Origin of the sequence: Skermanella sp. TT6 (assembly GCF_016653635.2) — a bacterium.
Classification (GTDB): Bacteria; Pseudomonadota; Alphaproteobacteria; order Azospirillales; family Azospirillaceae; genus Skermanella; species Skermanella cutis.
In genome coordinates this window covers 4,098,726-4,327,063 of sequence record NZ_CP067420.1, presented here as the reverse complement: position 1 = coordinate 4,327,063, position 228,338 = coordinate 4,098,726, and the positions used below count along the sequence as shown (strand labels likewise).

Annotated in this window: 214 protein-coding genes, 4 tRNA genes, 1 riboswitch and 1 other annotated feature (1 of these 220 only partly in view); of the genes, 138 read left to right on the top strand and 80 right to left on the bottom strand. The window is 67.1% G+C overall.

The genetic code is table 11. From position 1 onward, the window contains the following. Window positions 1-26: 26 nt before the first annotated feature. Window positions 27-455 (bottom strand): glycosyltransferase family protein, encoded by a 429-nt coding sequence (locus IGS68_RS20180; RefSeq protein WP_201073062.1) that lies wholly within the window; start codon window positions 453-455, stop codon window positions 27-29. Between the two features lie 219 nt (window positions 456-674). Here IGS68_RS20180 and IGS68_RS20175 point away from each other — a divergent pair, with 219 nt between their 5' ends. From IGS68_RS20175 to mgtE, 4 genes are all read left to right on the top strand, one after another. Next, entirely contained in the window at window positions 675-3,305 is a 2,631-nt protein-coding gene (locus IGS68_RS20175; RefSeq protein ID WP_201073060.1) for a sensor domain-containing protein, read from the top strand. Window positions 3,306-3,344: 39 nt separating this feature from the next. Next, window positions 3,345-3,980: an NUDIX domain-containing protein gene (locus IGS68_RS20170; RefSeq protein WP_201073058.1), complete on the top strand. Its 636-nt coding sequence runs from the start codon at window positions 3,345-3,347 to the stop codon at window positions 3,978-3,980. 159 nt (window positions 3,981-4,139) lie between these two features. Continuing rightward, entirely contained in the window at window positions 4,140-6,431 is a 2,292-nt protein-coding gene (locus tag IGS68_RS20165; protein ID WP_201073056.1) for an NADP-dependent malic enzyme, read from the top strand. Window positions 6,432-6,519: 88 nt separating this feature from the next. After that, complete coding sequence (mgtE, locus tag IGS68_RS20160; protein ID WP_201073054.1) at window positions 6,520-7,941, top strand: magnesium transporter; 1,422 nt, start codon at window positions 6,520-6,522, stop codon at window positions 7,939-7,941. 72 nt (window positions 7,942-8,013) lie between these two features. Here mgtE and IGS68_RS20155 read toward each other — a convergent pair whose 3' ends face one another. Beyond that, complete coding sequence (locus tag IGS68_RS20155; protein ID WP_247880991.1) at window positions 8,014-8,904, bottom strand: TIGR01459 family HAD-type hydrolase; 891 nt, start codon at window positions 8,902-8,904, stop codon at window positions 8,014-8,016. Between the two features lie 284 nt (window positions 8,905-9,188). Here IGS68_RS20155 and IGS68_RS20150 point away from each other — a divergent pair, with 284 nt between their 5' ends. Next, window positions 9,189-9,437 (top strand): hypothetical protein, encoded by a 249-nt coding sequence (locus tag IGS68_RS20150; RefSeq protein ID WP_201073051.1) that lies wholly within the window; start codon window positions 9,189-9,191, stop codon window positions 9,435-9,437. A gap of 31 nt (window positions 9,438-9,468) precedes the next feature. On the opposite strand, the gene IGS68_RS20145 is transcribed toward IGS68_RS20150, so the two are convergent. The 3 genes from IGS68_RS20145 to IGS68_RS20135 form a co-directional block, all read right to left on the bottom strand. After that, entirely contained in the window at window positions 9,469-10,284 is an 816-nt protein-coding gene (locus IGS68_RS20145) for an RNA polymerase factor sigma-32 (protein WP_412766143.1), read from the bottom strand. Window positions 10,285-10,548: 264 nt separating this feature from the next. Continuing rightward, entirely contained in the window at window positions 10,549-11,343 is a 795-nt protein-coding gene (locus tag IGS68_RS20140; RefSeq protein WP_201073047.1) for a rhomboid family intramembrane serine protease, read from the bottom strand. A 243-nt stretch (window positions 11,344-11,586) separates the two neighbouring features. Then, window positions 11,587-12,024, bottom strand: coding sequence for a response regulator (locus IGS68_RS20135; protein WP_201073045.1), 438 nt, complete (start codon window positions 12,022-12,024; stop codon window positions 11,587-11,589). Between the two features lie 497 nt (window positions 12,025-12,521). On the opposite strand from IGS68_RS20135, the gene rpsL reads away from it, so the two are divergent. The 44 genes from rpsL to IGS68_RS19915 all read left to right on the top strand — a co-directional run bounded on the left by rpsL (window position 12,522) and on the right by IGS68_RS19915 (window position 43,290). After that, the gene (gene rpsL, locus IGS68_RS20130) at window positions 12,522-12,893 is read left to right on the top strand and encodes a 30S ribosomal protein S12 (protein ID WP_037461346.1); all 372 of its coding nucleotides are present in this window, start codon (window positions 12,522-12,524) and stop codon (window positions 12,891-12,893) included. Window positions 12,894-12,907: 14 nt separating this feature from the next. After that, the gene (rpsG, locus tag IGS68_RS20125; RefSeq protein ID WP_037461345.1) at window positions 12,908-13,378 is read left to right on the top strand and encodes a 30S ribosomal protein S7; all 471 of its coding nucleotides are present in this window, start codon (window positions 12,908-12,910) and stop codon (window positions 13,376-13,378) included. A gap of 42 nt (window positions 13,379-13,420) precedes the next feature. After that, window positions 13,421-15,499 (top strand): elongation factor G, encoded by a 2,079-nt coding sequence (fusA, locus tag IGS68_RS20120; RefSeq protein WP_201073043.1) that lies wholly within the window; start codon window positions 13,421-13,423, stop codon window positions 15,497-15,499. 52 nt (window positions 15,500-15,551) lie between these two features. Then, on the top strand, window positions 15,552-16,742 hold the full coding sequence (gene tuf, locus IGS68_RS20115) for an elongation factor Tu (RefSeq protein ID WP_201073040.1): 1,191 nt from the start codon (window positions 15,552-15,554) through the stop codon (window positions 16,740-16,742). A 115-nt stretch (window positions 16,743-16,857) separates the two neighbouring features. Then, the gene (gene rpsJ / locus IGS68_RS20110) at window positions 16,858-17,166 is read left to right on the top strand and encodes a 30S ribosomal protein S10 (protein WP_037453618.1); all 309 of its coding nucleotides are present in this window, start codon (window positions 16,858-16,860) and stop codon (window positions 17,164-17,166) included. Window positions 17,167-17,238: 72 nt separating this feature from the next. After that, window positions 17,239-17,985 carry a 50S ribosomal protein L3 gene (gene rplC / locus IGS68_RS20105; protein WP_201073038.1) on the top strand — a complete coding sequence of 249 codons (747 nt, stop codon included), beginning with the start codon at window positions 17,239-17,241 and terminating at the stop codon, window positions 17,983-17,985. Between the two features lie 5 nt (window positions 17,986-17,990). Then, entirely contained in the window at window positions 17,991-18,611 is a 621-nt protein-coding gene (gene rplD, locus IGS68_RS20100; protein ID WP_201073036.1) for a 50S ribosomal protein L4, read from the top strand. A gap of 5 nt (window positions 18,612-18,616) precedes the next feature. Beyond that, window positions 18,617-18,925: a 50S ribosomal protein L23 gene (locus IGS68_RS20095; RefSeq protein ID WP_201081528.1), complete on the top strand. Its 309-nt coding sequence runs from the start codon at window positions 18,617-18,619 to the stop codon at window positions 18,923-18,925. Between the two features lie 14 nt (window positions 18,926-18,939). Then, a complete protein-coding gene (rplB, locus tag IGS68_RS20090; RefSeq protein WP_201073034.1) occupies window positions 18,940-19,767 on the top strand; it encodes a 50S ribosomal protein L2 in 828 nt (275 codons plus the stop codon). A gap of 12 nt (window positions 19,768-19,779) precedes the next feature. Next, window positions 19,780-20,058 (top strand): 30S ribosomal protein S19, encoded by a 279-nt coding sequence (gene rpsS / locus IGS68_RS20085; RefSeq protein WP_037453604.1) that lies wholly within the window; start codon window positions 19,780-19,782, stop codon window positions 20,056-20,058. Window positions 20,059-20,060: 2 nt separating this feature from the next. Then, window positions 20,061-20,450: a 50S ribosomal protein L22 gene (rplV, locus tag IGS68_RS20080; protein ID WP_201073032.1), complete on the top strand. Its 390-nt coding sequence runs from the start codon at window positions 20,061-20,063 to the stop codon at window positions 20,448-20,450. Window position 20,451: 1 nt separating this feature from the next. Then, window positions 20,452-21,207 (top strand): 30S ribosomal protein S3, encoded by a 756-nt coding sequence (gene rpsC / locus IGS68_RS20075; RefSeq protein WP_201073025.1) that lies wholly within the window; start codon window positions 20,452-20,454, stop codon window positions 21,205-21,207. Window positions 21,208-21,237: 30 nt separating this feature from the next. Next, entirely contained in the window at window positions 21,238-21,663 is a 426-nt protein-coding gene (gene rplP, locus IGS68_RS20070) for a 50S ribosomal protein L16 (RefSeq protein ID WP_037453595.1), read from the top strand. Next, window positions 21,660-21,863: a 50S ribosomal protein L29 gene (gene rpmC / locus IGS68_RS20065; protein WP_158044275.1), complete on the top strand. Its 204-nt coding sequence runs from the start codon at window positions 21,660-21,662 to the stop codon at window positions 21,861-21,863. Before rplP ends, rpmC begins: the two co-directional genes overlap by 4 nt. A 10-nt stretch (window positions 21,864-21,873) precedes the next feature. Further along, window positions 21,874-22,140, top strand: coding sequence for a 30S ribosomal protein S17 (gene rpsQ / locus IGS68_RS20060; protein ID WP_158044276.1), 267 nt, complete (start codon window positions 21,874-21,876; stop codon window positions 22,138-22,140). A gap of 17 nt (window positions 22,141-22,157) precedes the next feature. Next, window positions 22,158-22,526 carry a 50S ribosomal protein L14 gene (gene rplN, locus IGS68_RS20055; protein ID WP_158044277.1) on the top strand — a complete coding sequence of 123 codons (369 nt, stop codon included), beginning with the start codon at window positions 22,158-22,160 and terminating at the stop codon, window positions 22,524-22,526. Then, the gene (gene rplX, locus IGS68_RS20050) at window positions 22,526-22,846 is read left to right on the top strand and encodes a 50S ribosomal protein L24 (RefSeq protein ID WP_201073023.1); all 321 of its coding nucleotides are present in this window, start codon (window positions 22,526-22,528) and stop codon (window positions 22,844-22,846) included. The genes rplN and rplX overlap by 1 nt, the downstream gene beginning before the upstream one ends. A gap of 8 nt (window positions 22,847-22,854) precedes the next feature. Then, entirely contained in the window at window positions 22,855-23,397 is a 543-nt protein-coding gene (gene rplE, locus IGS68_RS20045; protein WP_201073021.1) for a 50S ribosomal protein L5, read from the top strand. A gap of 19 nt (window positions 23,398-23,416) precedes the next feature. Further along, entirely contained in the window at window positions 23,417-23,722 is a 306-nt protein-coding gene (rpsN, locus tag IGS68_RS20040; RefSeq protein ID WP_201073019.1) for a 30S ribosomal protein S14, read from the top strand. A 15-nt stretch (window positions 23,723-23,737) separates the two neighbouring features. Further along, complete coding sequence (rpsH, locus tag IGS68_RS20035; RefSeq protein ID WP_201073013.1) at window positions 23,738-24,136, top strand: 30S ribosomal protein S8; 399 nt, start codon at window positions 23,738-23,740, stop codon at window positions 24,134-24,136. Between the two features lie 9 nt (window positions 24,137-24,145). Further along, a complete protein-coding gene (rplF, locus tag IGS68_RS20030) occupies window positions 24,146-24,682 on the top strand; it encodes a 50S ribosomal protein L6 (protein ID WP_158044282.1) in 537 nt (178 codons plus the stop codon). Between the two features lie 11 nt (window positions 24,683-24,693). Further along, window positions 24,694-25,056, top strand: coding sequence for a 50S ribosomal protein L18 (rplR, locus tag IGS68_RS20025; protein ID WP_201073011.1), 363 nt, complete (start codon window positions 24,694-24,696; stop codon window positions 25,054-25,056). Between the two features lie 12 nt (window positions 25,057-25,068). Next, entirely contained in the window at window positions 25,069-25,674 is a 606-nt protein-coding gene (gene rpsE, locus IGS68_RS20020; protein WP_228435306.1) for a 30S ribosomal protein S5, read from the top strand. Between the two features lie 2 nt (window positions 25,675-25,676). Then, the gene (gene rpmD, locus IGS68_RS20015; RefSeq protein WP_201073009.1) at window positions 25,677-25,874 is read left to right on the top strand and encodes a 50S ribosomal protein L30; all 198 of its coding nucleotides are present in this window, start codon (window positions 25,677-25,679) and stop codon (window positions 25,872-25,874) included. Between the two features lie 25 nt (window positions 25,875-25,899). After that, a complete protein-coding gene (gene rplO / locus IGS68_RS20010; protein ID WP_201073007.1) occupies window positions 25,900-26,391 on the top strand; it encodes a 50S ribosomal protein L15 in 492 nt (163 codons plus the stop codon). 90 nt (window positions 26,392-26,481) lie between these two features. Beyond that, the gene (secY, locus tag IGS68_RS20005) at window positions 26,482-27,825 is read left to right on the top strand and encodes a preprotein translocase subunit SecY (RefSeq protein ID WP_201072999.1); all 1,344 of its coding nucleotides are present in this window, start codon (window positions 26,482-26,484) and stop codon (window positions 27,823-27,825) included. Next, window positions 27,822-28,478, top strand: coding sequence for an adenylate kinase (locus IGS68_RS20000; protein WP_201072997.1), 657 nt, complete (start codon window positions 27,822-27,824; stop codon window positions 28,476-28,478). The genes secY and IGS68_RS20000 overlap by 4 nt, the downstream gene beginning before the upstream one ends. 198 nt (window positions 28,479-28,676) lie before the next feature. Further along, on the top strand, window positions 28,677-29,045 hold the full coding sequence (gene rpsM, locus IGS68_RS19995; protein WP_158044289.1) for a 30S ribosomal protein S13: 369 nt from the start codon (window positions 28,677-28,679) through the stop codon (window positions 29,043-29,045). 21 nt (window positions 29,046-29,066) lie between these two features. Continuing rightward, window positions 29,067-29,465, top strand: a complete 399-nt coding sequence (gene rpsK, locus IGS68_RS19990; RefSeq protein WP_201072993.1) for a 30S ribosomal protein S11 — start codon at window positions 29,067-29,069, stop codon at window positions 29,463-29,465. 236 nt (window positions 29,466-29,701) lie between these two features. Continuing rightward, window positions 29,702-30,718, top strand: a complete 1,017-nt coding sequence (locus IGS68_RS19985) for a DNA-directed RNA polymerase subunit alpha (protein ID WP_201072985.1) — start codon at window positions 29,702-29,704, stop codon at window positions 30,716-30,718. A gap of 115 nt (window positions 30,719-30,833) precedes the next feature. Further along, window positions 30,834-31,256 (top strand): 50S ribosomal protein L17, encoded by a 423-nt coding sequence (gene rplQ / locus IGS68_RS19980; protein WP_201072983.1) that lies wholly within the window; start codon window positions 30,834-30,836, stop codon window positions 31,254-31,256. A gap of 90 nt (window positions 31,257-31,346) precedes the next feature. Beyond that, the gene (locus IGS68_RS19975; protein WP_201072981.1) at window positions 31,347-31,685 is read left to right on the top strand and encodes a hypothetical protein; all 339 of its coding nucleotides are present in this window, start codon (window positions 31,347-31,349) and stop codon (window positions 31,683-31,685) included. A gap of 62 nt (window positions 31,686-31,747) precedes the next feature. Next, window positions 31,748-33,169: a DegQ family serine endoprotease gene (locus IGS68_RS19970; protein WP_201072979.1), complete on the top strand. Its 1,422-nt coding sequence runs from the start codon at window positions 31,748-31,750 to the stop codon at window positions 33,167-33,169. Beyond that, complete coding sequence (locus IGS68_RS19965; protein WP_201072977.1) at window positions 33,166-34,467, top strand: replication-associated recombination protein A; 1,302 nt, start codon at window positions 33,166-33,168, stop codon at window positions 34,465-34,467. Before IGS68_RS19970 ends, IGS68_RS19965 begins: the two co-directional genes overlap by 4 nt. Further along, entirely contained in the window at window positions 34,464-35,357 is an 894-nt protein-coding gene (locus IGS68_RS19960) for a hypothetical protein (RefSeq protein ID WP_201072974.1), read from the top strand. Before IGS68_RS19965 ends, IGS68_RS19960 begins: the two co-directional genes overlap by 4 nt. Before the next feature lie 72 nt (window positions 35,358-35,429). Next, window positions 35,430-35,822: a fluoride efflux transporter CrcB gene (gene crcB / locus IGS68_RS19955; protein ID WP_201072972.1), complete on the top strand. Its 393-nt coding sequence runs from the start codon at window positions 35,430-35,432 to the stop codon at window positions 35,820-35,822. After that, a complete protein-coding gene (locus IGS68_RS19950; protein WP_201072970.1) occupies window positions 35,819-36,805 on the top strand; it encodes an RluA family pseudouridine synthase in 987 nt (328 codons plus the stop codon). The genes crcB and IGS68_RS19950 overlap by 4 nt, the downstream gene beginning before the upstream one ends. An 89-nt stretch (window positions 36,806-36,894) precedes the next feature. After that, window positions 36,895-37,596: an HAD-IA family hydrolase gene (locus IGS68_RS19945; RefSeq protein WP_201072968.1), complete on the top strand. Its 702-nt coding sequence runs from the start codon at window positions 36,895-36,897 to the stop codon at window positions 37,594-37,596. A gap of 33 nt (window positions 37,597-37,629) precedes the next feature. Next, on the top strand, window positions 37,630-38,325 hold the full coding sequence (locus tag IGS68_RS19940) for an ATP12 family chaperone protein (protein ID WP_201072966.1): 696 nt from the start codon (window positions 37,630-37,632) through the stop codon (window positions 38,323-38,325). A gap of 59 nt (window positions 38,326-38,384) precedes the next feature. Then, window positions 38,385-38,687, top strand: coding sequence for an SCP2 sterol-binding domain-containing protein (locus tag IGS68_RS19935; protein WP_201072964.1), 303 nt, complete (start codon window positions 38,385-38,387; stop codon window positions 38,685-38,687). 415 nt (window positions 38,688-39,102) lie between these two features. Beyond that, on the top strand, window positions 39,103-39,651 hold the full coding sequence (locus tag IGS68_RS19930) for a phage tail protein (RefSeq protein ID WP_201072962.1): 549 nt from the start codon (window positions 39,103-39,105) through the stop codon (window positions 39,649-39,651). A gap of 2 nt (window positions 39,652-39,653) precedes the next feature. After that, entirely contained in the window at window positions 39,654-41,312 is a 1,659-nt protein-coding gene (locus tag IGS68_RS19925; RefSeq protein WP_201072960.1) for a hypothetical protein, read from the top strand. A 13-nt stretch (window positions 41,313-41,325) separates the two neighbouring features. Continuing rightward, window positions 41,326-42,093 carry a hypothetical protein gene (locus IGS68_RS19920; protein ID WP_201072958.1) on the top strand — a complete coding sequence of 256 codons (768 nt, stop codon included), beginning with the start codon at window positions 41,326-41,328 and terminating at the stop codon, window positions 42,091-42,093. Then, window positions 42,059-43,290 (top strand): IS3 family transposase gene (locus tag IGS68_RS19915; protein WP_201072042.1). Its coding sequence is split into 2 segments (ribosomal slippage): window positions 42,059-42,353 and window positions 42,353-43,290, totalling 1,233 coding nucleotides; the frame shifts between segments, so codons are not numbered across the junction. Before IGS68_RS19920 ends, IGS68_RS19915 begins: the two co-directional genes overlap by 35 nt. Beyond that, window positions 42,343-42,459, top strand: a sequence feature (AL1L pseudoknot). It overlaps the preceding gene by 117 nt. Window positions 43,291-43,508: 218 nt before the next feature. On the opposite strand, the gene IGS68_RS19910 is transcribed toward IGS68_RS19915, so the two are convergent. Then, a complete protein-coding gene (locus IGS68_RS19910; RefSeq protein WP_201072956.1) occupies window positions 43,509-44,423 on the bottom strand; it encodes a LysR family transcriptional regulator in 915 nt (304 codons plus the stop codon). Window positions 44,424-44,551: 128 nt separating this feature from the next. On the opposite strand from IGS68_RS19910, the gene IGS68_RS19905 reads away from it, so the two are divergent. The 4 genes from IGS68_RS19905 to IGS68_RS19890 all read left to right on the top strand — a co-directional run bounded on the left by IGS68_RS19905 (window position 44,552) and on the right by IGS68_RS19890 (window position 47,872). Continuing rightward, the gene (locus IGS68_RS19905) at window positions 44,552-45,892 is read left to right on the top strand and encodes a CitMHS family transporter (RefSeq protein ID WP_201072954.1); all 1,341 of its coding nucleotides are present in this window, start codon (window positions 44,552-44,554) and stop codon (window positions 45,890-45,892) included. A 13-nt stretch (window positions 45,893-45,905) separates the two neighbouring features. Further along, entirely contained in the window at window positions 45,906-47,225 is a 1,320-nt protein-coding gene (locus tag IGS68_RS19900) for an acyclic terpene utilization AtuA family protein (protein WP_201072952.1), read from the top strand. Further along, the gene (locus IGS68_RS19895; protein WP_247880989.1) at window positions 47,222-47,539 is read left to right on the top strand and encodes an AtuA-related protein; all 318 of its coding nucleotides are present in this window, start codon (window positions 47,222-47,224) and stop codon (window positions 47,537-47,539) included. Before IGS68_RS19900 ends, IGS68_RS19895 begins: the two co-directional genes overlap by 4 nt. A gap of 102 nt (window positions 47,540-47,641) precedes the next feature. Further along, window positions 47,642-47,872 carry a hypothetical protein gene (locus IGS68_RS19890; RefSeq protein WP_201072950.1) on the top strand — a complete coding sequence of 77 codons (231 nt, stop codon included), beginning with the start codon at window positions 47,642-47,644 and terminating at the stop codon, window positions 47,870-47,872. 4 nt (window positions 47,873-47,876) lie between these two features. Here the strand turns inward: IGS68_RS19890 and IGS68_RS19885 are convergent, their stop codons facing one another. Then, the gene (locus IGS68_RS19885) at window positions 47,877-51,056 is read right to left on the bottom strand and encodes a PAS domain-containing hybrid sensor histidine kinase/response regulator (protein WP_201072948.1); all 3,180 of its coding nucleotides are present in this window, start codon (window positions 51,054-51,056) and stop codon (window positions 47,877-47,879) included. 274 nt (window positions 51,057-51,330) lie between these two features. On the opposite strand from IGS68_RS19885, the gene IGS68_RS36200 reads away from it, so the two are divergent. Beyond that, window positions 51,331-53,238: a glycosyltransferase 61 family protein gene (locus tag IGS68_RS36200; RefSeq protein ID WP_201072946.1), complete on the top strand. Its 1,908-nt coding sequence runs from the start codon at window positions 51,331-51,333 to the stop codon at window positions 53,236-53,238. 13 nt (window positions 53,239-53,251) lie between these two features. On the opposite strand, the gene IGS68_RS19875 is transcribed toward IGS68_RS36200, so the two are convergent. From IGS68_RS19875 to IGS68_RS19860, 4 genes are all read right to left on the bottom strand, one after another. Then, window positions 53,252-53,392: a hypothetical protein gene (locus IGS68_RS19875; RefSeq protein ID WP_201072944.1), complete on the bottom strand. Its 141-nt coding sequence runs from the start codon at window positions 53,390-53,392 to the stop codon at window positions 53,252-53,254. Window positions 53,393-53,440: 48 nt separating this feature from the next. After that, a complete protein-coding gene (locus IGS68_RS19870; RefSeq protein ID WP_247880988.1) occupies window positions 53,441-54,244 on the bottom strand; it encodes a YihY/virulence factor BrkB family protein in 804 nt (267 codons plus the stop codon). A gap of 176 nt (window positions 54,245-54,420) precedes the next feature. Then, entirely contained in the window at window positions 54,421-55,437 is a 1,017-nt protein-coding gene (locus tag IGS68_RS19865; protein ID WP_201072941.1) for a YsnF/AvaK domain-containing protein, read from the bottom strand. Beyond that, entirely contained in the window at window positions 55,434-55,871 is a 438-nt protein-coding gene (locus IGS68_RS19860; RefSeq protein ID WP_201072939.1) for a YsnF/AvaK domain-containing protein, read from the bottom strand. Before IGS68_RS19860 ends, IGS68_RS19865 begins: the two co-directional genes overlap by 4 nt. Before the next feature lie 39 nt (window positions 55,872-55,910). On the opposite strand from IGS68_RS19860, the gene IGS68_RS19855 reads away from it, so the two are divergent. Beyond that, window positions 55,911-56,123, top strand: coding sequence for a hypothetical protein (locus IGS68_RS19855; protein ID WP_201072937.1), 213 nt, complete (start codon window positions 55,911-55,913; stop codon window positions 56,121-56,123). A 433-nt stretch (window positions 56,124-56,556) separates the two neighbouring features. Here the strand turns inward: IGS68_RS19855 and IGS68_RS19850 are convergent, their stop codons facing one another. Continuing rightward, window positions 56,557-56,832: an HU family DNA-binding protein gene (locus IGS68_RS19850; protein WP_201072935.1), complete on the bottom strand. Its 276-nt coding sequence runs from the start codon at window positions 56,830-56,832 to the stop codon at window positions 56,557-56,559. A gap of 374 nt (window positions 56,833-57,206) precedes the next feature. On the opposite strand from IGS68_RS19850, the gene IGS68_RS19845 reads away from it, so the two are divergent. From IGS68_RS19845 to IGS68_RS19830, 4 genes are all read left to right on the top strand, one after another. After that, entirely contained in the window at window positions 57,207-57,500 is a 294-nt protein-coding gene (locus IGS68_RS19845) for a hypothetical protein (protein ID WP_201072933.1), read from the top strand. 402 nt (window positions 57,501-57,902) lie between these two features. Continuing rightward, a complete protein-coding gene (locus IGS68_RS19840) occupies window positions 57,903-58,100 on the top strand; it encodes a hypothetical protein (RefSeq protein ID WP_201072931.1) in 198 nt (65 codons plus the stop codon). A 1,253-nt stretch (window positions 58,101-59,353) separates the two neighbouring features. Continuing rightward, complete coding sequence (locus IGS68_RS19835) at window positions 59,354-60,823, top strand: GMC oxidoreductase (protein ID WP_201072929.1); 1,470 nt, start codon at window positions 59,354-59,356, stop codon at window positions 60,821-60,823. A 30-nt stretch (window positions 60,824-60,853) separates the two neighbouring features. After that, window positions 60,854-61,213, top strand: coding sequence for a hypothetical protein (locus IGS68_RS19830; RefSeq protein ID WP_201072927.1), 360 nt, complete (start codon window positions 60,854-60,856; stop codon window positions 61,211-61,213). 77 nt (window positions 61,214-61,290) lie between these two features. On the opposite strand, the gene IGS68_RS19825 is transcribed toward IGS68_RS19830, so the two are convergent. Continuing rightward, window positions 61,291-61,376 (bottom strand) — tRNA-Leu (locus tag IGS68_RS19825). 88 nt (window positions 61,377-61,464) lie between these two features. On the opposite strand from IGS68_RS19825, the gene IGS68_RS19820 reads away from it, so the two are divergent. Next, entirely contained in the window at window positions 61,465-61,635 is a 171-nt protein-coding gene (locus IGS68_RS19820; RefSeq protein ID WP_201072925.1) for a hypothetical protein, read from the top strand. A 14-nt stretch (window positions 61,636-61,649) separates the two neighbouring features. On the opposite strand, the gene IGS68_RS19815 is transcribed toward IGS68_RS19820, so the two are convergent. The 4 genes from IGS68_RS19815 to IGS68_RS19800 form a co-directional block, all read right to left on the bottom strand. After that, window positions 61,650-61,898, bottom strand: a complete 249-nt coding sequence (locus IGS68_RS19815; RefSeq protein WP_201072923.1) for a hypothetical protein — start codon at window positions 61,896-61,898, stop codon at window positions 61,650-61,652. Between the two features lie 82 nt (window positions 61,899-61,980). Continuing rightward, on the bottom strand, window positions 61,981-62,751 hold the full coding sequence (locus IGS68_RS19810; protein ID WP_201072920.1) for a competence/damage-inducible protein A: 771 nt from the start codon (window positions 62,749-62,751) through the stop codon (window positions 61,981-61,983). 107 nt (window positions 62,752-62,858) lie between these two features. Then, on the bottom strand, window positions 62,859-65,015 hold the full coding sequence (locus IGS68_RS19805; protein WP_201072918.1) for a hybrid sensor histidine kinase/response regulator: 2,157 nt from the start codon (window positions 65,013-65,015) through the stop codon (window positions 62,859-62,861). Beyond that, window positions 65,012-65,635 carry a response regulator transcription factor gene (locus IGS68_RS19800; RefSeq protein ID WP_201072917.1) on the bottom strand — a complete coding sequence of 208 codons (624 nt, stop codon included), beginning with the start codon at window positions 65,633-65,635 and terminating at the stop codon, window positions 65,012-65,014. Before IGS68_RS19800 ends, IGS68_RS19805 begins: the two co-directional genes overlap by 4 nt. Window positions 65,636-65,768: 133 nt before the next feature. On the opposite strand from IGS68_RS19800, the gene IGS68_RS19795 reads away from it, so the two are divergent. The 14 genes from IGS68_RS19795 (at window position 65,769) to IGS68_RS19730 (ending at window position 80,051) form a co-directional block, all read left to right on the top strand. Beyond that, a complete protein-coding gene (locus IGS68_RS19795; RefSeq protein ID WP_201072915.1) occupies window positions 65,769-66,278 on the top strand; it encodes a mismatch-specific DNA-glycosylase in 510 nt (169 codons plus the stop codon). A 233-nt stretch (window positions 66,279-66,511) separates the two neighbouring features. Then, window positions 66,512-66,835, top strand: a complete 324-nt coding sequence (locus IGS68_RS19790) for an STAS domain-containing protein (protein WP_247880987.1) — start codon at window positions 66,512-66,514, stop codon at window positions 66,833-66,835. After that, the gene (locus IGS68_RS19785; RefSeq protein ID WP_201072913.1) at window positions 66,832-67,197 is read left to right on the top strand and encodes a response regulator; all 366 of its coding nucleotides are present in this window, start codon (window positions 66,832-66,834) and stop codon (window positions 67,195-67,197) included. The genes IGS68_RS19790 and IGS68_RS19785 overlap by 4 nt, the downstream gene beginning before the upstream one ends. Before the next feature lie 7 nt (window positions 67,198-67,204). Then, the gene (locus IGS68_RS19780) at window positions 67,205-69,331 is read left to right on the top strand and encodes a chemotaxis protein CheA (protein ID WP_201072911.1); all 2,127 of its coding nucleotides are present in this window, start codon (window positions 67,205-67,207) and stop codon (window positions 69,329-69,331) included. Window positions 69,332-69,341: 10 nt separating this feature from the next. Continuing rightward, window positions 69,342-69,884 (top strand): chemotaxis protein CheW, encoded by a 543-nt coding sequence (locus tag IGS68_RS19775; RefSeq protein ID WP_201072909.1) that lies wholly within the window; start codon window positions 69,342-69,344, stop codon window positions 69,882-69,884. A 24-nt stretch (window positions 69,885-69,908) separates the two neighbouring features. Then, complete coding sequence (locus IGS68_RS19770) at window positions 69,909-72,626, top strand: methyl-accepting chemotaxis protein (protein WP_201072907.1); 2,718 nt, start codon at window positions 69,909-69,911, stop codon at window positions 72,624-72,626. Window positions 72,627-72,707: 81 nt separating this feature from the next. Further along, window positions 72,708-73,616, top strand: coding sequence for a CheR family methyltransferase (locus tag IGS68_RS19765; protein ID WP_201072905.1), 909 nt, complete (start codon window positions 72,708-72,710; stop codon window positions 73,614-73,616). Beyond that, window positions 73,613-74,257, top strand: a complete 645-nt coding sequence (locus tag IGS68_RS19760) for a chemotaxis protein (protein ID WP_247880986.1) — start codon at window positions 73,613-73,615, stop codon at window positions 74,255-74,257. Before IGS68_RS19765 ends, IGS68_RS19760 begins: the two co-directional genes overlap by 4 nt. Beyond that, a complete protein-coding gene (locus IGS68_RS19755) occupies window positions 74,257-75,306 on the top strand; it encodes a protein-glutamate methylesterase/protein-glutamine glutaminase (RefSeq protein ID WP_371821804.1) in 1,050 nt (349 codons plus the stop codon). The genes IGS68_RS19760 and IGS68_RS19755 overlap by 1 nt, the downstream gene beginning before the upstream one ends. Window positions 75,307-75,329: 23 nt before the next feature. Further along, window positions 75,330-76,523: a methyl-accepting chemotaxis protein gene (locus IGS68_RS19750; protein WP_201072903.1), complete on the top strand. Its 1,194-nt coding sequence runs from the start codon at window positions 75,330-75,332 to the stop codon at window positions 76,521-76,523. A 62-nt stretch (window positions 76,524-76,585) separates the two neighbouring features. After that, on the top strand, window positions 76,586-76,891 hold the full coding sequence (locus IGS68_RS19745) for an STAS domain-containing protein (protein ID WP_201072901.1): 306 nt from the start codon (window positions 76,586-76,588) through the stop codon (window positions 76,889-76,891). A gap of 23 nt (window positions 76,892-76,914) precedes the next feature. After that, complete coding sequence (locus tag IGS68_RS19740) at window positions 76,915-77,637, top strand: ATP-binding protein (protein WP_201072899.1); 723 nt, start codon at window positions 76,915-76,917, stop codon at window positions 77,635-77,637. After that, window positions 77,634-78,872, top strand: a complete 1,239-nt coding sequence (locus IGS68_RS19735; RefSeq protein WP_247880985.1) for a response regulator — start codon at window positions 77,634-77,636, stop codon at window positions 78,870-78,872. The genes IGS68_RS19740 and IGS68_RS19735 overlap by 4 nt, the downstream gene beginning before the upstream one ends. Further along, entirely contained in the window at window positions 78,873-80,051 is a 1,179-nt protein-coding gene (locus IGS68_RS19730) for a PP2C family protein-serine/threonine phosphatase (RefSeq protein ID WP_201072897.1), read from the top strand. A 7-nt stretch (window positions 80,052-80,058) separates the two neighbouring features. Here IGS68_RS19730 and IGS68_RS19725 read toward each other — a convergent pair whose 3' ends face one another. The 3 genes from IGS68_RS19725 to IGS68_RS19715 all read right to left on the bottom strand — a co-directional run bounded on the left by IGS68_RS19725 (window position 80,059) and on the right by IGS68_RS19715 (window position 84,064). Continuing rightward, the gene (locus IGS68_RS19725) at window positions 80,059-80,859 is read right to left on the bottom strand and encodes a ferritin-like domain-containing protein (protein WP_201072895.1); all 801 of its coding nucleotides are present in this window, start codon (window positions 80,857-80,859) and stop codon (window positions 80,059-80,061) included. A gap of 10 nt (window positions 80,860-80,869) precedes the next feature. Then, a complete protein-coding gene (gene cysQ / locus IGS68_RS19720; RefSeq protein WP_201072893.1) occupies window positions 80,870-81,670 on the bottom strand; it encodes a 3'(2'),5'-bisphosphate nucleotidase CysQ in 801 nt (266 codons plus the stop codon). Between the two features lie 69 nt (window positions 81,671-81,739). Continuing rightward, window positions 81,740-84,064, bottom strand: a complete 2,325-nt coding sequence (locus IGS68_RS19715; RefSeq protein WP_201072891.1) for a xanthine dehydrogenase family protein molybdopterin-binding subunit — start codon at window positions 84,062-84,064, stop codon at window positions 81,740-81,742. 233 nt (window positions 84,065-84,297) lie between these two features. On the opposite strand from IGS68_RS19715, the gene IGS68_RS19710 reads away from it, so the two are divergent. The 3 genes from IGS68_RS19710 to IGS68_RS19700 all read left to right on the top strand — a co-directional run bounded on the left by IGS68_RS19710 (window position 84,298) and on the right by IGS68_RS19700 (window position 86,918). Further along, window positions 84,298-85,035: an SOS response-associated peptidase gene (locus tag IGS68_RS19710; protein WP_201072889.1), complete on the top strand. Its 738-nt coding sequence runs from the start codon at window positions 84,298-84,300 to the stop codon at window positions 85,033-85,035. A gap of 944 nt (window positions 85,036-85,979) precedes the next feature. Beyond that, a complete protein-coding gene (locus IGS68_RS19705; RefSeq protein WP_201072887.1) occupies window positions 85,980-86,777 on the top strand; it encodes a hypothetical protein in 798 nt (265 codons plus the stop codon). A gap of 54 nt (window positions 86,778-86,831) precedes the next feature. Continuing rightward, a tRNA-Leu gene (locus IGS68_RS19700) sits at window positions 86,832-86,918 on the top strand. A gap of 359 nt (window positions 86,919-87,277) precedes the next feature. On the opposite strand, the gene IGS68_RS19695 is transcribed toward IGS68_RS19700, so the two are convergent. The 5 genes from IGS68_RS19695 to IGS68_RS19675 form a co-directional block, all read right to left on the bottom strand. Beyond that, a complete protein-coding gene (locus tag IGS68_RS19695; protein ID WP_247881400.1) occupies window positions 87,278-87,559 on the bottom strand; it encodes a type II toxin-antitoxin system RelE/ParE family toxin in 282 nt (93 codons plus the stop codon). Next, window positions 87,552-87,851 carry a type II toxin-antitoxin system RelB/DinJ family antitoxin gene (locus IGS68_RS19690; RefSeq protein ID WP_201072883.1) on the bottom strand — a complete coding sequence of 100 codons (300 nt, stop codon included), beginning with the start codon at window positions 87,849-87,851 and terminating at the stop codon, window positions 87,552-87,554. Before IGS68_RS19690 ends, IGS68_RS19695 begins: the two co-directional genes overlap by 8 nt. Window positions 87,852-88,221: 370 nt before the next feature. Then, window positions 88,222-89,538 carry a short-chain fatty acid transporter gene (locus tag IGS68_RS19685; protein ID WP_201072881.1) on the bottom strand — a complete coding sequence of 439 codons (1,317 nt, stop codon included), beginning with the start codon at window positions 89,536-89,538 and terminating at the stop codon, window positions 88,222-88,224. Between the two features lie 521 nt (window positions 89,539-90,059). Next, window positions 90,060-90,236 carry a YMGG-like glycine zipper-containing protein gene (locus IGS68_RS19680; RefSeq protein WP_201072880.1) on the bottom strand — a complete coding sequence of 59 codons (177 nt, stop codon included), beginning with the start codon at window positions 90,234-90,236 and terminating at the stop codon, window positions 90,060-90,062. 82 nt (window positions 90,237-90,318) lie between these two features. Then, window positions 90,319-91,314 carry a 2-hydroxyacid dehydrogenase gene (locus IGS68_RS19675; RefSeq protein ID WP_247880984.1) on the bottom strand — a complete coding sequence of 332 codons (996 nt, stop codon included), beginning with the start codon at window positions 91,312-91,314 and terminating at the stop codon, window positions 90,319-90,321. A 173-nt stretch (window positions 91,315-91,487) separates the two neighbouring features. Here IGS68_RS19675 and IGS68_RS19670 point away from each other — a divergent pair, with 173 nt between their 5' ends. The 12 genes from IGS68_RS19670 to IGS68_RS19615 all read left to right on the top strand — a co-directional run bounded on the left by IGS68_RS19670 (window position 91,488) and on the right by IGS68_RS19615 (window position 103,735). After that, window positions 91,488-92,216, top strand: a complete 729-nt coding sequence (locus IGS68_RS19670) for an RraA family protein (protein WP_201072878.1) — start codon at window positions 91,488-91,490, stop codon at window positions 92,214-92,216. Between the two features lie 75 nt (window positions 92,217-92,291). Continuing rightward, entirely contained in the window at window positions 92,292-93,659 is a 1,368-nt protein-coding gene (locus IGS68_RS19665) for an ABC transporter substrate-binding protein (protein WP_201072876.1), read from the top strand. Window positions 93,660-93,824: 165 nt separating this feature from the next. Beyond that, window positions 93,825-94,697, top strand: coding sequence for a carbohydrate ABC transporter permease (locus tag IGS68_RS19660; RefSeq protein WP_201072874.1), 873 nt, complete (start codon window positions 93,825-93,827; stop codon window positions 94,695-94,697). Window positions 94,698-94,710: 13 nt separating this feature from the next. Further along, window positions 94,711-95,562: a carbohydrate ABC transporter permease gene (locus IGS68_RS19655; protein ID WP_201072872.1), complete on the top strand. Its 852-nt coding sequence runs from the start codon at window positions 94,711-94,713 to the stop codon at window positions 95,560-95,562. Window positions 95,563-95,589: 27 nt separating this feature from the next. After that, window positions 95,590-96,654 (top strand): ABC transporter ATP-binding protein, encoded by a 1,065-nt coding sequence (locus IGS68_RS19650; protein WP_201072870.1) that lies wholly within the window; start codon window positions 95,590-95,592, stop codon window positions 96,652-96,654. A gap of 6 nt (window positions 96,655-96,660) precedes the next feature. Then, window positions 96,661-97,749, top strand: a complete 1,089-nt coding sequence (locus IGS68_RS19645) for a mandelate racemase/muconate lactonizing enzyme family protein (RefSeq protein WP_201072868.1) — start codon at window positions 96,661-96,663, stop codon at window positions 97,747-97,749. A 77-nt stretch (window positions 97,750-97,826) separates the two neighbouring features. Further along, window positions 97,827-99,050 carry a putative DNA modification/repair radical SAM protein gene (locus IGS68_RS19640; RefSeq protein ID WP_201072865.1) on the top strand — a complete coding sequence of 408 codons (1,224 nt, stop codon included), beginning with the start codon at window positions 97,827-97,829 and terminating at the stop codon, window positions 99,048-99,050. Between the two features lie 7 nt (window positions 99,051-99,057). After that, window positions 99,058-100,467 (top strand): UdgX family uracil-DNA binding protein, encoded by a 1,410-nt coding sequence (locus tag IGS68_RS19635; protein ID WP_201072863.1) that lies wholly within the window; start codon window positions 99,058-99,060, stop codon window positions 100,465-100,467. A 43-nt stretch (window positions 100,468-100,510) separates the two neighbouring features. After that, window positions 100,511-100,741 carry a hypothetical protein gene (locus IGS68_RS19630; protein ID WP_201072861.1) on the top strand — a complete coding sequence of 77 codons (231 nt, stop codon included), beginning with the start codon at window positions 100,511-100,513 and terminating at the stop codon, window positions 100,739-100,741. Between the two features lie 358 nt (window positions 100,742-101,099). After that, window positions 101,100-101,825 carry a phosphatidylcholine synthase gene (gene pcsA, locus IGS68_RS19625; protein WP_201072859.1) on the top strand — a complete coding sequence of 242 codons (726 nt, stop codon included), beginning with the start codon at window positions 101,100-101,102 and terminating at the stop codon, window positions 101,823-101,825. 116 nt (window positions 101,826-101,941) lie between these two features. Beyond that, on the top strand, window positions 101,942-103,135 hold the full coding sequence (locus tag IGS68_RS19620; RefSeq protein WP_201072857.1) for a S8 family peptidase: 1,194 nt from the start codon (window positions 101,942-101,944) through the stop codon (window positions 103,133-103,135). 72 nt (window positions 103,136-103,207) lie between these two features. Then, on the top strand, window positions 103,208-103,735 hold the full coding sequence (locus tag IGS68_RS19615) for a hypothetical protein (protein ID WP_201072855.1): 528 nt from the start codon (window positions 103,208-103,210) through the stop codon (window positions 103,733-103,735). 30 nt (window positions 103,736-103,765) lie between these two features. Here the strand turns inward: IGS68_RS19615 and IGS68_RS19610 are convergent, their stop codons facing one another. From IGS68_RS19610 to IGS68_RS19600, 3 genes are all read right to left on the bottom strand, one after another. Continuing rightward, window positions 103,766-106,870: an efflux RND transporter permease subunit gene (locus IGS68_RS19610; RefSeq protein ID WP_201072853.1), complete on the bottom strand. Its 3,105-nt coding sequence runs from the start codon at window positions 106,868-106,870 to the stop codon at window positions 103,766-103,768. Continuing rightward, the gene (locus IGS68_RS19605; protein ID WP_201072851.1) at window positions 106,867-107,988 is read right to left on the bottom strand and encodes an efflux RND transporter periplasmic adaptor subunit; all 1,122 of its coding nucleotides are present in this window, start codon (window positions 107,986-107,988) and stop codon (window positions 106,867-106,869) included. Before IGS68_RS19605 ends, IGS68_RS19610 begins: the two co-directional genes overlap by 4 nt. Before the next feature lie 472 nt (window positions 107,989-108,460). Further along, on the bottom strand, window positions 108,461-110,260 hold the full coding sequence (locus IGS68_RS19600; RefSeq protein ID WP_201072849.1) for an IlvD/Edd family dehydratase: 1,800 nt from the start codon (window positions 110,258-110,260) through the stop codon (window positions 108,461-108,463). 254 nt (window positions 110,261-110,514) lie between these two features. Here IGS68_RS19600 and IGS68_RS19595 point away from each other — a divergent pair, with 254 nt between their 5' ends. Further along, the gene (locus IGS68_RS19595; RefSeq protein WP_247880983.1) at window positions 110,515-111,810 is read left to right on the top strand and encodes an EAL domain-containing protein; all 1,296 of its coding nucleotides are present in this window, start codon (window positions 110,515-110,517) and stop codon (window positions 111,808-111,810) included. A 25-nt stretch (window positions 111,811-111,835) separates the two neighbouring features. Here IGS68_RS19595 and IGS68_RS19590 read toward each other — a convergent pair whose 3' ends face one another. From IGS68_RS19590 to IGS68_RS19530, 13 genes are all read right to left on the bottom strand, one after another. Beyond that, window positions 111,836-112,327, bottom strand: a complete 492-nt coding sequence (locus IGS68_RS19590) for a hypothetical protein (protein WP_201072847.1) — start codon at window positions 112,325-112,327, stop codon at window positions 111,836-111,838. A 42-nt stretch (window positions 112,328-112,369) separates the two neighbouring features. Beyond that, window positions 112,370-112,969, bottom strand: coding sequence for a pesticin C-terminus-like muramidase (locus tag IGS68_RS19585; RefSeq protein ID WP_201072845.1), 600 nt, complete (start codon window positions 112,967-112,969; stop codon window positions 112,370-112,372). A 126-nt stretch (window positions 112,970-113,095) separates the two neighbouring features. Further along, a complete protein-coding gene (locus tag IGS68_RS19580; protein ID WP_201072843.1) occupies window positions 113,096-113,800 on the bottom strand; it encodes a hypothetical protein in 705 nt (234 codons plus the stop codon). 329 nt (window positions 113,801-114,129) lie between these two features. Further along, the gene (locus IGS68_RS19575; RefSeq protein ID WP_201072841.1) at window positions 114,130-115,311 is read right to left on the bottom strand and encodes a polysaccharide pyruvyl transferase family protein; all 1,182 of its coding nucleotides are present in this window, start codon (window positions 115,309-115,311) and stop codon (window positions 114,130-114,132) included. Window positions 115,312-115,363: 52 nt separating this feature from the next. Beyond that, entirely contained in the window at window positions 115,364-116,728 is a 1,365-nt protein-coding gene (locus tag IGS68_RS19570; RefSeq protein WP_201072839.1) for a glycosyltransferase family 4 protein, read from the bottom strand. Beyond that, window positions 116,725-118,911, bottom strand: coding sequence for a glycosyltransferase family 2 protein (locus tag IGS68_RS19565; protein WP_201072837.1), 2,187 nt, complete (start codon window positions 118,909-118,911; stop codon window positions 116,725-116,727). The genes IGS68_RS19570 and IGS68_RS19565 overlap by 4 nt, the downstream gene beginning before the upstream one ends. Then, window positions 118,908-120,209 (bottom strand): glycosyltransferase family 4 protein, encoded by a 1,302-nt coding sequence (locus IGS68_RS19560; RefSeq protein WP_201072835.1) that lies wholly within the window; start codon window positions 120,207-120,209, stop codon window positions 118,908-118,910. The genes IGS68_RS19565 and IGS68_RS19560 overlap by 4 nt, the downstream gene beginning before the upstream one ends. Further along, complete coding sequence (locus tag IGS68_RS19555; protein ID WP_201072833.1) at window positions 120,206-121,096, bottom strand: class I SAM-dependent methyltransferase; 891 nt, start codon at window positions 121,094-121,096, stop codon at window positions 120,206-120,208. Before IGS68_RS19555 ends, IGS68_RS19560 begins: the two co-directional genes overlap by 4 nt. Further along, window positions 121,093-123,390, bottom strand: a complete 2,298-nt coding sequence (locus IGS68_RS19550) for a glycosyltransferase (RefSeq protein ID WP_201072830.1) — start codon at window positions 123,388-123,390, stop codon at window positions 121,093-121,095. The genes IGS68_RS19555 and IGS68_RS19550 overlap by 4 nt, the downstream gene beginning before the upstream one ends. 85 nt (window positions 123,391-123,475) lie before the next feature. After that, window positions 123,476-124,351, bottom strand: a complete 876-nt coding sequence (locus IGS68_RS19545) for a calcium-binding protein (protein WP_201072828.1) — start codon at window positions 124,349-124,351, stop codon at window positions 123,476-123,478. Between the two features lie 264 nt (window positions 124,352-124,615). Next, complete coding sequence (locus tag IGS68_RS19540; protein WP_201072826.1) at window positions 124,616-125,866, bottom strand: glycosyltransferase; 1,251 nt, start codon at window positions 125,864-125,866, stop codon at window positions 124,616-124,618. A gap of 14 nt (window positions 125,867-125,880) precedes the next feature. Next, window positions 125,881-127,224, bottom strand: a complete 1,344-nt coding sequence (locus tag IGS68_RS19535; RefSeq protein WP_201072824.1) for an HlyD family type I secretion periplasmic adaptor subunit — start codon at window positions 127,222-127,224, stop codon at window positions 125,881-125,883. After that, complete coding sequence (locus IGS68_RS19530) at window positions 127,221-128,987, bottom strand: type I secretion system permease/ATPase (protein WP_201072822.1); 1,767 nt, start codon at window positions 128,985-128,987, stop codon at window positions 127,221-127,223. The genes IGS68_RS19535 and IGS68_RS19530 overlap by 4 nt, the downstream gene beginning before the upstream one ends. Window positions 128,988-129,469: 482 nt before the next feature. Here IGS68_RS19530 and galE point away from each other — a divergent pair, with 482 nt between their 5' ends. The 6 genes from galE to IGS68_RS19500 all read left to right on the top strand — a co-directional run bounded on the left by galE (window position 129,470) and on the right by IGS68_RS19500 (window position 138,193). Beyond that, a complete protein-coding gene (galE, locus tag IGS68_RS19525) occupies window positions 129,470-130,495 on the top strand; it encodes a UDP-glucose 4-epimerase GalE (RefSeq protein ID WP_201072820.1) in 1,026 nt (341 codons plus the stop codon). A gap of 492 nt (window positions 130,496-130,987) precedes the next feature. Then, complete coding sequence (locus tag IGS68_RS19520) at window positions 130,988-131,410, top strand: MarR family transcriptional regulator (RefSeq protein WP_247881399.1); 423 nt, start codon at window positions 130,988-130,990, stop codon at window positions 131,408-131,410. 110 nt (window positions 131,411-131,520) lie between these two features. Further along, window positions 131,521-132,708 (top strand): DUF2336 domain-containing protein, encoded by a 1,188-nt coding sequence (locus IGS68_RS19515; protein ID WP_201072814.1) that lies wholly within the window; start codon window positions 131,521-131,523, stop codon window positions 132,706-132,708. A 38-nt stretch (window positions 132,709-132,746) separates the two neighbouring features. Continuing rightward, window positions 132,747-133,505: a gamma-glutamylcyclotransferase gene (locus IGS68_RS19510; protein WP_247880982.1), complete on the top strand. Its 759-nt coding sequence runs from the start codon at window positions 132,747-132,749 to the stop codon at window positions 133,503-133,505. A gap of 113 nt (window positions 133,506-133,618) precedes the next feature. After that, window positions 133,619-135,214, top strand: a complete 1,596-nt coding sequence (locus IGS68_RS19505; RefSeq protein ID WP_201072812.1) for a GMC oxidoreductase — start codon at window positions 133,619-133,621, stop codon at window positions 135,212-135,214. A gap of 492 nt (window positions 135,215-135,706) precedes the next feature. After that, a complete protein-coding gene (locus tag IGS68_RS19500; protein WP_201072810.1) occupies window positions 135,707-138,193 on the top strand; it encodes a cation:proton antiporter in 2,487 nt (828 codons plus the stop codon). A gap of 224 nt (window positions 138,194-138,417) precedes the next feature. Here IGS68_RS19500 and IGS68_RS19495 read toward each other — a convergent pair whose 3' ends face one another. Together IGS68_RS19495 and IGS68_RS19490 are read right to left on the bottom strand one after the other, a co-directional pair. Beyond that, window positions 138,418-139,164, bottom strand: coding sequence for an SDR family oxidoreductase (locus tag IGS68_RS19495; RefSeq protein ID WP_201072809.1), 747 nt, complete (start codon window positions 139,162-139,164; stop codon window positions 138,418-138,420). A 57-nt stretch (window positions 139,165-139,221) separates the two neighbouring features. After that, window positions 139,222-140,652, bottom strand: coding sequence for an aldehyde dehydrogenase family protein (locus tag IGS68_RS19490; RefSeq protein WP_201072808.1), 1,431 nt, complete (start codon window positions 140,650-140,652; stop codon window positions 139,222-139,224). Window positions 140,653-141,073: 421 nt separating this feature from the next. Between IGS68_RS19490 and IGS68_RS19485 the strand changes: the two genes are divergently transcribed. Together IGS68_RS19485 and IGS68_RS36195 are read left to right on the top strand one after the other, a co-directional pair. Then, window positions 141,074-141,235, top strand: a complete 162-nt coding sequence (locus IGS68_RS19485) for a hypothetical protein (RefSeq protein ID WP_201072807.1) — start codon at window positions 141,074-141,076, stop codon at window positions 141,233-141,235. Between the two features lie 423 nt (window positions 141,236-141,658). Further along, entirely contained in the window at window positions 141,659-144,412 is a 2,754-nt protein-coding gene (locus tag IGS68_RS36195) for a calcium-binding protein (protein ID WP_201072806.1), read from the top strand. Window positions 144,413-144,487: 75 nt separating this feature from the next. Here IGS68_RS36195 and IGS68_RS19475 read toward each other — a convergent pair whose 3' ends face one another. From IGS68_RS19475 to IGS68_RS19450, 6 genes are all read right to left on the bottom strand, one after another. Then, window positions 144,488-146,731, bottom strand: a complete 2,244-nt coding sequence (locus tag IGS68_RS19475; protein WP_201072805.1) for a GumC family protein — start codon at window positions 146,729-146,731, stop codon at window positions 144,488-144,490. A gap of 275 nt (window positions 146,732-147,006) precedes the next feature. Then, window positions 147,007-148,254 carry an O-antigen ligase family protein gene (locus tag IGS68_RS19470; protein ID WP_201072804.1) on the bottom strand — a complete coding sequence of 416 codons (1,248 nt, stop codon included), beginning with the start codon at window positions 148,252-148,254 and terminating at the stop codon, window positions 147,007-147,009. Beyond that, window positions 148,251-149,276 (bottom strand): glycosyltransferase family 2 protein, encoded by a 1,026-nt coding sequence (locus IGS68_RS19465; protein WP_201072803.1) that lies wholly within the window; start codon window positions 149,274-149,276, stop codon window positions 148,251-148,253. Before IGS68_RS19465 ends, IGS68_RS19470 begins: the two co-directional genes overlap by 4 nt. Further along, the gene (locus IGS68_RS19460; RefSeq protein ID WP_201072802.1) at window positions 149,266-150,582 is read right to left on the bottom strand and encodes an oligosaccharide flippase family protein; all 1,317 of its coding nucleotides are present in this window, start codon (window positions 150,580-150,582) and stop codon (window positions 149,266-149,268) included. Before IGS68_RS19460 ends, IGS68_RS19465 begins: the two co-directional genes overlap by 11 nt. A 9-nt stretch (window positions 150,583-150,591) precedes the next feature. Further along, window positions 150,592-151,500, bottom strand: a complete 909-nt coding sequence (gene murB, locus IGS68_RS19455) for a UDP-N-acetylmuramate dehydrogenase (RefSeq protein ID WP_201072801.1) — start codon at window positions 151,498-151,500, stop codon at window positions 150,592-150,594. Then, the gene (locus tag IGS68_RS19450; protein WP_201072800.1) at window positions 151,476-152,888 is read right to left on the bottom strand and encodes a UDP-N-acetylglucosamine 1-carboxyvinyltransferase; all 1,413 of its coding nucleotides are present in this window, start codon (window positions 152,886-152,888) and stop codon (window positions 151,476-151,478) included. The genes murB and IGS68_RS19450 overlap by 25 nt, the downstream gene beginning before the upstream one ends. Window positions 152,889-153,979: 1,091 nt before the next feature. Between IGS68_RS19450 and IGS68_RS19445 the strand changes: the two genes are divergently transcribed. Together IGS68_RS19445 and IGS68_RS19440 are read left to right on the top strand one after the other, a co-directional pair. After that, window positions 153,980-155,263 (top strand): calcium-binding protein, encoded by a 1,284-nt coding sequence (locus tag IGS68_RS19445; RefSeq protein ID WP_201072799.1) that lies wholly within the window; start codon window positions 153,980-153,982, stop codon window positions 155,261-155,263. A gap of 21 nt (window positions 155,264-155,284) precedes the next feature. After that, window positions 155,285-155,506, top strand: a complete 222-nt coding sequence (locus tag IGS68_RS19440; RefSeq protein ID WP_201072798.1) for a hypothetical protein — start codon at window positions 155,285-155,287, stop codon at window positions 155,504-155,506. A 17-nt stretch (window positions 155,507-155,523) separates the two neighbouring features. Here the strand turns inward: IGS68_RS19440 and IGS68_RS19435 are convergent, their stop codons facing one another. The 3 genes from IGS68_RS19435 to IGS68_RS19425 all read right to left on the bottom strand — a co-directional run bounded on the left by IGS68_RS19435 (window position 155,524) and on the right by IGS68_RS19425 (window position 161,657). Then, window positions 155,524-156,327 carry a beta-1,6-N-acetylglucosaminyltransferase gene (locus IGS68_RS19435; protein ID WP_247881397.1) on the bottom strand — a complete coding sequence of 268 codons (804 nt, stop codon included), beginning with the start codon at window positions 156,325-156,327 and terminating at the stop codon, window positions 155,524-155,526. 133 nt (window positions 156,328-156,460) lie between these two features. Continuing rightward, window positions 156,461-157,300, bottom strand: coding sequence for a beta-1,6-N-acetylglucosaminyltransferase (locus tag IGS68_RS19430; RefSeq protein ID WP_201072796.1), 840 nt, complete (start codon window positions 157,298-157,300; stop codon window positions 156,461-156,463). A gap of 601 nt (window positions 157,301-157,901) precedes the next feature. Next, a complete protein-coding gene (locus tag IGS68_RS19425) occupies window positions 157,902-161,657 on the bottom strand; it encodes a vitamin B12-dependent ribonucleotide reductase (RefSeq protein ID WP_201072795.1) in 3,756 nt (1,251 codons plus the stop codon). A gap of 450 nt (window positions 161,658-162,107) precedes the next feature. Between IGS68_RS19425 and IGS68_RS19420 the strand changes: the two genes are divergently transcribed. From IGS68_RS19420 to IGS68_RS19405, 4 genes are all read left to right on the top strand, one after another. Further along, on the top strand, window positions 162,108-162,494 hold the full coding sequence (locus IGS68_RS19420; protein WP_201072794.1) for an NADH:ubiquinone oxidoreductase subunit NDUFA12: 387 nt from the start codon (window positions 162,108-162,110) through the stop codon (window positions 162,492-162,494). A gap of 95 nt (window positions 162,495-162,589) precedes the next feature. Next, window positions 162,590-163,129, top strand: a complete 540-nt coding sequence (mlaD, locus tag IGS68_RS19415) for an outer membrane lipid asymmetry maintenance protein MlaD (protein ID WP_201072793.1) — start codon at window positions 162,590-162,592, stop codon at window positions 163,127-163,129. A gap of 61 nt (window positions 163,130-163,190) precedes the next feature. Next, window positions 163,191-163,985: a class I SAM-dependent methyltransferase gene (locus tag IGS68_RS19410; protein ID WP_201072791.1), complete on the top strand. Its 795-nt coding sequence runs from the start codon at window positions 163,191-163,193 to the stop codon at window positions 163,983-163,985. After that, window positions 163,985-164,407, top strand: a complete 423-nt coding sequence (locus tag IGS68_RS19405) for a DUF2155 domain-containing protein (RefSeq protein WP_247880981.1) — start codon at window positions 163,985-163,987, stop codon at window positions 164,405-164,407. Before IGS68_RS19410 ends, IGS68_RS19405 begins: the two co-directional genes overlap by 1 nt. On the opposite strand, the gene aat is transcribed toward IGS68_RS19405, so the two are convergent. Continuing rightward, entirely contained in the window at window positions 164,377-165,027 is a 651-nt protein-coding gene (aat, locus tag IGS68_RS19400) for a leucyl/phenylalanyl-tRNA--protein transferase (protein ID WP_201072789.1), read from the bottom strand. The genes IGS68_RS19405 and aat overlap by 31 nt on opposite strands. Window positions 165,028-165,331: 304 nt before the next feature. Here aat and IGS68_RS19395 point away from each other — a divergent pair, with 304 nt between their 5' ends. The 3 genes from IGS68_RS19395 (at window position 165,332) to IGS68_RS19385 (ending at window position 169,948) form a co-directional block, all read left to right on the top strand. Next, window positions 165,332-167,395 carry a methyl-accepting chemotaxis protein gene (locus IGS68_RS19395; RefSeq protein WP_201072787.1) on the top strand — a complete coding sequence of 688 codons (2,064 nt, stop codon included), beginning with the start codon at window positions 165,332-165,334 and terminating at the stop codon, window positions 167,393-167,395. 167 nt (window positions 167,396-167,562) lie between these two features. Then, window positions 167,563-169,059: a sensor histidine kinase gene (locus IGS68_RS19390; RefSeq protein ID WP_201072785.1), complete on the top strand. Its 1,497-nt coding sequence runs from the start codon at window positions 167,563-167,565 to the stop codon at window positions 169,057-169,059. A 112-nt stretch (window positions 169,060-169,171) separates the two neighbouring features. After that, complete coding sequence (locus tag IGS68_RS19385) at window positions 169,172-169,948, top strand: CatB-related O-acetyltransferase (protein WP_201072783.1); 777 nt, start codon at window positions 169,172-169,174, stop codon at window positions 169,946-169,948. A 79-nt stretch (window positions 169,949-170,027) separates the two neighbouring features. On the opposite strand, the gene accC is transcribed toward IGS68_RS19385, so the two are convergent. From accC to IGS68_RS19355, 6 genes are all read right to left on the bottom strand, one after another. Next, window positions 170,028-171,368, bottom strand: a complete 1,341-nt coding sequence (gene accC / locus IGS68_RS19380) for an acetyl-CoA carboxylase biotin carboxylase subunit (protein ID WP_201072781.1) — start codon at window positions 171,366-171,368, stop codon at window positions 170,028-170,030. A gap of 12 nt (window positions 171,369-171,380) precedes the next feature. Continuing rightward, window positions 171,381-171,842 (bottom strand): acetyl-CoA carboxylase biotin carboxyl carrier protein, encoded by a 462-nt coding sequence (gene accB, locus IGS68_RS19375; RefSeq protein WP_201072779.1) that lies wholly within the window; start codon window positions 171,840-171,842, stop codon window positions 171,381-171,383. Window position 171,843: 1 nt separating this feature from the next. Continuing rightward, window positions 171,844-172,308 (bottom strand): type II 3-dehydroquinate dehydratase, encoded by a 465-nt coding sequence (gene aroQ, locus IGS68_RS19370; protein ID WP_201072777.1) that lies wholly within the window; start codon window positions 172,306-172,308, stop codon window positions 171,844-171,846. A 214-nt stretch (window positions 172,309-172,522) separates the two neighbouring features. Further along, window positions 172,523-173,086, bottom strand: a complete 564-nt coding sequence (locus tag IGS68_RS19365; RefSeq protein ID WP_247880980.1) for a MarR family winged helix-turn-helix transcriptional regulator — start codon at window positions 173,084-173,086, stop codon at window positions 172,523-172,525. Window positions 173,087-173,355: 269 nt separating this feature from the next. Then, window positions 173,356-174,585: an NO-inducible flavohemoprotein gene (gene hmpA / locus IGS68_RS19360; RefSeq protein ID WP_201072775.1), complete on the bottom strand. Its 1,230-nt coding sequence runs from the start codon at window positions 174,583-174,585 to the stop codon at window positions 173,356-173,358. A gap of 365 nt (window positions 174,586-174,950) precedes the next feature. Then, entirely contained in the window at window positions 174,951-175,571 is a 621-nt protein-coding gene (locus tag IGS68_RS19355; RefSeq protein WP_201072773.1) for an HAD family hydrolase, read from the bottom strand. Between the two features lie 127 nt (window positions 175,572-175,698). Between IGS68_RS19355 and maiA the strand changes: the two genes are divergently transcribed. After that, a complete protein-coding gene (gene maiA, locus IGS68_RS19350) occupies window positions 175,699-176,337 on the top strand; it encodes a maleylacetoacetate isomerase (RefSeq protein WP_201072771.1) in 639 nt (212 codons plus the stop codon). A gap of 78 nt (window positions 176,338-176,415) precedes the next feature. Here maiA and IGS68_RS19345 read toward each other — a convergent pair whose 3' ends face one another. After that, window positions 176,416-177,183, bottom strand: a complete 768-nt coding sequence (locus tag IGS68_RS19345) for a DsbA family protein (RefSeq protein WP_201072769.1) — start codon at window positions 177,181-177,183, stop codon at window positions 176,416-176,418. Window positions 177,184-177,299: 116 nt separating this feature from the next. Beyond that, window positions 177,300-178,652 carry a M48 family metalloprotease gene (locus tag IGS68_RS19340; protein ID WP_247880979.1) on the bottom strand — a complete coding sequence of 451 codons (1,353 nt, stop codon included), beginning with the start codon at window positions 178,650-178,652 and terminating at the stop codon, window positions 177,300-177,302. A gap of 163 nt (window positions 178,653-178,815) precedes the next feature. On the opposite strand from IGS68_RS19340, the gene IGS68_RS19335 reads away from it, so the two are divergent. The 3 genes from IGS68_RS19335 to ltrA all read left to right on the top strand — a co-directional run bounded on the left by IGS68_RS19335 (window position 178,816) and on the right by ltrA (window position 183,283). Then, on the top strand, window positions 178,816-180,147 hold the full coding sequence (locus IGS68_RS19335; protein WP_201072759.1) for a gamma-glutamyltransferase: 1,332 nt from the start codon (window positions 178,816-178,818) through the stop codon (window positions 180,145-180,147). A 45-nt stretch (window positions 180,148-180,192) separates the two neighbouring features. Further along, the gene (locus IGS68_RS19330; RefSeq protein ID WP_201072757.1) at window positions 180,193-181,338 is read left to right on the top strand and encodes a pyridoxal phosphate-dependent aminotransferase; all 1,146 of its coding nucleotides are present in this window, start codon (window positions 180,193-180,195) and stop codon (window positions 181,336-181,338) included. 565 nt (window positions 181,339-181,903) lie between these two features. After that, window positions 181,904-183,283 (top strand): group II intron reverse transcriptase/maturase, encoded by a 1,380-nt coding sequence (gene ltrA, locus IGS68_RS19325; RefSeq protein ID WP_201072755.1) that lies wholly within the window; start codon window positions 181,904-181,906, stop codon window positions 183,281-183,283. A gap of 114 nt (window positions 183,284-183,397) precedes the next feature. On the opposite strand, the gene IGS68_RS19320 is transcribed toward ltrA, so the two are convergent. The 3 genes from IGS68_RS19320 to IGS68_RS19310 form a co-directional block, all read right to left on the bottom strand. Next, a complete protein-coding gene (locus tag IGS68_RS19320; RefSeq protein WP_201072753.1) occupies window positions 183,398-184,954 on the bottom strand; it encodes a GTPase family protein in 1,557 nt (518 codons plus the stop codon). Beyond that, entirely contained in the window at window positions 184,951-186,210 is a 1,260-nt protein-coding gene (locus IGS68_RS19315) for a YcjF family protein (RefSeq protein ID WP_201072751.1), read from the bottom strand. Before IGS68_RS19315 ends, IGS68_RS19320 begins: the two co-directional genes overlap by 4 nt. Window positions 186,211-186,305: 95 nt before the next feature. After that, on the bottom strand, window positions 186,306-187,286 hold the full coding sequence (locus tag IGS68_RS19310; RefSeq protein ID WP_201072742.1) for a 2-hydroxyacid dehydrogenase: 981 nt from the start codon (window positions 187,284-187,286) through the stop codon (window positions 186,306-186,308). Between the two features lie 146 nt (window positions 187,287-187,432). Here IGS68_RS19310 and IGS68_RS19305 point away from each other — a divergent pair, with 146 nt between their 5' ends. Further along, entirely contained in the window at window positions 187,433-188,254 is an 822-nt protein-coding gene (locus IGS68_RS19305) for a cell envelope integrity EipB family protein (RefSeq protein WP_247880978.1), read from the top strand. A 10-nt stretch (window positions 188,255-188,264) separates the two neighbouring features. Here IGS68_RS19305 and IGS68_RS19300 read toward each other — a convergent pair whose 3' ends face one another. Beyond that, complete coding sequence (locus tag IGS68_RS19300; RefSeq protein WP_201072738.1) at window positions 188,265-189,611, bottom strand: DNA polymerase IV; 1,347 nt, start codon at window positions 189,609-189,611, stop codon at window positions 188,265-188,267. A gap of 351 nt (window positions 189,612-189,962) precedes the next feature. Between IGS68_RS19300 and IGS68_RS19295 the strand changes: the two genes are divergently transcribed. Further along, window positions 189,963-190,376, top strand: coding sequence for a response regulator (locus IGS68_RS19295; protein ID WP_201072736.1), 414 nt, complete (start codon window positions 189,963-189,965; stop codon window positions 190,374-190,376). Between the two features lie 37 nt (window positions 190,377-190,413). After that, window positions 190,414-191,817 (top strand): PleD family two-component system response regulator, encoded by a 1,404-nt coding sequence (locus IGS68_RS19290; protein ID WP_201072734.1) that lies wholly within the window; start codon window positions 190,414-190,416, stop codon window positions 191,815-191,817. 132 nt (window positions 191,818-191,949) lie between these two features. Here the strand turns inward: IGS68_RS19290 and rpmG are convergent, their stop codons facing one another. From rpmG to IGS68_RS19245, 9 genes are all read right to left on the bottom strand, one after another. Then, window positions 191,950-192,117, bottom strand: coding sequence for a 50S ribosomal protein L33 (rpmG, locus tag IGS68_RS19285; RefSeq protein ID WP_044426262.1), 168 nt, complete (start codon window positions 192,115-192,117; stop codon window positions 191,950-191,952). A gap of 135 nt (window positions 192,118-192,252) precedes the next feature. Further along, window positions 192,253-193,824, bottom strand: a complete 1,572-nt coding sequence (locus IGS68_RS19280; protein WP_247880977.1) for a S41 family peptidase — start codon at window positions 193,822-193,824, stop codon at window positions 192,253-192,255. Then, on the bottom strand, window positions 193,800-194,195 hold the full coding sequence (locus tag IGS68_RS19275; RefSeq protein ID WP_247880976.1) for a DUF983 domain-containing protein: 396 nt from the start codon (window positions 194,193-194,195) through the stop codon (window positions 193,800-193,802). Before IGS68_RS19275 ends, IGS68_RS19280 begins: the two co-directional genes overlap by 25 nt. Window positions 194,196-194,246: 51 nt before the next feature. Then, the gene (rnr, locus tag IGS68_RS19270) at window positions 194,247-196,469 is read right to left on the bottom strand and encodes a ribonuclease R (RefSeq protein ID WP_201072732.1); all 2,223 of its coding nucleotides are present in this window, start codon (window positions 196,467-196,469) and stop codon (window positions 194,247-194,249) included. Window positions 196,470-196,516: 47 nt separating this feature from the next. Next, window positions 196,517-199,363, bottom strand: a complete 2,847-nt coding sequence (gene topA, locus IGS68_RS19265) for a type I DNA topoisomerase (protein ID WP_201072730.1) — start codon at window positions 199,361-199,363, stop codon at window positions 196,517-196,519. 43 nt (window positions 199,364-199,406) lie between these two features. Then, window positions 199,407-200,534 carry a DNA-processing protein DprA gene (gene dprA / locus IGS68_RS19260; RefSeq protein WP_201072728.1) on the bottom strand — a complete coding sequence of 376 codons (1,128 nt, stop codon included), beginning with the start codon at window positions 200,532-200,534 and terminating at the stop codon, window positions 199,407-199,409. Window positions 200,535-200,613: 79 nt separating this feature from the next. Continuing rightward, on the bottom strand, window positions 200,614-201,585 hold the full coding sequence (locus tag IGS68_RS19255; RefSeq protein WP_201072721.1) for an ABC transporter substrate-binding protein: 972 nt from the start codon (window positions 201,583-201,585) through the stop codon (window positions 200,614-200,616). Window positions 201,586-201,591: 6 nt separating this feature from the next. Beyond that, window positions 201,592-202,347 (bottom strand): ABC transporter permease, encoded by a 756-nt coding sequence (locus IGS68_RS19250; protein WP_247880975.1) that lies wholly within the window; start codon window positions 202,345-202,347, stop codon window positions 201,592-201,594. A gap of 31 nt (window positions 202,348-202,378) precedes the next feature. After that, window positions 202,379-203,146, bottom strand: coding sequence for an ABC transporter ATP-binding protein (locus IGS68_RS19245; protein WP_201072717.1), 768 nt, complete (start codon window positions 203,144-203,146; stop codon window positions 202,379-202,381). Then, window positions 203,139-203,247: riboswitch (TPP riboswitch) on the bottom strand. Its footprint overlaps the gene before it by 8 nt. 109 nt (window positions 203,248-203,356) lie before the next feature. Here IGS68_RS19245 and IGS68_RS19240 point away from each other — a divergent pair. Next, window positions 203,357-204,508 carry an acetoin utilization protein AcuC gene (locus IGS68_RS19240; protein ID WP_201072715.1) on the top strand — a complete coding sequence of 384 codons (1,152 nt, stop codon included), beginning with the start codon at window positions 203,357-203,359 and terminating at the stop codon, window positions 204,506-204,508. 59 nt (window positions 204,509-204,567) lie between these two features. Beyond that, entirely contained in the window at window positions 204,568-205,041 is a 474-nt protein-coding gene (locus IGS68_RS19235) for a DUF192 domain-containing protein (protein WP_201072713.1), read from the top strand. A gap of 12 nt (window positions 205,042-205,053) precedes the next feature. Here IGS68_RS19235 and IGS68_RS19230 read toward each other — a convergent pair whose 3' ends face one another. Beyond that, window positions 205,054-205,719, bottom strand: coding sequence for a class I SAM-dependent methyltransferase (locus IGS68_RS19230; RefSeq protein ID WP_247880974.1), 666 nt, complete (start codon window positions 205,717-205,719; stop codon window positions 205,054-205,056). A 162-nt stretch (window positions 205,720-205,881) separates the two neighbouring features. On the opposite strand from IGS68_RS19230, the gene IGS68_RS19225 reads away from it, so the two are divergent. The 3 genes from IGS68_RS19225 to IGS68_RS19215 all read left to right on the top strand — a co-directional run bounded on the left by IGS68_RS19225 (window position 205,882) and on the right by IGS68_RS19215 (window position 206,385). After that, window positions 205,882-205,958: transfer RNA gene (locus IGS68_RS19225), tRNA-Pro, on the top strand. A 28-nt stretch (window positions 205,959-205,986) separates the two neighbouring features. Continuing rightward, window positions 205,987-206,280, top strand: coding sequence for an ETC complex I subunit (locus tag IGS68_RS19220; RefSeq protein ID WP_201072711.1), 294 nt, complete (start codon window positions 205,987-205,989; stop codon window positions 206,278-206,280). A 28-nt stretch (window positions 206,281-206,308) separates the two neighbouring features. Then, a tRNA-Arg gene (locus tag IGS68_RS19215) sits at window positions 206,309-206,385 on the top strand. 140 nt (window positions 206,386-206,525) lie between these two features. Here the strand turns inward: IGS68_RS19215 and IGS68_RS35635 are convergent. From IGS68_RS35635 to IGS68_RS19200, 3 genes are all read right to left on the bottom strand, one after another. After that, complete coding sequence (locus IGS68_RS35635; RefSeq protein ID WP_247881396.1) at window positions 206,526-206,891, bottom strand: recombinase family protein; 366 nt, start codon at window positions 206,889-206,891, stop codon at window positions 206,526-206,528. A 295-nt stretch (window positions 206,892-207,186) separates the two neighbouring features. Continuing rightward, window positions 207,187-208,407 (bottom strand): IS256 family transposase, encoded by a 1,221-nt coding sequence (locus IGS68_RS19205; RefSeq protein WP_201072709.1) that lies wholly within the window; start codon window positions 208,405-208,407, stop codon window positions 207,187-207,189. A gap of 268 nt (window positions 208,408-208,675) precedes the next feature. After that, entirely contained in the window at window positions 208,676-210,640 is a 1,965-nt protein-coding gene (locus IGS68_RS19200; RefSeq protein ID WP_201072707.1) for an NACHT domain-containing protein, read from the bottom strand. A 157-nt stretch (window positions 210,641-210,797) separates the two neighbouring features. On the opposite strand from IGS68_RS19200, the gene tnpA reads away from it, so the two are divergent. The 7 genes from tnpA to IGS68_RS19165 all read left to right on the top strand — a co-directional run bounded on the left by tnpA (window position 210,798) and on the right by IGS68_RS19165 (window position 215,930). Next, complete coding sequence (tnpA, locus tag IGS68_RS19195) at window positions 210,798-211,208, top strand: IS66-like element accessory protein TnpA (protein ID WP_201070912.1); 411 nt, start codon at window positions 210,798-210,800, stop codon at window positions 211,206-211,208. Further along, the gene (tnpB, locus tag IGS68_RS19190) at window positions 211,205-211,558 is read left to right on the top strand and encodes an IS66 family insertion sequence element accessory protein TnpB (protein ID WP_201070915.1); all 354 of its coding nucleotides are present in this window, start codon (window positions 211,205-211,207) and stop codon (window positions 211,556-211,558) included. The genes tnpA and tnpB overlap by 4 nt, the downstream gene beginning before the upstream one ends. A 51-nt stretch (window positions 211,559-211,609) precedes the next feature. Next, window positions 211,610-213,178 carry an IS66 family transposase gene (gene tnpC, locus IGS68_RS19185; protein ID WP_201070909.1) on the top strand — a complete coding sequence of 523 codons (1,569 nt, stop codon included), beginning with the start codon at window positions 211,610-211,612 and terminating at the stop codon, window positions 213,176-213,178. Then, window positions 213,175-213,744 (top strand): YecA/YgfB family protein, encoded by a 570-nt coding sequence (locus tag IGS68_RS19180; RefSeq protein WP_247880890.1) that lies wholly within the window; start codon window positions 213,175-213,177, stop codon window positions 213,742-213,744. The genes tnpC and IGS68_RS19180 overlap by 4 nt, the downstream gene beginning before the upstream one ends. Beyond that, complete coding sequence (locus tag IGS68_RS19175) at window positions 213,741-214,055, top strand: hypothetical protein (protein WP_201072697.1); 315 nt, start codon at window positions 213,741-213,743, stop codon at window positions 214,053-214,055. Before IGS68_RS19180 ends, IGS68_RS19175 begins: the two co-directional genes overlap by 4 nt. Window positions 214,056-214,751: 696 nt before the next feature. Continuing rightward, window positions 214,752-215,090, top strand: a complete 339-nt coding sequence (locus IGS68_RS19170; protein ID WP_201072695.1) for an enolase-like domain-containing protein — start codon at window positions 214,752-214,754, stop codon at window positions 215,088-215,090. Between the two features lie 48 nt (window positions 215,091-215,138). Next, a complete protein-coding gene (locus tag IGS68_RS19165) occupies window positions 215,139-215,930 on the top strand; it encodes an enolase C-terminal domain-like protein (RefSeq protein ID WP_201072693.1) in 792 nt (263 codons plus the stop codon). A 319-nt stretch (window positions 215,931-216,249) separates the two neighbouring features. On the opposite strand, the gene IGS68_RS19160 is transcribed toward IGS68_RS19165, so the two are convergent. After that, a complete protein-coding gene (locus tag IGS68_RS19160) occupies window positions 216,250-217,206 on the bottom strand; it encodes a pentapeptide repeat-containing protein (protein WP_201072691.1) in 957 nt (318 codons plus the stop codon). Window positions 217,207-217,441: 235 nt separating this feature from the next. Here IGS68_RS19160 and IGS68_RS19155 point away from each other — a divergent pair, with 235 nt between their 5' ends. After that, window positions 217,442-217,780: a hypothetical protein gene (locus IGS68_RS19155; protein WP_201072689.1), complete on the top strand. Its 339-nt coding sequence runs from the start codon at window positions 217,442-217,444 to the stop codon at window positions 217,778-217,780. 75 nt (window positions 217,781-217,855) lie between these two features. On the opposite strand, the gene IGS68_RS36025 is transcribed toward IGS68_RS19155, so the two are convergent. After that, entirely contained in the window at window positions 217,856-217,978 is a 123-nt protein-coding gene (locus tag IGS68_RS36025; protein WP_256445694.1) for a hypothetical protein, read from the bottom strand. A 604-nt stretch (window positions 217,979-218,582) separates the two neighbouring features. Here IGS68_RS36025 and IGS68_RS19150 point away from each other — a divergent pair. From IGS68_RS19150 to cas2, 11 genes are all read left to right on the top strand, one after another. After that, window positions 218,583-218,927 (top strand): hypothetical protein, encoded by a 345-nt coding sequence (locus tag IGS68_RS19150; RefSeq protein ID WP_201072687.1) that lies wholly within the window; start codon window positions 218,583-218,585, stop codon window positions 218,925-218,927. Continuing rightward, window positions 218,924-219,190 carry a hypothetical protein gene (locus tag IGS68_RS19145; protein WP_201072685.1) on the top strand — a complete coding sequence of 89 codons (267 nt, stop codon included), beginning with the start codon at window positions 218,924-218,926 and terminating at the stop codon, window positions 219,188-219,190. Before IGS68_RS19150 ends, IGS68_RS19145 begins: the two co-directional genes overlap by 4 nt. Beyond that, complete coding sequence (locus tag IGS68_RS19140; RefSeq protein WP_201072683.1) at window positions 219,187-219,405, top strand: hypothetical protein; 219 nt, start codon at window positions 219,187-219,189, stop codon at window positions 219,403-219,405. Before IGS68_RS19145 ends, IGS68_RS19140 begins: the two co-directional genes overlap by 4 nt. Further along, a complete protein-coding gene (locus IGS68_RS19135; RefSeq protein ID WP_201072681.1) occupies window positions 219,402-219,608 on the top strand; it encodes a hypothetical protein in 207 nt (68 codons plus the stop codon). The genes IGS68_RS19140 and IGS68_RS19135 overlap by 4 nt, the downstream gene beginning before the upstream one ends. 573 nt (window positions 219,609-220,181) lie before the next feature. Next, window positions 220,182-222,518, top strand: a complete 2,337-nt coding sequence (gene cas3 / locus IGS68_RS19130; protein ID WP_201072679.1) for a CRISPR-associated helicase Cas3' — start codon at window positions 220,182-220,184, stop codon at window positions 222,516-222,518. Window positions 222,519-222,824: 306 nt separating this feature from the next. After that, a complete protein-coding gene (gene cas5c, locus IGS68_RS19125) occupies window positions 222,825-223,472 on the top strand; it encodes a type I-C CRISPR-associated protein Cas5c (protein WP_459559318.1) in 648 nt (215 codons plus the stop codon). 2 nt (window positions 223,473-223,474) lie between these two features. Beyond that, a complete protein-coding gene (gene cas8c, locus IGS68_RS19120) occupies window positions 223,475-225,355 on the top strand; it encodes a type I-C CRISPR-associated protein Cas8c/Csd1 (protein ID WP_247881395.1) in 1,881 nt (626 codons plus the stop codon). A gap of 3 nt (window positions 225,356-225,358) precedes the next feature. Continuing rightward, window positions 225,359-226,321: a type I-C CRISPR-associated protein Cas7/Csd2 gene (gene cas7c / locus IGS68_RS19115; RefSeq protein ID WP_201072673.1), complete on the top strand. Its 963-nt coding sequence runs from the start codon at window positions 225,359-225,361 to the stop codon at window positions 226,319-226,321. Between the two features lie 38 nt (window positions 226,322-226,359). Further along, window positions 226,360-226,989 carry a CRISPR-associated protein Cas4 gene (gene cas4 / locus IGS68_RS19110; protein WP_201072671.1) on the top strand — a complete coding sequence of 210 codons (630 nt, stop codon included), beginning with the start codon at window positions 226,360-226,362 and terminating at the stop codon, window positions 226,987-226,989. Between the two features lie 6 nt (window positions 226,990-226,995). Then, window positions 226,996-228,036, top strand: coding sequence for a type I-C CRISPR-associated endonuclease Cas1c (gene cas1c / locus IGS68_RS19105; protein WP_201072669.1), 1,041 nt, complete (start codon window positions 226,996-226,998; stop codon window positions 228,034-228,036). A gap of 35 nt (window positions 228,037-228,071) precedes the next feature. Beyond that, on the top strand, window positions 228,072-228,338 hold the 5' portion of the coding sequence (gene cas2 / locus IGS68_RS19100) for a CRISPR-associated endonuclease Cas2 (RefSeq protein WP_201072667.1). Its footprint extends 24 nt past the window's final position; the window shows 267 of its 291 coding nt (coding positions 1-267); the start codon lies at window positions 228,072-228,074; the stop codon falls past the right edge of the window.

Here is a 228,338-nt window from a genome sequence, read left to right as displayed (position 1 = left end):
GACGATCGTAGGTGCCCCGGGGACGGTCAGTCTGAGCCGGCGGCAATGGGCTCGGCTGCGCGCGCCGCCTCCGCCGCGTCGGCCGGAATGTCCGGCTTCGCTCCGGCGAAGGGCTGGCGCGGGGCGGATCCTTTCCGGTCCGCGTGGTACGTCGCGTCCCTCCGGTCGCCGAAGATCACCTCGGTGAACTGGCGGGCAGACTGCTCCCAGGTCAGCCAGGGCATTTCAGCGGTGCCGCGCACCTTTCCCGCCTTCCGGTCCCGCATCCACCGGCGCGGCGCGTCCGCCAGATCCCGTGGCGCCGTGCCGGAGAAGTAGGTCGCGTGGTCGCCGGCGATCTCCCGGAACACCGGGAGGTCACGCGCCAGGATCGGTTGCGCGTGCTTCGCCGCCTCGATCAGCGGCAGGCCGAGGCCCTCGTCCAAGGAGACCGCATGTTCGGCGAGCCCTTCCATGCGGTTTTTCTTCGAAATGGAACAATGTTCCTCAGTATGCGCGTCCGCGGTGCGCGCGTGCGGCCTCAAATATCTCCTGGTTGACATGGATCATCCGCAGTTCCCGGACCGCACGCTATGATCGAAGGCTGATCCGACGCCGACGGTTGAAGCGGTGCGATGGGGGAAATGCGGATCCGGCGGGGCAGTCTGTCGCCGTGCCGGATCGGGAGACTGTGCATGGGCGACAATGCTTGCAGGGAGATTCCGGCGGACGGACGCGATGAACTCGGCGACAGGCCGGCCGGGGGAACCTCCGTACGGCCGCCGCGTGCCGTCGGCGGTCGAGCGGCGGAGGAGAACCGGCTGTCCCAGATCGTCGACGGGTGCCCGGTACCCGTCTTCGTGATCGATACCTCGCACCGGGTGACCCATTGGAACCGTGCCTGCGAGGTCGTGATCGGCGCCAGCGCCGCAGAGATGATCGGCACGCGCAACCAGCGGCGGATCTTCTACGGGATCGAGCGGCCCTGCATGGCGGACCTGATCGTGGACGGCGCGCCCGACGACACGGTTCGCCTGTTCTACCAGGACAAGTTCCGGCGGTCCGCGACCGTCTCCGGCGCGTTCGAGGCCGAGGACTATTTCCCGAACCTGGGCGGCGGGCCGTGCTGGCTGTCGTTCACCGCGGCCCCGCTGTTCGACGAGGACGGCGTGATCATCGGCGCGATCGAGACCCTGCAGGACATCACCGGCCGGCGGAACGCCGAGGCGGCGCTGCATGCCGGCGAGCGGCGTTTCCGGGAGCTGTTCGCCAGCATGCGCGACGGCGTCGTGATCTTCGCGCCGCACGACGAGGGCCGCGACTTCGTGCTGGCCGACATCAACCCGGCGGCCGAGGCGCTTTACCGCATGTCGCGCAGCCGGGCGCTGGGGCGCCGCCTGCCGGAGGTGCTGGCGTCGTCGGCCCAGCCGGAGACCACGGCCGACCAGGCGGCGGAACTGGCCGAGGCGGTCCGGCGGGTCTGGCGCTCGGGCGTGCCGGAAAGCCTGATGACGGTCCACCTGGATTCGGGCGGCAAGCCGCTGGACTGCCGGCACAACCGCCTGGTCCGCCTGCCCACATCCGAGGTCGCCTGCCTGTCGGAGGACATCACCGACCGGCAGCGCAGCCAGGCCGAGCAGGAGATGGTGGCCAGCGTGTTCCGGCACACGGTCGAGGGCATCTTCGTCACCGACTCCGACGGCGTCATCATTTCCGTCAATCCCGCCTTCACCCAGATCACCGGCTACCAGGAGGGGGAGGTGGTCGGACAGTCCTCGCGGTTGCTCCGATCCCCCCTCCAGGACGAGGCCTTCTTCGACGAGCTGTGGTCCCGGCTGAAGGCCGAAGGGAGCTGGCAGGGCCAGATCTGGAACCGCCGCAAGAACGGCGAGAACTTCCTGGAGTGGGTGACCATCACCCAGGTGCTCGACGCGGCCGGGCGGCCCTACCGGTACGTCGCCATCTTCAACGACATCACGGACCTTCACCGCAAGGACGAGCAGATCAAGCACCAGGCCTACCACGACGCCCTGACCGGGCTGCCCAACCGGCTGCTGCTGGCCGACCGGATCGAGCAGGCCATCGCGCTGGCCCGGCGCCAGGAGCACGGCGTGGCGCTCCTGTTCATCGACCTGGACCATTTCAAGACGATCAACGACTGCCATGGCCACGACATGGGCGACCGGCTGCTGGTCGAGGTGGCGCGGCGGCTGAAATCGTGCGTGCGCGAAAGCGACACGGTCGCCCGCCTGGGCGGCGACGAGTTCATCGTCGTGGTGGCCGACGCCGACGTGGCGGAGGGCGCTCCCCAGGTCTGCCAGCGGATCCTGAAGGCCCTGCGCGCGCCGTTTGCCCAACCCCAGGTGGAGCAGGTGACCGCCAGCATCGGGATCAGCCTGTTCCCCGACGACGGGGGCGATGCGGATACCCTGCTGAAGCACGCCGACATCGCGATGTACGAGGCGAAGCGCCGGAGCCGCAACACGATCAGCTTCTTCACCTCCGAAATGACCCGGACGATGATGCGGCGGCTGGAGATGGAGAGCGACCTGCGCCGGGCGATCGAGCACGACGAGCTGGAGGTCCATTACCAGCCCAAGGTCGACATCCTGAAGGGCGCCATCTACGGGATGGAGGCGCTGGTCCGCTGGTTCCACCCGACCCGGGGGATGGTGCCGCCCGACGAGTTCATCCCGCTGGCGGAGGAGATCGGCATGATCGTGCCGATCGGCGAGTGGGTGCTGCGCACCGCGTGCCGGGACGCCATGGAACTGCGGCGGCAGGGAATCCCGATGCAGCTCTCGGTCAACCTGTCCATGCGGCAGTTCCGCGAGGCGGATCTGGTCGAGCGGATCGCCGCCACCATCAGCGAGATCGGCCTGGACCCGTCCTTCCTTGAGCTGGAGCTGACCGAGTCGATCCTGATGACCGAGGCGGCCCAGAGCATCGCGGCGCTCAACGAGATCAAGCGGCTCGGCGTCACGCTGTCGATCGACGATTTCGGCACCGGCTATTCCAGCCTCAGCTACCTGACCAAGCTGCCGATCGACATCCTGAAGATCGACCGGAGCTTCATCCAGCATTGCGGCCATGACGGCAACAGCGCCACCGTCGTCTCCGCGATCATCAACCTGGCGGACCAGCTCGGCCATTCCGTGGTGGCCGAGGGGGTCGAGACGGTCGCCCAGCTGGCCTTCCTGCGGGAGCGCCGGTGCAGCAGGATACAGGGGTACCTGGTCGGCAAGCCGGTCCCGCTGCACACCTTCGTCGCGCAGCTGGACCGCTGGCGCAAGATTGCGGTCGCGCTGGCGAACCCGATCATCTAAGAGGCTAGCCCTGTCAAGGCCATTTCCTCCGGAGCGACGATGCCTCATTCACGGGCGAGACACCCTGCCGTTACCAGCCTGCCGGCCGTGTCGGAAGAGAATCCCTGGGAGACCCTGAGCGGCGAGGTCCGCTACGAGAACAAGTGGATCCGCGTCACCGAGCACCAGGTGGTCAACCCGTCGGGCAACCCCGGGATCTACGGCGTGGTCCATTTCAAGAGCGTCGCCATCGGCGTGCTGCCGGTCGACGCCGACGGGTGCGTCCACCTGGTCGGGCAGTACCGTTACTCGCTGAACGCCTACAGCTGGGAAATGCCGGAGGGCGGCGGCGCGCCCGACATGCCGCCGATCGAGGAGGCCAAGCGCGAGCTGCGGGAGGAGACCGGGCTGGTGGCGCGCCGGTGGCTGGAACTGCTGCCGATCCACACCTCCAACAGCATCTGCGACGAACACGGCGTGATCTATCTCGCCTGGGACATGGAGCAGGCGGAGTCCGAACCGGAGGACACGGAGCAGCTGACCATCGTCCGGATGCCGTTCGCCAGCGTCGTGGACTTGGTGATGGAGGGCGTCATCACGGATTCCATGACGGTTGCCGCCGTGCTCAAGGCTCAACTGCTGGCTGAGCGGGGCGGTTTGCCGGAAGCCCTCTCCCGACTGATGCTCCGCCGCTGACCGGAGCGGCCGGCCAGGGTGGCGAGGCAAGCGATTCAAGGCTGTCCGACCCGCGCCGGCGCACGCACTCAAGCCTGGACAAAAGAAGGTGGCACATATATTCCGTGCCTCAATCGGGCACGGATGCACCGTCGCCCGCCGTCATGGCCGGGGGGAGCAATGGCTGAAAATCTGCGGGACGCAGCACTCGATTACCACCGTCAGCCGACGCCCGGAAAGATCGCGGTCACGCCGACCAAGCCGCTGGCGACCCAGCGCGACCTGGCGCTGGCCTATTCGCCCGGCGTCGCCGCCGCCTGCGAGGCGATCGTCGCGGATCCCGCCGAAGCCAGTTCCGTCACCAGCCGGTCCAACCTGGTCGGCGTGATCACCAACGGCACCGCCGTACTGGGATTGGGGTCGATCGGCCCGCTGGCCGCCAAGCCGGTGATGGAAGGCAAGGGCGTCCTGTTCAAGAAATTCGCCGGCATCGACGTGTTCGACATCGAGCTGGACGAGAAGGACCCGGACAAGCTGGTCGAGATCATCGCGGCGATGGAGCCGACCTTCGGCGGCATCAATCTCGAGGACATCAAGGCGCCGGAATGCTTCTACATCGAGGAGAAGCTGCGCGACCGCATGAAGATCCCGGTCTTCCACGATGACCAGCACGGCACCGCGATCATCGTCGGCGCCGCGATCCTCAACGGGTTGCGGGTCGTGGGCAAGAAGATCGAGGACGTGCGGCTGGTCGCGTCGGGCGCCGGCGCCGCGGCGCTGGCCTGCCTGGACCTGTTGGTCGACATGGGCATGCCGGTTTCCAACATCACGGTGACCGACATCCTCGGCGTGGTCTACAAGGGCCGCACCGAGTTGATGGATCCGCGCAAGGAGCGCTACGCGCAGGAGACGGAAGCGCGCACCCTGGGCGAAGTCATCGCCGGCGCCGACATCTTCCTGGGCCTGTCCGCCCCCGGCGTGCTGAAGCCCGCGATGGTCGAGCAGATGGCCGCGGATCCTATGATCCTGGCGCTGGCCAACCCCGTGCCGGAGATCATGCCGGAGGAGGCCAAGGCGGTCCGTCCCGACGCGATCCTGGCGACCGGCCGGTCGGATTATCCGAACCAGGTCAACAACGTCCTGTGCTTCCCCTTCATCTTCCGCGGTGCCCTGGACGTCGGCGCCACCACCATCAACGAGGCGATGAAGATCGCCGCCGTCCGCGCCATCGCCGACCTGGCCATGGCGGAGGCGAGCGACGTGGTCGCCTCGGCCTATGGCGACCAGCTCTCCGGTTTCGGTCCGGAGCACCTGATCCCCAAGCCGTTCGATCCCCGCCTGATCCTCCAGATCGCGCCCGCGGTCGCCCGGGCCGCCATGGACAGCGGCGTGGCGACCCGGCCGATCGAGGATTTCGCGGCCTACGAGGACAAGCTGAACGAGTTCGTCTTCCGCTCCGGCCTGCTGATGCGGCCCGTCTTCGTCCGCGCCAAGCAGGACCCGCGCCGGGTGGTCTATGCCGAGGGCGAGGAGGAGCGGGTGCTGCGCGCCGTCCAGGTGGTGGTGGACGACCGGCTGGCGAAGCCGATCCTGATCGGCCGGCGCGACGTGGTGATGCGCCGGATCGAGAAGGCGGGGCTGCGGATCAGGATCGGCGAGCATGTCGATCTGGTCGACCCGGAGAACGATCCCCGCTACGCCGACTACTGGAACCTCTATCATCGCCTGATGGAGCGCAGCGGCATCTCGCCGGACGTCGCCCGGACGGTGGTCCGCACCAACACCACCGTGATCGCGGCCCTGATGGTCCGGCGGGGCGAGGCGGACGCGATGATCTGCGGCACCATCGGCAAGTACCGCAACCACCTGGGCGACATCCGCGACGTGATCGGGCTGCGTCCCGGGGTCAACCATCCGGCGGCGCTCAGCGTCCTGATCCTGAACAAGGGCACCTTCTTCATGTGCGACACCTATGTGTCGCCCGAGCCGACGGTGCCGGAGATCTCGGAGATGACGGCCCTGGCGGCCGAGGAGGTCCGGCGGTTCGGCCTGACGCCCAAGGTGGCCCTGCTGTCCCACAGCAATTTCGGCAGCCACGACAGCCCGTCCGCCGTCAAGATGCGTCAGGCGCTGGTCGAGATCACGAAGCGCTGCCCCGATCTGGAGGTCGAGGGCGAGATGCATGCCGACAGCGCCCTGTCCGAGGGGATCCGCGCCCGGATCTTCCCGAACTCGCGCCTGAAGGGGAAGGCCAACCTGCTGGTCATGCCCGACCTGGACGCCGCCAACATCGCCTTCAACATGACCAAGGTGATGGGCGACGGCCTGTCCGTCGGACCGGTGCTGCTCGGCGTCGCCCAGCCGGCGCACATCCTGACGCCGTCGGTGACGGTCCGGGGCATCGTCAACATGTCGGCGCTCGCGACGGTCGATGCCCAGGTCTCGGCCGCGGAGGCGGCCGCGAAGCCGTAGGCCCGATCGACCGGAGCCCGGACGGAGCGGCCGGGCTCCGGTCGATCGAAACCGTATCCGCCGGACCGGCAGCAAGGAAGAGCGCAGGATGAGCGAGGCGGCTCCGGAGATCGAGCGGCCCGAGCCGGTTCGGCCCGGGCCCGACCGCGACGACGAGGCAGAGCACGAATTCGGGGTCTCGTCCGAATTCGTCAACGGCGTCCGCGAGAAGCTGGAGGACGGCAGGATCGGCGAGGTGGAGGCGGCGGTCTCCGACCTTCACGCCGCCGACCTGGCGGATCTCGTCGAGCAGATCGGTCCCGATCACCGGGGCGCCCTGATCGACATCCTGCGTCCGGGTTTCGACGCGGAGATCTTCGCCTATCTGAGCCCGTCGCTGCGCGACGTCGTGGTAGATCAGCTCGAGCCGCGCGAGCTGGCGGCCGCGGTCGCCGAGCTGGAGAGCGACGACGCGGTCGACCTGATCCAGGACCTGGACGCCGACCAGCAGCGCGAGATCCTGGAGAACCTGCCGCCGGAGACCCGCGCGCTGGTCGAGGAGGGCCTGACCTTCCCGGAGTACAGCGCCGGCCGGCTGATGTCGCGCGACCTGGTTTCCGTGCCGCAGTTCTGGACCGTCGGCAAGACGCTGGACTATCTGCGGACCGAGACCGACAACCTGCCGGAAGACTTCTACGACATCTTCATCGTGGACCCCATGCACCGGGTGGTCGGCGCGGTCCCGCTCAGCCGGATCATGCGGCAGAAACGTTCGGTCAAGGTCGGCGACATCCTGACCGAGGACATCCGCACCGTTTCCGCCACCACCGACCAGGAGGAGGTCGCCTTCCTGTTCCGCCAGTACGGCCTGGTCTCGGCGCCGGTGGTGGACGGAGCCGGGCGCCTGCTGGGCGTGATCACGGTGGACGACGTGGTCGACGTGATCGACGAGGAGGCGGAGGACGACCTGCTCAAGCTGAGCGGCGTGCCCGACACCGACATCTACCGGGCTGTGCTGGACACCACGCGGTCGCGTTTCTCCTGGCTGTTCGTCAACCTGCTCACCGCGATCCTGGCGTCGGCCGTGATCGCCGTGTTCGAGGGGACGATCGAGCGGATCGTGGCGCTGGCCGTGCTCATGCCGATCGTGGCCTCGATGGGCGGCAATGCCGGCACGCAGACGCTGACCGTGACCGTCCGCGCGCTGGCGATGCGAGAGCTGTCCGAGGCGAACGCGTTGCGCGTCGTCGCCAAGGAGGCGCTGGTCGGGACGATCAACGGCGCGCTGTTCGCCGTGATCATCGGGCTGGTGGCCGGGCTGTGGTTCGCTGACCCTCTGCTCGGGATCGTCATCGGATCGGCGATGATCATCAACCTGTTCGTGGCCGGCCTGTGCGGGACCCTGATCCCGCTGGGGCTGGCCCGGCTGAAGATCGACCCCGCCGTGGCCAGCGCCGTGTTCCTGACCACGGTCACCGACGTGATCGGCTTCTTCGCCTTCCTGGGGCTGGCGGCGCTGATCCTGCTGTAGGGCCCGCCTCCTGAACGGCGGTCTCGATGGGCGCCGAGGCCACGCACCGGCGTCCGGAGCTTCCCGCGGACATCACCAGCGAAGCGTCGGCAGGACGGCGCGCGGACGCCTGCCCGCCGCGGCGCAGAGGGCGGCCAGCCGTCCGGCATCGGGTGCCTCGCCCCAGGTGGTGCCGAGATCCTGGCGGTGAAGCCCGCCGGTCACCAGGACCGAGTCCAACCCCGCCGCCTCGGCGCCGGCCAGGTCGGTGGCCAGATTGTCGCCGACCGCGAGGATGCGGCTGCGGTCGTCGATGCCGAGCAAGGCGAGGCAGCGGTCGTAGAGGTCGTTGAACGGGAGCCCGCAGTAATCCACGGCACCACCCAGGTCGGCATAGCGCCGTGCCAGCGCGCCGCCGCCCGGAAGCCGGCCGTCGCCGGCCGGGATCCAGCGCTCCGGATCGGCGCAGAGCATCGGCAGGTCCGCCCTCGCGCAGATCCTCAGCACTTCCTCGTAGTCGGCGAGGCTTTCCTCGGCGTCGTTCAGGCCGGTGCCCAGGACGAAGTGGGCCAGATAGGGCTGGTCGACCGCCTCCATGTCCAGGCCATGGATCAGCTCGGCATCCCGGATCGGCCCGAAATGCAGGCAGGCCGTGCCGAGGTCCTCGAGCCAGGGTTCCGGCCTGTGGCGCAGCCACTGGTGCGCCAGTTCGCCCGAGGTCAGCAAGTGGTCGAACAGCCCGGGGGCGAACCCCATCCCGTCGAGCAGGCGCGCCGCCGACGCGGTGCGGCGTGCCTGGTTGGTCAGCAGGCAGATCCGCTTGCCGGCGGCCCTGAGGCTTTCCAGCGCGGACACGGCTCCGGGGTAGGGCGCGGAGCCGTCGTGGAGCACGCCGCCGGCGTCGATGATGAAGGCGTCGTAATCGTCGGCCAGCCGGGCGAGACCGTCGAGGAGCGGGATGTCTTGATGCATGCTGTCGGCCATGGTCGCTGATCCCGGCTGGATGGAGGATCCGGACAGTGTCCCATGGCGGGTGCCGCGGACGGGTAGCCTTGGTGTCGCACCCGGCTTGCCCGAAAGATGGAGTTGGTCCCGAACCGTCCCCGTGGCCATATCGTGAAGGTGGTTTCGGAAGCTCGGGTCGCCGGGATTGCGCAACGAACGATCGGGCATCCTGTTAGGCGGTGGTTAGGGGCTTCTTCAGGATGACTGGATCAAACTGGGTCGGAGAAGGTCGCAAACCCGCGTTGGAGGGGACGGACAGCATCATGGTATTCTTTTCCATCATGGCCCATCAGGCCTATGCCTGCGCGGCCTTCTGGACGTACAGCGCCGAGATGACCCTGGCCATGTACAAGTGCGTCAACACCTCCATGGACGTTTATCTCTCGACCCTGGCGGGAACGGGCGTGCCCATCCGCTTCGCCGACAAGGAGGGGCGCCTGTCGGGCGAGGGCCGGAGCGCCGACGTGATCCCTTTTCCGTTCCACCGGCTGGGCTCGTCCCGCTTCAAGTGACGCCTGGACGGGGCAAGCCCGGGGCGGGCCGTCAGGCCGCCGCCGCCAGCCGGTCGAGTGCGGCCGGGGCGGCAGTCAGCATGGCCTTCTGCAGCTTTTCGAAAGCCCGCATCTCGATCTGCCTGACACGCTCGCGGGAAACGGCGTATTCGCGGCTGAGCTCCTCGAGCGTGGTCGGCTCGTCCTTCATGCGGCGCTCGACCAGGATGCGGCGTTCGCGGTCGTTCAGCTTTTCCATGCCGAGCGCCAGCAGGCGCCGACGCGACGCCAGTTCATCCGCATCGGCGACGATGCTTTCCTGATCGGGCCGCTGGTCGACCAGCAGGTCCTGCCATTCCATCTCGCCGTCGATCGCCGTCACCGCGTTCAGGGAACTGTCCGCGGCGGCCAGCCGCCGGTTCATGTCGACCACCTCCGCCTCCGGGACCTGCAGCTTCGTCGCGATCGAGGTGACCGTCTCCGCCGAAAGGTCGCCGGACTCCAGTTCCTGCATCTCGCGCTTCAGGCGGCGCAGGTTGAAGAACAGCTTCTTCTGGGCCGCCGTGGTGCCCAGCTTGACCATGGACCAGTTATGCAGGACATAGCCCTGCATGGCGGCCCTGATCCACCACATGGCATAGGTGTTGAATCGGAACCCGCGTTCCGGATCGAACTTCTCGACCGCCTGCATCAGGCCGACATTGCCCTCCGCGATCAGGTCGGCGACCGGCAGGCCGTAGCCGGCGAAATTACGGGCCATCTTGATGACCAGGCGCAGGTGGCTGCCGACCAGAAGGCGCATGGCGCGCCGGTCGCCCTCGTCGCGCCATCGGCGGCCCAGATCGATTTCCTCCTCGGCCGTCAGCATCTTGAAGCGACGGGATTCCTCGATGAACGGGGTCAGGGTGTCGTCGGTATGAATGCTCAAAACGAACCTCCAAGACACGTATTGTTCCCGGACACGAGACAGAGCGACCCGTCACCGTTCCGCCGCTGTCGGGCAGCGGAAGGTCGGGGAGGGTGCTTATGTCGGGAACGACACCAGATATGGGGACGCTGACCCCTGCTTCAAGAAGAATCTGCATCACGCATACAGCTTTAAGAGGGGCTGCAAGGCAGTGCGCCCTGGACCTCACCGGCCGGGCGGCCACGACCGGCCGCCGGCCGGCGGCACGCTGCCCCGGCGCCTGAACGCGCCGGGCGGGGCCACCTCGAACGGCCGGGTGTGCGGGCGCTCGAACAGCGGAACCTCGCGCCGCTTGAAGAAGGGAATCAGGACCGCGCCGGCCACGAACCCGCCGACATGGGCCCAGAACGCCACGCCGCCGTCGTCGCCGGTGGTCGGGGTCGTGGCGCCGCTGACGAACTGCAGGATGAACCAGAGCCCCAGCACGACCGCCGCCGGAACGCTGACGATGCGGATGAAGAAGAGGATGATGAACAGCATCCGCACGTTGGCGCGCGGGTGAAGGACGAGGTAGGCGCCCAGCACGCCGCCGATCGCCCCGCTGGCCCCGATCATGGGGATCTGCGACTGCGGTGCCGCGAACCCCTGGGCCAGGGCCGCCGCCGTGCCGCACAGCAGGTAGAAGACCAGGAAACGGCCCCGTCCCATGCTGTCTTCGACATTGTTTCCGAAGATCCAGAGATACAGCATGTTGCCCAGCAGGTGCATCCAGCCGCCGTGCAGGAACATCGAGGTGACGACGCTGGCCGGGGCGGGGACCAGCCGCAGTTCCGGCGGAAGTTGGGCGGAGCCGAACAGCACGGCCGGGATCAGGCCGAGGGAATAGACGATGGCTTGGCCGGCCCGCGGGCCCAGCGAGACCTGCCACAGGAACATCCCGACGCAGGCGGCGATGACAGCGTAGGTGACGACGGGAGTGCGCCGGGTCGGGTTGTCGTCGGAAAGGGGAAGGGTGAACATCGCGTCCTCGACCAGCCAGGGGTGTACGGCACGACCCGCCGCGGGACCGGCACCCGGAACAAACCCCGCCCGCGCGGGGAACGTTCCGAGCGCAACGATGCGCCTGCTCCGGGATTGGCAGGGGTCGGACGCGTTCGGCGACACTATATCAATATGCCGACGGATCAATATGCCGACGGATCAATATGCCGGCGGATCGAAATGCCGGTGGCCGGGCATGGCTGACCGGGACGGGACGCCCGCTCAGGCGGCGAACACGACCCCGGTGTCGCCGGGCCGGTGAGCGGACCGCATGGCCTCCGTCAGGGCTTCGATCCCGAAGGGCTTCATCAGGAAATGCCGCGCGCCCGCGGCGTAGGCGTCGGCGGGGCTCGCGTGGGCGCTGCAGACGATGACGGGGACCCCCAGCCGGCCGGAGATTTCCCGGGTCGCCGCAAGCCCGTCAGTCCCGTCCGCCAGCGCCACGTCGACCAGGGCCAGGTCGGGGCCGACCGACTCGGCCAGATCGACGGCCTGTCCGGCGGTCTGCGCAGTCGCACAGACCTGATGACCGAGCTGCTCGATCACCATCGTCAACCCCATGACGACGAGTTCATCGTCCTCTGCAATGAGAAGTCGCAATTTGCTCGCCATCGCTGGATTCCACACTTCATCTCTGGCCGCGCGCAGGCGGACCGTCATGATCTCTTTCCCTGATAATGTCCGAAGGACGGTTCACTCTGCCATCGTCATTACGGCATATTTCCGGACGTGTAAGAGGGTCGACCGCCGGGCACGCGCCGTCTGCGGGCATTACTCCCTATCCTGTCCGATCGCGGCGCCTGGCCTGCACCGCCGGTCCAGGACTTCAGGCGCATGCCCCTTCCGGCGGTGCGGCGGCCGACCGGCATGGCCATCCGCCATAAGACTGCCGGGTAAAATATCTGTTACGGATGCTTGACGGTGGGTGGGTACATCCTTATTATCCGCGAACCTTTTCGGGAGGCAGGTAGTAGGCCGTTCGCGGGCTAGACGCTGCCGCCCTTGAGGCTCCGACCTGACATAGCCGCACCCGAGCTTTTTCGGACGGCGTTTGATGATTTACCCGCACGAGGCGGAGTTTACGCTTCGACGGCGGGTTTTTGCATCGTCTGGCATCTGGTTTGCCGACGACGGGACTTAATGGAAGAAGGGCTCTGATGCCGACGATCAGTCAGTTGATCCGTAAGCCGCGCCAGCCTCTGGCGGCGCGCAACAAGGTGCCGGCACTGGAAGAGTGCCCGCAGAAGCGTGGTGTCTGCACCCGCGTGTACACGACCACCCCGAAGAAGCCGAACTCGGCGCTTCGTAAGGTCGCCCGCGTGCGTCTCACCAACGGCTTCGAAGTTACCAGCTACATCCCGGGTGAAGGCCACAATCTTCAGGAACACTCGGTGGTGATGATCCGCGGCGGCCGCGTGAAGGACCTTCCCGGTGTCCGTTATCACATCATCCGCGGTTCGCTCGATACCCAGGGCGTGAAGGACCGTCGGCAGCGCCGGTCGAAGTACGGCGCGAAGCGTCCGAAGTAAGGAGATCCTGAAGAATGTCTCGTCGTCGTCGCGCGGAGAAGCGCGAGGTTCTGCCGGATGCCAAGTATGGCGACCGCGTCCTCACCAAGTTCATGAACTGCCTGATGCTGGACGGCAAGAAGTCGGTCGCGGAAGCGATCGTCTACGGCGCGCTGGAGCGCGTCGAGGGCCGTGCCAAGGCCGACCCGGTCCAGGTCTTCCACGATGCCCTGGGCAACGTGAAGCCGCACCTGGAGGTCCGGTCGCGCCGCGTCGGCGGTGCCACCTACCAGGTTCCGGTCGAGGTCCGTTCGGACCGCGCCCAGGCCCTGGCCATCCGGTGGCTGATCAACAGCGCGCGCGCCCGGTCGGAGAACACCATGACCGAGCGCCTGTCGGGCGAGCTGCTCGACGCCGCCAACCAGCGCGGCTCGGCGGTGAAGAAGCGCGAAGACACGCACCGCATGGCGGAGGCCAACAAGGCCTTCTCGCACTACCGTTGGTGATCGCCCCGGCGATCTGACCAGACAGCAGTCCGAGACCTCGACATGTCACGCTCCACGCAGCTCGACCGGTATCGCAACATCGGCATCATGGCTTCCATCGATGCCGGTCGGACGACGACCACCGAGCGGATCCTCTACTACACCGGCCGGACCGGGAAGCCCGCGGAAACCTCCGCGGCTTCCGGCACCGATGCCGCGTGGGCGGACGAGGACGAGGAGCGGGGCATCACGATCACGTCGGCGGCGACCACCTGCTTCTGGAACGGTCACCGCATCAACATCATCGACACGCCGAGCCATGTCGACCTTCCGGTCGAGGTGGAGCGGACGCTGAGGGTGATCGACGGCGCGCTGGCGGTGTTCGACGCCGCGGTCGGGATCGAGCCGCAGTCCGAAGCCGCCTGGCGGCGGGCGGACCAGCACCGCGTCCCGAGGCTGTGCTTCGTCAACAAGATGGACCGGCCTGGCGCGGACTTCTTCCGCACCGTCGGCATGCTGGCCGACCGGGTCGGCGCGACCCCGCTGCTCCTGCAGCTGCCCATCGGCGGCGGCGACGGGTTCAGGGGCGTCGTCGACCTGCTGGCCGAGCGCGCGCTGGTGTGGCGGGACGACGGGCTGGGCGCCTCGTTCCAGGAGACCGGGATCCCGGCCGAACTGGAAGGACAGGCCGCCGAGTACCGCGCCAAGCTGGTCGAGGCCGCCGTCCAGGTCGACGCCGGCGCGGCCGAGGCTTACCTGGCCGGGGCCGTCCCGGACGTGCCCGCCCTGAAGGCGCTGATCCGCCGAGGCACCTGCGCGGCGGAGTTCGTGCCGGTACTGTGCGGGTCGGCCTTCCGCAACAAGGGCGTGCAGCCGGTCCTGGATGCCATCGTCGATTACCTGCCGTCCCCGGCGGACATCGCCGGCATCCGGGGCACGGAAGGCGAGGGGCGCGACGAGGCGGTCCGTCCGGCGGACGACGCCGCGCCGTTCTCCGCCCTGGTCTTCAAGGTCATGTCGGACCCGGTCGCGGGCTCTCTGGCCTTCGCCCGTGTCTATTCCGGCACCCAGGCAGTAGGCGGCACAGTCCTGAACCCGCTCAAGGGCGAGCGGGAGAAGATCGGCCGGATGCTGCAGATGCAGGCCACCGCGCGCGAGGACGTGAAGCAGGCCTGTGCCGGCGACATCATCGCCTTCGCCGGCCTGAAACATACAGCGACGGGCGATACGCTGTGCGACCCGTCGCACCCGATCGTGCTGGAGCGGGCCGAGATTCCCGAGCCCCTGATCGAGGTCACCGTGGAACCTCGGACCGGGGCGGACGCGGAGAAGATGGCCGCCGCCCTGCGACGCATGGCGCAGGAGGATCCCTCCTTCGCCGTCGTCGCGGACAAGGAGCCGGGCCGGACCATCCTCAGGGGGGGCGGCGAGCTCCAGTTGGAGATCCTAGCCGACCGCCTGAAGCGCGAATTCAAGGTCGACGCCAAGGTGGGCGGCCTGCGGGTGGCCTATCGCGAGACCGTCTCGCAGCGGGCCGAGGTGGACCACACCCACCGCAAGCAGGTCGGGGACGCCAGCCAGTTCGCCCGCGTGCGGCTGGCGGTCGAGCCGGCCGCCTCGGCGGGCGGCGTCCGTTTCGAAAGCAGGGTCGCCGCCGGCGCCCTGCCGAAGGAATTCGTCCAGGCCGTCGAGAAGGGCGTCGAGGCGGCCGCGAACGCGGGAATCGTCGCAGGCTTTCCGGTGGCCGACGTGGCGGTGGGCCTGCTGGACGCTGCGCGCCACGACATCGACAGCTCCGCGCTGGCGTTCGAACTGGCCGGCGCGGCGGCGTTTCGCGACGCGATGGGCAAGGCGAAGCCGGTGCTGCTGGAGCCGGTCATGAGCGTCGACATCGTCACTCCGGCGGATTTCGCCGGCGGCGTCATCGGCGACCTGAGAAGCCGTCGCGGACGGATCGAGCAGGTGGACCAGCGCGGGGCCGCGGCGGCAGTGACCGCCCTGGTTCCGCTTGCAAACCTGTTCGGATACGCCAATATCCTGCGGTCCATCAGCCAGGGCCGCGCGCATCACACGATGCAATTCGACCACTACGAACCGGTGCCGCAGGCCATCGCCGATGAGGTCCGCGCCAGGGTGGCGTAAGGCTCTCGAGTGAACTGCCGGTGACTAAGACAGATTATGGAGACTGAGGACCATGGCGAAGGCGAAATTTGAGCGGACCAAGCCGCACTGCAACATCGGCACGATCGGTCACGTCGACCACGGCAAGACCTCGTTGACGGCGGCGATCACCAAGGTTCTGGCCGAGACGGGCGGTGCGACGTTCACCGCGTACGACCAGATCGACAAGGCGCCGGAGGAGAAGGCCCGCGGCATCACGATCTCGACGGCGCACGTCGAGTACGAGACGGCCAACCGCCACTATGCCCACGTCGATTGCCCGGGCCACGCCGACTACGTGAAGAACATGATCACGGGTGCCGCGCAGATGGACGGCGCGATCCTGGTGGTGTCGGCGGCCGACGGCCCGATGCCGCAGACCCGCGAGCACATCCTGCTGGCCCGGCAGGTCGGCGTCCCGGCGATCGTGGTGTTCCTGAACAAGGTCGACATGGTCGACGACCCCGAGCTGCTGGAACTGGTCGAGTTGGAAGTGCGCGAGCTGCTGAGCAGCTACGATTTCCCCGGCGACGACATCCCGATCGTCCACGGCTCGGCGCTGATGGCGCTGGAGGACAAGAGCCCGGAGATCGGCAAGGAAGCCGTGCTCAAGCTGATGGCGGCGGTTGACGAGTACATCCCGCAGCCGGAGCGCCCGGTCGACCGTCCGTTCCTGATGCCGATCGAGGACGTGTTCTCGATCTCGGGCCGCGGCACCGTGGTGACCGGCCGCGTCGAGCGCGGCATCGTCAAGGTCGGCGAGGAGATCGAGATCGTCGGCCTGAAGAACACGGTCAAGACCACCGTGACCGGCGTCGAGATGTTCCGCAAGCTGCTCGACCAGGGCCAGGCGGGCGACAACATCGGGGCGCTGCTGCGCGGCACCAAGCGCGAGGACGTCGAGCGCGGCCAGGTGCTGGCCAAGCCCGGCTCGATCACGCCGCACACCGTGTTCAAGGCCGAGGCCTACATCCTGACCAAGGAAGAGGGCGGCCGGCACACGCCGTTCTTCACCAACTACCGTCCGCAGTTCTACTTCCGGACCACGGACGTGACCGGCATGGTGGCCCTGCCGGAAGGCACCGAGATGGTCATGCCCGGCGACAACGTCGCCATGACCGTCACCCTGATCGCCCCGATCGCCATGGACGAAGGCCTCCGCTTCGCCATCCGCGAGGGCGGCCGCACCGTCGGCGCCGGCGTCGTCGCCAGCATCATCAAGTAAATCGGTTCGGGTTCGCTGTGGGGTTGGTCCCCACGGGCGCAACGAGTTAGCCGACGAAAAGGGGCTGCTCCCCGGAGCGGCCCCTTCAGCGGCAGAGAAACGGGTTTTGAAGACGATGGACAGTCAGAATATCCGGATCCGCCTGCGGGCGTTCGACCATCGCGTGCTCGACCAGTCGACCAGCGAGATCGTCAACACCGCCAAGCGGACCGGCGCACGGGTTCGGGGTCCGATCCCCCTGCCCACGCAGATCGAGAAGTTTACGGTCAACCGCTCGCCGCACATCGACAAGAAGTCGCGCGAGCAGTTCGAGATCCGGACGCACAAGCGCCTGATCGACATCGTCGACCCGACCCCGCAGACCGTGGACGCGCTGATGAAGCTCGACCTCGCCGCCGGCGTCGACGTCGAGATCAAGCTCTAAGTACAAGTACTTCAAGAATAGGGGTAAGGGACCTCTCCCCCTGAGGATGTCCCTAGTAAGGAGAACTAAACCATGCGATCCGGTTTGATCGCGCAGAAACTCGGCATGACCCGCGTCTTCACGGACGAGGGCGAACATGTGCCGGTCACTGTGCTGAAGGTCGACAACTGCCAGGTTGTCGCCGTGCGCACCGAGGAGACCGACGGCTACACCGCCGTCCAGCTCGGCGCCGGTACCGCCAAGGTCAAGAACGTCACGAAGCCCCAGCGCGGCCACTTCGCCAAGGCGAAGGTGGAGCCCAAGCGCAAGGTGGTTGAGTTCCGCGTGGATGCCGACGCCCTGATCGAGGTCGGCGCCGAGATTTCGGCTGCCCACTTCATCCCGGGCCAGCTCGTGGACGTCACCGGAACGACGATCGGCAAGGGCTTCGCCGGCGGCATGAAGCGGTGGAACTTCGGCGGTCTGCGCGCGACCCACGGCGTGTCGGTGTCGCACCGTTCGCATGGTTCGACCGGTAACCGCCAGGACCCCGGCCGTACCTTCAAGAACAAGAAGATGGCCGGTCACCTCGGCTCCGAGCGGGTCACCACCCAGAACCTGAAGATCGTCCAGGTCGACGAAGACCGCGGCCTGATCCTGGTCAAGGGCGCCGTCCCGGGTTCCGAGGGTGGCTGGGTGCTCGTCCGCGATGCCGTCAAGCGCAAGGCTCCGGAAGGCCTGCCGTTCCCGGCCGCCCTTCGCGTCCGGACCGATGGCGCCGCCGCCGCTCCCGCACCCGAGGCCCCTGCCGCCGAGACCGGCGCCGAGCCGACGGAGTGAATGACATGAAGACGACCGTCAAGAATCTGAACAACGAAGAGGTCGGCGAGATCGATCTCGATGAGGCGGTGTTCGGCGTTCCGCTGCGTACCGATCTCCTGTCCCGCATGGTCAACTACCAGCTCGCCAAGCGGCGGTCCGGTAACCACAAGGCCAAGGGCGTTTCCGAGATCAGCGGCACGACCAAGAAGCCGCATCGCCAGAAGGGCACCGGCCGCGCCCGCCAGGGCTCGCTGCGGTCGCCGCAGTTCCGCGGCGGCGCCGCGATCTTCGGTCCGGTCGTGCGCAGCCATGCCCACGACCTGAACAAGAAGGTCCGCAAGCTGGCCCTGAAGACCGCGCTGTCGACCAAGCTGGCCGAGGGCAAGCTGGTGGTCCTGGAAGCCGCCACGGCCGACAGCCACAAGACCAGGGAGATGGTCCAGCGCTTCAAGCAGCTCGGCCTGACCTCGGCGCTGATCATCGACGGCGCCAACCTGGATGAGAACTTCGTGCGTGCGTCGAGGAACGTTCCGTTGATCGACGTGCTGCCGGAGCAGGGTGCCAACGTCTACGACATCCTGCGCCGCGACACGCTGGTTCTGACGCGCAACGCTGTCGAGCAGCTGGAGGCTCGTCTGAAATGAGCAAGATCTCGAAACCTTCGGTGAGCCAGGAGCGGATGTACGATCTGATCACCGCCCCCGTCATCACCGAGAAGTCGACGATGGGTTCCGAACACCGTCAGGTCACGTTCAAGGTTCCGATGGACGCGACCAAGCCGGAGATCAAGGCTGCGGTGGAAGGGCTGTTCAAGGTCAAGGTGACGGCGGTCAACACGCTGATCACCAAGGGCAAGACCAAGCGCTTCAAGGGTATCTTGGGCCGTCGTTCGGACTTCAAGAAAGCGGTCGTGACCCTGGCCGAAGGCCACACGATCGACGTTACCACTGGCGTCTAAGGCTGAACTGACCGATGGCACTCAAGAACTTCCGGCCCATCACGCCGTCGCTCCGCCAGCTCGTGCTGGTGGACCGTTCGGAGCTGTGGAAGGGCAAGCCGGTCAAGTCCCTCACCGAGGGCCTGACCAAGAGCGGCGGCCGCAACAACACCGGCCGCATCACCGCGCGCCGGATCGGCGGCGGCCACAAGCGCCGCTACCGCCTGATCGACTTCAAGCGGCGCAAGTTCGATCAGCCGGCCGTCGTCGAGCGGCTGGAGTACGATCCGAACCGCACCGCGTTCATCGCGCTGGTCCGCTACGAGGACGGCGAGCTGGCCTACATCCTGGCGCCGCAGCGCCTGAAGGTGGGTGACAGCATCGTCTCCGGCGAGCGCGTGGACGTGAAGCCGGGCAACGCGATGCCGCTGAAGAACATCCCGGTGGGCACGATCGTCCACAATGTGGAGCTGAAGGCGGGCAAGGGCGGACAGCTGGCCCGTTCGGCCGGCACCTATGTCCAGCTCGTCGGCCGCGACCAGGGTTACGCCCAGCTGAAGCTGGCGTCGGGCGAGCTGCGCGTCGTGCGCGGCGAATGCCTCGCCACGATCGGCGCTGTGTCCAACCCGGACCAGTCCAACATCAACCTGGGCAAGGCCGGCCGCAATCGCTGGCTGGGCAAGCGCCCGGCGGTCCGTGGCGTCGCCATGAACCCGATCGACCACCCGCACGGCGGTGGTGAAGGCCGGACCTCCGGCGGTCGCCATCCGGTGACCCCGTGGGGCAAGCCGACCAAGGGCAAGAAGACGCGGAACAACAAGAAGACGGACGGCCAGATCCTGCGCCGCCGTCATGCGAAGTAAAGGAGTTACGTCGTGGCGCGCAGCGTCTGGAAGGGGCCGTTCATCGACGGCTACCTGCTGAAGAAGGCCGATAAGGCGCGGGCAAGCGGGCGTAACGAGATCATCAAGATCTGGTCGCGTCGCTCCACCATCCTGCCCCAGTTCGTCGGTTTGACCTTCGGCGTTCACAATGGTCAGAAGTTCCTGCCCGTCCTCGTGACCGAGAACATGATCGGCCACAAGTTCGGCGAGTTCTCTCCGACCCGGACCTATTACGGCCACGCGGCCGATAAGAAGTCGAAGAGGAAGTAGCCATGGGCAAGGCAGCGAATGCGCCTCGCATCGCCGAGAACGAGGCGATGGCGTTCGGCAAGATGATCCGTTCCTCGGCCCGCAAGCTCAACCTCGTCGCCGAGCTGATCCGCGGCAAGAGCGCGCAGGCGGCCGTGGCCGACCTGACCTTCTCCAAGCGGCGCGTCGCCGACGAGGTCAAGAAGGTCCTGCAGTCGGCGATCGCCAACGCGGAGAACAACCACCAGCTCGACGTGGACCGCCTCTACGTGGCCCAGGCCACTGTCGGCCGCGCGCTGGTGATGAAGCGGTTCCACGCCCGGGCTCGCGGTCGCGGCGCCCGGATCGAGAAGCCGTTCAGCAATCTGACCGTGATCGTGCGCGAGCGCGAAGAAGCGGTGGAGGCCGAGTAACATGGGTCAGAAGATCAATCCCGTCGGGCTCCGGCTCGGCATCAACCGCACTTGGGATAGCCGCTGGTATGCGGATCGGGACTACGCCGACCTGTTGCATAGCGACCTGAAGCTGCGTAGTTTCCTCCAGGGCCGGCTTCAGCAGGCCGGGGTATCCCGCGTGGTGATCGAGCGGCCTGCGAAAAAGGCCCGCGTGACCATCCATTCGGCGCGCCCGGGGGTTGTTATCGGCAAGAAGGGTGCCGATATCGAGAAGCTTCGCGGCGAGCTGGCGAAGATGACCGGTTCGGACGTCAACTTGAACATCGTCGAGATCCGCAAGCCGGAGATCGACGCCAAGCTGATCGCCGAAAACATCTCCAACCAGCTGGAGCGCCGCGTGGCTTTCCGCCGCGCCATGAAGCGTGCCGTGCAGTCCGCGATGCGCCTGGGAGCCCAGGGCATCCGGATCAACTGCTCCGGCCGCCTCGGTGGTGCGGAGATCGCGCGCATGGAGTGGTATCGCGAAGGGCGCGTGCCGCTGCACACGCTGCGTGCCGACGTGGACTACGGTGTCGCCACCGCGAAGACCACGTACGGTACCTGCGGCGTGAAGGTCTGGGTGTTCAAGGGCGAAATCCTTGCGCACGATCCGATGGCGCAGGACAAGCGCGCCAGTGAACAACAGGCCGGTCCCAGCGGACGGCCCGAGCGCGGCGAACGCGGCGACCACCACCGGGGTGATCGCGGCGATCGTGGCGATCGCGGCGACCGCTGAACGGCAGGATACTAGTAGAGGGCACATGCCATGCTAAGTCCTAAGCGTACGAAGTACCGCAAGGCACACAAGGGCCGTATCCACGGCACCGCCAAGGGCGGGACTCAGCTCAACTTCGGCGCCTATGGCCTGAAGGCGATCGAGCCGGCGCGCATCACCGCGCGCCAGATCGAGGCGGCCCGCCGCGCGATCACCCGTCACATGAAGCGTCAGGGCCGCGTCTGGATCCGGATCTTCCCGGACGTTCCGGTCTCGACCAAGCCGGCCGAAGTCCGCATGGGCTCGGGCAAGGGCTCGCCCGAGTTCTGGGCGGCGCGCGTCCATCCCGGCCGCATCATGTTCGAACTGGACGGCGTCCCCGGCGATTTGGCCAAGCGGGCTTTCGAGCTCGCCGCCGCCAAGCTGCCGATCAAGACCCGGTTCATCACCCGCCTGGGCGAGGAGTTGGATCAATGACGAAGCCGACCGATCTGCGCGCCAAGACCGCCGACGAGCTGAACGACCAGCTCCTGACCCTGAAGAAGGAGCAGTTCAACCTGCGCTTCCGCCGGGCCTCGGGCCAGCTCGAGAACACCGCGCGCGTCGGCCAGGTGCGCCGCGACATCGCGCGCATCAAGACCATTCTGGGCGAGCGCGTGCGCTCGTCCGCGTCGTAGGAGTTTACCCATGCCCCGGCGTGTTTTGCAGGGCACGGTCGTCAGCGACAAGGGCGATAAGACGATTATCGTCCTCGTCGAGCGCCGCGTGATGCATCCCGTGTACAAGAAGTTCATCCGGCAGTCGAAGCGTTACGCTGCCCATGACGAGGCCAACCAGTTCAAGACGGGCGACCAGGTCTTCATCGAGGAATGCCGCCCGATCTCGAAGCGCAAGCGCTGGATGGTCCTTACCGACGCCGCAGCAGCGGCAGCCGCCGGCGCCTCCGCCGGCTGATTGAAGAGGTCTGACATATGATCCAGATGCAAACCAACCTGGAGGTCGCCGACAACAGCGGCGCGCGCCGGGTGCAGTGCATCAAGGTGCTTGGCGGGTCCAAGCGCAAGGTGGCCGCCGTGGGCGACGTGATCGTCGTCTCGGTCAAGGAGGCCATCCCGCGCGGACGCGTCAAGAAGGGTGATGTGCACCGTGCGGTCATCGTCCGCACGTCCAAGGAGATCCGGCGCACCGACGGCAGCTCCATCCGCTTCGACCGCAACGCCGCCGTGCTGATCAACAAGCAGGGCGAGCCCATCGGGACCCGTATCTTCGGGCCGGTGACCCGCGAGCTCCGCGGCAAGAAGTTCATGAAGATCATCTCGCTCGCGCCGGAGGTGCTGTGATGTCCGCAGCCAAGATCAGGAAGAAGGACAAGGTCGTCGTCATCGCCGGCAAGGACAAGGGTAAGACCGGCGAGGTGATCGAGGTCCTTCCCAAGGAGAACCGGGTCAAGGTGCGCGGCGTGAACATCGTCAAGAAGCACCAGCGCCAGTCCCAGACCTCCGCCGGCGGTATCCTGGAGATCGAGGCGTTCATCCACGTCTCCAACGTCGCCCATGTCGACCCCAAAGACAACAAGCCGACCCGCGTGGGGTTCAAGACCCTCGAGGATGGCCGCAAGGTGCGCGTCGCCAAGCGGTCCGGCGAAGTCATCGATCTGTGAGCGCCACCATGACGACCAGGCTGAAGAAGCAATACGACGACGTCGTACGCCCGAAGTTGAAGGCTGAGTTCAACTACGCCAACGACATGGAAGTGCCGCGGATCGAGAAGATCGTCATCAACATGGGTGTTGGCGAGGCGACCTCCGACGGCAAGAAGGTCAATTCGGCGGTGGCCGAACTGACCGCGATCGCTGGCCAGCGGCCGGTGGTGACCAAGGCCCGCAAGTCGATCGCGCAGTTCAAGCTGCGAGAAGGCATGTCGATCGGCTGCAAGGTGACCCTGCGTCGCGAGCGCATGTACGAGTTCCTCGACCGTCTCGTGACGGTTGCCCTGCCGCGTGTCCGCGACTTCCGCGGCGTGCCGGGCAACAGCTTCGACGGCCGTGGCAACTACGCCATGGGCTTGAAGGAGCAGATCATCTTCCCGGAAATCGATTACGACAAGATCGACGAGATCCGGGGCATGGACATCATCATCGTGACGACTGCGAAGACCGACAAGGAGGCCAAGGCGCTCCTCAAGGGCTTCGACATGCCGTTCGTCAGCTGAGCGGCAGGAGGTTACAGCCATGGCCAAGACGAGTGCCATCCAGAAGAACAAGCGCCGTGAGCGCATGGTCAAGCAGTTCGCCAACAAGCGCGCGGCGCTGAAGGCGATCGCCAAGGACCCCGCTCTGACGCCCGAAGAGCAGTTCGCCGCCCGCCTCAAGCTCGCGGAGATGCCGCGCAACTCGAGCCGGACCCGCGTCCGCAACCGCTGCGAGATGACCGGTCGTCCGCGCGCGTTCTATCGCAAGTTCAAGCTTTCGCGCATCACGCTCCGCGACCTGGCCTCCAACGGCCAGATCCCGGGCATGACGAAGTCGAGCTGGTAAGGGGGGATCGGAAAGATGTCTTTGAGCGATCCTTTGGGCGATATGCTGACCCGCATCCGCAATGGTCAGCGGGCTCACATGACCAGCGTCGACAGCCCGGCATCCAAGCTGCGGGCGAGCGTGCTGGAGGTTCTGAAGCGCGAGGGTTACATCCGCGGCTATTTCCAGGAGGAACTGCGCCCCGGTATCGCGCAGCTCCGGATCGAGCTGAAGTATCACGAGGGCGAGCCGGTCATAAAGACCATCAGCCGCGTGTCCAAGCCCGGCCGCCGCGTCTACTCGAAGATCAAGGACCTGCCGCGCGTCTACAACGGTCTCGGGATCTCGATCCTGTCGACCCCGCGGGGCGTGATGTCCGACAACGAAGCCCGCGCCGCCAATGTCGGCGGTGAAGTGCTTTGCCGCGTGTTCTAAGAGGCAGCCATGTCACGAATTGGTAAACACCCCGTGCCGGTCCCGGCTGGCGTTGACGTCGCCGTCAACGGCCAGACCCTGACGGCCAAGGGCAAGCTGGGCCAGCTCAGCATGACCCTGATCGATGACATCGCGGCCTCGCTCGATGACGGCAAGGTCGTCGTCAAGCCGCGCCATGCGGACAGCAAGCGCGGCAAGATGATGTGGGCGACCTCGCGCACGCTCGTGGCCAACATGGTCAAGGGCGTCAGCGAGGGCTTCACGGTCAACCTCGAAATCAACGGCGTCGGCTATCGTGCCGCCGTGCAGGGCAGCGACCTGGTTCTCCAGCTCGGCTACTCGCACGACGTGACGTATCCGATCCCCGCCGGGATCACGATCAAGACCGAGCGTCCGACCGCGATCTCCGTTTCCGGGGCCGACCGCCAGAAGGTCGGCCAAGTCGCCGCAGAAATCCGTCAGTTCCGGAAGCCGGAGCCCTACAAGGGCAAGGGCATCAAGTACGCGACGGAGACTCTGCTGCGCAAGGAAGGCAAGAAGAAGTAGGGGCACGGCCGATGAAAACGTCAAGGGAACTGAACGTACGCCGCAAGATGCGGGTGCGTACGCAGATCAGGAAGAAGGCGGGCGGCCGGCCCAGGCTGTCGGTTTTCCGGTCCAGCAAGCACATCTACGTCCAGGTGATCGACGACAGCGAGGGCAAGACCCTGGCTTCCGCGTCGACCATCGACAAGGATCTGCGCGAGCAGCTGAAGACCGGCGCCGACATCGAAGCCGCCAAGCTGGTCGGCAAGCTGATCGCCGAGCGGGCGACGGCTGCCGGCGTCACGCAGGTGGTCTTCGACCGCGGCGGCTATCTCTTCCACGGGCGCGTCAAGGCGCTTGCCGACGCCGCGCGTGAAGCCGGCCTGTCGTTCTAAGGGGACCCGAATATGGCACGCAATGAAAGAGGCGGCGAGCGCGACCAGCGCGGCGGCGACAACCGGGACCGTCAGAACCGGGGCGGTGGCGACCGCGAAGAGAGCGATCTGGTAGAAAAGCTGGTCGGCATCAACCGTGTCGCCAAGGTGGTGAAGGGTGGCCGGCGGTTCGGCTTCGCGGCCCTGGTGGTCGTGGGCGACGCCAAGGGCCGCGTCGGCGTCGGATCGGGCAAGGCCCGCGAGGTGCCGGAAGCGATCCGCAAGGCGACCGACCAGGCCAAGCGCACCATGATCCGCGTTCCGCTCCGCGAGGGCCGGACCCTGCACCACGACGTGCATGGTCACTTCGGCGCCGGCCGGGTCGTCCTCCGGGCGGCTCCGACCGGTACCGGCATCATCGCCGGTGGTCCGATGCGCGCGATCTTCGAGGCGCTGGGCGTGCAGGACGTGGTGACGAAGTCGATCGGCACCTCGAACCCGCACAACATGATCAAGGCGACCTTCGACGCCCTGGCGCAGGTGGTCAGCCCCCGGGCCGTGGCCGCCCGCCGCGGTCGCCGGGTCAGCGATATCCTGGGCCGTCGCGACGCGACCGGCACCGAGATCAAGGAGGCCTGATCATGGCTGACGAGACCAAGAGCACCGTCATCGTGACGCAGATCGGCAGCCCGATCGGTCGCAAGAAGGATCAGCGCGAGACCCTCGTCGGTCTCGGGCTGAACAAGCTGCACCGCACGCGGGAGCTGGAGGACACCCCTTCCGTCCGCGGCATGATCGCCAAGGTTCAGCATCTGGTTCGCGTCGAGAGCCAGGGCTGAGAACGGGCGAGGGGATAACACGATCATGAAACTCAACGAGATCCGGGACAATGCCGGCGCCCGCAAGAACCGCATCCGCGTCGGACGCGGCATCGGTTCGGGCAAGGGCAAGACCGGCGGCCGTGGCGTGAAGGGTCAGACCTCGCGTACGGGCGTCGCGATCAAGGGCTTCGAAGGCGGACAGATGCCCCTGCATCGCCGCCTGCCGAAGCGCGGCTTCACCAACATCTTCGCCAAGGACTATGCCGTGGCGAACCTGGGCAAGATCCAGCAGGCCATCGAGTCCGGCAAGCTGGATGCCTCGCAGACCATCACCGGGGAAATCCTGGTGGCGGCCGGCGTCGCCCAGAACAGCCGGGACGGCGTGCGCCTGCTGGCCAAGGGCGAGCTGACGACCAAGGCGAGCTTCAAGGTGGCGGGCGCTTCGGCGTCGGCCATCGCCGCGGTCGAGGCCCTGGGCGGTACCGTGGAAGTCACGGTGCCGAAGAAGGCAGAAGAGGCTTCCGCGGCCGAATAAAGGTCCGCGATCGACTGGCCGGCGTCTCTGGGGAGGCGCCGGCCATGCCTGTTACGACATACTTCGCACGTGAGCGTCGAGGAATAGAATATGGCATCAGCGGCCGAACAGCTCGCCGCCAATATCAACTTTGGCGCCTTTGCGAAGGCTACCGAGCTGAAGAAGCGGATCTGGTTCACCCTCGGGGCACTGATCATCTATCGGCTCGGCACCTACATCCCGCTGCCGGGCATCGATCCCAACATCCTGGCCGACATCTTCCGCCAGAACTCCGGCGGCATCCTGGACATGTTCAACATGTTCTCGGGCGGCGCCCTGTCGCGGATGACCATCTTCGCCCTCAACATCATGCCGTATATCTCGGCATCGATCATCATCCAGCTCATGACGGCGGTGTCCCCGACGCTCGAGCAGATGAAGAAGGAGGGGGAGAGCGGCCGCAAGAAGCTCAACCAGTACACCCGTTACCTGACGGTCCTGCTGGCCACCGTACAGGCGTACGGCATGGCGGTGGGCCTGCAGGGCATGACCGGCTCGGCCGGCGCCGCCGTGCAGAACCCCGGCGTCTTCTTCCTGGCCACCACCGTCATCACGCTGGTCGGCGGCACCATCTTCCTGATGTGGCTGGGCGAGCAGATCACGGCGCGCGGCGTCGGCAACGGCATCTCGCTGATCATCTTCGCCGGCATTGTGGCGGAGCTGCCGAGAGCGCTCGCCGGCACCCTGGAACTGGGACGCACCGGCGCGCTGTCGACCTTCTTCATCATTTTCCTGCTGCTGATGGCGGTGGGGGTGATCTTCTTCATCGTGTTCATGGAGCGGGCCCAGCGCCGGATCATCGTCCAGTATCCGAAGCGCCAGGTCGGCAACCGGATGTTCGGCGGCGAGAGCTCGCACCTCCCGCTGAAGCTCAACACGTCGGGCGTGATCCCGCCGATCTTCGCCAGTTCGCTGCTGCTGCTGCCGCTGACCGTCGCGGGCTTCTCGGGCGGGCAGGGACCGGAGTGGCTGACCGCGATCACGACCTACCTGGGCCATGGCCAGCCGCTGTATATCATCCTGTATGTGGCGCTGATCGTGTTCTTCTGCTTCTTCTATACGGCGATCGTCTTCAATCCCAGCGAGACGGCCGACAATCTGAAGAAGTACGGCGGCTTCATCCCCGGCATCCGCCCGGGCAAGAACACGGCCGACTATCTGGACTATGTCCTGACCCGCCTGACCGTAGTGGGTGCGGCATATTTGTCCGTCGTCTGCCTATTGCCCGAAATCCTGATTTCGCAGTATGCCGTCCCGTTCTATTTTGGCGGCACCAGCCTGTTGATCGTGGTCACCGTCACGATGGATACCGTCGCGCAGATCCATTCGCATCTGCTGGCGCATCAGTACGAAGGCCTGATCAAGAAGGCTAAGCTGCGGGGGAGGAGAGGATGAATTTGATACTGCTGGGACCGCCGGGGGCGGGCAAGGGGACCCAGGCGAAGCGTCTCGAGGATCGGCATGGACTTGTCCAGCTGTCGACCGGGGACATGCTGCGGGCGGTCGTCGCCAGCGGTGCGCCGCTGGGCCAGCAGGCCAAGGAAATCATGGCGGCCGGCAAGCTGATGCCGGACGAACTGATGATCGAGATGATCGCCGACCGTATCTCCCAGCCGGACTGCGCGGCCGGCTTCATCCTCGACGGCTTCCCGCGTACGGTTCCCCAGGCCGAGGCCCTGGACCGGATGCTGGAGGAGAAGGGGCTGAAGCTCGACCACGTGATCGAGATGAAGGTGGACGACGCAGCACTGGTGGAACGGATCACCGGCCGCTACACCTGCTCCAAGTGCGGGCGGGGCTATCACGATACGTTCCAGAAGCCTGCCGTCGAAGGCGTCTGCGACGCCTGCGGCTCGACGGAGTTCTCCCGGCGGGCCGACGACAACGCGGAGACGGTGACCACCCGTCTTGCCGCCTACCATAAGCAGACGGCGCCGATCCTGCCCTATTATCAGGCGCGGGGGGTTCTGGAGGCGGTGGACGGCATGGCCGACATCGACGAGGTGACCGGGCAGATCGAGGCGCTGCTGAAAGACAAGGCAGCCTGAGGACTTCCGCAGACTTTCGATTACGGTTGCAAGACAGACACCGGTTGACTCAAGGAGCGCGGCGAGTATACTCCGCGCTCCTTGGTTCCTAGGGAACCGAGAACTGTATACTCGTCCTGATTCGGCGCGGCTGGTCAGGACCGTGACCGAGACGGACGGCCCCTTACGGGCCACAGATCAAATGTTAAGGAGACGAGCGTGGCGCGTATTGCTGGCGTCAATATCCCGGCGCAGAAGCGCGTGGAGATCGGCCTGACCTATATCCATGGTATCGGACCTTCCAAAGCCAAGGAGATCTGCGGCAAGGTCGCCATCCCCGCTGAACGCCGTGTCAACGAGCTGACCGACGACGAGATCCTGAAGATCCGCGAAGTGATCGACAGCGACTACCGCGTCGAGGGCGACCTGCGCCGTCAGGTGGCGATGAACATCAAGCGCCTGATGGACCTGGGCAGCTACCGGGGTCTGCGGCACCGCAAGGGCCTGCCGGTCCGCGGGCAGCGCACGCATACCAATGCGCGCACCCGCAAGGGTCCGGCCAAGCCGATCGCCGGCAAGAAGAAGTAAGAGATAGGACGGACAGGACCCATGGCCAAGCCTTCTGCCGCTTCCGCGCGCCTTCGTCGTCGCGAGCGCAAGAACATCACTTCGGGCGTCGCTCACGTCAACGCCTCGTTCAACAACACCATGATCACCATCACCGACGCGCAGGGCAACACCATCGCCTGGTCGTCGTCGGGTGCCCAGGGCTTCAAGGGATCGCGGAAGTCGACCCCGTACGCGGCGCAGATCGCCGCCGAGGATGCCGGCCGCAAGGCTCAGGAGCACGGCATGAAAACCCTCGAGGTCGAGGTCAAGGGTCCTGGTTCGGGGCGTGAGTCGGCCCTGCGGGCGCTGCAGTCGGTGGGCTTCGCGATCACCTCGATCCGCGACGTCACGCCGATCCCGCACAACGGCGTTCGTCCGCCGAAGAAGCGCCGCGTCTGATATATCGGACGGCTCTCTGCCGGAGCGACCTTCCTCGAAGGCCTCCGGGAGGCGTTTTCTACCGCGCCTCCAGTTGCCCGCCGTTCCGGGAAAACCGGTCATAGAGCCATCATGACCGGTCAAGCATGGGGATGGCGGCCGAGATTGCCGAAACCCTCCTGTCCAGGGAGGGTATCGGCATTTCTGCGTTGGCACACTGGAACTGGCGCGTCAACCCGATGGCATGAGGTCAAGACGTGATCCAGAAGAATTGGCAGGAGCTGATCAAGCCGAACAAGCTCGACATCCAGCCGGGCGACGATCCGCAGCGGGTCGCGACCGTGGTCGCCGAGCCGCTCGAGCGGGGCTTCGGCCTCACGCTCGGCAACGCGCTCCGTCGCGTCCTGCTGTCCTCCCTCCAGGGTGCGGCCGTCACCTCGATCCAGATCGAGGGCGTGCTGCATGAATTCTCGTCGATCCCCGGCGTGCGCGAGGATGTCACGGACATCGTCCTGAACATCAAGACCATGGGCCTGCGCCTGCACGGCGACGGACCCAAGCGGATGCGCCTGCGCGCCGACGGCCCCGGCGAAGTCACCGCCGGCATGATCGAGACCGGCCCCGACATCGAGGTGATGGATCCCGACCTGGTGATCTGCACCCTCGACAACGGCGCCCGGCTGGTCATGGAGCTGACGGTCGAGAGCGGCAAGGGCTATGTCCCGGCCAGCCAGAACCGTCCGGAAGACGCGCCGATCGGCCTGATCCCGGTGGACGCGCTGTTCGCGCCGATCCGCAAGGTGTCGTACAAGGTCGACAACACCCGCGTCGGCCAAGTCACGGACTACGACCGCCTGTCGATGCAGGTGGAGACCAACGGCGCGGTGTCCCCGGAAGACGCGGTGGCTCTCGCCGCCCGCATCCTCCAGGACCAGCTCCAGCTCTTCATCAACTTCGAGGAGCCGACCCACGCGGTCGCCGAGGAGCGCGGCGAGGAGCCGCCGTTCAACAAGAACCTGCTGCGCAAGGTGGACGAGCTGGAACTGTCGGTCCGGTCCGCCAACTGCCTGAAGAACGACAACATCGTCTATATCGGCGACCTGGTGCAGAAGACGGAGGCGGAGATGCTCCGCACGCCGAACTTCGGCCGCAAGTCGCTGAACGAGATCAAGGAAGTCCTGTCCCAGATGGGTCTGCACCTGGGCATGGAAATCCCGAACTGGCCGCCCGAGAACATCGAAGAGCTGGCCAAGCGTCTCGAAGAGCCGTACTAAGCACCCAACGCCAACTCCGTCCGCCGTACCGGTACCCGCCCTCCAGCGGGCCGGGCGGCGGACTTCACCATCGGTTCCGTGAGCGGAGCCAAGCCAGAGGAAGGAGCACGCAACCATGCGTCACGGTATGAGCGGCCGGAAGTTCAATCGCACGTCCAGCCACCGCAAGGCGATGTTCAGCAACATGGCCGCCGCGCTGATCAAGCACGAGCAGATCAAGACCACCCTTCCGAAGGCGAAGGACCTGCGTCCGATCGTCGAGAAGCTGATCACGCTCGGCAAGAAGGGCGGCCTGCACAACCGCCGCCTGGCCTATGCCCAGCTCCGCGACGACACGGTGGTCGCCAAGCTGTTCGGTCCGATCGCCGAGCGCTACACCGACCGGCCCGGCGGCTACACCCGCGTGCTCAAGGCCGGCTTCCGGTACGGCGACGCCGCTCCGCTGGCGTTCATCGAGCTGGTCGACCGCGACGTCGCGGCCAAGGGCCAGGACAGCGGCCCGGTCATGGTCGACGACGAGGAAGAGAGCCAGGGTTGATCTGATCGACCCTGCGTTCAAGGAAACGAAAGGCAGCCTCCGGGCTGCCTTTCGCGTTTAGGCAGGTATCGAACCTATCCGGAGGCGGTCATGGTCTTGCGATCCAGAGGTTTCGTCAGGGCGGTCATGCTGATCGGCTGCCTGCTCCTGGCCGCTTGCGGCGGTTCCGATCGCCCCGTGCGAGGGGACTCCGTCGTTCCGTCCCAGGGCGGCGAGGCTCCCCCGCGTACCCCGTCGGACGATCTCCGGCCCAACGCGACCCGGGATGACCGCTATTCCTGCCGGCGCGCCTGCGACCGGGACTATTCGGTCTGCATGGATGCCGGAGCCACGCGGCGCGGCGGTGTTCTGGGCAATTCCGGCTATGCGAGCGCCACGTGCGAGCGTCAGCTGAACATGTGCATGGTACGCTGCAACTCCATCCAGTGATGCTTCGGCCTGCCGCCGTGGGCCTCTTCCTCCTTTCGATGCGAATACCCAGATTCCGGTGCATGATGCCGCAGCTACCGTCCCTTCGCCTCGTCCTGCTGCTGATCGCCGGCCTGGTGTCCACCGGTCCCGCCTTCGCCCAGCAGCGGGCCGTTCCCGACTCCCGCCAGCAGATCACGCTGTCCTTCGCGCCGCTGGTAAGGCAGACCGCGCCGGCCGTGGTCAACATCTATACCCGGCGGGTGGTTCAGCAGCGTATTTCGCCGCTGTTGGACGACCCGTTCTTCCAGCGCTTCTTCGGCCAGTCCGCCCCCTTCGGCATGCCGCGCGAGCGGGTCGAGCGGTCGCTCGGTTCGGGCGTCATCGTCGCGGCCGACGGGCTGGTGGTGACCAACGACCACGTGGTCAAGGACAGCGACCAGATCACCGTCGTATTGGCCGACCGGCGGGAGTTCGAGGCGCGGATCGTCTCGACCGATCCCAAGACCGACCTCGCCATCCTGCGCATCACCCCGCCGCGGGGCGAGAGCCTGCCGTTCCTGGCGCTGCACGACAGCGACGACCTGGAAGTCGGCGACCTGGTGCTCGCGATCGGGAACCCCTTCGGCGTCGGCCAGACCGTGACCAGCGGCATCGTGTCGGCGCTGGCCCGGACCGCGGTGGGCGTCAGCGACTTCAACTTCTTCATCCAGACCGACGCGGCGATCAACCCCGGCAATTCCGGCGGTGCGCTGGTGTCCATGGACGGCAGGCTGGTCGGCATCAATTCGGCCATATATTCCCGGAGCGGCGGCTCGCTCGGCATCGGCTTCGCGATCCCGTCCAACATGGTGCGCACCGTGGTCGAGGCGGTGGCCAACGGCGGAAAGCTGGTGCGTCCCTGGCTGGGCGTGGACGGGCAGCCGGTGACCGCCGACATCGCCAGTTCGCTCGGGCTCGGCCGGCCGGCCGGCGTGCTGGTCAACGCGGTCGATCCGAAGAGCGCCGCCGCCAAGGCCGGCCTGCGTGTCGGCGACGTCATCACGGCGATCAACGGGCGGACGGTCGACGATCCGGAAGCCCTGAAGTTCCGCATCGCCACGCTGCCGGTGGGCGGGCAGGCGGCGCTGACGGTGACGCGCGGCGGCTCCGTCCGTCAGGTCGCCTTCAAGGTGACGGCACCGCCCGAGGATCCGCCGCGCGACACGACCCCGCTGAACGGCCGGCAGCCGCTGGCCGGCGCCACGGTCGCCAACCTGTCTCCGGCCCTGGCCGAGGAGATCGGCTTTTCCGGTACGGCGGCGGGCGTCGTCATCCTGGAGGTGGCGCGCAACAGCCCGGCCGCCCGGTTGGGCGTCCAGCCGGGCGACGTGGTTCTGCGGATCGACGACCGCGAGGTGTCCGGCGTCGCCCAGCTCGACAGGCTGCTGTCCCGGCCCCAGCAGAGCTGGCGGGTCACCGTGCGCCGGGGCGATCAGGTGCTGACTTCGGTGGTGGCGGGATGACGCTGTTCTCGGCTTCGGCGCCGCGGCCGCTGGCGGACCGCCTCAGGCCCAGGACCCTGGACGAGGTGGTCGGGCAGGATCATCTGCTAAAACCGGCCGGCCCGATCGGCCGCATGGTGACGAGCCGCCGCCTCGCCTCCATGATCCTGTGGGGACCGCCGGGCTGCGGCAAGACGACGATCGCGCGGCTGCTGGCCGACCAGACCGATTTCCATTTCGAGCCGCTGTCCGCCGTCTTCTCCGGCGTCGCGGACCTGCGCAAGGTGTTCGATGCGGCCAAGCAGCGCCGTGTCGCCGGGCGCGGGACCCTGCTGTTCATCGACGAGATCCACCGGTTCAACCGCAGCCAGCAGGACGGCTTCCTGCCCTATGTGGAGGACGGCACGGTCACGCTGGTCGGCGCCACCACCGAGAACCCCTCGTTCGAGCTGAACGCGGCGCTGCTGTCGCGCGCCCAGGTCTTCGTGCTCAACCGGCTGGACGATGCCGCGCTGGAACTGCTGCTGACCCGCGCCGAGGCGGAGACGGGCAGGACCCTGCCGCTCGACGCGGACGCGCGCCAGGCGATCAAGGCGATGGCGGACGGCGACGGCCGATTCCTGCTCAACCTGTGCGAGGAGCTGTTCGCCCTGGCGCCCGACAGCCCGCTCGACACGACCGCGCTGGCCGGCACCATCCAGCGGCGGGCGCCCCTGTACGACAAGTCCCAGGAAGGCCATTACAACCTGATCAGCGCGCTGCACAAGTCGGTGCGCGGGTCGGACACCGACGCGGCGCTCTATTGGCTGGCCCGGATGCTGGCCGGCGGCGAGGACCCTCGTTTCATCGCCCGGCGGCTGGTCCGGATGGCGGTCGAGGATGTCGGCCTGGCCGACCCCCAGGCGCTTCCCCAGGCGCTGGCCGCGTGGGAGACCTACGAGCGGCTGGGCAGTCCCGAGGGCGAACTGGCCCTGACCCAGTGCGTCATCTACATGGCGACCGCGCCCAAGTCGAACGCCGCCTATGCCGCGTCCAAGGCGGCGATGCGCTCGGCGCGGGAGACCGGGTCGCTGATGCCGCCGATGCACATCCTCAACGCCCCGACCAAGCTGATGAAGGGGCTGGGTTACGGCAAGGGCTACGCGTACGACCACGACACGCCGGAGGGCTTCAGCGGCCAGAACTATTTTCCCGAGGGCATGCCCCGGCAGCAGTTCTACCGCCCGCCCGAGCGGGGCTTCGAGCGGGAGATCCGCAAGCGCCTGGACTATTGGAGCAAGCTGCGGGCCCAGAAAGCCGCCGATCCGGATCCGGAATGACCGGAACCTTCGACGGTTTCGTCGGCATCGACTGGTCCGGCGCGGCCGGCAGGCGCTACCAGGGCATCGCCGTGGCGGAATGCGCCGCCGGCACCGAGGCCCCGGTCCTGGTCGATCCTCCCGACGGCGGGCGGTCCTGGACACGCACCCAGGCGCTGGACTGGCTGGACGGCCGGATCGGGCGGGGCGGCCAGGATGGGGGCGAGCGGCTGCTGATCGGGATCGACTGCGCCTTCTCGCTGCCGTTCGACAGGGCGACGACCTATTTTCCGGACGGTACCGGCGACGTTTTCGCCCTGTGGGACCTGGTGGAGCGGGTCTGCCACGGCGATCCCGACCTGTTCGGCGGGGCTTTCCCGCGCGACCCGGCCTATGCCATGGGCTACTGGACCGCGGGACCGCGAGCGGAGGGGTTCGTGCTAGGGCGGCGGGCGACGGAGGATGCCTGCCGGGCCGATGGCTACGGCTCGCCGGAGAGCCCGTACAAGCTGATCGGCGCCAAGCAGGTGGGGAAGGGGGCGCTGGCCGGCATGCGCCTTCTGAGGGCTCTTCGCACCCGGCGCGAAGACGTGGCGGTCTGGCCGTTCCAGGACCCCGCCGGCCGCAGCACCCTGGTCGAGATCTATCCCAGGCTGTTCCTGATGCGCGCCGGCTGGGGCCTGCGCAAGGTGCGCAGCTGGGGCGACCTGAACCGCTGCCTGGCCCTGCTGGACAGCGATCCGGTCGAGGAGGTCCGACGGGAGCCCAGCGACCACGAGACCGATGCCCTGGTCTCCGCCGCGGGCCTGCGCGCCCTGTCCGGCCTTCCCGGAGTCTGGAACCCCGCTGCGCTGACCGACCGCGCCCGTCGCCAGGAAGGCTGGATCTTCGGAGTCGGCATGCAGCCCTGAACTGGCCGCCATGCCTTGCCGCGGGCTTCCCGCGCGGCTAGGCTGCGCGCTTCATCGAGGAAGCCCGACCCCATGACGTTCTCTCCAACCCTTCTGCTCGCGGTCGCCGCCGGCGGCGCCGCCGGCTCGGTCGCGCGCTTCGTGGTGATGTCCGCGATCGGCAATTGGCTGGGCTTCGCCTTTCCCTACGGCACGCTGGCGGTCAATGTCGCGGGCTCCTTCGTCATGGGCGCGCTGGTGGAACTGGGGGCGCTGGCCTGGAGCCCGTCGCCGGAACTAAAGGCGCTGCTCACCGTCGGGGTGCTCGGCGGCTTCACCACCTTCTCCACCTTTTCGCTCGATGCCGCCGTCCTGATGCAGCGGGGCGAATTGGCGGCGTCGGCGACCTATATGGTGGTCTCGGTACTGTTTTCGGTCGGCGGACTGTTCGCCGGCCTGTTCTTGATCAGGGGCATGGTCGGGTGAGCGAGGTCGAAACACGCATCGTCGCCGGCGAGGAGTCGGAGGTCCGGCTGGACCGCTGGTTCAAGCGGCATTTCCCGCAGCTCAGCCACGGCCACCTGGAGAAGCTGCTGCGGACCGGGCAGGTCCGGGTCGACGGCAAGCGGGCCAAGGCCAACGTCCGGCTGGAGGCGGGCCAGACCGTGCGCATCCCGCCGCTCGGCGATCTCCAGGCCGAACCCGCGCCGGGGGCGGCCAAGCCGAAGGTCAGCCGCAAGGACGCGGCGGAGATCCAGGGGCGCGTGCTGTACCGCGACGCCGACGTGCTGGTGATCAACAAGCCGCCCGGGCTGGCGGTCCAGGGCGGCACGGCGACCCCGCGCCACCTCGACGCCATGCTGGACGCGCTGCGGTTCGACGCGGACGAGCGGCCCAGGCTGGTCCACCGGCTGGACAAGGACACGTCGGGCGTGCTGGTGCTGGCCCGCAACGCCTTCGCGGCGACGAAGCTGGCGGCGGCGTTCCGCGGCAAGGACGCCCGCAAATACTACTGGGCGGTGACGGTCGGCGTGCCCCGGCCGTTCCAGGGCAAGGTGGACGCCCCCCTCGCCAAGGAGCCGACCGGCCGGGGCGAGCGGGTCGCGATCGACGAGGAGGAGGGCAAGCGCGCCGTCAGCCTCTACCAAGTGATCGAGCACGCCACCAAGAAGGTCGCCTGGGTGGCGCTGTGGCCGCTGACCGGCCGCACGCACCAGTTGCGCGTCCACATGGAGGCGATCGGCACGCCGATCCTGGGCGACGGCAAGTATGGCGGCCCGGACGCCTTCCTGGCCGGCGCCGGGGTTTCCGGCAAGCTTCACCTGCATGCCCGGCGGCTGATCCTGCCGCATCCCCGCGGCGGCCGGATCGACGTGACGGCGCCGCTGCCGGAGCACATGGTCAGGACCTGGGACTATTTCAGCTTCGACAAGGAGAACGACGGCGATCCCTTCGCCGCGGTCGATTAGGCCCGGGCGGGGTTAGCGCCATCGAGGTTTCGTGCTATCAGGTCGGAAAGATACAGGGTCAGGAAAATTAAAGGAAAAGACCGAAGATCATGCCCCTGAACGACAAATCCCGGCCCGGTTCCAAGCCGCTGCGCCTCGCCCTGTTCGACTGCGACGGGACCCTGGTGGACAGCCAGTACGCGATCGTCGCCGCCATGAACGCGGCGTTCGTGGCGCTGGGCCTGCCGCTGCCCGATGCCGCTGCGGTGCGCCGCGTGGTCGGGCTGCCCCTGGTCCAGGCGATCGCCGTCCTGCTGCCGGACGCCCAGCCGAGGCTCCACGTGACGCTGGCCGATCGCTACAAGCTGGCCTTCGCCGACGCGCGCAACCGCGGCGTCCACGAGGAGCCGCTGTTTCCCGGCATCCGCGGCGCGCTCGACGCGCTGGAGAGCGCCGGACTGCTGCTCGGCGTCGCGACCGGCAAGTCGCGCCGCGGCCTGGTCGCCACCCTGGACCAGCATGGCCTGCTCGACCGGTTCACGACCCTGCAGACATCCGATACCGGCCCCGGCAAGCCGCATCCGGACATGGTGTTCCGCGCCCTTGCCGAAACCGGGGTGGAAGCTTCCGACACGGTTGTCATCGGCGACACCACCTACGACATGTTGATGGCCGGCAGCGCCCGTGCCGGCGCGGTCGGAGTCGCCTGGGGCTATCACGAGGTGGCGGAACTGACGGGAGCCGGGGCGCAGCGCATCTGCGAGACGGCGGACCAGGTGCCCGCAGCCGTCCTGGCGCTGCTCGACCTCTAGAATGCCGATCCGGCGCAATGGATGAAGTGAGAGATGAAGAGGTTCTACAAGGAAGTCTCGGTGGCCCGCACCGACGCCGGGCATGAGGTCCGGCTCGACGGGCGGCCGCTCCGGACCCCGGCCAAGGCGCCCCTGGTGCTGCCCCAGGCCGGCCTGATGCAGGTCATCGCCGAGGAGTGGGATGCCCAGCTGGAAAACATCAAGCCGGCCGACATGCCGGTGACCCAGCTGGCCAGCACCGCCATCGACCGCATCCCGGCCCAGCGGGCGGAGATCGTCCGGGCGGTCGCCGCCTATGCCGAAACCGACCTGCTATGCTACAGGGCGGACCACCCGGCCGAGCTGGCGGAACGGCAGGAGCGGGTCTGGCAGCCGCTGCTGGATTGGGCCGCCGTCCGCTACGGCGCCCAGCTGGAGGTCCATACCGGCATCATGCCGAAACCCCAGCCGGCCGAGGCCTGCGCGCTGCTGGCCCGCGTGGTCGAGGAGCTGGACGACATGATGCTGGCCGGCCTGCAGAACGCGACCTCGGCGCTGGGCTCGCTGGTCCTCGCGCTGGCGCTGATGGAGGGCAGGGTCTCCGCCGAGGAGGCCTATGCCGCGGCCCAGCTGGACGAGACGTTCCAGATCGAGCAGTGGGGCGAGGATGCGGAGGCCACGGCCCGCCGCGCGGCCCTGAAGGCGGACATCCTGGCGACGCGGCGGTTTCTGGATCTGGTTAAGGTTTGAATGGTATCAATGGGAACCGGTAATCTTCGGACAGAACCCAACCATTCCTCACGGCGGCCATGACCCTCGACCAGATTGAAGCCAAGATGCGCAAGCGTCTGCCGCAATTCCGCGCCTTCAACGGCGCGGCCCGATTCGACTTCGGCAAGGACGGCCTGCTGCGGCTGGACGCGACCAAGACCCCGGCGACCCTCCAGCGGGAAGACGGCGACGCGGTCTGCACCATCCGCATGACGCTGGAGAATTTCGACAGGATGCTCGACGGCGATCTCAATCCGACGCTGGCGTTCGCGACCGGCAAGCTGAAGGTCCAGGGCTCCATGGGCTCCGCCCTCAAGCTGGCGTCGCTGCTGGAGGAGTGACGCGGAGGCCGATGGAGCCTCAACCGCACGTCAGGTAAGGTGAAGCGGCACCCGGCAACCTTACGATTGCCGGGTGCCGCTTCGTTTTTGAGCAAGGATGCACCGCTTGCCGCGGCCTCGGTGCTTAACGGTTTCGATGTTTGGCCGTATGTCGCCGCGACTTGGGCCGTGATACCGATGGCAGGTCGACGCCGTCCCGATCTCGCGCTTGTTCTGATTCCCGCCTGTTAAGCTTGGCTATTTTACTGAATGTTATTTACGCAATGCGGCGAATACATATGTGTGTCAAGAAGTTCGTCGCCAAAATGATGGATCATTACTATCAAATTCATTGAATTTGCGTTGAAATTTCGCGGAATGTGGCGCAAGAGAATCCCTCGATCGTCGAATTTCCAAACGGCACTGGAGCATGGGCATGAGCAATACACCGGGATCGGTTCCGGTCGGGGCCATTCTTGCAATCTATGGCTCGTCCTCCTCGCCGCCGGTTGGATGGCTGTGGTGCAACGGCGCGACGTTCGACGGTAACCAGTATCCCCAGCTCGCCGCCCTGCTGCCCAATCTCACCCTGCCGGATCTGACCGACCGCACCCTGGTGGGGGCGGGAAAGTCCTACACTTTGGGCCAGACCTTCGGAAGCGCGCAGGTGACGCTGAGCACGGACCAGATGCCGTCCCATCAGCACTACGGCTGGGGGGCGGGGGGACATGACAATGACAGCCAAGGGCTGGGATTCGGCGAGTCGTCGACCGGCGGCTACTACGGTGCGGATGGTCACAGCACGGACAACAATCTTTACGCATCGACCTGGGAAGGTGGAGTCGGCACCAACGACATCGCGGTGGAGTATCCCGACGGCTCGACCGGCACGACGTCTTCCGGATCGTCCGACAGCAATCCGATCGACGTGAGGCAGCCCTCCTACGCGGTCAACTTTATCATCTATGCCGGTCAGGGGAGCTGACCATGTTCCGCAGGCAGGACCCCTATTCCTACATCCAAAGCCAGACCCTGTACCTGAACAACGCCGACGGCAGCAAGCAGTCCATCGGCATCCTGATGACGGATTACAAGACGGTTCTGTACAATGATGTCCAGGTCCTGACCACCGGATCGGCAGACCAGCCCGACGAGCAACAGTTCATCCTCACCTGCACGCAGAGGATCCTGCTCAAGAACCCGACCAATACGTCGGTGACTCCCATCCCGGTAGGTTCGGCGACGCAGGAGTCCTTCGAGAATTACCCGGCCCTGTTGACTTCCACCGTGTCCTTGACCGACCAGGAAGGGAACGCGCCGGACGGGGTGACGGTGGAACTGCTGGATTACGCTCCGCAGACCGTCAATGCCGCCGTACAGCAGAACACATCCGCAGGGACCTCGACCGGAGCTTCCACCGCCACGTCGAACACGACCGGAAGCACCTATTCGCAGTCCAGCACCTACGGAGTCTCCGTCACAGCCGGCGACACCTTCGCGGGTGCCACGTCCTCGTTCGAGCACAGCACCACCAGGTCGACCGAGAAATCGCAGATGGAGCAGTCCGGAACGTCGAGTGACAAGCAGTCTTCCAGTTCGGAGTCCATGAGCATCAAGGATTGGGGATCCTACAGCTACGTGAATCCCCTGAGCCAGTTTCCGACCTGGATATTCGGCCAGGAAGTCCCCTGGAACGCGATCGATTGCCGCTTCTCGACCGGAGCGGCGAATCCGAACAACACCAACCAGGCGGAGATGTATATTTCCCAATACATGGCTACCAATCTGTTCGATGGGTCCTTTCTCTACCCGCCGACCGAACTTTCCATGTACGGACTGAACTTCGTCATGAAGACCGTGTGGCGCATTCGGGTCGGATACAGCGCATCCACGACCGTCACGCTCAATCATCCGATTTCCTACTACTCCGCCTCCCATGCCCTGACGGTAAGCAACGACGTGGCCGTGCCGGTCGTCTACATGGACAATGCCCCCGCGACGCTCTACGTCCAGAACCCGGACGACGCGAATCTGTATGTCGAACCGGCGGTGACGCTCGACCTCAACGTGATGGGGCTCGACCCGATCGGGGTCAACAACCAGGTTGCCATCATCGGCTTCATTCCGACCCGCTTCATCCCGCAGGTCGATGCCTCGGGTCAGGTGCCCCAGGGTTTCCGGACCCTGGCGACGACCAACGACCTGATGATCGACGACACGACCGGGTACGCGGCGGGATCATCCTCGGGCTTCGTCGTGTCGGGGACCTGCCTGACGGCCAGTTGGAGCGACACGCAGGATTTCCCTTACCAGATCACGCTGTACTTCAAGATCATCGATTCGGTGAGCGAATACAGCCTTCAGCTGAAGCACTGGAAGACCGGCACGACGGGGGTCAAGCTGACCTTCGTCGTCAACGGCGATGCCGGCCAGACCCTGGTCAAGTATGTCGATGCGGAAGAAGGGGAGGGCGGCGACGGCAACGTGCTGATCGTCTCGCTGCGCGACCTGGATTTCTCCTCGATCGACTACCACGACTATCTGCAACTCGGGCTCAATTCCGTGTCGATCACGATGGAGCCGATAGACGACGCCTGGAGCGATTGCGGCTATCAGATCCGCGCCATCGCCATCGAAAAATCCTGACGCGGGTCGGGTCATGCCCAAGAAGAAGGCCCAGTACAAGCATAAGAGGGCCAAGACGGCGTTCGGCTTCTTCTCCAAGTCCTACATCAAGAAGGGACGGAAAGGGACGGCGCCCCAAGGACCTCACATCGTGGCGCACGTCACCACGTCGGAGTTCATGGAGGGGCTCGCCGACAAGCAGTTCGAGTTCAAGAACATCCGGTCAAGGAGCCGCCTCCGCCTCAGCTCCGGTCAGGAGAACAGGGTCATCCGCGACCTGCTCAAGAAACGCAGGGGCGACCGTCCGGCCGTGCTGAGGCAGCAGCGCGTGAAGTTCGTCTCCATGATGCATCTCAGGGACCTTGAGCTGGACGCGGCAATCGATCCGAACCATCAGGCCCAGCTTTTCGGAGAGCGGTTCGAACTGTCCTCCCGGCAGACCTCGGCCATCGAGCGGGGCTCCTATACCCACGACGAGATCAAGGGCAAGGGAGAGACGCGTGTCAAGGCCAAGGCCGACCTCAAGAAGGCATCCAAGCTTCGGGCCAAGGACAAGCCCGGCGATTTCAAGACCATGGATTACATGACCCTGGCTGACCGGGATGCCAAGAAGGCCCTGAAGCGGATGGGACAGATGGGAAGGATCGCGGTCAGCAAAGGCGGTGATACCGGCTCCCAACTGTCGGAGGACTCGGTGCAATCGCTCCAGGACTCTGAACCGCGCCGGGTTTACCGGAGGCCCCATTTCTTGAGAGACTGGGGTCATCATGACGAAACAGGCATCACCCAAGTACGCCCCTGAAGTCCGCGAACGCGCGGTTCGGATGGTGTTCGAGCACGAAGGCGAGCACGCGTCGCAGTGGGCGGCGATCAGCTCGATCGCGACCAAGATCGGCTGCACGGCGGAGACGCTGCGGGGCTGGGTCCGGCAGGCCGAGCGCGACCAGGGCAAGCGGCCTGGTCCGACAACGGACGAGCAGGAGCGGATCAAGGCGCTGGAGCGCGAAGTCCGTGAGCTGCGCCAGGCAAACGAGATCCTTCGCAAGGCATCGGCGTATTTCGCCCAGGCGGAGCTCGACCGCCCGTTCCGGAAATGATCGCCTTCATCGACGAGCAGCGCGCCGTCCACGGGGTCGAGCCGATCTGCAAGGTGCTGCCGATCGCCCCGTCGACCTACCGCGCCCATGCCGCCCGGCGGACTGACCCGTCAAAGGCGCCGGCCCGCTGGCGAAGCGATGCCGAGATAAGCGTGGTTATCCGGCGGATCTGGGATGAGAATTTCCAGGTCTACGGGGTCCGGAAGGTCTGGCGGCAGTTGCGGCGGGAAGGCCTTGCCGTGGCGCGTTGCACGGTAGCCCGCCTGATGCGGCGTATGGGGCTGAAGGGGGTGACACGCGGCAAGACGGTACGGACGACGATAAGCGACCTGGCGGCGCCGTGTCCGCTCGACCGGGTGAACCGTCAGTTCCGGGCGCCCCGCCCGAACACCCTGTGGCTGGCGGATTTCACGTATGTGGCGACTTGGCAGGGCTTCGTCTACGTGGCCTTCGTCATCGACGCCTTTGCCCGGCGGATCGTCGGCTGGCGGGTCTCCAGCACCGCCCACGCCGGCTTCGTGCTGGATGCCCTGGAGCAGGCGCTTCACGACCGCCGACCTGCCAAAGGCAGCGGTCTCATTCATCATTCCGATCGCGGGTCGCAATATGTCGCTATCAAGTACACCGAGCGTCTCACCGACGCTGGCGTCGAGCCCTCCGTGGGAAGCGTTGGCGATTCCTATGACAATGCCTTGGCCGAGACGATCAACGGCCTCTACAAGACCGAGGTGATCCGGCGCCGCGGACCGTGGCGCACCCTGGAAGCCGTCGAGTTCGCCACCCTGGAATGGGTGGACTGGTTCAACCACCGGCGCCTGCTCGAGCCCATCGGCAATATCCCGCCCGCCGAGGCCGAAGCGCGCTACTATGCTCAAACCGAGGACGTCGCCATAGCGGCGTGACTCAACTAAATCGGCCTCCGGGAATCCCGGGGCGGTTCACTCCGTCTATGGCGAGGCGCTGGAGGTGGCCAAAGGGAAGTTCAAGCTGAGCAGGAAGAGGCTTGCGAAGGGCCATGCCAAATGGTGGGCACGGCGCTGACGCGAGCGGTTGCCGGGACCTGCTCCGAACGCCGGACGTTTCCGGCATTCGGAGCGTCACCGTGATCGGGGAAGGTTGTTCAGCCTGACCCGCGCCGGCTCTGAAGGTTGCTCCCATTCTCCGTCAGGAGGGTCCGGAACGCCTCCGCGGCCGGCGGCAGCGAGCGGCCGGCCTTGAGCACCAGGGTGATGGAGCGGCGCAGCCGGGGCTCGACGATCCGCAGCGACGGGATCGCCGGATCAAGCCTCAGCTCGATCGCGGTGGAGGGCAGGATGGCGATGCCCAGGCCGGCCCGCACCAGCCCCAGCGCGGTGCTCATGTAGGTGACCTCGTAGGCCGGGGCGACGAGGTGGCCGAGATCGGCGAAGGCCCGGTCGGTCAGGCGGCGCACGCTGCTCGACATGTCCATCAGGATCAGCGGCTCCCCGGCGAGCCGTTCCAGCATGACCTCCCGCTCGCGGCTCAACGGATGCGTCGCCGGAACCACCGCCCGCATCTCGTCCTCGAACAGCGGGACGGATGTCAGGCCGGCTTCCGGCTCCAGGTCGGCGCCGATGCCGAGATCCACGCTCTCGTCGCGGACCATGGCGTTGATCCGCTCGACCACGGAGTCGCGGATCACGACCCGGATGAGCGGATGCCCTTCCCGGAACCGGGCGATCAGCGGCGGCAGCACCGTCGCGGCGACGGAGGGCAGGGCCGCGATCCGCACCACGCCGTAGCGCATCGCCGCCATTTCCCGCGTGCCGGCGACGACGGCGTCCATCTCCCCCATCAGCCGGGTCAGGACCGGCAGCAGTTCGCGCCCGATCCGGGTCAGCTCGACCGCCCGAGTGTTGCGGTCGAACAGCTTGACGGCCAGCGTCTGTTCGAGCCGGCGGATCTGCACCGTCAGCGCAGGCTGGGTCAGGTTCAGCAGGTCGGCGGCCCGGGTGAAGCTGCCGAAGCGCGCGACGACGATGAAGGCCCGGATCTGGCGAAGCTCGACACTCATAAAGAGAATTTATTACAGAGATCAGAAAGTTTCAATTCTCTGATCAGTCAACCCAAGTTATGAAAAATGGAGAGTAACTACAGGCCGCCGCGGAAGAGCCGGCCGGAACCATAAACAAAGGAGAGGAAATGCTGGCCGCCCTTGGCTTCGCGACCATCGCCATCTTTCTGATCGCCATCATGACCAGGCGGGTTTCCGTGCTGGTGGCGCTCGTCCTCATTCCCGTCGTGTTCGGACTTCTGGCCGGCGCCGGCCCGGACCTCGGCAAGATGATGCTCGACGGCATCGTCAAGGTCGCTCCGGTCGGCGTGATGATCATCTTCGCCGTCCTCTATTTCGGCCTGATGCTCGATGTCGGGCTGTTCGACCCCATGATCTCCGGACTGCTTCGGCTGGCCAAGGGCGATCCGGTGAAGGTGGCGCTCGCCACCGCGGTGCTGACCATGGCGGTCGCGCTGGATGGCGACGGCGCCACGACCTTCCTGATCACGGTATCCGCCATGCTGCCGCTCTACCAGAGGCTCGGCATGGACCGGCTGGTGCTGTCCGGCATCGTCTGCCTGGGCGCGGGCGTGATGAACATCCTGCCTTGGGGCGGCCCCACGGTCCGCGCCATGGCCGCGCTGAAGGCGGATGCCTCCGTGGTGTTCAACCCGGTGGTCCCGGCCATGGTGGCCGGTATCTGCTGGGTGCTGTTCGTGGCCTTCATGCTCGGCCGGCGCGAGCGCCGCCGGCTCGGCGTCGCGGATCTCCACCAGCCCGCCAGCGTCGGGGCGGCGGCGACGCCGGCGTCGCTGCTGGACCAGGGGGGAGGCGTCGGAGAGGCCGGCAAGCGGGCCGAGCCGGGCAATCCGATGCTGTTCTGGTTCAACGCCGCGCTGACCGTGGCGCTGGTCGTCGGCCTGCTGATGGGGCTGCTGCCGCTGCCGATCCTGTTCATCCTGGCCTTCTCGGTGGCTCTGCTGGTCAATTATCCGCGGTGGGAGGACCAGCAGAAGCATCTGGTCTCCCACGCATCCAGCGTCGTCACCGTCTCCACCATGATCTTCGCCGCCGGCATCTTTACCGGCGTGCTGACCGGCACGAAGATGATCGAGGCGATGGCCTCGGCCACCGTGTCGGTCATTCCGGAAGCGCTCGCCGGATACCTGCCGCTGATCGTGGCGGTCGCGAGCATGCCGCTCAGCCTCGTCTTCACGCCCGACGCCTTCTATTTCGGCGTGATGCCGGTGCTGGCCCAGGCGGCGGGAAGCCTGGGCCTGGACCCGGTCGTGATCGGCCGGGCCTCGATCCTGGGCCAGATGACCACCGGCTTCCCGCTGAGCCCCCTGACGGCGTCCACCTTCATCCTGATCGGCCTCAGCGGCGTGACGCTGGGCGACCATCAGCGGTTCATCTTCCCCTGGGCGTTCGGGACCACGCTGGTGATGACGGCCGTCGCCTTCGCCACCGGCGCGCTCTCGAGCTGAGGAGACTTCTCGAATGATACGAATCGGTTGCGGGGCCGGCTTCGGCGGCGATCGGCTGGAACCCGCCGTGACGCTCCTGGAGCGGGCGGAACTCGACTTCCTCGTGCTCGAATGCCTGGCGGAGCGGACGATCGGGCTCGGCCAGACACGCCGGATGAACGACCCGGAGGCGGGATACGACCCGCTGCTGGACCGCCGCCTCGCTCCCCTGCTGCCGCTGCTGAAGCGGCACGGCACCCGGCTCGTCACCAACATGGGATCGGCGAACCCGCTGGCCGCAGGGCGGCGTGTCGTCCGCCTGGCGGAGGAGGCCGGCATCGCCTTGACCGTGGCCGTGGTCACCGGCGACGACGTCCTCGACGCCATCGACCCGGAGGCGCCGTCGCTGGAGAACGGCCGGCCGCTCTCCGGCCACGGCCCGATCCTGTCGGCCAACGCCTATCTGGGAGCGGACGCCCTGCTGCCGGCCCTGGAGACCGGCGCCGACGTGGTGATCACCGGACGGGTCGCCGACCCGTCGCTGGTGGTGGCGCCGCTGGCGCACCGGTTCGGCTGGAAGCTCGACGACTGGGACCGGATCGGGCAGGCGACGGTGATCGGGCACCTGCTCGAATGCGCCGGGCAGATCACCGGCGGCTACTTCGCCGACCCCGGGCGCAAGGACGTGCCGGGCCTGGCCGACCTGGGCTTCCCCTTCGCCGACATCGATGCCGAGGGCCGCTGCCGGATCGGCAAGCTGGCCGGGACGGGCGGCCTGATCACCGCGGCGACCGTGAAGGAGCAGCTGCTGTACGAGGTCACCGATCCGTCCGGCTATGTCACGCCCGACGCGGTCGCCGATTTCCGCGCCGTGCGGATCACCCCGACCGGTCCCGACGAGATCGAGGTCACCGGCGGAACGGCGAAGCCGCGGCCGGACACGCTGAAGGTCAGCGTCGGCTACCATGCCGGCTTCGTCGGGGAGGGGGAGATCTCCTACGCCGGGGCCAACGCGCTTGGCCGCGCCCGGCTCGCCGGCCGGATCCTGGACGAGCGGCTGAGGCCGTCGATCCCGGAGCTGACCGTCGAGTGCCTCGGCGGCGAGGCGTACCGCCACGGCTTCCTGGAAGGTGTGCCGCCGACCGTCGAGTACCGGCTGCGCGTCGTCGGCCGGGCCTCGGACGCCGCCGCCGCCGGGGAGATCGGCCGCGAGGTGGAGGCTATGCTGACCAACGGCCCGGCCGGCGGGGGCGGCGCCCGCGGCAGCATCCGGGAGACCGTCGGCATCGTGTCCACCCTGGTCGATCGGTCGCGGGTCCGGCCCCAGGTCACCGTCATGGAGAGCGCCCGATGAAGATCCGCCTGCACGAGATCGCCCACTGCCGGGCCGGCGACAAGGGCGACACCTCCACCCTGTCCCTGTTCGCCTTCGAAGAGCGGCATTATCCGCTGCTGTGCCGGGAGGTCACCGCCGAGTCGGTCCGGCGGCACCTGTCGCGCACGGTCCGGGGCGAGGTGGTCCGGTTCGAGATGCCGAACGTGGCGGCGCTCCAGTTCGTCTGCCGCCAGGCGCTCCGCAGCGGCGTCACCACCTCGCTGGCCATCGATCCCCACGGCAAGTGCCTCAGCTCCGAACTGCTCGAGATGGAGATCGAAGCCGGGGAATGAGTCTTCTCAGGGTTGACCGCAATTAACCTTAATGTAATCCGGATGCGGAATGATCGGTTCCAGGCGGGACGGGCTTGTGCCAGCCGCATCAGGAGAGTGAGCATGTCGGTTGCGGTCGGACAGTGCTTCGTCAAGGCGGGCGCCTCGTACCCCGACGTCTGGCAGGTCGTCAGCATCGACCGGCCGCCGGTTTCCATCGCCCATGCGCGGCTGGTCCGGCTGAGCAACCCCGACGACAGGAAGACGCTGTCGCTGGTTGCCCTTGCCGATCGGCGGCAATATGTGCCCCACGAAGGCAGCAAGATCCTGCGCCGCCGGCTGGGGGCGCTGTAGGCGCTCAGGCCGCCGTCTCCACGGAGGCGAGAGATTCCAGCGTGTCCTCCAGCGCCGATTCAAGGCAGGCCAGCAGGCGGGCCGCTTCGTCGGGAGGGTGGCGGGTATCCTCCAGCAGGTGGGCGATCGCCTGCACCCGGGTCGCGCCGAAGCTGGCAGCCACTCCCTTCAGGCTGTGGGCGGCGCGCCGGGAAGACCCGGTATCGCCGGAGGCCAGGGCGGCGCGCAGGGCCGCCATCTCCTCCCGCGCCGATTCGGGGAACATCTCCACCATCATCGCGTAGCTGTCCCCTACGGCCGCGCGCAACTCGTCGAGCCGGCCGGCATCGATCAGGGGCAACTCGACCAGAAGGTCCGTCCCGGGGTCCGGGGCGGAGGCGCCTGCGCGGGAACCTTCCGCGGCCGCTCCGCTCTCCCCGGCTTCGTCAGCCGCTGCGTCCGCGCAGGTCAGGGCCGCGATCGCGCCGGCCAGCGCGTTCCAGTCGATCGGCTTGGTGAAATAGCCGTCCAGCCCGGCCTGCAGGTAGCGCTCACGGTTGCCGGACACCACGTCGGCGGTCAGCGCCGCGATCGGGACCCGCCCGGCCGGGCCGGGCAGGGCGCGGATCTCGCGCGTCGCGGAGGCGCCGTCGAGCACCGGCATCTGCATGTCCATCAGGATCAGGTCGTAACCGCCGCGCCGCGCCGCCTCGACCGCCGCCCGGCCGTCCTCGACCGCGTCCACCCGGTGGCCCAGCCGTTCCAGCATCCTGACCACCATCAGGCGGTTGACCTCGTTGTCCTCGGCCAACAGGACGCGCGCCCTGCGTACGGCCGCGGCGGGAACGGCCCGCTCCGGCTCAGTCGGGGGAAGCTCGGTACGGCATCGTCCCAGCCGCACCGTGAAATGGAAGAGGGACCCCTTGCCGGGGGCGCTGCTGACGCCGATCTCGCCATCCATCGCCTCGACCAGCCGCTTGCAGATCGCCAGCCCCAGGCCGGTTCCGCCGAACCGGCGCGTGGTCGTGGTGTCGGCCTGGACGAACGCCTCGAACAGCCGGGAGCGCTGCTCTTCGGTCATCCCCATGCCGGAGTCCGTCACCTCGAACCGCAGCAGCACGCGCTCGCCTTCCTCGTCCCGGGCATCGGCGAGCCGGACCTTGACCGAACCCGCCGCGGTGAACTTGATCGCGTTGCCCACCAGGTTGAACAGCACCTGACGCAGGCGGGTCGGATCGCCGCACACGACGGACGGAGCGCCGGCCGGAATGTCCGCGGTCAGCCGCACGCGCTTCTCCGCCGCCCGTCCGGCGAACAGCTGGATCACGTCGGCGACGGTCCGGCGCAGGTCGAAGGCGATCGTCTCCATCTGGAGCTGTCCTGCCTCGATCTTCGAGAAATCCAGGACATCGTCGAGGATGGTCAGCAGGATCCCGGCGGAGGCCCCGAGCGTCTGCACGTAGCCGCGCTGCTCCCCCGACAGCGGAGTGCCCATCAGGAGGTCGACCATGCCCATCACGCCGGTCATGGGGGTGCGCAGCTCATGGCTCATCATGGCCAGGAACTGCGATTTCGCGTCGCTCGCCTGCTCCGCCACCCGGCGCGCCGCGTCCAGGTCGATCGCCAGCTTGCGAAGCTCCACCGCCTGGGCGGCCAGCCGGTCGCTCGCCTCGCGAAGCTCCTGCTCGTAGCGCACCCGCTCGGAGACCTCGCGCATCGCGGTCAGCAGCCCGCCATCGCCCTCCGGCGTTCCTTCCAGCCTGCCCGCCACGCTTTCGAACCACAGCCAGCGCCCGTCGCTGTGCCGCAGGCGGAACACCGCCGACCCAGGCAGGCCGGCCATCATCTCGGCGTGCTTCCGCTCGATCAGCGGCAGGTCGGCGCCATGGACGAACTCGCCGAGGCGGCGGCCCACCATGTCCGCCGGGGCGTGGCCGAGCTGCTTCTCGCAGGATGGCGACACATAGAGGATCGTCGTGTCAGGGGCGTGCAGGCAGATGATGTCCGTGGCGCTGTCGGCCAGCAGGCGAAACCGCTGCTCGCTCTCCCGGACCCTCGCCTCCTGCTCGCGCAGCGGGGTGATGTCGGTCAGGATGCAGACGATGCCGCCGTCGCGGGTGCGCCTTTCCGAAACCCGGAAGTGCCGGCCGTCGGGCAGGCGCCGCTCCGTCGGCAGGTCGGGTGGGAAGCGGTGGGCGGCCAGCCGTTCGGCCACCCAGGCTTCCCGGTCGGTGACCGGGTCCGCGTCCGGGATCTCCCGCCGGTCGAGGCCGGCCCGGAGGATCTCCTCGAAGGTGACGCCCGCGGGGGAGTCGAAGGCCGCGAGCTGGGGCGTGGCCTTGACGAAATTGTCGTTGTACAGCACCAGCCGGTCGTCGGCGTCATAGAGGGCGAACCCTTCGGATATGCTGTCGATCACGTCCCGCAGGCTCTGCTGCGCCGTGCGCATGCCTTCCTGGGCCAGCTTGCAGTCGGTGACGTCGCTGCCGACGCTCTGGTACCCCTCGATCCGGCCGTCCCGGTCCGCGAGGGCCACGTTGCGCCAGCGGATCCAGCGCTGCTCGCCCGACGGCGTCACCACGGCGTTCTCGTTGACCAGGACGGGCGGATCGCCGTCCCCGACCGCGGTGCGGCTGCCGAACAGCGCGACGACCCGCTCGCGGTCCGAGGCGGCCAGGGTGTCGGCGAAGCGACTGCCGACCAGGGACTCCGGAGCCCGGCCCAGCATCCGCGCATAGGCGTCGTTGACGTAGGTCAGCGTGGTATCCGGCAGGAAGCGCGAGATGAGGTCGTGCTGCTCGTCCAGAACGCCGCGGTAGAGTTCCGCCAACCGCGCCAGCTCCTCTCCCGCGGTCCGCCGGACCGTGACGTCGGTCGCGGTCCCCATCAGGCGGGCTGCCCTGCCCTGGGAATCCATCAGGGGGACGACCCCGATCCTCACCCGGCGCGGCCGGCCGTCCAGGGCGAATTGGTGGTCGAACTCGACGGGGCCGTCCGGGTCCCGGCGGCCGTGCAGCCGTTCGCCCGGGTCCCGCTCGACGAAGTCCCGGAAAGCCGCGTCGGAGAAACCCGACATCGTCCGGAACAGCCGGTTCATGCAAAGGGGGCGGAGGGGGCCGCTGCGCGACGCATCCACGATGAAGGTCGGGGCGCCGATGGTCTCGATGATTCCCGGCAGTTCGTTCTCGGCACAGGTCGCGAGCATCGGTGCGTCTGTTCTTTCCCGGTTCGAACGAGGGGAGCGGCGCGTTCCCGGCATCCGGTCCGAAACCACCAGGCCGCCGGGCCGGCCTGTATCATGTAAAGAGGGGAGCGACATTCCGTCAATCCGAACGTGCGTCCGGTTCGAATCGGTCGCAGCCGACGGCATCCGGGAAGCGGAACATCGCGCGACGAACCATTGCCGTGACTTCGCGGCGCCTTGCACGATATGCTTGCAGCAGTCCCATCCTGCATCAATCGCCCAGATCAGTCCTTCCATGAACGGCACGCCAGCCCACGAGTCCCAGGATCCGGACGGCCGGGAGCCGTCCACCCTGTTCGCCCAGGCCCGCGAGCACCTGCTGGCCGGGAACGCGGCCGCCGCCGACGCGATCCTGCGGCGCGGCCGGGCGCTCGCGCCGGACGATGCCGCCATGGCTTATCTCCATGGTCTCTGCCTCGTCCAGGCGGGTGATCCGCCGGCCGCCGCCGAGGCGTTCGCCGCGGTGCTCCGGCTCGACCCCGGGAACGGCCGGGCGGCCCTGATGCTCAGCCGCGCGCTGTGCCGGTCCGGCGACCGCGCGGAGGCGGCGCGGTGGCGGACGGAACTGGCGCGCCGGCATCCCGGCGATCCCGCCCTTCTGAACGAACTCGCCGCCGACCTTCTGGAGGAGGGGGACGAACCGGGCGCCGCGCGCCTGCTCGACCAGGCGATCCGGTCGGCGCCGGACGATCCGGACGTGCTGCACAACCTGGGTGTCGCCTGTGCCCGGCTCGGCAGCCTGGAGCGCGCCGAGACGCTGCTGCGCCGGTCGCTGGAGCGCCGGGACGGCATGTCCGCCCGGCGGGACCCGTCGGAAGCGGCGCTGGCCGGGGTCCTGGCGACCCGCGGTTCCTTCGACGAGGCCCAGGCCGTCGCGGGCGGGCTGCTCGACCGGGGTGCCGAGCAGGTCCATGCCTGGACGGTCCTCGGCACCGCCGCCGCGCGGCGGGGCCGGCCCGCGGCGGCGGTCGACGCGCTCCTGAAGGCCGAGGCGCTGGCACCGGCCGATCCGGGCGTCCTGTCCAACCTGGCGGCCGCCCTGGACGAGGATGGCCGCACCGCGGAAGCCCAAGAGCGCTGGCGGCGCCTGGCGGCCTCCGGCCATGCCGGGGCGGGAGCGCGGGCACGGCTGGCGTCGCGGGCCCCGGCGGCGGGCGAGGCGCTTCGCCGGCTGTTCCCCCTGACCGACCTGAGGCCCGGCGACGGCGGACCGGTGGAACTCGCCGAGGCCGACCTCTGCCTGGACCAGTGGCATCTGGTCCAGGGCGACCGACTGGCGCTCGACCTCGTGCTCACGCCGCCGCTCGGCGGGGCCAACTTCGTCGTCGCGGCCGACGGGACCGGCGCCGTGCTGGTGCGCGACGACCTGGAGCGGCGCCGGATCGAGGAGCCCGTGGTCTTCCTCGGCGGTACCGCCAACTACTATCACTGGATGCTCGACACGCTGCCCCGGCTGTCGGCCATCGACGGACTGGACGGTCCGCTGCTGGTCAATTCCGCGCAGAAGGGCTTCCATCTGCGGACGCTGGAGCTGCTGGGCGTTCCGCCCTCCCGCCTGATGGTGCCCGACGCGCCGGCCCTGACGCGGTTCGCCCGCCTGACCGTCCCCGGCCTGGTGTCGCGGCCGAGGCGCGCCGACGGCCAGATGGACTGGATGATGCCCTCCGTGGACCGGGCCGCGGCATTGCGGGTGCGGGATCGCCTGATGGAGGGGATCGCCGTCCGCCCCGGGAAGGCCCGCCGCATCCTGGTCTCGCGCGAGGGATCGCTGTTCCGGCGGTGCGACAACGAGGGGGTGATAGCGCAGGTCGCGGCGCGGCGCGGCTTCGTCGCCGTCCGGCTGGAGGAACTGTCGTTCGACGAGCAGGCGTCGCTGTTCGCCGGGGCGGAGGCCGTGATGGGGGTCCACGGCGCCGGCTTCACCAACATGCTCTTCGCACCGCCCGGCGCGCTCCTGATCGAACTGCACCCCGCCGGGCACCTGCCGGAGTTCTATCGCCACCTGACCCGGCTGCTGGGGCAGGGGCACATGGCCGTCGGCGGCGTCATCACCCAGGCGCTGCGACCGGCCCGCGAGTACAATTGGAACTTCAGGATCGATCCGGCCGAGCTGGACCTGTGCCTCGCGGAACTGGGAGCCTGAACCGTTCCGCCGGTCAGCCCTGGGTGATCGAGGCGACCAGGAGGAACAGCACGACGGCGCCGAAGACGGTCCACCCGACGCGGGTCAGGCGCCGGCGGACGGCGGGGAAGAGGGCCGCCAGGACGGCCAGGATGAGCAGGATCTTGAAGAGCATGGGCCTTCTTGCACGCAGCCCGCCGTCTTCGCAAGCCTGCCCGCCCGCTCAGCCCTGGGTGGCGGGCTGCGCGCGGCGGCCTGCCCGGCTGCCGTGCGTCAGGGAGAAGGCCCAGGTTATCTCCGCCCCGAACAGGAAGATCTGGGCGGAGTAGTAGACCCACATCAGGACGATCACCAGGGCGCCGGCAGCACCGTAGGCCGACGCGATGTTGCTGCTTCCCAGGTACAGGCTGATCAGCAGCTTGCCGATCGAGAACATCACCGCCGTGATGAAGGCGCCGAACCAGACGTCGCGCCAGGGGATCCGGGCATCCGGCAGCATCTTGTAGATCATCGCGAACAGGGTCGTGACCACGGCCAGCGAGATGACCAGGTTGGCCACCTGCATCATGAGGTCGAGGCCCGGCATGATGCCGGCGAGATAGTCGCTCAACGCCGCCAGCGCCGCGCTCACCACCAGCGAGACCAGCAGCAGGAAGCCGATGGCGCCGATCAGCGAGAGGCTCAGCAGGCGCACCTTGACCAGCCAGACGACGCTCGATCCCGTCGGCGGCTGGGCCTTCCAGATGACGTTCAGCGAGGACTGGAGCTCGGCGAAGACGGTGGTGGCGCCGACGATCAGCGTGACGATGGCGACGACGGTCGCGATCGTCCCGGAGACCGGCTTCCCGGCGCTGGCGATCATGGCCTGGAGCGCCGCGGCACCCTCGCGTCCCATCATGCCCTGGAGCTGTCCCATCAGGGCTCCCTGCGCCGCTTCCGGACCGAACACCAGTCCGGTGATCGCGATGATCAGAAGCAGCATCGGAGCCATCGAGAACAGGGTGTAGAACGCGATCGCAGCACCCATGCTGGCCGCCCGATCCTCGAGCCACCCGTTGAAGGCGGTAACCAGAACATGCCAGGCTTTTCCGAACGGCACGTGACCCAACCCTTTCATGGGAAATCCCCGGCGGCGCCGGGAGCGCCGTCGGGGATCGGTGTTTCCGGACGCCGCCGGGAGCCCGAGGCTCCCGGAATCCGCCCCTAGATGTCGCGGTCGCGATCGACCGCGCGGTCGGTCGCGGTCCGGTCCGTCATCGTGCGGTCGGTATCGGCGGCCCGGTCGACATCCACCTCGGTCCGGCGAACCGTGTCCGAGACATGCTCGGTCCGTTCGGTCACGTCCTTGCCGACCACGACCTCCTCGGTGACGCGCGCGGTCTTGGAAACGACGGCCTCCTCGGAGGTTTCGGTCAGGTTGACGGTCCGCTCCCGGAAGGCGTCGGCCCCGGCATCCACCGGGCGGTCGACCGCACGGCGCTCCACATGGACCGATTCCTCGCGCAGCCGGACGCTCTCCTCGACCGGAGTTTCGACCACGTAGCTGCGGACCCGCACGCCGCCGCCCTGGACCTGCCGCTTGCCGACGGCGATCTGCTCCTCGGCGATCGGGATGACGGTCTCCTCGCCGGTGCCAGTCGCCGTCCGGTCGCCCAGGCCGGCGGTCGTGTCGGAGGTGGTGTTGGTGGTCCGCATGGACGACGCGGCCTCGGTCAGGCCGGTGCCGGTGTAGGGGCCGGCATCCTCGTCGTAGCGGCTCCAGCCTTCGGAGCGCCAGAGCGAGCCGCGCTCGTCGATGTCCACCGCGCCATGGTTGCTCATGATCTCCAGGCCGCGCTCGACATTGTCGTCGGCCAGGCGCGCGATCACCAGGGAGCCGCCGCGGCGGACGCCCTCGGCATAGACGTGGGAATCGTCCTCGGGAACGCCGGCGCGGCGAAGCCGGCTGAGGATGCCGCCGGACGCGGCATCGGAGGCCGCGGTCGTTCCGGTCCCGGTGGTCATCCCGGCTCCGCTGGTGATGCCGGGAACGCCGGCGGCCATGGACCCCGAGCCGACCGCCGGGTCGGCGGTACCGGCATCGGACCACCCGGCGGGGCCGGAGCCGATCGCCGAGCTGTCGATGATCTCGGTATCGCTGAAGCCGGCGGCCGAGAGATCGCGGGTCACGCCCTCGGATTCGGCTGCGCTGTCGTAAAGGGCAACGACGGTCTTGGTCATTGTTTCGCGTTTCCTTCTGCTATGGATGATCCGGCCGGGTCGCCGTCGGCGGTCTCCCGCTCGACGATGACGTCCTGTGACCGGAGCGTTATGTTTTCCTGATGGCGGCTTTCGGTCCTGCGGCGACGGATGTGGATCTCCTCGCGCAGGAACAGCCGCTTCTCGACGACGAGACGTTCCTCGACGACCGGTATCACCAGCGTTTCGCCGTCGTCGTAGACTTCCGGCGTCTCGTGGATCTCCCGGTCGATCGCGATCCTTTCCACGTCGACGTCGACGGACGCCAGTGCCTGGTCTATCGCCTGTTCGTGCTCGCGCGTCACTGTCCGTACCCGGACACGGCCGGTTTCGACCTCGCGCGTGCCGACCCTCAACTCTTCCTCGACAACCGGAATGGTCTGCGGCCGTGTCTGGTCGTCCGGTCGATCCGACATGTCTTGGGGACCTATCAGAACAGGTAGAGCAGGGCGAGGATGATCAGGACCACCACGACGGCGGGAATGATCCACTTGGCGGGCGAGGCCGCGGTCGCGGCGCTGGCCCTGCGGTTCGCGTCGCCCGCCGTGGCGGTCGATCCGTGCGCCGTCGAAGCGGTTCCCATGGAACTGGTGCTTGCCGTTCCGGTGCCGTGGGATCCGGTGCCTGCCGATCCCGTGCTCGAGGCGGTGTCGCTGCCGGTCGAATAGACGCCTATCTTGTCGGGATTTGCGCCGCGTGCCGATGTATCGTCCGTGTTCGTCATGGGATACGAACCTCTCATGATTGTCGATCCTGATGTGCACCCCCAACAGCGACGGGCGGCATTGATCGCGCGGACTAATTTGCGCCTTGTTTGTTCCAAAAGGTGAGGTGGGCAGGAATCGGCGTCCGTCCGGGGCGGACGACGCCAAGCCTTCCTCCGGAAAAGCGAACGCCCCGGAAGCGGGAGCTTCCGGGGCGTTGCACTGCGGCTTTCTGGTCCGCCGTTCCGTACTTCCGGGGTCGCCCTGGATGGGCGGTCCGGTACCGGGCGGCGGAGAAATCAAGGACGGATGCCGGGTTCGGCACCGTTCCGACGCCTGCGTTCCGGAATACCGGTCCCGGAACGCGAATGGATAATCCGCCGGCCTTTCCGTCGGGTCAGCCGTTCAGGGCGTCCTTCAGGCCCTTGGCCGCCGAAAACTTCGCCTGCTTCGACGCAGCGATGGTGATCTTCTCGCCGCTCTGGGGATTGCGCCCTTCGCGAGCGGCCCGTTCAGCCACGCTGAAGCTGCCGAAGTTCGGAACCTTGACCTCGTCGCCGGACGCCAAAGCCTGGGCGATGACAGTGAACGCGGCGTCGACCGCCTTGCCGGCATCCGCTTTCGTCTGCCCCGTCTGGTCGGCCACGGCGGCCACGAGTTCGGCTCGATTCATGGTGCTCCTCGATAGTCACTGGTTTCGGATCTTGCAAACGTCGGGCGTCTATAAGCCACGAACACTAAGAGGTAATGAAGAATGGCGTCTGTCCAGCGCTTTCCCGCAGCTCCTGCCTCTTGGGGCGGAGTTGTCACAACGCTGCATCACCAGAACCCCTCTTTCGGGGTGGAAATCGTGCAGAACCCGCCGTGGCTGCACGCGGAGCATCGGAAATCAAGCGGCAATTTTCAGTTCGGCGGCGGCGCGGCGACGCCGGATGGAATCGCCGGACGGCACCTCCGCGGGTAGGATCTGTTGTATCCGGTGCCGCCGCGCGCTCGCGTGCGGCGGCAGAAAAACGGCTGAACAGCGCCAGCGCAAAGGGATCGACCATGGCCGACGAAAGCTCGAAAGGCGGCGGGGCACCGCCGAGGACGGAGGCGGTGCCCCCCGCCGTGCCGGAAGCACGGGACAGCGGCATCTCGGCATGGCAGCCGGGGACGGCGGGCAGCTCGCCGCCCGAGACGCCGATGCCGCCGTCCGACGCGCCGGCCGGCGAGACCGATATCGCGGCGGTCCGCGCCCGGATCGCCGAACTGCAGGCCGAGATCGACCGCCTGGGCGCGCTGGTCGACGGAGCTGTCGGCAAGCTCGCGCGGGAAGACGGGAGGGGCGGCGGCCGTTGAGGCGCCGCGATCCCGGCGGTCTGGGTGCCCGGCCGGGCATCTGCGCGCCGATATTTGACGTACGATTTCTGTTGAAATAAAAGATCCACATATTATTCCCGATACCCTATTGACTTGGTGGGATTTGGGCGCAAATATGACGGTGACCCCTCGGGGTCCGCGGGCATTTGATGGATTCAGCTTGCGCCGCGTCACCAAACGCTAAAGCGCCACGAACAGGATCGTGGCTCGAGTTCGAGGAGACCGATCATGTCCACAGCCCATCCCCCAAGACCATCCGCGCGCGGCTTCGGGAAGATGCCGATCTGTTGTCGCTGACAGCGACGACGTTCGTCCCCATCCCGAATCAGACCGGAGGCGGCACAGGAGTGCCGGCCCCCGCATAGGCATCGGAGCCGTGCCATGACCCCTGCGCGTGCATACGCCATCGAAGTACAAGGAAACCAAGCCGGCGTCGTCGTCGCCGACGCCAACCGCTTCATCTTCTTCGCCGCCGACTGGGTCTTCGGGACCCTCGACCGCAAGTCCTTCCGCAGCCCCGCCCACGCGGAACAGGCGGCCCGGGACGTGCTTCAGCGCCGGCGACCCATTCCGAGTTGAGGAGCAGCATATGTCCGATATCGGTGAACTGGTCAGGAACCTTTCGCTCTATTCGGCCGGCATCGCCCTGCTGTGTCTCGCCTTCATGCTGATGGTCCAGACGTTCTGACCTGACCCCCTTTCCCGCGAAACTCCCGGGAGATCCGGCCCGGTCCTCAGCGGACCGGCCGGTCGCCGGTTTCCGGCGGCAATTCCATCGTCCCGCGAACGACCGGTTACGGAGCGGAAGCGTCAAGCAATCTTGTCAAGATCAATCTTGTCAAGATTCGGTTGGCAGCCAGGGTAAGGCTCGGCCTTGCCATGCCATCAGAAAGCTCCGGGAAATCACTGGCAGGAAACCGCGAGGGTTCATTCTCCTGATACATGGGCATTCAAGGCCTTTTGTCGGATCGGCCTCAGCCTGATCTGCCAGAGGACACCCTTGTCCCACGATTCACTACCGATGAGCCACCGACTTGGGTCAAATGCTAAACTGTTTTAGACCGATCGAGTGCTCGAAAGATCGGGGCTTAGCCGGAAGAAGTCAAAGTATCTCATGGGATGGTAAGTAGAGCGTCGCCAACAGTATGTCATCCAAAGTTGTTCACGGCTTGTTACTGTAGAGTTTGGACAATTAAGCTTGTCTGATACGGGCTTGTATTCTGATGGGATGGAATAACGGATTCGTCGTGCCGCTTCCTGCGGAAGGTCGAGGCTGGGCCGACCGCAGGTCTCGCGTTCCGGATCGCTCCCTTGGCCGACAACTTGATTGCCGGAACTCTGCAAGAATGCCATTGAACCCTGTCCCTGAGTTTCAAGCTAACGTCAACGCGAGCCGCGATCGGCACACCTCCACCGGGCTATCGCCGCAAACACCTCCTTGATCTGAAATGCTACTGGTCCCGACACCCCGCGGTGCCGGATCCGCTTCTTGCGGATGGGCCGGGACCGGTATTTTACTAATAGAAAATCAAGAATTACCTATACAACATTAACCTCTATTGTGATTTCCCGTTCATGGCGATTCCGATTAGGGAGAACTCTCAAAGACTTATCCAAAAGGGTGTATGGACATTTCACACTCGCGAAGCGCTATATAAATCATCTCTTGCGGAACCCGAAATTCGGTGAGCTTGGCAAGTAATCACATGATTACAGATCTTCAAAGCTTGCCCGACGGAACATCGATTGAAACCGATGTCTGTATCGTGGGCGCCGGCGCCGCCGGTATTACCTTGGCGATGGAACTGCTGGGGCATGATTTCCATGTATGTGTGCTTGAAAGCGGCGGCCTGGATTTCGAGGACGATATCCAGGCCTTGAACGATGCCGACTGTATCGGCGAACATCGGGTCGATCTGCTGTGGAGCCGGCTGCGGTATTTCGGCGGAACCACCGGGCACTGGGGCGGTAATTGCGCGCCGCTCGACGAGCAGGATTTCGAGGAGCGCGCCTGGGTGCCGGACAGCGGCTGGCCGTTCCCCAAATCCGAGTTGGATGCCATCTACCCCAAGGCGTACGAGTATTGCGAACTGCCGTCGGCCAATTTCTCGGCCGATTACTGGGCGGCGCAGTCCGCGTCTTTCCGGGAGCGGCGGATCTCCCTGGCGGGCGATCCGATCGGCGAGAAGATCATGCTGAAGAGCCCACCGACCCGTTTCGGCGAGGTTTACCGGAACGCGCTCGCCCAGACCGGCAACCGATGCGATGTCTATCTCCACGCCAATGTCGTCGAGATCGAAACCACCGAGGAGGCCAACCGGGTCACCGCCCTGAGGACCAGGGGCCTCGACGGGCAGACCTGCCGTTTCCGCGCAGGCGTCTTCATCCTGGCGTCGGGCATCGAGAACGCTCGTCTGCTGTTGCTGTCGGACCGCGTGCGCCCCCGGGGACTGGGCAACGATCACGACGTGGTCGGCCGTTACTTCATGGCACACACCACTCTTCGCACCGGCCGGGCGATGCTGTCGCTGCCCGAGGGGACCGCCAGCTACTACGCGACCCTCGGGTGGGAGCAGCGCTTCCTGACCGAGACAAGTCCCTTCATCGACGCGCTCCAGCCCAGCCGCGCCGCGCAGGAGCGCGAGGGCATCCTGAACAGCGTCGTGTTCTTCGAGGAAAGCTACGAGGGCGAAAAGACTCCCGGCTTCGTCGCCATGCGGCGGATCGCCAAGCAGATCGTCCACGGGCGCATGCCATCCAACCTGGTGCGAGATCTGGGCATCGTGGTCGGCGACCTGGACGAGGTGGTGAAGGCCCTCTATGCGCGAAGCGTCGGCGATCGCAGCTACAGGATCCTGCAGACCCGCTTCTTCTGCGAGCAGGCGCCGGACCGCGACAGCCGTGTCAGATTGGGGGACGATGTCGATGCCCTCGGGCAACGGAAGCTGGTGCTCGACTGGCGGCTGAACGACCTGGACAAGCGTACCGTCATCCGGACCCAGAAACTGCTGGCGGAGCAGTTCGGCGCGCTCGGGATCGGGCGGCTCCAGGTGGAGTTCGACTCGGAAACCGATCCATGGCCCCGCGGCGTCGACTCGTCGGCCCATTTCATGGGCACGACCCGGATGAGCACCGATCCCCGCCGCGGCGTGGTCGACGGCGACTGCCGGGTCCATGGCATCGACAATCTCTACGTGGCCGGCGGGTCGGTGATGCCGACGTCCGGGGCGACCATGGTGACCGTCAATATCGTGGCCCTGGCCGTGCGCCTCGCGGGGCACCTGCGGACCCGGCTCAGTTGAACCGGGAATTTTCCTGAGCGGAGACCGACCATGAACCGACGCGAGCTTCTCGCCACCGCCGCCGCGGCGGGCCTGCTGTACGGGTCGCCGGGGCCGGCCCAGGCCGCGGCGGCCGCCCCGCCCGAAGCGCAGCGCCTGCTCGCCCTGCTGCGCTCCCCGGCGGCGGCGCGCCGGATCGGCCGGGCATACCTCGAAACGGCGAGGGATGAGGCGGACCCGGCCAAGCTGGCCGCGCTGATCGTCGGTGGCGGCGGGATGTCGGATGGCGACCTCTTGCGTCACGTCGCCGAACGCCAGCGGGCCGATTTCGCCGCCGGCCGGACGGTCAAGCTCGACGGCTGGGTGCTGTCCCGGACGGAGGCCCGCCTGTATGCCCTGGCGTCGGTTTGAGCGATGCGGCGATCCGTTCCCGGGAGTTCGAACCCTGTCCGTGCAGGTCCGGGCTTGTCCGTCGCCGGTCGTCAAGGTGGTGCCCGCTGCCGGGATCGAACCGGCACGACCGAAGGTCGAGGGATTTTAAGTCCCTTGCGTCTACCAATTCCGCCAAGCGGGCACGGGGGGAGAAGCCACACACCCTAATCCGCGCATGGACGCCCCGCAAGCATCTTGCCGAAGCCGGCCGCAAGGCCATCTAGCGGGGAATGGAAACCATCAATTGGCTCGGCCTGATATCCCTGCTGCTGGTCGCCCTCCTCGTGGGACCGGCGGCCTTCCGCATGAACCGCGGCGGCCAGTGGCTGCCCAAGGTGGCGGTCTGGCTCGCGATCCTGGTCGGGCTGATGTTCGTGTACCAGACCTTCGGGCCGTTCTGACCCGAAGCATCCCGTCAGTCGTGGTCGAACATGCCGTTCATCGTCATGACGCCGATGGCGATGGCGACGGTGCCGAAGGTCGCCATCAGCCCGAAGAACAGCAGCAGGATCGCCAGGACGCCGCCGTCGCTCTGTCCCATCAGGGTGCGCAGGCTGGCGATGTCCAGCAGCAGAAGGCCGGTTCCCAGCACACCGCCGCCCGCCGCACCGCTCGTCAGGTGCTTCAGGAGGAACATCACCAGGGTTTTTTCGAACGACCTCATGCGGAGGTAGGTGGGATTCCGAAACCCTGCGGCAAACTGTCGCTGCCATTATTCGCCGGAACTGTCCGTCAGGGATACCCCTTCAGGAATACCCGACCGTTACCGACGGCTCGCCGCCCAGGTCCCGGACCAGGGATGCGACAGCTTCGGTCGCTTGCTCCAGCATGGCTTCGTCGGTGCCGTGCAGCACCAGGCTGACGCCGTATTCCTTGTTCCGCAGATAGGGGTAGCTGCCGATCTCGATCTCGGGGAAACGCTTCTGAACCGCTTCCAGCCCTTCTGCCAGCGTGCCCTCCGGCAGGCCGCAGCTTACCGTCCGGGCCAGCATGCGGGCGCCGCCGCGCAACCGGGGAAGCAGGTTCTCCACCATGCCCTGCATGATCATCGGCACGCCGGCCAGCACGAACACGTTGCCGATCTGGAAGCCGGGAGCCTTGCTCACCGGGTTGTCGATCAGGATGCCCCCGGCCGGAATGTTGGCCATGCGCAGGCGTGCCTCGTTGATCTGGTCGGTCTTGTAATGGGCTTGCAGCCGCGCGACCGCCTCGGCGTTCCGTTCCAGCGCCACGCCGAACGCCTTCGCGATGCATTCCGCCGTGATGTCGTCGTGCGTCGGGCCGATGCCGCCCGTGGTGAAGACATAGGTGTAGCGGGCGCGCAGCGCGTTGACCGCGTCGATGATCTCGCCCTCCAGGTCGGGGACGACCCGGGCCTCGCGCAGGCGGATGCCGACTTCGTTCAGCTTCTCCGCCAGGAAGGGCAGGTTGGCGTCCTTGGTCCGCCCCGACAGGATCTCGTTGCCGATGATAAGCAGGGCGGCGGTGACGTCCGCCTCCCGGGTGTTCTGGGTCATGGTCGCGCTTCTTCCCTGGTTCGCCGTGCCGGCTCGAAGATCGATCCCGGTGCAACAGGCCACGGACGGAAAAGTCGGGGATGTGCTCGCCGATGGCAAGCTTCCGGTCAGCGCTGGTCCAGCATGCGGCGCACCGTTTCCGCCAGCAGGCCGGCTTCGACCGGCTTGATCAGGATCTGCCCGACCTCCGGGTCGAGGCCCAGTTCGGAGACCGGGTCGCCATAGCCGCTGCACAGGATCACGGGCAGCCGGGGGCAATCCTGCGCCAGCCGCGCCGCCAGATCCTGGCCCGACATGCCCGGCATCATCTGGTCGGAGATCACCAAGTCCCAGGCGTCCGGCTCCTCCCGGATCACGGACAGAGCCTCCTCCGCGCTGATGCAGCAGCCGACCTCGTAGCCCAGCCGCTCCAGGCCCTGGGCGATCACGCTGGACACCATGTCCTCGTCGTCGACGATCAGGATGCGCTCGCTGCCGCGCGGCGCGCTGGCCGCCCAGTGGGCCTGCTCGACCACGGCGCCCTCCAGAGTCGGCAGGTAGACCTGGAAACGGGTCCCGTCGCCGGGCTTGCTCTCGACCATCATCGCGCCGCGATGGGCGCTGACGATGCCGTGCACGGCGGCCAGCCCCAGCCCGGTACCCTTGCCGATCCCCTTGGTGGTGAAGAACGGTTCCAGCATGCGCCCCATCACCTCGACCGGCATCCCGGACCCGCTGTCGGACACGGTCAGCCGCACGTAGCGGACCGGATGATCCCGGTTGATCGGCAGCACGCCGATCCACATGCGGGTCGAGCCGGGACGCTCGCCGGGGCCCATGCGGGCCGGTATCAGGTCGCCCCGCAGGTCCAGCGCCTCGCGCAGCCCCTCCGCGCAGCCGCCGTCCAGGGTCGGCATGTCGATCTCCAGCGCCAGTTCCCCCGGCCCGGTGCCGATCGCGTCGGCCGCGTTGACGCACAGGTTCATCAGGACCTGGCTCATCTGGGTCGGGTTGGCGTGGACCAGCGCCGAAACCGCGTCGACGCGGCAGGTCAGGTTGATCGACTTGGGCAGGGTCGCGCGCAGCAGGGCGACCGTCTCGTCCAGCACCGCGATCATGTTGACGGTCTCGCGCTCCACGCCCTCGGACCGGCTGAAGGCCAGGATCTGCTGGACCAGCCGCTTGGCGCGCTCCCCCGCGACCATGAGCTGCACAGCGAATTCGTGCTCCGGCGCGGCGGGGTCGAGGTCCTCGACCAGGAACGAGGCGTAGCCCATCATGGCGGCCAGGACATTGTTGAAGTCGTGGGCGATGCCGCCGGCCAGCCGGCCGATCGCCTCGAGTTTCTGGGCCTGGTGGAACTGCTCGGTCAGGCGGGCGCGCTCGTCCTCGGCCCGCCGGCGTTCGCTGATGTCGCGCACGATATAGACCATGCCGCCGTCGTCGAGCCCGGTCAGCGTCAGGTCCTGGGCGAAGGTGCTGCCGTCGCGGCGGCGACCGGTCACTTCCCCGCGCCAGCGCCCCTCCTCGATCAGGCGGGGCAGCGCGTCGGACTGCAGGTGGACCCGCTCCGCCGCGGCGTAGAGCGACAGCCAGCTTCGTCCCAGCAGGTCGCGGGTGTCGTCGAAGCCGTGCATGCGGGCGTGGCTGTCGTTCAGGTAGGTGAAGGTGCCTGCCTGGTCGAGGATCGCGACGCCGTCGGCCGACGCTTCCAGCGCCGTCAGCCGGTGCCGCAGCAGATGTTCGGCCTGTTTCTGCGCCGTGATGTCGGTATGGACGCAGATCGTGTCTCCGCCGGCCGTGCGGCGGCGATCGATCAGGAGCACCCGGCCGTCGCCCAGGGTCGCCTCCCACGGCACGCCGGCGGGTGCGGCTTCCGACGCCGGGGCCGTGGCAAGCTCGCCGTGCACGCGAAGATGCTCCGCGTTGCCGAATACCACCCCGCCATGGGCGTCCAGCAGCATGAAGCCGCCCGGCGCCGATTCGATCGCTTCCCTGAGCCGCACCAGGGAGGCGACGGCGGACGCCTCGGCCCGGCGGGCGGCTTCGCCGCGGCGCTCGGCCTTGCGTGCCCTGAGCCAGAGGGGGAGCGCCGCCGCGACCCCGATTCCCAGGCCGATTCCCAGGCCGATCCGAAGGTCTTCCGCCGTCGGCCAACCGGCTATCGCGGTCAGTATCAGGCCCGCGGTCGCCGAGGCGAGGGCCGTGCCCATGGCCAGCGACGGCCGTAGCGTCCGGATCTGTCCCGGTCCCCCGTGGGGGTTATCCACGCGCTCGGTCGTCACTGGAGGCGGCGCGCCTCCTGCGCCCGCAGCGCGGCCTGGGTCCGGTTCTTGGCGCCCAGCTTGCGGCAGATGCCGCGGATATGCAGCTTGATGGTGACTTCCTGAAGCTCCAGGGCCCGCGCGATCTCCTTGTTGGACCAACCCTTCTCGAGATACTGCAGGACCTCCCGCTCGCGCTGGGTCAGCAGGGCGTGGCCGTCCGCCTCGGCGCTTTCCACGGCCGGGGCGTCCACGGCACCGAAGGGAACGAATTTCTCCCCCGCCATGATCAGGCGGATCGCCGAGACCAGGGCCGGGCCGGTGAGCGTCTTGGGCAGGAAGCCCTGCGCGCCGAGATCTATGGCGGTGCGGACGTCCTCGTGGCTGGCGCCGCCGGACATGATCACCACCGGCACGTCGGGAAGCCGCTCGCGCATCCGGCGCAACCCGTCCAGCCCGTCCATGCCGGGCATCCTCAGGTCCAGGATGACCAAGGCGAAGTCGCCGGCTTCCTCAACCGCCTTGTAGGCCGTGGTGAAGCTGTCGGCCGATACGATCTCGGCATCGGGCTCCAATCGTTCGATATAGCTTTTCAGCGCATCCCGAACCATGTTGTGGTCGTCGGCGAGCAGAATACGCATGCTAAGCAATCCCGAGGTACGAGTTGCTTCAGCTATATCATAAAAAGTTATTCAAACCTTACTTGAGCCCCCGGATACCTATACGAAAGTTTGAGTTGGCCCCCTTGCCGCCGAAAGGGCCGCGACGGTTACCATGATCCTTCCGGACGTCCTCGCCCCTGGCCTGGATCTCGTGCTCTGCGGGACCGCGCCCAGCCGCGCCTCCAAGGAGGCCGCCGCCTACTACGCCAAGCCGGGAAACCGGTTCTGGCCGACGCTGCACCTCGTCGGCCTGACGCCCCGCCTGCTGAAGCCCCATGAATACCCAGAGGTGATCGGGTACGGGCTGGGATTGACCGACCTGTGCAAGACGGAATGGGGCAGCGACCAGGAACTGACGAAACACTGCTTCGATGTCTCGGGCTTCGTCGCGAAGATGGACCGTTACCGGCCGGCCGCGGTCGCCTTCGACAGCAAGAACGCCGGCAAGACCTTCTTCCGGCGCGCGGCGGTCCAATACGGCCTCCAGGAGGAGACCCTGTTCGGCGCCGCGATCTTCATCGTGCCGTCGCCCTCGGGGCGCGCCCGCAGCCATTGGGACACGGCGCCGTGGCAGGAACTGGGCGAGTTCGTGGCCCGGCGCCGCGCCGCCCGCCGGCCCTGACCTCGAGCAGCCGCGACGGGGCGTCGCTATGGCGGGCGCATTACCTCTTTAGTCGTAATTGGCGATAGACCTGTGCCCGCGGTTCTGGTAACAGACAGGCAACGGGGCAATCCTTCACACCCGGAAGTTTTATTCAATTAGAGAAAAAAAGCATTGGCTGGTCGGCGGGCGGGACGGTGCGCTGGGAGTCAGCGGGACCGTCGGTCCGACCGGGCCGTGGGGATAGATGGGACGTGGCCGAGTTGTTGCCCCTGATTCATTCGGAGAACGAGGCAGGCAAGGCCACCTTGAGCCTTCCGGACGATCTCGACCTGCCGATGGCCGCATCCCTGGTGGAGAGCCTGCGGGCCGCCTTCAGCGAATATTCGGACATCGTCGTGATCGCCGCGACGGTGGAGCGGGCAAGCACGGCCGCCGTGCAGGCGCTGGTGGCGGCGACCCGGCACGCCGAGGGGACCGGCCAGCGTTTCGCCATCGCCGCGCCGTCGGATGTCCTGACGGACGTGTGCGCGGACCTCGGCCTGGCCGGCTGGCTTAAGGAGTGGAGCCTGAAATGAAGAAGAAGGTGCTGACCGTCGACGACTCGCGGACCATGCGCGAGATGGTCTCCTTCACCCTGCGCGGTGCCGGGTTCGACGTCGTCGAAGCCATCGACGGACAGCAGGCGCTGGTGGTCCTGGCCAGCCACAAGGTCGACCTGATCCTGGCCGACCTGAACATGCCCAACATGGACGGCATCAGCCTGATCCGGAAGGTCAGGGCCAGCGGCGGCCACCGCACCGTGCCGATCCTCATGCTGACGACCGAATCGGATGACGCCAAGAAGCAGGAGGGGCGGGCCGCCGGGGCTACGGGATGGATCGTCAAGCCGTTCAACCCCGAGAAGCTGATACAGGTCGTGCAAAAGGTCATGGGCTGAGCCGGCCATGACGGGCGCCTACCTCGACGACCTCGACCGCTTCAAGGCCACATATTTCGACGAATGCGCCGAACTCCTCGCCGTCGCCGAAGCGGGGCTGCTGCGCCTGTCGCCGCAGAACATCGACCTGGACGAGATCAACGCCGTGTTCCGGGCCGTCCACTCGATCAAAGGCGGCGGCGGCACCTTCGGCTTTTCCCAGCTGGTGGCCTTCACCCACGAGTTCGAGGCGGTCATGGACCGCCTGCGGTCGCAGCAGATCGGTGTCACGACCGAATTGGTGGATGTCCTGATCCAGGCCAACGACGTCATGGCCCGGCTCCTGACCTGCGCCCGCGACGGGCTGGCGGTTCCGGCCGGTCTCGCCGACGCGTCCGCCTCGGACCTCAGGCGCTTCCTCCACAAGGAAGCGTCCGGTCCCGGCGCTCCGGCGCCGCAGCCGACCGCGGCGCGGAAGGCGCCGGTGCCGGCGGCCCGCAGCTTCGTCATATACTTCATGCCCAAGAGCGACCTCCTGCTCAGCGGCAACGAGCCGGCCTTCCTGCTCCGGGCCCTGAAGCGGCTCGGCCAGGCCGAGGTGGTCTGCGACATGGGGCGGGTTCCGCCGCTCTTCGAACTGGATGGCGAAAGCCTTCACCTGTTCTGGCAGATCGCCCTGACCGGCGCCACCGACGAGGCGGCGATCCGCGACGTCTTCGAATTCGTCGTGGACGACTGCCAGGTGGACATCGTCGAGACCACCGGCTCCGCCGACGGCGGGGAGGAGGAGGCGTTCGGCGTGTTCGAGGAGAACCTGCCCTATGTCCCGCCCGGCCAGCTGACCGTCTACGAAGCCGGCGCGGTCGACGGCGCCCAGGCAGCCCCGGTCCGGCCGGAAGGCGGCCCGGGTCCGGGTTCCGGTGCCGCGGCCGGCGGCGGGCTGGGCGGTCACACGATCCGGGTCGATCTGGACAAGGTGGACCGGCTGGTCAACCTTGTCGGCGAGATGGTCATCACCCAGGCGATGATCAGCGAACAGCTCCGCGACGTGCCGCCCGGCACGCTCCAGCAGCTGGTCGAGGGGCTGGAGGAGCTGAGCCGCCACACCCGCGAACTCCAGGAGAGCGTGATGGCGATCCGGGCGCAGCAGGTCCGGTCGGTGTTCTCCCGCATGCCCCGGCTGGTCCGCGAGGTCGCCGCCCAGACCGGCAAGGAAGTCATGCTCGCCACCTCGGGGGAGACCACGGAGGTGGACAAGACCGTGGTCGAGAACCTGGTCGACCCGCTGACCCACATGATCCGCAATTCGATCGACCACGGCCTGGAAACGCCTGACGAGCGGGAGACGGTCGGCAAGCCGCGCAGCGGGACGGTCCATCTCTCCGCGCAGCACCGGTCCGGCCGGATCGTGATCGAGGTGGCCGACGACGGGCGGGGAATCAACCGGCAGCGGGTGCTCCAGAAGGCGGTCGAGCAGGGGCTCGTCCCCGCCGGCGCCGGCCTGTCGGAGGAGGAGATCGACAACCTCATCTTCCTGCCCGGCTTCTCCACGGCCGACGCCGTCTCGGCGATCTCGGGCCGCGGCGTGGGCATGGACGTCGTCCGGCGCAACATCGCCAGCCTGGGCGGGCGGATCGGCGTCCATTCGACGCCGGGCGTGGGCACGCGCTTCGTGCTGTCGCTTCCGCTCACCCTGGCCGTGCTGGACGGCATGGTCATCTCGGTCGGCGAGCAGCGTTTCGTGCTGCCGCTGACCAACATCATAGAAAGCCTGCGGCCCCGCAAGGCCGACCTGCAGAGCGTCGCGAACCAGTGCGACGTCATCATGGCGCGCGGCGAGTACGTGCGTCTGGTCTATGTCGACCGCCTGTTCCGGATCGACGGCGCGATCGGCGATCCGACGCGGGGCCTGGTCGTCCTGGTCGAGACGGAGGAGGGCGGGCGCCTCGGTCTCGTGGTGGACGAGGTGCTCGGCCAGCAGCAGGTCGTCATCAAGAGCCTGGAAAGCAACTTCCAGCGTCTCGACGGCGTCTCCGCCGCGACCATCCTGGGCGATGGTCGCGTCGCCCTGATCCTCGACGTCGCCGGCCTGCAGAGCATGAGCCGCAACACCCCTGCGCGCGCGGTCCCCGCCGCCGCACTGCCCGCCGCCTAGGATAAGACAGATGGCAACAGTCCCTTCGGCCGCCCTGCCGGCCGTTCCGCGAGATCAGGCCGGACCGGCTTCGGCCGAGGAACAATACGTCACCTTTACCGTCGGGACGGAGGAGTACGGCGTCAACATCCTGTCCGTGCGCGAGATCCGCGGCTGGACGCCGGAGACCAAGCTTCCCAACATGCCCGACTACGTGCGCGGCGTGGTCAACCTGCGCGGCATCATCATCCCGATCTTCGACCTGCGCGCCCGCTTCGGCGGTGGCCAGACCGAGGTGACCAAACGCCACGTGGTGGTGGTCCTGCAGGTCGGTGAACGTACCCGGGGCATCCTGGTGGACGCCATATCCGACATCCTGACCGTCGCCCACGACGCGGTGAAGCCGCCGCCGGATATCGACAGCGGGCTGATCGACCAACAATACCTGAGCGGGCTGGTCACGGCGGAGAACCGCATGGTGACCTTGCTGGACGTGACCCGCCTGTTCGCCGGGGACGCCGTCGAGGTGCTCGCTTCCCATCCTATCCAGATCCCGCATCAGGCGCAGGCCTGAGCGGAGCCGCAAGGGGATTCCACCATGTCCGTCACCGATCGAACCTCCGCCCCGGCTCGGCTCGGCATCAAAAAGCGCCTGTGGCTCGCGTTCGGCCTGATGGTCGGCCTGCTGGTCGCCGGCTTCGGCTATGGCGGATACAGCCTGCTGGACACCGCGGCCGTTATCCATCACTTGAGCGACATCGGGGAGGAGGCGAGGCTCGCCAAGGACCTGGAGTCCGAGATGGTCGGTCTCCGCATCACCGCGCGCAACTTCGCGTACAGCGGAGACCAGAAGCTGCCGCCGATCGTCAGAGACCTGCACGCCACGCTGATGGGCCACATCGGCACCACGAAGAAGGCGGTCGAAGACCCGATGCGCCTGAGGCTGGTGGCCGACATCGAAGCGCTCGCCGCCGACTACCTGGTCAACTTCGAGAAGCTGGTGGACCTGCGGACCCGGCAGGACACCCTGCTGCGCGAACGGATGGAGCCCTTGGCCGACAGGGTCTTCGGGCACTTCGCCGAACTGAAGGACAAGTCCGCGGCCGCGGGCGCGATCGCCGCGTCGTTCGCCGCCGCGGAGGCGGAGGGGCACTGGCTTGTCGCGCGGCTGGCGGCCGAACGGTTCCTGACCAGCGGGGACCAGTCGGCCCGGCAGAAGTTCGATGACAACATCGCCGAACTGCGCCTGCATCTCGAACAATTCGACGCGGAACTGAAGGATCCGAAGCTGCAGGAGGTCAGGGCCGCCCTCGCCGAGGGGGTCAAGCAGTTCACCGCCGGTTTCAACGAGATCCTGTCGAGCAACGTGGAGATCCTCCGGCTGCGCGACGACGTCCTGCTCAACGTGGGCACGGCCACCTCGAAGAAGGCGGTCGAGATCGTCAGCTCGGCGGAAGCGAGCCAGACGGAAATCGAGGCCGCGGCGGCGGCGCAGGCCCGGACCGCCCTGACGATCACCATGATCATCGGCGTGATCTCCATCCTGCTCGGGATCATCGCCGCCAACCTGATCTCGCGCAGCATCATCAACCCGGTCAACGCGCTCCGCAAGGTGATGGCCGACCTGACCGACGGCGACCTCGCCGTCACGGTTCCCGGCACCGCCGACCGTGACGAACTGGGCGACATGGCGCGCGCCGTGGATGCGTTCAAGACCGTCGCCGTGGCGGCGGTGCGGACCCGGATCGGCCTCGACAACGTCAGCGCCAACATCATGATGTCCGACGCGGACGGCAAGATCGTCTATTGCAACCGGGCGATCATGGGCATGTTCGGCGCGTGCGAGGCCGATCTGCGCAAGAGCCTGCCGGCCTTCGACTCGAAGACCCTGATCGGGACGAACATCGACATCTTCCATCGCGATCCGTCGCACCAGCGCCGGCTGCTCGACGGGTTGACCGGCAGTCACAAGGGCATCGCCAAGGCCGGCGGCCATACCTTCCAGGTCATCGCCCATCCGGTGTCCGGCCAGCGCGGGGAACGCCTCGGCACCATCATCGAATGGCGCGACCTGACAGAGGAGCTCCAGGTCGAGGAGGAGATCGGCGGCATCGTCGCCGGCGCGGTGCGGGGCGACTTCTCCGCCCGGATCGAACTGGCGGGCAAGAGCGGGTTCTTCCTGACTGTCAGCGAGGGCATCAATGATCTGGCGGAGAATGTCTGCGCCGTCGCCGAGGATCTGGCCTCCGTCCTCCAGTCCCTGTCCCACGGCGACCTGACCCGCCGGATCGAGAAGGACTACGAAGGCGTCTTCCAGCGCCTCAAGAGCGACTTCAACTCCACGGCCGAAAAGCTCTCGGACATCGTGGGCCGGATCAGCCAGTCCACGGCCGCGATCTCCGAAGCGGCGCGCGAGGTTTCGGCGGGAAGCCTCGACCTGTCCGAACGGACCGAGCAGCAGGCTTCCAGCCTGGAGGAGACGGCGGCCAGCATGGAGCAACTCGCCGCGACGGTGCGCAGCAACGCCGACAATGCCAAGCAGGTCAACGAAGTCGCCTCGACCGCCCGTACCGCCGCCGATCGCGGCGGCAAGGTCGCCGGCGATGCGGTGGATGCCATGCGCAGGATCGAGAGCTCCAGCCAGAAGATCAGCGACATCATCGGCGTGATCGACGAGATCGCCTTCCAGACCAATCTCCTGGCGCTGAACGCGGCGGTCGAGGCCGCCCGGGCGGGCGACGCCGGACGCGGCTTCGCGGTGGTGGCGCAGGAGGTCCGGACGCTGGCCCAGCGCTCGGCCCAGGCGTCGAAGGAGATCAAGGCGCTGATCATCGACAGCAACACCCAGGTGCGCGACGGCGTCGACCTGGTCGGGAACGCCGGCGGCGCGCTGTCGGACATCGTGGCGGGTGTCAGCAGGGTGGCCGATTTGGTCGCGGAGATCGCCCGCGCGACCGCCGAGCAGGCCAACGGCCTGGACGAGATCAACGGCGCCGTCGCCCAGATGGACGAGATGACCCAGAAGAACGCGGCGCTGGTCGAGCAGAGTTCGGCCGCGGCGCGTTCGATGGAGGGGCAGGCCCATGATCTCGGCTCGCTGATCTCGTTCTTCAGCGTCTCCGGCGGCCTGGCCGCTGCCGAAGAGCTCCCGTCGCGGCCCGCGCCGGTCCCGATGCGCAAGACCGTGGGCGGCGGGCGTTCCGCTCCCCGTCCGGCGGCCCGCCCCGCCGCCTCCGAAGGCAAGCGGGTCGTCCCGCACCCGACCACCCTGCGCCGGGTGGAGACCAACGACGACCCCGATTGGAAGGAGTTCTGAGCGGGCGCGGCAGCTCCGGCTCGTGACGTTTCATTACCTTTCATGACATCTGGCGACATGCCCCCGCGCGGGAGGGATCGAATGACTGAAGCGGCGCACCGGAGCGCGCCGGCCGGCCGGGATCGGGAAAGAAGCCTGTCCCGGTCCACCGGCGAGCGCGAGTTCCATTTCACCCGCGGGCATTTCGACCAGATCGCGGCGCTGCTCCAGCAACTCACGGGCATCCATCTCGCTCCCCACAAGGTGGAAATGGTCTATTCCCGCCTTGCCCGCCGGCTGCGGGACCTGGGCATGGCGGACTTCGACGCCTATTGCGCCTTCCTGTCGTCCGGGTCGGGGGAAAGCGAGATCGGCCTGCTGGTCAATGCCCTGACCACCAACCTGACCCGCTTCTATCGGGAGCCGCACCATTTCGAGCATCTGGCCACGGTGGTGCTGCCCCGGGTCCAGGAACGGGAGGCCGGCGCAGCCAAGCCGCGCCTGCGGATCTGGTCGGCAGGCTGTTCCTCGGGCGAGGAGCCCTACACGATCGCGATGACCGTAGCGTCCACGGTGCCCGACCTCCACCGCTGGGACGTCAGGATCCTGGCGACCGACATCGACACACACATGGTCGAGACGGCGCGGCGGGGCGTCTACGCCGTGGAAGCCGCAAGCGCCATACCCGCGGCAGTCCGCTCGCGCCACACGTCGGAGCAGCAGCAGGCAAACCGGCGGGTGCTCTCGATGGGGGAGAGTCTGCGCAGCATGATTACCTTAAAGCCGCTGAACCTGCTCGAAGACTGGCCGATGCGCGGCCCCTTCGATGCGATCTTCTGCCGCAACGTGCTTATCTATTTCGACAGGCATGGTAGAACGGAAGTGATAGGGAAGTTCCATCAACTGCTTGATGGCGACGGGCATCTCTATCTCGGCCATTCAGAGAGTCTCTACGGCGTTTCCGAACAGTTTCGCCAAGTGGGGCCGACCAGCTATCAGGCCATGCCATGAAGCACGCCGCTCGCGCACTCGACGACCGCAGAGGGGATGTCCCGGACCCCGACGAGCCCAACGAAGGCTATTTCCATCCGGGCTTCCGGGCCCATGCCGTCAAGGTTCTGCTCGGCGAGCACAAGATCACCCAGCGGCCCGACGAGATGCTGGTCACCACCCTCGGCTCCTGCATCGCCGCCTGCGTCCGCGATCCCGTGCTGGGCCTGGGCGGCATGAACCATTTCCTGCTGCCCGAAGCGCCCGCCGGGAACGACGGCGGAGCCAACGCCGCCGCACGGTACGGCGGCGTCGCCATGGAACGGCTGATCAACGAGATCCTTCGGCGGGGCGGCCGGCGCGACCGGCTGGAGGTGAAGGTGTTCGGCGGCGCCAAGGTGATCGCCAGCAGCAATCCCGTCGGGCGTCGCAACGCGGAGTTCGTGCTGGGCTTCATCGCCGCCGAGGGATTGACCCTGGCCGCGCAGGATCTGGGCGGCACCCTCGCGCGGCGGGTCCATTATTTCCCGAGCACCGGGAAGGTTATGCGTCGCCTGATCCGGCAGGACGCGGTGGAGGACACCATCCGCAGCGAAATGCGGTTCATGTCCGACCTGGGCGCCAGGCCGGTCGAAGGCGATATCGAGCTGTTCGGGGACTGATGATGGGCAAGCCGATCCGGGTCGCGATCGTGGACGACAGCGCGCTGATGCGCCGGATGCTCACCGAGGCGCTGGCCGCAGAGCCGGGGTTCGAGGTGGTCGGCCATGCCGCCGATCCCTACGAGGCACGGGAGATGATCAAGTCGGCCAATCCGGACGTCCTGACGCTGGACGTGGAGATGCCGCGCATGGACGGGCTGACTTTCCTGGAAAAGATCATGACGCTTCGGCCGATGCCGGTGGTCATGGTCTCGACCCTGACCCGCGAGGGGGCCGACGCCACCGTCCGGGCGCTGGAACTGGGGGCGATCGACTGCATCGCCAAGCCCAACGGTGCCGAGGGGGAGCGATTCGCCGACTTCCGCGACGAACTGGTCGGCAAGTTGAAGGTGGCGGCCCATGTCCGCCTGGGACCTCCCCGGACGAAGCCCGCCCGGGCCAAGGCGGGCGTCCGCGGCGGCAGCGGCCGGCTGATCGCGCTGGGTGCCTCCACGGGCGGCGTCGAGCGGATCCGCGACATCCTGGAGGTGCTGCCGGAAGGGTCGCCGCCGATCCTGATCGTCCAGCACATGGGCGCCTTCTACGTGCCCAGCTTCGCCGCCCGGCTGGACCGCCAGTCCGCGCTGACCGTCAGGATGGCCGAGGCGGGCATGCGCGTCACGGCCGGCGAGGTGCTGATCGCCCCCGGCGACCGGCATATGGCGCTGCGCCGGGACGGCTTCGGCTATCTATGCGAGATCGTCGACGGACCGCCGGTCAGCGGTCACAGGCCGTCGGTCGACGTCCTGTTCAATTCGGTCGCCGAGGTGGCGGGCGCAAACGCGGTCGGCGTGATCCTGTCGGGGATGGGGCGCGACGGCGCCTCCGGGATGGCGGCGATGCATGCCGCGGGAGCCTGGACGATCGGGGAGAACGAGCAGAGCTGCGTCGTCTACGGCATGCCGCGCATGGCCAAGCTGGCCGGCGGCGTCGCCGTCGAGATGCCGCTCGGGCAGATCCCGGCCGAGATGCTGCGCGCCGCGGCGGCCCCTGCCGCACGGTCGACCTGATGACGGACGGGGGAGACTGACCGATGTCGTTCGGATTGTTGAAGAGCATCGCCGGCAGCCGTTCAGACGCGCTTCCGGCGGCGATCCGCCCGGTTTCGGCTCCGACGCCGGCGGCTGAATTGCCGGCCGATGCCCGGCATGACGAGTTGCTGGGCCGTTGGCTCGGCTTTTCCGAGCTTCAGAACCACTGCCTGGACGCTCTGGCGATCGAGGTGAGGCGGACCAGCGACCTGGTCGAGTCCAGCACGCTGGAGATCAGCTCGCGGTTCCGCGACCTCGCCACCTCGGCGCGGGAGCAGACCAAGAGGGTGGAGGACATCATCGCGGTCGCCAACTCCGTCACGATCGACGGGGAAGCCATTCCGCTCGACCGCGTCGTCGCGACCATGCAGCAAATCCTGGTTGAGATGGTCAATAACATCGTCAACCTGTCGAAGCAGGCCATGACGATGGTCTATGTGCTGGACGACGTGGTCCGGGATGTCGGCGAGGTCGAGAAGAGCATCGCCGACATCGACACCATCAACCGCCAGACCAATTTCCTGGCGCTGAACGCGACCATCGAGGCCAGCCGCGCGGGCGAGGCCGGCAGGACCTTCGCGGTGGTCGCCAACGAGGTGCGTCACCTGTCCAAGGCGACCGGCGACCTTGCCGGCCGCATGCGCGACAAGGTCGGCGCGGTCGTCGTCGGCGTGCGGCGCGGCCACGAGATCCTGCGCGACATCGCCAACACCGACCTGTCGCCCCAGATGCTCGCCAAGGACCGCATCGACATGACGATGATGAGCCTGGTCGCGCAGAGCCAGCATTTCCAAAGCGTGCTCCAGGACGCGGCGCGGGTCTCAACGGAGATTTCCGCCCATATCAGCCAGGTCATCACCCGGATGCAGTTCCAGGACCTGGCCAAGCAGCGCCTGGACCATGTGATCGACGGCATGACCGTAATGTCGAACGGCCTTGGCGAACTGGGCGCGAGGACGCGCCTCGCGCTGCCGGCCGGCGCCCAGGCGGACTTCCCGCAGGAATGGGTGGACCAGCTGCTGTCCGGCATGACCTTGAGCGAGCTTCGCCAGCGCTTCGTCCGCCGCATGCTGCTGGCGGGATCCGCGCTGGATGCCCACGGCGCGCTGGACCACGAAACGGAATACCGGGGGGCCGACGGCGTGGATCCGGGCCTGTCGGACGGCACGGACGACGACAATGTCGAACTTTTCTGATCGCGCGTGAGATTGCCCGGCGGCGGCAGCGCATTCTGCCATTCAGGGAGCGGTGTGTGGAAATGGACTATCGTATCGAGCTGGACGACCTGGAAGCCCGCATCTTCGTCACGGGCCGCCTGACCTTCAACGACCACGGCAAGGTCCGGAGCATGATCCAGGAAATGGTGCAGAGCCATCCCAAGCGTCAGGTCATGATGATCGGCGGACTGGAGTTCGTGGACAGCTCCGGCCTCGGCATGATCCTGGTCGCCCGCGAGGAGGTGGCACAGGTCGACAAGAAGCTGTTCCTCCGCGGGGCGCAGGGGCAGGTCAAGCGGGTCCTTTCGGTCGCCCAGCTGGACAAGATCGTGGACATCCAGGACTGAAGCCGATTACGGACGAGCCGGCCATGCGGGCGAGCACGCTCTACGGTGTCGGACTGACGGCCGAGCGCCTCCAGGAGATCGCGACGCTGGTCGGCCGCGGCGGCCATTCCGTCGTCTGCGGCCTGCCGGCGGACGCCTGCGCCCGGATCGACGGCGCCGCCGTGCTCGCGGCGGGTCTCGACCAGGCCTGCCTCAGCGAGGTCCTGGACCGGGGAGCGGGCGCCTGCATCGAGGTCGGCTCGCTCGACGCCCCGACGGCGGCGGAGTGCGTGCGGCGAGCGGCGGGCTGTACGCTGTTCCTGTCCCTGACCACGGCGAGCGCCTATCGGCTGCCCGTGGCCCAGGCGGTGGTGACCGTGATCGACGGGATCGCGTCGCTCGGTCAGGAGAGGCGGGATGACGTCGAACTGGCGCTCCAGGAGGCCGTCAGCAATGCGGTGATCCATGGCAACCTGGCGGTATCGAGTCTGCGCGGCCCGACGCTGGCTGCGCTGGACGCCTTCTCCTGCGATCTCAACGAAAGGTTGGCCGACCCGACGCTGGCGAACCTGCGGGTCGGGATCGCCGTGTCGATCGACGATGCGGAGATCGCCATCGACGTGATCGACCAGGGTCCCGGTTTCGTGCCGAAGCCCCGCGCGCCGACGACGGCAAGCGGGCGGGGCATCGGCCTGATCGAATCCCTGGCGGCCGCGTGGGAACTGCTCGACGACGGCCGCCGGGTCCGGATGAGGTTCGCCCGATGAACGGCGGGATGGAGACGGCCTCCGCCGCGGCCCTGACCGAGCTCCGGCAGGTCGGGATCCTCGACTGCCTGATCCTGGTGGTGGACGACACCGACTTCAACCGCACCTTGATAACCGCGATGCTCCGGCAGGCGGGATTCCGTCGGATCGAGCATGCGGTCGACGGCATCGACGCGCTGCGCAAGATCGACCATGAAATGCCGGATCTGGTCATCCTGGACATCGTGATGCCCGGCCTGGATGGTTTCGAGGTGTGCCGGCGCCTGCGCGCCGAGGAACGATACGCCGATCTCCCCGTCCTTGTGCAGACCGCTCTGTCCAACACCGAGGACCGCAACAAGGCGTTCCAGCTCGGCACCACCGACCTGATCACCAAGCCGATCGACCGCAACGAGCTGCTGGCCCGGGTCCGCATCCACCTGGAGAACCGGATGCTGATCCAGGACCTCCAGCTCTACCGCACCCGGCTGGAGAACGAGCTGGCGATGGCGCGCGAGATGTACGGCCACCTGCTGCCGACCGCGGCGATCTTCGACCAGATCGGCCGCGACAGCGGCGTGCGAATCCGTCATCACCGGGCCGTCTCGTCCGAGCTGGGCGGCGACATCTGGGGCGTCATCCCCCTGCCGGGGGGACGCTTCGGGCTCTACCTGCTCGACATGACCGGGACCGGCGTGTCGGCGGCCTTGAACGCTTTCCGCATGCATACCGTGCTCCACGAATTGGCGCCGCTGGCGTCATATCCTTCCCGCTTTCTCACCGAGGCCAATGCGCGGGCGGTCGGGCTGTTCGAGTCGGACGAGCGGGCGGCGATGATCTATGGCGTGGTCGATCCGACCGCCGGGACCTTCTCCTATACCACCGCCTCCGCCCGCCGGCCGATCCTGGTCCGGCGCGGCGCCGCTACGGCCATCCTGGGCGAGGCCGACGGCGCGCCGGTCGGCCATGCCGCCGAGAGCGTCTACCGGACGCGCACCCTGACGTTCGGGCCGGGCACCATGCTGCTTCTCTACAACAATGCCGTGCTGGCCGCCCTGCCGGGCGACGGCGGCCGCGCGGCGGAGCGGACGCTCGCCGACCTCGCGGTTCCGGCCTTGCAGGCTCCCGGTCCGGACGAGGCCTGCGACCGCATGGTCGAAGCGCTCGCCCGCGCCGTCGGCGACCGGCCGGGGCAGGACATGACCCTGGTCTTGCTGGCCAAGGATGCCTGTACTTTCCCCTGGGCGGAGCGGTAGATGAGCAGTTCAGCCTCCGTGCCGGTCAATATCCGGAATGCCCGGATCCTGGTGGTCGACGACAACCGCGTGAACCGTCACCTGCTGGTGGCCGTGCTCCAGCGCGGCGGCTTTCCCCATGTGGAGATGGCCGAAGACGGGATCGACGCCCTGGCCAAGATCGAGGCGAACGCGCCCGACCTGATCCTGCTGGACCTCATGATGCCGAAGCTGGACGGCTTCGAGGTGTGCCGCCGGCTGCGAACCGATCCCAACCGCCGCGACCTGCCGATTCTGGTCCAGAGCAGCCTGTCGGGCTCGGAGGACCGGACCCGCGCCTTCTCGGTCGGGGCTACCGATTTCGTCAGCAAGCCGATCAACGCGACCGAACTGCTGTCCCGCGTCCGCATCCACCTGGAGAACCAGGCGCTGCTGCGCGACCTGCAAGGCTATCGACGGCGCCGCCAGGGCGAACTGGCGCTGGCGCGGAGCATGCAGGAACGGCTGCTGCCGGCGCCCTCGCGGCTGCGGGAGACCGAGAGCGACCTTGGCCTGAGCCTGTCGGCCCATTTCGAGCCGTCCTCGGAACTGGGCGGCGATTTCTGGGACCTGCGGCGCGACGGGCGCGGCAGGCTGATCGTCTGGCTGGTGGATTTCTCCGGCCATGGCGTCGGCGCGGCGCTCAACACTTTCAGATTGCACGCGATCCTGCGGCAGATGGACCTGAACGATTTCGACCCCGCCGACCATCTGCGCGAGGTCAATGAAAGGGTCTGTCCGCTTCTGCGCAGCGGCCAGTTCGCGACCATGCTGGTCGGCGTGGTCGATCCGGTGGAGAACACGTTCCACTATGCTTCCGCCGGGGCGCCGGCCCCGATGGTATGGCAAGCCGGCGATGCCGCGCCGGAGTTCGGCGACAGCAGCGGCCTGCCGGTCGGAATCCTGGCCTCGGCCCGCTACCAGAACCGCGACCTTGCCCTGCCGGTCGGCGGAAGGCTGTTCCTCTACAGCGACGGCGCCAGCGAGCTGTGGACCGCCGACGATACCGTACTGGGCGAAGACGGGCTGCTCGACCTCGTGCGCTGCCACATGCACCAGGAGGAGGATGCCGGCTTCCTGGCCGGCCTGCTCGGCTCCCTCACCGCGCTGGGAAATTTCGACGACGACGTCACCGCCCTGGTGCTGACCCGCCGCGCGTAAGCCTTCGTCAGCCTTCGGCGATCGGGTCGTAGAAGGCGGCGGAGAAACCCGCCTTGTCGCGGCTCTCCTCGTTGAAGGGGCGCTTCAATCCACCCTTGAAATGGGTGCGGACGAGATTCTGCCAAGTGGGAACCGGCGGGACGTCCAGTTTGTCGCAGACATGCTCGAACCAGCGCCGGCCGGCGGCCACATGGGTGATCTCGTCGTCGTGGATGATCTGGAGCGCGTCGGCGCCGGCGTCGTCGCCGACGGCGCGGAGGTTCCGGATCATGGCGGGCGTCACGTCCAGCCCGCGCGCCTCCAGCACCAGCGGCACGATGGCGAGGCGGGCGGCGAGGTCGTGGGCGGTGTCCCGGCTGGCCTGCCACAACCCGTCATGGGCGGGCAGGGCGCCGTAATGGCTGCCCAGGTCGGCCAGGCGGCGGCACAGCATGTCGAAATGCCGCGCCTCGTCGTCGGCGACCTGAACCCAGTCGTCGGTGAAACCCTTGGGCATGCCGGCGCCGAAGCGGGCGACGATGTCCCAGGACAGGTCGATGGCGTTCAGCTCGATATGGGCGAGCGCGTGGATCAGCGCGGTCCGCCCGGCGACGCTGCCGGCCTTGCGGCGCGGCGGCATGTCGCGCGGCTGGCGAAGCTCCGGATAGTCCGGACGCGCCGGCCGGTCGGGCGGGACCGGCGGGCCGGGCGGCTCGATCCCGGCCAGCGCGCCGGTCCGCCACGCCTCGGCGAAGCGGCGGGAGAGGCGGACCTTCTCCGCCGGGTCGGCGGTGGTCAGGACGGTGACGGCGGCAGACCGGATACTCATCTGGCGGTGTTCAGCGGCGGCCGTAGGCGATGAACTCCCCGTTCAGGAAGTCCGGCTTGCCGTAGCCCAGCGGCTTGCCGTCGGGCGTCTCGATGGAGCCCCCGGCGGCCAGCAGGATGGCGTGGCCGGCCGCCGTGTCCCACTCGCAGGTCGGGCCGAAGCGGGGATAGACGTCCACCTCGCCGCGGGCGATCAGGCAGAACTTGAGCGCGCTGCTGGAGTGGCGGTGCTCCTTCACCAGCTTGCCCTCCAGGAACCTGTCGAGCCGTTCGCGGTCGCCGTGGCGGCGGCTGGACAGCACCACCAGCCCGTCGGGCGGGACCATGCGGGCGGAGATCGGCACGTCGCCGCGGCCCTGGACGCAGTGAACGGCGGTGCCGGGGCCGGCCGCGGCGTAGAGGTCGCCGTCCACCGGCAGGTACATGACGCCCAGGACCGGGACGCCGTCCTTCACCAGCCCGATATTCACGGTGAACTCGCCGGTGTGCTCGACGAAGCTGCGCGTGCCGTCCAGCGGATCGACCAGCCAGTAGATGCCATGGTCGCCCGGCGGGGACTTGCCGGCGGCGTGCTGCTCCTCCGAGATGACGGGGATGTCCGGGGTCAGGTGGTGCAGGGCCGGCAGGATGACGGCTTCGGCGGCGTGGTCGGCGGCGGTCACCGGACTGCCGTCGGACTTGACGTGGGCGGTCACCGTGTCTGTGTAATACCGGAGTATGACCTGACCGGCCTCCCGCGCGATGGTGCGCACGGCCGGAAGCAACTTGGCAAAGCCGTGATCCAGGCTTTGATCCGCCCTACGATCTGACATGGGTCCCCCAAAGGTCACAAGATGGGGAGCATACGCCCCCGCGCGACCCTTGGGGAACCCCCGCCGGCGTTATTCGGCGGCGATCGCGGGGCGATGCTCCTGGATCAGGCGCCAAATCTTCTGCGGTGTTGCAGGCATGTCCACATGCCGCACCCCGTAGACCGACAGCGCGTCGACCACGGCGTTGATCACCGCGGGCGGCGCCCCGATCGCCCCGGCCTCCCCGGCGCCCTTCATGCCGAGCGCGTTGGTCGTGCTGGGCACCTCGTTCAGCTTGAACTGGACGAACGGGATGTTGTTCGCCCGCGGCATGCAATAGTCCATGAAGGACCCGGTCAGGAGCTGGCCCGAATCGGGGTCGTAGACGCATTCCTCGTACACGGCCTGCCCGATGCCCTGGCCGACGCCGCCATGGACCTGGCCGGCCAGCATCAGCGGGTTGAGCACCTTGCCGAAATCATCGACCACGGTGTAGCGCACGAACTCGATCCCGCCGGTGTCCTCGTCGATCTCCAGCTCGCAGATGTGGCAGCCGTTGGGGAAGGTCGCGGCCGGCGGCGTCCAGCGGGCCTCCTCGTCGAAGGCGAAGCCGCCGTCGGCCGGCGCGCTGGCCTTGGCGACATCCTGGATCGTCACCTTGCGGTCGGTGCCGACGATGGTGAAGGTCCCGTCCTCGAACCCGATGTCCACGGCCGCCGCCTCCAGCAGCTCCGCCGCCTTGGCCCGGGCCTTCTCGATCACCCGTTCCGCCGTGTCGGACAGGGCGGCGCCGCCGACCGGGATGGAGCGGGAGCCGCCCGTGCCGGAGCCGAAGCTGATCCGCGCGCTGTCGCCCTGGACGATCTCGATGTCCTCCGCCGGGATGCCCAGCCGGTCGGAGACGATCTGGGTGTAGGCCGTCTCGTGCCCCTGGCCGTTGGACTGGGAGCCGATCAGCACCGTCACCTTGCCGGCGCCGGACATCTGGATCGTCGCCTGCTCCGGCCCGCCGCCCGAGCAGGCCTCGATATAAGTGGCGAGACCGATGCCGCGCAGCTTGCCGCGCGCCCGCGCCTCCGCCCGGCGCTGCTCGAAGCCGGTCCAGCCCGACAGCTCAAGCGCGTCGTCCATGTTGCGGGCGAACTCGCCGGTGTCGTAGGTGAGGCCCAGCGAGGTGTTGAAGGGCATCGCCTCCGGCGGGATGAAGTTGCGCCGGCGCAGCTCGCCCGGATGCATTCCCAGCTCGCGTGCCGCCGCGTCCACCAGCCGCTCCAGCAGGTAGGCCGCCTCCGGCCGGCCGGCGCCCCGGTAGGCGTCCACCGGGTTGGTGTTGGTGAAGACGCCCTTGACCAGCACGTGGATCGCCGGGGTGGTGTAGACCCCGGCCAGCATGGCCGTGCCGGCGTCGGTCGGGATGTAGGGGCCGAAGTTCGACAGGTAGGCGCCCAGGTTGGCGACCGTGGAGACCCGCAGCGCCAGGAACCTGCCGTCGGCGTCCAGCGCCAGGTCGGCGTGGGAGACGTTGTCGCGCCCGTGGTCGTCGCTGAGGAACGCCTCGCCCCGCTCCGACGTCCACTTGACCGGACGGTTCAGCTTGCGCGCGGCGAACAGCGACAGGACATATTCGGGATACATGAAGATCTTCATGCCGAAGCCGCCGCCCACGTCGGTGGTCAGCACGTGGAACTTCTCTTCCGGCTCGTTGAAGATCTGGGTCGCCAGCTGGGTGCGCAGCCCGTGGACGCCCTGGCTGGAGACGTAGAGGACATAGCGGTCGGTGTCGTCGATCGAGGCGAGGCAGGCCCGGCCCTCCATCGAGTTCGGCACGATCCGGTTGTTCACCAGGTCGATGCTGACCACCTTGGCGGCCTTGGCGAATCCGGCCTCGGTCGCCGCCTCGTCGCCCTTCTCCCACTCGAAGCTGAGGTTGCCGGGCGCCTGCTCCCACACCTGGGGGGCGTTGGACGCCAGGGCGCCCACGGTGTCGGCGATGGCCGGCAGCTCCGAATAGTCGATCATGACCAGCTCGGAGGCGTCGCGCGCCGCGTCCAGCGACTCCGCGACGATGAAGACGACGGGGTCGCCCACGTGGCGGACGCGGCCCTTGGCGAGGGCCGGGCGCGGCGGCATCACCAGCGGCTGGCCGTTGCGCTGGACCAGCGGGACGTTGCAGGGAAGGGGGGCGATGCTGGCCGCCTCCAGGTCCTCCACCGTGTAGACGCCGAGCACGCCGGGGGCGTTGCGGGCGTCTTCCAGGTCGATGGAGACGATCTCCGCATGGGCGTGGGGCGAGCGCAGGACATACCCGTGGGTCTGCCCCGGCAGGGAGATGTCGTCGGTATAGCGTCCGCGCCCGGTCAGCAGGCGGGCGTCCTCGGTGCGCGGCACCGCTTGTCCGATTCCAAACTTGGCCATGTGATCTGAACCCCCCTGAAGGATTGCGCCGCTGAAGTGCGCCGGCAGATTGTGCTGCCTGGTTGTCCCGTTGTCTCCGTGTGCCAGAGAGTTTATGCGCGTCCCGCCGGATGACAAACCCCCGAAGTGGTCTTACCTGACATGTCCCGAAAAGATGCTTGGCGGGCGGCGCGGGGTCCTTATGTTCCTTGATGTTTCAAGGATCAGCCGAGCTTGGAAAGCACCGGAAAGCCATGTGCGGACGCTATACCCTCGCGACTCCGGTCGCCGAAATGAGCCGGATGTTCGGCTTTCCCGAGCTGCCGAACCTGCCGGCCCGGTTCAACATCGCGCCGACGCAGGATGTCGCGGTGGTGCGCTGGCTGGACGACGAGAAGCGGCGCGCGTTGTCCCTGGTACGCTGGGGGCTGGTGCCCCACTGGGCCGACGATCCGTCGATCGGCAGCCGGATGATCAACGCGCGGTCCGAATCGGTGGCCGACAAACCGTCCTTCCGCAGCGCCTTCGCCCGCCGCCGCTGCCTGGTCCCGGCCGACGGGTTCTATGAATGGCAGCAGCATGTGCCCAAGGGGGAGAAGAAGCAGCCTTTCCGCATCCGCCGCCGCGACCGGCAACCCTTCGCCTTCGCCGGATTGTGGGAGACCTGGAAGGGTCCGAAGGGCGGCCCGGCGCTGGACCGCCCGCTGGAGACGGTCACCATCGTGACGACCACGGCCAACGGCGTGCTGAAGCCGCTGCACGAGCGGATGCCGGTGATCCTGGCCGAGGACGACTATGCCGCGTGGCTGGACCCGGAGACATCCGGGGAGGCCGCCGGGGCGCTGCTTCGGCCCTGCCCGGAGGATTGGCTGGAGGCCTATCCGGTCAGCACGCGGGTGAACAGCGTGCGGAACGACGACCCGTCCTGCGTCGATCCGGTCGAGGGGGCCGGGGTGGCGGCGCCGGCGCCGAGGCAGCCGAAGCTACTGTGACGGGGCGGTGACCCCCGGGGGGATGGCCGCGGATGTCAACAAACGTGATCATGGCTGCGGCCGCTGCTGTTCCGGAAGTGCCGAGGGGGCCACAGATTACGGCGATGTCCACAGATGGGAGGCGATATGTGCGCTTTTGTCATGATCGGACGGTGGCGTTCCTTCCTTTCGTCTCCTTTCGATCTTCTATGATCTCCTTCCATCATGCGCGGGCTTGACCCGCGTTTCCACGTGCGAACCATCACGGCGAAGAATGCTGACATCATCCCCCCGGAAAATGTCAGCAAACGTAGTCATCCGTGCGGCAGGGTAGAGCGGCGTCGTGGATCCTGCATTACTCCTTCTCGTCACGCGCGGGCTTGACCCGCGATAGTCCAGCGCGACGATTGCAAACTCAATCGGAGGATGCTTTTCTTGTAGAGTGCTTCTCCCCTCATCGTCATGACCGGGCTTGACCCGGTCATCGCTTGCAGGCTCCGTCAGCGCCGCCATGCGGGGAGATACCCGGATCAAGTCCGGGTATGACGAAAAAGGGCCTTCTGCCCATGCTCCAGCCTTCTGACCGGTAAGCAGCAGCCGTGCTGGACAACCGTGGAATTGCCCCGTGCATCCACGTGCGAACCTTCATTACGCCGATTGCTGACATCACTCCCCCGGATCACGTCAGCAAACGTATTCATCCGCGCGTGGGGGCAGGCGGGTACCGTGGGTCCTGATATTCACGCTGCAAAGATCCGGCACCGGAGTGCGGCGGCGAGCCTAGCGCGAATTGATGAAGGAATAGCTTCCTGGCAACACGAATGAGGCTGTTGCGCGAGTGCTTCAACCATTCTTATACAAACAGGAGATAAAGAAGGCCTCAGTACGTCCGCAGGGTAGTGCGGATATCAAGGCGCTGGCCCGATTCCGTGCCGGTCGATCCACAGGCAATCGGGGGCACGGACTTGGAAAAGGGCAGGAGGGATCTGGTCGCCGCGCTGGCGGGGATGTTCATGGTGGCCTGGGCCGGCGGCGGAGCGGGTGTCGCCGTCGCGGCATCCTCCGACGGGGCGGACCCGCTGAAGCAATATATCGAGGCGATCTCCGACGCGGCCGTTCCGACCCCGGCCGAGATCGACGATCGCCTGGTGCCCATCCGTCGCGACAACGCGGCCCTGCGCTGGGAGACCGAGGCCGCCGATTCCCGGGTCAAGGTCGTGTCCTGGATGTCGGAAAGCGCGTTCCAGCGTTTCTATTCCCAGCCGGAGGAACTGCCGGCGGACAAGTCGGCCCCGCCCAACTGGGGCACGGTGATGTGGGTGACGGCCGTTCCGCAGGTGCGGGATTTCTGCCGCTCGCTGGGCACCCGCGACACGGTCGCGATCACTAATCGCCTCCTTCAGCTTTTCGGGCTGCCGCCGACCGGTCAGAACGCGCGCTTCGTGGAGATGTGGGTGTCGCCCAAGGACATGCTGCGCCCCTGTCCTGACCGCGAAGTGGACGACAGCCGCTGCGAGGTGGATACGGCGAGCGACGTGGACGATTATCGGACCTGGTTCACCGGCAACTATGCGAAGTCCTACAACGCCTCCGGTTTTCCGTGGACCCGGCTGGGATACACCTATGACTGGGCGCCCGCCGACGACAAGGCGAACCCGAACAAGCCCAAGGGCGCCAGCGAGTTCATCCTGAGGCCGGGAACGCCCTATACGATCACGGGGCGGTACACGACCGCGGAGTATTGCGGCCGGCCGGCGCGGTGAATTTGATTGACCCGTGGGTGCCGGCGAGTATTATCCCGGCACTTTCCCCAGGTAGCCCCTGTGGCGGAATCGGTAGACGCGGCGGACTCAAAATCCGTTGCCAGTGATGGCGTGCCAGTTCGAGTCTGGCCGGGGGCACCAGTCAAAACAGAAACTTAGTGCGCATCAGGCCCTGTTGCGGGTTTTGCTTGATGACTGTATCGCAGTCTTGCCCGCATAGCGGGAGATCCATAATCAGGCGTGAGTCCAGGTAAGTTCCCGGGTATGTTGTCCGGCGGTCGGTCATGTCGGATTGCGGCGCTGTCTTGATGAGGATGCATCTTACTCACGCTTCAGCTTAGCGCGTTATTTTTCCAGGAGAGAGGTGATTCCTGGATCGTATCTGGCAAATACAACCGCTTTTTTCAAAATGTCCTGAACGTTGAAAGTCTTCTTTGTTCCAATATCAGTTGGGAACTGGACATCGCTCGCCCTGTATATGCCCTATCCTACATAATTTTCTACTCGTGCACAGGCGGCCATTGTTGGGCGGCATGTAGTACGCGAAGTATCGTTACTGCGCGCGTGTCTTCTGTGTAGACGACCACGTAGTTAGATCGGACAACCATTTCCCGCGTGCCAGCGACTCGACCGGTCCGGTAGAGCTTCGGATGCTCAGGCAGTTTCGAAGTCTTCGCCTCGATGTCGTTTTTCAAACGCTGGGCAGCCTCCAAGTTATCGTCGGATATGTAGTCAATGATAGACAAAAGATCGGCACGGGCCGTCTCCCGCCACTCAAGCACCACCACGACGTTTCCTGTCGATCAAGGCTTGAGCTTCGCCCATGACTTGCTGATGAGGTGCCGTCGGGCTTGTGTCGGCCAACGCCTCGTGGACCTTGGCCCGAAACCATGCATCATACGCTTCGGGTGTCGCGGTCAATCCGGCCGGCAGAGCGCCTTCTTTGGCGATGCGCGTAAGCAGGATACGTACGGCATCCGAGACAGTGAGGCCGACATTGGCGAGTTTTTCCGTTGCGTCAGCCTTGAGCTTGTCGTCCACGCGGATGTGCAGCATCGATGTCTGGGCAGCCATTGCCGGTTCTCCTGTTGTATGCCCCTATCATGTGTCTCAATTGAGATACGATCAAGGGCGTGTTATCCCAGGGCTTGGCGCACGGCCCTTGCGTGACCCGCGGTATGTTTGTTTGGATGTCGAAACTCGTTCTTCATCCTGATCGGGCTTGCCCTGCGGGGCTCAATCAGCGAAGGCTTGATGAAGCCCGCTGGGAGATGACCGGATCAAGTCCGGTCATGACGAATGGGGAGTGTTGCTGTCACCATCCGGCACCTTTGGGTGAGGAGCAACTATCGTACCGGACATCCTTGGACTTGGCCGGCAACTCGGATTGGAAGGCTGCCGCGGAAGATTTCCACTCCGCACCGTTTATTGTCGGCACGGGGCTTCACCCCCAAAGCAACCCCGCCGAAATCACCACCCCCGACACGACCAGCACGATCAGGCAGAAGCCCATCACGTCCTTCGCCTTCAGCCCCGCGATGGCCAGCGCCGGCAAGGCCCAGAAGGGTTGGATCAGGTTGGTCCAGGCGTCGCCCCAGGCGACCGCCATGGCGACCTTGGAGAGGTCGGCGTTCAGCGCCGTGGCGGCCGGCAGCATCACCTGGGACTGCACCGCCCACTGGCCGCCGCCCGAGGGGATCAGGGCGTTGAGCAGGCCGGCGCTCCAGAAGGTGAAGAGGGGCAGGGTGTCGGCGGTTGAGAAGGAGACGAACCATTCGGACAGGCTGCGGGCCAGGCCGGACTGCACCATCATCCCCATGATGCCGGCGTAGAACGGGAACTGTATGATGATGCCCGCGGCACCCTTCACGGCTTCCTGGAGGCTGTGGAGGAAGCGGTAGGGCGTGCCGTGCAGCAGGATGCCGAGGAACAGGAAGATGAAGTTGACGATGTTCAGGTTCAACGCCAAGCCCTTGTCGATCACATAGAGCGCGATGAACAGCAGGCCGAGGCCGCCGACGATCCAGGAGATCGCGCGGCTCTGCTCCAGCCGGTCGGCCGGTCGGTCGATGCGGCCGGCGTCCTCCGGGTCGATGTCCACCAGCTTGGCCGGGTCCACGTGGACGGGTTGGCCGCCGTGGCCCAGCATCAGGCGGTTGGTCAGCGGGATCAGGACGACCAGGGCGGCGACGATGATCAGGTTGTAGCTGCTGAAAAGCGTCTGGCTGGTCGGCACGATGCCGATCAGGTTCTCGGAGAAATGCCCGGGGGTCGCGATGGTCAGGGGGACCGAGCCCGACAGGCCGCCGTGCCAGATCACGAACCCGGAATAGGCGCTGGCGATCAGCAGACGGTAGTCCACCGTCGGGACGACTCGGGCGAGCTGGCGGGCGAACAGGGCGCCGATGACGAGGCCGAAGCCCCAGTTGATCCAGCTCGCCGCAAGGGACACCAGCGTGACCATGACGATGGCCTGTCCCGGCGTCTTCGCCAGCCGGGCGATAGCGGAGAGTATGCGCCGGAAGAAGGGCGTGCTGGCCAGAACGAAGCCGGTCACCAGCACCAGCACCATTTGCATGCTGAATTCCAGCAGCTGCCAGAACCCGTCGCCCCAGTAGCGGGCCATGGCGAGCGGAGAGGCGCCTTCGAACAGGATGCCGGCGGCATAGACGAGCAGGGTCAGCAGCAGCACGAGGACATAGGGGTCGGGCAGGTAGCGCTCGACCAGGTTCGTGGACCAGTTGGTTGCTGCGCCCAGCATTGGCGTCTCCCCCTTGTTGATCCCATGCCGGCGTGCGGTGCCGGGTCAGGTGTTTTCGGGCAATCAACCCGCTGGGGAGCCGGAAGTTCAGGGATTATGGATGAATGCCGGGGGGCCGCGGATCGGGAGAGGGGTCCCTTTCGTCATGCGCGGGGTTGACCTCGCGCATCCGCGTGCGAGCGGGCTTGATCAAGTTCGTACGCGGATAGCCGGATCAAGTCCACGGCTGTCCGGCACGGTGATTGCCTTGCGCTACGAAAGGGTTAACCTCAGGTAAAATTACTCCATTTTCGTCATGGCCGGACTTGATCCGGCCATCTTTCACGGGAAGCATCGGAGCCTCCGTGCCTTGAGATCCGCGAGTCAAGCCCGCGGATGACGAACCGGAAGAGAAAACGATCGTTAGTAACGTTCACAATGGTTGATGGGCAAGTACCGCGCCGGACAGCCGTGGATCAAGTCCGGCCATGATGAAAGGGCAGTGTTTCAGTCTCTTGGCGTGGCCTGTACGGCCTTGGCCGTCAGTCGATGATCGTGCCGAGCAGGCCGCCGCCCGCGCCGCCGATCAGGGCTCCGCGCTTGCCGTCGATCGCGTAGCCGCCGGCGGCGCCGACGCCGGTACCCACCATCTGTTCCGTCGAGCATGCTCCCAGCGCCAGCAGGGCGAATACAACACCGATAAGCTGCTTCTTGCTCATGATTTGATCTCCTTCTGAGCATTTAACAGACAAGCCGGTGATTCATTCCCGGGGGCGAGGGAGGTATGGCGGCGGTACCGCTTCAGGCCTTGCCGGACTTCTTCGCGGCTACTTCGCGCGTCTCGGCCACCGGAGTCAGCGCGCCGCGGCCGTCGAACCAGGAGACGAGATTGTCCACCACGAGCTGGCCCATGGCGTTGCGGGTGTGGACCGTTCCGGAAGCCACGTGGGGCAGAAGCACGGTGTTCTCCATCGCGATCAGCTCGGCCGGGACGTTGGGTTCGTCGGCATAGACGTCCAGGCCGGCGGCCAGGATCGTCCGGGAGCGGAGCGCCTCGATCAGGGCGGCCTCGTCCACCACGGTGCCGCGGCCGACATTGACGAAGATGCCGTCGGGGCCGAGGGCTTCGAAGATCTCGCGGCCGACCATCCGCTCGGTCGAGGCGCCGCCGGGAATGACGGAGATCAGCACATCCACCTGCCGGGCCAGATCGACCGCGTCGGCGACATAGGCGTAGTCGACGCCGTCCTGCCGGGTCCGGCCATGATAGGAGATCGGCAGGCCGAAGGCTTCGAGTCGCTTGGCGATTGCCTTGCCGATCCGGCCCAGGCCGAGGATGCCGACCTTGCGGCCGCGCAGCGACGCGGTGAGCGGGAAGGCTCCCGAAGGCCATTTGCCGTCGCGCAGGTGGCGCTCTGCCTCCGGGATGCGGCGCACCGTCGAGATCAGCAGGCCGATGGTAAGGTCCGCGACCTCGTCGGTCAGCACGTCGGGCGTGTTGGTCACGACGATGCCGTTGCCGCCGGCCCACTTGGCGTCGATCTGGTCATAGCCGACGCCGAAGGCGGAGACGATCTCCAGCGCGGGGAGCCTGCCCATCAGCTGCTCGTTCAACGGGGCGTGCCCGCCGGCGGCGATGCCGCGGATCCGGGGGCCGTGCTCGGCCAGGAAGGCGTCCCGGTCGGCGACCTCCCACAGACGGTGAACGGTGAACAGCCGGTCGATCTGGTCGGCGACCACAGGCATCATCGGGGCGATCTGAAGGATTTCCGGGCGGGCCATGGCTTGTATCAGCACCTTTGTTGTCTCTTCCCTCCGCCTTGTATCCGGCGGCTACACACCATGGCGCGTCTGTCAACTCCAGGCAAGTTTCGTTCCAAAGAAAACAAGCTTTGTCGTGGCATAAAGCCGCGTTACAGTTCTCGAAAGCCTCCGGACCAGAGAGGCGCAATCAGGGGGGAGATGAGCCCGTGGCGACTGGCACGGACATTCTCGATACCATACGCACGCGGCTTTTCACGGCCGTGCTGGGCGACGTCATGGACACGCGCGGGCTGACCCGCCAGTTCCTGCCGCCGGCGATCCGCCCGATCGATCCCGACACCGCTCCCGCAAGGGTGATGGCCGGCCGCGCCATGCCCGTGCTGGAGGCCGACTGCTGCGGCGACGTGGAGTGGCGGGGGGCCGGGCCCGGGGGTGGTCCTGGGAGCGGGCAGGGGGGAGGCAATCCTTTTCCGTTCGGGTTGATGCTCCGCGCGCTCGACGAGCTGCAGCGGGACGAGGTCTATGTCTGCACCGGCGGCTCGCCGCGCTATGCGCTGTGGGGCGAGCTGATGAGCACGCGCGCCCGTGCGCTGGGAGCGGCGGGGGCGGTGGTGGACGGGTTCCACCGCGACACGCTGGGGATCAGGAAGCTCGGTTTCCCGGTCTATTCCCACGGGTCATACGCCCAGGACCAGCGCATGCGGGGGCGGGTCATCGATTTCCGCTGCCCGATCGAGTTCGGCAACGGCGTCCGGATCGATCCAGGCGACGTGGTCGTGGCCGACATCGACGGGGTGGTGGTCGTTCCGGCCGACCATGCCGCCGACATCGTCGCACTGGCGCTGGAGAAGGTCGAGGGCGAGGAGAGCGTCCGGCAGATGATCGAGCGGGGCGAGCGCACCGAGGACATCTTCGGCAAGACCGGCATCATGTAGCGGCCTCGCGGTGCGAGCCGGCACGGGTGCCGCCTGATCGAACAATCAAGAAAACGAGAATGGGGAGAAGAAGCGATGAAGTCACTGTTGGGTGCGGTTCTGGCCGTCTGCATGGCCGCCACGGCGGGCCAGGCGATGGCGCAGGAGAAGCTGAACGTCTTCTGGGTCAAGGGCTTCTACAAGTCCGAGGACGACGCGCTGTTCGAGGCGATCCGGAAGTTCGAGCAGAAGACCGGGGTCAAGGTCGAGCTGTCGCAGTATCCCGTGCAGGACATGATCCCGAAGACGGTCGCGGCGCTGGATTCCGGCACGCCGCCGGACGTGGCCTATGCCGACGTCTATGATTTCCAGGTCACCGGAAAGTGGGCCTTCGAGGGCCGGCTGGAGGACATCTCCGACGTCCTGGAGCCGATGAAGGACCGGTTCGCGCCGAACACGGTGGAGACGACCTGGCTGCTGAACGAAAGCACGGGCGAGCGCGCCTATTACGGCTTTCCGATCAAGCAGCAGACCATGCATATCGAGTACTGGACCGACATGCTGACCCAGGCCGGCTTCCAGGAGTCGGACATTCCCAAGACCTGGAAGGAATACTGGGCCTTCTGGTGCAGCGAGGTGCAGCCGGCCTACCGCAAGGCGTCGGGCCAGCGGGCCTATGGCATCGGGCAGCCGCTGGGCGTGGACAGCAGCGACTCCTTCTATTCGTTCCTGACCTTCGCCGACGCCTACAACGTCAAGATGGTCGATGACGACGGCAAGCTGCTGGTCGACGATCCCAAGGTGAAAGAAGGGCTGGTCGGCGCGCTGACCGACTATACCGAACCCTATGCCAAGGGCTGCGCGCCGCCGTCGGCCACGAGCTGGAAGGACCCGGACAACAACGTCGCCTTCCACAACAAGACGACGGTCCTGACCCACAACGCGACGATCTCCATCGCGGCCAAGTGGCTGGACGACATGAACAACGCGACCCTGACCCAGGAGCAGCGGGACCAGGCCAAGAAGAACTATTACGAACTGATCCGCACGGCGGGTTTCCCGCAGAAGCCCGACGGCAGCAAGATGGTCTACCGCGCCGCGGTCAAGACCGGCGTGATCTTCTCCAACGCCCGCAACAAGGAGCGCGGCAAGGAATTCGTGAAGTTCCTGCTCGAGGAGGAGAACCTGACCCCCTATGTCGAGGGCTCGCTCGGCCGCTGGTTCCCGGTCACCAAGGAGGGGCAGGAGCGTCCGTTCTGGAAGGCCGATCCGCACCGCCAGTCGGTCTACAACCAGTTCAAGGACGGCACCGTGACCTTCGAGTTCACCAGGAACTATAAGTTCACCATCCTGAACAACGAGAATGTCTGGGCCAAGGCGGCCAACCGGGTCATCAACGAGAAGGTGCCGGTGGACAAGGCCGTTGACGAGATGATCGCCCGCATCAAGGCCGTCGCGGGCTAGCTGCCAGGGACCGGGAAATCGGGGGTCAGACCACCATTTCCCCGAAGCGTCGAAGTCCAGGAAAGTTCGAGGGAAATGGTGGTCTGACCCCGGTTTCCCTCGCAGGTGCCGGTGCCGCATCCGGAACGGGCTTTCATTTCTTATCCCACCATCACGGCGGACGCGATGAACACGATTGCGGTTTCCGAAACGGATGCCGGGGCCCCGCCGAAGCGGCGGGGCTGGTCGTCCACGCGGGTCTGGGGCACCATCCTGCTGGTGCCCTACGTCCTGGTCTTCCTGTTCTTCGTGGTCTATCCCGTCTGCTACGGGTTCTGGCTGGCGCGGGACCCCCAGAGCTACGTCCAGCTGTTCGAGGACCCGATCTTCGTCCGATCGATCTTCAACACGCTGGTCTTCCTGCTGATCGGCGTGAACCTGAAGATGATGGTGGCGCTGCTGCTGTCGGGGTTCTTCCTGCACGACCGGATCTGGATCCGCTGGCTGTCCCTGATCTTCATCCTGCCCTGGGCGGTGCCGTCGATCCCGACGATCCTGTCCGTGCGCTTCATGCTGAACCCGGAATGGGGCGTGATCAACCAGCTGATCTTCCGGTTCACGGCCGAGGACGGGCCGAACTGGCTGAACGACCCGACGCTGGGCCTGACCTTCTCCATCCTGGTCCATATCTGGAAGAGCCTGCCGTTCTGGACGCTGATCCTGCTGTCCGGCCGGCTCGCGATCTCCAAGGACCTGTACGAGGCGGCGTCGGTGGACGGGGCGAGCTCGGTCCAGCAGTTCCGGTTCGTCACCTGGCCGTCGATGAAGACGCTGTACGTGACCTGCACGGTGCTGTCGATGATCTGGACGCTGGGCGACTTCAACAGCGTCTACCTGCTGACCGGCGGCGGGCCGGCCGACCTGACCCATGTGCTGGCGACGCTGGGCATCCGGTACCTGCGGCTGGACCAGGTGAACCTGTCCATGGCGGCGATCGTCACGGCTCTGCCGCTGGTGCTTCCGCTGGTCTACTTCATGATGAGGCGGCTTTCCAAATGATGAGGCTGGCCAAATGACGAGATTTTCCCTGGCGGGGATCGCGGGCGAGGCGAAGCTTCTGCTGATCGGCATCCCGGTCCTGATCTGGACCCTGCTGCCCATCTACCACCTGTTCCTGTTCGCGATCTCGCCGCGGGACGCCGCCTTCTCCGGCAATATCTGGCCGGAGGAGCCGACGCTGAGGAATTTCGAGATCGTGCTGAACCAGGACCATTATTTCCTGATCCACTTCTGGCAGCAGCTGGCCAATTCGCTGATCGTCGCGATCGCGACCGGGGTGCTGACCCTGCTGGTGGCGACCTTCGCGGCCTTCGCGATCAGCAGGCTGAAGGTGGAGGGCGGGCGCACGGTGATGAACCTGGCGCTGTTCACCTATTTCATCCCGGCGGCCTTCCTGGCGGTGCCGATGTACCGGACCATGGGGATCTACGGGCTGCTCAACAGCAAGTGGGCGCTGATCCTGGCGATGGTCACGGTGGCCTCGCCCTACGCGATCTGGGTGCTGAAGCAGGCGTCGGACAAGCTGCCCTACGAGCTGGACGAGGCGGCGGTGGTGGACGGGGCGTCGCCGATGCAGCTGTTCCGGCTGGTCTATCTGCCGCTGATGACGCCGTCGCTAGTGGCGGTCGGGACCTATGCGCTGCTGCTGGCCTGGAACGAGTATCTCTACGCCTTCCTGCTGCTGTCCCGCGACACCGACATCACCCTGCCGGTGGCGCTCGGCAATTTCCTGGCGGCGGACGATTCGCCGTGGGAGCTGCTGATGACCACCGGGCTGATCTATGCGCTGCCGCCGGCGGCGATCTACTACGCCTTCAAGCGCTACATGGTCTCCGGCCTGACCGCGGGCGCGGTGAAGAGCTGAGCGTGACCGACATTCGGGGGAGCAATCATGGCCTCGGTTGAGATCAGGGACGTCCGCAAGTCCTACGGCACGGCGCAGGTGCTCCACGGCGTATCGGTCGATATCCGGGACGGCGAGTTCGTCATCCTGGTGGGGCCCTCGGGCTGCGGGAAATCGACGCTGCTGCGCATGCTCGCCGGGTTGGAGAGCATCACCGGCGGCGAGATCCGCATCGGCCCGCGGGTGGTCAACGACGTGCCGCCCAAGGAGCGGGACATCGCGATGGTGTTCCAGAACTACGCGCTCTATCCGCACATGACGGTGGCGGAGAACATGGCCTTCTCCATGCGGCTTCGGCGGGCGAAGAAGTCGGAGATCGAGGTTCGGGTCAACCGGGCCGCCGAGATCCTGGGCCTGACCAAGCTGCTGGCCCGCTATCCCAAGGAGCTGTCCGGCGGGCAGCGCCAGCGGGTCGCCATGGGGCGGGCGATCGTGCGGGACCCCAAGGTGTTCCTGTTCGACGAGCCCTTGTCCAACCTGGACGCCAAGCTGCGGGTGGCGATGCGCGCCGAGATCAAGGAGCTGCACCAGCGGCTTCGGACCACGACGGTCTATGTCACCCACGACCAGATCGAGGCCATGACCATGGCCGACAAGATCGTCGTGATGCGCGACGGCATCGTCGAGCAGGTCGGGGCGCCGCTGGACCTCTACGACAGGCCTGACAACCTGTTCGTCGCCGGCTTCATCGGGTCGCCGGCCATGAACCTGATCGAGGGACGAATCGAGGGGGGTGGCTTCGTCAGCCAGGGCGGGCTGCGGCTGCCGCTGCCGGCGGGCTGGTCCGGCTCGGCCGACCGGCCGGTCACCTACGGGCTCCGGCCGGAGCATATCGCCCTGGACGAGGCCGGCGTGCCGGTGGAGGTGGTCGTGGTGGAACCGACCGGGTCGGAGACCCTGATCGTGGTCAAGGGCGGGAAGACCGAGCTGGACTGCCTGTTCCGCAGCCGCATCCTGCCGGCCCCCGGCGAGACGCTGCGCATCCGGCCGGACACCGCGCACGTGCATCTTTTCGATACCGAAACGGGCCGCCGGCTGGCGGCGCAGGGTTGAGGACCAATGGCTAGGCTGACATCGATCGAACCCGGCTTCTACCGTATCCCGCTGCCGGTGGTGCTGACCGACAGCACCCATGGCGAGATGAAGGCCTTCGAGCTGAACACCGTCCGGCTGCGCGATGCCGACGGGGCGGAGGGCACGGGATACACCTTCACCGTGGGCCGGAACGGCGGTGCCGTCGATTCCGTGCTAACCCGCGAGATCCCCGAGCTGATGCAGGGGGAGGAGGCCGACGCGATCGAGCGGCTGTGGCAGAAGGCCTGGTGGGCGCTCCACTATGGCGGGCGCGGCGGCCCCACGGTGCTGGCGCTGTCGGCCTTCGACATGGCCCTGTGGGACCTGAAGGCGCGGCGGGCCGGGCTGCCGCTGTGGCGGCTGCTGGGCGGCTACGATGCCAAAGTGCCGTGCTATGCCGGGGGCATCGACCTGGAGCTTCCGCTGGACGCGCTGCTCCGCCAGACCGACGACAACCTCGCCAAGGGGTTCCGGGCGATCAAGATGAAGGTCGGGCGGCGGGATCTGTTCGAGGACGTCGAGCGGGTCGCGGCGATGCGGGAGCATCTGGGCCGGGGCTTCCCGTTGATGGTGGACGCCAACATGAAGTGGGGCGTGGACGAGGCGATCCGCGCCGCCCGGGCGCTCCAGCCTTTCGACCTGACCTGGCTGGAGGAGCCGACCATCCCGGACGACCCGGCGGGCCATGCCCGCATCGTCCGCGAGGGCGGGCTGCCGATCGCGGCCGGCGAGAACCTGCGGAGCTTGTGGGAGTTCAAGCTCTATATCGCCGGCGGCGGCGTGACCTATCCGGAGCCGGACGTCACCAATTGCGGCGGCATCACGCCCTTCATGAAGATCGCGCACCTGGCGGAAGCCTTCAACCTGCCGGTGACCAGCCACGGCGCCCATGACGTGACGGTCCATCTGCTGGCAGCCTGCCCGAACCGGTCCTTCCTGGAGGCCCACGGCTTCGGGCTGGACCGCTACATCGCGGAGCCGCTGCGGATCGAGGACGGCGTTGCGGTAGCACCTGAGCGGCCGGGGCATGGGATCGAGTTCGACTGGAAGGGGCTGGAGAAGATCCGGGGCTGATCGGAGAAGACCCCGCTTCCCCTTGACCGGAGACCCGCTCGCACTAGAACATTATGTGAACGAGTGCGGGCGGGAAAATGGAACTGCGAGAGAAGCTGGAGATCCTGGCGGATGCGGCGAAGTACGACGCGTCCTGCGCGTCGAGCGGGTCGGACCGCAAGACCTCCGCCGGGACCAAGGACGGGATCGGCTCGACCGAGGGCATGGGCATCTGCCACGCCTATGCGCCGGACGGGCGCTGCATCTCGCTGCTGAAGATCCTGCTGACCAATTTCTGCGTCTATGACTGCCTGTACTGCGTCAACCGGCGGTCCAGCAATGTCCGCCGGGCCCGCTTCACGCCGGAGGAGGTGGTCAGGCTGACCCTGGGCTTCTACCGGCGCAACTATATCGAAGGGCTCTTCCTCAGCTCCGGCATCATCCAGAGCCCCGATTACACCATGGAGCAGCTGGTCCGGGTGGCGAAGATGCTTCGGGAGGATCATGGGTTCCGCGGCTACATCCACCTGAAGACGATCCCCGACGCCTCGCCCGAGCTGCTGGCCGAGGCGGGACTGTATGCCGACCGGCTCAGCATCAACATCGAGCTGCCGTCGGAGCCCTCGCTGGACCGGCTGGCGCCGGAGAAGGACGCGGGCGCGATCCGGCGTTCCATGGGCCGGCTGCGGCTTCGGATCGAGGAGGCGAAGTCGAGCCCGCGCGAGCCGCGCTTCGCGCCCGGCGGCCAGAGCACCCAGATGATCGTCGGGGCCGACGGGACCGACGACCGGGGCATCCTGGCGACCAGCGACCGGCTTTATACCGGGTACCGGCTGCGCCGGGTCTATTACTCCGCCTTCAGCCCGATCCCGGACGGCAGCTCCAGCCTGCCGCCGGGAGCGCCGCCGCTGGTCAGGGAGCACCGGCTGTACCAGGCCGACTGGCTGATGCGGTTCTACGGCTTCGACGCGGGGGAGATCGTGCCGGACGGCGGGCTGCTCGACCTGGAGATCGACCCGAAGCTGGCCTGGGCGCTGGTCAACCGCCATCGCTTCCCGGTCGATGTCAACAAGGCGGACCGGGAAAGCCTGCTGCGGGTGCCCGGCATGGGCGTACGTACGGTGGACCGGCTGCTGTCGATCAGGAAGCATAAGGCCGTACGCCTGGAGGACCTGGGGCGGCTGCGGGTGCAGGTCGCCAAGGTGGCGCCCTTCGTCACCACGGCGGACCCGCAGGTCGGGCGCTCGCTGCTGGATCGGCTGGACCTGCGGCAGAGGCTGGCGCCCCGGCCGGCACAGCTGGCGCTGCCGCTGTTCGCCTGAGGCCGCCATGCACGCGGTCGACCTGGCCCATCCCGTGGATTTCGAAGGCTGGCGCGCGGCGGCGCGGCGGATGGTGCTGGCCGACGCCCGGCCGGAGGCGGTGGACTGGCGCGTGGGCGCGCAGGCGGGACTGTTCGGCGACGCGGCGGCGCCGGTCGTTCCGGATGCGGTACGGAACCGGGCGTTCACCGTGCCGAAGGACTTCCTGGAGCTGGCGGAGACGGTCGTCTGCCACCGCGACCCGGCGCGCTTCGCGCTGCTCTACAGTCTGCTCTGGCGGCTGACCCATGGGGAGCCGAAGCTGCTGGAGATCGTGTCGGACCGGGAGGTCCACCGGGCGGAGACGATGGCGCGGGCGATCCGGCGCGACATCCACAAGATGCACGCCTTCGTCCGGTTCCGCGAGCGGGAAGGGCACTACCTCGCCTGGTTCGAGCCGGACCACTTCATCGTGGAGCGCGCGGCGCCGTTCTTCGCCCGCCGGTTCGCCAACATGGCCTGGTCGATCCTGACGCCGGACCGCAGCGTCCATTGGGACGGGGAGACGCTGCATTTCACCCCCGGCGCCAGCCGGGCCGAGGTGCCAGACGAGGACGCGCTGGAGGACTACTGGCGCAGCTACTACGCCAGCATCTTCAACCCGGCCCGGTTGAAGATCGCGGCCATGCAGTCGGAGATGCCGCGGAAATACTGGCACAACCTGCCCGAGGCGCGGCTGATCGCGCCGCTGATCCGCGATGCCGGCCGCAGGGCCGCCGCCATGGTCGAGAGCGGCGTGACCCTGCCGGCGCCGAAGTCCGGGCGCTGGGCCGAGGCGGTGCCGTCCGTCCGGGCGCCGGAGCGCGAGGGCGGTCTCCAGGCCTGCCGGCGCTGTACGCTTTGGCGGGACGCGACCCAGGCGGTCCCGGGCGAGGGGCCGATGGGGGCGCGGCTGATGCTGGTGGGCGAGCAGCCCGGGGACCAGGAGGACCTGGCCGGGCGGGCGTTCGTCGGGCCGGCCGGGCAGGTGCTGGACCGGGCGCTGGCCGAGGCCGGCATCGTGAGGTCGGACTGCTACGTCACCAACGCGGTCAAGCATTTCAAGTTCACGCCGCGGGGCAAGCGCCGCATCCATCAGAAGCCCGACGCCGGCGAGGTCGAGCATTGCCGCTGGTGGCTGGAGGAGGAAGTCGCCGCGGTACGCCCGCGCCTGATCGTGGCCCTGGGCGCCACGGCCGGCCGGGCGCTGCTGCGCCGCGAGGTCGCGGTCCAGCGCGAGCGCGGCGCGGTCCTGCGGCTGGAGGAGGGCCGGTCGATGCTGCTGACCGTCCACCCCTCCTTCCTGCTCCGGCTGCCCGATCCCGCTGCCAAGGCGGCGGAGTACGATCGTTTCGTCACCGATCTGAGGCTTGCTACCTCTTTTGCGATGACGCCGTGAGCGCCGGCCGGTGGCATTCTCCGGTTATCGACGGGGAGTGACGATGCAACCACGATTTGGCCATGCCGTCCTGACCGAGGACGACCGGCGGCGGCTTCGCGACCGGCTGGAACGGCTGGGCGAGCAGAAGGTCCGGCTGATGTCCGGGGTCGACTGCGTACGCTATTTCGGCAACTGGCAGGCCGCCGAGCTGGTCGACGAGTGGCTCGAGATCAAGGACGCCGAACGCCAGGAGCAGTCCGGACTGCTGAGGCGCCTGTTCGGAAAGAAGTGACCTCTCCCCCTTTCCGGCAATTGAGTTTCGCCGCCCGGGCGGCTAGGCGTACGCTTTCGGGCGTGCCGCCGGAGCGATTCGCCCGGGCAGAAGGGCAGGGACCGGATCATCCCTTCACTCCGCTGCCGCGTGACGTTACTATGGCGAATCCGGTTTACGGCACGGCGATTGAACATTCAGCCGCCGCCGTATGTTCCAGAAGGATCTTGTCGCCGTCCCTGAAAGGCCATGAGCCCGCGAACCTGGCCCAGAAGCCGATCATGAAACCGATGCGGCCCCGAAGAGACCAGGCTGAAGAAGTAGCAAGCGCTTGGCGTGAGGCCGGTGCGGAGATTTGCAGGTGGAAATGACTTCCAGGATGACCGAAGTGACCGAGCCTTATTCCCACGTCCAGAAGGCCGCCGCCTGGGTGGTCCACGCCGTCACGGCGAGCGGGGTGGTGCTCGGGCTGATGGCCCTGCTGGCGCTGGTGGACAACAATGCCAAGGGCTGCCTGCTCTGGCTCGGCGCGGCGCTCCTGGTCGACGGGGTGGACGGGACGCTGGCCCGGAAATTCTCGGTCAAGCGGGTCCTGCCCAATTTCGACGGGGCGATCCTGGACCTGGTGATCGACTATCTGACATATGTGTTCATCCCCGCGATCTTCATCTACAAGTTCATCCCCCTTCCGGGGCCGCTGGAACTGGTGGCGGTCGCCTTCATCCTGCTGTCGGCGCTCTACTGCTTCTGCAACGTCAACATGAAGAGCAACGACAACTACTTCGTGGGATTCCCGGCGGTCTGGAACGTCGTGGCCCTGTACCTCTTCATCCTGGACCTGGACCCGGCGGTCACCTTCGCCCTGATCACCTTCTTCGCCCTGATGACCTTCACCACGGCCAAGTTCGTCCATCCCTTCCGGGTGCCGCACCTGATGCCGGTCAACATCGCGATGACGGCGGTCTGGATGGTCAGCAGCCTGCTGCTCGTGCTGGGCCAGCCGGACGACCCGCTGGTGCTGATGGTGCCCTGGATCGTCGCCTCCGCCTGGTTCACCGGCATCTGCGCCTGGCGGACCGTGCTGGGATACGCCCGCGGCGGCTGACCGGCCGGCGAGGGCCTCTCTTTCTGCCAAGTCCGTTTGACCAATGGACAACCCGGCCCGGAGTCGTGGGACTCTGGGTGCCGGTCGGTAGAGTCGTGGTAGGAGGAAGCATACCCATGCGAAATTATGCGATCCTGCGAAATCTATCTCCCCTGGCAACCGCGGAGCCGTTCGAGCGCCGCGCCCGGAGCCTCGGCCGGGGGGCCGCCGCCATCCCGCCCGAGCCGATGATCGACGTGGCCCGGCTGACCTCGCGCCAGGTGCGGGAGGTCGCCCGCGATCCGGGAGTGCGCGGCATCGCCCCGATCATGCCGATCGCGCTGGTCCGGCCGTTCGAGGTCCCGGAGGCGGAGGCCGCGACCCAGGCCTGGGGCATCGGCGCGGTCCGGGCCGACGTCTCGGCCTTCAGCGGGGCCGGTGTCACGGTGGCGGTGCTGGACACCGGAATCGACGCCGCCCATCCGGCCTTCGAGGGGATGGAAGTGGTCCAGGAGGATTTCTCCGGGTCGGGCAACGGCGACAGGCAGGGGCACGGCACCCACTGCGCCGGCACGATCTTCGGACGCGACGTGGACGGCACGCGGATCGGCGTCGCCCGCGGCGTCGATCGGGCCCTGATCGGCAAGGTGCTGGGCGACGACGGCAGCGGCAACAGCGACATGATCTTCCGGGGCATCCAGTGGGCGGTCCAGGAGGGCGCCCAGGTGATCTCCATGTCGCTGGGCTTCGACTTTCCCGGGCTGGTCGCCCGGCTGGTAACGGACGGCTGGCCGCCGGAACTGGCGACCTCCGTGGCGCTGGAGGGATACCGCGGCAATCTCCGCATGTTCGACGCGCTGATGGAGATGGTCGAGGCGCGGGCCGCCTTCTCGACCGGGACCGTGCTGGTGGCCGCGGCGGGCAACGAGAGCCGGCGCGACCAGAACCGGGACTTCGAGGTCGCCGTGTCGATCCCGGCGGCGGCGCAGGGCATCATCTCGGTCGGCGCGCTGGGCCAGATCGGGGGCCAGACCGGGGCCTCCCTGGGCGTGGCGCCCTTCTCCAACAGCTTCCCGCAGGTCAGCGCCCCCGGCGTCAACGTGCTGTCGGCCCGCGCGGGCGGCGGGCTGGTCGCCCTGAACGGCACCAGCATGGCGACCCCCCATGTCGCGGGCGTCGCGGCGCTCTGGTGGGAAGCGATGGGCGGCGCCCCGGCCCGGATCGCCGCGTCGGCCGTCACGGCGAAGATCCTGGCGTCGGCCCGCACCGAGGTCTTCCTGTCGGACGCGGACCCGGCGGACCGCGGACTGGGTCTGGTCACGGCGCCGTGAGCCGGCGCCCGGAGTGAAACCCTGGGGCCGGGCGGCGTGTTGTCCAGGAGATTTCCGTCCCGCGAGGTCCCCTTGAAACGCGTCGTCCCCGGCCTGCTGCTGGCCGCCCTGCTGGCGGGCTGCCAAGCGCCCGTCCGCATGTCCAACATGATCGTCCCCGGCACCGAGGAAATCGCCGGGCAGACCGGCCGCGCGCTGGCGGTCCAGGTCGGCAGCGTGGGCGGGGGAAGCTCCCTGAACGTCCTGAACCAGATCGAGGTCTCCGACCTGGACCTGCGGGAGGCCATGATCAATTCCCTGGCCGTGCGCGGCGCCCTGGCGGCGAGCCAGCCGCGCCACCGCGTCGATGCCGAGTTGGTCCGCACCACCCGGGGCCTTCAGGAGATCCTGCTGGGGCTCAACGTGACGGCGGAGGTCGAGATCCGTTACTTGGTCACCGACGCCGCGACCGGTGCCGTCGTCCTCTCCCGGCCGATCGTCTCGACCGGGACCGCGTCCTCGTCGGACTATTTCAGCCCGACCGAGCGGACGCGCGTGGCGACCGAGCGCGCGATCCAGGACAACATGCGGAAGCTGCTGGCCGAGCTTTACGGTTTGTAGAGGGGGGCTCGGCGTTTCCGTATGCCGTCGTCACTCGGCGGGCTGGCGGTTGCGGAGGCCCTGGAGATGGCGGTTCAGCTCCTCCGCGACGGAATTGGCGGGCCGGGTGAAGCGGGCCAGCAGGTCGTAGAGCACCGGCGTGACGAACAGCGTCAGCACGGACGCCACGGACAGCCCGCCGATGATCACCGTGCCGATCGCGACCCGGCTCTCGGCGCCGGCCCCGGTGGCGAGCAGCAGGGGCACCGCCCCCAGCACGGTGGACAGCACCGTCATGAGGATCGGGCGGAAGCGGAGCGCCGATCCTTCGGTGATCGCCTGCCGGACATCCTTTCCCTCGGCGCGGAGCTGGTTGGCGAACTCCACGATCAGGATGCCGTTCTTCGCCATCAGGCCGATCAGCAGCACCATTCCGACCTGGCTGTAGATGTTGAGCGACAAACCGCCCAGGGCCAGCGCTGCGAGAGCGCCGGCGAGCCCGAGCGGCACCGTCAGCATGATGATCAGCGGATGGACGAAGCTTTCGAACTGGGCGGCCAGCACCAGGAAGACGATCAGCAGCGCGATCCCGAAGGTGACGGCGATCCCGCCTGAGGTCTCCAGGAACTGCTGGCTCTGCCCGGTATAGCTCAGGCGGCCCTCGGGCGGCAGCTCCTCCGCCGCGATCGCGTCCATGTAATCGATGGCCGAGCCCAGGTCGTACCCGTCCGCGAGCGAGGCGGAGATGGTGATCGACGGCAAGCGGTCGTAGCGCAGCAGCTCGGGCGCCGCCGCCAGTTCCTCCAGCGTCACCAGGGCGTTGAGCGGGACCAGCGAACCGCCGGTGCCGGACCGGACGAAGATGTTCTTGAGGTCGGCGGGCGTCCGGCGGTCGCTGTCGCGCGCCTGGATGATCACGGGATAGACCCGGCCGCGGTTGACGTAGTCCGTGACCTCCCGGGAGGCCAGCATGGTCTGGAGCGTGCTGCCGATCTGCTCGATCCCGATCTCCAGGTCGTCGGCCTTGCGCCGGTCGATCAGGACGTTGAACTGCGGCCGGGTCGCCTCGAAGTCGGTCTCCACGTTCTGGAGGCCGGGATTCTCCAGGGCCCGGGCGATGATGCGGTCCGACCACTCCTGGATGACGCCGTAATCCTGCCCGCCGATCACCACCTGGAGGGGCGCGCTGCTGCCGCGCTGGCCGAGGCCGGCGGGGTTGACCGGGAAGGCGCGGACGCCGGGAATGCCGCCGATCTCGGGGATGATCGAGTTCACGATCTCGCGCTGGCTCCGGTCGCGGTCGGCCCAGTCGGTCAGGCCCACCACCACGAAGCCGCGGCCGGGCTGGTTGCGGAATCCCACGATGGCGAAGACGCGGTCGGCCTCTCCCGACTCCCGCAGGGGAGAGATGACCTCCTCGATCCGGCGGATGTTGGCGTCGGTGTAGCCGGCCGTCGACCCCTCGGGGGCTGTGACCGGGATGAAGAAGACGCCGCGGTCCTCCGTCGGTGTCAGCTCGCGCGGCAGGGTGTCGTAGAGCAGGACCGTCCCGGCGGAGACGGCGCCCGCCGCGGCGAGCACCAGCAGGGGCATCCGGAGCGCGCGGCAGAGAAGACGCCGGTAGCCGTCCGCCATGGCGTCGAAGGCACGCTCCAGCCCGCGGCCGATCCGCCCGGGCTTGTCCTCGGCGCGCAGCAGCTTGGAGCACAGCATGGCGCACAGGGACAGCGCCACGAAGCTGGAGATCGCGACGGCCGCGGCCATGACGATGCCGAATTCCGCGAACAGGCGTCCGACCTGCCCCTCCAGCGTCGAGATCGGCAGGAACACAGAGACCAGCGTCAGCGACGTCGCGATCACCGCGAAGGTGACCTGCCGGGTGCCGAGGAAGGCGGCGGCCAGCGGATGCTCGCCTTCCTCCACCCGCCGCTGGATGTTCTCCAGCACGACGATCGCGTCGTCCACCACCAGGCCGATGGCGAGCAGCAGCGCCAGCAGGGTCAGGACGTTGATCGAGAAGCCGAAGGCATAGATGAAGGCCAGCGTGCCGATCACGGCGACCGGGATGGTGACGGCCGGGACAATCGTTGCGCGGGCGGAATGAAGGAACAGGAAGATGACCGCGATCACCAGCATCACGGAGAGGCCGAGCGCTATCACCACCTCCTCGATCGACTGGGAGATGAAGATGGCGTCGTCGGAGCTGACCATCACCGACATGCCCTCGGGCAGGGTGGGGCGCAGCGCCTCCAGTTCGGCGCGGACCTGGTTGCTGACCTCGATCGTGTTGGCCTGGGACTGCCGCAGCACGCCCAGCCCGACGGCGGCCTGGCCGTTGGACCGGACGATCGAATTGTCGTCCTCGACGCCCAGCTCGACCTGGGCCAGGTCGCCGAGCCGGATCGGGAAGCCGCCGACCTGCGCCACGACGATCTCGCGGAACTCCTCCTCCGAGCGCAGCCGGGTGTCGGTGCGGATGGTGAACTGGCGGGACACCGATTCCAGCTCCCCCGCCGGCAGCTCCACATTGTTCCGCCGCAGCGCCGACTCCACGTCGGCTACCGTCAGGTTGCGGGCCGCGAGGGCCTCGCGGTTCAGCCAGATGCGGATGGCGTAGCGCCGTTCGCCGAAGATCTCGACCTGCGCCACCCCGTTCAGCACCGACAGCCGGTCCACGATGAAGCGGCTGGCATAATCGTTGATGTCGGCCGGAGTCATGCGGTCGCTGGTGATGGCGATGCGCATGATCGGCTGGGCGTCGCTGTCGGTCTTGACGATCTCCGGCGCGTCGGCTTCCTCGGGCAGGTCGATGGAAACGCGGCCGACCGCGTCGCGCACGTCGTTGGCGGCTTGGTCGATGTCGCGGGTGGTGACGAACTCGACCACGATGCGGCCGCGGCCCAGGCGGCTGGACGAGCGGATGCTGCGGATGCCGTCCACGCCGCTGATGCCGCCCTCGATCACCTCGATGATCTCAGTATCGATGATCTCCGGTGCCGCGCCCGGATAGGTCGTGGTGATGGTGACGACGGCGGTGTCGACGTCCGGCAGTTCCCGTACCGGAAGCCGCAGCAGCGCCGCGATGCCGATGACCACGATCAGCGCGCTGAGCACGATCGCGAGGACCGGGCGCTTGATGCTGAGGTCGGAGATCATCCCGCCCGCTCCGCCACCTTGTCGGCGCCGTCCTCGGACGAGGGCGCCGGCTCCGACGGCAGCCGGACGGCCGCGCCGGGGCGCAGCCGCTGGAGGCCCGCGGTGACGACGCGGTCGCCGATCGCGATGCCCTCGACCACCTCGACCTCGCCGACGCGACGCTGGCCGAGCCTTACCTCGACCCGCTCCGCCCGCGGCTCGGCCGGCGTCCCGACGATGCGGTAGACGAAGTTGGAGCGCCCTTCGGCCACCACGGCCTCCTCCGGGACCAGGATGGAGTCGGGACGGGTGGACAGGGTGACCCGGGCCAGCATGAACAGGCCGCCGGGCAGGCGTGCGTCGGGGTTGGGAAGTTCGGCACGGACCCGGAACGACCGCGATACCGCGTCGATCCGGGTGTCGATGGCGGCGACGGCGCCGGTGAAGTCCGTGCCCGGGAACGCGGTGCTGGCGGCGCTCACGGGCTGCCCTTGGCGGATCGCGCCGAAGAATCGCTCCGGCACCGCGAATTCGAGCTCGATGACGGACAGGTCGTCCAGCCGGGTCAGCACCGTGCTGTCGGTGACGCGGGCCCCCACGTCGACCTCCCGCAGCCCGACGACGCCGTCGAAGGGCGCGTTGACCGTACGGTCGCGCAGCCGCTGCCGTTCCGCCGCGACGCGGGCCTCGGCCGTCAGGAAGGCCGCCCGCAACTCGTCCACCCGCGCTTCCGAGACGGCGTTGTTGGAGACGAGCTGCCGGGCGCGCTCCAGCTGCGCCCTGGCGTCGGCCAGGACGGCCTCGGCTTCGGCCAGGTTGGCCTCCTGGATGCCGCGGTCGAGCCGGACGAGCGGCTGGCCCCGCTCGACGCGCTGGCCGGTCTCGAACAGGATCTCGTCGACCCGGCCGCTGTCGTCGGCGATCACCTCGATCGACTGGCGCGGCCGGGTCGTGCCGACCGCCTCGATCACCTCGGAAACCTCGCCCCGGCGGGCTTCGGCGACTTCGACCGGGACGGCGGAGGGACCCCCCCGGGCCTGCTGGGCGGCGTCGCCACCCGATGGGTCCAGGTACCACCAGGCTCCGGCGGCGAGGGCGATCAGGACCAGGACGATGACGATCTGGCGGGCCACGGTCATCGAGCGGCTCGTATCATGGAGAAATCCCCGGCGGCGGTTCGAACCCCCTATAAGCTTGCCGCCAAGCGGCTGATGACAAGGGGAAATCGCACCGGCCCGGCGCCCGCGGCCCGCGCGCCCCCCAAGCTGACGGGTTTTTCCCCGGGATATTCGCGCGGAAAGTGGTCTGCGCCGTTCTTTGATAAGTGGATAGAAGGACCCGGTTGCCCCCGTGCGGGGGCGTGGATTGAAACGGCGGGTGCGTCCGTACCTTCGCGACGCCCGACTAGAGCTTTACCCGATCAGGTCGATCCGCCCGAGGCAGCTGATCCGAAGCGTTGCGCCATGGGCGCAACCTACGATCGTCTGCCTGCATCACCTCCGCACTGCATCGAGCCGTAGGTTGCGCCCATGGCGCAACACAGTGCGGGGAGGCGGCCTCGCCTGTCCGCTGTTCTTCGAAAAGACGCGGATCCGGCTCGGCCGCGCTACCTCAGTGCGAGTGACGCGGCATGCCGCTGGTGTGGACGATGTCCTGGTACTTGACCGCCATCTCCAGGCATCCGCCGTCCGAGAGCTGGCCGACCAGGCCGCGGTAGAGTTCCTGCCAGGGCGTCTGGTGCTTCAGCTCCGGCAGCTTGAGGGCGGCGCGGCGGGCCGCGATCTCCTCGTCGGAGGCGAGCAGGTCGACGCGGCGCTTGCGCAGATCAACCCGCACCTTGTCGCCGGTCTTCAGCAGGGCCAGACCGCCGCCGACCGCCGCCTCGGGCGAGGCGTTCAGGATCGACGGGCTGGCCGAGGTGCCGCTCTGCCGCCCGTCGCCGATGGTCGGCAGGGAGACGATGCCCCGCTTGATCAGGTGGTCGGGCGGCTGCATGTTCACGACCTCGGCGGAGCCGGGATATCCCACGGTGCCGCAGCCGCGGATGAACAGGATGCAGTTCTCGTCGATGTCGAGCGACGGGTCGTTGATCCGCGAGTGGTATTCCTCCGGCCCGTCGAACACGATCGCCCGGCCGACGAAGGCGTCGGGATCGTCGGGGTTGGACAGGTACTGCTTGCGGAACTCGGGGCTGATGACGCTGGTCTTCATCACCGCCGAGTCGAACAGGTTGCCGCCCATGACCAGCATGCCGGCATCATTCATCAGCGGCTTGCCGTAGGGGCGGATCACGTCGTCGTCCGGATCGGGCGCCCGCTCGACGTTCTCGCCCATCGGCCTGCCGGTGACGGTCGGCGCGCCGGTGTGGATGCGGCCGGCCTTGATCAGTTCCTTCATGACCGTCGGGACGCCGCCGGCGCGGTGGAACGCCTCGCCCAGGTAGAAGCCGGCCGGCTGGCAGTTGACCAGCAGCGGGACGTCGTGCCCGAACTTCTGCCAATCCTCCAGCGTCAGGTCCACGCCGACATGGCGCGCGATCGAGATCAGGTGCGGCGGGGTGTTGGTCGAGGCGCCGATCGCCGAGGCGACCACGATGGCGTTCTCGAACGCTTCCCGGGTCATCACCTTGCGCGGGGTCAGGTCCTCGCGGACCATGTCCACGATCCGCTTGCCGGTCAGGTAGGCGATCTGGCCGCGCTCGCGGTAGGGGCCGGGGATCGCGGCGCATCCGGGCAGGGACATGCCCAACGCCTCGGCGATGGAGTTCATCGACAGGGCGGTGCCCATGGTGTTGCAGTGACCGACGCTGGGCGCCGACGAGCTGACCATGTCCATGAACTCGTCATAGCCGATCTTGTCGGCGGCGAGCAGGCGGCGCGCCTCCCACACGACCGTGCCGGAGCCGGCGAGCTTGCCCTTGTAGTGGCCGTCCAGCATCGGGCCGCCCGACAGGACGATGGCCGGGATGTTGACGGTCGCGGCACCGGCCAGCATGGCCGGCGTTGTCTTGTCGCAGCCGGTGGTCAGCACGACTCCGTCGAGCGGATAGCCGTACAGGACCTCGACCAGGCCGAGATAGGACAGGGTCCGGTCGAGCGCCGCGGTCGGCCGCTTGCCGGTTTCCTGGATCGGGTGGACCGGAAATTCCAGCGGGATGCCGCCGGCTTCGCGGATGCCGTCCTTGACCCGCGTCGCCAGCTCGATGTGGTGGCGATTGCAGGGCGCCAGGTCGCTGCCGGTCTGGGCGATGCCGATGATCGGGCGGCCGGACTGGATCTCCTGCCGGGTCAGGCCGTAGTTCAGGTAGCGCTCGATGTAGAGGGCGGTCATGTCGGGGTTCGACGGGTCGTCGAACCAGGCTTGGCTGCGCAGTCTGCCCGAGGCGTTCTTCGCGGATGTCTCTGAGGTCATGGTTCTCCCCTCCCTCCGTTCTTGTGACCGCCAGTTTGGCTGGTATGGCAGTCCGGAACAATAGGGCGGAGGCAATAAATCTGCGGGCGCGGGGTGAACGGCGCGACGAAATCAGCCCTCGGCGCACCGCTGGAATTGGCTAAAATTAACGATTTGTTGCCTCTCCCGATGGTATTCGACTCATCCGCCAGTCGCGAGGCCTATGCGGGAAGAAAGATGAGCGCGCCCAACGGTCCAACCGGAGTGATGTGGCCATGATGAATCGCCCGAGGCAGGATCGCCCGCCTCGCGACTGGGTGCGCGTCAAGCCGGGGGAAAAGGCTGCGGCGGTTCCGGAAAAGCCGCAATACGACGACGAACGCCTGCTCAAGCTGCTGCAATCGGCCAAGCGGGAGCTGCAGGGGCTTCGGCTGATCCACCTTCACCTGTCGCTCCTTCAGGACAAGAACTACGGCGATATCCACGAGATCAAGCGGGCGGTCCAGGCGATCGCCGACAATTCGGCTTATCTCCAGATGTTCACCCTGTCCAACGACGACGTGCTGATCCTGTACAAGGGCATCAAGTTCTCGACGATCACGGAAGCCTGCCAGAAGATCGAGAAGCTGATGCTGTCCCGGACGAAGATGACCGGGCCCAACGCCTACCGCGAGAATTCGCTCTACTCGATCATGGAGCTGTCGCTCAACTTCGTGAACGTCATCCGGTTCATCGAAGGACTGGACAAGGACGGCGGCGGCGGGGATGCCTCCAAGGCGGCCACGAAGGAGCCGATCAGCCTGGAGGAACTGGCCAAGATCGAGCGCCAGATCGGAAATTTCGACCTGTCGCCCTTCATGCTCAACCAGCCGATCGTCGATATCCAGGCCCAGGAGGAGAACCGGCGCGAGTATTTCGAGGTCTACATCGCGGTCAAGACCCTGGAGGATCGCCTCAGCCCGGAGTTCGACCTGACGGCCAACCGGTGGCTGTTCAACTATTTCACGTCCAGCCTGGACCATGCGGTCCTGAAATCGCTGAACCACGGCGTCGACTTCATCCGCGGGCACAAGATCGGGCTCAACCTCAATCTGAGCACGATCATGTCGTCGGCGTTCGTGAAGTTCGACGAGCGGCTGACCATGGAACTGCGCGGCAACATCGTGCTGGAGATCAACAAGGCCGATCTGGTCGAGAACATCGACACCTACAAGGATGTCGTCGAGTTCGCGAACAACCGCGGCTATTCGATCTGCATCGACGGCATCACCCCGATGTGGGTCGAGCACATGGACCTGGAATACATGGCCTGCGACTACGCCAAGATGTTCTGGAGCAACGACGTTCTGGACATGGGCGAGGCCGCGCTGGAGAATTTCAGCGCTAGGATCCGCAGCCAGGAGAATTGCCGCTTCATCCTGGGCCGGTGCAGCACCGTGACCGGCCTGCTGTTCGCCCAGAGGCACGGCATCCACCTGGTCCAGGGGCGCATGGTCGATACCATCCTGCGCAAGGGCGTCAGGATCACGGACGCCCTGAAGATGGCCAACATCATGGAAGCGGACGAGTGAGGGGTCGGAGGATGCCGGAGGGCTGTCAGCGTTTCAGGATGAGCAGGACGCCGTCGAACCAGCTCATGGCGATGAGGTCGGGCGACAGCTGGGCGATCCAGGAGCCCCGGTCGTAGGAGGGACCGATATCGCCGCTTCCGCAGGTGATGAAATGGGTCGGCTGCGGAACGTCCGCGGACGCGACGCCCATGGCGTCGGGCGAGGTTTCGTAGGTTTCCTCGATCAGGGTCCGCAGGGTCAGGGTTTCCGTCGCGACGGCCGGCGACTTGCAGGTGTGGCCATCCATGGCGAGGCTGTCGCCGGCGACGTGGAGGCGCAGGCCCAGCAGGGCGGGATCGTCCGGCAGATAGGCGGCCACGCCCACCGTATCGACCTTGGCCGACGATGCCGACCAGGTGCCGGCGAGGGCCGGCGGCACCTGACCGGAGCCCGCGGGCGCGGCATCGGCCGCGCAGCCCGCCAGCAGGAACGCGGCGGCCAGGGGCGCCCATGCTCTTGCCGCGTTCCCGATGATCATCGCCGAAGGCTCCCGTCACGCATCGATGCAGAGACCGGGACCTTACACGGGCGTGTTGAACAGTTCCACTTCAAGGTTGCGCCGGTTGACGAGGCCCTGGACCACCTGGCCGCCCGACTTGTTCCAGAGCTTGAAGCTTTCCGCCGCGGCGGCGAAGTCGCCCTTGTTGATGTTGGCGACGACGGAGCTGTTCTTGAAGTTGCCGCCGCCGATATTGTAGTCGAGCGACACCATCGCGTCGAACTGGTTCTGGTTCACCGCGACCTTGACGTAGGTCTTGACGTCCTTCTCGTAGGGCGGAAGGGCGATGTTGAGCAGCGCCTCCTCCTGCGCCTGGGTCAGGGTCACGGCGCCGGAGTTGGCCTGGACGAAGGCCTTGGCGTCCTCGCCGGTCTTGCCCGCCGCCAGGGACAGGGTCTGCGCCGCGGCGGCGGAGACGCCGATGTTGGTCAGGTCGGCGACGATCTGGGCCGCGGTCCGGTGGCCGAGATCATAGCCCGGCCCGAGCGTCACGCCGCTGCTGCCGCCGGGCCAATGGGGCTTGTTGCTGACGTTCTTCTGCGCTTCCCGATTGTAGAGGAAGGTCAGGCCGTTGGGAGAGACGCGCTTGTCGGCATTGGGGCCGCCGGTGGTTCCTGTCATCGCACACCATAGTATTGAGTTGCATAAATCCAACCGAATTGGCTAATCGCATAGTCCTATCGGGTTAGATAAAAAGCAATATCCCTTTGGCGTGCGATGGATCGAGTCCCGGCGTCGTGCAGGTTGTCAGATCTTCATGAAGACGACAGCGGCGCCCAGTGCCATGGTGCAGGCGGCAAGTACGCCCATTGCGATCCATACTCCCTTGTGCGGGCTGGCGGCGGGGCGCTGCTTGAGGCTGTTGTTCAGCTCGTGCAGGCTTTCGTCGATCCGCAGCAGGAACACCTCGATCCCGCCGACCTGCTGCCGAAGGGCCTCCTGGGCCTCCGCCAGCGCATCGAGGCGCTGGTCCGCACCCGGAGCGGCCTGCCCCTGCTTGAGCAGTTCGCGAAGGCCGCGCAGGACCGTCTGCTGGTTGCGCTGGGTCGCGTCCATCAGGGCGGACATGCGGAGCAGCGTGGGGCCGAGGACGCTCTCGGTCACGGCTTCGACGTCGGACGGCAGCCTCAGCGGAACCGTCTCGCCGGTGACGGGAGAGCGGGCGAGCGCGGTTGGCACTTCGCCTTCGGCAAGGTCGAGCACCGTTTCGAAAGCGTGGCAACCGTCGCCGACGCCGTTGGCCTTGAGGTCGTCGCGCGGCTGGTTGGCGAAGACCTTGGCGACCAGCCGGTCGCCGACCCGGATCTCCACCTCCAGGTGGTCGGCCGGCCGGGCGCGGTCCCAGGCCCAGCCATAGAGCCGGCCCGCGGCGATGGCGTCGATGCGGCCGTCGATGTCGGCCGGCTGCGGGACGAGTGGCTGGGGGGCGAGCGTTTGTAGCACTGCGGACATTCGGAATTCCCGTACTGGGGACAAGTGCGTGGCGGCAGCGTCTGGAGCCTGTAGGTCGGGTAAAGCGAAGCGGCACCCGGTCAGATCGATCCGCCCGAGACGGCTGATCCGACGCGTTGCGCCATGGGCGCAACCTACGATCGGCGGCCCGCATCACCTCCGCCCTGCATCGGGCCGTAGGTTGCGCCCATGGCGCAACACGGTGCGGCGAGGGGAACGGCCGGCTGCGAGGACCGGAGCGGTCCAACCTGATCGGGCATATCTCCAGCCGGCCTACGTCGCGTCCTTTCCTCGTCATGCGCGGGCTTGACCCGCGCATGACGACGACGTCACGCCACCTGGAGCCGGCGGGGGCGCGCGACGCCGTGGTGCATCTTGTGGTCGATGAAGTTCTCGTCGAGGAAGGCGCGCATGTCGCGGAAGCGCTGGTAATAGGTGCGGTTGAAGCGTTCGAACCGCGCCTGGTCCCAGTATTCCTCCAGCACGAAGGGCTTCTGCGAGAAAACGTCGTAGCAGGGGATCGCGAAGGTCTCGGCGAACTCCACGGTCCGGCTGTCGTAGCTGAAATAGATCGACGGGGTGCGGTTGGCGAGCGCCATCAGGTTGCCGTGCAGGCGGTAGCCCAGCACGAGGTCCTTGGACCGCACCAGGTCCTCGTAGTCGGAGACGACGTCCGAGTACCACAGCTTGGTCTTGTAGAGCTCCTCCATCTCGGCATCGAGGAACCACTTGCCGATCCAGCCATTGTTCTTCAGCTCGGCCAGGGCATGGGCCTTCTGATCGTCGGTGCCCCAGAGCAGCTTCTTCTCCTCGACCTCGCCCTGCATCATCATGACGATGTCGAACCGGCGCGCCATCTCCTTGACCACGTCGCGGTGGCGCGTCAGATAGGTCTCGATGTTCTGGGCGTAGGCGGCCGAGACCTCGCGTCGCATGGTGAAGCCGACCTTCTTCACCTCGTCGAGCGGCGGCAGGTCGATGCGCAGGTCGGGGTCGTTGTTGCGGAAGGCGGTCGGGCAGCCGACGATCCGGACGTTCTTGATGCCCAGGTCCCACAGCACCTCGGCGGTGTAGGTGCCGCGCACGCCGAGCGACGCCGACTTGTCGGCGATGATGCTCCAGATCCGCTTGCTCTGGTCGGACAGCTGGAGCTTGCCTTCCACGGGGGCCTGCGCGCCGACGCCGAAGGCGAGGATCGGGATCTTCAGCTTGGGCAGGACCTGCTCGGCGTTCTCCCAGTCCATATGGCTGTGGATGTAGTTCGAGCCGCGCAGGAAGACATAGTCGTATTCGGCGTTGTAGCGCTCGACGTCGCCCGGCTTGACGTTGCGGATCGCCAGGACGTCGAGCTTGTCGTAGTTCAGCAGCTTCAGCGAGGAGTCGAAGACGAAGGCGTCGCCGATGTTGTGATAGTGGTCGATGTGCTTCTGGACCTGCTGGTACTCGTACCAGCGGACGCAGTCGTGGTTATAGACTTCGCCCGACGGGATCATGACGAGGATCTTGGCCAAGGGATTTCTCCTGGTGACTTTTTGACAGGTTGGAAGCGGCGGTTCGGAAGGTCTAGAGGGGTTGGGCCACGGCGCGGTCCAGGACCTGGGTGCCCTGCGCCGCGGCGGGTTTGGCCGGAGTGTCCTGGCCGGCGGAGGCGCCGAGCAGGGCGTTGAAGATTTCGGTGTGCCGGCGGGCGCATTCCTGCCGGTCGATCGGCCGCTTGATCCGGGCGCGCAGCCGGTCCCACAGGTCCGGGGTGCGGAGCACGTCGGTCAGGCGGTCGACCAGATCCTCCACGCTGGCATTGCGGAAATGCAGGCCGTCCACGTTGTGGGTGACCTTCTCCGCCATGCCGCCGATGTTGCTGGCGATGATCGGGCGGCCATGCAGGAAGGCTTCCTGGATCACGACCGGCGAGTTCTCCCACCAGATCGACGGGATGATCAGCCAGTCCACGTCCTTCATCAGGCTGGGCAGTTCCGCCGAGCGGTAGCTGCCGTAGAAGCGGACGCGGTTGCCGGCCTTCTCCGTCAATTCGTTGAACTTCTTCTGGAAGGCCTCGGGCTGGCGTTCCAGATTGCCGCCGAAGATCATCAGCGCGCTGTCGTCGCCCCAGTCCTTGTCGGAGACCCGGGATACCGCCTCGACCAGCACGTGCAGGCCCTTGAACTCGGAGACCTGGCCGAAGAAGCCGAAGCGGTTGCGCCGGCCGCCCTTGGGCAGGGGACGGGGCGGGACGATGTCCTCGACCGTCAGGCCGTTCTCGATCATCCGGAACTTCTCGCGCGGCAGTCCCCAATCGACATAGCGGTCGATCAGGAACTCGCTCGGGCTGACATAGAAGTCCGCCATCTCCAGGAAGGTCTTGAGGAAGGCCTCTCGCTTGAAGAACTGGCTTTCCGGGATGTGGGGGAAGCAGCCGGTGCATTCCGCCGGCGAGGAGCGGTAGCACAGGGCGTTGCGGCTGGTCTTCACCATCTGGCCGTGATGGTGGCAGATCGACAGGTATTCGTGGAAGGTCACCACGACCGGGATCCGGGGCAGCGCCTGCTTGATCGCGAAGATCGTCTCCACGCCCAGGCCCAGGAAGTGGTGGAAATTGATCACGTCGGGCTGGAGGTCCACCACGTAGCGGACGAAGTCCTGGCGCAGGCCGGGCAGGTTCCGGTTCGAGCAGCGGAAATGGTCGTAGTCGTTGGCGTAGTAGAGGATCTCGCGCTCCTTCTGGCGAAGGCTCATCAGGGCGCTGTCCCTGTGACGGTTGACCGGCGGGCCGACGCGGGCGAGATAGAAGCTTTCCCAGCCCGGCAGGTCGTGGATGCCGTTGAACAGGTTGTAGGACGCCACCTCGCCGCCGCCGAGCGAGAAGGTCGGGTGGCCGTGGCTGATGATGAGGACTCGCTTGTCCCTCTTGACGCTGTCGGTGACGGTCATCGGTCAACGCTCCCGAGCGTGTGGGTGGAGTGGAGGCGGGGCCATTTGCGCTCGAACCCCCAGCGGTCGACGAGGCTGCCGGTCTGGAGCCAGTATTCCTGGGCCTGGTCGCGCGGGCCCTCGTCCAGCGCGATCAGCTCGACCGTCGGCAGCCACAGGCAGGCATGGCCGGCCGCGCGCAGCTTCAGGCAGAAATCCACGCCCTTGTAGTCGGACCCGACGAAGTCCCGGCTGAACCCGCCGGCTTCCAGGAAGGCGGCGCGGGGAAGCAGCGCGCAGTCGGTCGAGGCGGCCTGCACCGTGGCGATCTCGCGGCCCTTCAGCCAGTCGCGCGAATAGCCGGCATACTGCGACACGGCCGAGTCGGCGCTGATCCGCTGGATGCCGGCGAACCGGATCGAGTAGTCCTCGTAGAGCAGCGTCGGGCTGAGCATGGCGGTCCTGCCGAAGGCCTTGCAGGCCCGCTCCAGCTTCGACAGCCAGCCGGCGGCGGTCGGCAGCACGGAGGGCGAGAGCAGCAGCAGCATGTCGGAGGCGGCATGCCGGACCCCCTCGTCCATCGCCTGGTAGGCGTCGTGGGCATGGGGGCAGGGGATCAGCCGGATCGAGAGGCCGTAGAAGTCGGCGTAGCGCCGGAGCGAGGGGGACAGCCGCTCGTGGGCGGCGGCGCCGGCCGCGATGACGATCTCGGTCCCGTCGAAGTCCCGGTCCACCGCCAGCTTCGCCAGGACGACGTCGATGTCGTCGCGCCCGTCGGCGACCGGGATGACGACGGACAGCCGGGGAGCCGCCTGGAGGACGCCCATGGCGTAGGCCGGGACGGTGATCTCCGAGGCGACCGGCGCGCGGCCGGCCGCTTGGACCAGCGGGCCGATGTGCCGGGAGATGATGGTCTCCGCGGCGGGATCGTTCAGGTTGACGGCGGACAGCAGGCGGCGCAGCGCCGGGGTGCCGGCGCGGGATGTCGGCACGGGCACGAAGGCGCAGGAATCGTCGCTGAGCGACAGTTCCAGGTAGCGCTCGGGCTGGTCGGCGCAGGCGGCGGGTTCCGGCACGAAGGCGAGGAAGCCGTGGGCGTCCTGGCCGGGCACGATCTTGCCGGCGAACAGGGCGTCGGCGGCGAAGGCCTCGCTGACGTCGCGGCGGTTGGTGCGGCACCAGTCCTGGTCGATCCGCGCCGACAGCCCGATGCCCTTCAGGGTGATCGCGGAGACATGGCGGTCGGGGTCGAGCACCCAACCGGTCACCAGGGTCCCGGCGCCCGGAACCCGGACGGCGGTGTCAAGGCCGACGCGGACCGGCAGTTCCAGCCGGCTGATCGTCTCGAAGCCCTCGTACTGGGCGTTGGACAGGCGCTTCAGCGCGCGCAGCACGGCCGGTTCGCCGGTCAGCGTCGGCAGCATCGCGCGCAGGTGCGGAACCGCGCTCCGGTCGGTCAGGAGAGTGCGGTTCTCGAAGATCTCCAGGTAGCACCAGCCCTTGGCGGCCTTGTGGTAGATCCGGCGGATCGCCGGCAGGTCCAGGGTGTCGGCACCGTGCAGGACGCCCAGCACGCCGCGCGCGGTGGACGGCAGATCGGACCGCTCGAAGCTGCCGACCGTGCTCGGGAAGGTGAGGCAGCCGTCGGTTTCCACGATCAGGTCGCGCTCGCCGGCGGCGAGGCTGAACGACCAGCCCTGCACCAGGGCGCCCAGGCCGGTCATGCAGCCGAAGATCTCGGCGAAGCCGTCGGGCTGGGCCATCGCCTGGAGAAAGGCCAGCATCAGCCGGGTCACCCGCTCGGACGGCCCGGCCTCCCCGAGCTTCTCGTGCAGGAAGTCGAACACCACCGGCATCGCCTCCGGCATGTCCTCCTTCAGGGTGGACAGCAGCGTCCAGGGATTGATCTTGATGTTCTGGATCGCCGGGATCGCGTATCGGGTGTCCCGGTCGGCCCCGGTGATGGAGAGGCGCTGGGGCCGGATCTGCGCGATGTTGTCGAACCGCAGCAGGGCCACGAACCACTGCGAGACCTCGTCCCGGTGCCAGAAATGCCCGTCATAGCTGCCGGCGGCGCTGCCTTCGGAGAAGCTAGCGGTTCCCGAGGTCGGCAGCGCCCGGTCGATCCAGCCGAACAGCAGCAGCGTCTTCTCGTCCACCAGGACGGCGATCTGGATGTCGGCTTTGGGGGTGATCTCTTTCATCGTCGTGAACTCCGCAACGTCGCGGCTGTCGTCAGGCCGGCATAGAGGCTGCGGTGCTCGGCGGCGCTCTCGGCCACCGTCTGCACCGGCGAAATGTTGGAGGCGAGGCGCTGCCACAGGCCCGGCAGGGTCATCGCCCTGCGCATCGCGCGCGCCAGGTCGGCCGCGTCGCCGGTCCGGAAATGCAGCCCGTCATGGTCGTCGGTCACCGCCTCGGCCATGCCGCCGATGTCGCTGCAGATCACCGGTCGGCCCTGCTGGAAAGCCTCCTGGATCACCAGGGGGGCGTTCTCCCACCAGATCGATGGCGTGATCACCCAGTCCACGGCGTTCAGCAGCCGCGCCATCTCGTCCCGCCGGTAGGCCCCGTGGCGGATCACCCGGCCGCCGCAGGACTTGGCCGCCTCGTCGATCTCCGCCTTGAAGGCGTCGGACTGGAACGGCATGCCGCCATGGACGTGGAGGACGAAGTCCTCGTCCTTGTCGGCCAGCATGCGCGCCGCGTCGAGCGCCACCCGGATGCCCTTGTAGGGGCTGAGGTTGCCGAAATAGCCGAAGACGTTGCGCCGCGCGGGGGACTGGCCGGCGGCGGGCGCCGATTCCGCCGGCACGGGCGGGCGGCCGTTGCGCAGCACCGTGATCCGGTCGGCCGGGAGGCCCCAGGCGACGTAGCGGTCGCGCAGGAAATGGCTGGGCGAGACGAAGCGGTCGACCAGCGAGAGCATGCCTTTCAGGTGCTTTTCCCGCAGCACGAACTTGTCCGGGGTGCGCTCCGGGAAGCAGCGGTGGCAGGCGTCGGGGGAGGCGCCGGAGCACAGCCGGTGGCCGTCGGTCGTCACCATCTGGCCGTCGTTGGCGCAGATCGGATAATAGTCGTGCAGGGTATAGACGATCCGCGCCCGGGGCAGCACCCGGCGGATCAGGAACAGCATCTCCACGCCCAGCAGCAGGGTGTGGTGGATATGCACGATGTCGGGCCGGAACGACTGGAGCAGCGTCGAGAGGTCGGGGACGATGCCGTGCAGGTCGATCTGGCTCTGGTAGAAGCGGTCGAAATGCCCGGCCCACAGGACCAGCTCGTCCGAGCTGCGGCCGACCGTCTGGAAGTTGGTGCCCGGCTTCTGGTCGCGGTGGACCTTGTTGGTGCAGGCTAGGAACATGGCCTCGACCCCGTCCACGTCCTTCATGTGGCGGAACAGGTCGTGGGCGAAGATCTCCGTCCCGCCGGGATGGAAGCTCGGATGGTTGTGGCAGACGAACAGGACGCGCGGGGCGGGGCGGGAGCGGGGCGACGTCATGGCAGGGCGGCCTTCTCCAGCACCAGCAGGTCCTGGTAGCTGACCGCGTTGGTCCGGCCGCACCAGGTGCCGTAGACGGCCGGCTTGGCCGGCTTCAGCCCGACGGAGGCGAAGACGTCGAGCAGGAACGCCTCGTCGTGGGCGACCGCGGCCGACGGGACCGCCGGGTCGGCCAGCCAGGTCGGGCCTTCCGCGTCCGGGTCGAAGGCCAGGCGCCGGTCGCCGCCGCGCAGGCCCTCGCGGGCGACGTCGTTCATCAGGAAGAGGCTGATGAAGCAGCGGCCGCCGGGGCGCAGCAGCCGGCTGATCTCCCAGGCGTAGGCCAGGGCCTCGGCCGCCTGGAGATGGGTCAGCACGGAGGTCAGCAGCACGAAGTCGAAGCCCTGGTCGCGGAACGGCAGGGTGACGGCGGTCGGATCGATCCGGCCCTGCGGATTGTACAGGTCGTTCGCCACGTCCAGGTGGTGGAACCGGAACGCCGGATAGGCCGGCGTGATGGTCCGCGAGCACCAGTCGATGCCGTCCGGCACCACGTCCATGCCGTCATAGGTGCCGCCGGTCAGGTACTGGGTCAGCGGCAGCGCCATGCGGCCGATGCCGCAGCCGATCTCCAGCACGCGGTCGGCCGGGCGCAGGTCGCCCAGCTTGACGAAATGCTTCAGGAACTCGGCCCCGATGGCGCGGAAATCGCCGTCGCCGACGAAGACGTTCTCCGGCGGGGGAACCGGCATGAAGCGGTTGCGGACGATCTGCTCGCACAGCCAGTCGATCCGCTGGGCGTCCCGCGCGTCCTGGCGGACCAGCAGCTTGATCACGCGCTGATTGGCGGGAACGGGGGAGGGCTGGGCGGGAACGGACGCCGAAAGGAGGGGTTGGGGCGTGCTCATGCTTCCGAAGTCTTTCTGCTGCGGTTGCGGCGGCGGGCCGGGGAACGGCCAAGGGATCGGCCAAGGGATCGGGAGTAGCCTTCGGCCGGCCAGTCCCGGCCCATCAGGTCCTCCATCAGGGCGGACCAGCGGCCGGCATGGAGCCAGGCGTTGTATTCGGAGGCGACGCCGCGGGTGTAGCCGGCGTGGCGGCTGATCGACTGGCGCTCCAGGTGGTAGAGCTCGACCGCCGGCTCGTAGCGGATCTCCCGGCCCGAGGCCCGGACCTTGAGGCACAGGTCCGAGTCCTCGTAGTCGCCGATGACGTAGTCGGTGGTGAAGCCGCCGACCTCGCGGAAGACGGCCGCCGGCATCAGCAGGCAGGCGCCGGTGACGCCGGGGACCGCGCGGGGCAGGCAGGCCGGGGCGAAGTCGCGCGGCATGCCTTTGTGATAGTGCTGGTTGATCCAGCGTCCGCGGTAGTCGCGGCCGAAGAACAGCCCGGCATGCTGGAGCGAATCGTCCTCGAACAGCAGCTTGGGGCCGACCGCGCCGGTCTCCGGCGACGCCTCCAGCGCCGCGACGAGCCGCGGCAGCCAGCCGGGCCGGTCGGGGATCACGTCGGAATTCAGGAACAGCAGGTGCCGGCCGCGCGCGACCGCGGCGCCCGCGTTGTTGGAGGTGGAGTAGCCGTGGTTGGCGGCGTTCACCACCAGGGTCAGCGGCAAGGCGTAGAGGCCGTGCAGGCCGTGCAGGTAGTGGCGCAGCTCGTCGCGCTGCTCCGGGCTGTCGAGCACCAGGATGATCTCGGCCCCGTCCGCCATGGCCGGGTCGATCGCGAAGGCGGCGAGCTGGAAGCGCAGGAATTCCAGGTTGCGGTAGAGCGGGATCACGATCGACACCGCCGGATCGGCGGCCGGCGCGCCATAGCGGAAGACCTCGGGGGCCGGAACCTCCGCCGTCATGGCGGCATGGATCGGCGCCACGGCCGGAGCGATGCAGGTCTCCAGCGCCGCCTGGGTCACGAAGGGCGGGGGCATGCTGCCCAGCACGGCGGCGCGCACGTCGGCCGGGTTCAGCGGGCGGGGCGGCGGCACGATCTCGATCCGGCCGCCCGAGCGCAGCAGCAGCTCGCACCGGTACTGGAGCGCCGGGGCGGGGTCGGGCGTGCCGGGGATCCAGGCGGCGAACCCCGCGGGAGAGGCGGACTTGTACATCGCCGCCACGTCCTCGCGCGGGAAGCGGTGGGGCAATGCTGCGAGGGTGCGCCGGTCGCCGAAGGGCGAGGTGATCCGCAGCTGCTCGACCATGCCGTGGGGATCGTGCAGCCAGCCGGCCAGGAACAGCCCGCCGTCGCCGGTCGACAGGGCGACGTCGATGTCGCCGCCGACCGGCCGGTCCGCCGCCGCCACGTGGCGGCGGGGCAGGGGCATCAGCACCTGGAGCTCGCGCACGGCCGCCGCCGCCTGGGGCTCGTCGGCGGCGCGGAGCGCCAGCGCCCGGAGGATATGGTCGCGGAGATGCTGCGGGCAGGGCTGCCGGCGTTCCAGCCATTCGAGCAGGGTCGGAAGCTCCGCCGGCGCCGCGGCGACCGTGCGGCAGGCGAGGCCGGTGCGGCCGAGCAGGACGACCAGCGTCTCCGCTCCGCACAGCGCCCTGTCCATGACCAGGTGGAGAGGCAGGCGGGCGCGCTTGTCCGGCACGGTGCCGACAGCCGGCGCCACTTCCAGCCGGCGCATGCCGCCCGGGGTGATCACGACGGTCGCGGTGATCTCGCCGAACCCGGCCGAGACGCTGCCGTCGCACAGGGCGAGCTGCCGGGTCGGGGCGCAGCGGACCGCCAGGGAGGAGGGGTTGGGCGACAGCTCCAGGATAAGCCGGCGGCACAGGAGGGCGAACCGCCCGTCGTTCTGGAGGCTGAAGGCGCTGCGGCAGAAATCCAGCAGCAGGCGGACCACGCGCAGGCGGGCGGGGCCGTCCAGGCCGCTCATCAGCAGGGCCGCGTCGAATTCGGTCCGGTCGGCGGGATGGGCGCTCGAGACCGGGCAGTCGGCCTCGGTCCGGAAGGCGATGGTCTCCGTGCCGGGCGGGCAGCGCAGCACCGCGATGGTCCGCTCCCCGCCCCAGGCGGTCGGCACGGTCAGCAGGGTATAGGGGCGCGGCGACTCCGCCCCGTCGATCGCGGGAGCGATGCGGCCCGGCCGGCCCGGCGAAGCGGTTTCCCAGACCGCCATGACGAAGTCGCCGCCGACGCCGTGCAGGCGGGCGGTGGGAACGGCGGCGTCGGGATGAGGGGCCAGGACGGTCGGGAGCATCGGCATCCGTGGGGTGTCGGGAGGGTTGGGGTCGCGATGGCGCCGGGGGAAGCGGCGGCGGCCCGGGAGCCGCCGCCGCAAGCCCTTAGCTGATCACGAAGAAGGCGTTCGGGTTGTTCTGGACGTCCTCGGCGTTGACGTTCATCAGGGTGATGGTGTCGCCGTTGCCCAGGTCGATGACCGCGTTGCCGCCGGCATCGAGCACCCGCGCCGCCATGTCGGCCGCGCTGGAAACGTCCAGGCCGTTGATGTTGCGGGCGATCTGGAGGATGTCCTCGCCGGCCTTGAAGTCCATCACGACGTCCTGGCCGCCGCCGCCGGTGAAGACGAAGGTGTCGCTCTCGGAGCCGCCGGTCAGGGTGTCGTTGCCGGCGCCGCCGTGGATGATGTCCTTGCCGGCACCGCCGAAGATGACGTCGTCGCCGGCCCCGCCGAACAGCACGTCGCTGCCGCTGTCGCCGCGGATGATGTCGTTGCCGTCGCCGCCCATGATGATGTCGTTGCCGGCGCCGCCGGACAGGGTGTCGTTGCCGGCGCCGCCGTCGATCACGTCGTGGCCCGCTCCGCCGTTGATGATGTCGTTGCCGTCGCCGCCGGTGATCACGTCGTCGCCCGCACCGCCGTCGATGACGTCGTTGCCGGTGCCGCCGTCGATGATGTCGTTGCCGGCGCCCCCGCTGATGATGTCGTCGCCGGCCCCGCCCTGGAGCACGTCGTTGCCGGCCCCGCCCAGCAGGGTGTCGTTGCCGGCGCCGCCGAACAGGACGTCGTTGCCGGCGCCGCCGTCGAGCAGGTCGTTGCCCTCGCCGCCGAACAGCATGTCGCTGCCGGCTCCGCCGAAGAGCTGGTCGTCGCCGCCCTCGCCCATGAGGATGTCGTTGCCGCCGCCGCCGAAGATCACGTCGGCCTGCGCCGTGCCGGTCAGGTAATCGTCGTAGGAGCCACCGGGAAGGGTTGCCATTTCAAGCCTCCAGTAAAGGGATCAGCGAAGCATTGTTTCCGTGCTTTCGATAAGAGGAAACTACCGCTTCAAATGTTAATCGAAGGTTAAATTTAGTGCGCTGCCGCAATTTTGCACCGATCATAAAATAACGACTGGAAATACTCAAGCGCAAATACACAAATTAACGATCCTTTACTTTCAAATGGACGCGCAACAGTGACCAAATTGGTTTGAAAATCGAAGCAATAAGTCGCGATTAATTGTTTCTCGTTGGTGGAGCGCTCACGCCGTCTCCAGCTCCAGGTGCGGCTCCCCGCACGTCTCCGCGCTGCCCGCGAGATGCCGGATCAGCTGCAGATGCCGGGGAAGCAGATCGGCCAGCGCGTAGCGTTCCACCACGCCCCGGCGCGCGGCGGCGCGGATCGCGTCGGTCGCGACGCGCCGGTCCAGCGCGTCGGCGATCCTGGCCGCGATGTCGTCGGGCGAGAAGAAGTCGGCCAGCAGGCCGTTGACGCCGTGTTCGACCACCTCCCTCACCGCGGCGTTGTCGGCGGCCACCACCAGGCAGCCGGTCGAGAGCGATTCGAGCAGGGACCAGGACAGCACGAACGGCACCGTCAGGTAGACATGGACGTCGGTCGCCCGCAGCATGTCGCGGTAGACCGGATATTCCAGCGGGCCGACGAAGTGCAGCCGCGAGCGGTCGATCCCGGGCAGCTCGTCCAGCATCATCTGCTTGTAGGTCCGGCCCGGCGGCGGCAGCCTGCTGTAGGATACGCCGTCGTCGCCGCCGACCACGATATGCAGGCCGGGACGCTCCCTCAGCAGGATGTCGGCGGCGCGCATGAATTGGGGAAAGCCGCGGTACGGCTCCATCCCGCGGGTCGCGTAGGTCACGACCTCCCGGGCGGAGGAGAGGTCGAGCCCGGGCAGCACCATGGGCGCGCCCGGCTCCGGCGAGAAGAAGCCGGTGTCGATGCCGTCATGCATCAGGGTCAGCTTGTTCTGGAACGCCGCCGGGAACTGGCCGCGCTGGAACACGGTCGGGCAGACGCCCCAGTCGCAATTGGCCAGCTCCATCTGGATCGCCGCGTTGCGGCTGCGGATCCGGCAGGCCTCGTCGGCGTTGACGGGACCATCGAGGTAGTCGGCGTCGCTTCCCTTGGCGTGGTAGAACCACTCGAAGTATCCCAGCAGGGGCGTGTCGGGGAAGGCGTCCTTGATGAAGAGCCCCGGGCCGAACCCGGCGTGGGCGCAGACCAGGTCGGGCACGAAGCCGTCGCGCTTCAGCCGCTCGCACAGCCGGTAGACCGCCTGGCCGTGCAGCACGGCGTCCTCGAACGGGCGGACATAGTGGTGGGTCTGGGGTCCCGGCGGCCGGGACGGCGAGAATACCCGCTTGTCCACCCCCGGGATCGACCCGGTCCGGTCCTTGGTGATGAAGACGACCTGGTTGGCCGGGTCGGCGGCCAATGCCGCGGCCAGGTGCTGGTAGTGGCCGGGGAAGTGGTTGTGCACGAACAGGATGCGCATGGCTCGCCGTCCGGTCATTCCTCTCGGAACGCCCGCCTCATGCTGTCGGTGATGGGGCTGAGGAAGTAGTCGATCGCCCGCCGCTTGGCGTTGATCATGATGACTTCCGCGGGCATGCCGGGGACCAGCTCCACATGGTGGAGCGAGGCCAGCGACTCGGGGTCGAGCTTGACCCGCGCGGTGAAGTAGGACTGGCCCGTCCGCTGGTCGAGCACCTGGTCGGCCGCGACATACATCACGTGGGCGTCGATCGTCGGGACCTTGCGCTGCTTGTAGGCGCTGAGCCGGACGTTGGCGACCTGGCCGACCCGGATGCTGTCGATGTCGGCCGGGCTGACCTGGGCCTCCACCACCAGCTCGTCGTCGACCGGGACCAGGTCCAGGATCGGGGCGCCCGCGCCGATCACGCCGCCCGGCGTGAAGAAGCGGATGTCCGTGACCTTGCCGTCCTGGGGAGCGACGACTTCCTTGCGCTGGACAATGTCGGTGGCGCCGCGGGACCGCTCGGTCATGTCGGCCAGCGTGCCCTGGGTCTGCTGGAGGGAATCGGCGATCTCCGTCCGGCGGTCGTGCTTCAGGGACAGGATCTCCAGCTCGGCGGCGGCGATCGCCTGCTCGGCCTGGGCCTCGTTGGCCGCCAGTTCGCCGACCCGGCCCTTCAGCTCGGCCGACAGGCGCTGCATCTCCAGCAGCCGGGGGCGGCGCTCGTAGCCCTTCTCGAGCAGGGCCTTGACGGTCGCCAGCTCCTCGTCGGTGTAGCGCAGGCGGTCGGCGGTGGCGCTGGACTGGGCCTTCAGGGCCGCGATCTGCTCCCGGAGCTGGTCGATCTTGCGCCGGTTGATCGCCAGCGACCCGTCGTAGCTGTCCCAGCGCGCCGCGAACAGCCGCAGCTCGGTCGCCATGGCGTCCGCCGCGACCGTGCTGCGCCTGCCGGCCTCGACCAGATCCTCGGGGAAGACCAGCGAGCGCTGGTCGGCCTGCTCGGCCCGCAGGCGGGCGACTCGGGCCTGGGCGGTCCAGAGCTGGTTCTCCACCTGGCCGAGCAGGGCCTGGGCCTGGGTCCCGTCCATGCGCAGCAGGACCTGGCCCGCCTTGACCTGGTCTCCCTCCTTGACCAGCAGCTCGTGCAGGATGCCGCCTTCCAGGTGGGAGATGGTCTTGCGGTGGCTGTTGGCGATGACGGTGCCCTGGGCGATGGCGGCACTGCTGAGGTCGGCGGTCATGCCCCAGCCGACGAAGCCGCCGAACCCGACCAGAACCGCGACGGTGCCCGCGATCATGGTGTTGCGCAGCGACGGCTCGGGCGGTTCCGCTTCGAGGGTCACGGTCCAGACGGGGGTGTTCGTCGGGAGCGTCATGATGCCTGCCCCGCCTGCACGCCGTCCGCCAGGGTCTTGCCGGCCTTGACCAGGCGCGCCACGTTGGGCGCCGTCGCGACCTGGCGCGTGCCGGGCGGGGCGGAGATCGCCTTCAGCACGTCGGCGCGGGCGCCGAACTGGTCGACCATGCCGTCCTTGAGGACCAGCAGCTTGTCCACCGCGGCGACGACCGAGGGCCGGTGGGCGATCAGGACGACGGTCGTCCCGGCCGCCTTGGCCTTGGCGATCGCCTGGAGCAGGGCCTGCTCCCCGGCATTGTCCAGGTTGGAGTTGGGTTCGTCCAGGACCAGCAGGCGCGGATTGCCGAACAGCGCGCGGGCCAGGCCGATCCGCTGGCGCTGGCCGCCGCTCAGGCTGTAGGCGCTGTCGCCGACCGTGGTGTCGTAGCCGAACGGCAGCCGGCCGATCATCTCATGGACGTCGGCCATCTTGGCCGCGTTCACCACGTCCAGCGGGCTCGCCTCGGTCATGCGCGAGATGTTCTCCCGGATCGTGCCGTCGAGCAGGGAAACGTTCTGGGGCAGATAGCCGACGCTGAGGCCGAAGCTCTCCCGTTCCCACAGGAAGGTGCTGTGGCCGTCCAGGTAGATGCCGCCGGAGGTGGGTTCCCAGATGCCGACCAGCAGCCGAGCCAGGGTCGATTTGCCGGCGGCGGAGGGGCCGATGATCCCCAGCGTCTCGCCCGGTTCCAGCGAGAAGGAGATGCCCTTCAGCACCGCCTTGTCGACCCCCGGCGGGATATAGACGAGGCGGTCCACGCTCAGCCGGCCCTCGGGCCGGGGCAGGGGCATGCTCTGGCGGCGGCCCTGGGTGCCGTTCAGCAGGCCGCGCACCCGGCCGAAGGCCGACCAGGCGAACACCCATTGGCGCCAGCCGTCGATCAACTGCTCGAACGGCTGGAGCATGCGGCCCATCAGGATCCCGGCGGCCATGGCGCTGCCGGGGGACGCCTCGCGGTCGATCACCAGCACGCAGGCGGTCGAGATCATGGCGATCTGGAGGATCAGCCGCAGCGAGCGAGAGGCCGCGGTCAGCGCCTTGGCCGAGCTGTTGCCCCGGTTCAGCAGGTCGATCATGCGGTACTGGCTGCGCTCCCACCGCTTCGCCACGGCCGGCAGCATGCCCATCGCTTCGATCACCTCCGCGTTCCGCACGGTCGAGGCGATGTCGCTGAAGGACCGCGCCGCGGCCTCGTTGGCCTGGGCCAGCGGGCGCCGGGTCAGCACGTCGGTCAGCACGCTCATCAGGAACAGCAGCGCGGCGGCGCCCAGCGCCAGCCAGCCGTAGATGGGGTGCAGCAGGAACAGGACGACCAGGAACATCGGCACCCACATCACTTCCAGCGGAACCGTGATGGCGCTTCCGGTGATGAAGGAGCGGAGGTCGTTGAGGTCGCGGATCGCCTGGGTCGAGTTGCGCTGGCTGCCGTGCAGGGTATCGATGACGGCGGCCTGCAGGGTCGGGACGTTCAGCCGCCGGGAGATCAGGTCGCCCATGATCAGGAAGATCCGGGTGCGGATGAAATCCAGCACCGCGTAGAGCATCAGTCCGCCGACCGCGACGATCGCCAGCATCACCAGGGTGTCGGTGCTGCGGCTGGTCATCACGCGGTCGTAGACCTGCATCGTATAGAGCGGCACGATGAGCATCAGAATATTCACGAAACAGCTGAGCACGGCAGCAAAGACCATGCCCCTGCCGAGATGCCGCAGCGTGCCGCGGAGTAGTGCGTGGTCATTCATGCAGGGGGCGAGCTCCAAAGCGGGCGCTGGGTGCAATGCAATATTGGGGCAAATTGTTAAACGGGCGTTAAACGGCCGTTTCCCGCACAATCGAGCCGGTCGAAGCCTTCGGTTTTCTTTGAATAATGGGACAAATTCGAAACAAAATGGCGTACTGATCGGCCGGATATGAAGAGCCGGCCCGGATCCGGGCGGTACGCCGGCGCGACGGGATTGCAACTGGATTCAAACGAAATTCCGACTGGTTTGTTTGAATGTCCGCAATGCTTTTTGCCAAATAAAATTGGTTAATATTCAAGTATGTACTGATGATGCATTAACTTGCCAGTAATAATCGCGTGATAATTCTTGTGCTCAATGAGGCCGGAACCAGCCGGCCTTCAGAGTTTCCCGCATCAAGAGTCGCCGAAACCGCGGCAGGAAGGATCGGAAGTCCTCCTGTGCCCTCCGGGGCTTGGCGCGGCTCAATAAAGGAGCTTTACATGCCTCATCAGGAAACGGTTCTGGTCACCGGCGGCGCCGGATTCGTCGGCAGCCACTGCGTCGCCGAACTGGTCGCCCGCGGCTATTCGGTGGTCGTTTTCGACAATCTGCAGCAGGGACACCGTGCCGCCGTCCCGGCCGAGGCCGAGCTGGTGGAGGGCGATCTCGCCAGTCCGGCGACGCTGACCCGCCTGTTCAGCGCCTTCCGCTTCGATGCCATCCTGCACTTCGCCTCGAACTCCCTGGTGGGGGAGTCGATGCGCAACCCGCACCTTTACCTGCACGACAACGTGGTGAACGCCCTGAACCTGGTGCAGTTCGCTGCCGACAACGGCGTCCGGCGCTTCGTGCTGTCGTCCACCGCCAACCTGTTCGGCATGCCGGATCGGATGCCGATCGACGAGAACACCGAGATCGATCCCGGCAGCCCCTACGGCGAATCCAAGTTCATGATCGAAAGGATCCTGCACTGGGCCGACAAGGTGCATGGCATGCACTCGGCCTGCCTGCGCTATTTCAACGCAGCGGGAGCCCATCCCGACGGACACCTGGGCGAGGACCACGATCCCGAGACGCACCTGATTCCGCTGGTGCTCGACGTCGCGGCGGGAAAGCGGCCGCACATCGAGATCTTCGGCGACGACTACCCGACCCATGACGGCACCTGCATCCGGGACTACATCCACGTCTCCGATCTCGCGGATGCGCATATCCGGGTCCTCTCGGCGCTGGATCACCGGAGCTGCCGGTACAACCTCGGCAACGGCAGGGGCTACACGGTGCGCGAGGTCATCGAGACGGCCCGCAGGGTGACCGGGCGCGACATCGCGGTGAAGGTCGGCGCGCGGCGCCCCGGCGATCCGCCGGTCCTGATCGCATCGAGCGAGCGGATCCGCAGGGATCTCGGCTGGGATCCGCGTTTCCCTGATCTGGAAACGATTATCCGACATGCCTGGGACTGGCGCTGCCGCAACCCCGGCGGATACGAGTCCGGACCAGTTCGCGAATTGGTCGCTGTGGGGTAGCAAGATAAATACAGCGGATTTACGGTTCTTTTACAACTCTGGGCAAGGGTAAGAGACGAATGTAAGTACGGGTTTTACCCTGTCGGGGATGGGAAGAATGAGCGGGAAAATCGCATATAAGAATAATTCGAATTTGGCGACAAATTCCCGCTCGGAATACCGCTGGGAGGAGACGGCCGACTGCCGGACCCGGTACCAAACACAGAAGCGCAGCTTTATTACCTCGACGAGGAAAACAACGTGCCTACCAACGGACTGGCCTTCAAACACAGCGTTCAGCCGGCTGAGACGGAAAAGCTGTCCAATGGCGTGCTTCCCAGGCCCGACGGGTTCGAAGCTGCACGCATCGGACGAGGGGAAGGGGGCATGAACGGCTTTTCCCGATCCGAAACCGCGGCCACCAATCAGGTTTCCGACGGTGCCGACGAGCAGCGGCCGGGACGGACCCCCGCGACCGCGATCTACCACGATATCGCCCGCATCGTCGAACGCATGCACCGCCGCTTCCTCGACGTCGTCCGCGTCGAACTGGGGCGGGTCGGCATCGACGACATCAGCCCCGTCCAGGTGCTCATGCTGATGAATATCGGGACCGAGGAACTGTCGGTCCGCGACCTGATGGAGCGCGGGTACTATCTCGGTTCGAACGCGTCCTACAATCTGAAGCAACTGGTCGAGACGGGCTATGTCGACCGGGCCCCGTCGCTGCGCGACCGCCGGTCGGCCCGCCTGCGGCTGTCCGAGAAGGGCATGAACCTGTGCGGCGAACTGCGCCGGCTGGAGGCGACCCAGGCCGACGCGCTGATCCGCACCGACGACGACAACGCCGATTTCGACACCACGTACCGTACCCTCCGCCGGCTGGAGCGTGCCTGGAGCGACATCATCCGCTACGACGAGCGCGATTTCGACTAGTGGACCGGGAAACCGGGGTCAGACCACCATTTCCTTGGAATGTTGTTGCGATGGAACGCTTGGGGGAAATGGTGGTCTGACCCCGGTTTCACGAAGCGGAAACGAAGGACATGACCGCCACTTCCGTCAATTGCGCGCTGAGTTATGCCGACGTCCAGCGGCTGCTGGCCGACCCGTCGTCCGAGGCCCGGATCGCCACCGTGTCGAAGCTTGTCGCCGATCTCGAGGGAGGCGGGCTCGCCGGGCCCGAGAAGGCCATCGCGACCGACATCCTGCACCGTCTGGCGATGGATGCCGAAGCCGCGGTCCGCGAGGCGGTGGCCTGGCAGATCCACAACAGCCCTCTGCTGACCGGCTCGCTGGCCGCCCGGCTGGCGCGCGACATCGGACGGGTGGCGTTCCCGGTCCTGCGCAACGCTCCCCACCTGACCGACGAGCTCCTGCTCCAGGTCATCGCCGACCGGGATGCCGAGAAGCAGCTGGCCATCGCCGGGCGCCCGGAGGTGTCGCCGCGGGTCGCCGACGCCATCGTGGACACCGACAACGTCACGGTGATCGTCCGCCTTCTGCGCAACGACGGCGCGACGATCCGCGACGCGACGCTTCAAAGGACCCTGGACCGTTACGGCACCCTGGGCGCGGTCAACGAGGCCATGGCCGGGCGCTCCGGCCTGTCCCTGGCGGTGATCGAGAGGCTGATCGCCTATGTGTCCGAGGAGATCCGCAGCCGCCTGGTGGAACGGCACCGCTTGTCGCCGGTTCTGGTCGCGGGGATCGTCGGGCGCGGCCGGGAAGCCGCGACCATGCTGCTGCTGAAGCCCCTGGCCGACAGCACGGCCGACCTGGAAGCGATGGTGCGCCATCTCGACCGCGACGGACGTCTCAGCCCCTCCCTGATGCTGCGGGCGCTGTGCGCCGGCGAACTGGATCTCTTCACCATCGGTCTCGGCGTGCGGGCCGGCGTCCCGGTGGAGACGGCGCGCCTTCTGGTCTGGGACGACGGCCCGCTGGGCCTCCGGGCGGTCTTCGAGAAAGCCGGGTTTCCGCAGGCGCTGCTGCCGCCCTTCCGCGTCGCGATCGAGGTGGCCAAGCGGATGGGCTATGACGGGCACGACGCCGGACGGGAGGATTACCAGGTCGCCGTCCTGGCCCGGGTCTTCCAGGAGTGCTGCGCGATCGAGGAGCGCATGGTCGACGACCTGCTGCTCCAGCTTTTCGACCAGAAGTCGGAAGAGGTGATCGAGCGGGCGATGGAGCGGGCGGGAATGCCGTTCCATCCCGTCCGCGCCGCCCACTGAAGGGGCCTGCCGGCTGTACAGGCGTTGAAAAAGCCGCGATGCTTGACGACGTTCGGCATCGCCGCCTTTCCGCTTCCGGTACGATTGCTGCCTTCATGCCTTTTCCAGACCAGCCGATGCCCGTCCCGCTGACCCGCGAGGAACTTCTCGACCAGGATCGCCGCCGCAGGATGATGGAGGCGTATCCATGGATGAAGACCTGGACCGATGAGGAACTGGACCGCTCGCTGGAACAGACCCTGAAGTCGCGTCCGGCTGACGCCGCGGGAAGCGGGGATGTCTGGGTCTTCGCCTATGGCAGCCTGATCTGGAACCCGACCTTCGCCTTCGTCGAGCGGCGCACGGCCCGGATCCGCGGCTATCACCGGCGCTTCTGCCTGCGTGCCGACATGGGGCGGGGATCGCTGGAGCGTCCAGGCCTGTTCCTGGGCCTGGACCGCGGCGGCCAGTGCGCCGGCGTGGTTTTCCGCATAGCGGAACAGCAGGCCCCGCATGAACTGACCCTGCTGTGGCGACGGGAAATGATAACCGGAGCCTATGTTCCCCGATGGCTGAAGACCGTAACCGAAGAGGGGCCGGTCAACGCCATCGCCATGACGATAAACCGCAATTACTCCCGCTATGTAGGCGACTGGACCCACGCGGAGACAATCAAAGCTATAGCGATGGCAGAAGGGCGGTTCGGCCGCTGCTCGGACTACTTGTTCAATACGGTTGAGCATTTGGCGGAATTGGGGCTGCGCGATCGCATGTTGGAGCGCATTGCCGCAGAGGTACGCCGATTTCTTGCTGGATAGAGTCGCACCACTGCCACACCCCGAAAGAGAGAGTGGACATTGCAGGTCCGATACTACTTAGTTCATGAACCCCAAAGGTTCTCCTGCCAACCAGTATCCGGTTACGTCCAAGTATGATCACAGATGTGCGCAACTTGTCCGAAGGGACGGTGATCGACTCCGACATTTGCATCGTGGGTGCCGGGGCGGCCGGGATCACGCTGGCGATGGAACTGATCGGGCATGATTTCTCGGTCAACCTGCTGGAAAGCGGTGGACTCGACTTCGAGGACGATGTCCAGGCTCTGAACGACGGCGACTGCGTCAGCCAGCACAAGGTCGACCTGATGTGGACCCGGCTGCGGTATTTCGGCGGCACCACCGGCCATTGGGGCGGCAACTGCGCTCCGCTCGACGAGCGCGATTTCGAGACCCGTTCCTGGGTGCCCGACAGCGGCTGGCCGATTTCCAGGAAGGACCTCGAACGGTTCTACCCGCGGGCTTACCGCTACTGCGAGCTGCCGTCCGACGACTATTCGGTCGATCACTGGGCCGAGATATCCGAGAAGTTCCGCAGAAGCCGGATTCCGGTCACCGGCGAGGAGATCGGCGAGAAGCTTTTCCTGAAAAGCCCGCCGACCCGTTTCGGCGACGCCTACCGCGCCGATCTGGCCAAACCGGGCAGCCAATGCACGGTCTATCTTCACGCCAACGTCGTCGAGATCGAGACCGGCGAGGACGCTTCCGAAGTCGTGGGCCTCCGGACACGCGACGTGAGCGGGCGCGGCTGCCGGTTCACCGCCAGGATCTTCATCCTGGCGAGCGGCATCGAGAACGCGCGCCTCCTGCTGCTGTCCAACAAGGTCCGTCCCAATGGGCTGGGCAACGACCATGACGTGGTCGGCCGCTATTTCATGGCCCACACCACCATCCGCACCGGCCGGGCGATGCTGGAGGTGCCGAAGGAGACGGTGCGGTTCTACGGCCTCGACACCTGGGCCACCCGGTTCGAGAGCGGCGGCGCGCCCTTCATGAACGCCCTGCAACCGACCTACCCGGTCCAGGAGCGCGAGGGCATGCTGAACAGCGTGGTCTTCCTCGACGAGTCCTACGAAGGGGAGCACGCTCCGGGTTTCGTGGCGCTGCGCAAGATCGTCAAGCAGATCATCCAGGGCCGCGTACCCGACCGGCTCGGCGAGAATCTCGGCAAGGTGATCGGCGACCTGGATTCGGTCGCCAAGGCGCTCTATGCGCGGGCCAGCGGCAACAGCGACTACCGGGCCGTGGAAATGCGCTATTTCGCGGAGCAGGCGCCCAACCGTGACAGCCGCGTCATGCTCGGCCCCGAGCGTGACTCGCTCGGGCAGAACCGGCTGGTGCTCGACTGGCGGCTTCAGCAGATCGACAAGCACACGATCCTGCGGACCCAGGATCTGGTCGCCCGCGAGTTCGGCAAGCTCGGAGTCGGCCGCCTTCGGGTCCAGTTCGAGAACGAAGAGGATCCCTGGCCGGCATCCATCGACTCGTCGGCGCACTTCATGGGCACGACCCGGATGCACAAGGATCCGCGTCACGGAGTCGTGGACGAGAACTGCCGGGTCCACGGCATCCGGAACCTGTACGTCGCCGGCGGGTCGGTGTTCCCGACGTCGGGAGCCACGATGCTGACGATGAACATCGTGACCCTGGCCGTTCGCCTGGCGGACCACCTGATCGGCAAGCTGGCGTAACTCACGGCTGTCCGGAGCCGGGATATCGGGGTCAGACCACCATTTCCCGAAAGCTCTTCGAGCCGACAACCTTCGAGGGAAATGGTGGTCTGACCCCGATATCCCTCGTTGGGGCCACGAATAGGCCGCGGCAGCCTCAGTCGGAAATCGGGTATGTCACGATGTCCACGGCGGCGCCGGTCACCGTCACGGCGGCGGAGCCGACGGTGGTGACGGCCCCGACCGTCGTGCCCACTATGCCGCAGCCGCACAGATTAATGAGCAGGCAAAGTAAAGCGGTAATTCGAACCATGGATGCGCTATCCTGAAGCCGGCGTTACCTCGATGGTATCGGCCATGCCACCTTTGATGCACCATCCGGTTCCCGGCCACAAGTCCGTCATGATCGATCCGCAGATTGTTCCGGACCCAAGGGGACTCGTTGGTGCATCTTGACCGTGGCCGTGCGCACCGTCTTCCGTTTTCCTGATCGACGCATACCGGGTTTCAGACTTGAACGACCTCATCCTCTTCATCCTGGTCATCAGCGCCCTGCTCGTGGTCGCCAGCGTCCTTCAACCCCTGGCCGACCGGCTGCGGCTGCCCCATTCCGTGCTGCTCGCCGCGGTCGGAGTCGCGATCGCCGCCGCCGCGGTGACGCTCGTCCCGACCGGGGAGCCGCGGATGGTCGGGGAGGCGGCGTCGGCCATCGCCGAGATGTCGTTCAGCTCCTCCACATACATCCTGGTATTCCTGCCGGCGCTGCTGTTCCAGGCGGCGCTGACGATCGACGTCCGGCGGATGATGGAGGACGCGGCCCCGATCCTTCTGCTGGCGGTGGTCGCCGTGTTCGTCGCCACCGCGGTGATCGGGCTGGCGCTGTGGCCGCTGGCGGGGGTGCCCCTGGTGGTCTGCCTGATGCTGGGATCGATCGTGGCGACCACCGATCCGGCGGCGGTCATCGCGATCTTCTGCGACATCGGGGCGCCGGCGCGGCTGGTCCGGCTGGTCGAGGGCGAGAGCCTGCTGAACGACGCCGCCGCCATCGCGATCTTCTACGTGCTGCTGGAGATGATCGTCTCGGGCGACGAGCCCGACCTGCTGATGGGCGTTTGGGACTTGGCGCTGGACCTGGGCGGCGGCACCGTGCTGGGAATCGTCGGGGCGCGGCTGGCGGTGGCGGTGATCCCGCTGCTGCGCGGCAGGCGCACGGCGGAGGTGACCCTGACCCTGGCGTTGCCCTACCTGATCTATGTCACCGGTGACCATTTCCTGGGGGTCTCCGGCGTCGTCGCGGTGGCCGTGGCCGGGCTGGTGTTCGGCGCGGGCAGCCGCTCCCGGCTGTCGCCGTCGGGGTGGGCGTACCTGGACGCGGTCTGGGAGCAGGTGGCCTTCCTGGCGGGGTCGCTGGTGTTCATCCTGGCGGCGCTGATGGTGCCGAAGCTTCTGGTGGGGGTCAGCGCGCATGACGGCTTCCTGCTGCTGGTGATGGTCGTGGCGGCGCTGGTCGCGCGCGCGCTGGTCCTGTTCCTGCTGCTGCCGCCGCTCACCCTGCTGAAGCTCAGCGCCAGGATCAGCAATTCCTACAAGCTGGTGCTGACCTGGGGCGGGCTGCGCGGGGCCGTGACCCTGGCGCTGGCCCTGTCGGTGACCGAGGCGCGCGGCATCGAGGGCGAGGAGCAGCGGCTGGTGACGGTGCTGGCGACCGGCTTCGTGCTGTTCACCCTGTTCGTCAACGGCACGACGCTGCGCACCGTGATCAAGCTGCTCGGGCTGAACCGGCTGTCGCCGCTCAACCAGGCGCTTCGCACCCAGGTCCTGGCCCTATCGCTCGCCGAAGTCCGCGACTCGGTCCAGGAGACCGCCCAGGAATACGAGTTCCCCCCGACCGTCGCCCGCGCGATCCAGAAGCCCTACGACGCCCGGATCGCGGAGGTCACCTCGGCCGGCAGCCTGGAAGAGCGGATCTCCGACCGCGACCGGATCACGCTGGGCCTGATCTCGCTCGCCAACCGCGAACGCCAGCTGGTGCTGGAGCACCACGGCCTCCAGACCGTTCCGGGCGACATCATCGAGGCGCTGCTGCGCAACGCCGGGGAAATCTATGACGGAGCCCGCACCGGCGGCCGGATCGGCTACAACCGTGCGGCGCGCAAGATCCTGCGCCTGCCGCGGGCGTTCCGGTTCGCATACTCGCTGCACCGCTGGACCGGGGTGGAGCGCCCCCTGGCCCGGCAGGTGTCGAAGCGGTTCGACAAGTTCCTGGTGCGCCGGCTGGTGCTGGAGGAGCTGATCCGTTTCAACAGCCGCAGCCTGAAGCCGCTGCTGGGGGACCGCGTCGCCGAACTGCTGGGGGAGGTGCTGGGCGGACGGATGGAAGCCTCCTCCAAGGCGCTCGACGCGCTGGAGCTGCAATATCCCGAGTATGCCGAGGCGCTGAGCCAGCGGTTCCTGCGCAAGTTCGCGCTGCGGCGGGAGATCGCCCGATACGAGAGCCTGTTCCATGACGGGCTGATCGGCCAGGAACTGTTCGAGGATCTTCGCCGCGGCGTCGAGGTGCGGCGGCGCGAGGCCGACCGGCGGCCCAAGCTGGACCTGCGGCTCGACAAGGTCGCCCTGATCGCCCAGGTGCCGCTGTTCAACGGCCTGGAGCCGAAGGACCTGGCAAGGCTGGCCAAGATCCTGCGGTCCCGGCTGGCGCTGCCCGACCAGACCTTCATCCGTACCGGGGACCGCGGCAACGCCATGTACTTCATCTCCTCGGGCGCGGTCGAGGTGGTGCTGCCGGACCGCCGCATCCGGCTGGGACGCGGCGATTTCTTCGGCGAGATGGCCCTGCTGGACGGCGGGCCGCGCCGGGCCGATGTGGTCGCCCTGACCTACTGCACGCTGCTGGAACTGCGCTCCGGCGACTTCAGGAAATTCCTGAAGGCCAACCCGCACATCAGCGAGCGGATCGACCAGGTCGCCCGGGAGCGCGGGGTGAAGCGGGTGGCCTGACCGGCTCCGCCGCTCCTTCCATCCTTAAAGCGGATCCTGATCAGGTTGAACCGCTTCGGTGCTCGCAGCCGGCCCCTCCACTCGCGGGAATGTGTTGCGCCATGGGCGCAACCTACGGCTCGATGCAGGGTGGAGGTGATGCGGACCGACGATCGTAGGTTATGCCTATGGCGCAACGCATCTGATCGGCTGTCTCGGGCGGATCGACCTGATCGGGCACGGTTCTAGCGGCCGCCCGACACCGGCACCAGCGCGCCGCAGACATAGGACGACCGCTCCGACAGCAGCCAGACGACGGCCTGGGCCACCTCCTCGGCGGCGCCGACGCGCCCCTCCGGGACGCCGCCGACCAGCCGGTCGAGCCGGCCGGGGATGCCGCTGGCGTCGTGGATCTCGGTATCGATCAGGCCGGGATTGACGGCGTTCACCCGGATGCCTTCCGGCGCCAGCTCCTTCGACAGGCCGATGGTCAGGCTGTCCACGGCGCCCTTGCTGGCGGCGTAGTGGACGAACTCGTTGGGGGAGCCCAGCGCCGCCGCGCGCGACGACACGTTGACGATCACGCCGCCCTGGCCGCCGCGGCTCCTGGCCATGCGCCGGGCCGCCTCGCGGGAGCACAGGAAGGGGCCGACGACGTTGATCGCCATCACGCTCTCGACGGTCTCCGCGGTCAGGTCGAGCAGCTTGCCCGCCGGGCCGGTGGTGCCGGCATTGTTGACCAGCCCGGTCACCGGGCCGAGCTGGTCGTCGACGGCGGCGAACAGGCGCATCACGTCCTGCTCGCGCGCCATGTCGCCCTGCACGGCGATGGCCCGGACGCCGTGTTCACGGGCCCCGGCGGCGGCGGCCTCGGCCTTCGCCTGGTCGCGCAGGTAGTTGACGCAGACGTCCCAGCCCGCCTGGGCGGCCAGGCGCACCGTCGCGGCGCCGATGCCGCGGCTGCCGCCGGTCACGACGAGAATTCCAGCCATCACCATGTCTCCCGATCAATCTTCTTCCTGTTGGTCCCTGCGGGTCCGGCCTGGTCCTCAGGGCAGGGTGTAGGAGGTCTTCACCGTGGTGTAGAACTCCGCCGCGTAGCGGCCCTGCTCGCGGGGGCCGTAGCTGGACGCCTTCCGGCCGCCGAACGGCACGTGGTAGTCGACGCCGGCGGTCGGCAGGTTGACCATCACCATGCCGGCCTGGGAGTTGGCGCGGAAATGGTTGGCGTGCTTCAGCGACGTGGTGGCGATGCCGGCGGACAGGCCGAACTGGGTATCGTTGGCGACGTGCAGCGCCTCCTCGTAGTCCTTCACCCGGATCACCGTGCCGACTGGGCCGAAGATCTCCTCCCGATTGACGCGCATGTCGTTGGTGGTCTCGGCGAACAGGCAGGGCGACATGTAGAAGCCCGGCGTGTCGCGGTTGAGGCGGTCGCCGCCGAACACCTTGCGGGCACCTTCCTCCTGGCCGATCGCGACATATTTCAAGTTCTGGTCGAGCTGGCGCTGATCGACCGCCGGACCCATCTGGGTCTCCGGCTTCAGCGCGTCGCCGACCACCAGCTTGGAGATCCGGTCGGCGACGGCGTCGACGAAGCGGTCGTGGATGCCCTGGGTGACGACCATGCGGGACGATGCCGTGCAGCGCTGGCCGGTCTGGAAATAGGCGCCGTTGACCGCGATGGAGACGGCCGTCTCTAGGTCGGCGTCGTCGAGCACGACCAGCGGGTTCTTGCCGCCCATCTCCAGCTGGAACTTGATCATGCGCTCGACCGCCTGGGCCGCCACCTTGCGGCCGGTCGGCACCGACCCGGTGAAGCTCAGCGCGTCCACGCCGCCGATCAGCGCCGAGCCGATCTTCGATCCCGAGCCCATGACCAGGTTGAAGACGCCTTCCGGGATGCCGGCCCGCGAGATGATGTCGGCGAGCGCCCAGGCGCAGCCGGGGGTCAGCTCGGCCGGCTTCAGGACAACGCAGTTGCCGTAGGCCAGGGCCGGGGCGATCTTCCAGGCGGGGATCGCGATCGGGAAGTTCCAGGGCGTGATCAGCCCGACCACGCCGATCGGCTCGCGGGTGATCTCGATCTCGACGCCGGGGCGGGTCGAGGCCAGCTTCTCGCCCTGGAGGCGCAGCACCTCGCCGCCGAAGAACTTGAAGATGTGGCCGGCGCGGGTCGCCTCGCCGACGCCGTCGGCCAGCGGCTTGCCTTCCTCGCGGGCCAGCAGGCGGCCCAGCTCGTCGCGCCGCTCCAGGATCTCGTTGCCGATCTTCTCCAGCATGTCGGCACGGTTCTGGATCGGGGAGCGGGACCAGGCCGGGAAGGCGGCCCGGGCCGCCGCGACCGCCTGTTCGACCTGCTCCGCCGTCGCGGAGGCGTATTCCCCGACCACGTCGTCGGTGTTGGACGGATTGATGTTGCGGATGACGTCGGTGCTTTCGACCCAGCTACCCGCGATGAGATTCCTGTTGATCGTCATGTCTGCCGAGTTCCCCTCTCGCCCTTGGCCGCCGCGTTGCTCGCGGCGCCGATCGTTGGCTGCCATGCTGGCAGCACCGAGCCGGTATGACCACCCGTAAATGCGTCAGGAGGGGGAAGGTTCGCGCAGGGCTGATATGGCCTGTTCCGCCGGGCCGCGCTGCTCCGGGGTTCGCCGGGAAGGTCGAGGGCGAAGCCCGGGAACCGCATGGTCCGGGTCCCGCTGGAATCTTCGTCGCTGACGAGGACCAAGCCGCTGATCGCGGGACCGCCGTCGGTCGCCGGCGGGGAGGGCCGCGATGCCCAGGAACATCAGGTGGGGCGGACGTGGCGATCGGCCGCATGAAATTTCCATGTCATTCCCGCCGATCGGAAGACCCATACGGTTGGAGTCATCTCGGGAACGACCGGACGGTACAGCCATGATGAACAAGTTGCGGGATTTGATCGGACGGCTGCGGCAGGCCCTGCGCGAGCGCGCCCATGTCATGTCGGAGCTGGACAAAGCGGAAGGCGACCTGGACAGGAGCCTGCGCCGGTACGGCAAACCGCCGCGTCGCCGCGGATCGGACGAGGAGGAGTGACGGCCGGCGCGCCTCAGCTGCTCAAGCGGACGTTGGGATAGTATGGATTTCGATGAACTTTCGGTCGGTTAACCAAGCATCTTCGATGAAACGGTGGGAGCAACGTCAAATAGAACGACTATCGTGTATGTTCTAAGAGGAATATTCGCGCAAAGTCGAAGCATTGTCAAATTTGGCTTAAAGATGTAATTAACTGGTCACGGGTATCTTTCGGGGGTCTACTTTTGAGGTGCCCCCATGTCCAGCGCTCCCGTTCTTTGGTCTGCCCCAATCCTTAAGTTGAATCACACGGTCATCGATTTGAGCAAGACCGGAACGAGAACCTCGTGGGAGTTCTCGAGTGATGAAGACGTCCTGTTCATAGCGTCGGATGAAGTCAGAACGCTCGATCGGCTTCAGACGAAAGGTGGAAACAACATCGTCGTGATCGGCGGCAAGTTCGAGCCGAACGACCACTCGACGGCGGTCGCCACCCTGAACTTCACCCATGTTTCCGGATCGGTCTATGTGGAGGGCGTCCATATCGACCACCAGTATGCCGGCGAGAAGGACGCCATCTCCGTCTACAGCGCGGAAGGCAAGCAGGCCAACTTCACCCTGCAGAACTCGCTGATCGAGAACGTCAAGGGCAGCTACTACGGCATCCACGGCGACGTCTTCCAGCCCCAGGGACCGATCGGCGACGTCAAGTTCTACAATGTCACGGCGTCCACGACTTACCAGGGCCTGTTCCTGCAGCCCAGGGATCCGATCAAGTCGGTCGAGCTGGAGAACGTGGAGATCCGGAAGCTCCCGGGCGGCGATGCGAAGTCATGGTTGTATTATTTCTCCCAGCCCGGCGACCACCTGTACCCGGTCTCGCTCAGGAACGTCTACGTCACCGAGCAGCCGGGGCAGCGCGCCGAGTACAATTCGGTCTATCCTCCGATCGGGCTGGGCGGCGCGGTCCGCACCGGGGACATGATCACCTTTCCCAACCTTCCCTATTCCGGGTCCATGAAGGTCGGAACCGCGGGGTTCGTCTCGGCGGACAAGGTCGGCCTGGGCTATGAGGCGAGCGGCCTTCCGGCTTCCGGCGCCTTCCGCGGAACCGCCGGCGACGACGTGTTCCAGGGCGGCTCGGGGACCGATACCCTCGACTACGGCTGGGCCACGTCCGCGGTCGTGGTCGACCTGGTGCTCGGCAAGTCGAGCGGCGGGGGCGGCAACGACCGGTTCAGCGGCATCGACAACGTCAAGGGCTCCGCCCATGCGGACCGGATCGTCGGCAACTCCGGAAGCAACGTGCTGGCGGGCGGGGCCGGCGACGACAGCCTGTCCGGCGGGGGCGGCAACGACCGTCTGATCGGCGGGACGGGCAGGGACACCCTCCGCGGGGATGCGGGCGACGACTGGCTCGAAGGTGGTCAGGGCGACGACGTCCTGGACGGCGGTTCCGGTTTCGACACCGTCGACTATTCGGCCGCCCCGGGCGCAGTGGCGGTCGACCTCAATGCCGGGACCGCGACGGGGGGCGACGGGACGGACACGCTGGTCTCCATCGAGGCGGTGGCGGGATCGGCCTTCGACGATACCCTGATCGGCAACTGGGCCGTCAATTACCTGGCGGGCAACGCCGGGAACGACGTGCTGCGGGGCGGCGGCGGCGACGACTGGCTGTCGGGCGGGGCCGGCAACGACATCCTGGACGGCGGGACCGGCGCCGACAGGATGCTGGGCGGCGCCGGCGACGACACCTACTATGTCGACAATGCCGGCGACACGGTCGAGGAGAACGCGGGCGAGGGCGTCGACACCGTCTACTCCACCATCTCCTGGACCCTGGGCGCCAATGTCGAGAACCTGACCTTCACCGGCTATGCGAGCCTGACCGGGCGCGGCAACGGGCTGGCGAACGTCATGAGGGGCGGCAACGGGTCGGATACGCTCCACGGCCTCGGCGGCGACGACAAGCTCTACGGCGGCGCGGGCGGGGATTTCCTGTATGGCGGCGACGGCAACGACACGCTGGACGGCGGCGACGGCAACGACACCCTGAAAGGCGGCGCCGGCAACGACATTCTCCTCGGCGGTGCCGGCAACGACTGGCTCGAGGGCGGGGCGGGCGCCGATACCATGATCGGCGGCGCGGGGAACGATACCTATATCGTCAACGACGTGACCGATATCCTGATCGAGCGTCCCGGGGAGGGCACCGACACCGCGAGGGCGACGGTATCCTACGTCCTCGCCGCCGAGGTCGAGAACCTCACGCTGGAAGGGAACTCCGCCCTGTCCGGGACCGGCAACGCGTCCGCCAACGTGATCCGGGGCAACGCCGCGGACAATATCCTGAGGGGAATGGGGGGCGACGACACCCTTCACGGCAACGCGGGCGACGACTGGCTGGACGGCGGCGACGGCAACGACATGCTGTACGGGGGCGAGGGCGACGACCTGCTGGAAGGCGGCGCCGGCAACGACCGCCTCGACGGCGGAACGGGCGCGGACCGGATGATCGGCGGGTCGGGCGACGATACCTACTACGTGGACGATGCGGGCGACGAGATCTTCGAGCTGCCCGGCGGCGGCATCGACCTCGTATGGTCCTCGGTCTCGATGGTCATGGCCAACGAGGTCGAGAACCTGATCCTGGTCGGGACGGGCAACCTCGACGGCACCGGCAACGCCCTCGGCAACAAGATCCAGGGCAACGGCGGCGCGAACCTGCTGCGAGGGGGCGCCGGCGACGACTGGCTCCAGGGCTGGGACGGCAACGACCGGCTCGAAGGCGGGGACGGCAACGACGGCCTGGAGGGCGGGGCCGGGAACGACATCCTGATCGGCGGCGCCGGGCGCGACCGGCTGTCCGGCGGAGCGGGGGCGGACCGGTTCGTCTTCAACTCGGTCGACGACAGCGGGCCGGGATGGGGACAGCGGGACAACATCCTGGATTTCCAGCCCGGGATCGACATCATCGACCTGAGGGCGATCGATGCCGACACCACGCTGGCGGGCGACCAGGCCTTCACCTTCATCGGCGGGTCCGCCTTCGGCAAGGTCGCCGGCCAGCTCCGGTGGTACGAGGCGAACGATTTCCGGATCGCCCAGGGCGACGTGAACGGGGACGGGGTATCCGACTTCGAACTCCAGATCACCGGCACCACGTCGATCGAGAAGTCGTTCTTCCTTCTCTGAGCCGGTCGCGCAAAGCGGAAGGAGCCGCCCGGCGGCCGTGCCGGGCGGCTCCTTTGCGTCAGGGCCCCTTCCGGATCAGTTCCGGAAGTAGCTTTCGTACTTGGCGCCGTAGGGGCTGTAGATCCCCTTGTCGTAGCTGGCATAGCGCCGCATGTGGACCTGGGTCAGCACCGATGTCACGTGGATGTCGTCGGCGAACCGGCGAAGCTTGCGCAGGCCGGCCAGGGCCGCCGACTTGGGCGTCTTGCCCCATTGGACCAGATAGATGCACTGGGCGGCCATGGACGCCAGGATCGCCGCGTCATGGACCGCGCCGATCGGCGGGCTGTCGATGATGACCAGGTCGTAATCGTGCGACGCCATGGTGACGAACTGCTGCATCCGCTCGGAGTTCAGCAGGAAGTCCGGCTCCGGAGTGGCCGTGAAGGACGGGGCGACGTCCACGCCCAGGCGAGGGTCGTGCCGGGGAACGGATTCGTAGGGCAGGCCCCGCTGAAGCATGGTGCTGAGATCGACGCCGCCTTCCCGCTGGCGCCGGCTGGTCGCGCGCCGGCGCAGGTCGCCGTCGATGATCAGGACCTTGCGGCCCATCCGGGCCATCTGGACGGCGAACGCCTCGCAGAACGTGGTCTTGCCTTCGCCCGGCGCCGTCGACGTCACGAGGATCACGTTCCGGCCGGTGGTCGCCGTTCCCGCCTGGGTGGCGTGGGCGATGTCGCGCATCCCCTGCGCGAAGGTCGAGCCCGGCCGGTCGCGGAGATAGGCGCCGGGGTTCTTGGCCCTGGACCGGGTCAGGCGGGGAACCAGGCCGAGGACGGGGATGTTCAGCGACGCCTCGACGCTTTCCAGGCTGCGCATGCTGCGGTCGAGCAGGTCGCGCAGGATGGCGGCGACGGCCCCCAGCAGGATGCCCAGGATGGCGGCGCCCGCCAGCATCGGGACCTTCTGCGGGAAGGAGGGGAAGATCGGCGCCGCGGCGGCCGACACGACCGACAGGTCGGGAGCCGACAGGCGATCCGGGTTGTCGATCGCCTTGTACTGCGCGAGCGTCTGCTCGAAGGTCGCCCTGAGCGTCCTGGCCTCGCTCTGGAGCTGGTCCAGCTGGGCACGGGCCGGACCCTGGCCGCCGATCTCCTCGGACAGGGTGTTGTAGGCCCGTTCCAGGCTGACCTCGCGCGCCTTGAACGCGACCACGTTGGAGGCCAGGCCGGAAACGATCCGGCGCATCTCCGCCTGGATGTCGTTCTGCACGGCCGCAAGCCTGGAGCGCAGCTCGATGATCACGGGATGGCGCCGGCCCAGCTGGGACTGCTCGGTCAACTGCCGCGACAACTCGCCTTCCTGGTCGCGCAGCCGCTGGATCACCGGGGAGTCCAGCATCTCCGCCACCGCGCCGCCATTGCTCATCGCGTCCCGCGCCGACTGCAGCTTGGCTTCCGCCGTCTGCCGCTCGGCCCTGAGCTGGACGAGCTGGGCGTTCATCTCCGACATGCGCTGGACGAGCACGGAGCCGCTTTCCGTATCGACCAGGTTGTTCTCGGCGCGGAAGGCCTGGACCTTCTGCTCCGCGTCGCGGACCTGCTCGCGCAGCTGGTTGAGGGATTCGCCCAGCCAGCCGGTGGCCGAACGGGCCAGGTTCAGCTTTTCGGCGCTCCGGTAGGCCAGATACTCATCGACCAGCGTGTTCGCGATGCGGGCCGACTTGGACGGATCGGAGGAATGGAAGCTGACGAGGATCGACAGGGACCCGGCATCGTTGGAGACGCTCAGGTTCCTTACAGTCGAGTCCACGGTCATGTAGCGGATGCCCTCCTCGGTGGGAGGCGGGCCGCCGCCGCGGATGAAGCCCATGGCCGTGGAATAGGCCTTATCCCAGATCCGGGCAAGCGCGCCCTGGTTGGGATCGTCGAGCACGGGATTGAACTCCGGGTCCTCGACCAGGCCGAGCCGGTCGACCACCCGCCCGACGATCGTGCGGGACCTCATCACGTCGATCTCGGAGCGCAGGCCGGCGTCCTCGCCGGAAAGCGCAGGCAGCAGGGCTTCCAGGCCGCTCCCCTTGGCGGCCCCGCTCTCGGCCTTGAGGAGGACCGACGACGAGTATTGGGGAGCCATCTGCGTCAGGACCGTGCCCGCCAAGGCGGCTGTCAAAAGCGCCACGGCAAGGATCAGCCATCGCTCCCGGTACAGCAGCGAGAAGAACCTCGACAGGTCGATGATCCGGTCTTCCTCGGGTGGCCGTATCTGGAGGACGACGGAGCCGCCCTCGCGCGCTGGAGGCAGCTCCCTGGATGGGGCGGAAAGTTGGTTACGTGCCACGGCAAGTTCCTCCAACGCAACCTTTCGGGTCGGTCACCACAAATGCGAGAGAAGAAGATCGCAATACATATTGATCTTGTTCCTGACCGGCTATCATGTAACTCTGCATGTTCCTCAACATACTATTTCACTTCAAATGACGTGTACTCTCGCCCGGTATTCCAGGGCGCTAGCTTTAGCATCGATTCTTTGCATCTGCAAAGGCGCGACTTGTTCGAATGTCCGGATACCTGGGGCTATCCGGATACCGGCGGTCTTTCGGAAGGTTCACGACCCTACGATCGGATTGCCTCTCGCGTAGTCACGATGGAGACAGGGTAAGCTTCCCCGGCGCTCGACCGGGGGTTCGGCGTGATGCGGCGGAGCAGCGCCATCTCCCGCGCTTCCTGGCAGATCAGCAGGATTATGAGGCCGTAGATCGGGCTGAGCTTGTTGCTGCCCGCGGTGATCCCCATCGTGCCGGTGATCATGCAGTAGATCGAGGTGACCAGCGCAGGAGACAGCACGCCGAAGGCGCGGGTGTAGGCGATACCGCTCCTGATGGTGGAGATGAAGAAGATGGTCAGCAGCAGGGCCGCCGGCCAGCCGTTCTCGAACGCCGCGTTGAGCCACATGTTGTGGGCATGGGCGGGAACCCAGTTCCACTTGTCGACCGCGCCGAAACGGAAGGTCGCCAGCCCGTGGCCGACGATCGGATGGTCGCGGATGGCGTCGAGCGTCATCAGCCAGATCGGGATCCGGTTGGTGAGCGTGCCGTCGGCATCGCCCCGGGACAGCAGGGTCGCGGCGATGATCATCAGGCAGGCTCCGGCGACCCCGCTGAGGGTCAGCAGCAGGAACGTGCTGCCCATGTCCCGGCGGAGGCGGTAGATCATCACCCCGAGGATCATGAGCATGGACACCGCCGTGAAGAAACGCGCCTGCGTCGCGGCCAGGGATGCCAGGCAGACGGCGAGCACGGAGCACAGGACAAGGACCCGCCGGCTCAGCCCGTGCTCGCGGTCGGTCAGCCACATCATGACGAAGGTCGCCGCCAATCCCGTCATGAGCGCCAGGCGCTGCTCGTGGGTCAGGATGCTCTTGAACCGCCAGATGAAGGGATTGTCCGACAGCATGGCGCTCTGCCCGGCGCCCAGCGCCAGCCAGCCCATCAGGCTGACCACGACGGCCGAGGCCACGTAGGCGCGCATCGACAGGTCGGTGGGCAGGCCCGACAGGCCGATGCCGACCAGCAGCGCCAGGACGAGGATGGTCAGGGCGAAAGCGGATTCCGCGACGTTGCCGGACCAGACCGTCGTCGCGGCGACCCAACCCAGATACGCGAGCAGCCAGACCACAGGAGGCGACGCCACCACGGCGTGGGGCATCCGCATCAGGCGCGGGCTCAGCAAGAGCACCGCGCCGCCGAGGATCAGCGGCACGAAAGGGGCGAACAGGCGTCGTTCCTCGTCGCCGAAGCGCGGCGACTGCACCTCCGTCAGGGTGAAGGCGACGAACGCCAGGAACAGGAGGAAACGGCTCATGGAACTGCCTTGGGTGCGCGGCGCTCGATCGTCAGTATACGATCAAGAAGCGGGCGCGTGACCCGGTCCATCGGCTTTCCTGCCAGGCTACTCAGGATGAGGTAAGCCGCCTTGAAGCGCCGCGAGGACAGGTGCTTGGCCGCCAGCTGGTGTGCCTGCGCGGCGTTCCCGAAGAGCATCAGCTTGGACGCGGCCTTGAAGATCTGGGCCTGGATCGACTGCTCGCGGAGCGTCACGATGCTGTCGATGCCGTGCGCCCGCAGCTCGGCCAGCCGCTCCTCCTGGAGGGCCGGGCTCAGGTGCGAGAGCTGGACCGCCAGCTGCGTGAAGCGGACCTGCCGGCTCAGCTTCGCGGGCTCGAACGAGACGCCGTCGAACTGGACATAGCGGTCGTACAGGACCTCCGGCACGACCGCGAACCTGCCTTGCCCGATCAGCCTGAGCCACAGGTCGTAGTCCTGGGAGAAGGTGAACTCGCTCCTGTAGCCGCCGGCCCGCTCATAGGCATCGCGGCGGAACATCACCTCGCCGTGCGAGAAGATGTTGCTCTTCCTGAGCTTTTCGACGGTGAGTCCCTCGGCCGACGGTGTCCGCACCCGGACCATGCCGCTGCCTTCCACGATGTTGCGGTAATGGCAGCCGACCGCGACCACGTCGGGGTTCCTCTCGAACATCTCGACCTGCCGGGCCAGCCGGTCGGGAGCCGACGCGTCGCCCGATCCCTGGACCGCGACGTAACGCCCTCGGGACCGGGCAATGGCGTTCATGATGCCCCGGGTGAACCCGGTGTTCCGCTCGTGGTGGATCACGGTCAGGCGGGGATCGTCATAGGCGTCCAGCTGCCTTCCGGTATCGTCCTTCGAGCAGTCGTTGAACGCGATCAGCTCGAAGTCGGAGAAGCTCTGGCCGAGGATCGCGTCGACGGTCCGGCGGACCAGTGGGCCGCGGTTGTAATAGCCGGTAACCACGGAAACCATGGGTGCGGAGGAGCGCACGGGGATCCGGTTTCGTTCAGGCGACATGGAGCTTCCTTTGGCGGCGCAGGATCTTCAGGGACAGGTTGCGGACGATGCTCCACAGCTCCCGGGGGCGAACCAGCAGAACATCGATCGGGGACGCCTTGAACCGTTTGCAGAACAGGATCAGGATTCCGACCGCCCCGGCGGCCTGGACGACGACGGTGGCCGCCGCCGCGCCCATCAGGCCGTATTCCGGGATCAGCAGCCAGCACAGAAGCCCCTGGACGACGATCGACGGCCCGAGGACCGCGGTGCCGGCAAGGGGCTGGCCCTGCGACGCCAGATACATCTGCAGCATGCGCAGCAGCGCCCCGAAGGGGGCGCCGATCATCAGGATCCGCAGGGCGTCCACGGCCGGCAGGAAGTCGCTTCCGAGCATCAGGTGGACGACCGGTTCGGCCCCGACCGCGAGGACGACGGAGATGCAGATGAACAGGAAGACGGAGAACCGGATCATGCCCAGCGCCGAAGCCAGGTCCTCCGCCCGCCCCGACTCCCGCACGCCCTGGGAGAACAGGGTCGTGCCCACCGCGACGGCGATCTCGGAGAAGATCTCGCACAGCTTCGACACGCCGAAATACCGGCCCGCGTCGGCCAGCGAGGAAAGCGTGTTGACCAGATGGGCGACCAGGAGGCCGTTGCCCATGTAGAGCGAGTAGGGGAGGATGTAGCTCATCCCCGTCCGCTGCAGCCGCCAGAACCCCCCCAGCTCCAGCGGGACCCTGCCCGCGGCCCCGAGCCGCAGCGTCCACCCCACGTAGAGAGCCGCCGCGACCTGGCCGCCGAGCGTCGCCCCAAGCGCGAACTCCAGGGTCGCGTCGCCCAGCAGGGCCATGGGAGCGATCAGGGCCAGCGGAATGATGCGCCCGATCAGGTCGGCCCAGGCGAGCTGCTCGACCTTTCCCTCTCCCAGGTTCATTCCCTGGTAGATGTTGACGAACAGCATCGGCAGGGTGGTGCCGATCGCCAATGCCTTGGAGACGGTCGAGATATCCCCGTAGTGCCACAGGAGCAGGGTCGCGACGGCGACGGACGCCAGCGAACTCAGCAGCCAGCTGATCAGGCTCGCCTGCTCGACCTGCGCGCGGCTCGCCGCCTTCTGGCCCAGGCTCCGGGCGCCTGCCTGGCGCATTCCCAGATGTCCGACCGAGGACAGGAACAGCGCCACCAGTGCCGAGTAGGCGTAGAAGCCGAACTCGTGAGAGTCCAGCGCCCGCGCCACGACGAGCAGGGTCAGCAGGGCCGTGAAACGGACAAGCAGGCGCGACGAGAACAGCAGCGCCGCCTGGCCGAGGGGTTTGAGCCGCATCACCCGTTCTCAGATCAGGAAAGTGACTTCGGGGTCCAGGGCGACATCGAAACGCGATGCGACGGACTCCTGGACATGCTCGACCAGGTTCCGGATGTCGTCGGACGTGGCGGCACCCGTGTTCTCGATCCAGTTCGCATGCTTGTGGCTGATCACGGCGCTGCCGATCCGGCAGCCCTTCAGGCCGGCATTCTCGATGTACCAGCCGGCCGCGGCGCCGCCCGCCGGCTGCTTGAAGGTGCTTCCGGCGGTGCGGCGGTCCAGCGGCTGCTTAGCATGGCGGTCCGCCATGTGGGACCGGATCTCGGACATGAGTTCCTTCGGGTCCCCCAGGGAGGGGCCGCGGAAGACGACTTCCGTGACCATCCATCGCTTCTCCGCCAGGTTGCTCTGCCGGTAGTCGAGGCCGAGTTCGGCGGCGGGGACGGTGGCGGTCTCGCCCGAGGTGAGGTCGACGACCGTGGCGGCCTCGAGAATCGTCGAGATCTCCCGGCGTCCCTTGGCGGTCAGGCCCGCGTTCATGGCGGTCCCGCCGCCGACCGAGCCCGGGATGCCGACCAGGAACCCGAAGCCGGCGATCCCGGCGCGGGACGCGGTCCGCGCCAGCTTGGGCAACTGGACGCCGGCGCCGGCACGCACCGTCGATCCCTCGACCTCGATGTCGGTGAAGCTGTTCCGCATGCAGATCACCAGGCCGTCGAAGCCGCGGCTGTCGATCAGGACGTTGGAGCCGCGGCCGAGCACCCGGACGGAAATGCCGGTTTCCCGGCACCGCCGCAGGACGTCGGGCAGGGCATCGCCGTCGGGTTCCCAGAACCACCGCGCCGTCCCGCCGACCTTCCAGGTCGTGTAGGGGTGGAGCGGTTCGTCGCACCGGATCGGCCGCTGCGTAGTCAGCCCGGCAAAGGGGTCAGGCATGCTGCGCCTCGCTTGTTGAGGGGAGTATTCTGTTCCGCGGACGACGCGGGAGAGTAGGTTGCGTTGACCCGCTGGATCCTGGCCCCGAGCGACGACAGCACGGTCGCCAGGTCGGCATAGCCGCGGTCCAGTTGGTAGACGTTTCCGATCGACGTCCTGCCCTCGGCCGCGAGGGCGGCGACGACGACCGCGGCACCTCCGCGGATGTCCGTTGCCTGAACGTCGGAGGCGTGAAGCCGTTCCACGCCTTCGACCACGGCGATCTTGCCTTCCTGTCCGTTGACGCAGGTGAATCCCCCGTCGACCACGTCGATGCGGGCACCCATCCGCACCAGTTCGGGGCAGTACCGGAAACGGTCGTCCAGGATGGTCTCGGTCACCCGCGAAGTGCCCTGGGCGAGGGACATCATGACGGTATGGAGCGGCTGGATGTCGGTGTGGAAGCCGGGATAGGGGCGGGTGGAGACGTCCCGGGCGGTCAGCCTGTCGGGGCAGGCGACGCCGAACCCGGTCGCCGTCGGCTGGACCCGGAGGCCCGCGGCCTGCCAGACCTCGAACTCGTTGGCGAGGTATTCCGCGCCGACGCCGGTGACCAGGGCCTCGCCGCGGGTGCAGGCCACCGCCGCGGCCAGCGTCGCCGCGAAGACGCGGTCGCCCAGGATCTGGTGAGAAACGCCCTGCAGTTTCCGCGGCCCGGTGACCGAAAGGGTGCGGTTGGCGTCCCAGGCGATCTCGGCTCCCATGGACTGCAGGAGCGTGATCGTGTCGATGACCTCGGGGTTCAGGGCGGCGTTATGCAGGATCGACTGCTGCCCCACCCGCCCCACGGCCGCGAACAGGAAGTTCAGGGTGGCCCCGAACGACGGATAATGGAACGACGTCGTGACGGTTTCCGCCTTGGGGCCGCCGCAGATGCTGAACGACCGCTCGTTGTCGAAGACGAAGTAGCCGAAGTCGGAAAACAGCTGCGCGTGCAGGTCATGCTTGCGGCTCCCCAGCGAGCAGCCGCCGACGCCGGTCAGGTCGGCGGGAACCCGGTAGAACGCCGACAGGCCCATGAGGAGCAGGACGTGACGGAACCGCGTCGACAGTTCGGGCGAGAAGGCCCCGCCATGCCAGCCGCTGCCGTCCAGGGTGAGCGTGCTGGGACCATCGAAGGCGATCCGCACGCCATGGGCGCCCAGGGTCGTGATCATCAGCCTGACATCGGCGAGATCGAGCGGCACGTTGGTCAGCGTGGTCGGCTCCCTGGACAGGCACGCCGCGACGAGGGCCGGCAGCGTGGCGTTCTTGGCGCCGGGAACGCGGACCTGCCCGGTCAGACGCGCGCCGCCCTCGATCGAGATGAAATCCGTGGCGTTGCTGGCAACGGGGCGAGGGGTCCACATGCATCAGGTCCTTTCGATGTGGGTTCGGCCGGCCTCGGCTTCAAAGAGTGATGGCCGTCGGGCCGGTACCCTGAACGATCGGTTCGAGATCGCGGGTGCCGTGAAGGATTCGGGAAACGGGAGTGGATGACCGGGGACCCCCGGTCACCGGAATGTCCCGGACTGCATAGGAATAACGGATCGCCACCGGGCGGCCCGTACGGCGATGCCGGCCCGCGGGGCTTGCCGATCCGGCTTGTCGCCGCCGGGTCGTCCTGGCGGGCTCCGGTTCGGGATCGTGCGCAGAGGGGCTTTCAGCATGTCCGGCGATCGGACTGTAAACAAGGATCTGTGGACTCATCGGTCGTGGCGAGGCTTCCGGGGCGGGAACTTCTGACGTTGCGTGATGCTTTCAATAGGCGAAACGCCCATCAAAACCGTTTGCGAAAGTCGGTTCAATACTGTCTGATCTGAAGAATAGCATTGGTATAAATTTGTCACCGACAACATTCCTTAAAAATAACGCAATTCGGCTTGGTTATGCGCTGCAGCATCACTATTGTATCTCTATGGGCAAAGGGCAAAGCAAAAAAATGGGGCCAGGAAAGGCCAGCTGGTTGCCTGTCAGCTGCTGGCCTAGGGTGTTACAGGATAGGGGTAACACTTTCAAGGCTTCGGAGTGCTAATCTTACGAGATATTTCAGCTTAAACCATAGCAAAACGGTGCTCAGATGCCTTCCGAATTATGTTTTTTAGCGTAATTTATTGAATAAACAGCAATGAAGAGTGTTTTTGCCTCTTTTTTGTCCGCTTTGCGATGCAGATTTATCGCCGATATGAGGGGAGTTTAGTCTTTGACAATCATTCAGTTCGGGAAAACGGGTGTCGTGACGGCGGCTGATGACCAAAGCGGTATGAAGTTTGAAAGCTGCCTATCCCGGGCGCGCGCGGACAGAAGGGGCACGGGAATTACTCTCTTTGTCTGTACGTTCGTCACGATGATTGCGATGGTGCTTGCGTTGGCAGGTGGTCGTGCCTGGGCCGGGCGATCGCAATCCGGAATGCCGGACAGGGTCGTGCCTTTCGGAATATCCGTATCGGAGCTCCAGGGGATGATCGAGGACGCCCCGGCCGGATCGACGATCCGGTTCCAGGCCGGACGATATGAGTTCTCCTCCAAGTTGGAGATCAGGCGGGGCGATATCGCCCTGGCGGGCGCGGGGGTCGGCAGGACGACGCTCGTGTGGAATTTCCCGCCGGGGACAGGCGGCAACGCCATCGAGTGGCGCGGCGGAACCGAGGGGCCTGCCTTCGAACTGGCATCGGATGCCAAGGCGTCGGACCGGACCATCAGGATCCGGGACAAGGATGCCGTCCGGGCCGGCGACGCGATCCATCTGTCCGAGCCCAACGACCAGGCCTACTTCGACGCGATCGGCTTCCGACGGGATGCTGTCAGGCCCTGGATGTTCAAATTTCCCCTGAGGGAAACTCTGGCAATCGTGGAAAGGGTCGATGGAAACGAGATCCGCCTGAGCCTTCCCCTGGGCTTCGACTATTCGGCGGGCTCGGCGGTGGCGAGGCGGGTGGACCTGCTGACGGGCGTGTCCATGTCCGACTTGACGATAACCTATGCCTATGGGCGGGCGGACCCGCTGAAATGGGGCAAGGAAACTCTCCCGGACTTCAAGATGCATACCTACGCGCTGCGGCTGGAGGGGCTGAGGGATCCGCACCTGAGCGACATCCGGGTCCAGGATGCCGCCAGCGGCGCGTTCGGCTTCTACCGGATCTACGGTCTGGAGGGCGATCGTCTTTCGTCCGACGGCGCGCACAACAAGAAGGGCGGGCAAGGCTACGCCGTCCATCTCGGGACGGTCTTCGCCAGCCACCTCCGCGGCCTTTCGGACCGGGGAATGCGGCACAGCGTGACCTTCCACAGCTGGGCGGCCAGCGCCTACAACGACATCTCGATCGACTTCACCGACCGTGACGTCAATTTCCACGGGGGAAGGAGCCATCACAACCAGGTGCTGGTGAAGAGGTCGGATGTTTACGACGGACACGGCATGTGGATTCCGGCGGTCTACTGGAACATGGACGGCGAGCGCTGGGGCCCCCCGTCCGACCGGCTCACCAACCGCGTGACGTTCGGGAGCGCCGTCGGCGGACGCAACAAGGACGATCTGCTGATCGCGGCGGCGGGCGGTGCCCGGCTGGAGGGAAAATCAGGAAACAACATCCTGGTGGCCGGTCCCGGCGACGATGTCCTGGTGAGCGGCTCCGGTGCCGACACCTTCGTCATCTGCGCCGACGGCAGCCACGACACCATCGTCGGCTTCGATCCGCGAACGGATATCCTCGCCGTCTGCGACGGCGGCCGGCCGGAAGGCTAGTCGGGCGAGACCGGCCTCGCCGTGGCAAAGCTCGCCTCCGGCCAGGCGGGGGCCGCCGGGACCTACGCGGGAAAAGGCCGGGGGAGCCCCGGGGCGGCGTACCCGACGAAGACCGGCACGCGGGTCGATCTGGGAAAGGTCGGGGGAGGGAGCGTCGACGTCGAGAATGTCAGCCCGTCCGACCTGCGAATCCTCGAAACGCGCGATCTTCCCGAGGCCGTGAAGCGGAGAGGATCGTTCTGAGGAGGGGCTTCGGGCCCTTACCGCCTCAACTGGGTGTCGATCAGGTCGAAGATCCCGGGATCGGCATCCAGATCGAACTTCCGGGCGAAGAATTTCCCGCTTTCCCGCAGTTGGGGAATCTGGGCCGCGGTGAGGGTCCGCGGGCTCATCCCTTTCTGCTCCCAGGTCGTGAACATCAGGGCCGGCTTGACCCGGTCCTCGAAGGGCGACCTGGACAGGATGGTGTGGAACATGATCTCGTCCGGGATCTTCACCCTCCTGAAGAACGAGACGAATTCCGGGCGGCTCTCTATGAATTGCAGGATGTACCGGATGCAGGGTTCGGAAAGGCACCACCACTGGGACCCCCCGTGCGGTTCCAGTTCGCCGAGCACCTTCCTGTAGTCCTGCTTGGGAAGCAGTCTCAGGAGGCCGTTGATGATGCGGGCCTGCGGCTTCCGCGGATCACGGGTCGCCCGGTAGGGATGCTGGAGGCGGCTGATCGGTTTGCCTGCATGGTCCGCCGGCATCCTGTGGCGGTTGATGTACTCGTAACGGGCCGCGCCGAGTTCCGCCAGGAGATCGGCGGACGAGCGTATGGGATAATCGGAACCGCTCAACAGGATGTAATAGTCGTGCGTGCCGGCCGCCAGCGCCGCGGAAACGGTGTCGATCGTCGCCTGGACCATGCTGTAGCCGCCCCACAGGACGTCCTGCCTGTCGGCGACGAAATGCGTGTCCGAACGGCTTTCGCGGACGGCTTCGGCGAAGGGGGCGATCGCCACCTTCCGGTCGATGTGGACGAAGAAGGATGCTCCGTCATGGTCGAGGGCCTGCAGCATTCTCGCCAACTGCCGCGGATTCTTGTGAGCGAGTATGATGTATGCGATCTTCATTTCGGTCTCTCTAGACCCTGGCCGCTACGGGATACCGGGGGCAACTTTCCTGTAAGCGATGGACCAAAGGTCTCCTCGTTTATTCGGGCGTCGGATGGCCGACCTTTTCCGCGATGGCTCGGATGATGTCGATGTCCTGGTCGTTGTCGAACTTGCGGGCGAATATCTTTCCGCTTTCCATCATGCGTTCGAAGTCGTTCCTGCGAAGCACGGTGGGCCGGGACGAGGCCTGCTCCCACAGCACGAACCGGCCGTTGTCGTTGGAGCGCAACGACTGGAAAGGGCCGTCCATGATGAGGTTCTGGAAGTAGAACTCATCCGGGAACATCACGCGCCTGCAAAGCTTGCGCCATTTGACCGCCGTCGGGCTCGATACGACCCACTCGCCGAATCCGCGCGAGAGAATGTGCCATCCGGATCCTTTCCATTTTATCCTGCGGACAAGCAGATCGGCCCTGGGCAAGGGAAGCCGATGGACTCGATGCCCATATTCGATGCATTGGAACCAAGTTCGACGACGGATGCTTATGCCGAGGTCCGGCAAAGACATACATGCTATGCCGCTCGATCCGTTCAATCCAGTCAGATATTCGATGATGCCTTCACGGCGGCGGAGCGGATAATCCTGACCACTTATGTTCAAAAAATACTGCCAGTCGGGCCAGCGTTCGACGGCCTCTTGCAAGCCTTGCAACTGCGATTCGACGATGCTCCAGCCGCCCCAATAGATCGGAAGGGGATACTGGAAATGGATGTTGGGACGATTGCCGCAAATCTCAACTATTTCGCGAACATAGCTGTCAGGAGAGTTCTTGTCGATATGAATCAGAAAATAATCGAGATCGTTGTACAGCGCGGCCATCAACCATCGGAACTGATCCTTTTTATGGTAAAGGGTAATCTGATAAACGACTTTCATATGAGGGGCTACTCCAGCCGGCGGGGCAGCGATCATCGATGCCACTCGCCAACAGCACCGGTAGATTGGGTTCGTCTCGGTCCGCGTCCGGTTTGATTATCGTTCAAGCTGAGACCTCAGGGCGCCATGCGCCGCATCATGAAGATGTTCGGGGCGCATCCCGGACATGGGGTGACATCCTCGAACGTTATCTCTTGGCTTTGAGCCAATCAAGTAACGAAGGCAGGGGTAAAACATCAGGATTCCGGCCTTCCGGGTATATCCAGGCAACTTCGCAAGGAAAAGTGATCACCCGTCGTGCCCCGTGAGATTAGTTGGGCCGGTTTCCCCACCGATGCCTCTGATCGATCCGGCGATTAGATCGTGGAACAGTCGTTCCCTGAGGACTGCTCTGGCTGGATTTGCAGGCAAAACACCTCTCTGGACCGAGTCACTTCAGAAAACAGGAAACAAGGCGGAAAACGACTTTCCTCCGGTGTACGCTCCGGGAGGCCGGAACGCATTTGCCCGCCGCGACCGGATGGTCGCGGCGGGCAAATGGAAACAGTCGATGCGGGCGCGGCGGACGGCGCCCCCGGGAGGGGGCTGCCGTCGGCCCGGCTCAGGAGCAGCCGGTCGTGGACCCGCAGGTGTCGCACTTCATGCAGGTGCCGTTGCGCACCAGCGTCATGTTCCCGCACTCGCCGCAGGGATCGCCCTCGTATCCCTTGGCGCGGGCCTCGCGGATGCGTTCCATCCGCTGGTCGGCCGCCGGCGCGGTCGCGACCGCCACGGCGACGGCGGGCTGGGACTGGTCGGGGGACAGGGCGCGGGCGGTCGCCTCGTTCCCCAGCGCGGCCCCGCCGCTGCTCAGCGCAGTGGCCTGGGCACCCGTGGCCACCGCCATGGCGGCGACGGCGCGGGTGGACTGGCCGCCCGGCAGGACGCGCAGGTTGGACCGGACATAGCCCTTGCTGGCGACCTTCTGCACGGCGTCGAGCGTGTCCTTGGTGAATCGCTCCGCCGCCGGGGGCAGGTTGCCTTCGCCGTCGCCGGTACCCAGGCTGTCGGGGAACAGGTCGTCCGGGGTGGCGTGGGACAGGTCGGTGCGCTGCAGGTAGCTGATCGCCAGTTCGCGGAAGATGTAGTCGATCACCGAGGTCGCCATCTTGATCGCGTCGTTGCCCTGGACCGGGCCCGACGGCTCGAAGCGGACGAAGGTGAAGGCCTCCACGAACTCCTCCAGCGGCACGCCGTACTGAAGGCCGATGGAGATCGCGATGGCGAAGTTGTTCATCAGCGACCGGAAGGCGGCGCCTTCCTTGTGCATGTCGATGAAGATCTCGCCCAGCCGGCCGTCCTCGTACTCGCCGGTGCGCAGATAGACCTTGTGGCCGCCGACGACGGCCTTCTGGGTGTAGCCCTTGCGCCGGTGCGGCAGCTTCTCGCGGTCGGCCCGCTCGCGCATGCGCTCGACCACCTTCTCGACGATCCGCTCCGCGACCATCGGCGCCCGCTCGGCCGGCGGGGCGTCGATGATGGCCTGGACGGTATCCTCGTCCTCCGACTCGTCCTCGCCTTCCAGGATGCTGCTGGACAGGGGCTGGCTGAGCTTGGAGCCGTCGCGGTACAGCGCGTTGGCCTTGGTGCCCAGGCGCCAGGACAGCATGTAGGCGTCCTTGCACTGCTCGACCGTGGCCGAGTTCGGCATGTTGATGGTCTTGGAGATGGCGCCCGAGATGAAGGGCTGGGCCGCCGCCATCATGCGGATGTGGCTCTCGGTCGAGAGGTAGCGCTTGCCGATCCGGCCGCACGGGTTGGCGCAGTCGAACACCGGCAGATGCTCCTCGCGGAGGTGCGGGGCGCCTTCCAGAGTCATGGCGCCGCAGCAATAGGTGTTCGCCGCGTCGATCTCGGCCCGCGAGAAGCCCAGGTGGGCCAGCATGTCGAAGCCGAAATCATCCAGCGCGGCGGCGGGGATGCCCAGCACCTCGGTGCAGAATTCCGCGCCCAGCGACCACTTGTTGAAGGCGAACTTGATGTCGAAGGCGTTGCCGAGTCCCTGCTCCAGCGCCTTCAGCGTCTCGTCGGTGAAGCCCTTCGCCTTCAGGGCGGCGTGGTTGACGCCGGGTGCTGCCTTCAGCGTGCCGTGGCCGACGGCGTAGCGCTCGATCGCCTCGATCTGCTCGGGCGTGTAGCCCAGCTTGCGCAGCGCCTCGGGCACGACCCGGTTGATGATCTTGAAGTAGCCGCCGCCGGCCAGCTTCTTGAACTTCACCAGGGCGAAGTCCGGCTCGATGCCGGTGGTGTCGCAGTCCATCACCAGGCCGATGGTGCCCGTGGGGGCGATCACCGTCGCCTGCGCGTTGCGGAACCCGTACAGCTCGCCGAGCTCCAGCGCGCCGTCCCAGGCGCGCCGGGCCGCCGCGACCAGGTCCCGGTTCGGGCACTCGTCTTCCCGGATCGCGACCGGCAGGACCGACAGGCCCTCGTACTCCGGCCCGTTGCCGGACGCGTCGCCGTAGGCGGCGCGGCGGTGGTTGCGGATCACCCGAAGCATGTGGTCGCGGTTGATCTCGTAGCCGGGGAAGGTCCCCAGTTCCTGCGCCATCTCGGCCGAGGTCGCGTAGGACACGCCGGTCATGACGGCGGTGATGGCGCCGCACAGCGCGCGGCCCGCGTCGCTGTCGTAGGAGATGCCGGCCGCCATCAGCAGGCCGCCCAGGTTGGCGTAGCCGAGGCCGAGCGTGCGGAATTCGTAGCTGAGCTGGGCGATCTCCTTCGACGGGAACTGGGCCATCAGGACCGAGATTTCCAGCACGACGGTCCACAGCCGGCAGGCATGCTCGAACGACTCGATGTCGAACTCGCCGTCGGGACGGCGGAAGGTCATGAGGTTCAGCGACGCCAGATTGCACGCCGTATCGTCCAGGAACATGTATTCCGAGCACGGGTTCGACGCGTTGATCCGGCCGGACGCCGGGCAGGTGTGCCACTCGTTGATGGTGGTGTCGAACTGGACTCCCGGATCGGCGCAGGCCCAGGCCGCTTCGCCGATCTTTTCCCACAGGTCGCGCGCCTTCAGGGTCTTGGCGACCTTGCCGTCGGTGCGGCGGATCAGCTGCCAGTCGGCGTCGTCCAGCACGGCCTCGATGAAGTCGTTGGAGATCCGGACCGAGTTGTTCGAGTTCTGGCCGGAGACGGTCAGGTAGGCTTCCGAATCCCAGTCGGTGTCGTAGGTCTTGAACTGGATCGAGGTGTAGCCCTGGCCGGCGAACTGGATCACGCGCTGGACGTAGTTCTCCGGGATCATCGCCTTGCGGGCGGCGATCACGGCCTTCTTCAGCGCCTTGTTCTCCTTGGGGTCCAGGCGCTTCGGGTCGGTCGGGGAGAAGCCCTCGGTGGCGGCGGCCATGACCGCGTTCATGTGCTTGGAGGCGAGCTTGGAGCCGGCGACCAGCGCCGCGACCTTCTGCTCCTCCGTCACCTTCCAGTCGATGTAGGCCTCGATGTCCGGGTGGTCGAGGTCGACCGTGACCATCTTGGCGGCGCGCCGGGTGGTGCCGCCGGACTTGATCGCGCCGGCGGCGCGGTCGCCGATCTTCAGGAAGCTCATCAGGCCGGAGGACCGGCCGCCGCCCGACAGCTTCTCGCCGTCGCCGCGGACCTTGGAGAAGTTGGAGCCGGTGCCCGATCCGTACTTGAACAGGCGCGCCTCGCGCACCCACAGGTCCATGATGCCGCCGTCGCCGACCAGGTCGTCGCGCACGCCCTGGATGAAGCAGGCATGCGGCTGCGGGTGCTCGTAGGCCGACTCGGACGCGGTGAGCTCGCCGGTGCGGAAATCGACGTAGTAGTGGCCCTGGGCCGGGCCGTCGATCCCGTAGGCCCAGTGCAGGCCGGTGTTGAACCATTGCGGGCTGTTGGGCGCCGCCATCTGGCGGCACAGCATGTAGCGCATCTCGTCGAAGAAGGCGCGGGCATCCGACTCGGCGTCGAAATAGCCGCCCTGCCAGCCCCAGTAGGTCCAGGTGCCGGCCAGCCGGTCGAACACCTGCCGGGCCGAGGTCTCGCCGACCAGCCGGTTCTCCTTGGAGACGCGCTTCAGCGCCTCCTCGTCGGCGACCTTGCGCCACAGCCAACTGGGGACGGTGTTCTCCTCGACCGCCTTGAGGGCCGCGGGGATGCCGGCCTTGCGGAAATACTTCTGCGCAAGGATGTCGCAGGCGACCTGGCTCCAGTCGGCCGGGACGTCGATGTCGGCGAGCTGGAACACGACCGAGCCGTCGGGATTGCGGATCTCGCTGGTGGTACGGCGGAACTCGATTCCGTCGTAGGCGTCCTTTCCTTCGGTCGTGAAACGTCGCTCAATCCGCATCGCAGTGATCCCTTGGCTCTGGCGGGCGCCATCCCTGGCCGGCGCCGGCTGAAAAACTCTTGCTGCCCCGTGGCACCGCGGCCTTCGCCCGTCCGGGCCGGCCACGATATCCTGTGCTTGGATCGGAGTGTGCCACAAGTTCTGGTGTAGGCAACCACATTTTGGCGTCGATGTTCCGTCACCCACAAAATGTCGTGGGTGTCTGTGTTCGGCGCGACACGGTGTCTCAGGGAGAGGTTCGGGGAGACGGTGACCGTAGCCTTGTCCGGCCGCCGCGTAAAGCCGTTGACAGGGGTGCGCCGATTCAGTCGCCGGGCCGCATCGGAGTCGCCGTCCGGCGATTATCGGACTCCCCCTCTTGCGTCCGGCTGGACGCGGGCAGGCCCAGATGCCATATTCCGCGGCGACGAAAAGAGCGGAACGCGGGTTCGAACCCGTCAGCGAGCGGCCATGAAAGAACGCATATCCTTCAACACGTTTCTGTCCAACCTGCAGATCCGCCTGTTCACGTGGCGCCGCGGCGAGCTGGTCGGGACCGACCAATTCGGCAACGCCTACTACCGGGAAAAGAAGGCCAAGGGCCGACGCGAGCGCCGCTGGGTCATCTACAACGGCGAGCCGGAGGCGACCAAGGTTCCGCCGGAATGGCACGGATGGCTGCACTTCACGGTCAACGAGCCGCTGAAGGAGAACAGCGCGTTCCACAAGCCCTGGCAGAAGCCGCACGTGCCCAACGCCACCGGCAGCCTCGGCGCCTACCGGCCGCCGGGCCACACGCTGGAGGGCGGCCAGCGCGGACGCGCCACCGGCGACTACGAACCGTGGACTCCGGGCTGACCGCCCGGCCTGCTCCCCGGTCGCCCGCCCGTCCGGCCGACGGTCCGATCCCGGACGCGACGGCCGCGGCGGGCCCATCCACCGAGGAATCATGAATGCGCAGGAATACCATTGAAACCGTGCTCGGCGGTGTCGTCATCGCCGTGGCGGGTTTCTTTTTGGTCTTTGCCTACACCAGCGCCGACCTGCGGCGGGTCGAGGGCTACGAGGTCTCGGCCAACTTCTCCAGCGTCGGCGGCCTGCAGAACGGCAGCGACGTCCGGATCAGCGGCGTCAAGGTCGGCACGGTGACCAGCCAGACCCTGGACCCGTCCACGTATCTCGCGGTCGTCCGCATGACGATCGATCCCAGCATCAAGCTGCCGAAGGACACCGTCGCCCTGATCGCGAGCGAGAGCCTGCTGGGCGGCAAATACATGGCGCTGGAGCCGGGCGGCGATCCGGACATGATCCAGCCCGGGGGCCGGATCGACTTCACCCAGTCCACGCCGGGCCTGGAACAGCTGCTGGGCCAGGTCATCTTCAGCATGCAGGGCGGCGGCCCGCAAGGGCAGGAGCAGGGCCAGGGCGAAGGAGCCCCGCCGGCACCTCCCGCGGCGGGCGGCGCCCAGGGCGGCGGGCTGCTCGGCAACTGACCGCCGGACCGGCCGGATGCCCGCCGAACAAGGGGATTTGGCTGAACAGGGAGATTCGGGTATGACCGACCGGACCGGACCTTCGCAGAGCTGGAATGCCTGCGGCTACGCGGAAAACGCCCGGTTCGTCGCGGATCTCGGCCTGCCGGTCGTCGACCTGCTGGCCCCCCGGCCCGGCGAGCGCATCCTCGACCTCGGCTGCGGCGACGGCGTCCTGACGGAAAAGCTGGCGGCCGCCGGCTGCCGGGTTGTCGGCGTGGATGCCAGCCCGGAGCTGACCGCCGCGGCGCGGGCGCGCGGGATCGATGTCCATCTGATGGACGGGCATGCGCTGGCCGTGGGCGGCGGCTTCGACGCCGTCTTCTCCAACGCGGCGCTGCACTGGATGCTCCGGCCGGACGACGTGATCGCCGGGGTGTGGAACGCGCTGCGGCCCGGCGGACGGTTCGTCGGCGAGTTCGGCGGGGCCGGCAACGTCGCCCGGATCGTCCATGCGCTGGAGGCGGCCCTGGGCCGGCGCGGCATCGACGGCAAGGCCGCCAATCCCTGGTTCTTCCCCACGTCGGACGATTATGCCGCCAGGCTGGCGGCGGCCGGCTTCCGGGTGCGCTCGTGCGAGCTGATCGAGCGGCCGACGCCCCTGCCGACCGGGATGGCCGGATGGCTCGCGACCTTCGCGGGAAGCTTCCTTGCCGCCGTGCCGGAGGGGGAGCGGAACGCCGTGTTGGACGAGGTGATGGCGGCCATCGCCCCGGACCTGCTGAAATCCGACGGGACCTGGTACGCCGACTATGTCCGCCTGCGGTTCGCCGCGGACAGGCCGGACGGCCGACGGTCCGGCGAACGGGAGAGTTGATGGACAGACGGAATTTCCCGGCCGGCATCGCCGGTCTTGCCTTCGCGGCCCTGGCATCGGCGGCACTGGCGACGGTGGTTCGGCCCATGCCGGCCTCGGCGCAGACCGGCGCCTCGGAAGGGATGGAGAGCATGCCCCATGCCGTGCTCCAGGGGCTGGACAAGGTGACCGCCCGGGTCGTGACGATCGAGGTGCCGGTCGGCCAGCCGGTCGAGTTCGGCTCGCTGCGCATCACCGCGCAGACCTGCCGCAAGGCGTCGCCGGTCGAGCCGCCGGAGTCGGCCGCGTTCCTGGAGATCCTGGAGGAACGGCCCGACGAGGCCACCGAGGCGGTGTTCAGCGGCTGGATGTTCGCGTCGAGCCCGGCGCTCTCCGCCCTGGAGCATCCGGTCTACGATGTCTGGGTGATCGACTGCAGATAGGCGTCGATCACCTCCCGCTCGGTCCCGGCGGCGAAGTCCGGCGTGACCTGGAGCGCGCGGGCGAGCTGCGCCCGGTAGCTTGAGCGGGGGATCTCCACCGTGCCGAACTGGCTGAGATGCTCGGTCACGAACTGGGTGTCCAGCAGGGTGAAGCCGTTGCGGCGCAGGCGCGCGACCAGGTGGACCAGCGCCACCTTGCTGGCGTCGGTCTCCCGGCTGAACATGCTCTCTCCGAAGAAGGCGCCGCCCAGCGCCACGCCGTAGAGCCCGCCGACCAGCCGCCCGTCGCGCCAGGCCTCGACGGAATGGGCGAAGCCCAGGTCGTACAGGACCGAATAGAGCCGGATGATCTCGCCGTTGATCCAGGTCTTGGGCCGGTCCCGCGTCGCCTCCGCGCAGCCCTGGATGACACCGTCGAAGTCGCTGTCGATCCGGACCTCGAACCGGCCGCTCCGGACCGTCCGGCGCAGGCGGCGCGGGACATGCATTCCATCGAGCGGCAGGATGCCGCGCTGCTCGGGATCAAACCAGTAGAGTTCGTCGGATTCCGCGCTCTCCGCCATGGGGAAGATCCCGGCGGCATAGGCCCGCAGCAGAAGCTGTGCCGTCAAACCAGTCATTATGATGTCGTCGTCTCCCGCTCCGGGTCGAACTCGCCGGGATACTATATAGGGCGCCGCCGGGCTTGGGGAGGGCGCTGCCGGTCCCGGAGGCGGGCCGCCTTGCGGACCGGTTCGCCCGAACACGCGGGCCGGCAATATAGGGCGCGACATATCGGCCATGCCCGAAATCGAAACGATTTTTTTAGAATCGGAGGCCGAAAGTCCCAGTGTAATAGACTAATAATCACCTTGCAGGCCCGGCCTGAAGACTGTCGTGAATTGGGCAGTTTTGTGACATTCATGTTTCGGGATCATGAACACCATGTCGAATGCGGCCATCCTGGATAGTTTGACAGAGTGCGAAGCATCTATTCTTCTGTCCGGATCCGCCGATGCCGCCGACAGGCCCGGCATCCTGTCGCGCCTGGGGATCGGCACGCGCGTCGGATTGCTCGTGATCGTCGCCCTCGCCACGGTCATCGTCATGGTGGGGATGTTCCTGCTGGCGGACCGGCACATGAACCAGGCGACCGGCAGGCTCGGGTCCTTCGGCGACCTGGTGGTGCTCGCCGCCTCGGCGGAGCGGCGGGTGGCCGATCTCCAGATCCAGGCGCGGGACTTCATCGCCAACCGTGATTCCCGCGCGGCCGCCGCCTTCCGGACCCGCGCCGCCGAGGTCGACCGCCTGCTCGACCGGGTCGCCGCCCATCCCGCGACCGGCACCGCCGCCGGCCAGGTCGACGCCATGCGCTCGACCCTGCGCCACGCGGCGGAGCAGTTCGCCGGCGTGGAGGAGACCCTGAAGGTCATGGGGCTGGACGAGGAGAGCGGCCTGCGGGGCAAGCTGCGCGCCTCGGTCGGCGCGGTCGAGACCGAACTGCGCAGATGGCCGATCGGCATGGTGGCCCAGACCTACGTGCGCATGCTGACCATGCGGGTGGTCGAGAAGGACTTCCTGCTGTACGGCGACGTCGGCGTGATGGGCGCCCACAAGAAGGCGTTCCGGGAGTTCGAGTTCGGCATGATGGACTCGGGCCTCGACGCGCCGACCCAGGAGGCGCTGGTCACCCTCGCGACGGCCTATCGCGCCGACCTCGCCGCCCTGGTGGAGCACCAGGGCAAGCTGGTGCAGGAGGTGGCGGCGTTCAACACCGCCCTGGCCGCGATGCCCGGCCGGTTCGCCGGCCTGTTCGACTTCGCGAGCGCCGGGATGGAGGCGGCCCGGACCGACAAGGACCATGTCCGCGACGCGACCGGCCGGACGGGGCTGATCGCCGGGGCCGGCATCATCGTGCTGTTCCTCCTGCTCAGCCTCGTGCTGGTCCGCAGCATCACCAGGCCCCTGCGCTCCATCGAATGCGCCATGCAGCGTCTGGCGACCGGCGACCGGTCCTCCATCGTGCCGGGGGCGATGCGCCGCGACGAGATCGGCGCCATGGCGCGGGCCATCGAGGTGTTCCGGAGCAACGCGGAGGAAATGGAGCGGCTGAAGGCCGAGGACGAGATCAAGGAGCGCCGCCGCAAGGAGGAGTTCGCCGCCCGCCTCGCCAGCCTCGCGAGCGCATTGGAGTCGGAGGTCCAGTCGACCGTCACGGCGGTGATCGAGCAGGCCGCCGGCATCGCCGAACTCGCGGAGCGGCTGAGCGCCGCGGCGCGGCGCACGGGCGAGCAGTCGGCCGGCGTGGCGGAGGCGGCACGCGACGCGACGGCCAACGTGCAGACCGTCGCCCTCTCGACCGAGGAACTGGCGACGTCGTCCCGGGCGATCGGAACCCAGGTCGCCGAGGTCATGGACATCGTGAAGCGGGCGGTCGGGCAGGGCGAGCAGACACGGCAGGTCGTGGCGAAGCTGGCCGACGCCGCGCGCAACATCGGGGATGCGGCCAAGCTGATCACCGGCATCGCCAGCCAGACCAATTTGCTGGCCCTGAACGCCACGATCGAGGCGGCGCGCGCCGGCGAGGCGGGCAAGGGATTCGCCGTGGTCGCCAGCGAGGTGAAGGTCCTGGCGACGCAGACGGGGCAGGCGACCGATCGGATCAGCGGCCAGATCGTCGCGGTCCAGGGCGCCGCCGAGACCGTCATCTTCCATATCCACGAAGTCCAGGAGGTGATCAGCCGGATCGACGCGATCGCCGAACGGATCGCCGGGTCGGTCACCGACCAAGGCAGCGCCACCGAGACGATCAGCCGCAACGCGACATCGGCCGCGAACGGAACCGGCGAGGTATCCCAGCGGATCACCGCGGTTTCCGAGGATGCCAGCGAGACGCGCGGGCTGGCGCTGGTGCTCGACAACAGCGCCGTGGTGGTCTCCACCCAGGTGAAGCACCTGAAGGAACGGCTGAACCAGCTCCTGAACGAATCCCGCAGCCTCGACGCCTGAACGCCCGGGCAGTCGGGTGAATATGATAAACTTTAGCTTAACTTAATTGGGATCAACTGCCCGATACCGTTGGGGTCGATTTCCGGCAGCAGGACCCGGGCGGCGCCAGCGTCCCGGAGTCCCGCCGGGACGGACGGCTCATCCGGACCGGCTGCGGACATGTGGGGATGATGGCTCGCCTCTTCGACCGGCTTTCCTTCCGGCAGGCCCGCAACACGGTCATCATCGCGCTCCTCCTGGGAATCGTCGCCAGCGGGCTCGATCTGGTGGACGATGCCCACCGAGAGCGGGAGGTGCAGGGCCGCACGTTGGAGGAGGTCACCCGGATCATCGAGGAGGCCGCGGCGAAGGCCGCCTACGATCTGGACTCGTCCCTGGCCTCCGATGTCCTGAAGGGCCTGCTGAGCTACCAGCCGATCTTCCAGGCGCGGATCCAGGACGAGTTCGGCGCCAAGCTCGCGGTGCGCGAGCGTCCCCTGGTGGAGTCCCGGCTTAGGCTCTTCTCGGAATGGCTGTTCGGAACGTCGCTCGACATCACCGTGCCGCTCTATTACGAGCCGGTGAACCGGCCGCGGCTGGAGATCGGCAAGCTCTACGTCGCCGTCGACAGCCACATCGTCGCGACGGCCTTCCTGGAGCGGGCGCGCTCCACGCTGATCAGCGGCCTGTTCCGCAACCTGCTGCTGGGGCTGCTGCTGACCGCCATGTTCCATATCATGGTGACCAAGCCGATCCTGGCGATCAGCAAGGACTTCACCCGGATCGACGCCCAGTCGCCCGGCAGCCACCTCGTCGAGGTTCCGCCCGGCCACGACGCCGACGAGATCGGGCTGCTGGTCGGCAGGACCAACCAGTTCCTCAAGGCGTTCGACGCGTCGCTGCGCGAGCGGGCGCGCTATGCCGACGAACTGCGCGGCGCCCTGATCCGCGCGGAGGAGGGGAGCCGGGCCAAGTCCCAGTTCCTGTCGACCATGAGCCACGAACTGCGCACGCCGCTGAACGCGATCATCGGCTTCTCCGAGCTGATCCGCGACGATCCCGCGTCGGTGGCCAGGGGAGCGATGCTGGGCGACTACGCGCGCGAGATCCACGGGAGCGGCAACCAGCTGCTCCAGATCATCAACGATCTGCTCCACCTGACCGAGATCGACGCCGGACGGCACGCCATCTACCCGGAGATCCTCGACGTCCGGCACATGCTGGAGGCTTGCGTCCGCCAGATGTCCGCGACGGCCCGCGAGCGCAAGCTGACCCTGACCGTCGGCATCGAGGCCGGCTGCCCGGCCCTGAGGGCCGATCCGCGCGCCGTCCGGCAGATCCTGCTGAACGTCCTTTCCAACGCGCTGAAGTTCACGCCGGAGGGCGGCGTCGTGACGGTGGATGCGGCACCCGTCGGCGACCGGGTCGTCCTCACCGTGGCGGACACCGGCATCGGGATCGACCCGGTCAACCTGCCGCGCGTTTGCGAGCCGTTCTGGCAGGCCGAGCCGGTCCTGTCGCGCCGGTACGGCGGCACCGGGCTGGGGATGCCGCTGGTCCAGGCCCTCGTGGACCTGCACGACGGCACATTGCGGATCGCAAGCGTCGTGGGAGAGGGAACGACCATCGCGATCGAGCTGCCGGCAGCAATCATCGCCCGGCCGGTCAGTACGGCCCGGGCATAACGGAGCAGCCGGGAGTATACTCGGCTGCATGCGCCCATAAACTCTTTGTAAAGCTGAAGACTTCCATAATCGAGGAGGTAATTCACATATGCATTGGATTTGAGGCGATATCATGAGTTTTGCGACTGTCGACTTCGGGACGAACCCCGCCGCTCGTCTGGCGACTCTGGGATTGAAGCTGCCTCAGACCCGCGGCGTCCTGGCGCTCAACCAGACCTCGTTCTTCGAGCCGCCGACCATGGTCCAGGCGCACATCGCATCGAAGACGGTCGTCCAGGTCGGCGCCTTCTGCTCGATCGCCGGGGGCAAGATCGGCAACGTGCGGGTCGGGCGATACTGCTCGATCGCGCCGGAAGTCATGATCGGGTCGAACGAGCATCCGGTCGATTGGCTGACCAGCTCGCGCGTCACCCATGTCGCGGACCTGCACGACTGGGCCCGTTTCTGCGCCCCGGACCGGGTGGACGAGATCCGGCGCCAGCGCGTGCCGTTCAAGGACGCCTGCAAGATCACCACGATCGGCAACGACGTCTGGATCGGGCAGGGGGTGTTCATCAAGGCGGGAGTCACCATCGGCGACGGCGCGATCGTCGCCGGCAGGTCCGTGGTGGTCAAGGACGTGCCGGCCTATTCCATCGTGGCCGGAACCCCGGCCACGGTGAAGCGCATGCGTTTTCCCGAGGCGACCGTCGAGCGGCTGGTCCGCCTGCAGTGGTGGCGCTACTCGATCTTCGACCTGTTCGGCCTGCCGTTCGACCGGATCGACGAGACCCTGGACGGGATCGAGGCGAAGGTCGAGGCCGGCGCGCTGGCCGAATACGCGCCGGAGAAGGTCACCATGGACCGCCTCCGCGTCCTGTTCGAACCGGCCGCCCAGGCCGCGGAGTAGATGTGCGGAGGGGCGGCGCCCCGCCGCCCGAGGCGCGCGCGACGCGCACCCTCCCCATGGGCAGCACTCCGGCCGACGCCTATTTCAGCTTCATCAGCTGTTCCAGCCAGTGGATGTCGTAGTCGCCGTTGATGAAGTTGGTCTCGGCGATGATCCGGCGGTGCAGCGGCAGGCTGGTGTCGACGCCGCCGATCACGAACTCCTCCAGCGCGCGGCGCAGGCGCATCATGCATTCGTTGCGCGTGGTGCCGTGGACCACGAGCTTGGCGATCAGGCTGTCATAGTGCGGCGGCACGCGATAGCCGTCGTAGAGCGCGCTGTCCACCCGCACGCCGAGCCCGCCCGGCGCATGGTAGCCGTCGATCCGGCCGGGGGAGGGGACGAAGGTCTCCGGGTGCTCGGCGTTCACGCGGCATTCGATCGCGTGGCCGTGGAAGCGGATGTCGTCCTGGGCGTAGCCCAGCGGCGCGCCGGTCGCGATGCGGATCTGCTCGCGGACCAGGTCGATGCCGGTGATCATCTCGGTGATCGTGTGCTCGACCTGCAGGCGGGTGTTCATCTCGATGAAGTAGAACTCGCCGTCCTCGAACAGGAACTCCATGGTGCCGACGCCGCGGTATCCGAGCTGCGCGGTGGTGCGGGCGGCGAGGTCGCCGATGAAGGCCCGCTGGGTCGCGTTCAGCGCCGGCGAGGGCGCTTCCTCGATCACCTTCTGGTGCCGCCGCTGGACCGAGCAGTCACGCTCGCCGAAATGGACGGCGTTGCCGTGCATGTCGCCCAGGAGCTGGATCTCGATATGGCGCGGCCGGGACAGGTACCGCTCCATGTAGACCTGGTCGTTGCCGAAGGCGGCGCGCGCCTCGCCGCGGGCGAGCTGGTAGGCCTCCCTCAGCTGGTCGGCCGAATAGGCCACCTTCATGCCCTTGCCGCCGCCGCCGGCCGCCGCCTTGATCAGCACCGGATAGCCGGTGCGCTCGGCGACCTCGACCGCCTCCTCCAGCGTGTCGACCGGGCCGGACGAGCCGGGCACCACCGGAAGCCCCAGTTCCAGCACCGTCTTCTTGGCGGTGACCTTGTCGCCCATGATGCGGATATGCTCGGGCGTCGGGCCGATGAAGGTGAAGCCGTGCTCCTCCACCATCCGGGCGAACTGGGCGTTCTCGGACATGAAGCCGATGCCGGGATGGATGGCATCGGCGCCGGTGATGGTCGCGGCCGTCAGGATCGCCGGGATGTTCAGGTAGCTCTCGCGGGCCGATGCCGGACCGATGCAGACCGCCTCGTCGGCGAGCCGCACATGCATGGCGTCGGCGTCGGCCGTGGAATGGACGGCGACGGTCTGGATCCCCATCTCGCGGCAGGCGCGGTGGATGCGGAGCGCGATTTCGCCTCGGTTGGCGATCAGAACCTTTTCGAACAACGGGATGGTCCCTTATTCGATGATCAGGAGGACTTCGCCGAACTCGACCGGCTGGGCATCCTCGACGAGAACCTGGGCGATCGTCCCGGCCTTCGGGGCCTTGATCGGGTTCATCACCTTCATCGCCTCGATGATCAGCACGGTCTGGCCGGCCTTGACCGTGTCGCCGACGCGCACGAACGGAGCGGCACCCGGCTCCGGCGAGGTATAGGCGGTGCCGACCATCGGCGAGGTCAGCGCCCCGGGGTGGCTCGACACGCCGAGGGCGGCCGGAGCCGATGTCGGGGCCGCAGCCGCCGCGGGGGCGGGAGCGGTGCCGGCCGGGGCATGGGAGAAGAACGCCGGCGTGCCGCCGCCCTTGGTGACCCGGATGCGCTTCTCGCCTTCGGCGAACTCGATCTCGGTCAGCCCCGTTTCGTCCAGCAGGCCCGCGAGCTTGCGGACCAGTTCACCATCGATGTCGAAAGTCGCCATGTCAGTTCCCGTCATTCATGTCGGCATCGATCAGCCGCGCCAACGCGTCCAGCGCGAGGAGATAGCCATGCGCGCCGAAGCCGCAGATGACACCCTTCGCGACAGGCGACACATAGGAGTGGTGGCGGAAGGCCTCGCGCCGGAAAACATTGCTCAGATGCACCTCGACAACCGGAAGCTCGGTGACCGAGAGGGCGTCCATGATCGCGACCGAGGTGTGCGTGTAGGCCGCCGCGTTCAGGATGATGCCGTCATGCTCGCCGCGGGCCTGCTGGATCCAGGAGACCAACTCGCCTTCGATGTTGGACTGCCGGAAATCGATCGCGATGTTCAGCGACTCGGCATGCTCCAGGCACAGCGCCTCGATGTCGTCGAGGGTCTCCGTCCCGTAGATGGCCGGCTCACGGACGCCGAGCATGTTCAGGTTTGGGCCGTTGAGGATCAGGACTGAGGGCTCGATCGCCAAGGGAAGCGGCTTTCCGGCTGCGGTTGCGTTGGCGCGTTTATAGCACTTGTCGATCCTTCGGCAATGGCCGCGGGGTGCCTGCGGCCGGCCTGCGGCGAAATCACCACGATTTCGAAGTATCCCGGCCGACCTGTGGCGGAAAAGCCGCGACGACGGCCGCGCGCCCGCATGCGCCGTTCAGCGCCCCGCATGCGGCTGCATCCGGGGCTTCCCCTTACTCCTCGTCCTGGGGGCCGTGCAGCTCCCGCGCCCGGGCATGGAGTCGGGCCAGCATGTCGTAGAGCTGGACGTTCTCCTCGGCTGTCAGCGATGCCAGCAGATGGGTCTGGAGGTTCGCCGCCAGGGGCACGATCTGGTCGTGGATTCCGCGTCCCTTGGCGGTCAGGGTGAGCACCGACCGGCGCCGGTCCACCGAGTCGATGCCGCGGTCGACCAGCCCGCCGTCCACGGCGCGGGCGACGGCCCGGCTGACCTGCACCTTGTCCATCGCGGTGCGGTCGCAGACCGCGTTGGCCGACAGCGGGCCGAACCGCGCCAGGACGGCCATGATCCGCCACTCCGCGACGGTGAGCCCGAATCGCTGCTCGTAAAGGCGGGCGAGCGCCCGGCTGACGGTGTTGGACAGCACCGATAGCCGGTAGGGCAGGTAATCCTCCAGGATCAGGGCCGGAGCGGCCGGCAGGTCGCGGGTCAGGTCCTCGTCGGGCTGCCTGGCATCGGTTCTCGGGTCCAACCGGTTCGCGGTCGCGACTTCCATCTCGGCAGGGTGAGCGGTCATGGGAAATTCCTTTGACAAGGTTTCACCTGCTGCAGGTTTCTTTTGCGCTAAATCCCGGCATTCGTCATCATGAACCCCGTGGAGGGGCTGGGTGCAAATGAAATCATTGGTCGTGGATAAGATTGTGCCTTAAAGAGTCCGGAAAATGAACATAATTGGCAGGCGATAGGTCCTCCAGGCGTAATCTTGTTGCGAATCCCTCGCACAAAGGCCGGTGCCGCGGGACGGCACCGGCCACAGGATCCGGGCACGGCACGGCGGCGCCGGGCTCAGGCGTAGAGTTCGTCCGCCGGACCGAAGAACTCGTAGTGCAGGCGGTCCCGATCCACGCCGAGATCGGTCAGCGTTCGGGCCAGCAGCCTCATGAAGGGCTTGGGACCGCAGAAATAGAAATCTGCGTCCGTGTGCGGCACGATCCGGCCCAGCCATTCCGGGGTGATCATGCCGGCATGGTCGAAGTCGCGGCCGGGTACGTCCTGCGGGCCGGGCTGCTCATAGAAGGTCACGGCCTTGACGCCGGGATGGCTGGCGGCGACCGCCCTGACATGGTCCTTCATGGCATGGTGGGCGCCTGATCGGGTTCCGTGGACGAACAGGGTCGGTCGCCCGGCGCCGGCGGCGACGATGCTGTCGAGCATGCTGACCATGGGGGTCAGGCCGACGCCGCCGCTCAGCAGGACCACCGGGCGTTCCGCCACCGGGTCGTCCAGGAAGAAGTCGCCGGCCGGGGCCGCGACCTTCAGCACGGTGCCGGGGCCTCCGTGGTCGTGCAGGTAACCGGAAACCAGGCCCGGCCCGGCTGCGGGATTGCCGGCCGGCGCCGGCTCGCGCTTCACGCTGATGCGGTAATGGTCGGTCCCGGGAGCGCAGGACAGGCTGTAGTTCCGGACCACGGAGCCGTGGCCCGGCAGGTCGAAGCGGAAGGTCAGGTACTGACCGGGTTTGAAAGCCATCAGGGCGCCCCCGTCGGCGGGCTTCAGGTAGAACGACTTGATGATGTCGCTTTCGGTCGTGACGCGGTCGATCACGAAGTCGCGGTAGCCGGTCCAGCCGCCCGGCTGGGCCACCTGTTCGCCGTAGATCACCCGTTCGCGGCCGATCAGCACGTCGGCCAGGAACCCGTAGGCTTCCGCCCAGGCGTCCATGATCTCGTCGGTGGCGGCGGGGCCGAGCACGTCGCGGATCGCCTGGAGCAGCGCCGTCCCGACATGGGGATAGTGCTCGGGAAGGATGCTCAGGGCCACATGCTTCTGGGCGATGCGCTCCACCATCGGGCCAAGCGCCTCCAGCCGATCGATGTTCTCGGCGTAGGCCAGCACGGCCAGTGCCAGCGACCTGGGCTGCGATCCGGTCTCGCCATGGTGGGACTGGTTGAAGAGATCCCTGATCTCCTCGTTCCGGAACAGGATCTGGTACATCCTGCGGGTGATATCCAGCCCCTTGTCCTTGAGCGCCGGGACGGTCGCCTTGACCACCTGGACCGTTTTCGCTGACAGCATGGGTCTTCCCTCCGTTCGAATGCGCGACTGATCGAAAAAACATACATGAGAAATACATGTTTTTGTCGGCATCAAAGAATGCGGCGGATTGTCATCGCCCGAACGCGCGAGTAGCCGGAACCGTTCCACGGCCGTCTGGCACGCTGATTGCTGGGTCAATCATAGGATTGCTCTTCTGGTAGAGCGTTCCTTCGTTCATCGTCATGACTGGGCTTGACCCGGTCATCGCTTGCAGGCTTCATCAGCGCCGCCATGCAGGGAGATACCCGGATCAAGTCCGGGTATGACGAAAAGGGGGCGCTTCCGCCTATAATTAAGCCTTTTGAGAAACACGCAACCATCTTGCCGGACAGCCGTGGAGCGGTTCAGAGCATCCCATACCGGGCCAGGTCCCTGCGCAGGGATCCGGCATCGGTGAAGCGGACCGCGTGCATGCCGACGTGCCGGGCGCCCTCGACGTTCTTTTCCACGTCGTCGATGAACAGCGTGTCACCCGCCGACAGGCCGTGGTCGTCCAGCAGGCGGCGGTAGATCGCGGGATCGGGCTTCAGCAGGCGCACCTCGCCCGAAACGACGATGCCGTCGAAGGCGTTCAGCACGTCGAAGCGCCGGCGCGCCCGGTCCAGCTTGTCCACCGAGAAGTTGGTGATGCAGTACACCTTTTGTCCGCGCCGCTTCAGGTCCCACACGATGTCGGCGGTGTCCGGGATGGGACCCGGCACCATCTCGTCCCACTCCAGGTCGTAAGCCGCGATCAGCTCCGCCTTTTCGGGATGGCGGGCGCTCAGTTCCTCGACCGCCTCCTTCCAAGGCCGCCCGGCGTCCTGCTGAAGGTTCCAGTCGGGCGTACAGACGGTCGCGAGGAATTCCTCCATGGCGGCGGTATCTTCCGCGAACAGCTTGCGGTACAGGTATCGGGGGTTCCAGTCGATGAGAACACCGCCGATGTCGAACACGGCGATGCTGGGGTCGGCAGATCTCGGCATGGAGTCGGGCCTTGTGATATTGAAGGGTGCGACCGTGCGGCCAGATGCGGATGCTGGGTGACTCGGTATACTAACAGATGCGCGGACGGGCGGCATCCCGCAACCGCGAAGGAGCGGAGTATCGTTAATGAAGCTTTTTGGTTATTTCCGGTCGTCGGCGGCCTACCGGGTTCGAATCGCCCTTAATCTGAAAGGGCTTGAAGTCGACCATCGGTTCGTCCACCTCCGCAAGGGGGAGCAGTCCGCGCCCGAATATGGCGCGCTGAACCCGCAGGGCATGGTTCCCCTGCTGATCGACGGCCCGCACGTCCTGACCCAGTCGCTCGCCATCATCGAGTACCTGGAAGAAACCAATCCCGAGCCGAGCCTGCTGCCCAAGCACCCGATCGAACGGGCGCGCGTACGCGCCATCGCCCAGGCGATCGCGTGCGACATACACCCGCTGAACAACCTCCGTGTCCTGCGCTACCTGGTCGGGCCGATGAAGGCTTCCGACGAGGCGAAGAACGAGTGGTACAGGCACTGGGTCGTCGAGGGACTGACGGCCCTGGAGCGGACCCTGACGCCGGCCGCCGGGACCGGCACCTTCTGCCACGGCGACCAGCCGACCTTGGCGGACGTATGCCTGGTGCCCCAGGTCTACAATGCCGAGCGCGCCGACATCGACCTGTCGCCCTTTCCGCGGATCATGAAGATCGTGTCCGCCTGCCGGGAGCTTCGCGCGTTCCAGGACGCCGATCCGGCCAAGCAGGCCGACGCCGAGTGACCGCCGGCCACCGGCGCCGGGCCCGTCCAGGGTTCGGTGCCGGCGGCGACGCGCTTCCCGCCGGGCGGTCGGCGCCGGTCAGCCGGCGCGCCCTGCGGCGACCAGTTCCTTCAAGCGGTCGAGGCCCACGGCCCCGGGGATGATCTGGTCCCCGACCACGAAGGCCGGCGTGCCGCGGATGTTCAGTTCGCTGGCGAGCCGCATGTTCCGCTGGAGCGTCTCCTGGATCTCCGGCGACTCCATGTCCTTCTTCAGGCGCTCCATGTCCAGCCCGACGGAATTGGCGATGCGGAAGATCTTGTCGTCGTCGAGCTGTCCGCGGTTCTCCATCAGCGCCGCGTGCAGGGCGTCGTACTTGCCCTGGCGGTGGGCCGCCAGCGCCGCCCGAGAAGCGGTCAGCGATGCCGGGCCGAGGATCGGGAACTCCTTGTAGACCAGCCGAAGCTTGCCGTCGGACTCCAGCAGACGGCGGACATCGGCATGGACCGCCTTGCAGTAGCCGCACTGGTAATCGAAGAACTCCACCAGCGTCACGTCGCCCTGGGGGTTGCCGGCGACCGGCGAGGCCGGATTGCGGAACAACTCCTCCTGGCGGCTGACCAGCGCGCCGCGCTGGGCCTCCGCCTGCGCGGCCTCCTGCCGCTCCTGGAAAGCCGTCAGCGATTCGACCAGAACCTCGGGATGGGCGAGCAGGTAGTCGCGCACGATCTGCTCGATCGCCGCCTTGCCCGCGGGCGTATCGAGCGCCGGCTGTTGGGCCTGCGCGCCTGTCGGTGGCGCGAGGCCGACCAGGGCCGACAGGGCGGCTGCGGCGAACAGGCGGGGCAGGAATGCTGGGCGGTGCATCAGGTGTTCTCCGAATGGGGCTTGCCGCACGATGGCGAATCGGGAGCGCGGCGACAAGCCCTCTCGCGGCCGGCTTTCCGACCTGGGGACCGGCTTTCCGGCCGGGGATGGGCGGATCAGCGTGTCGGCAGACGCTCGGTGGCGGTCCGGATATCCTGGGCGCGGATCCAGCCGGGCGATCCGGCGGGGAGCTGGTTCTCCGCCTTCTCCGCATGGAACCGCGCGACTGCCCGGTCGCCGCGCGCCATGGCCTCTTCGGCCAGGGCGTATGACAGCATGCCTTGCTGGTTCTCGCGGCCATAGACGGTGGCGATCAGGCGCCAGGTGAAGGGGGTGCGCGGCTCCTTCGCGGCCGCGGCCTTCAGGTGCTTCAATGCCTCGTCGAGCAGCGAGTCGTCGTTGGTCTCGACCAGGGCATGGGCCAGGGAACTGCGCAGCAGCGCCGAATCCGGCAGCAGCTCGACCGCCTTCCGGTAGGGTGCGATCGATTCCGCCACCCGGCTGTTCTCCAGCAGCACCTGTCCCTTCAATTCGTGGAAGAACGGGTTGTCGGGCTCCTCCTTGATGAGCTGGTCGATCAGGGGGAGCGCCTGCCTGATGTCGCCGCGCTGGTACAGCGCGATCGCCCGGCCGTAGCGGGGCGCCACCTCGGTGTCGGAGTCGCGGTAGCGGTGAAGGGCGATCTGGGGCTGGATGAAGCCCATCAGCTTGGCCTTCATCCGGGCGTGCATCTCGACGAACTCGGCCGGGGCCTTTCGGTCCGACACGCGGGAATGCTCGACATGGTAGCGGACGCTCTCGATCCGGTCCTGGGTCAGCGGGTGGGTGCGGACGAAGGCGTCCTGGCGGTCGGTCGGCCGCAGGTCCTGTCCGGCCAGCTTTTCCAGGAAGTTGAGCAGTCCGCGGGCGGAGACGCCCGCCTGGTCCATGTAGCCGAGCGCCGCCTGGTCCGCCGTGCTTTCCTGTGCCCTGCTGTAGGCCAGGTAGGAGCGCCGGGCCATTTCCTGCCCACCGCCGAGGATGGCGGCGCCAGCGCCCGCCTCGCCGGTCGCCAGCGCGGCGCCGATGCCGAGCAGCGCCGACAGGATGGCCTGGGCCGAGGCCCCCTCCATCGCCTCCTGCGTCCGGATCAAATGGCCGCCGGCGATATGGCCGATCTCGTGCGCGATCACGCCGATCAGCTCGTCCGGGTTTTCGCTTTCCTGAAGCAGGCCGGTATGGATGAACAGGTTCATGCCGCCCGCCACGAAGGCGTTCAGGGAGCTGTCCTTGACCAGCGCGATCTCGACGCTGTCCCCGTTGATCCCGGAAGCTTCGAAGATTGGCCCCGCGTAAGTGCGGATGATATGTTCGATCTCGGCGTCGCGGATGAACTGGAGGCGACGCTGCTGCGCTTCCGCCGGCGCGGCCGAAACCACCACCAATGCTAAGGCCGAAAACGCCGCGGCGAGGATACGAATCTTGACCACCAGTTTCCGCGGTAAACGCAAAGTCATGCCCTCTCCCACATGCCAGTCCGGATCTGGAGGCCGGACGGCGATCCCGCGTCCAGCTTATACGCGAATCTGGCAACGCTTGGGCATTATTACCATGGTCGCCGCCGCCGTGGGGGGCTGCGCATCCAATCAGCCCATGCGCGTCGGTGCCCACCAGGTGAATGCGGGGGTCGCGGCGGACGAACCGCGGGCCACGGTCATCGGCCGTGACATCCTGGCGCAGGGCGGCAACGCGGTCGATGCGGCGACCGCCATGGGGCTCGCGATGGCGGTGACCCTGCCGACCCGCGTCGGGCTGGGCGGCGGCGGGATCTGCGTCGTCCACGACGCGGCCACCAAGCAGACCCGCACCCTGGATTTCCTGCCCAGGTCCCCGAACGGCGGACAGGTCGCGGTGCCGGCCATGCTGCGCGGGCTGGCGACCCTGCACGCGGCCCACGGCAAGATGCGCTGGGAGCAGCTGGTCGCGCCGGCGGAGGCGAAGGCCCGGTTCGAGACCCAGATATCCCGCGCGCTGGCCCGCGACCTCCAGGTGTTCGGCGACGTCGCCGGCGACGATGCCGAGGCCCGGCGCCTGTACCTGCCCAACGGTCCCCAGCCGCCCGGCGAGGGGCAGAAGCTGGAGCAGCCCGATCTCGCCGGCGTGCTGGCCCAGGTGCGCCAGCGCGGCGCCGGCGTCTTCTACACCGGGCAGCTGGGCGCCCGGATCGCCGAGAGCGTCGGGCTCGACGCCGCCACCCTGGCGTCCTACCAATCCCAGTGGCGCGGCACCGCCGAGGTCAGGCACGGCAACGAGGTGATGCATTTCGCGGCGCCGCCGGAAGGAGCGCCGGCCGCCGACTCCCTGAGGGCGGCGCTGGAGGCCCCGTCCGGCGGGCGCAACGCCGGGCTGGTCCGCGCGCTGGAGAAGGTCGAGCCCGAGGGGCCGCCGACGGCGGGCCTGGTGACGTTCGACCCGTTCGGTCAGGCGGTCGCCTGCACCTTCTCGGTCGGTGCCCCGATGGGGACGGGGAAGATGATCCCGGGTACCGGCATCCTCCAGGCCGCGGCGACCGGCGCGCGCGGGATCGGCGGTCCGGCGATCCTGGTCAACCCCAACCTGAACCAGCCCCGCTTCGCCGGCAGTGCCGGCCTGATCGGCGTCGGCGTCGGGGAGGAAGGGGCGGGCGCCGCTCCGGCCGCCCTGGTCAACGTGGCGCTCCGGACCCTGGAGCAGGATATGAACGCGCTCGACGCGGTGACGGCACCCCGGCTGGCGCCCGATCCCGCCGGCGGGACCCTGATCGAGGAGACCGCCGAACGGCCGGCCAGCCGCGAGACGTCAGGCGTCCAGGGCGAGATCTACGGCGTCCAGGCGCTCGGCCGGGTCAATCTGGTGAGCTGCAAGGTCAATCGAAACGACGGCAGCAGGTCCTGTTCCGCGGCGACCGACCCGCGCGGGTTCGGCCTCGCTTCCAGCATCCAATAGCCACGGTTCCGTCGTTTTTCATAATCAGGGTTTCATGGTCAGGGTATGTCACTGAAAATAGCAAAGCGGGGAGCCATCTCCCCGTTCATCGTCATGGAAGTCATGCGTGCCGCGGCCGAGCGGGAAGCCGCCGGCGGCGACGTGCTCCACCTGGAGGTCGGGCAGCCGTCCACCGGGGCGCCGGCGGCGGTGATCGAAGCCGCCAAGAAAGCGCTCGACGGCGACAGGCTGGGATACACCGATGCGCTGGGCATCCCGCCGCTGCGCTCCGCCATCGCGCGGTTCTACCACGACCGCTACGGCCTGCCGGTGCCGGAGCGGCGCGTGGTCGTCACGACTGGGTCGTCGGCCGGGTTCCTGCTCGGCTTCCTGGCGGCGTTCGAGCCGGGCGACCGGGTCGCCATGGCGGCCCCGAGCTATCCGGCCTACCGCAACATCCTGATGGCGCTGGGCATCGTCCCGATCGAAATGCCCGCCGGGCCGGAAACCCGGTTCCAGCCGACGGTCGAACTGCTGGAAGGGCTGGGGTACCCGGTGGAAGGCCTGATCGTCGCCAGCCCGTCCAACCCGGCGGGCACCATGCTGGGGGCTGACGAGCTGCGCCGGCTGGCGACCTACTGCCGCGACAAGGGCATCCGGCTGGTCTCGGACGAGATCTATCACGGCATCTGCTACGAGGGGGCCGCCGCGTCGGCGCTGGCGGTGACCGACCAGGCACTGGTGATCAACAGCTTCTCCAAGTACTTTTCCATGACGGGCTGGCGGCTGGGCTGGATGGTCGTGCCCGACGACCTGGCCCGCTCGATCGAGTGCCTGAGCCAGAATCTGTTCATCTCCCCGCCCAGCCTGTCGCAGCACGCGGCCTGCGCGGTGTTCGGCTGCACGGAAGAGCTGGACGCCAACGTCGCCCGCTACGCCCGCAACCGCGCGCTTCTGCTGGAGGAATTGCCGAAGGCCGGATTCGACCGGCTGGCCCCGGCGGACGGCGCGTTCTACGTCTACGCCGACATTTCGGCGATGACCGACGACAGCGAGGCGTTCTGCCGCCGCATGTTGGCCGAGACCGGCATCGCGGCGACCCCGGGCGTGGATTTCGACCGCGACCGCGGCCACCATTTCATGCGCTTCTCCTTCGCCGGCTCGACCGACGACATGACCGAAGCCGTGAAGCGGCTGAAGGCTTGGCAGTGAGAGGGACGGGTTTTGAATCATCCACAGATGGACGCAGAGAGCGCCGGGAGACCGGCAAGGAGTAGCGGGTGAAAGTCCTGTACGGTGAAGGAGTAGCGATCCACACCGGCCCCGAGTCATGCGGCGGCGGTCGTGAGGCCGCCGGCGAAGCGTTGACAGGGGAGCGCATAGGCCAGCCATTGAGCCGCGTAAGAATCTCGATCCCGGATGCCGACAGGGTTCTGTGCCTGGAAGGCGATACGGCGGGGCGCGTCATGCGAGCACCCCGGCGGTCCGGCGTGGTCAGAGACCCTGGCATGTGCGGACGCTCCTTGCGCGGGAACCGGGAGATCTTCGGCGTGACCACGGGCCGATGGCCGTCTGGTCCGCACCGGGAAGGCGAGGAGCCGTAGCCGGTGATGCACGCGCCGAAGAGGTATCGCCTTCGGCGTTAGCTAAAGCTCCAGACCCATCCATAGTACCGACGAAGCCGGCGAACGCGGACGCGGAGCCGGTGGAGGGAAGGGGTGGGGCCGAGGGGAATGCGTCTCCGCCGCACACGGGCCGGGCTCAGGACCGGGCACCCGTGCTCTCGGGGCTGGAGCGCATACGGCAAGCGGCACGGGAGCGAAAGGAGGAGCGGTTCACCACCCTTCTGACGCACGTGGATACCGACCTGCTGCGCTTTGCCTATCGGGCATTGAAGCGGGACGCGGCTCCGGGTGTGGACGGAATGACGTGGCGGGAGTACGCGGAGGGGCTGGAGGAACGGCTGGCGGACCTGAAGGACCGCGTGCATTCCGGCCGCTACCGGGCGCATCCGTCACGCCGGCATCTCATCCCCAAGCCGGACGGCCGGATGCGGCCGCTCGGGATCGCGGCGCTGGAGGACAAGATCGTCCAGCGGGCGCTGGTGGAGGTGCTGAACGCCATCTACGAGGAAGACTTCCTCGGCTTCTCCTACGGCTTCCGGCCGGGACGGGGGCAGCACGACGCGCTCGACGCGTTGGCGGTGGCGATCGGCGAGTGCCGGGTGAACTGGATCCTGGATGCAGACATCCGGGCGTTCTTCGACAGCATCGACCACATGTGGATGATGCGGTTCCTGGAACACCGGATCGGCGATGCCCGCGTCCTGCGGCTGATCCGCAAGTGGCTGACGGTCGGCGTGGTGGACGAGACGGGGAAACGGCAGCCGGCGACGGCCGGCAGCCCGCAAGGGGCGGTGGCATCGCCGCTGCTGGCCAACGTCTATCTCCACTACGTCTACGACCTGTGGGTCCGGCAGTGGCGCCAGCGCCACGCGACCGGGACCATGGCCGTGGTGCGCTACGCCGACGACACCGTCGTCGGGTTCGAGCACCGGTCGGACGCCGAGCGGTTCCTCGCGGACCTGCGGGAGCGCCTGGCGCGGTTCGCCCTGGAACTGAACGCCGACAAGACCCGCCTGATCGAGTTCGGCCGGCAGGCAGCTGCCGACCGGGCCAGGCGCGGCGCGGGCAAACCGGAGACCTTCGACTTCCTGGGCTTCACCCACATCTGTGGGCGGTCCCGGCGTGGCGGCTTCCTGCTGAAACGCCAGACCCGGCGCCAGCGCAAGCAGGCCAAGCTCAAGGAAATCAAGGAGGAACTCCGGCGACGCCGGCACCAGGGCATCCCGGAGCAAGGCCGGTGGCTGGGACAGGTGATGAGCGGCTTCTACGCCTACTTCGCCGTCCCGACCAACTACCGGGCCCTTGCCAACCTGCGCTACCATGTCGGCGTCCTGTGGATGAGGGCGCTGCGCCGGCGCAGCCAGAAGGACAAGACACCGTGGGAAAAGCTCACGCGCCTTGCCGATCACTGGCTGCCACGGCCGCGCATCATCCATCCCTGGCCCGGAAACCGCTTTCGCGTCAAACACCTAAGGTGGGAGCCGGATGCCTTAATCGGGCACGTCCGGTTCTGTGCGGGGGGCGCCCGGTAACGGGCGTCCCTACCGCGATTGGACACGGATTTTTAATTCTATTTTTCTCATCTGTGTTCATCTGCGTTCATCTGTGGATCGTATAATCCTCTAGCTCCGCATAACGTAAGAGTTTCAAGTCTTTGTCCGCGCGCCGGCGATCCCCTCCAGGACCAGACCGGACAGCAGGCGACCTCCGGTCACGATCTGGCGGGCGACGCCCGCGACACCGCCGGCCGAACCGGCCAGCCGCAGCAGGCGGATGAGTTGGCTCTGCCGGGCCTCCGGAACGCGGGCCAGCACGGCGGTCCAGACGGCGTCGACGTTGTAGAGAGCCCCGGCGTCCAGCCGCGCCGGCACCACGTCGGTGGCGGCCACTCCCAGAGCCTCCGCCGCCGACTCCATGGCGGCCCGGATGGTTTCCGCCTTCCGGCCAGAAGGGACGGCTATGTCGTAGGGCGGCTGCCACTCGTTGAACGGCCGCAGCCGGTCGATGTGGGACATCACCACTACGACCGGCGGCGCCCGGAACTGCGGTTTTCCCGCGAAATGGCCGCGTAGCGCGTCGAGCAGGCGGCGATCCAGGTCGCGGGCGCCGTCGTTGGCCGGAGCCACCCACAGGATCAGGTCGCAGTTCTCGGCCAGATCCACCAGCTTGGGGATTGCCGTCTCCCGTTCCAGTCCGGCGCAGTCGACCAGTTCGAGCGCCGGCCGGTCGTCGGCGCCGCGCACCGAGTGGCTGGTCGGCTGGCCGGTCGCCGCCAGCACGTCGACCGCCGCGACCACCTCGCCGCACAGGGCGTTGACCAGGCTCGACTTGCCGGCATTGACCTTGCCCGCGACCAGCAGGCGCAAGGGCATCGCCGGAGCCGCCGGCTCGGCGACCGCGGGCGGCTCCAGCCGGTCCAACTCGTCGATGTCGGCGCGCAGCCGGCCGCTGTACAGGTTGATCGCCTCGCGGCCGATCTCCTCCACCACGATGCGGGCGATCCGGTCCAGCATCAGGGACGACAGACCCTCGGCGGCGAAGCCCTGGAACCGGCGGCTCAGCTCCGCCGCAAGCGCCTGCGCCGGGTTGATCGCCAGCCGGATGGCACGCCAGGGACCGTCCGCGCTGTGCGCGACGCTCGCCACCGTGCGCTTGACCCGGTAGAGCCGGAGCACGTCGCCGATCCTCACCGAGCGCGATCCCGGCACCGCCTGGACGGTCAGCGCCCGGGTGCGGCGGCTGATCCGCTCGGCCAGCAGCAGCGCCTCCGGCAGGGTGAAATGCCACAGCGGCTCCGCCCGCTCCGGGTGGTAATGGCGGGCGACCTCCTCGATGACGGCGCGCCCGGTGGCGAGCAGCGCCCGCTGGTCCACCAGCAGGCGGCCGGAGGTCTGGGCCGCGAAGCCCTGGACTTTCTGCCAGGCGACCTTGTCGCTCGGCGACCAGCCTGGGTCGGGCGGCGTCTCCTCCCCGCCGGCGGTCTTCCCTTCACCGGAAGTCACCGGGCCGGCCGGCCGGCGCGCCCGGCGGAACATCAGTCCCGCCGCCAGGAAGCACAGCGCCGTTCCCAGGAACCAGTGGATGAAGCCCTGCCGTTCCCACAGCCAGACGGCGCCCAGCGGGACCAGCGCCAGGAAGGGCAGGCAGGCGGCGGCCAGCGCGCCCAGCCACCAGGACCCCTGCCGGCCGAGGATCCGCTTCACGACCCGCTCTTCCCGCCGGGGTCGCGGGAGAACATCCGGCTGGCCCGGGCCACTCCGGTGGCTTCGGCCATGGCGCGGCGGAATTCCTCCGCGACGGCGTCGGCGTCGAACCGCGCGCCGGTCCGGCGGCTGCTCAGATAGAGGATGGCGGCGTGGCCGAGCCCGTAGGTGGTGGCGAAGCTGGCCGCCCCCGCGGCGGCGCCGCCGATCACGGTGCCGTAGCCCGGCACCAGCTTGACCAGCTGCCGCACGCCGAACTGGGCGCCGAAGCGCAGCAAAGCCCCCGCGCCCAGGCAACCGGAGAACTCCGCCAGGGTCGCCCGTGTCCAGGTCACGCCCAGCATGCCGGCGAGGCTGTGCAGCATCTTGCCCTGGACGACGGGAACCCCGATCACCCCGGCCACCGGGAGCATGTCGATCGCCCCGGCCGCCGCCGCGTAGCCCCAGATGTGGGACGCCGCACGGCCGGCCCCCGGCCTGCCGGAGTTCTGAAGGCTGTGCCGCATCATCGACACGACCCCGTCGGCCGAACCGGCTTCCAGCGCGGTCCACAGCCGGTCCACCCCGTAGTCGGCGGGGGCGAGTCCGTCCTCCTCGGGCGTGAAGTCGATCGGGGCGAAGCGGACGGCGCCGTTGCCGGGCAGCTTGGCGAAGGCTGCCCGCTGGGCCGCGAGGCTGCGGTCCAGCGCCTCGATGCCGCTTGGCAGGGTGCCGTCGCCGAACGGGTAGGGCAGGGGATGCGCCGGGGCTCCCGGCCCTCCATAGAAGTCGTGCAGCGTGGTCTGGGCGACCACCACGGGCCAATCGGGATGGCGGCGGCGCACGCGGGTCAGCGCGTCGAGCACCGGGGCCGGCACCGGCCCCATCGCCCGGACGACCACCAGCACCAGATGCGCCTGCTTCTCGCACAGGGCGAGGTCTTCCGCCGGGTCGTAGGCGACCTCGCCCAGGCCGCGGGTGTCGAGGAACCGGACGACCGGCGCCTCCTCGGGAAATTCGTAGATGCGGGCGGTCGCCGTGCAGGGCCGGTAGCCGGTCCCGACCTCGGCGTCGCTGCTGCCGGTCAGCGTGCGGATGATCGAGCTCTTGCCGGAGCCGACCATGCCGAGCAGCCAGATCACCGGCGCCCGGGCCCGCGCCTCCTCGGCGATGCGGGTGTCGGCCGGCGCATCGGGCTTCGCATTCAGGACCGTGTCGTAGACGTCCTTCCAGAAGGAGGAGATCTGTTCGCCGGCCCGCCCTAGAATCGACTGCATGGTTCATCCGCCCCGGTCGGGTTCAGTCCCTCCGCGCGCCCGCCGGGCCGCGGCACCGGATCGAAGTGGTACAAAACCGGGCGTCCGCACGCAAGCTACGCCACCCGGTTCGGCGGCTCCTTCCCCGCGAAGAAGGCGTCCAGGTTGTCGAGCGCCGTGAAGCCCATGGCGTCGCGGGTCCGGTCGGTGGCGCTGCCCATATGGGGCAGCAGGAAGGTGTTGGGCAGGCCCGCATAGCCGGGGTGCAGCTTCGGCTCGTTCTCGAACACGTCCAGGCCGGCCGCCGCCAGCTTGCCGGAGCGCAGCGCCGCGATCAGCGCCTCGTCGTCCACCAGCGTGCCGCGCGCCGTGTTCACCACCACGGCGCCGTCGGGCAGCCGGGCGATCCGCTCCGCGTTGAGCCAGTGATGGGTTTCCGGCGTGGCGGGGCTGTGGATCGACAGGAAGTCGGCCGCCGGCAGCATGTCGTCGGCATCGGCATGGTAGATCGCGCCGGCTTCCTCGGCGGCCGGCAGCCGGCGGCGGTTGTGGTAGTGGATCTCCATGTCGAAGCCGCACGCGCGGCGCGCCATCGCCTGGCCGATCCGTCCCATGCCCAGGATCGCCAGCCGCTTGCCGGTGACATGGGTGCCGATCAGCTGGGTGGGCGCCCAGCCGTCCCAGCGGCCTTCCCGGATCATCCGTTCGCCCTCGGCGGCGCGCCGGGCGGCGCCCAGCAGCAGCAGGAAGGCGATGTCGGCCGTGGCGTCGGTCAGCACCCCCGGCGTGTTGGCGACCACGATGCCGCGCTCCTTCGCGGCGGCCAGGGCGATATGGTCGGTCCCGACGGAGAAGGTGGCGATCATCCGGACCGAGTCGGGGAGCGCCCGGATCAGGGCGGCGGGAACCGGATCGACCGCGCAGACCAGCAGGGCGTCGGCACCTTCCGCCCGACGTGCCATCTCCTCCGCGCCATAGGGATGGTCGTCCTCGTTGGTCAGGATGCGATAGTCGCGGCCGGCGCGGGTCATGACCGCATCGGGATACCGGCGGGTCAGGAGGAGAACGGGGCGGGTGGTCCCATGCGGGGCGTTCATCGGGCTGTCCTCTGGCGCTTGAACTCGCTTATTCCGGGGGAAATGCCGAAAAAGGATGTTTCGGCTTTTTCCCGCGCGCGAAACTACTATGCTTACCCCCGGGCTTCACGCCGTAAACCGCTGTAAACCAATTTGTGGTCGTCACCTTGAAATATTTCCGCCCCGCTGCCCGCGTCGCCTTCACGGCGTTGCTCGGCCTGCTGACCATCGTGCCGTCGGCGCTTCCCGCCCGAGCCGCCGTGGAGATCGCCCCGCACCGGGCGATCTACAAGATGTCGCTGGCCTCGGCGCGCAACAGCAGCACCGTGTCCGACGTCCGCGGCCAGATGATGTTCGAATGGGCGGATGCCTGCGACGGCTGGACCATCGAGCAGCGCTTCCAGCTGCGCTTCCAATATTCCGAGGGCGAGCAGGTCGACATGACGACCAACTACGCCACCTGGGAGTCGAAGGACGGCGAGTCCTATCGCTTCAACGTCCGCAAGCTGGTCAACGGCGAGCTGGACGAGGAGCTGCGCGGCACCGCCGAGGCCCATGGCGACCGTCCCGGCGTCGCCCGCTACGTCAAGCCGGAGGAGCAGGAGATCGAGCTGCCCGGCGGAACCCTGTTCCCCAGCATGCACACGATCCAGCTGCTGAAGCACGCGGCGGCCGGCGACAAGCTGTTCGGCACCACGGTTTTCGACGGCTCCGACACCGACGGGGCGACCGAGATCAGCGCCGCCCTGGGCCTGCGGACGCAATCGGCGCCGGACGGCAAATTCGACGCCAAGCTTGTCCACGGCGCCGTCTGGCCGGTCCGCATGGCGTTCTTCCCCGTGGACAGCGACGATGCCGCTCCCGAGTACGAGATGAGCCTGAAGCTGCTCGAGAACGGAGTCGCCCAGTCGATGCTGATCGACTACGGCGATTTCACGGTCGCCGCGGTGCTGGAGCAGATCGAGTCGATCCCGCGGCCGCGCTGCTGATCCTTCCCGTTCAGCGCCGTTTGCGGCGGGGCGGCATCGGCAGGCCGGGCAGCAGCGGGGTGGAGCGCGGAACGAATCCGCGCCCCTTGACGACGGCCCCGTCGCCCAGCCGGTCGCGGACCTGGTCCATCGCCCGCTCCACCTCGTTGCGGCGCATGCGGTCGGGGTCCAGCAGATCGGGCGGATCGGCGCGCCGGGCCTCGGCCAGGTCGGCGCAGCCGATGCCGATCAGGCGGTACCGGGTGCCGGTCGCCTCGCGTTCCAGCAAGGGCAGGGCCGCCTGGAAGATCGCGTCCGCCATCCGGGTCGGCGAGCCCAGCTTGCGGCTCCGCGTCACCTGGCGGAAATCGGCGGTCTTCAACTTCAGCACCACCGACCCGCCGGCGAGGTCCTGGGCCTTCAGCCGGCGGGCGACCGTCTCGCACAGGGGCCATAGCCGGTTGCTCAAGTCTTCCAGGTCGGCGATGTCCTGGCTGAAGGTGGTCTCCGCCGAGATGCTCTTGGTCTCCTCGTCCGGATCGACCGTGCGCAGGTCCTCGCCGCGGGCGAACCGGTAGAGGCGGCGGCCCATCACGCCGTAGCGCTTCATCAGGTGGTGCTCGTCGCGCTCGCGCAGTTCGGCGATGGTCCGGATGCCGTCCTGCTCCAGCTTGCGCTGCAGGGCGGCCCCGACGCCCCAGATCAGGCCGACCGGCTGGGGCGCCAGGAAGTCCAGCGCCTCGGCCCGCCCGATCGCCTTGAAGCCGCGCGGCTTGTCCAGGTCGCTCGCCACCTTGGCGAGGAACTTGTTGTAGCTGAGCCCGATGGAGGCGGTGATCCCGACCTCCGTCTCCAGCCGGCGCACCAGCCGGATCAGCGTCCGCGCCGGGCTTCCGCCGTGCAGCCGTTCCGTGCCGGTCAGGTCAAGGAAGGCCTCGTCGATCGACAGCGGCTGGACCAGCGGCGTCAGTTCCAGCATCCTGGCCCGGACCTCGCGGCCGACCGCCTGGTACTTCTTCATGTCGGGCGGCAGCACCACCGCGTGGGGACACAGCGACAGGGCCTTGAACATCGGCATCGCCGACCGTACCCCGTAGAGCCTGGCCACGTAGCAGCAGGCCGAGACGACGCCGCGCTGGCCGCCGCCGACGATCACCGGCAGGTCGGCCAGCTTGGGATCGTCCCGCTTCTCGACGCTGGCATAGAAGGCGTCGCAATCGATGTGCGCGATCGACAGCGCGTGGAGCTCTGGGTGGCGGGTAAGTCGCCGCGAGCCGCAGGCAGGGCATCTCACCGCTCCCGGCGCCGCCTCCTCGCCGCAGTCGCGGCACAGGCCGGGAACGGCCGTCCCGGACCGAATCAGGCGTTCAGCGCCCATCGCGTCGGATTCCATCGCATGGTCTCGAACCGGTCCTTCCTGATCCCGTCCGCGGCGCCGCCGCCCTGAAGTCACAGTACATGGACGCGTGCCGGGTTGCCGTGTAAGGTTGGCGCGGGTTGCAGCGCCGGGATCATGCCACGCCCGTGCCGCTGCTGTCCGTATAGATCGGTCGGCCTGCCATTCGGAATATGCGTTTCGTGCATCGAACATTCCTGCAACAACAGCGCGGTAACCACACCTTAACCTTCGCCTTCTAGAAGTGGATGAGGTGTGCGGCCACCGGCACGCCCGGCGCCACCGGCCGTGAGCCACGGCGGTGCCGGTTGTAAGAGGTCATGGAGAGTTATAATGTCTGCCGATCAAGCTTGGGACGATGTCAAGTCCGCCGACCCCGAGGGTGCCAAGCGGGTTCTGATCGTGGAAGACAACGAACTGAACATGAAGCTGTTTCATGACCTGCTCGAGGCCCACGGCTATGCGACTTTGCAGACCAAGGACGGGATGGAAGCGCTGAAGCTGGCGCGTCTCCACCGGCCCGACCTGATCCTGATGGACATCCAGCTTCCGGAGGTGTCCGGGCTGGAAGTGACCAAATGGATCAAGGAAGACGATGACCTCAAGGCGATTCCCATCATCGCGGTCACCGCGTTCGCCATGAAGGGCGATGAGGAGAAAATTCGCGAAGGAGGTTGCGAGGATTACATCGCCAAACCGATCTCCGTCGCTAAATTTCTCGAAACCGTTCAACGCTTCCTGAGCTGACGGGGCTCTCGTGGAAGCGGCCGGAAACTGAGGGGCCATGTCGGCGCGCGTTCTCGTAGTTGACGACGTTCTGCCCAACGTAAAGTTGCTGGCGGCGAAACTCACCCGCGAATATTTCGATGTGATAACGGCCTATAACGGGCCGGAGGCGCTCGAACGCATCAAGAAGGAATCTCCGGACATCGTCCTGCTGGACGTCATGATGCCGGGCATGGACGGATTCGAGGTGTGTGAACGCATCCGATCCGATCCGACCACCATGCATATCCCGGTGGTGATGATCACGGCGCTGTCCGACGCCTCCGACCGGGTGCGCGGACTGGAGGCGGGTGCCGACGATTTCCTGACCAAGCCGGTCAACGACATCGCGCTTTTCGCCCGGGTCCGGTCGCTCGTCCGGCTCAAGATGATGATGGACGAGTGGCGGCTGCGGGAATCGACCTCCGGCCAGTTCGGCATCCTCGACCAGGCGATGACCGTCCGCAACGAGACCGCGTCCGAAGCCCGGGTGCTGGTGGTCGAGGACAGCCCGATCGACCTGGAGAAGATCGCCGATACCTTGCGGCGGGACACCGACAGCGTGATCGCGGCGGAGACCTCCGCCCAGGCGCTGGAACTCGGCTTGGCCGAGGATTTCGAGCTGATCATCGTCAGCCTCACCCTGCTCAACGAGGATGCGCTCCGGCTCTGCTCCCTGCTGCGCAGCCATGAGCGTACCCGGCAGGCGCCGATCCTGCTGGTCGCCGACGAGGGCGACCTCGCCCGGGTCGCCAAGGGGCTGGAGCTGGGGGCCAACGACTACCTGCTCAAGCCGATCGACCGCAACGAACTGCTGGCCCGCGTCCGGACCCAGGTGCGGCGCAAGCGGTACCACGAGAAGCTCCGGCACAATTACGAGCAGAGCCTGTCCATGGCCCTGACCGACAGCCTGACCGGGGTTTTCAACCGCCGCTACGTCAACGCGCACCTGCCGCGCCTGATGGAGCGGAGCTGGGAGAGCCAGAAGCCCGTCGCCATCCTGATGTTCGACATAGACCACTTCAAGACCGTCAACGACACCTATGGCCACGGCGTCGGCGACGAGGTCCTGAAGGAGGTCGCGGGGCGCGCCAACCGGAACCTGCGCAACTTCGACTTGGTGGCGCGCTACGGCGGCGAGGAATTCATCGTCGTAATGCCCGACACCGACCGCGAGTCGGCCATTGCCGTCGCCGAGCGGCTGCGCCGGCGCGTCGGCGAGGACGTCTTCGCCGTCAGCGCCCCGGTGGGGGAGATCACGGTCACCATCAGCATCGGCATCTCCGTGGTGGACGGCGCCACGGACACCGCCGAGGCGATGCTGAAGCGGGCCGACGACGCGCTCTACCGCGCCAAGCGCTCCGGCCGCAACAAGACGGTCGCCGCCGGCGACGACGAGGCCCAGACCCCGATCCGGGCCTGACCGGTTGGTATAGTGAACTTGAGGTTCAGCGGGCGGGCGTTGGCGCCGACGAGGGATACCGGCTCCCGCCGGAACTGTAGAAACACGAAAGGCCGCCCAAGGGGCGGCCTTTTCGCTTCCGTTTGAAACGGATTACTTGATCTTCGCTTCCTTGAAAGCGACGTGCTGGCGCACGACCGGATCATACTTCCGGAACTCAAGCTTCTCCGTGGTCTTGCGGGGGTTCTTCTTCTTCACATAGAAGAAGCCGGTGCCAGCCGAGCTGACAAGCCGGATCAGAACGGTATTCTGTTTCGCCATAACTCTGGATCCCGTGTTCGTCCGCGATGCCCCAGGATCGCGTTGACCCGGTAGCACGACAAAGTGAGCGCGGAAGATACAAGGATGGCCGCCGGAGTCAAGTCCCGGGCCGGGAAACCCTCACGATTTCCGCCTTCAACGCTCCGCCAGCAGCGTCGTCGAAAGCTGGAGCGCGCGCTGGTAGAGCGCCTTGTCAGCCAGCAGCCGTTTCGCGACCCGCAGGTCCAGGTCGGCCTCGTGGGTCTTCCAGGGGCAGGCGTCGCGGAGCTGATGGAGCGCCGTCTCGTCGTCCGGGGCCGCCGAGCGCCAGCTCGCCAGCGTGCCGGGCATGCCGAGCCGGCCGTCCTGGAGCTGGCTGATCACGGCATCGGCGTCGCTGGAGTCCTTGCTGGTGCAGATCGTCGGCGTCACGCCCTGGCGGTGCAGCGTGTAGCCCGACGGGGCATAGATCCTCGACCAGGTCAGGAACAGCTCGCCGTCGTTGGGCAGACGCGTGACCGTCTGGACGCTGCCCTTGCCGAAGGACGAGGCGCCGACCACCACGGCGCGCCCGCTGTCCTGCAAGGCGGCCGCGACGATCTCCGACGCGGAGGCGGACCGGCCGTCCATCAGGACGACCAGCGGCAGGCCCTCGGTCTGGTCGTCATGGGTGGCGTCGAACTGCTGGATGCTGTCGGGATGCCGCCCGGCCGTCGTGATGATCCGCCCCTGGGGGATGAACAGGTCGGCGACGGCGACGGCTTGGTCCAGCAGGCCGCCGGGGTTGCCCCGCAGGTCCAGCACGAACCCGACCGCCTTGCGTCCCATCTGGGTCCGGGCGACGTCGATCGCCTCGCGCACGTTCAGGGAGGTGGCGGCGTTGAACCGCTCGATGGAGAGCACCGCCACGCCGTTGTCGATCGAGACGGCGACCGTATTGGGGATCACCCGCTCGCGCCGGAGCGGAACCCTGCGGCTTTGCCCGCCGGCGGCGGCCTCCACCGTGACCAGCACGAGGGTGCCCGACGGCCCGCGCAGGCGGTCGCGGACGTCCTGGAGGCTCATATAGCCCGTGAGGTCGCCGTCGATGGCGACGATGGCCTCGCCCGACTTCAGCCCGGCGCGGGCGGCCGGCGCGTGCCCGACCACTTCGCTGATGACGAACCGGCCGTCCTTCGCCTCCACCCCGACGCCGACGCCGCCATAGCCCTCGCGCTGGGCCCGCTCGTTGCCCGCCCGCTGGGCGCTGGTGTAACGGGAATAGCTGTCCAGGTCGGCCATGATCGCGTCGAACACGGTCTGGTAGATGTCCTCCGGCGATGCCTGGCGCAGGGGAGTGGAGCTGAGCCGCACCCGCTCGATCGCCTGCGCCGTGACGGCGGCCCAGCCGCCCGCGTCGTTCGCCGGGGGCGCCGTGAACTCGCCGACCGGATGGCCGTTGCTGGTGACCCGGACGGTGCTGGGCGAGCGGTCGACGGCGATGGCCGAGTCCATCTTGGACAGCCCGCGCAGGCCGTCGGTGGTCAGTTGCCCCATGTCGACGGGGTTCAGATAGATCTCCGCGATCCTGCCATAGCCTACGGCGAAGACCTGCTCGCCGATCTGCGGTGGCGGAGGCTGGGCCGCCAGCGAGGTCGGTTCGGCCGTGCATCCCGTGAGCAGCAGGATACCCATCAGCGCGCCGGAAAAACCGCGGCGCGGCCTCAGCTTTTCATGCGAAGTGCCCATTGCGCTCCGATTACGGCTCCCTTGATCGGCGGAAGCAAGGCCAGGGTCAGCAGCAGCGTCATCGGCACCCAGGTCGCCATGTGGACCCAGGGCTCCGGATGGAATTTCTGTTCCAGCAACAGCATGCCGGGAATCACCACGTGGCCCACCACGAAGATCGTGAAGTAGGGCGGCGCGTCGTCGGCGCGATAGGCGCTGGTCTCCAGCCCGCAATCGGGACAGTTCGGAACGACCGTAACGTACCGGGAAAACAGGTGGCTTTGGCCACATCCCGGGCAGCGGCGGCGGATGCCCCGCAGCAGCCCCGTCAGGAAGGAGCCTGGCGGCGGTTCGAGTTCCCTGGAATGCTGCATCTGGGGCGGTTCGTCCATGGAACAGAGTAATACCACGAATCGCGGTTTTTGCCAGTGGCGCGGGCGGCTTTACCGATCGCGCCGTTTGCCGCGGCTTTTCGGCTTGCCGGGGGATCCGCGCAGCCAGGGCAGGTCGGTGCCGTCGTCCTCCAGCAGGACGAAGAGCGTGCTGCCCAGCACCGGGTCGGCTTCGACCAGCTTGACCTTGACCGGGGCGCCCAGCCGATAGCTCCGGCCCGACCGGCGGCCGACCAGGGCGTGGCTGCGCTCCTGGTGCTCGTACTGGTCGTCCGGCAGCGAGCTGACCGGCACCAGCCCGTCGGCGCCGGTCTCGTCCAGCTCGACGAACAGGCCGAACCGGGTCACCCCGGTGATCCGTCCGCTGAAGGTGGCGCCGACCCGCTCGGCCAGGAACGCCGCCGTGAAGCGGTCCACGGCGTCGCGCTCCGCCAGCGCCGCCCGGCGTTCCGTGGAGGAGATGTGCTCCGCGATCTCCGTCATCCGGGCCGCCTCGGCGTCGTCCAGGCCGCCGGGACCGAGCCCGTAGGCCCGGATCAGCGCGCGGTGGACCACCAGGTCGGCATAGCGGCGGATCGGCGAGGTGAAATGGGCATAGCGCCGAAGCGCCAGGCCGAAATGGCCGATATTCTCGGGATCGTAGGAGGCCTGGGCCTGCGAGCGCAGGATCACCTCGCTGATCACCGCCGCTTCCGGCCTGCCGCGCACCCGGTCCAGGATGCCGGTGAAGTCGGACGGCTTCAGCGCGCCTTGGGCCAGCTTGTGGCCCATGCCGTGCAGGAACTCGCGCAGCGACTCCAGCTTGTCCATGGAGGGCTGGTCGTGGATCCGGTAGAGGCAGGGGGCTCCCCTGGCCTCCAGCGCCTCGGCCGCCGCGACGTTGGCGCAGATCATGAATTCCTCGATCAGCCGGTGGCTGTCGAGCCTCTTGCGCGGCGTGATCGCGACCACGCCGCCCCGCTCGTCCAGCCTGACCTGCCGCTCCGGCAGGTCCAGCTCCAGCGTCCCGCGGCGTTCCCGCGCCGCGTTCAGGGTCCGGAAGGCGCCGTACAGCGGCTCGATCACCGGTCCCAGGAGCGGCCCTGCGGCATCGTCCGGAGCGCCGTCGCGCGCCGCCTGGACCTGCTCGTAGGTAAGCCGCGCCGCCGAGCGCATCAGGCCGCGGACGAAGCGGTGGCGCGTCAGCTCGCCGCGCGCGTCGATCCACAGATGGACCGCCAGGCAGGCGCGGTCCTCCCCCGGCCGCAGCGAGCAGAGATCGTTGGACAGGGCCTCCGGCAGCATCGGCACGACCCGGTCGGGGAAATAGGCCGAGTTGCCGCGCTGGAACGCCGCCCGGTCGAGCGGCCGGCCGGGGCGGACATAGAAGGCGACGTCGGCGATCGCGACCAGCGCGTGCCAGCCGCCGGGCACCTCCGGATCGGGCTCGGCCCAGACCGCGTCGTCGAAGTCCCGCGCGTCGGCGCCGTCGATCGTCACCAGCGGGATGTCGCGCAGGTCGGTGCGCCCCTCCAGGGTCGGCGGCTCGGCGCGCCCGGCCTCCTCCAGCGCCGCCTCGCTGAAGACGGTGGGGAGGTCCTGGGAATGGATCGCGATCAGGCTGATCGAGCGCGGGTTCGCCATGTCGCCCAGCCGCTCGACCACCTTGGCCTGCTTCAGGCCGAACCGGCTGGACGGCAGGACCTCCGCCACCACCAGCTCGCCGTTCTCCGCGTCGCCCGAATGGGCCGGGGTGACCAGGAACTCAGCCCGCTGGCGCTTGTCGGTCGGGCGCAGCCGGGCCCCGTCGGGCGTCATCTCGTAGATGCCCAATACCCGCGCGGTGCCGTGCTTCTCCAGCTTGCGGATGGTCCGGCCGGCATAGACCCGGTCCTTCTGCCGGCTCAGCTGGGCCAGCACCCGGTCGCCGGGCAGCAGGGCAGGGTGGCCGCGCCGTTCCGGCTGCATGTAGATCTTCGGCGGCGGCTCGTCCGAGGTCCAGGCCACCGGGCGTGCCAGGACCTCGCCGTCGGTGTCGATCTCCACCACTTCGAGCACGCCGACCGCCGGCAGCGCCGCCGGCGGGGCGAGCCGCCTCGCCCTGTCGCGCTCGATCGCGCCCTCGCTCTCCAGGTCCCTCAGCAGCTCTTTCAGGGCGATGCGGTCGTCGCCCCGCAGCCTGAACTCCCGCGCGATCTCCCGCTTGCCGACCGGAACCGGGCTGTTGCGGATGAAGGCGAGGATTTCATCCCGTGACGGGAAAGCGGCGGGTTTCTTCTGGTTCTCTTCAGCCAAGGGAGTTCTGTTTTCTCCGTCAGGGAGGGGACGTGGTTACCGGCGGATCAATCGCCCGACGCGACGGCGCGGGCCTTCGGCTTCGCCGAGGTGGCTTTCGGGTCGGCTGCCTTAGAAGCGGCGGCCGGCTTCTTGGCCGGAGCCTTCTTCGGTGCCGCCTTGGCCGCCGGCTTCTTCGCCGGGGCCGCCTCGGCGTCCTTCGCTTTCTCCTCGGGAGCCGCCTTGGCGGCCTTGCCCTTCGCTGCAGGCACCTTGCCGGAGTCCTTGGCCGCCTTGGCGTCTAGCAGCTCGATCGCCTGCGCCAGCGTCAGCTCCTCGGCGTTGGGGACCATGGCCTTGGGCAGCGACGCCATCAGCTTGCCATGCTTCACATAGGGCCCGAACCGGCCGTTGTTGAGGCTGACCGGCTTGCCGTCGCGCGGATGGTCGCCAAGGGCGCGGCCGGGCACCTGGGCCGGTCCCTTCTTGGCTTCCGCCAGGAGCACGACCGCCCGGTTCAGGCCGATGGTCAGCACGTCGTCGTCCGGAGCCAGGGACTTGTAGGTCGATCCCAGCTTCAGGTAGGGACCGAACCGGCCGATGCCGGCCGTGATCATGTCCTTGGTCTCCGGGTGCGGCCCGACGTCGCGCGGCAGCGCCAGCAGCTTCAGCGCGGTCTCCAGGTCGATCTCGGTCGGCGACATGCCCTTGGGCAGGGAGACCCGCTTGGGTTTCTCCACCTCGGCCTTGGGCTTCGCCTTGGCCTTGCCTTTGGTCTTCTTGGCTCCGGCCTCGGGTTCCGGCTCGGGTGGCGGCGCCTCGACCGGCGGAGCCGCCTCGCGGCGCGGCCCAAGCTGGACATAGGCGCCGTACGGCCCGCGCCGCACGCTGACCGGCAAGCCGGTCTCCGGGTCGTCGCCCAGCTCGCGCGGCCCGTCGGCCAGGGCGTCCGCCTCCTCGTCGCCGGTCGCGACCGCCAGCGAACGGGTGTAGCGGCAGTCCGGATAGTTGGAGCAGCCGATGAAGGCGCCGTTCCGGCTCAGCTTCAGGCCGAGCCTGCCGGCGTGGCAGGACGGGCAGACGCGAGGGTCGGTGCCGTCCTTGGTCGTGTTGGGGAAGAAGTGCGGCCCCAGCTCCTTGTCGAGCTCGTCGATCACCTGGGTGATCGTCAGGTCCTTCGTGCCCTCCACCGCGGCGGAGAAAGCCTTCCAGAAGTCCCGCAGCACCGTCTTCCAGTCGAGCCTTCCGCCGGACACGTCGTCCAGCTTGGTCTCCAGGTCGGCGGTGAAGTTGTACTCGACGTAGCGCTCGAAGAAGCTGGTCAGGAACGCGGTCACCAGCCGGCCGCGGTCCTGCGGGACGAAGCGCCGCTTGTCCAGCTCGACATAGTCGCGGTCCTGGAGCACCTGCATGATGCTCGCATAGGTCGAGGGCCGGCCGATGCCCAGCTCCTCCAGCTTCTTCACCAGGCTCGCCTCGGTGTAGCGGGGCGGCGGCTGGGTGAAATGCTGCTCGGCATCGACGGCGCCGCGCTTCATGGCGTCGCCTTCCTTGACCGGCGGCAGCCGCGCCTCGGCCTCGTCCTCGGCGGCGGACTTCTCGTCCACCGAGTCGTCGCGCTCCTCCTGGTAGACCCGGAGGAAGCCGTCGAACAGCACGACCGAGCCGGTCGCCCGCAGCACCGCCTTGCCGTCCGACGACGCGATGTCCACCGCCACCTGGTCGAGCACGGCGCTTTCCATCTGCGAGGCGACGGTCCGCTTCCAGATCAGCTCGTAAAGACGCAGCTCGTCCCGCTCCAGCTGGTGGGCGACGTCGTCCGGCCGGCGCAGCAGGTCGGTCGGCCGGATCGCCTCGTGCGCCTCCTGGGCGTTCTTGGCGGCCGACTTGTAGATCCTGGGGCTGTCCGGCACGTAGTCGCCGCCGTACTGGGAGTCGATCAGCTCGCGCACCTGTCCGATCGCGTCGTTGGAAAGCTGGACGCCGTCGGTCCGCATATAGGTGATCAGGCCGACCGACTCGCCGCCGATATCGACGCCTTCGTAGAGCTTCTGGGCGACCCGCATGGTCCGGGTGGCGCCCATGCCCAGCTTGCGCGACGCCTCCTGCTGGAGGGTGGAGGTCGTGAAGGGCGGGTAGGGGTTCCGCTTGACCTGCTTGTGCTCGACCGAATGGACGGCGTAGCTCAGCGGCTTCAGCCGCTCGACCACCGCGTTCGCGGCGCCGGCCTCGCCCAGCGCGAACTTGTCCAGGCGCTTGCCGTCGAGCTGGGTCAGCCGCGCCTTGACCTGGGCGCCGCCGGCGGTCTGGAAGACGACCTCGATCGACCAGTATTCCTGCGGCCGGAAGACCTCGATCTCCGCCTCGCGCTCGCAGATCAGCCGCAGCGCCACGGATTGGACGCGCCCGGCCGACCGCGATCCCGGCAGCTTCCGCCACAGGACCGGTGAGAGGGTGAAGCCCACCAGATAGTCCAGCGCGCGGCGCGCCAGATAGGCCTCGATCAGCTCGCGGTTCAGGTCGCGCGGGCGCTTCATTGCGTCCAGGACGGCGCCCTTGGTGATCTCGTTGAAGGTGACCCGGCGGACATCGACCTTGTCCAGCAGCTTCGCCTCGCGCAGCACCTCCTGGACGTGCCAGGCGATCGCCTCCCCCTCGCGATCCGGGTCGGTCGCCAGGAAGACATGGTCCACGCCGCGGATGGCGCGCGAGATTTCGTCGACATGGCGCTTGGATCGGTCGCCCAGTTCCCAGGACATGGCGAAGTCTTCCTCGGGACGAACGGAGCCGTCCTTCGGCGGGAGATCCCGAATATGGCCGAAGCTGGCCAAAACGGTGAAGTCCGGACCAAGATACTTGTTGATCGTCTTCGCTTTGGCCGGGGATTCGACGATGACTAGATTGCTGCCAGACAAGCGAAATCCGCCTCTTGTTTGCGTTCGGTCACTTTTTCAGTTTTTATTGCTGAATCAGGACGACCTGATTTCCGGGCAGATGCTGAACCCGACCCGCAAGGTCGAGCTCAGTCAGCACGCTCCGTACTACCGACGCAGACAATTGGCACCCTCTGACCAGTTCGTCAACGGGGACCGGCGTATAACCCAGGCATTCCAGCAGCCGGTCGCGGATTTCCTCGAAGCTCGCATCATCCAGGTGCATGGGCTTCGCGGCGGAGAACAGGTCCGGCTCCCGCTCCCGCATTTTCGGCGCCTCGACTCCCGCGAAGGCCTGGATGATGTCGTCGGCGCTCTCGGCGAAACTGGCACCGGAGCGCAGCAGGTCGTTGGGTCCGCGCGAGCGCGGATCGAGCGGCGAGCCCGGCACCGCGAAGACCTCGCGGCCCTGTTCGCCCGCCGTCCGCGCGGTGATCAGCGATCCCGACTTGGGCGTCGCCTCGATGATGACCACGCCCAGGGACAGGCCGGAGATGATGCGGTTCCGCCGGGGGAAGTGCCGCGCCATGGGCTGGGTGCCCATCGGGCATTCGGCCACCACGGCGCCCTGCCCGGCGATCCGGGCGTAGAGCGCGGCGTTCTCCTCCGGGTAGATCACGTCGACGCCGCCGGCCACGACGGCGACGGTGCCGCTGTCCAGCGAGCCCAGGTGCGCGCTGGTGTCGATCCCGCGCGCCATGCCGGAGACGACGACGAACCCGGCCGCGCCCAGTTCGCGCGCCATGGTGTCGGCGAACCGCTTGCCGTTGGTCGAGGCGTTGCGGGCGCCGACCATGCCGATGCAGCGGCGGCCCAGCAGGTGGGCATGTCCCTTCACCGCGATCACCGGAGGCGCGTCCTCGATCATGGACAGCGGCAGGGGGTAGTCGGGCTCGCACGAGGCGATAAGCCGCACCTCCGCCTTCCGGGCCGCCGCGATCTCCCGCTCGGCCTCCGCCTTGGAGCAGATGCGCAGCGGCGCCGTGCGGCCTCCCCGCCGGGCGAGGTCGGGCAGCGCCTTCAGGGCCAGCGTGGCGGTGTCGTAGCGTTCCAGCAGACGGGCGAAGGTGACCGGGCCGACATTCTCGGTCCGGATCAGCCGCAGCCAGTCGATCCGCTCGGCATCGGAGAGTGCGCGTCTCAGTTGAGTCATGCCGCACGATACCGCAGCCGGCGGCATGATCAACGCCTGCCGCACACGCGCGCATGCGGCAAAATGGCAAAGACGGTCCTCAGCGAAGCTCGACCGCGTAGTCCGCCAGTCTCGGCACCTCCCCGATCAGCTCACGTTCCTTCAGGAACCGGGCGAACCGCTCGTATCGCCTCGCGTCCAGTGCCGCCGGGCTGTGGGCGAAGCGGGGCAGGGTGTCGCGCCAGGCGCGCCGGTTCAGCTCGTCGTCCAGTTCGGGGTTGGCCTTGACGAACAGCTTCCACGACTCGTCCGGATGGTTCATCAGGTACAGCGTGCCGCGCTCGACCGCGTCCAGGAAGCGGGGCAGGCGGGGGTCGGCGGCCTTCTCGCGGTTGGCGACGATGACCAGCTCGTCATAGGGCGGGACGCCGTGCTCCTCCGGATAGAAGGCGCGCCCGGCCTTGCCCTCGATGTCGAGCTGGTTCAGCTCGAAGTTCCGGTAGGCCCCGACCACCGCGTCGACCTGTCCCGACAGCAGCGCCGGCGACAGGCTGAAATTGACGTTGACCAGTTCCACGTCGGACAGCTTCAGCCCGGCGTTCTCCAGCATCGCGCCGAGCAGCGCGTCCTCCAGCCCGCCGACGGAGTATCCGACCTTGCGCCCCTTCAGGTCCGCGATCGACTTGACCGGCCCGTCCGCCAGCACGACCACCGTGTTCAGCGGCGTCGCGACCAGCGTGCCGATCCGGGTCAGCGGCAGGCCCTCGGCCGCCTGCATCTGGAGCTGCGGCTGGTACGAGATGGCGAGGTCGGCCCGGCCGGCGGCGACCAGCTTGGGCGGATCGTTCGGGTCGGCAGGCGCTATCATCTCGACCTCCAGCCCGGCGTCGCGGAAGTAGCCCATCTCCCGAGCCACGTACAGCGGCGCATGGTCCGGGTTCACGAACCAGTCCAGCAGGACCGTGAGCTTGTCCTGGGCCGATGCCGGCGCCGAGGCGGCGAGGCCGGCCGCCAGGACCAGCCCCGCCAGCCCGGCCTTCAGGATGGATCGGCGCGATGCTTCGGTACGCATGGGTGTTCAGTCCCTCTCTTCGTCTGGATTATTGTCGGGCTGCCACGGCAGGGCGCGGCGCAGCAGGGCGTCCACCGCGAAATAGAGCGCCACCGCGATGGCGGCCAAGGTCAGCAGGGCGGCGAACATCAGGTCCACCTGCATGCGCCCGTTGGCGTGCAGCATCAGGTATCCGAGGCCGGCCGAGGCTCCGACCCACTCGCCCACCACGGCGCCGATCGGCGCGACCGCCGTGGCGACCCGCAGGCCCGAGGCGAAGGCTGGCAATGCTGCCGGCAGGCGGATCCGCACCAGCGTGCTCCAGCGCGACCCGCCCATGGTCCGCGCCAGGTCCAGCCAGCCCGGCTCGGTCCGGCGCAGCCCGTCGAAGAAGGCCGAAGTGACCGGGAAATAGATGATCAGGGTCGCCATGGCGACCTTGGACGCCATGCCGTAGCCCAGCCACAGCACCAGCAGCGGCGCCAGCGCGAACACCGGGATCGCCTGGCTGAACACCAGCACCGGCATCAGCCAGCGCCGCGCCGGCCGGAAATAGCTGAGCGTCAGCGCCGTGGCGGCGCCCAGCACGACGCCGAGCGCCAGCCCGCCCAGGATCTCGCCGATCGTGAACAGGGCGTGGTAGCCGATCAGGCCGGCCCGCTCCCACAGCGCCATCGCCACCCGCGCCGGATCGGGCAGGATGAAGCGCGGCACGCCGGTCGCCCAGACCAGCGCCTGCCACGCGGCGATCAGGACCGCCGCGGTCACCAGGGGGCGCACCATGGGCCGTACCGCCCGCATCATACTGCCCGCATCATGATGACAGCCGCCGCAGCAGCTCGGCCTGGCGGACCAGAAGCGCCGGATCGTCGGCCGGCCGCGGCGGCGAACCCTCGGGCGAGATCGCCGGACCGATCTCCGCCGGCTGCCCCGCCATCACATGGATCCGGTGCCCGATGCGCAGCGCCTCCAGCGGGTCGTGGGTGACCAGAAGCACCGTCCTGCCCGCCAGCAGCCCGGCCGCCAGTTCCTGGAGCCTCAGGCGGGTGATCGCGTCCAGGGCCGAAAACGGCTCGTCCATCAGCACGACGGGACGGTCCTCCATCAGGGTGCGGGCCAGGGCCACCCGCTGGCGCATGCCGCCCGACAGCTCGGCCGGCCGGGCTTGCAGCCGGTCGCCCAGCCCGACCGCGTCGAGCAGCCCGCGCGCCCGGTCCACCAGGGCGGCGCCCACCGCCTCGCCGCGCAGCCTCGGCCCCAGCAATACATTGTCCAGCGCGCCCAGCCAGGGCAGCAGCAGGTCCTGCTGCGCCATGTAGGCGACCCGGCCGTCCAGCGGCTTCCCGTCCTCCGCCGCCAGGACCGTGGGCGGCTCCGGATCGGCCAGCCCGGCGATCAGCCGAAGCAACGTGGTCTTGCCGACGCCGCTCGGCCCCAGCAGGCAGGTGCAGCGACCGCCTTCGAGCTCGAAATCCAGGCCGTCGAACAGCCGCACGCCGCCATAGGTCAGGCGGGCCCGCTCAATCCTTACGCCGATGCTGGGAAGACGGGCCGACTCGGTCGGCCGCACGAGGTCGTGCATGGGTCACTGATCCCTACGCCGGTATCAACCGGATCAGGTTCCAGGGGTCGTCCCGCGTCTTGGGACCTCTCAGCCGACCATCGGCTCCCCCCAGTGAGGTTGGACGGACTATTGCAAGTCCATGACGCCCTGGCAAGGCGCCTGCATACCGAATACGCAGATAAACGCACGGAGTTGACGAAACCCGGGGAGCGGCCTAGGTCAGCTTCCATGCTGAACCAGTCCCAGCCCGCCCAGTCTCAGTTCGCCCAGTCCCAGCCCATCGGTCCGCTCTTCATCGGAAGCGAGATCTACCGGGCCTCCACCTATGGCAAGAAGCACCCGCTCGCGATCCCGCGGGTCTCCACCGCGATCGATCTTTCCCGTGCCATGGGGTGGCTGGACCACCGGGCCTACCTGGACAGCCCCAGGGCGACGCCCGACCAGCTCGCCCGTTTCCACGATCGCTCATATATAGAGACGGTCCGCCGGGCCGAGGCGGAGCAGCGGCTCGATCCGGAGGCGCGCGACCGCTACAATATCGGCCGGCTGGAGAACCCGATCTTCCCCGAGGTCTTCCGCCGCCCCGCCACGGCGTCGGGCGGATCGATCCTGGCCGGCCGGCTGCTCGCCGAGCACGAGGGGGTGATCTACAACCCCGCGGGCGGGACCCACCATGGCCTGCGCGACCGGGCCAGCGGCTTCTGCTACTTCAACGACCCTGTGCTCGCGATCCTGACCATGCTCGACGGCGGGTTGCGGCGGGTCTATTACGCGGACCTGGACGCCCACCACGGCGACGGGGTGGAATATGCCTTCGCCGACGACGACCGGGTGCTGACCGTGTCGGTCCACGAGGGCACCCGCTGGCCCTTCACCGGCAAGGTCGGGGACCGGGCCGGCGGCATGGCCCGCAACCTGCCGGTCCCGGTGGAATTCAACGATTCCGAGCTGGACTACATCCTGGAGAACGCCCTGATGCCGCTGGGCCGGGGCTTCACCCCCGACGCCGTGGTGATCCAGTGCGGCGCCGACGCCCTGGCCGACGACCCGCTGAGCCGGCTGGAACTGTCCAACCGCGCCCTGTGGAACGCGGTCCGATCGCTTGCGACCCTGGCGCCTCGGGTCCTGGTGCTGGGCGGCGGCGGCTACAATCCGTGGTCGGTCGGCCGCTGCTGGACCGGCGTCTGGGCCACCCTCAACGGCATCGACCCGGACGTCCCGGTGACCCAGGACGCCGAGGAGGTGCTGCGCGCCCTGACCTGGAGCCGCCGCCAGGGCCAGAACCCGCCGGAACACTGGTTCACCACCATCGCCGACGCCCCGAGGCCCGGCCCGGTGCGCGACGAGATCCGGCAGGTCGTGGACGCCGTCATGTCCTGACGCTACAGGATTCGCCCAAATGCTTTACATATGGGGCGGGCTCCTGTAGCGACTGGACCATGGCTGCCGCGATCATCCGAACCTTCACCCTCGTCCTGCTGCTGGTTGCGGCCGGTCTGGGTCCCGTGTCCGCCGCGGAGACGTTCCGCACCGACCGCCTGACCATCGAGACCGCGTCGGGCGGAAAGTATCCCTTCGCGATCGAGGTCGCCGAGACTCCGCGCCAGATGGCGCAGGGGCTGATGTTCCGCGAGACCATGGCGCCCGACGCCGGCATGCTGTTCGTCCTGCCGCAACTCCAGACCATGTCCATGTGGATGAAGAACACCTTCATCCCGCTCGACATGGTGTTCATCGGCGCCGACGGCCGGATCGTCAACATCCACGAGAACGCGGTGCCCCAGTCGCTGGACACCATCAGTTCCGCGGGCCAGGTCAAGGGCGTGCTGGAGATCAACGGCGGCATGGCCGCCCGGCTGGGCATCCGTGCCGGCGACCGGGTGGTCCACCCGGCCTTCCAGCAACAGGGCTGACCGGGCTGACCCTCAGGGGCGCTTGCGCGCCAAGGTCAGCCCGTCGCCCAGCGGCAGCAGCACCTGTGTCACCCGCTCGTCGGCATGGACGAAGGCGTTGAACGCCCGGAACGTCTCGGTCTTGGGCTTGGTCGCTTCCGGATCGGCGACCGTGCCGCGCCACAGCGTGTTGTCGATGGCGATCACGCCGCCCGGCCGCACGAGGGTCAGCGCCTGCTCGTAATAGGTGGGGTAAAGTTCCTTGTCCGCGTCGATCAGCGCGAAGTCGAAGCTGCCCGCCGCTCCCTCGCCGATCAGGGCCGCGAGCGTCTCCGTCGCCGGGGCCAGCCGCAGGTCGATCTTGTCGGCGACCCCGGCCTCCGCCCAGTAGCGCCGCGCCACGTCGGTCCATTCCACGCTGACGTCGCAGGCGACCACCCGGCCTTCGGGCGGCAGCGCCAGGGCCGCCACCGTGGCGCTGTAGCCGGTGAACACGCCGATATCGAGCGTCCGCCGCGCCCGCAGCAGTTCCAGCACCAGGGTCAGCATCTGCCCTTCCTCCGGCGCTATCTGGTAATAGCCCTGGGTCAGGCTGGCCGTCTCGGCGCGCAGCCGGGTCAGCACCGGCGGCTCCCGCAGCGAATTGTCCAGGATGTACCGGTGGATCGCGGGCGGCAGGAACATGGATTGCTGGGTCACTCGGGATCCTCGTCTCGGGTCGATGTCTTGGGGCTGGGGCTGGCAGCCGAATGCCATGGCGCCCTGCATATGTCCATATGTCAAAGCTGCTGAACTTTCTTCCAGGGCCGCCGGGGGCAGTGGGTTGCTGAGTTTGCCTCGATGATGTATGTCACGCTCTGGCGGAGCGTAGCGCAGTCTGGTAGCGCATCTGCTTTGGGAGCAGAGGGTCCCGAGTTCGAATCTCGGCGCTCCGACCATATGCGGGAAGTCGTGGAGAAGCGAACCATGCAGGTGCGTATTTATCAGCCCAGCAAGTCGACCATGCAGTCCGGTCGCGGCAAGATGGGCGATTGGGTGCTGGAATACGAGATCGCGACCCCGCGGCGCGCCGAGCCCCTGATGGGCTGGATCTCGTCCGGCGACACCCTCAACCAGGTTCGCCTGAAGTTCCCGACCAAGGACGACGCCGTCGCCTTCGCCGAGCGCAAGGGCTGGGAATACATGGTCCAGGACGCCCACCAGCGCCGGGTCCGCCCGCGCAACTACGCCGACAATTTCCGCCCCGACCGCGTCCGCTGAGGACGCGCGGGGCGCCAGCTTCCCTCAAGCGCCCTTAGCTCAGCTGGATAGAGCACCCGCCTTCTAAGCGGACGGTCGCTGGTTCGAATCCAGCAGGGCGCGCCACTCTTTTCCTATTTATTTTCAGAAACATAGCCGATCATTTTTAGGTGTCTGGCGTGAGCCCTTTCGAGTATCGGGTAACACTCGGGTTACAAAGGCCTCGGAGCCATTAGGGTAATGCCTGCCGGTATCTGTGACAGGCATCATCCTTGCGGAATGGTACGCTGGGTGATCATCGCGATGGCCAGGATGTGGATGGTCAGGCGGTTGGCCTGGGGAAAGTCCGCCGCCACGAGGTCGATGTTGCTTTCCATCAGCTTGGAGATGAAGGCGACGTTGCGCGCCAGGCGGTCGAGCTTGGCGACCACCAGGGTGGCGCCGTACAGGCGGCACAGGCCGAGCGCCCGGTCCAGTCGTTGCGCTTGCCGCTCTCGACCTCGGTCACCTCGGCGGCCAGGGTCTAGCTCCCGCCGTTGAGAAAGGACTGGGCCGCTTCTCGCTGAGCCTCCAGCCCCAGACCGGAGCGGCCCTGCTTGTCGGTGCTGACCCGGTAGTAAACGATGAGCCAATCGACTGCTGTGATCCAAACCCTTGTTGCGTTCTCCTGCACGCTCGCTCGATGAAGAAAATGTAATGTGGGCTGTATATCGGGTAAGGAATACTTAAGACCGTTGCTACAACCAGCCGGATGCAACTCGGACGGCACCTCGACGACTCGGGTCAGCGTACCGACAATGAGCGGCGCCGTCGCCGGCGGCGGACCACGTCGTGCCGTTGGCGCTGGCGGCAGGGCGGGTCCCATGGGCCGGCAGCGCCGGTTACGGGACTATCGGGAATTTCGTGCTTGGCGGGGCGGGTTCAGTATCAGGCGGTCATCGCCTTTGCGAACCGGTCGCCGAAGATGACAGCCATCTGGGCTTTGGCGGCCGTCCATTCCCGGGGCGGCATCTTCCAGTCTTTCTCCGCGCGGTTCAAGACGAGAAACAGGAGCTTCAGCGCGGCCTCGTCATTGGGGAAATGCCCCCTGGCCCGGACCGCCCGGCGCAGCTTTGAGTTCAATGCTTCAATGGCATTGGTCGTGTAAAGGATACGCCGGACCTCGCGCGGGAAGGCAAAGAAGGGGATGACCTCCGGCCACGCCCGCCGCCAAGCCTTGCCGATGGCCGCGTATTTTTCGCCCCAAGGCCCGGTCTCAAAGGCGGTCAGAGCCATCTCGGCGGCCTTGTCGTCGACAGCGTCGTAGACCGTCTTCAGGGCGGCGGCGATAGCCTTGCGGTCCTTCCAGGACGCAAACTCCATGCTGTGGCGCAGCAGATGAACGACGCAAGTCTGAACAATCGTCTCCGGATAGGCAGCCGCGATCGCCTCGGGAAAGCCTTTCAGCCCATCGACAACGGCCAGCAGGATGTCCTCCACACCCCGGTTCTTCAACTCGTTCAGGACGCGCAGCCAGAACTTGGCGCCCTCGTTCTGTTCGATCCACAGGCCCAGCACCTCCTTGGCGCCGTCGGCCCGCACGCCGATGGCGACATGGATGGCCTTGTTGCGGACCAGACCTTCGTCGCGGATCTTGACCCGGATGGCATCCAGGAACACCAGGGGGTAGATCGCCTCCAGCGGCCGGTTCTGCCAGGCCGTCACCTCCTCGATCACCGCGTCCGTCACCGTGGAGATCAGGTCGGCCGACACCTCGATGCCATAGAGCTCCCGCAGGTGTCCCGTGATCTCCCGGGTTGACATGCCGCGTGCGTACATTGAGATGATCTTCTCGTCGAAGCCGGGGAAGCGCCGCTGGTATTTGCCGATCAGCGCCGGATCGAACGTCCCCGACCGATCGCGGGGAATGGACAGACCCATCGAGCCGCCATCGGTCAGCACCGTCTTGTGGCCGTAGCCGTTGCGACGGTTGCCGCTCTCATCTCCAGCCAGATGATGATCCAGCTCCGCCTTCAGCGCCCGCTCCGTCAGCGCCTTTTTCAGCTGGTCGAGCAGGCCGTTCTGGTCGAATGCCGTCTTCGCATCGGCTCCAGCCAGCAGCTGGTCAAGGATCGCGTCGGGAATAACAGGATCTTTGCGTCGGGCCATTCAGGGTCTCCTTCTGTTTCAGGATAACCCCGCCAAGCACGAAATTCCCGATAGTCCCCCGGTTACATCCAGAGAACCGGGAAGACTCCCGTATGATGCGCGCGGATGGGACTCCTTTATCCCATTGCCCATAATCAGGTCAATCCCTCAGATTGTAGTTCGTCTCCGGCAGAAAGCCGTCCAACATCACCGGCCGGGAAGCTGCCCCTTATGGCTGGATCGACAGGTATCTACGGAAAATTGTAATCGCAACTGGCGACCCGGACCACTACCGCCAGTCGGCCCTTGCCTGCTCAATGGGCTTCGATGAGGCGAAATACTCCATAAGAAGTCGGTGAGTGAATATGTAACCACCCCCAACTTTTCGCAGGAGGATGCGCTCGGTTGTGTAATCTAGAAACCTTATGTAGTTCAGTGGTGCGTAATCATTATGCCACATCAAGAAGCGTAGGCTGTAATGCTTTAGATAAGCAATCCCACCTTTCCGCAGACCAACAATCAGTCCGGTAAGCAAGCCCGAAAAGATAGCGGAGCCTAGCAGTACTTCTAGTGCTTCGGCCGAAGTGAATCCCAAATTGGCATCTAATTGAGCGCCCAGGCCGCTGACCAAACCGATAGTCAGGCCGACAATCAGACCGCCGCCTATTGCTCCGACTAGAAAAGTAATAACTGCATTTCGCAGTGACCGTTGAATTCCTTCATTTGGAACTGTTCGCGTCATAATCTGATTCGTAGTCAACCCGCCGCCTAGACCAGAAATCAACCCGCTGCTCAAGCCAGGAATCATTACAAAGCTCAGGCCTATCATGGCCGTGCTGATATCCAGCCCGACGACTATGGCATTCTGAAGGGAGACCACTGCGACTACACCGAAGACCATCCCGAAGATCATCCCGGAGACCGGTCCAAAAACTACCCCGCAGATCAACCCAAAGACTATTCCTAAGCTCCCTGCGAAAGTCTCTCCACCCGGCCTGAGGACGGCCCCAACGATTAGCCCATAGAATACCCCGAGGGCCATCCCCGCCACTATCCCGGCAACGGGCCTGCCAACTAACCCACCAATCCAATATTTCAGCGCCTCTCTCCATGACCATCTTAGCGCCTCAGCAGGCATTATACGGCTTAGTCCGCCGCCCAGCCCGCCGCCCAGCCCGCCGCCCAGCCCTATGATCAGCCCTATGATCAGCTCTAAGACGTCTTCGGAGAAGTCGGACTCGTCCACCTGCCCATCGACCATTCCGTCGACCAGCTCAAAGAACATCCCAAATAGTATCATAATTGCCACACCTAACATTCCTGAGACGATAATCGGTATCATAGTCACTAATCTGAGTTGCGCTTGCGACGATAGACAATCGGGCTGCATCAACTCTAAATAGAATATGTTTTGGTTGGTGTTCGTAAGAGATCGAGTCAGCCAGATTAGCCAGCGGATAGTCTGCTCCCGAGTATAATCGGCAACTTTGGTCCGGCGCTCGAACATGCGTTCGGTGTAACTTGCGAAAAGATGCGCCCTCCGCTCGTCCAGTGATCCAGTCGCCCGCACTTCCGCCGCCGACCGCGCTCGATACGCCAATGCGACGATGCTGAGCATCAACGGCGTGTCCAGTAATTCCCAGAGCGTTTCGTCGCCCCTCAAGGCCGTCCGTACCCCAGCCAGCGACTTTCCACCTTGTTTCAGGTAGGTGCTGACTTGCGTCCGCGAGAGCGGTTGGATGACAACCGCTCCAGACAACTCCACACGCGTCGGCAATGCTTGGTAGTCCGCCGCACGGCAGCACACGGCCAGCGGAACCAGCCCGTGCCGACGGCGGAATGTATTGATCGCCTCAACGCATTCCGCGCGATGTTCCAGCGCGACTTCATCCAAGCCGTCTAGCAAAGGCAGGACTTGTTCGGCATCGATCCAGGCTTGGGCGAGCTTGCGCGGCACGTAGTAAGGTGGGCTGACCAGCTCATCGACCAGCCAGTTCGCCAGTGGGCGCCGCCGCACCGCCCACGATGATAAGTGAAAGACCACCGGGATTAGGTGAGCCGGGTTGCGCTCTGTCCGGTCCAGCAGATCGCGTGTCAGCTCCAGCAGCAGTGTCGTCTTGCCTGCTCCCGGAGCTCCCAGGATGAGCATCGCCTTGCCCATCTCGTCGAACACCGCGCCGATCGGACTGCCGGTCGGTAGCGGGCGGGGTGCTTGGCCAATCGGCTGGACGGTTAAGTCATACGGCCGGTTCACCGCATCCGGCTTCGTCTCTAAACCGAATTCAATCGTAAGCGATGCGAGTGCACCCTTCTTCCCGGAACCGGGTCTGTGAGCGAGATTACGCGCGGGTTCACGGAGCACGGAGGGGGCGATGGAGGATGGCGTCAGGCTTCATCCCAGGCTTGAAGCCATGGATGAAGACGGGCCGTATCGGCGGGTCGAGGTGATCACGGGACGGTGTCAACGGCGCGTGTGGACGGCACAGGAGAAGGCGCGCATCGTGGCGGAGAGCGCGGTGCCGGGCGCCAACATCTCCGAGGTCGCGCGGCGGAACGGGGTGAACCGCGGCCTGCTCACGGTCTGGCGCCGGGAGGCAGGTGCGGTCCCGGAAGCGACCCCGGCGCAGACGCCGCTGTTCGTTCCGGTCACGGTGGTCGAGGAGCCTGCGCCCGCTCCTCCGCGGGACCGGCGTCAAGCATCCCGGGAGACGGCGCCGGGCCGGATCGAGATGGATCTGCGCAGCGGGCGGCTGGTGTTCCACGGCGCCGTCGATCCCGGCCTCGCCGCGGCGGTCGTCGCGGCCGCCCGAGGGCGGGGATGATCACGCCGCGTCCCGGCCTCAAGGTCGTGCTCGCCACGCAGCCGATCGATTTCCGCAAAGGGGTCCACGGCCTGGTCGCCCTGGTGGCCGAGGCGCTGAAGGCGGATCCCTACTGCGGTGACGTCTTCGTCTTCCGCTCCAAGCGCAAGGACCGGCTCAAGCTCCTGGTTTGGGACGGTAGCGGATTGATCCTCGCAACGAAGTGGCTGGAGGACGGCGGATTCCCCTGGCCGCCGGTCCGGGACGGCGCGGTCCGGCTGAGCGCGGTCCAGTTCGCGCTGCTGCTCGACGGACTGGAGTGGCGCGCGGCCGCGCCGCCACCCGTGAAGACGCCCCGGTGGATGGGCTGAAGGCGTTGATCCGTCTGGGATGCTGCCGGCTTTTGCGGTATGCTCCGGGGCATGGCCGAGCCTCCCGACCCGCTCCCCGCAGACCCCGCCGAACTGGTCCGGATCATCCGTGATCTGGAGGCCAGGAACGCGGATCTGCAGGCGCAGGTGAAGACCCTGAAGGCGATGATCTTCGGGGCGAAGTCGGAGAGGGCCGCGATGATCGACCCGGAGCAGGGCGTCCTCGATCTCGGCGACCTCGCCGTCGAGGCGGCTCCGGCCGCCAACGACAACGCGGACCGCACGTCCGGGAAGCCGGGGCGGCACCCGCGCCGTCCGGCGAACCGGAATGTCGGCGCTCTGCCCCGGCATCTGCCGCGGGTCGAGACGACTATCGAGCCGGAGAGCACCGCGTGCCCGTGCTGCGCCGGGCCGATGCACCGGATCGGCGAGGACGTCGCCGAGGCGCTGGACGTGATCCCGGCCCTTGTGCGCGTCCTGCGCACCATCCGGCCGAAGTATGCCTGCCGATGCTGCCGCGGCACCCTGGTCCAGGCCGCCGCCAGGCCGCGCGTGGTGGACGGCGGCATGGCCACCACCGCGCTGGTCGCCCACGTGGTGGTGGCGAAGTTCGCCTGGCACCTGCCGCTGTACCGGCAGTCCCGGATGTTCGCCGGCCAGGGCATCGCGCTGGACCGGACGACGCTGGTGTTCTGGGTTCGCCGGGCGGCGTGGTGGCTGAAGCCGCTGTACGAGCGGCTGCTGCTCTACATCCGATCCCAGGAGCGGGTGTTCTGCGACGAGACGCCGTTGCCCCGGTTGGATCCCGGACGGGGCCGCACCAGGATCTGCCAGCTGTGGGCCCAGGCGGTGGACGACCGCCCCTGGCAGGGACCGGCCCGACCGGCGGTCGGCTACGTGTTCGCCGAGGGGCGGGACACGGCGGCGATCCAGGACCAGCTGGCGGGCTTCGACGGGCTTCTCCAGGTGGACGGCTATGTGGCCTACAAGGCGCTTGTCCGCCGCCGGAGGCGGGCGACGATCCGGCTCGTCTTCTGCCTGAGCCATGCCCGCCGCAAGTTCGTGGCGGTGTTCAGGACGACCCGGTCGGAGGTGGCGCGGGAAGTGATCGGGCGCCTCGGTGAGGTCTACGCCATCGAGGCACGCATCCGCGGCACGACGGCGGAGACCCGCCTGCGGGTCCGGCAGGACCGGTCCCGGCCGATCCTGGAAGCTCTGAAGGTCCGGCTGATGGCGGTGCGGGCGGAGATCTCCGGCCAGTCGAGCCTGGCCAAGGCGATCTCCTACACCCTGGGTCACTGGGACGGGCTGGTCGCCTTCCTCGAGGACGGCCGCATCGAGGTGGATACCAACACCGTGGAGAGACTGATGCGCCCGATCGGGTTGGGCCGCAAGAACGCCCTGTTCGCCGGCTCCGCGGCGGGCGGCCGGGACTGGGCGATCCTCGCCTCGCTGATCAACAGCGCCAGGCTGAACGGCCTCGACCCGTTCTCCTACCTGGCCGACGTGCTGGAGCGCATCGTGTCGGGTGCCGTGAAGGCCAACGATCTCGACCGCCTGCTGCCGTGGGCATGGAAAGCCGAGCGGGGCGCCGATGCCGGGACGGTCCGGGCGGCATGACGGCCGAGCCCGCTGCGCAGACCGGACCGGCGGCGCCCAGGGCGATGCAGGACGCGGAGGAGCTCGAAGCGTACCAGCGGGGCCGGGCGGCGCCGGTGTCGCGGCTGGACGGCCTCGACGGCTACCTGACCGCCGTGCTGATCGGGCCGAAGTTCCTCGATCCGCGGATCTGGCTCGGCGACCTGCTGGGCGACCACGCCCTGCTCGCCGCGGAGAGCAGCCGGGAGCACCGGGCCGTCCAGGCCGTGGCGGACCACCATAACCGCCTGTCGGAGACGATGGCGCAGTTCCCCGGCCTGTACCGGCCGCATCTGGCGCCGCACCACGCAGGAGGGCTGGACCCGATCTTCTGGTCCCTCGGGTTCCTGGTGGCCACCCGGCTGGCGCCGCGCGCCTGGAAGAGCGTGACCAACCCGGGCAAACCGGAACATGCTCCGTTCCAGGCCCTGGGCCCCGTGCTGTTCGGCACGGCGGCCATCGCCGAGGCCGACGTCCCGGCCGTAGCCAAGGCCATCCTGGAGTTGCGCGAACACTTCAAGGCCCGCCGCAACCGATCCATGCGGTGATCACGCAGCCAAAGGCCAAGGGTCCGCTCGCATCGCTTACATTCAATCTGCGCAAGGTTCTCCAGCGAATGCTTCAGGTAGCCATCGATCCAGGTCTGCCGAACGATTTCCAGCATTCGGCTTCGGTTGGAGTCGGCCTGTCCAGTTGGCGCAGTTGCGCCGATTTCGCTTATTTGCGGATCGAGCATGGATTGCCAAACGGACAATCCGATGATCGTGACCGTCAGGAGGATGACGGCTGGCCAAGCCAGCCAGGTGTGCGGCTGCCAGCTCTCCGGCAGCTCGCTGGTTGCGATGTTGGTTGCAATTGACAGCAGGACCGAGATCAACCCGACCAACATGATGATCGTAGTAACGAGGCGCGTGCGGGACATCCATCTCACTTTCAGACCGTGGAGCCGAGAGCGGATTGCGGCGCATCCCAGGTCGCAGTCATCGCGCAGCAACCTAAAGTGAAGCTGAACTGTCGATTGGAAGCAATCCTATCTCCTGGACAGGTGGCGAACTGGGACTTATCTCCGAGGTCGCGCGGAGCTATGCCGAGGCGATGGCGGGGGCGGGTCCCATAGGCCGGTCCGAAGATTGCCGCGTTCGCGCACCCCCACACCCCCCTTACGGATCGCGCGACGGGACTCCTCGTACCGGTCGCGCAACCAGACTAGTGGCTCGGCACAGTGGATTTGATTGATTTACCGTAGGTCGGCCTCGGCCGAAGGCCGACGCCGACAGCGTGGCCGGAGCGTTGACGCAGGGTGTAGGCGTTCGCCCTGACGGGCGAAGGCCGACCTACCGCACTCCGCTCCGCCGAACGTCAAAAAAAACTGTGCGGGACCACTAGATCATTTTCCGGCAGAGCCGACTGGACATTCCTCCAGGAAACGGCCCCTTCCTCTTTGAACGACGGATACCGGGCAGAAAAATTGTGCTTGCGATCACCGTTCTCGAAACAAGGATGATCTTACTCAAGGCCGGAACGACCTGAAGCTCTATATCCAGAGGGGCCCGACATGAGCACGCTGCCGACCATCCAATCACTGCAAGTAAGGCCGGTGCTCGCGCCGATGCCGCGGCCGCTGCGAACGGCCTCGGGCGCCATCCCGGCTGCACCGCTGGTCCTGATCGACGTCCAGACCGATCAGGACGTCATCGGGCGCGCCTACATCTTCTGCTACACGCCCCTCGTGCTGAAGCCGCTCTGCGTATTCCTCAACGACATCGCCAACCTGGTCGTCGGCAAGCCCGTCGCGCCGGCTGACCGGTTCCTCGACCTGTCGGGGACCTTCCGGCTTCTGGGGCGGCAGGGTCTTGTCGGCATGGCGCTGTCCGGGCTGGACATGGCGCTGTGAGATGCACTGGGCCGTGTCGCCGAACTGCTCGGCGGGATCGTTAGGCCGGTGCCTGCCTACGACAGCTTCGGCCTGGTCGATCCGGTGGCCGACCGGGCGATGCTGGAAGCATTCGTTGGCGCCGGCTTCTGGGCCATCAAGATCAAAATCGGCGAGCGCAGCGCCGCCGAGGACGCGGCGATGGTCCGCGCGGTCCGCGACATCGTCGGACCCGACGTCCAGCTCATGGTCGACCTCAACCAGTCGCAGAGCGCCACCGAGGCGATACGCCGCATCGAACGGCTGGCCGCCTATGATCTGGCCTGGGTGGAGGAGCCGGTCGCCGCCGAGGACCTGGAAGGGCATGCGCGCGTCCGCGCCGCGTCACCGGTCCCCGTCCAGACCGGCGAGAACTGGTGGTTCCCATCGGACATGGCTCGTGCGGTGGCGGCGCGCGCCTGCGACCTGGCGATGCCCGACTTGATGAAGATCGGCGGCATCACGGGGTGGCTGCGTGCCATGGCTTTGGCCGAGGGGCCAGCCTGCCGCTTTCCAGCCACCTGTTCATCGAGGCGAGCGCGCATGCGCTGGCCGTCAGCCCGACCTGCCACTTCCTGGAATACCTGGACATGGCCGGCGCCATCCTGGCCGAGCCGGTGCGCCCGGTCGGCGGCATGGTCACGGCGCGTGGACCGGGCTTGGGCATGGCATGGGACGAGGATGCCGTCGCACGCTTTGTGGTGGACTAAACCCTCAGACGGTCGGATCACCTTCGTTTCCGGCAGAACCGGCCGGATATTCCTCGCCCAGAGAACGGCCCTTTCTTCTTTGATCGACGGGTACCTGACGGAAAATTTGTGATCGCGTCGCCCGCCCTGGCGAAATCCGGTGTCGCCAGTCAGCGCCATCGGGTCCAGGCGATGGTCAGGAACGGGATGTGCCGAATGCCGTTGGGGGCGGCGGCGGGCGACGCAGAGGGGAGCAGCAAAGCTGGCATAGAGAACTCATGTCAGAACTCATGTGCACCAGAGCGATTTCCGGGCCGCTGGGGCGAGTTTGGCGTTTGGACCACTTGGGGGAGTGGCCAGCCAGCCAGAACGCGCCCACGGACCGCTCCTGGCCTTCCTGGCGGGTATTGGTTAATTTGGAACCGGCGGCGTCTCGCTTGGCTTTAGCAGACCTAATTTTTTTCGCAATCCCGGTTGTTCAGGGTGCCGTCAGGCATGATGGTGTTGCAGAGTGTGACGGTTTCCAAGTTAACGTCTCTGAGACGGGCTCCAGTCAGGTCAGCCTCGCTCAAATCTGCTCCGCTTAAGTTAGCCATGTACAGCCTGGCTTCACGCAGGTTAGCCCCTACCAGATCAGCTTCGCTCAAGTCAGCTCCGTCCAAGGCAGCCTTGCTTAAATCGGCTTCAATCAAGCTGGCCCCGCTTAGATTGATTTTGTACAGAAAAGCTCCGCTCAAATTGATACCGAACAGGTGTGATCCGGCCAAGTTGGCGCCGGTCAAATTAGCGCCGCTCAGATTAGCGCCGCGTAGTCCAATGCCGACTAAGTGAGTGTTTGTCAGATTGATACGTTGATCATCTTTTTCATACTTCACAATCCGCCTGAGTAGAATGGTTAGAATACCTTCAATATCAGCTCTGGATCGTAAAGCTGAATTTTGCTTCAATTCTCGTGATAGGTTTGCAGTTCCCTCACTCAAATCTATCCCGTATGTGGGTGCTGCATCACTAGACGACTGACTCTGATTTGAATCAATAGTCGCGTATATTGGGGACTTTTCGCGTACATATGCCGTCAGCGTTTCCATGATTGGCCAATGATCGCGCTGGCTTTCATGGGCGATGCGTTCAAGTGCATAGATCGCGCCTAAGCGAACCTCTAACTCCGGCTTTCCCAACAGTTCGACTGCCTTAGTGAAACTATCTGTGATTCGACGTTCACGATCAGCTTCCATCTGCTTTAAGTGCCGCTCGGCGGCTATGTTGGCAGTGCGATGTCCAGTTATTTCCCTCCAAATTAGTAGAGGAAGACCAATTACCGCGCCAAGGCTAACGAGTAAATCCCGCACGCTGGCGCTGTCCTTGAACCAGAAAGCCCAACTCAGCAAATCCGGTGGTGGGGAGTCCATTAGGAGCCCTTTCTAATGCTACCAGCGGCCCTATTAGCACAGCCAGATACAGCGCGGCACCCTCGCGTGCACGCGCACGCGGGAAGAATTACTGGGGCTGGGAGCGATGTATCCAATCATATATAACGCTGCCCCTTCCGTGCACGCGCGAGGGAAACAGCAGATGCATCCCAATTAGGAAAAGTCAGCACGCTGATAAAGGGCATTTTAATATTACTATGGTGAATTGACCTTCATGGACATGGAGGATGGTTTGCCCGACGATCAGGCTCGTGAACCCGATTACCGGATAGAGAGAATTGGATTAGTTACTGATAAGCACGTGATTTTCGTCGTGCTAGAGGATGGAAAACCCGTCTATAGATGTTCTAGTATTTATTACGCCCGCCATTTTATAGAAGAAGCCAAAAGTAAATATGCTTCTACTCTGCCATCCCCGCCTGAAAAATCTTGGCACAGTTGGGTGATTTCAATAGTAGTTTTTCTCTTTATTTTAAGCGCATTATCCGAATGTCACAAAGAGACTCACGAATGTGATCTCGCCTGGGATAAAACGGGAGCATACTGCCAATGATCAACCAAATTTCTAGCTCATGAAGGGCGCTCTCGTCCAGATTACCAGCGCCGCCCTAGACATGGTTCAAAGCTGTCATGGTCGCTTCCCGAGCGCCGCCCTGGCCGCGTCAAGCTGCTGCTGCCAGAAGGCGCGCTGCTCGGGCGTGCGGCCTTCCATGTCCCGGTTCGAGACGTAGTAGCCGAGGTCAGCTACCATCGCCGCCCGCTGATCCCAATACACGCGGGCCTTCTCCTGGCGGCTTCGGCACCTCGGCCCGCAGTAAAGCGGCTGCCGACCGCGCCCGACGACAGGCTTGACTGGCTTTCCGCAGACAATACACGCCATTTGTTCATCTCCATCCAGGCCCGATGTTCTATTCGCTACCACGCACGTTCATGACAATGTAAGGCTGCAACCCTGAATTCCTTAAAAGTTTGCGGCCGCTTACGTCCCTCGACGCCTCAATGCGCTGTCGGGTTCGATGCCAAGGCGCTCGGCAAGCTCGGGGTAGGTCAGGCGTATAATATCGGTCATGCACAGGAAGCCGGCCGGTGCCAGCGACAAGGCGCCGCGCCGCACCGATTTCGGAGCCGTAGGAGCGGGTGTTGGCATTTGGGTCACCTCGCGGCCGGATGGCCAGAAGGCATCCAGCGGCGTCTCTGCGGGCCACAAGGCGGCAGCGTGGAACCGGTGTCGTCTCGCGCGTGGATCACCACTATATCCTTTGCGACAACCAGACGTCCGAGCTAGCTCGCTGGCGACGGCTCCAGATGCCGACCAAGTCAGGTAGCGTGGTCTCGCGAGAGCGAGGGAGGAAGCAATGGACGACAACCTCACGACCGGACCGAAGGACGACGACAAGCCTGCGACCCTGACTTGGATCAGCAAGCGGCTTGATATGATGGCGGTGGACCTACGCGACTTGGTGAAGGATCGGCGAGAGCTGAGCATCACGCTCATGGAGCTGAACCGGAGCATCATGCGCCGGACGCCGGAGCTATCTGCCGACAAGCAGGCGCTGCTCGATCTCCGGCGCGACTACGCTTCGCTCTACGAGTCCTATGCGCGAACTCAGCAGCGGATCGACCGGCTGGAACGGCGGGTCGAGGAGTTGGAGCGGAAGCTGGAGCCGCCGCTGCCTCCGTTCCCCGAGCTTAAGCCGTGACCAACGCTGAATTTATCAAGCGGATCGTTCCTGTGTGGGTCGCGGCCGCCGTGATCGGCGGGGGGCTGGGATACTTGCTGCTTGTAGCGATGGATTGGCCGGAGACGACACCGACGGCTCGCTGGGCCGCGACGGTCGAGGCCTGTGACCGGGCCGTTCACCTGCTGCTGACGACCGACAACATGGTCGAACTGGAGCGCTCGAAATACCTGATTGAAAAGCTGACCTGCTCGGTTCGGAGACGGCTGGAGCCGGCATCATGAGGTCCGCCTTGTACACCTTGGCCGGCATCGCGGCGGTGCTCGGGGTGGCCGGCTTCGGCGTACTGCTGGTCGAGGTGATGACCTGGCTGTTCGGCCCATGGGGCCTGTTCATCAAGTTTCTGTCGCTGCTCGCACTGGGCGGCGGGTATGTCGGCTGGAGCGTCTACCGGATGCGTTTGACCACGGCGGCGCGCGGCCTGGAGCCGAAACCATGACCGCGCCAACCTTCGACACACTGGCGGCGTGCGATCGGTTGGAGGCTGCCGGCGTTCATACCTTCGATACGAGACGCAGCGATGGGCAGCCCGATCAAATGCACGGACGGAGGCAAGCTATGACCAATACCGTGTTCTGGTGGCGTGTCATGCCAGTAACCATTATGGTCGGCATCCTAATTGGCGGCTTGTCGAGATTTTGACAACGCTGAGGCTCGAAAACCTCAACAAAGACACCGCAGTGACCTGCGACCATGCTGTTCACATGCTGCTGACGACTAACGACATGGTCGAGTTGGAGCGGTCGAAGTACTTGATCGGGCGACTCTCCTGCGGATTTCATCGGCGACTCAAGATGAGTTCGTGACGGTTCGTCCGTGTGTGAGGACGAGAGCACACCGCCGACTACGTTGCCGGAGAAAAGCTAGTGGGACTGAGCGAAGACACTATCTTGCCAGCGGAAATGGGCGCCATTGATCGATGCTGATGCGCCCATTTCACGAATTGCTAATCAGGGCTGTGCTGTCAAGGCGCTGACCACCATGCGCCCATGGTCAGCATCACGATGAATGAAATTCTCGACCGTGGGGCATAAAGACCGGCAGGGTATTGGCATCGTCTTTCATCCCCGTCCACCATACCGGCCACCGAATGGACGTTAAGGAAGCCACGAAAAAAGCATTGCGATAAAGGCCTTTAGATGGATGAATTGCTTTAGCGAGGGGCAGGCGCACCCCGCCGCGACCCTTCCATTCAGCCTTTCCTGACGGTGTCGAATGTCCTCCTCATGCGATGAGCAAACAGCGCCAGAGCTGTTCGCGCACTCTCTTCCCCTCCGTGACATCCGCGAATGGGAGCCTCTGGCGAAGCACCTCACTGACGTTGCGCACCTAGCTGGGTTATTTGCGAAACACTTCGGCTGCGAACCGGCGGGATCGGCCATGGGTGCGCTGCATGATATCGGCAAGGCTAGTCCCGCTTTTCAGAAGTACATCCGCGCCAGGGGCCCAAGCCCGGACCACTCCACCGCCGGGGCGGTAGCGGCTCTCCAGCACTACGGAGACGTTTGGGGCTGGCTGATGGCGTTCGGTATCGCTGGGCACCATGCCGGCCTCGCCAATGGCCGCGACGCGGGCGGGGATTTGACGCCTCTGAGAGAGCGCCTGTCGGCCCACCCGCCAGCTCCCTTGCTGGCGGGCGTCGAATTGCCGGACCCGTCCGCCGTGCGGCGGAGCATCAAGGACCGCAACGGCTTCAGCCGCGCGTTCCTGGCGCGGATGCTGTTCTCGTGCCTGATCGACGCCGACCGGCTTGCAACGGAAGCCTTTTACACCGCCGCCAAGGATGAGCAGGTCGAACGCGGCTGTCCACTCGACCTCAAGACGCTGCGCGACCGGCTGGCGGCTCACATGGCGGACAAGGCTGCCGGCCTCGACCAGCCGCTCAGTCCCGTCAACGCGCTACGCGCCCGCGTGCTGGATACGGTGGTGACCAGGGCGGCGCTGCCGCCGGGCCTGTTCTCGCTGACGGTGCCGACCGGCGGCGGCAAGACGCTCGCCTCGCTGGCCTTCGCCCTGAACCATGCGACGGCTCACGGCGAGGGTCATGGCATGCGCCGAGTGATCTATGTCATCCCCTTCACCTCCATCGTCGAGCAGACCGCCGATACGTTTCGGAAAGCCCTAGGGTCGTTCGATGCCGTGCTCGAACACCACAGCAATTACGATCCGGAAACGGACTGGCGCGACCAGCCCAATGACGAAGGCGCCGACGGCGGGCGCAAGCTTCGGCTGGCGGCGGAGAACTGGGACCGGCCCGTCGTGGTCACCACGGCGGTACAGTTCTTCGAAAGCCTGTTTTCCAACCGGACGGGGCGCTGCCGCAAGCTGCACAACATCGCCGGCTCGGTCGTGGTGCTGGACGAGGCGCAGACCCTTCCGCTCAAATTCCTGCGCCCCTGCCTGGAAGCGGTGCGCGATCTTGCCCAGCATTACCGCTGCTCAGTGGTGCTCTGCACCGCTACCCAGCCGGCCGTGCTGGCGCCGACCGAACAAAAGCCGCGCGGCTTCCGCGATGGGCTGAAGGATGTGCGGGAACTTGCCCCCGATCCCATCGCCCTGTACCGGGAACTGAAGCGCGTCACCGTTACCCGCGTCGAGCAACCGCTCGGCGTCGCCGCCTTGGCCGAACGGCTGACGGAGGCTCCGCAGGGCCTGTGCATCGTCAACAACCGCCGGCATGCCCGCGACCTCTACCGGGCGATCCGCGAACAACCCGGCGCCCGGATGCTGACGACCTCCCTGTGCGGTGCCCACCGCCGCGCGGTACTGGCGGAAATCAGGGAGAACCTGAAGGAGCGGCGTCCGGTGCGGCTAGTCGCCACCTCCCTGATCGAGGCCGGCGTCGATATCAGCTTCTCGGTGGTCTACCGTGCCGAAGCCGGCCTGGACTCGATTGCCCAGGCGGCGGGACGCTGCAACCGTGACGGCGAGTTGGGGGCCGGGGCAGGGCAGGTCTTCGTCTTCAAGCCGGAGGACTCCGAACGCCACAAGCCGCCGGCAGAGCTGAAGCAGTTTGCCGAGACAGCACGCGGCATCCTCGGCAGGCACGCCGACCCGCTGAGCCTGGACGCCATCGAAGATTACTTCGGCGAGTTGTACTGGCTCCATGACGGCCACGGCACGCTCGACGGCGCGATGATCGGCAAAGGGACCAATGCGCAAAGAGGCATCCTGCCCTCGCTGGATGATACGTGTAAATCGCTGGACTTCCGCTTCGCCGACATCGCCGCCGCCTTCCGGATCATTGAGGACGCGCAGGCCCCGGTGATCGTGCCCTACGGCCCTGCCACCAAGGAAATCGCGGAGTTGGTGAACGATCTGCAATTCGTGAAAACCCCCGGCGCCATCGCCCGAAAGCTTCAGCCCTATGTGGTGCAGATACCGCGCCGGGAACGGCAAAGGCTGATTGATGCAGGGGCGGCAAAATTCATCCGACGGGAAGAATTCGGCGATCAATTTGTGCTGCTGACCAATACAGGCCTGTACGGAGAGCAAGATGGATTGAATTGGGATGATCCGACTTATCAGAGTGTTGAGAGCAGTATGTTCTAAATTATTACTTATTCCTACCGCTGGCACCGGGCGGATTCTTACGAATCCGCCCATCGTGCCAACTCAATATTCCCATACGTTGGTGAGGCAGTTTCAATCCACACCCCTTGCTTGGAGCGACTAATTGGCTTCAACCCTGTAGGTATTGTCCACAAGGGGAAGGATCAAGGGATTGACATCTAGGATCGATCCGATCAACTTTCTGCCTTATTAAAGTATAAAAATACATCTCGGAAAAAGCATTCGACACACCAGTGGCACCCGCCGCTGAAGGGAGGAGTGATGTCTTTTGGAGTGAAGCTCCGTGTGAGTGGGCAATATGCCTGCTTCGCCCGCGCCGAGATGAAGGTCGAGCGGGTCTCCTACGATGTCATGACGCCATCGGCGGCGCGCGGCATCCTGGAGGCGATCCATTGGAAGCCGGCGATCACCTGGGTGATCGACCGCATCCATGTGCTGAAGCCTATTCGTTTCCAGTCGATCCGCCGAAATGAGGTCGGCTCCCGCATTCCCGTCGCCAATGTCCGCAAGGCCATGAAGGCCGGTGCAGTCCAGGACCTCCGCATGATTGCGGAGCACGAGCGGCAGCAGCGCGCCGCCACGATCCTGTATGACGTTGATTATGTCATCGAGGCGCATTTCGACATGACGGATCAGGCCGGGCCGCAGGACAATCCGGCAAAGCATCACGAGATGTTCACCCGCCGCGCCGCCGGCGGCCAGTGCTTCCACCAGCCCTGCCTGGGCACCCGCGAGTTCCCGGCGGCTTTCGAACTGGTGAGCGGTGATCCGCCCCGGACCGGCCTGCCCGATGACCAGCGGGACCGCGACCTCGGCTGGATGCTGCTGGATATCGACCACGCCAACGACCGTACGCCCTTGTTCTTCCGGGCGGCGCTGAAGGACGGCGTGCTGACCGTTCCGCCCCTGCACGCGCCGGAGGTACGGTCGTGACCATGCTGGCCGCCCTCAACTTCCATTATGACAGGCTGGCGGACAAGGGCGAAGCGCCGCCCTTCGGCTATTCGACCGAGGGCATCGGCTTCGTTATCACGCTGAATGCCGACGGCACGGTTGCTGGCACCACCGACCTGCGCGATCCGACCAGCAAGAAGCGCCCGCCTCGCCCCATGGCCGTGCCGCAGTCGTTCAAGCGGCCGGGGGTCACGCCACGCTCCTTCTTCCTGTGGGACAACACCAAATTCACTCTCGGCCTGGGCGGCGACAAGGCGACCGGGGAAGCGGCACGGTTCGATGCCCATTTCGCCGCCTTCCGGGAACGGCATGAGAAGAGCCTGGACGGGACGGACGATCCCGGACTGCTGGCGCTGCTGAACTTCCTGGCGTGGTGGACGCATGAGCGCTTCGTCCCCGACCTGTTCACCGCTTCCATGCTCGATCAGAACATCGTCTTCGCGCTGGACGGTGACCGGCGGGAGGAAGGGCAGGGGCCGCGTTTTCTGCACGACCGCCCCGCCGCGCGCCTGATCTGGCAGCGGGAACTGGCCGCTGCCGCCGGCGCCCGTCAGACCTGCCTCGTTACCGGCGAAACGGCCCCCATCGCCCGCCTGCACCCATCGATCAAGGGCGTCTGGGGCGCTCAGAGTTCCGGCGCGTCGCTGGTATCGTTCAACCTGGACGCCTTCGAATCCTACGGCAAGTCGCAGGGCGACAACGCCCCGGTGTCGGAAGCCGCCGCCTTCGGCTACGGCACGGCGCTCAACACGCTTCTGGCGCGGGGCAGCCGCAACCGCGTGCAGATCGGTGATTCCTCCGTCGTCTTCTGGGCGGACGCCAGCCGGTGCGGCGAGGCAGCGGCGAAGCGGATCGAGCAACTGGCAGCCGGTCTGATCGACCCGCCCCGCTACGACGATGAGGACGAGGACGAAGCGCCGGAGGACAGGGAAGAGGCGGCTCGGCTGCGCCATTCCCTGGAGCAGGTCGCCGCCGGTCGCCCTGTCCAGGACATCACACCCGAACTGGACCCGGCGACCCGCTTCTACGTCCTGGGCCTCGCCCCCAACGCGGCGCGGCTATCAGTCCGGTTCTGGCATGAAACCACTCTGGGTTCCTTTGTCGAGGCTATCCACGACCATTGGCAGGATATGCAGATCGAGCCGCGGGCATGGCGCGGCCAGCCCGCCGCCTGGGCGTTGCTGAGAGAGACGGCGGTGCTGCGCAAGGCGGAGAACATACAGCCTCTGCTGGAAGGCGAATTAATGCGCTCCATCCTGACCGGTACCCGCTATCCCCGCTCGCTATTGGCGGCCACTCTCCTGCGCATCCGGGCGGGTGAAGAGGTCAACGGTCCGCGCGCCGCCATCTGCAAAGCTTGCTTGGCCCGTGACAAACGCATCGGCCGCCTCGAAAAACAATCCGAAGACACCCTCGAAATCCCGGAGGACAAGCTCGTGAGTCTCGATCGCACCGAAATCGACCCGGCCTATCGGCTGGGCCGGCTATTCGCAGTCCTGGAAAACGTTCAGCGATCGGCGCTCGGCAAGCTGAACGCAAGCATCCGCGACCGTTACTTCGGAGCGGCGTCGGCCACTCCGGCCAGCGTCTTCCCGCTGCTGCTGCGCGGAGCCAACCATCACCTGTCAGTTCTGCGCCGGAAGACCGACACCGGCGGCCTCGCCGTCTGGTTCGAGCGGGAAGTGGGCGAGATCGTGGACGCGCTGCCGATGAGCCTGCCCCGACATCTCCGGCTGGAGGACCAGGGCCGCTTCGTCGTCGGCTACTACCACCAGCGCAACGCCCGCAAGGCCGAGGCCGGCGATCAGCCCGCCGAACCCAACCCCGATTCTGGCCAGCCCGCCGCCGCCCGCGAGGATTGAACCATGACCGCTCTCCAGAACTCCGCCATCCAGAACCGTTATGAGTTCGTCTTCCTGTTCGACGTCACCCGTGGCAATCCCAACGGCGATCCCGATGCCGGCAACCTGCCGCGCCTGGACCCGGAAACCAACCACGGCCTCGTCACCGATGTCTGCCTGAAGCGCAAGGTCCGCAACTTCATCGGCATGTTCCATAACGGCGAACCCGGCCTGGGCATCTATGTCCAGGAAGGCGCCATCCTCAACGAGAAGCACCGGAAAGCCTTCGAAGCCGTCCGCCCGGACGACGAGAAGGTCAGGACCTCGGCCAAGCTGTCGCCCAAGTCCGGCGACGAGGAAGCGGCGGTGCGCCGCTTCATGTGCGACAACTTCTTCGACGTGCGCAGCTTCGGCGCCGTGATGAGCACCGGCATCAACTGCGGTCAGGTCCGTGGCCCCGTGCAGTTCGCCTTCGCCCAATCGGTGGAACCGGTCCTCCCGCTGGAAATCTCGATCACCCGGATGGCGGCGACCACCGAGGGCGAGGTGAAGGAGGCCAAGGACGGCGAGGACGGCCGGCGCGACAACCGCACCATGGGCCGCAAGCACATCATCCCCTATGGGCTTTATCGCGGCCACGGCTACATCTCGGCCAAGCTGGCCGAGCGCACCGGGTTCGGCGAGGAGGACCTGGAGCGGCTGTGGGCCGCACTGGAACAGATGTTCGACCATGATCGCTCCGCTGCGCGCGGCGAGATGGGCAGCCGCAGGCTGATCCTGTTTCGCCATGACAGCGCGCTCGGCAACGCGCCGGCGCCTGGTCTGTTCGACCGCGTCAAGGTCCGCCGGGCGTTCCAGGGAGAAACTTACGATCTGAACAGCCCCGGCACCCACAACCTGCCGCCGGCGCGCAGCTTCGCCGACTATGCCGTCGATATCGACCGCGATGGCCTGCCGGCGGGCGTCCAGATCATCGAGCGCCTCTGACCCGCCACGCCTGAGTTGCCGGTATGTGAGAGGCTGACATGGACGAAGACGAAGAGCCGCTGCCCCTGTCGGCCCTCCAGCACTACCTGTTCTGCCCGCGCCAGTGCGCGCTGATCCATGTCGAGCGGCAATGGGCGGAAAACCGCTTCACGGCGGAAGGGCTGCTGCTGCACGAACGGGTGGACCAGGGTGGCAAATCCACCCGCGACGGCATCCGCACCGTCCGATCGGTCCCGCTGCGCTGCCGCCGGCTGGGGCTGACCGGCGTCGCCGATGCGGTGGAACTCCATGGCAAGGGGAAGGACCGGAGGCCCTATCCGGTGGAATACAAGCGGGGCAGGCCGAAAGCCCACCGGGCGGACGAAGTCCAGCTCTGTGCCCAGGCGCTGTGTCTGGAAGAGATGTTCGGCGGCGAGGTGCCGGAAGGTGCCCTGTTCTACGGCGAGAACCGCCGCCGCACAGTGATTCGGTTCGATGCGGAACTGCGGGCGCTAACTGAGCGTATCGCTGAAGCCGCCCATGCCATGGTTCGGTCAGAGATCACACCGCCGCCCGACTACTCACCGCGCAAGTGCAGCCAGTGTTCGCTGATCGATCTGTGCCAACCCCGTCGCCTATCGCGGCCGCCCAAGGTGGCCAACTGGCTGCGATGTCAGTTGAGGGATTAAAGGACCATGCGCCAGCATCTCAACACCCTCTTCGTCACCACCGAAGGCGCTTGGCTGCGCAAGGACGGCGCGAACATCATCGTTGAAGTCGGGCGGACCGAAGTCGGGCGCGTGCCGGCCCACATGATGGGCAGTGTCGTCTGTTTCGGCCGGGTTGGAATGTCACCGCCCCTGATGGGGTTCTGCGCCGAGCAGGGCATCGCCGTCTCCTTCCTGAGTGAGCACGGCCGGTTCGTCGCGCGAGTGGAGGGACCACAGAGCGGCAACGTGCTGCTGCGGCGGCGCCAGTACCAGGCGGCCGACGATGCCGCGGCCAGTGCCCTGGTCGCCCGGTCCTTCGTGGCCGGCAAGGCTGCCAATCAGCGCACCGTCTTGCGTCGGGCCTTGCGCGACCATGGGGATTCCCTGGGCGAGGCGGAGCGGGCGCGCCTCGACGGTGCCCAGCGCCGTCTGGGCGACGTAGCGCGGCTTGCCGCAGAGGCCATGGAGACGGATGTGGTACGCGGGCACGAAGGCGACGGGGCCAGCGCATATTTTGGCGTGTTCGACCTGATGATCCGCGTCGCCGATCCTGCACTCCGCTTCACTGGGCGCTCACGCCGGCCGCCGATGGACGCCTGCAACGCCCTGCTCTCCTTCCTCTACGCCATGGTCGGGCATGACTGCCGGTCGGCATTGGAAACGGTCGGCCTCGATCCACAGGTGGGATTCCTGCACAGGGACCGACCCGGCCGGGCCGGGCTGGCGCTCGACCTGATGGAGGAGGTCCGCCCGATCCTGGCGGACCGCGTGGCGCTCAGCTTGATCAACCGTCAGCAGGTCACCGCGGCGGACTTCCAGCGAATGGAAGGAGGTGCAGTGCTGCTGCGCGACGATGCCCGTAAAGCGGTGCTGGCTGCGTATCAAGAGCGCAAGCGTGACGAGATCACCCACGCGTTTCTTGACGAAAAACTGACGCTCGGCCTCGTCCCGCACATCCAGGCGCGGCTGCTCGCCCGGCATCTCCGCGGCGACCTCGACGGATACCCGCCCTTCCTGTGGAAGTGATCCTGTCATGGCGATCCACTCTAAAGGACGTTCCGATGCTGATGCTGATCACTTATGATGTGAACACCGGGGAAAAGGCGGGCCGCCGGCGGCTTCGCCGCGTCGCGCGTGCTTGCCTGGACTTCGGCCAGCGCGTGCAGTTGTCGGTGTTCGAGTGCGAGGTGGACCCCGCACAGTGGACCGCCCTACGGGCTCGCCTGATCGGCGAGATTGATCCGGCGATGGACAGCCTCCGCTTCTATCACTTGGGGGCTAACGCCAAGCGCCGGATCGAGCACATTGGCGCCAAGCCGGTGCTGGAC

Coding starts and splice junctions, on each gene's coding strand:
- cas1c (WP_201072669.1), top strand. CDS start 226,996: ATGCGCCAGCATCTCAACACCCTCTTCGTCACCACCGAAGGCGCTTGG.
- fusA (WP_201073043.1), top strand. CDS start 13,421: ATGTCACGCTCCACGCAGCTCGACCGGTATCGCAACATCGGCATCATG.
- IGS68_RS19505 (WP_201072812.1), top strand. CDS start 133,619: ATGATCACAGATGTGCGCAACTTGTCCGAAGGGACGGTGATCGACTCC.
- IGS68_RS19395 (WP_201072787.1), top strand. CDS start 165,332: ATGTCGAATGCGGCCATCCTGGATAGTTTGACAGAGTGCGAAGCATCT.
- IGS68_RS19685 (WP_201072881.1), bottom strand. CDS start 89,538: ATGCTGGGCGCAGCAACCAACTGGTCCACGAACCTGGTCGAGCGCTAC.
- rplD (WP_201073036.1), top strand. CDS start 17,991: ATGAAGACGACCGTCAAGAATCTGAACAACGAAGAGGTCGGCGAGATC.
- IGS68_RS19385 (WP_201072783.1), top strand. CDS start 169,172: ATGAGTTTTGCGACTGTCGACTTCGGGACGAACCCCGCCGCTCGTCTG.
- IGS68_RS19140 (WP_201072683.1), top strand. CDS start 219,187: ATGAGGTCCGCCTTGTACACCTTGGCCGGCATCGCGGCGGTGCTCGGG.
- IGS68_RS19655 (WP_201072872.1), top strand. CDS start 94,711: ATGACGAGATTTTCCCTGGCGGGGATCGCGGGCGAGGCGAAGCTTCTG.
- IGS68_RS19580 (WP_201072843.1), bottom strand. CDS start 113,800: ATGTCCGCAGTGCTACAAACGCTCGCCCCCCAGCCACTCGTCCCGCAG.
- IGS68_RS19905 (WP_201072954.1), top strand. CDS start 44,552: ATGCTGGCCGCCCTTGGCTTCGCGACCATCGCCATCTTTCTGATCGCC.
- IGS68_RS19785 (WP_201072913.1), top strand. CDS start 66,832: ATGAAGAAGAAGGTGCTGACCGTCGACGACTCGCGGACCATGCGCGAG.
- IGS68_RS19740 (WP_201072899.1), top strand. CDS start 76,915: ATGCGGGCGAGCACGCTCTACGGTGTCGGACTGACGGCCGAGCGCCTC.
- secY (WP_201072999.1), top strand. CDS start 26,482: ATGGCATCAGCGGCCGAACAGCTCGCCGCCAATATCAACTTTGGCGCC.
- IGS68_RS19540 (WP_201072826.1), bottom strand. CDS start 125,866: ATGCGCATCCTGTTCGTGCACAACCACTTCCCCGGCCACTACCAGCAC.
- rplO (WP_201073007.1), top strand. CDS start 25,900: ATGAAACTCAACGAGATCCGGGACAATGCCGGCGCCCGCAAGAACCGC.
- IGS68_RS19330 (WP_201072757.1), top strand. CDS start 180,193: ATGTCACTGAAAATAGCAAAGCGGGGAGCCATCTCCCCGTTCATCGTC.
- IGS68_RS19135 (WP_201072681.1), top strand. CDS start 219,402: ATGACCGCGCCAACCTTCGACACACTGGCGGCGTGCGATCGGTTGGAG.
- IGS68_RS36200 (WP_201072946.1), top strand. CDS start 51,331: ATGAACGGCACGCCAGCCCACGAGTCCCAGGATCCGGACGGCCGGGAG.
- IGS68_RS19155 (WP_201072689.1), top strand. CDS start 217,442: ATGGACATGGAGGATGGTTTGCCCGACGATCAGGCTCGTGAACCCGAT.
- IGS68_RS19900 (WP_201072952.1), top strand. CDS start 45,906: ATGATACGAATCGGTTGCGGGGCCGGCTTCGGCGGCGATCGGCTGGAA.
- IGS68_RS19795 (WP_201072915.1), top strand. CDS start 65,769: ATGATCCTTCCGGACGTCCTCGCCCCTGGCCTGGATCTCGTGCTCTGC.
- IGS68_RS19520 (WP_247881399.1), top strand. CDS start 130,988: ATGCACCGCCGCTTCCTCGACGTCGTCCGCGTCGAACTGGGGCGGGTC.
- IGS68_RS19335 (WP_201072759.1), top strand. CDS start 178,816: ATGCGCGTCGGTGCCCACCAGGTGAATGCGGGGGTCGCGGCGGACGAA.
- IGS68_RS19345 (WP_201072769.1), bottom strand. CDS start 177,183: ATGCACCGCCCAGCATTCCTGCCCCGCCTGTTCGCCGCAGCCGCCCTG.
- rpsL (WP_037461346.1), top strand. CDS start 12,522: ATGCCGACGATCAGTCAGTTGATCCGTAAGCCGCGCCAGCCTCTGGCG.
- rplV (WP_201073032.1), top strand. CDS start 20,061: ATGGGCAAGGCAGCGAATGCGCCTCGCATCGCCGAGAACGAGGCGATG.
- IGS68_RS19800 (WP_201072917.1), bottom strand. CDS start 65,635: ATGCGTATTCTGCTCGCCGACGACCACAACATGGTTCGGGATGCGCTG.
- IGS68_RS20000 (WP_201072997.1), top strand. CDS start 27,822: ATGAATTTGATACTGCTGGGACCGCCGGGGGCGGGCAAGGGGACCCAG.
- IGS68_RS19665 (WP_201072876.1), top strand. CDS start 92,292: ATGAAGTCACTGTTGGGTGCGGTTCTGGCCGTCTGCATGGCCGCCACG.
- IGS68_RS19730 (WP_201072897.1), top strand. CDS start 78,873: ATGAGCAGTTCAGCCTCCGTGCCGGTCAATATCCGGAATGCCCGGATC.
- IGS68_RS19635 (WP_201072863.1), top strand. CDS start 99,058: ATGCACGCGGTCGACCTGGCCCATCCCGTGGATTTCGAAGGCTGGCGC.
- IGS68_RS19560 (WP_201072835.1), bottom strand. CDS start 120,209: ATGACGTCGCCCCGCTCCCGCCCCGCCCCGCGCGTCCTGTTCGTCTGC.
- IGS68_RS19495 (WP_201072809.1), bottom strand. CDS start 139,164: ATGGCTGGAATTCTCGTCGTGACCGGCGGCAGCCGCGGCATCGGCGCC.
- IGS68_RS19725 (WP_201072895.1), bottom strand. CDS start 80,859: ATGAGTATCCGGTCTGCCGCCGTCACCGTCCTGACCACCGCCGACCCG.
- rplR (WP_201073011.1), top strand. CDS start 24,694: ATGAAAACGTCAAGGGAACTGAACGTACGCCGCAAGATGCGGGTGCGT.
- IGS68_RS19535 (WP_201072824.1), bottom strand. CDS start 127,224: ATGACGCTCCCGACGAACACCCCCGTCTGGACCGTGACCCTCGAAGCG.
- IGS68_RS19570 (WP_201072839.1), bottom strand. CDS start 116,728: ATGACCGTCACCGACAGCGTCAAGAGGGACAAGCGAGTCCTCATCATC.
- IGS68_RS19160 (WP_201072691.1), bottom strand. CDS start 217,206: ATGGACTCCCCACCACCGGATTTGCTGAGTTGGGCTTTCTGGTTCAAG.
- IGS68_RS19295 (WP_201072736.1), top strand. CDS start 189,963: ATGTCTGCCGATCAAGCTTGGGACGATGTCAAGTCCGCCGACCCCGAG.
- rplX (WP_201073023.1), top strand. CDS start 22,526: ATGTCCGCAGCCAAGATCAGGAAGAAGGACAAGGTCGTCGTCATCGCC.
- IGS68_RS19745 (WP_201072901.1), top strand. CDS start 76,586: ATGGACTATCGTATCGAGCTGGACGACCTGGAAGCCCGCATCTTCGTC.
- IGS68_RS19255 (WP_201072721.1), bottom strand. CDS start 201,585: ATGCGTACCGAAGCATCGCGCCGATCCATCCTGAAGGCCGGGCTGGCG.
- IGS68_RS19815 (WP_201072923.1), bottom strand. CDS start 61,898: ATGAGGTCGTTCGAAAAAACCCTGGTGATGTTCCTCCTGAAGCACCTG.
- IGS68_RS19735 (WP_247880985.1), top strand. CDS start 77,634: ATGAACGGCGGGATGGAGACGGCCTCCGCCGCGGCCCTGACCGAGCTC.
- dprA (WP_201072728.1), bottom strand. CDS start 200,534: ATGACTCAACTGAGACGCGCACTCTCCGATGCCGAGCGGATCGACTGG.
- IGS68_RS19435 (WP_247881397.1), bottom strand. CDS start 156,327: ATGCTGCAGGCCCTCGACCATGACGGAGCATCCTTCTTCGTCCACATC.
- IGS68_RS19750 (WP_201072903.1), top strand. CDS start 75,330: ATGTCGTTCGGATTGTTGAAGAGCATCGCCGGCAGCCGTTCAGACGCG.
- IGS68_RS19885 (WP_201072948.1), bottom strand. CDS start 51,056: ATGCTCGCGACCTGTGCCGAGAACGAACTGCCGGGAATCATCGAGACC.
- IGS68_RS19630 (WP_201072861.1), top strand. CDS start 100,511: ATGCAACCACGATTTGGCCATGCCGTCCTGACCGAGGACGACCGGCGG.
- IGS68_RS19605 (WP_201072851.1), bottom strand. CDS start 107,988: ATGACCGTGGCCCGCCAGATCGTCATCGTCCTGGTCCTGATCGCCCTC.
- IGS68_RS19975 (WP_201072981.1), top strand. CDS start 31,347: ATGGTCTTGCGATCCAGAGGTTTCGTCAGGGCGGTCATGCTGATCGGC.
- IGS68_RS19470 (WP_201072804.1), bottom strand. CDS start 148,254: ATGAGCCGTTTCCTCCTGTTCCTGGCGTTCGTCGCCTTCACCCTGACG.
- IGS68_RS19660 (WP_201072874.1), top strand. CDS start 93,825: ATGAACACGATTGCGGTTTCCGAAACGGATGCCGGGGCCCCGCCGAAG.
- tnpC (WP_201070909.1), top strand. CDS start 211,610: ATGGCCGAGCCTCCCGACCCGCTCCCCGCAGACCCCGCCGAACTGGTC.
- IGS68_RS19530 (WP_201072822.1), bottom strand. CDS start 128,987: ATGAATGACCACGCACTACTCCGCGGCACGCTGCGGCATCTCGGCAGG.
- aat (WP_201072789.1), bottom strand. CDS start 165,027: ATGACTGGTTTGACGGCACAGCTTCTGCTGCGGGCCTATGCCGCCGGG.
- IGS68_RS20170 (WP_201073058.1), top strand. CDS start 3,345: ATGCCTCATTCACGGGCGAGACACCCTGCCGTTACCAGCCTGCCGGCC.
- IGS68_RS19315 (WP_201072751.1), bottom strand. CDS start 186,210: ATGCAGTCGATTCTAGGGCGGGCCGGCGAACAGATCTCCTCCTTCTGG.
- rplQ (WP_201072983.1), top strand. CDS start 30,834: ATGCGTCACGGTATGAGCGGCCGGAAGTTCAATCGCACGTCCAGCCAC.
- IGS68_RS19855 (WP_201072937.1), top strand. CDS start 55,911: ATGATCAGGACCACCACGACGGCGGGAATGATCCACTTGGCGGGCGAG.
- IGS68_RS19645 (WP_201072868.1), top strand. CDS start 96,661: ATGGCTAGGCTGACATCGATCGAACCCGGCTTCTACCGTATCCCGCTG.
- cas8c (WP_247881395.1), top strand. CDS start 223,475: ATGCTGGCCGCCCTCAACTTCCATTATGACAGGCTGGCGGACAAGGGC.
- IGS68_RS19430 (WP_201072796.1), bottom strand. CDS start 157,300: ATGAAAGTCGTTTATCAGATTACCCTTTACCATAAAAAGGATCAGTTC.
- IGS68_RS19775 (WP_201072909.1), top strand. CDS start 69,342: ATGGCAACAGTCCCTTCGGCCGCCCTGCCGGCCGTTCCGCGAGATCAG.
- crcB (WP_201072972.1), top strand. CDS start 35,430: ATGACGTTCTCTCCAACCCTTCTGCTCGCGGTCGCCGCCGGCGGCGCC.
- IGS68_RS19280 (WP_247880977.1), bottom strand. CDS start 193,824: ATGGGCACTTCGCATGAAAAGCTGAGGCCGCGCCGCGGTTTTTCCGGC.
- IGS68_RS19865 (WP_201072941.1), bottom strand. CDS start 55,437: ATGACCAAGACCGTCGTTGCCCTTTACGACAGCGCAGCCGAATCCGAG.
- tnpA (WP_201070912.1), top strand. CDS start 210,798: ATGGATGAAGACGGGCCGTATCGGCGGGTCGAGGTGATCACGGGACGG.
- rpsE (WP_228435306.1), top strand. CDS start 25,069: ATGGCACGCAATGAAAGAGGCGGCGAGCGCGACCAGCGCGGCGGCGAC.
- IGS68_RS19920 (WP_201072958.1), top strand. CDS start 41,326: ATGCCCAAGAAGAAGGCCCAGTACAAGCATAAGAGGGCCAAGACGGCG.
- IGS68_RS19445 (WP_201072799.1), top strand. CDS start 153,980: ATGATCGAGGACGCCCCGGCCGGATCGACGATCCGGTTCCAGGCCGGA.
- IGS68_RS19390 (WP_201072785.1), top strand. CDS start 167,563: ATGATGGCTCGCCTCTTCGACCGGCTTTCCTTCCGGCAGGCCCGCAAC.
- IGS68_RS19275 (WP_247880976.1), bottom strand. CDS start 194,195: ATGGACGAACCGCCCCAGATGCAGCATTCCAGGGAACTCGAACCGCCG.
- IGS68_RS19820 (WP_201072925.1), top strand. CDS start 61,465: ATGGAAACCATCAATTGGCTCGGCCTGATATCCCTGCTGCTGGTCGCC.
- IGS68_RS19420 (WP_201072794.1), top strand. CDS start 162,108: ATGAAAGAACGCATATCCTTCAACACGTTTCTGTCCAACCTGCAGATC.
- IGS68_RS19515 (WP_201072814.1), top strand. CDS start 131,521: ATGACCGCCACTTCCGTCAATTGCGCGCTGAGTTATGCCGACGTCCAG.
- IGS68_RS19290 (WP_201072734.1), top strand. CDS start 190,414: ATGTCGGCGCGCGTTCTCGTAGTTGACGACGTTCTGCCCAACGTAAAG.
- IGS68_RS20180 (WP_201073062.1), bottom strand. CDS start 455: ATGGAAGGGCTCGCCGAACATGCGGTCTCCTTGGACGAGGGCCTCGGC.
- IGS68_RS19600 (WP_201072849.1), bottom strand. CDS start 110,260: ATGACCTCAGAGACATCCGCGAAGAACGCCTCGGGCAGACTGCGCAGC.
- IGS68_RS19960 (WP_201072974.1), top strand. CDS start 34,464: ATGACCGGAACCTTCGACGGTTTCGTCGGCATCGACTGGTCCGGCGCG.
- rpmD (WP_201073009.1), top strand. CDS start 25,677: ATGGCTGACGAGACCAAGAGCACCGTCATCGTGACGCAGATCGGCAGC.
- rpsG (WP_037461345.1), top strand. CDS start 12,908: ATGTCTCGTCGTCGTCGCGCGGAGAAGCGCGAGGTTCTGCCGGATGCC.
- mlaD (WP_201072793.1), top strand. CDS start 162,590: ATGCGCAGGAATACCATTGAAACCGTGCTCGGCGGTGTCGTCATCGCC.
- IGS68_RS19565 (WP_201072837.1), bottom strand. CDS start 118,911: ATGAAAGAGATCACCCCCAAAGCCGACATCCAGATCGCCGTCCTGGTG.
- IGS68_RS19545 (WP_201072828.1), bottom strand. CDS start 124,351: ATGGCAACCCTTCCCGGTGGCTCCTACGACGATTACCTGACCGGCACG.
- IGS68_RS19235 (WP_201072713.1), top strand. CDS start 204,568: ATGGCTGCCGCGATCATCCGAACCTTCACCCTCGTCCTGCTGCTGGTT.
- IGS68_RS19690 (WP_201072883.1), bottom strand. CDS start 87,851: ATGGCTGCCCAGACATCGATGCTGCACATCCGCGTGGACGACAAGCTC.
- IGS68_RS19465 (WP_201072803.1), bottom strand. CDS start 149,276: ATGTCGCCTGAACGAAACCGGATCCCCGTGCGCTCCTCCGCACCCATG.
- IGS68_RS19490 (WP_201072808.1), bottom strand. CDS start 140,652: ATGACGATCAACAGGAATCTCATCGCGGGTAGCTGGGTCGAAAGCACC.
- rpsK (WP_201072993.1), top strand. CDS start 29,067: ATGGCCAAGCCTTCTGCCGCTTCCGCGCGCCTTCGTCGTCGCGAGCGC.
- IGS68_RS19925 (WP_201072960.1), top strand. CDS start 39,654: ATGTTCCGCAGGCAGGACCCCTATTCCTACATCCAAAGCCAGACCCTG.
- IGS68_RS19765 (WP_201072905.1), top strand. CDS start 72,708: ATGACTGAAGCGGCGCACCGGAGCGCGCCGGCCGGCCGGGATCGGGAA.
- IGS68_RS19850 (WP_201072935.1), bottom strand. CDS start 56,832: ATGAATCGAGCCGAACTCGTGGCCGCCGTGGCCGACCAGACGGGGCAG.
- IGS68_RS20145 (WP_412766143.1), bottom strand. CDS start 10,284: ATGCTGACGGCCGAGGAGGAAATCGATCTGGGCCGCCGATGGCGCGAC.
- IGS68_RS19945 (WP_201072968.1), top strand. CDS start 36,895: ATGCCCCTGAACGACAAATCCCGGCCCGGTTCCAAGCCGCTGCGCCTC.
- rplP (WP_037453595.1), top strand. CDS start 21,238: ATGCTAAGTCCTAAGCGTACGAAGTACCGCAAGGCACACAAGGGCCGT.
- rpsQ (WP_158044276.1), top strand. CDS start 21,874: ATGCCCCGGCGTGTTTTGCAGGGCACGGTCGTCAGCGACAAGGGCGAT.
- IGS68_RS19830 (WP_201072927.1), top strand. CDS start 60,854: ATGAACCGACGCGAGCTTCTCGCCACCGCCGCCGCGGCGGGCCTGCTG.
- IGS68_RS19890 (WP_201072950.1), top strand. CDS start 47,642: ATGTCGGTTGCGGTCGGACAGTGCTTCGTCAAGGCGGGCGCCTCGTAC.
- rpmC (WP_158044275.1), top strand. CDS start 21,660: ATGACGAAGCCGACCGATCTGCGCGCCAAGACCGCCGACGAGCTGAAC.
- IGS68_RS19930 (WP_201072962.1), top strand. CDS start 39,103: ATGAGCAATACACCGGGATCGGTTCCGGTCGGGGCCATTCTTGCAATC.
- rpsN (WP_201073019.1), top strand. CDS start 23,417: ATGGCCAAGACGAGTGCCATCCAGAAGAACAAGCGCCGTGAGCGCATG.
- IGS68_RS19650 (WP_201072870.1), top strand. CDS start 95,590: ATGGCCTCGGTTGAGATCAGGGACGTCCGCAAGTCCTACGGCACGGCG.
- IGS68_RS19840 (WP_201072931.1), top strand. CDS start 57,903: ATGACCCCTGCGCGTGCATACGCCATCGAAGTACAAGGAAACCAAGCC.
- pcsA (WP_201072859.1), top strand. CDS start 101,100: ATGACCGAAGTGACCGAGCCTTATTCCCACGTCCAGAAGGCCGCCGCC.
- IGS68_RS20155 (WP_247880991.1), bottom strand. CDS start 8,904: ATGGCCGACAGCATGCATCAAGACATCCCGCTCCTCGACGGTCTCGCC.
- IGS68_RS19170 (WP_201072695.1), top strand. CDS start 214,752: ATGAGCACGCTGCCGACCATCCAATCACTGCAAGTAAGGCCGGTGCTC.
- IGS68_RS19595 (WP_247880983.1), top strand. CDS start 110,515: ATGATGAATCGCCCGAGGCAGGATCGCCCGCCTCGCGACTGGGTGCGC.
- IGS68_RS19205 (WP_201072709.1), bottom strand. CDS start 208,407: ATGGCCCGACGCAAAGATCCTGTTATTCCCGACGCGATCCTTGACCAG.
- IGS68_RS19220 (WP_201072711.1), top strand. CDS start 205,987: ATGCAGGTGCGTATTTATCAGCCCAGCAAGTCGACCATGCAGTCCGGT.
- IGS68_RS19150 (WP_201072687.1), top strand. CDS start 218,583: ATGGACGACAACCTCACGACCGGACCGAAGGACGACGACAAGCCTGCG.
- IGS68_RS19510 (WP_247880982.1), top strand. CDS start 132,747: ATGCTTGACGACGTTCGGCATCGCCGCCTTTCCGCTTCCGGTACGATT.
- rplF (WP_158044282.1), top strand. CDS start 24,146: ATGTCACGAATTGGTAAACACCCCGTGCCGGTCCCGGCTGGCGTTGAC.
- IGS68_RS19610 (WP_201072853.1), bottom strand. CDS start 106,870: ATGATCTCCGACCTCAGCATCAAGCGCCCGGTCCTCGCGATCGTGCTC.
- cas7c (WP_201072673.1), top strand. CDS start 225,359: ATGACCGCTCTCCAGAACTCCGCCATCCAGAACCGTTATGAGTTCGTC.
- IGS68_RS19780 (WP_201072911.1), top strand. CDS start 67,205: ATGACGGGCGCCTACCTCGACGACCTCGACCGCTTCAAGGCCACATAT.
- rplE (WP_201073021.1), top strand. CDS start 22,855: ATGACGACCAGGCTGAAGAAGCAATACGACGACGTCGTACGCCCGAAG.
- IGS68_RS19680 (WP_201072880.1), bottom strand. CDS start 90,236: ATGAGCAAGAAGCAGCTTATCGGTGTTGTATTCGCCCTGCTGGCGCTG.
- IGS68_RS19755 (WP_371821804.1), top strand. CDS start 74,257: ATGATGGGCAAGCCGATCCGGGTCGCGATCGTGGACGACAGCGCGCTG.
- IGS68_RS19940 (WP_201072966.1), top strand. CDS start 37,630: ATGAAGAGGTTCTACAAGGAAGTCTCGGTGGCCCGCACCGACGCCGGG.
- IGS68_RS19240 (WP_201072715.1), top strand. CDS start 203,357: ATGCTGAACCAGTCCCAGCCCGCCCAGTCTCAGTTCGCCCAGTCCCAG.
- IGS68_RS19460 (WP_201072802.1), bottom strand. CDS start 150,582: ATGCGGCTCAAACCCCTCGGCCAGGCGGCGCTGCTGTTCTCGTCGCGC.
- IGS68_RS19550 (WP_201072830.1), bottom strand. CDS start 123,390: ATGCTCCCGACCGTCCTGGCCCCTCATCCCGACGCCGCCGTTCCCACC.
- IGS68_RS19935 (WP_201072964.1), top strand. CDS start 38,385: ATGACCCTCGACCAGATTGAAGCCAAGATGCGCAAGCGTCTGCCGCAA.
- rplN (WP_158044277.1), top strand. CDS start 22,158: ATGATCCAGATGCAAACCAACCTGGAGGTCGCCGACAACAGCGGCGCG.
- mgtE (WP_201073054.1), top strand. CDS start 6,520: ATGAGCGAGGCGGCTCCGGAGATCGAGCGGCCCGAGCCGGTTCGGCCC.
- tnpB (WP_201070915.1), top strand. CDS start 211,205: ATGATCACGCCGCGTCCCGGCCTCAAGGTCGTGCTCGCCACGCAGCCG.
- IGS68_RS19355 (WP_201072773.1), bottom strand. CDS start 175,571: ATGCCGAGATCTGCCGACCCCAGCATCGCCGTGTTCGACATCGGCGGT.
- IGS68_RS19640 (WP_201072865.1), top strand. CDS start 97,827: ATGGAACTGCGAGAGAAGCTGGAGATCCTGGCGGATGCGGCGAAGTAC.
- tuf (WP_201073040.1), top strand. CDS start 15,552: ATGGCGAAGGCGAAATTTGAGCGGACCAAGCCGCACTGCAACATCGGC.
- IGS68_RS19425 (WP_201072795.1), bottom strand. CDS start 161,657: ATGCGGATTGAGCGACGTTTCACGACCGAAGGAAAGGACGCCTACGAC.
- rplB (WP_201073034.1), top strand. CDS start 18,940: ATGGCACTCAAGAACTTCCGGCCCATCACGCCGTCGCTCCGCCAGCTC.
- murB (WP_201072801.1), bottom strand. CDS start 151,500: ATGCCTGACCCCTTTGCCGGGCTGACTACGCAGCGGCCGATCCGGTGC.
- accB (WP_201072779.1), bottom strand. CDS start 171,842: ATGGCGACTTTCGACATCGATGGTGAACTGGTCCGCAAGCTCGCGGGC.
- IGS68_RS20175 (WP_201073060.1), top strand. CDS start 675: ATGGGCGACAATGCTTGCAGGGAGATTCCGGCGGACGGACGCGATGAA.
- IGS68_RS19300 (WP_201072738.1), bottom strand. CDS start 189,611: ATGGGCGCTGAACGCCTGATTCGGTCCGGGACGGCCGTTCCCGGCCTG.
- IGS68_RS19910 (WP_201072956.1), bottom strand. CDS start 44,423: ATGAGTGTCGAGCTTCGCCAGATCCGGGCCTTCATCGTCGTCGCGCGC.
- IGS68_RS19250 (WP_247880975.1), bottom strand. CDS start 202,347: ATGGTGCGCCCCCTGGTGACCGCGGCGGTCCTGATCGCCGCGTGGCAG.
- IGS68_RS19870 (WP_247880988.1), bottom strand. CDS start 54,244: ATGGGTGCTGCGATCGCGTTCTACACCCTGTTCTCGATGGCTCCGATG.
- IGS68_RS19620 (WP_201072857.1), top strand. CDS start 101,942: ATGCGAAATTATGCGATCCTGCGAAATCTATCTCCCCTGGCAACCGCG.
- IGS68_RS19965 (WP_201072977.1), top strand. CDS start 33,166: ATGACGCTGTTCTCGGCTTCGGCGCCGCGGCCGCTGGCGGACCGCCTC.
- cas3 (WP_201072679.1), top strand. CDS start 220,182: ATGTCCTCCTCATGCGATGAGCAAACAGCGCCAGAGCTGTTCGCGCAC.
- rpsJ (WP_037453618.1), top strand. CDS start 16,858: ATGGACAGTCAGAATATCCGGATCCGCCTGCGGGCGTTCGACCATCGC.
- rpsH (WP_201073013.1), top strand. CDS start 23,738: ATGTCTTTGAGCGATCCTTTGGGCGATATGCTGACCCGCATCCGCAAT.
- IGS68_RS19485 (WP_201072807.1), top strand. CDS start 141,074: ATGATGAACAAGTTGCGGGATTTGATCGGACGGCTGCGGCAGGCCCTG.
- IGS68_RS19895 (WP_247880989.1), top strand. CDS start 47,222: ATGAAGATCCGCCTGCACGAGATCGCCCACTGCCGGGCCGGCGACAAG.
- hmpA (WP_201072775.1), bottom strand. CDS start 174,585: ATGCTGTCAGCGAAAACGGTCCAGGTGGTCAAGGCGACCGTCCCGGCG.
- IGS68_RS19450 (WP_201072800.1), bottom strand. CDS start 152,888: ATGTGGACCCCTCGCCCCGTTGCCAGCAACGCCACGGATTTCATCTCG.
- IGS68_RS19875 (WP_201072944.1), bottom strand. CDS start 53,392: ATGCTCTTCAAGATCCTGCTCATCCTGGCCGTCCTGGCGGCCCTCTTC.
- IGS68_RS19845 (WP_201072933.1), top strand. CDS start 57,207: ATGGCCGACGAAAGCTCGAAAGGCGGCGGGGCACCGCCGAGGACGGAG.
- IGS68_RS20140 (WP_201073047.1), bottom strand. CDS start 11,343: ATGTTCACCCTTCCCCTTTCCGACGACAACCCGACCCGGCGCACTCCC.
- IGS68_RS19180 (WP_247880890.1), top strand. CDS start 213,175: ATGACGGCCGAGCCCGCTGCGCAGACCGGACCGGCGGCGCCCAGGGCG.
- IGS68_RS20150 (WP_201073051.1), top strand. CDS start 9,189: ATGGTATTCTTTTCCATCATGGCCCATCAGGCCTATGCCTGCGCGGCC.
- IGS68_RS19590 (WP_201072847.1), bottom strand. CDS start 112,327: ATGATCATCGGGAACGCGGCAAGAGCATGGGCGCCCCTGGCCGCCGCG.
- maiA (WP_201072771.1), top strand. CDS start 175,699: ATGAAGCTTTTTGGTTATTTCCGGTCGTCGGCGGCCTACCGGGTTCGA.
- IGS68_RS19310 (WP_201072742.1), bottom strand. CDS start 187,286: ATGAACGCCCCGCATGGGACCACCCGCCCCGTTCTCCTCCTGACCCGC.
- IGS68_RS19810 (WP_201072920.1), bottom strand. CDS start 62,751: ATGACCCAGAACACCCGGGAGGCGGACGTCACCGCCGCCCTGCTTATC.
- IGS68_RS19970 (WP_201072979.1), top strand. CDS start 31,748: ATGATGCCGCAGCTACCGTCCCTTCGCCTCGTCCTGCTGCTGATCGCC.
- IGS68_RS19405 (WP_247880981.1), top strand. CDS start 163,985: ATGGACAGACGGAATTTCCCGGCCGGCATCGCCGGTCTTGCCTTCGCG.
- IGS68_RS19710 (WP_201072889.1), top strand. CDS start 84,298: ATGTGCGGACGCTATACCCTCGCGACTCCGGTCGCCGAAATGAGCCGG.
- IGS68_RS19365 (WP_247880980.1), bottom strand. CDS start 173,086: ATGACCGCTCACCCTGCCGAGATGGAAGTCGCGACCGCGAACCGGTTG.
- IGS68_RS19860 (WP_201072939.1), bottom strand. CDS start 55,871: ATGTCGGATCGACCGGACGACCAGACACGGCCGCAGACCATTCCGGTT.
- cas4 (WP_201072671.1), top strand. CDS start 226,360: ATGGACGAAGACGAAGAGCCGCTGCCCCTGTCGGCCCTCCAGCACTAC.
- IGS68_RS19410 (WP_201072791.1), top strand. CDS start 163,191: ATGACCGACCGGACCGGACCTTCGCAGAGCTGGAATGCCTGCGGCTAC.
- IGS68_RS19715 (WP_201072891.1), bottom strand. CDS start 84,064: ATGGCCAAGTTTGGAATCGGACAAGCGGTGCCGCGCACCGAGGACGCC.
- IGS68_RS20135 (WP_201073045.1), bottom strand. CDS start 12,024: ATGACGGTCCGCCTGCGCGCGGCCAGAGATGAAGTGTGGAATCCAGCG.
- rpsC (WP_201073025.1), top strand. CDS start 20,452: ATGGGTCAGAAGATCAATCCCGTCGGGCTCCGGCTCGGCATCAACCGC.
- rplC (WP_201073038.1), top strand. CDS start 17,239: ATGCGATCCGGTTTGATCGCGCAGAAACTCGGCATGACCCGCGTCTTC.
- cysQ (WP_201072893.1), bottom strand. CDS start 81,670: ATGTCAGATCGTAGGGCGGATCAAAGCCTGGATCACGGCTTTGCCAAG.
- IGS68_RS19585 (WP_201072845.1), bottom strand. CDS start 112,969: ATGACAGGAACCACCGGCGGCCCCAATGCCGACAAGCGCGTCTCTCCC.
- IGS68_RS19760 (WP_247880986.1), top strand. CDS start 73,613: ATGAAGCACGCCGCTCGCGCACTCGACGACCGCAGAGGGGATGTCCCG.
- galE (WP_201072820.1), top strand. CDS start 129,470: ATGCCTCATCAGGAAACGGTTCTGGTCACCGGCGGCGCCGGATTCGTC.
- IGS68_RS19555 (WP_201072833.1), bottom strand. CDS start 121,096: ATGAGCACGCCCCAACCCCTCCTTTCGGCGTCCGTTCCCGCCCAGCCC.
- IGS68_RS19245 (WP_201072717.1), bottom strand. CDS start 203,146: ATGCACGACCTCGTGCGGCCGACCGAGTCGGCCCGTCTTCCCAGCATC.
- rpmG (WP_044426262.1), bottom strand. CDS start 192,117: ATGGCGAAACAGAATACCGTTCTGATCCGGCTTGTCAGCTCGGCTGGC.
- IGS68_RS36025 (WP_256445694.1), bottom strand. CDS start 217,978: ATGGTAGCTGACCTCGGCTACTACGTCTCGAACCGGGACATGGAAGGC.
- IGS68_RS20165 (WP_201073056.1), top strand. CDS start 4,140: ATGGCTGAAAATCTGCGGGACGCAGCACTCGATTACCACCGTCAGCCG.
- IGS68_RS19770 (WP_201072907.1), top strand. CDS start 69,909: ATGTCCGTCACCGATCGAACCTCCGCCCCGGCTCGGCTCGGCATCAAA.